Source organism: Pseudomonas sp. MWU349, assembly GCF_017947325.1.
Lineage (GTDB): Bacteria > Pseudomonadota > Gammaproteobacteria > Pseudomonadales > Pseudomonadaceae > Aquipseudomonas > Aquipseudomonas protegens.
Map to the genome: position 1 here is coordinate 56,199 of NZ_JAFEVP010000005.1, position 230,686 is coordinate 286,884.

At 63.9% G+C, this 230,686-nt stretch carries 199 protein-coding genes, 2 tRNA genes and 1 riboswitch (2 of these 202 only partly in view); of the genes, 96 read left to right on the forward strand and 105 right to left on the reverse strand.

Features of this window, described 5'->3' with window-relative positions; all coding sequences use genetic code 11:
* The 4 genes in view from KCG88_RS20360 to KCG88_RS20375 are tightly spaced (at most 38 nt apart) and all read right to left on the reverse strand, a layout consistent with a single transcriptional unit that may run on beyond the window.
* On the reverse strand, nt 1–129 hold the start of the coding sequence (locus tag KCG88_RS20360; protein ID WP_210712993.1) for a DUF4136 domain-containing protein. The gene continues 429 nt to the left of window position 1, outside the view; only the first 129 of its 558 coding nucleotides appear in the window; the start codon lies at nt 127–129; the stop codon falls past the left edge of the window.
* A gap of 38 nt (nt 130–167) precedes the next feature.
* On the reverse strand, nt 168–776 hold the full coding sequence (locus KCG88_RS20365; RefSeq protein ID WP_019095460.1) for a DUF4136 domain-containing protein: 609 nt from the start codon (nt 774–776) through the stop codon (nt 168–170).
* Between the two features lie 11 nt (nt 777–787).
* Nucleotides 788–1,537 (reverse strand): methyltransferase domain-containing protein, encoded by a 750-nt coding sequence (locus KCG88_RS20370; protein ID WP_047283757.1) that lies wholly within the window; start codon nt 1,535–1,537, stop codon nt 788–790.
* Nucleotides 1,534–1,839, reverse strand: a complete 306-nt coding sequence (locus KCG88_RS20375; RefSeq protein WP_011059051.1) for a MazG-like family protein — start codon at nt 1,837–1,839, stop codon at nt 1,534–1,536. The genes KCG88_RS20370 and KCG88_RS20375 overlap by 4 nt, the downstream gene beginning before the upstream one ends.
* Nucleotides 1,840–2,029: 190 nt before the next feature.
* Here KCG88_RS20375 and KCG88_RS20380 point away from each other — a divergent pair, with 190 nt between their 5' ends.
* Both KCG88_RS20380 and KCG88_RS20385 read left to right on the forward strand, forming a co-directional pair.
* Complete coding sequence (locus KCG88_RS20380) at nt 2,030–2,323, forward strand: hypothetical protein (RefSeq protein ID WP_047283756.1); 294 nt, start codon at nt 2,030–2,032, stop codon at nt 2,321–2,323.
* Between the two features lie 67 nt (nt 2,324–2,390).
* Entirely contained in the window at nt 2,391–3,737 is a 1,347-nt protein-coding gene (locus KCG88_RS20385; protein ID WP_210712994.1) for an MATE family efflux transporter, read from the forward strand.
* On the opposite strand, the gene KCG88_RS20390 is transcribed toward KCG88_RS20385, so the two are convergent.
* The 5 genes from KCG88_RS20390 to KCG88_RS20410 form a co-directional block, all read right to left on the reverse strand.
* Nucleotides 3,731–4,606: an alpha/beta hydrolase gene (locus tag KCG88_RS20390; protein WP_047283754.1), complete on the reverse strand. Its 876-nt coding sequence runs from the start codon at nt 4,604–4,606 to the stop codon at nt 3,731–3,733. The two genes, KCG88_RS20385 and KCG88_RS20390, sit on opposite strands and share 7 nt — an antisense overlap.
* 115 nt (nt 4,607–4,721) lie before the next feature.
* Nucleotides 4,722–6,635 (reverse strand): arginine decarboxylase, encoded by a 1,914-nt coding sequence (gene speA, locus KCG88_RS20395; protein WP_047283753.1) that lies wholly within the window; start codon nt 6,633–6,635, stop codon nt 4,722–4,724.
* Between the two features lie 220 nt (nt 6,636–6,855).
* The gene (locus KCG88_RS20400; RefSeq protein ID WP_015634001.1) at nt 6,856–7,227 is read right to left on the reverse strand and encodes a translation initiation factor Sui1; all 372 of its coding nucleotides are present in this window, start codon (nt 7,225–7,227) and stop codon (nt 6,856–6,858) included.
* Between the two features lie 184 nt (nt 7,228–7,411).
* Entirely contained in the window at nt 7,412–7,948 is a 537-nt protein-coding gene (locus KCG88_RS20405; RefSeq protein ID WP_047283752.1) for an NUDIX hydrolase, read from the reverse strand.
* A 3-nt stretch (nt 7,949–7,951) separates the two neighbouring features.
* Nucleotides 7,952–9,019, reverse strand: coding sequence for a DUF2333 family protein (locus KCG88_RS20410; protein WP_047283751.1), 1,068 nt, complete (start codon nt 9,017–9,019; stop codon nt 7,952–7,954).
* Nucleotides 9,020–9,307: 288 nt separating this feature from the next.
* Here KCG88_RS20410 and gcbA point away from each other — a divergent pair, with 288 nt between their 5' ends.
* The 16 genes from gcbA (at nt 9,308) to KCG88_RS20490 (ending at nt 27,798) form a co-directional block, all read left to right on the forward strand.
* Complete coding sequence (gene gcbA / locus KCG88_RS20415; RefSeq protein ID WP_047283750.1) at nt 9,308–10,975, forward strand: diguanylate cyclase GcbA; 1,668 nt, start codon at nt 9,308–9,310, stop codon at nt 10,973–10,975.
* A gap of 53 nt (nt 10,976–11,028) precedes the next feature.
* Complete coding sequence (locus tag KCG88_RS20420; protein WP_210712995.1) at nt 11,029–12,990, forward strand: methyl-accepting chemotaxis protein; 1,962 nt, start codon at nt 11,029–11,031, stop codon at nt 12,988–12,990.
* 230 nt (nt 12,991–13,220) lie between these two features.
* A complete protein-coding gene (gene aroQ / locus KCG88_RS20425; RefSeq protein WP_011059042.1) occupies nt 13,221–13,673 on the forward strand; it encodes a type II 3-dehydroquinate dehydratase in 453 nt (150 codons plus the stop codon).
* 48 nt (nt 13,674–13,721) lie between these two features.
* A complete protein-coding gene (gene accB / locus KCG88_RS20430; protein ID WP_015633997.1) occupies nt 13,722–14,183 on the forward strand; it encodes an acetyl-CoA carboxylase biotin carboxyl carrier protein in 462 nt (153 codons plus the stop codon).
* 17 nt (nt 14,184–14,200) lie between these two features.
* Entirely contained in the window at nt 14,201–15,562 is a 1,362-nt protein-coding gene (accC, locus tag KCG88_RS20435; protein WP_015633996.1) for an acetyl-CoA carboxylase biotin carboxylase subunit, read from the forward strand.
* Between the two features lie 236 nt (nt 15,563–15,798).
* Complete coding sequence (gene prmA / locus KCG88_RS20440) at nt 15,799–16,677, forward strand: 50S ribosomal protein L11 methyltransferase (protein ID WP_011059039.1); 879 nt, start codon at nt 15,799–15,801, stop codon at nt 16,675–16,677.
* 30 nt (nt 16,678–16,707) lie between these two features.
* A complete protein-coding gene (locus tag KCG88_RS20445; protein ID WP_210712996.1) occupies nt 16,708–18,039 on the forward strand; it encodes a DUF3426 domain-containing protein in 1,332 nt (443 codons plus the stop codon).
* Between the two features lie 195 nt (nt 18,040–18,234).
* The gene (dusB, locus tag KCG88_RS20450) at nt 18,235–19,248 is read left to right on the forward strand and encodes a tRNA dihydrouridine synthase DusB (RefSeq protein WP_047283747.1); all 1,014 of its coding nucleotides are present in this window, start codon (nt 18,235–18,237) and stop codon (nt 19,246–19,248) included.
* Complete coding sequence (gene fis, locus KCG88_RS20455) at nt 19,245–19,565, forward strand: DNA-binding transcriptional regulator Fis (protein ID WP_003186237.1); 321 nt, start codon at nt 19,245–19,247, stop codon at nt 19,563–19,565. The genes dusB and fis overlap by 4 nt, the downstream gene beginning before the upstream one ends.
* A gap of 82 nt (nt 19,566–19,647) precedes the next feature.
* Nucleotides 19,648–21,255: a bifunctional phosphoribosylaminoimidazolecarboxamide formyltransferase/IMP cyclohydrolase gene (gene purH, locus KCG88_RS20460; protein ID WP_011059036.1), complete on the forward strand. Its 1,608-nt coding sequence runs from the start codon at nt 19,648–19,650 to the stop codon at nt 21,253–21,255.
* A 189-nt stretch (nt 21,256–21,444) separates the two neighbouring features.
* Entirely contained in the window at nt 21,445–22,734 is a 1,290-nt protein-coding gene (gene purD / locus KCG88_RS20465; RefSeq protein ID WP_011059035.1) for a phosphoribosylamine--glycine ligase, read from the forward strand.
* A gap of 98 nt (nt 22,735–22,832) precedes the next feature.
* Nucleotides 22,833–25,619, forward strand: coding sequence for a hybrid sensor histidine kinase/response regulator (locus KCG88_RS20470; protein ID WP_047283744.1), 2,787 nt, complete (start codon nt 22,833–22,835; stop codon nt 25,617–25,619).
* A gap of 64 nt (nt 25,620–25,683) precedes the next feature.
* Entirely contained in the window at nt 25,684–26,280 is a 597-nt protein-coding gene (locus KCG88_RS20475; RefSeq protein WP_011059033.1) for a MarC family protein, read from the forward strand.
* 56 nt (nt 26,281–26,336) lie between these two features.
* Nucleotides 26,337–26,789: a hypothetical protein gene (locus KCG88_RS20480; RefSeq protein WP_047283743.1), complete on the forward strand. Its 453-nt coding sequence runs from the start codon at nt 26,337–26,339 to the stop codon at nt 26,787–26,789.
* Nucleotides 26,786–27,358, forward strand: coding sequence for a CPCC family cysteine-rich protein (locus KCG88_RS20485; protein WP_241774686.1), 573 nt, complete (start codon nt 26,786–26,788; stop codon nt 27,356–27,358). The genes KCG88_RS20480 and KCG88_RS20485 overlap by 4 nt, the downstream gene beginning before the upstream one ends.
* Nucleotides 27,355–27,798 carry an SMI1/KNR4 family protein gene (locus tag KCG88_RS20490; RefSeq protein ID WP_210712997.1) on the forward strand — a complete coding sequence of 148 codons (444 nt, stop codon included), beginning with the start codon at nt 27,355–27,357 and terminating at the stop codon, nt 27,796–27,798. Before KCG88_RS20485 ends, KCG88_RS20490 begins: the two co-directional genes overlap by 4 nt.
* A gap of 74 nt (nt 27,799–27,872) precedes the next feature.
* On the opposite strand, the gene cobJ is transcribed toward KCG88_RS20490, so the two are convergent.
* Genes cobJ through cobG form a run of 4 tightly spaced genes read right to left on the reverse strand, consistent with a single transcriptional unit; the run spans nt 27,873 to nt 32,257 of the window.
* Entirely contained in the window at nt 27,873–29,594 is a 1,722-nt protein-coding gene (cobJ, locus tag KCG88_RS20495; RefSeq protein ID WP_210712998.1) for a precorrin-3B C(17)-methyltransferase, read from the reverse strand.
* The gene (locus KCG88_RS20500; RefSeq protein ID WP_047283804.1) at nt 29,594–30,325 is read right to left on the reverse strand and encodes a precorrin-2 C(20)-methyltransferase; all 732 of its coding nucleotides are present in this window, start codon (nt 30,323–30,325) and stop codon (nt 29,594–29,596) included. The genes cobJ and KCG88_RS20500 overlap by 1 nt, the downstream gene beginning before the upstream one ends.
* A complete protein-coding gene (locus tag KCG88_RS20505; protein ID WP_011059025.1) occupies nt 30,325–30,951 on the reverse strand; it encodes a precorrin-8X methylmutase in 627 nt (208 codons plus the stop codon). The genes KCG88_RS20500 and KCG88_RS20505 overlap by 1 nt, the downstream gene beginning before the upstream one ends.
* Nucleotides 30,944–32,257, reverse strand: a complete 1,314-nt coding sequence (cobG, locus tag KCG88_RS20510; protein WP_047283739.1) for a precorrin-3B synthase — start codon at nt 32,255–32,257, stop codon at nt 30,944–30,946. Before cobG ends, KCG88_RS20505 begins: the two co-directional genes overlap by 8 nt.
* Before the next feature lie 138 nt (nt 32,258–32,395).
* On the opposite strand from cobG, the gene cbiE reads away from it, so the two are divergent.
* From cbiE to KCG88_RS20645, 27 genes are all read left to right on the forward strand, one after another.
* A complete protein-coding gene (cbiE, locus tag KCG88_RS20515; protein ID WP_210712999.1) occupies nt 32,396–33,610 on the forward strand; it encodes a precorrin-6y C5,15-methyltransferase (decarboxylating) subunit CbiE in 1,215 nt (404 codons plus the stop codon).
* Between the two features lie 93 nt (nt 33,611–33,703).
* Entirely contained in the window at nt 33,704–34,801 is a 1,098-nt protein-coding gene (locus KCG88_RS20520) for a cobalt-precorrin-5B (C(1))-methyltransferase (RefSeq protein ID WP_047283737.1), read from the forward strand.
* Nucleotides 34,798–35,526 carry a cobalt-precorrin-6A reductase gene (locus tag KCG88_RS20525; protein ID WP_047283736.1) on the forward strand — a complete coding sequence of 243 codons (729 nt, stop codon included), beginning with the start codon at nt 34,798–34,800 and terminating at the stop codon, nt 35,524–35,526. Before KCG88_RS20520 ends, KCG88_RS20525 begins: the two co-directional genes overlap by 4 nt.
* Nucleotides 35,527–35,709: 183 nt before the next feature.
* Nucleotides 35,710–36,012, forward strand: coding sequence for a type II toxin-antitoxin system RelE/ParE family toxin (locus tag KCG88_RS20530; protein ID WP_015633982.1), 303 nt, complete (start codon nt 35,710–35,712; stop codon nt 36,010–36,012).
* 3 nt (nt 36,013–36,015) lie between these two features.
* Entirely contained in the window at nt 36,016–36,306 is a 291-nt protein-coding gene (locus KCG88_RS20535; protein ID WP_011059020.1) for an addiction module antidote protein, read from the forward strand.
* Between the two features lie 100 nt (nt 36,307–36,406).
* Nucleotides 36,407–36,805 carry a DUF2946 domain-containing protein gene (locus tag KCG88_RS20540; protein WP_011059019.1) on the forward strand — a complete coding sequence of 133 codons (399 nt, stop codon included), beginning with the start codon at nt 36,407–36,409 and terminating at the stop codon, nt 36,803–36,805.
* A gap of 49 nt (nt 36,806–36,854) precedes the next feature.
* Nucleotides 36,855–37,349: a copper chaperone PCu(A)C gene (locus KCG88_RS20545; protein WP_047283733.1), complete on the forward strand. Its 495-nt coding sequence runs from the start codon at nt 36,855–36,857 to the stop codon at nt 37,347–37,349.
* A 55-nt stretch (nt 37,350–37,404) separates the two neighbouring features.
* Entirely contained in the window at nt 37,405–37,815 is a 411-nt protein-coding gene (locus KCG88_RS20550; protein ID WP_210713000.1) for a DUF2946 domain-containing protein, read from the forward strand.
* An 88-nt stretch (nt 37,816–37,903) separates the two neighbouring features.
* On the forward strand, nt 37,904–40,036 hold the full coding sequence (locus KCG88_RS20555; RefSeq protein ID WP_210713001.1) for a TonB-dependent copper receptor: 2,133 nt from the start codon (nt 37,904–37,906) through the stop codon (nt 40,034–40,036).
* Nucleotides 40,037–40,135: 99 nt separating this feature from the next.
* A complete protein-coding gene (locus tag KCG88_RS20560; RefSeq protein WP_210713002.1) occupies nt 40,136–41,518 on the forward strand; it encodes a PepSY domain-containing protein in 1,383 nt (460 codons plus the stop codon).
* Between the two features lie 155 nt (nt 41,519–41,673).
* Entirely contained in the window at nt 41,674–43,803 is a 2,130-nt protein-coding gene (locus KCG88_RS20565) for a TonB-dependent receptor (RefSeq protein ID WP_210713003.1), read from the forward strand.
* A gap of 41 nt (nt 43,804–43,844) precedes the next feature.
* A complete protein-coding gene (locus tag KCG88_RS20570; protein WP_011059013.1) occupies nt 43,845–44,633 on the forward strand; it encodes an ABC transporter ATP-binding protein in 789 nt (262 codons plus the stop codon).
* Nucleotides 44,630–45,589 carry an ABC transporter substrate-binding protein gene (locus KCG88_RS20575; protein ID WP_047335551.1) on the forward strand — a complete coding sequence of 320 codons (960 nt, stop codon included), beginning with the start codon at nt 44,630–44,632 and terminating at the stop codon, nt 45,587–45,589. Before KCG88_RS20570 ends, KCG88_RS20575 begins: the two co-directional genes overlap by 4 nt.
* Entirely contained in the window at nt 45,586–46,596 is a 1,011-nt protein-coding gene (locus tag KCG88_RS20580; protein WP_210713004.1) for an iron ABC transporter permease, read from the forward strand. The genes KCG88_RS20575 and KCG88_RS20580 overlap by 4 nt, the downstream gene beginning before the upstream one ends.
* A gap of 147 nt (nt 46,597–46,743) precedes the next feature.
* Nucleotides 46,744–47,043 (forward strand): hypothetical protein, encoded by a 300-nt coding sequence (locus KCG88_RS20585; protein ID WP_080966898.1) that lies wholly within the window; start codon nt 46,744–46,746, stop codon nt 47,041–47,043.
* Nucleotides 47,044–47,268: 225 nt separating this feature from the next.
* Nucleotides 47,269–48,534, forward strand: a complete 1,266-nt coding sequence (urtA, locus tag KCG88_RS20590; RefSeq protein WP_019094029.1) for an urea ABC transporter substrate-binding protein — start codon at nt 47,269–47,271, stop codon at nt 48,532–48,534.
* Between the two features lie 147 nt (nt 48,535–48,681).
* On the forward strand, nt 48,682–50,184 hold the full coding sequence (gene urtB, locus KCG88_RS20595; protein WP_210713005.1) for an urea ABC transporter permease subunit UrtB: 1,503 nt from the start codon (nt 48,682–48,684) through the stop codon (nt 50,182–50,184).
* Nucleotides 50,184–51,263, forward strand: a complete 1,080-nt coding sequence (urtC, locus tag KCG88_RS20600; RefSeq protein WP_047283725.1) for an urea ABC transporter permease subunit UrtC — start codon at nt 50,184–50,186, stop codon at nt 51,261–51,263. Before urtB ends, urtC begins: the two co-directional genes overlap by 1 nt.
* Nucleotides 51,260–52,120 carry an urea ABC transporter ATP-binding protein UrtD gene (gene urtD / locus KCG88_RS20605; RefSeq protein WP_047283724.1) on the forward strand — a complete coding sequence of 287 codons (861 nt, stop codon included), beginning with the start codon at nt 51,260–51,262 and terminating at the stop codon, nt 52,118–52,120. The genes urtC and urtD overlap by 4 nt, the downstream gene beginning before the upstream one ends.
* Nucleotides 52,121–52,223: 103 nt before the next feature.
* Nucleotides 52,224–52,922, forward strand: a complete 699-nt coding sequence (gene urtE, locus KCG88_RS20610) for an urea ABC transporter ATP-binding subunit UrtE (RefSeq protein ID WP_047335547.1) — start codon at nt 52,224–52,226, stop codon at nt 52,920–52,922.
* Between the two features lie 30 nt (nt 52,923–52,952).
* Nucleotides 52,953–53,792 (forward strand): urease accessory protein UreD, encoded by an 840-nt coding sequence (locus KCG88_RS20615; RefSeq protein ID WP_210713006.1) that lies wholly within the window; start codon nt 52,953–52,955, stop codon nt 53,790–53,792.
* 57 nt (nt 53,793–53,849) lie between these two features.
* Entirely contained in the window at nt 53,850–54,152 is a 303-nt protein-coding gene (gene ureA / locus KCG88_RS20620; protein WP_011059003.1) for an urease subunit gamma, read from the forward strand.
* Nucleotides 54,153–54,161: 9 nt separating this feature from the next.
* Complete coding sequence (locus KCG88_RS20625) at nt 54,162–54,695, forward strand: GNAT family N-acetyltransferase (RefSeq protein ID WP_047283721.1); 534 nt, start codon at nt 54,162–54,164, stop codon at nt 54,693–54,695.
* Between the two features lie 7 nt (nt 54,696–54,702).
* The gene (locus tag KCG88_RS20630) at nt 54,703–55,236 is read left to right on the forward strand and encodes a GNAT family N-acetyltransferase (protein WP_011059001.1); all 534 of its coding nucleotides are present in this window, start codon (nt 54,703–54,705) and stop codon (nt 55,234–55,236) included.
* On the forward strand, nt 55,233–55,538 hold the full coding sequence (locus KCG88_RS20635) for an urease subunit beta (protein WP_047283720.1): 306 nt from the start codon (nt 55,233–55,235) through the stop codon (nt 55,536–55,538). Before KCG88_RS20630 ends, KCG88_RS20635 begins: the two co-directional genes overlap by 4 nt.
* Before the next feature lie 108 nt (nt 55,539–55,646).
* Nucleotides 55,647–57,347: an urease subunit alpha gene (gene ureC, locus KCG88_RS20640; protein ID WP_011058999.1), complete on the forward strand. Its 1,701-nt coding sequence runs from the start codon at nt 55,647–55,649 to the stop codon at nt 57,345–57,347.
* Nucleotides 57,348–57,445: 98 nt separating this feature from the next.
* Nucleotides 57,446–58,579, forward strand: coding sequence for a HAMP domain-containing sensor histidine kinase (locus tag KCG88_RS20645; protein ID WP_047283718.1), 1,134 nt, complete (start codon nt 57,446–57,448; stop codon nt 58,577–58,579).
* Between the two features lie 87 nt (nt 58,580–58,666).
* Here KCG88_RS20645 and KCG88_RS20650 read toward each other — a convergent pair whose 3' ends face one another.
* Together KCG88_RS20650 and KCG88_RS20655 are read right to left on the reverse strand one after the other, a co-directional pair.
* Nucleotides 58,667–58,969 (reverse strand): chaperone modulator CbpM, encoded by a 303-nt coding sequence (locus KCG88_RS20650; RefSeq protein ID WP_011058997.1) that lies wholly within the window; start codon nt 58,967–58,969, stop codon nt 58,667–58,669.
* Nucleotides 58,970–58,992: 23 nt separating this feature from the next.
* A complete protein-coding gene (locus KCG88_RS20655) occupies nt 58,993–59,934 on the reverse strand; it encodes a DnaJ C-terminal domain-containing protein (RefSeq protein WP_047283803.1) in 942 nt (313 codons plus the stop codon).
* A 296-nt stretch (nt 59,935–60,230) separates the two neighbouring features.
* Between KCG88_RS20655 and KCG88_RS20660 the strand changes: the two genes are divergently transcribed.
* On the forward strand, nt 60,231–61,496 hold the full coding sequence (locus KCG88_RS20660; RefSeq protein WP_047283717.1) for an Hsp70 family protein: 1,266 nt from the start codon (nt 60,231–60,233) through the stop codon (nt 61,494–61,496).
* A gap of 66 nt (nt 61,497–61,562) precedes the next feature.
* On the opposite strand, the gene KCG88_RS20665 is transcribed toward KCG88_RS20660, so the two are convergent.
* From KCG88_RS20665 to KCG88_RS20685, 5 genes are all read right to left on the reverse strand, one after another.
* Nucleotides 61,563–62,573, reverse strand: coding sequence for a membrane protein (locus tag KCG88_RS20665; protein ID WP_016967043.1), 1,011 nt, complete (start codon nt 62,571–62,573; stop codon nt 61,563–61,565).
* A gap of 125 nt (nt 62,574–62,698) precedes the next feature.
* Nucleotides 62,699–63,499, reverse strand: coding sequence for a hypothetical protein (locus KCG88_RS20670; protein ID WP_241774685.1), 801 nt, complete (start codon nt 63,497–63,499; stop codon nt 62,699–62,701).
* Nucleotides 63,500–63,582: 83 nt separating this feature from the next.
* A complete protein-coding gene (locus tag KCG88_RS20675) occupies nt 63,583–64,047 on the reverse strand; it encodes a hypothetical protein (protein WP_047335543.1) in 465 nt (154 codons plus the stop codon).
* Between the two features lie 214 nt (nt 64,048–64,261).
* Nucleotides 64,262–64,561: a PsiF family protein gene (locus KCG88_RS20680; protein ID WP_110595457.1), complete on the reverse strand. Its 300-nt coding sequence runs from the start codon at nt 64,559–64,561 to the stop codon at nt 64,262–64,264.
* 71 nt (nt 64,562–64,632) lie between these two features.
* On the reverse strand, nt 64,633–65,421 hold the full coding sequence (locus KCG88_RS20685) for a helix-turn-helix domain-containing protein (protein ID WP_047283715.1): 789 nt from the start codon (nt 65,419–65,421) through the stop codon (nt 64,633–64,635).
* Nucleotides 65,422–65,517: 96 nt separating this feature from the next.
* On the opposite strand from KCG88_RS20685, the gene KCG88_RS20690 reads away from it, so the two are divergent.
* Nucleotides 65,518–66,423, forward strand: a complete 906-nt coding sequence (locus KCG88_RS20690) for a DMT family transporter (RefSeq protein ID WP_047283714.1) — start codon at nt 65,518–65,520, stop codon at nt 66,421–66,423.
* Between the two features lie 2 nt (nt 66,424–66,425).
* Here the strand turns inward: KCG88_RS20690 and KCG88_RS20695 are convergent, their stop codons facing one another.
* The 3 genes from KCG88_RS20695 to KCG88_RS20705 all read right to left on the reverse strand — a co-directional run bounded on the left by KCG88_RS20695 (nt 66,426) and on the right by KCG88_RS20705 (nt 68,393).
* Nucleotides 66,426–67,316: a triacylglycerol lipase gene (locus KCG88_RS20695; RefSeq protein ID WP_047283713.1), complete on the reverse strand. Its 891-nt coding sequence runs from the start codon at nt 67,314–67,316 to the stop codon at nt 66,426–66,428.
* Between the two features lie 120 nt (nt 67,317–67,436).
* On the reverse strand, nt 67,437–67,742 hold the full coding sequence (locus tag KCG88_RS20700; RefSeq protein WP_047283712.1) for a multidrug efflux SMR transporter: 306 nt from the start codon (nt 67,740–67,742) through the stop codon (nt 67,437–67,439).
* Nucleotides 67,743–67,754: 12 nt separating this feature from the next.
* On the reverse strand, nt 67,755–68,393 hold the full coding sequence (locus KCG88_RS20705; protein WP_047283711.1) for an NAD(P)H-dependent oxidoreductase: 639 nt from the start codon (nt 68,391–68,393) through the stop codon (nt 67,755–67,757).
* 125 nt (nt 68,394–68,518) lie between these two features.
* Here KCG88_RS20705 and KCG88_RS20710 point away from each other — a divergent pair, with 125 nt between their 5' ends.
* Nucleotides 68,519–69,442, forward strand: a complete 924-nt coding sequence (locus KCG88_RS20710) for a LysR substrate-binding domain-containing protein (protein WP_162470465.1) — start codon at nt 68,519–68,521, stop codon at nt 69,440–69,442.
* A gap of 110 nt (nt 69,443–69,552) precedes the next feature.
* On the forward strand, nt 69,553–70,083 hold the full coding sequence (locus tag KCG88_RS20715) for a ferritin-like domain-containing protein (RefSeq protein WP_047283710.1): 531 nt from the start codon (nt 69,553–69,555) through the stop codon (nt 70,081–70,083).
* 66 nt (nt 70,084–70,149) lie between these two features.
* Here the strand turns inward: KCG88_RS20715 and KCG88_RS20720 are convergent, their stop codons facing one another.
* Nucleotides 70,150–72,225 (reverse strand): AsmA family protein, encoded by a 2,076-nt coding sequence (locus tag KCG88_RS20720; RefSeq protein ID WP_210713007.1) that lies wholly within the window; start codon nt 72,223–72,225, stop codon nt 70,150–70,152.
* Between the two features lie 385 nt (nt 72,226–72,610).
* Between KCG88_RS20720 and KCG88_RS20725 the strand changes: the two genes are divergently transcribed.
* The 7 genes from KCG88_RS20725 to KCG88_RS20755 all read left to right on the forward strand — a co-directional run bounded on the left by KCG88_RS20725 (nt 72,611) and on the right by KCG88_RS20755 (nt 77,973).
* Complete coding sequence (locus tag KCG88_RS20725) at nt 72,611–73,078, forward strand: hypothetical protein (protein WP_011058979.1); 468 nt, start codon at nt 72,611–72,613, stop codon at nt 73,076–73,078.
* Nucleotides 73,079–73,247: 169 nt separating this feature from the next.
* A complete protein-coding gene (locus KCG88_RS20730) occupies nt 73,248–73,880 on the forward strand; it encodes a TetR family transcriptional regulator (RefSeq protein WP_047283708.1) in 633 nt (210 codons plus the stop codon).
* Between the two features lie 280 nt (nt 73,881–74,160).
* Complete coding sequence (gene ureE, locus KCG88_RS20735) at nt 74,161–74,661, forward strand: urease accessory protein UreE (RefSeq protein ID WP_015633955.1); 501 nt, start codon at nt 74,161–74,163, stop codon at nt 74,659–74,661.
* Nucleotides 74,658–75,332 carry an urease accessory protein UreF gene (locus KCG88_RS20740; protein ID WP_047283707.1) on the forward strand — a complete coding sequence of 225 codons (675 nt, stop codon included), beginning with the start codon at nt 74,658–74,660 and terminating at the stop codon, nt 75,330–75,332. The genes ureE and KCG88_RS20740 overlap by 4 nt, the downstream gene beginning before the upstream one ends.
* A gap of 9 nt (nt 75,333–75,341) precedes the next feature.
* The gene (gene ureG, locus KCG88_RS20745; protein WP_011058975.1) at nt 75,342–75,956 is read left to right on the forward strand and encodes an urease accessory protein UreG; all 615 of its coding nucleotides are present in this window, start codon (nt 75,342–75,344) and stop codon (nt 75,954–75,956) included.
* A gap of 37 nt (nt 75,957–75,993) precedes the next feature.
* Nucleotides 75,994–76,566, forward strand: a complete 573-nt coding sequence (locus KCG88_RS20750) for a HupE/UreJ family protein (RefSeq protein WP_210713008.1) — start codon at nt 75,994–75,996, stop codon at nt 76,564–76,566.
* A gap of 267 nt (nt 76,567–76,833) precedes the next feature.
* Complete coding sequence (locus KCG88_RS20755) at nt 76,834–77,973, forward strand: AGE family epimerase/isomerase (protein ID WP_047283706.1); 1,140 nt, start codon at nt 76,834–76,836, stop codon at nt 77,971–77,973.
* Between the two features lie 70 nt (nt 77,974–78,043).
* Here KCG88_RS20755 and KCG88_RS20760 read toward each other — a convergent pair whose 3' ends face one another.
* From KCG88_RS20760 to KCG88_RS20800, 9 genes are all read right to left on the reverse strand, one after another.
* Nucleotides 78,044–78,949: a cation diffusion facilitator family transporter gene (locus KCG88_RS20760; RefSeq protein WP_210713009.1), complete on the reverse strand. Its 906-nt coding sequence runs from the start codon at nt 78,947–78,949 to the stop codon at nt 78,044–78,046.
* Nucleotides 78,950–79,196: 247 nt separating this feature from the next.
* Nucleotides 79,197–79,964, reverse strand: a complete 768-nt coding sequence (locus KCG88_RS20765) for an SDR family oxidoreductase (RefSeq protein ID WP_041115482.1) — start codon at nt 79,962–79,964, stop codon at nt 79,197–79,199.
* Between the two features lie 871 nt (nt 79,965–80,835).
* Nucleotides 80,836–81,552: an ABC transporter ATP-binding protein gene (locus tag KCG88_RS20770; RefSeq protein WP_210713010.1), complete on the reverse strand. Its 717-nt coding sequence runs from the start codon at nt 81,550–81,552 to the stop codon at nt 80,836–80,838.
* Nucleotides 81,549–82,421 carry an ATP-binding cassette domain-containing protein gene (locus KCG88_RS20775; RefSeq protein WP_011058969.1) on the reverse strand — a complete coding sequence of 291 codons (873 nt, stop codon included), beginning with the start codon at nt 82,419–82,421 and terminating at the stop codon, nt 81,549–81,551. Before KCG88_RS20775 ends, KCG88_RS20770 begins: the two co-directional genes overlap by 4 nt.
* Nucleotides 82,418–83,713, reverse strand: coding sequence for a high-affinity branched-chain amino acid ABC transporter permease LivM (gene livM / locus KCG88_RS20780; protein WP_047283704.1), 1,296 nt, complete (start codon nt 83,711–83,713; stop codon nt 82,418–82,420). Before livM ends, KCG88_RS20775 begins: the two co-directional genes overlap by 4 nt.
* Nucleotides 83,714–83,715: 2 nt before the next feature.
* On the reverse strand, nt 83,716–84,630 hold the full coding sequence (locus tag KCG88_RS20785; protein WP_011058967.1) for a branched-chain amino acid ABC transporter permease: 915 nt from the start codon (nt 84,628–84,630) through the stop codon (nt 83,716–83,718).
* 161 nt (nt 84,631–84,791) lie between these two features.
* Nucleotides 84,792–85,928: a branched-chain amino acid ABC transporter substrate-binding protein gene (locus tag KCG88_RS20790; protein ID WP_047283703.1), complete on the reverse strand. Its 1,137-nt coding sequence runs from the start codon at nt 85,926–85,928 to the stop codon at nt 84,792–84,794.
* A gap of 364 nt (nt 85,929–86,292) precedes the next feature.
* Nucleotides 86,293–87,576: an FAD-binding oxidoreductase gene (locus KCG88_RS20795; RefSeq protein ID WP_210713011.1), complete on the reverse strand. Its 1,284-nt coding sequence runs from the start codon at nt 87,574–87,576 to the stop codon at nt 86,293–86,295.
* Nucleotides 87,577–87,689: 113 nt separating this feature from the next.
* A complete protein-coding gene (locus KCG88_RS20800; protein WP_047283702.1) occupies nt 87,690–89,180 on the reverse strand; it encodes an aldehyde dehydrogenase family protein in 1,491 nt (496 codons plus the stop codon).
* Between the two features lie 170 nt (nt 89,181–89,350).
* Here KCG88_RS20800 and KCG88_RS20805 point away from each other — a divergent pair, with 170 nt between their 5' ends.
* The 3 genes from KCG88_RS20805 (at nt 89,351) to nadE (ending at nt 92,501) form a co-directional block, all read left to right on the forward strand.
* Entirely contained in the window at nt 89,351–90,253 is a 903-nt protein-coding gene (locus KCG88_RS20805) for a LysR family transcriptional regulator (RefSeq protein ID WP_047283701.1), read from the forward strand.
* Nucleotides 90,254–90,455: 202 nt separating this feature from the next.
* Nucleotides 90,456–91,670 carry a nicotinate phosphoribosyltransferase gene (pncB, locus tag KCG88_RS20810; protein WP_047283700.1) on the forward strand — a complete coding sequence of 405 codons (1,215 nt, stop codon included), beginning with the start codon at nt 90,456–90,458 and terminating at the stop codon, nt 91,668–91,670.
* Nucleotides 91,671–91,673: 3 nt separating this feature from the next.
* A complete protein-coding gene (gene nadE / locus KCG88_RS20815; protein WP_041115474.1) occupies nt 91,674–92,501 on the forward strand; it encodes an ammonia-dependent NAD(+) synthetase in 828 nt (275 codons plus the stop codon).
* 153 nt (nt 92,502–92,654) lie between these two features.
* Here nadE and azu read toward each other — a convergent pair whose 3' ends face one another.
* Nucleotides 92,655–93,101: an azurin gene (gene azu, locus KCG88_RS20820; RefSeq protein WP_047283698.1), complete on the reverse strand. Its 447-nt coding sequence runs from the start codon at nt 93,099–93,101 to the stop codon at nt 92,655–92,657.
* 351 nt (nt 93,102–93,452) lie between these two features.
* On the opposite strand from azu, the gene KCG88_RS20825 reads away from it, so the two are divergent.
* Entirely contained in the window at nt 93,453–94,040 is a 588-nt protein-coding gene (locus KCG88_RS20825; protein ID WP_047335539.1) for a TIGR00730 family Rossman fold protein, read from the forward strand.
* A gap of 68 nt (nt 94,041–94,108) precedes the next feature.
* Nucleotides 94,109–94,285 (forward strand): hypothetical protein, encoded by a 177-nt coding sequence (locus tag KCG88_RS20830; protein ID WP_199522578.1) that lies wholly within the window; start codon nt 94,109–94,111, stop codon nt 94,283–94,285.
* A 109-nt stretch (nt 94,286–94,394) separates the two neighbouring features.
* Here KCG88_RS20830 and KCG88_RS20835 read toward each other — a convergent pair whose 3' ends face one another.
* The 13 genes from KCG88_RS20835 to rnr all read right to left on the reverse strand — a co-directional run bounded on the left by KCG88_RS20835 (nt 94,395) and on the right by rnr (nt 112,645).
* Complete coding sequence (locus KCG88_RS20835) at nt 94,395–95,285, reverse strand: transglutaminase family protein (RefSeq protein ID WP_047283696.1); 891 nt, start codon at nt 95,283–95,285, stop codon at nt 94,395–94,397.
* Nucleotides 95,285–97,771: a circularly permuted type 2 ATP-grasp protein gene (locus tag KCG88_RS20840; protein WP_210713012.1), complete on the reverse strand. Its 2,487-nt coding sequence runs from the start codon at nt 97,769–97,771 to the stop codon at nt 95,285–95,287. Before KCG88_RS20840 ends, KCG88_RS20835 begins: the two co-directional genes overlap by 1 nt.
* An 87-nt stretch (nt 97,772–97,858) precedes the next feature.
* Nucleotides 97,859–101,134, reverse strand: coding sequence for a transglutaminase family protein (locus tag KCG88_RS20845; RefSeq protein ID WP_210713013.1), 3,276 nt, complete (start codon nt 101,132–101,134; stop codon nt 97,859–97,861).
* Between the two features lie 171 nt (nt 101,135–101,305).
* On the reverse strand, nt 101,306–101,755 hold the full coding sequence (locus KCG88_RS20850) for a hypothetical protein (protein ID WP_152685904.1): 450 nt from the start codon (nt 101,753–101,755) through the stop codon (nt 101,306–101,308).
* On the reverse strand, nt 101,752–102,684 hold the full coding sequence (locus KCG88_RS20855; protein WP_047335536.1) for a hypothetical protein: 933 nt from the start codon (nt 102,682–102,684) through the stop codon (nt 101,752–101,754). The genes KCG88_RS20850 and KCG88_RS20855 overlap by 4 nt, the downstream gene beginning before the upstream one ends.
* Before the next feature lie 180 nt (nt 102,685–102,864).
* A complete protein-coding gene (locus KCG88_RS20860) occupies nt 102,865–105,162 on the reverse strand; it encodes a YgiQ family radical SAM protein (RefSeq protein WP_047283691.1) in 2,298 nt (765 codons plus the stop codon).
* Nucleotides 105,163–105,432: 270 nt separating this feature from the next.
* On the reverse strand, nt 105,433–106,827 hold the full coding sequence (dnaB, locus tag KCG88_RS20865) for a replicative DNA helicase (protein WP_210713152.1): 1,395 nt from the start codon (nt 106,825–106,827) through the stop codon (nt 105,433–105,435).
* A gap of 123 nt (nt 106,828–106,950) precedes the next feature.
* Nucleotides 106,951–107,397 carry a 50S ribosomal protein L9 gene (rplI, locus tag KCG88_RS20870; protein ID WP_007921484.1) on the reverse strand — a complete coding sequence of 149 codons (447 nt, stop codon included), beginning with the start codon at nt 107,395–107,397 and terminating at the stop codon, nt 106,951–106,953.
* A 21-nt stretch (nt 107,398–107,418) separates the two neighbouring features.
* Nucleotides 107,419–108,318: a hypothetical protein gene (locus tag KCG88_RS20875; RefSeq protein ID WP_210713014.1), complete on the reverse strand. Its 900-nt coding sequence runs from the start codon at nt 108,316–108,318 to the stop codon at nt 107,419–107,421.
* 36 nt (nt 108,319–108,354) lie between these two features.
* On the reverse strand, nt 108,355–108,585 hold the full coding sequence (gene rpsR, locus KCG88_RS20880; protein WP_002551829.1) for a 30S ribosomal protein S18: 231 nt from the start codon (nt 108,583–108,585) through the stop codon (nt 108,355–108,357).
* A gap of 28 nt (nt 108,586–108,613) precedes the next feature.
* A complete protein-coding gene (rpsF, locus tag KCG88_RS20885) occupies nt 108,614–109,039 on the reverse strand; it encodes a 30S ribosomal protein S6 (RefSeq protein ID WP_011058949.1) in 426 nt (141 codons plus the stop codon).
* Between the two features lie 214 nt (nt 109,040–109,253).
* On the reverse strand, nt 109,254–110,021 hold the full coding sequence (gene rlmB / locus KCG88_RS20890; RefSeq protein ID WP_015633942.1) for a 23S rRNA (guanosine(2251)-2'-O)-methyltransferase RlmB: 768 nt from the start codon (nt 110,019–110,021) through the stop codon (nt 109,254–109,256).
* Nucleotides 110,018–112,645: a ribonuclease R gene (gene rnr / locus KCG88_RS20895; protein ID WP_210713015.1), complete on the reverse strand. Its 2,628-nt coding sequence runs from the start codon at nt 112,643–112,645 to the stop codon at nt 110,018–110,020. The genes rlmB and rnr overlap by 4 nt, the downstream gene beginning before the upstream one ends.
* Nucleotides 112,646–112,871: 226 nt before the next feature.
* Here rnr and KCG88_RS20900 point away from each other — a divergent pair.
* The 4 genes from KCG88_RS20900 to KCG88_RS20915 all read left to right on the forward strand — a co-directional run bounded on the left by KCG88_RS20900 (nt 112,872) and on the right by KCG88_RS20915 (nt 115,983).
* Nucleotides 112,872–112,958 (forward strand) — tRNA-Leu (locus KCG88_RS20900).
* A gap of 165 nt (nt 112,959–113,123) precedes the next feature.
* A tRNA-Leu gene (locus KCG88_RS20905) sits at nt 113,124–113,210 on the forward strand.
* Nucleotides 113,211–113,392: 182 nt separating this feature from the next.
* The gene (locus KCG88_RS20910) at nt 113,393–114,418 is read left to right on the forward strand and encodes an extracellular solute-binding protein (RefSeq protein ID WP_047283689.1); all 1,026 of its coding nucleotides are present in this window, start codon (nt 113,393–113,395) and stop codon (nt 114,416–114,418) included.
* Complete coding sequence (locus tag KCG88_RS20915; protein WP_210713016.1) at nt 114,418–115,983, forward strand: iron ABC transporter permease; 1,566 nt, start codon at nt 114,418–114,420, stop codon at nt 115,981–115,983. Before KCG88_RS20910 ends, KCG88_RS20915 begins: the two co-directional genes overlap by 1 nt.
* 57 nt (nt 115,984–116,040) lie before the next feature.
* On the opposite strand, the gene KCG88_RS20920 is transcribed toward KCG88_RS20915, so the two are convergent.
* The 12 genes from KCG88_RS20920 to KCG88_RS20975 form a co-directional block, all read right to left on the reverse strand.
* The gene (locus KCG88_RS20920; protein ID WP_047335533.1) at nt 116,041–117,975 is read right to left on the reverse strand and encodes a methyl-accepting chemotaxis protein; all 1,935 of its coding nucleotides are present in this window, start codon (nt 117,973–117,975) and stop codon (nt 116,041–116,043) included.
* A gap of 139 nt (nt 117,976–118,114) precedes the next feature.
* Nucleotides 118,115–119,407 (reverse strand): adenylosuccinate synthase, encoded by a 1,293-nt coding sequence (locus KCG88_RS20925; protein WP_011058943.1) that lies wholly within the window; start codon nt 119,405–119,407, stop codon nt 118,115–118,117.
* A 54-nt stretch (nt 119,408–119,461) separates the two neighbouring features.
* Nucleotides 119,462–120,649 carry an ATP phosphoribosyltransferase regulatory subunit gene (locus tag KCG88_RS20930; RefSeq protein ID WP_011058942.1) on the reverse strand — a complete coding sequence of 396 codons (1,188 nt, stop codon included), beginning with the start codon at nt 120,647–120,649 and terminating at the stop codon, nt 119,462–119,464.
* Nucleotides 120,650–120,941: 292 nt separating this feature from the next.
* Nucleotides 120,942–121,811 (reverse strand): protease modulator HflC, encoded by an 870-nt coding sequence (gene hflC, locus KCG88_RS20935; RefSeq protein ID WP_016965257.1) that lies wholly within the window; start codon nt 121,809–121,811, stop codon nt 120,942–120,944.
* Nucleotides 121,811–122,989 carry an FtsH protease activity modulator HflK gene (gene hflK / locus KCG88_RS20940; RefSeq protein WP_047283685.1) on the reverse strand — a complete coding sequence of 393 codons (1,179 nt, stop codon included), beginning with the start codon at nt 122,987–122,989 and terminating at the stop codon, nt 121,811–121,813. Before hflK ends, hflC begins: the two co-directional genes overlap by 1 nt.
* A gap of 96 nt (nt 122,990–123,085) precedes the next feature.
* On the reverse strand, nt 123,086–124,387 hold the full coding sequence (hflX, locus tag KCG88_RS20945; RefSeq protein ID WP_011058939.1) for a ribosome rescue GTPase HflX: 1,302 nt from the start codon (nt 124,385–124,387) through the stop codon (nt 123,086–123,088).
* Nucleotides 124,388–124,399: 12 nt separating this feature from the next.
* Complete coding sequence (hfq, locus tag KCG88_RS20950) at nt 124,400–124,660, reverse strand: RNA chaperone Hfq (RefSeq protein ID WP_007921378.1); 261 nt, start codon at nt 124,658–124,660, stop codon at nt 124,400–124,402.
* 92 nt (nt 124,661–124,752) lie between these two features.
* On the reverse strand, nt 124,753–125,724 hold the full coding sequence (gene miaA / locus KCG88_RS20955) for a tRNA (adenosine(37)-N6)-dimethylallyltransferase MiaA (RefSeq protein WP_210713017.1): 972 nt from the start codon (nt 125,722–125,724) through the stop codon (nt 124,753–124,755).
* The gene (mutL, locus tag KCG88_RS20960; protein ID WP_210713018.1) at nt 125,724–127,634 is read right to left on the reverse strand and encodes a DNA mismatch repair endonuclease MutL; all 1,911 of its coding nucleotides are present in this window, start codon (nt 127,632–127,634) and stop codon (nt 125,724–125,726) included. The genes miaA and mutL overlap by 1 nt, the downstream gene beginning before the upstream one ends.
* On the reverse strand, nt 127,631–129,058 hold the full coding sequence (locus KCG88_RS20965; RefSeq protein WP_199521923.1) for an N-acetylmuramoyl-L-alanine amidase: 1,428 nt from the start codon (nt 129,056–129,058) through the stop codon (nt 127,631–127,633). Before KCG88_RS20965 ends, mutL begins: the two co-directional genes overlap by 4 nt.
* 3 nt (nt 129,059–129,061) lie before the next feature.
* Nucleotides 129,062–129,532, reverse strand: a complete 471-nt coding sequence (gene tsaE / locus KCG88_RS20970; RefSeq protein ID WP_015633937.1) for a tRNA (adenosine(37)-N6)-threonylcarbamoyltransferase complex ATPase subunit type 1 TsaE — start codon at nt 129,530–129,532, stop codon at nt 129,062–129,064.
* Nucleotides 129,520–130,380, reverse strand: a complete 861-nt coding sequence (locus KCG88_RS20975) for an NAD(P)H-hydrate dehydratase (protein WP_047335531.1) — start codon at nt 130,378–130,380, stop codon at nt 129,520–129,522. The genes tsaE and KCG88_RS20975 overlap by 13 nt, the downstream gene beginning before the upstream one ends.
* Before the next feature lie 63 nt (nt 130,381–130,443).
* On the opposite strand from KCG88_RS20975, the gene queG reads away from it, so the two are divergent.
* The gene (queG, locus tag KCG88_RS20980) at nt 130,444–131,523 is read left to right on the forward strand and encodes a tRNA epoxyqueuosine(34) reductase QueG (protein ID WP_047283680.1); all 1,080 of its coding nucleotides are present in this window, start codon (nt 130,444–130,446) and stop codon (nt 131,521–131,523) included.
* Here queG and KCG88_RS20985 read toward each other — a convergent pair.
* Together KCG88_RS20985 and orn are read right to left on the reverse strand one after the other, a co-directional pair.
* Nucleotides 131,505–132,119 (reverse strand): trimeric intracellular cation channel family protein, encoded by a 615-nt coding sequence (locus KCG88_RS20985; RefSeq protein WP_173655924.1) that lies wholly within the window; start codon nt 132,117–132,119, stop codon nt 131,505–131,507. The two genes, queG and KCG88_RS20985, sit on opposite strands and share 19 nt — an antisense overlap.
* Nucleotides 132,120–132,214: 95 nt before the next feature.
* On the reverse strand, nt 132,215–132,757 hold the full coding sequence (orn, locus tag KCG88_RS20990; RefSeq protein ID WP_011058931.1) for an oligoribonuclease: 543 nt from the start codon (nt 132,755–132,757) through the stop codon (nt 132,215–132,217).
* Nucleotides 132,758–132,865: 108 nt separating this feature from the next.
* Here orn and rsgA point away from each other — a divergent pair, with 108 nt between their 5' ends.
* On the forward strand, nt 132,866–133,897 hold the full coding sequence (gene rsgA, locus KCG88_RS20995; RefSeq protein WP_011058930.1) for a small ribosomal subunit biogenesis GTPase RsgA: 1,032 nt from the start codon (nt 132,866–132,868) through the stop codon (nt 133,895–133,897).
* A gap of 52 nt (nt 133,898–133,949) precedes the next feature.
* Here rsgA and motB read toward each other — a convergent pair whose 3' ends face one another.
* Complete coding sequence (gene motB / locus KCG88_RS21000; RefSeq protein WP_210713019.1) at nt 133,950–135,056, reverse strand: flagellar motor protein MotB; 1,107 nt, start codon at nt 135,054–135,056, stop codon at nt 133,950–133,952.
* Nucleotides 135,057–135,059: 3 nt separating this feature from the next.
* Nucleotides 135,060–135,911: a flagellar motor stator protein MotA gene (motA, locus tag KCG88_RS21005; RefSeq protein WP_011058928.1), complete on the reverse strand. Its 852-nt coding sequence runs from the start codon at nt 135,909–135,911 to the stop codon at nt 135,060–135,062.
* 166 nt (nt 135,912–136,077) lie between these two features.
* Here motA and KCG88_RS21010 point away from each other — a divergent pair, with 166 nt between their 5' ends.
* The 3 genes from KCG88_RS21010 to asd are packed head-to-tail and all read left to right on the forward strand — an operon-like array spanning nt 136,078 to nt 139,354.
* Nucleotides 136,078–137,616 carry an HDOD domain-containing protein gene (locus KCG88_RS21010; protein ID WP_210713020.1) on the forward strand — a complete coding sequence of 513 codons (1,539 nt, stop codon included), beginning with the start codon at nt 136,078–136,080 and terminating at the stop codon, nt 137,614–137,616.
* A gap of 43 nt (nt 137,617–137,659) precedes the next feature.
* Nucleotides 137,660–138,475 (forward strand): thiosulfate sulfurtransferase, encoded by an 816-nt coding sequence (rhdA, locus tag KCG88_RS21015; RefSeq protein WP_047335526.1) that lies wholly within the window; start codon nt 137,660–137,662, stop codon nt 138,473–138,475.
* A gap of 18 nt (nt 138,476–138,493) precedes the next feature.
* A complete protein-coding gene (gene asd, locus KCG88_RS21020) occupies nt 138,494–139,354 on the forward strand; it encodes an archaetidylserine decarboxylase (protein WP_019093044.1) in 861 nt (286 codons plus the stop codon).
* A gap of 72 nt (nt 139,355–139,426) precedes the next feature.
* Here the strand turns inward: asd and serB are convergent, their stop codons facing one another.
* Complete coding sequence (gene serB / locus KCG88_RS21025; RefSeq protein WP_015633931.1) at nt 139,427–140,641, reverse strand: phosphoserine phosphatase SerB; 1,215 nt, start codon at nt 140,639–140,641, stop codon at nt 139,427–139,429.
* 133 nt (nt 140,642–140,774) lie between these two features.
* Here serB and KCG88_RS21030 point away from each other — a divergent pair, with 133 nt between their 5' ends.
* A complete protein-coding gene (locus tag KCG88_RS21030; RefSeq protein WP_210713021.1) occupies nt 140,775–142,301 on the forward strand; it encodes an AhpA/YtjB family protein in 1,527 nt (508 codons plus the stop codon).
* A 226-nt stretch (nt 142,302–142,527) separates the two neighbouring features.
* Here the strand turns inward: KCG88_RS21030 and KCG88_RS21035 are convergent, their stop codons facing one another.
* The 9 genes from KCG88_RS21035 to KCG88_RS21075 all read right to left on the reverse strand — a co-directional run bounded on the left by KCG88_RS21035 (nt 142,528) and on the right by KCG88_RS21075 (nt 151,789).
* Nucleotides 142,528–143,244, reverse strand: coding sequence for an ABC-type transport auxiliary lipoprotein family protein (locus KCG88_RS21035; protein ID WP_210713022.1), 717 nt, complete (start codon nt 143,242–143,244; stop codon nt 142,528–142,530).
* Nucleotides 143,245–143,423: 179 nt separating this feature from the next.
* Nucleotides 143,424–145,682, reverse strand: coding sequence for a DNA topoisomerase IV subunit A (gene parC, locus KCG88_RS21040; protein ID WP_011058921.1), 2,259 nt, complete (start codon nt 145,680–145,682; stop codon nt 143,424–143,426).
* Between the two features lie 7 nt (nt 145,683–145,689).
* The gene (locus KCG88_RS21045) at nt 145,690–146,211 is read right to left on the reverse strand and encodes a TIGR02281 family clan AA aspartic protease (protein WP_011058920.1); all 522 of its coding nucleotides are present in this window, start codon (nt 146,209–146,211) and stop codon (nt 145,690–145,692) included.
* Entirely contained in the window at nt 146,208–147,191 is a 984-nt protein-coding gene (locus KCG88_RS21050; RefSeq protein ID WP_210713023.1) for an esterase-like activity of phytase family protein, read from the reverse strand. The genes KCG88_RS21045 and KCG88_RS21050 overlap by 4 nt, the downstream gene beginning before the upstream one ends.
* The gene (gene parE / locus KCG88_RS21055; RefSeq protein WP_011058918.1) at nt 147,191–149,095 is read right to left on the reverse strand and encodes a DNA topoisomerase IV subunit B; all 1,905 of its coding nucleotides are present in this window, start codon (nt 149,093–149,095) and stop codon (nt 147,191–147,193) included. Before parE ends, KCG88_RS21050 begins: the two co-directional genes overlap by 1 nt.
* 42 nt (nt 149,096–149,137) lie before the next feature.
* Complete coding sequence (locus KCG88_RS21060) at nt 149,138–149,746, reverse strand: YqiA/YcfP family alpha/beta fold hydrolase (protein ID WP_015633927.1); 609 nt, start codon at nt 149,744–149,746, stop codon at nt 149,138–149,140.
* Between the two features lie 67 nt (nt 149,747–149,813).
* A complete protein-coding gene (cpdA, locus tag KCG88_RS21065) occupies nt 149,814–150,629 on the reverse strand; it encodes a 3',5'-cyclic-AMP phosphodiesterase (protein ID WP_210713024.1) in 816 nt (271 codons plus the stop codon).
* A gap of 99 nt (nt 150,630–150,728) precedes the next feature.
* Nucleotides 150,729–151,181 carry a DUF1249 domain-containing protein gene (locus KCG88_RS21070; protein ID WP_011058915.1) on the reverse strand — a complete coding sequence of 151 codons (453 nt, stop codon included), beginning with the start codon at nt 151,179–151,181 and terminating at the stop codon, nt 150,729–150,731.
* Complete coding sequence (locus KCG88_RS21075) at nt 151,172–151,789, reverse strand: NUDIX domain-containing protein (RefSeq protein ID WP_011058914.1); 618 nt, start codon at nt 151,787–151,789, stop codon at nt 151,172–151,174. The genes KCG88_RS21070 and KCG88_RS21075 overlap by 10 nt, the downstream gene beginning before the upstream one ends.
* Nucleotides 151,790–152,013: 224 nt before the next feature.
* Between KCG88_RS21075 and KCG88_RS21080 the strand changes: the two genes are divergently transcribed.
* Nucleotides 152,014–152,760 (forward strand): RsiV family protein, encoded by a 747-nt coding sequence (locus KCG88_RS21080; RefSeq protein WP_047283671.1) that lies wholly within the window; start codon nt 152,014–152,016, stop codon nt 152,758–152,760.
* Here the strand turns inward: KCG88_RS21080 and cytX are convergent.
* Both cytX and thiC read right to left on the reverse strand, forming a co-directional pair.
* Nucleotides 152,729–154,021: a putative hydroxymethylpyrimidine transporter CytX gene (cytX, locus tag KCG88_RS21085; protein ID WP_047283670.1), complete on the reverse strand. Its 1,293-nt coding sequence runs from the start codon at nt 154,019–154,021 to the stop codon at nt 152,729–152,731. The genes KCG88_RS21080 and cytX overlap by 32 nt on opposite strands.
* A 229-nt stretch (nt 154,022–154,250) precedes the next feature.
* Nucleotides 154,251–156,140: a phosphomethylpyrimidine synthase ThiC gene (gene thiC, locus KCG88_RS21090; RefSeq protein WP_210713025.1), complete on the reverse strand. Its 1,890-nt coding sequence runs from the start codon at nt 156,138–156,140 to the stop codon at nt 154,251–154,253.
* A 164-nt stretch (nt 156,141–156,304) separates the two neighbouring features.
* A riboswitch (TPP riboswitch) is annotated at nt 156,305–156,409 on the reverse strand.
* 196 nt (nt 156,410–156,605) lie between these two features.
* Between thiC and KCG88_RS21095 the strand changes: the two genes are divergently transcribed.
* Nucleotides 156,606–158,036 carry a TolC family outer membrane protein gene (locus KCG88_RS21095; RefSeq protein WP_011058910.1) on the forward strand — a complete coding sequence of 477 codons (1,431 nt, stop codon included), beginning with the start codon at nt 156,606–156,608 and terminating at the stop codon, nt 158,034–158,036.
* Between the two features lie 100 nt (nt 158,037–158,136).
* Here KCG88_RS21095 and waaA read toward each other — a convergent pair whose 3' ends face one another.
* Nucleotides 158,137–159,417, reverse strand: coding sequence for a lipid IV(A) 3-deoxy-D-manno-octulosonic acid transferase (waaA, locus tag KCG88_RS21100; protein ID WP_210713026.1), 1,281 nt, complete (start codon nt 159,415–159,417; stop codon nt 158,137–158,139).
* 22 nt (nt 159,418–159,439) lie between these two features.
* Nucleotides 159,440–160,324, reverse strand: coding sequence for a LysR family transcriptional regulator (locus KCG88_RS21105; protein ID WP_015633922.1), 885 nt, complete (start codon nt 160,322–160,324; stop codon nt 159,440–159,442).
* A gap of 110 nt (nt 160,325–160,434) precedes the next feature.
* Between KCG88_RS21105 and KCG88_RS21110 the strand changes: the two genes are divergently transcribed.
* The 4 genes from KCG88_RS21110 to KCG88_RS21125 all read left to right on the forward strand — a co-directional run bounded on the left by KCG88_RS21110 (nt 160,435) and on the right by KCG88_RS21125 (nt 163,875).
* Nucleotides 160,435–160,767, forward strand: coding sequence for a multidrug efflux SMR transporter (locus KCG88_RS21110; RefSeq protein ID WP_011058907.1), 333 nt, complete (start codon nt 160,435–160,437; stop codon nt 160,765–160,767).
* 110 nt (nt 160,768–160,877) lie between these two features.
* Entirely contained in the window at nt 160,878–162,053 is a 1,176-nt protein-coding gene (locus KCG88_RS21115) for an FAD-dependent oxidoreductase (RefSeq protein ID WP_210713027.1), read from the forward strand.
* Entirely contained in the window at nt 162,050–162,862 is an 813-nt protein-coding gene (locus tag KCG88_RS21120; RefSeq protein WP_015633920.1) for an aldo/keto reductase, read from the forward strand. Before KCG88_RS21115 ends, KCG88_RS21120 begins: the two co-directional genes overlap by 4 nt.
* A 41-nt stretch (nt 162,863–162,903) precedes the next feature.
* Nucleotides 162,904–163,875, forward strand: a complete 972-nt coding sequence (locus KCG88_RS21125; protein ID WP_047283666.1) for a hypothetical protein — start codon at nt 162,904–162,906, stop codon at nt 163,873–163,875.
* A gap of 52 nt (nt 163,876–163,927) precedes the next feature.
* On the opposite strand, the gene hldE is transcribed toward KCG88_RS21125, so the two are convergent.
* The 4 genes from hldE to msbA all read right to left on the reverse strand — a co-directional run bounded on the left by hldE (nt 163,928) and on the right by msbA (nt 168,765).
* On the reverse strand, nt 163,928–165,361 hold the full coding sequence (gene hldE / locus KCG88_RS21130) for a bifunctional D-glycero-beta-D-manno-heptose-7-phosphate kinase/D-glycero-beta-D-manno-heptose 1-phosphate adenylyltransferase HldE (protein ID WP_047283665.1): 1,434 nt from the start codon (nt 165,359–165,361) through the stop codon (nt 163,928–163,930).
* Between the two features lie 102 nt (nt 165,362–165,463).
* Nucleotides 165,464–166,075 (reverse strand): adenylyl-sulfate kinase, encoded by a 612-nt coding sequence (gene cysC / locus KCG88_RS21135; RefSeq protein ID WP_210713028.1) that lies wholly within the window; start codon nt 166,073–166,075, stop codon nt 165,464–165,466.
* Nucleotides 166,068–166,772 carry a sulfotransferase family 2 domain-containing protein gene (locus tag KCG88_RS21140; protein WP_210713029.1) on the reverse strand — a complete coding sequence of 235 codons (705 nt, stop codon included), beginning with the start codon at nt 166,770–166,772 and terminating at the stop codon, nt 166,068–166,070. Before KCG88_RS21140 ends, cysC begins: the two co-directional genes overlap by 8 nt.
* Nucleotides 166,773–166,959: 187 nt before the next feature.
* A complete protein-coding gene (gene msbA / locus KCG88_RS21145; protein ID WP_210713030.1) occupies nt 166,960–168,765 on the reverse strand; it encodes a lipid A export permease/ATP-binding protein MsbA in 1,806 nt (601 codons plus the stop codon).
* Nucleotides 168,766–168,921: 156 nt separating this feature from the next.
* Between msbA and KCG88_RS21150 the strand changes: the two genes are divergently transcribed.
* Nucleotides 168,922–170,784, forward strand: a complete 1,863-nt coding sequence (locus tag KCG88_RS21150; protein WP_210713031.1) for an O-antigen ligase family protein — start codon at nt 168,922–168,924, stop codon at nt 170,782–170,784.
* Between the two features lie 79 nt (nt 170,785–170,863).
* Here the strand turns inward: KCG88_RS21150 and KCG88_RS21155 are convergent, their stop codons facing one another.
* The 16 genes from KCG88_RS21155 to glnE form a co-directional block, all read right to left on the reverse strand.
* On the reverse strand, nt 170,864–171,484 hold the full coding sequence (locus KCG88_RS21155) for a CatB-related O-acetyltransferase (RefSeq protein ID WP_011058898.1): 621 nt from the start codon (nt 171,482–171,484) through the stop codon (nt 170,864–170,866).
* A gap of 14 nt (nt 171,485–171,498) precedes the next feature.
* Nucleotides 171,499–172,383 (reverse strand): glycosyltransferase, encoded by an 885-nt coding sequence (locus KCG88_RS21160; RefSeq protein ID WP_015633916.1) that lies wholly within the window; start codon nt 172,381–172,383, stop codon nt 171,499–171,501.
* Nucleotides 172,383–173,534 (reverse strand): glycosyltransferase, encoded by a 1,152-nt coding sequence (locus KCG88_RS21165; RefSeq protein ID WP_210713032.1) that lies wholly within the window; start codon nt 173,532–173,534, stop codon nt 172,383–172,385. Before KCG88_RS21165 ends, KCG88_RS21160 begins: the two co-directional genes overlap by 1 nt.
* Nucleotides 173,535–173,536: 2 nt before the next feature.
* A complete protein-coding gene (locus tag KCG88_RS21170) occupies nt 173,537–174,415 on the reverse strand; it encodes a DUF6625 family protein (protein ID WP_210713033.1) in 879 nt (292 codons plus the stop codon).
* 53 nt (nt 174,416–174,468) lie between these two features.
* A complete protein-coding gene (locus tag KCG88_RS21175; protein WP_210713034.1) occupies nt 174,469–175,881 on the reverse strand; it encodes a PIG-L family deacetylase in 1,413 nt (470 codons plus the stop codon).
* An 8-nt stretch (nt 175,882–175,889) separates the two neighbouring features.
* Nucleotides 175,890–176,786, reverse strand: a complete 897-nt coding sequence (locus tag KCG88_RS21180) for an antimicrobial resistance protein Mig-14 (RefSeq protein ID WP_047283657.1) — start codon at nt 176,784–176,786, stop codon at nt 175,890–175,892.
* Nucleotides 176,786–177,916, reverse strand: a complete 1,131-nt coding sequence (locus KCG88_RS21185) for a glycosyltransferase (protein ID WP_210713035.1) — start codon at nt 177,914–177,916, stop codon at nt 176,786–176,788. The genes KCG88_RS21180 and KCG88_RS21185 overlap by 1 nt, the downstream gene beginning before the upstream one ends.
* Complete coding sequence (locus KCG88_RS21190) at nt 177,900–179,657, reverse strand: carbamoyltransferase (protein ID WP_016968301.1); 1,758 nt, start codon at nt 179,655–179,657, stop codon at nt 177,900–177,902. Before KCG88_RS21190 ends, KCG88_RS21185 begins: the two co-directional genes overlap by 17 nt.
* 199 nt (nt 179,658–179,856) lie before the next feature.
* Nucleotides 179,857–181,311, reverse strand: a complete 1,455-nt coding sequence (locus tag KCG88_RS21195) for a lipopolysaccharide kinase InaA family protein (RefSeq protein WP_047335511.1) — start codon at nt 181,309–181,311, stop codon at nt 179,857–179,859.
* A complete protein-coding gene (locus tag KCG88_RS21200) occupies nt 181,311–182,063 on the reverse strand; it encodes a lipopolysaccharide kinase InaA family protein (protein ID WP_047283655.1) in 753 nt (250 codons plus the stop codon). The genes KCG88_RS21195 and KCG88_RS21200 overlap by 1 nt, the downstream gene beginning before the upstream one ends.
* Complete coding sequence (locus KCG88_RS21205; protein ID WP_210713036.1) at nt 182,060–182,794, reverse strand: lipopolysaccharide kinase InaA family protein; 735 nt, start codon at nt 182,792–182,794, stop codon at nt 182,060–182,062. Before KCG88_RS21205 ends, KCG88_RS21200 begins: the two co-directional genes overlap by 4 nt.
* On the reverse strand, nt 182,794–183,600 hold the full coding sequence (gene rfaP / locus KCG88_RS21210) for a lipopolysaccharide core heptose(I) kinase RfaP (protein ID WP_210713037.1): 807 nt from the start codon (nt 183,598–183,600) through the stop codon (nt 182,794–182,796). Before rfaP ends, KCG88_RS21205 begins: the two co-directional genes overlap by 1 nt.
* Nucleotides 183,597–184,721, reverse strand: coding sequence for a glycosyltransferase family 4 protein (locus tag KCG88_RS21215; protein WP_011058886.1), 1,125 nt, complete (start codon nt 184,719–184,721; stop codon nt 183,597–183,599). The genes rfaP and KCG88_RS21215 overlap by 4 nt, the downstream gene beginning before the upstream one ends.
* Nucleotides 184,721–185,782 carry a lipopolysaccharide heptosyltransferase I gene (gene waaC / locus KCG88_RS21220; protein WP_047283652.1) on the reverse strand — a complete coding sequence of 354 codons (1,062 nt, stop codon included), beginning with the start codon at nt 185,780–185,782 and terminating at the stop codon, nt 184,721–184,723. Before waaC ends, KCG88_RS21215 begins: the two co-directional genes overlap by 1 nt.
* 1 nt (nt 185,783) lies before the next feature.
* The gene (gene waaF / locus KCG88_RS21225; RefSeq protein WP_210713038.1) at nt 185,784–186,818 is read right to left on the reverse strand and encodes a lipopolysaccharide heptosyltransferase II; all 1,035 of its coding nucleotides are present in this window, start codon (nt 186,816–186,818) and stop codon (nt 185,784–185,786) included.
* 134 nt (nt 186,819–186,952) lie between these two features.
* A complete protein-coding gene (gene glnE, locus KCG88_RS21230; RefSeq protein WP_210713039.1) occupies nt 186,953–189,892 on the reverse strand; it encodes a bifunctional [glutamate--ammonia ligase]-adenylyl-L-tyrosine phosphorylase/[glutamate--ammonia-ligase] adenylyltransferase in 2,940 nt (979 codons plus the stop codon).
* Between the two features lie 383 nt (nt 189,893–190,275).
* Between glnE and aceE the strand changes: the two genes are divergently transcribed.
* From aceE to msrA, 4 genes are all read left to right on the forward strand, one after another.
* Entirely contained in the window at nt 190,276–192,921 is a 2,646-nt protein-coding gene (aceE, locus tag KCG88_RS21235) for a pyruvate dehydrogenase (acetyl-transferring), homodimeric type (RefSeq protein WP_047283649.1), read from the forward strand.
* Between the two features lie 11 nt (nt 192,922–192,932).
* Nucleotides 192,933–194,882, forward strand: coding sequence for a dihydrolipoyllysine-residue acetyltransferase (gene aceF, locus KCG88_RS21240; RefSeq protein WP_047283648.1), 1,950 nt, complete (start codon nt 192,933–192,935; stop codon nt 194,880–194,882).
* A 311-nt stretch (nt 194,883–195,193) separates the two neighbouring features.
* A complete protein-coding gene (locus KCG88_RS21245; protein WP_047283647.1) occupies nt 195,194–197,887 on the forward strand; it encodes a GGDEF and EAL domain-containing protein in 2,694 nt (897 codons plus the stop codon).
* 74 nt (nt 197,888–197,961) lie between these two features.
* Nucleotides 197,962–198,609, forward strand: a complete 648-nt coding sequence (msrA, locus tag KCG88_RS21250; protein WP_011058879.1) for a peptide-methionine (S)-S-oxide reductase MsrA — start codon at nt 197,962–197,964, stop codon at nt 198,607–198,609.
* Between the two features lie 57 nt (nt 198,610–198,666).
* Here the strand turns inward: msrA and rlmJ are convergent, their stop codons facing one another.
* The 3 genes from rlmJ to eutH form a co-directional block, all read right to left on the reverse strand.
* Entirely contained in the window at nt 198,667–199,503 is an 837-nt protein-coding gene (gene rlmJ / locus KCG88_RS21255; protein ID WP_047335507.1) for a 23S rRNA (adenine(2030)-N(6))-methyltransferase RlmJ, read from the reverse strand.
* 103 nt (nt 199,504–199,606) lie between these two features.
* Nucleotides 199,607–199,963 carry a DUF1937 family protein gene (locus KCG88_RS21260; protein WP_210713040.1) on the reverse strand — a complete coding sequence of 119 codons (357 nt, stop codon included), beginning with the start codon at nt 199,961–199,963 and terminating at the stop codon, nt 199,607–199,609.
* 36 nt (nt 199,964–199,999) lie between these two features.
* Nucleotides 200,000–201,235: an ethanolamine utilization protein EutH gene (eutH, locus tag KCG88_RS21265; protein WP_047283645.1), complete on the reverse strand. Its 1,236-nt coding sequence runs from the start codon at nt 201,233–201,235 to the stop codon at nt 200,000–200,002.
* A 382-nt stretch (nt 201,236–201,617) separates the two neighbouring features.
* On the opposite strand from eutH, the gene KCG88_RS21270 reads away from it, so the two are divergent.
* The 6 genes from KCG88_RS21270 (at nt 201,618) to KCG88_RS21295 (ending at nt 208,713) form a co-directional block, all read left to right on the forward strand.
* Nucleotides 201,618–202,382 (forward strand): DeoR/GlpR family DNA-binding transcription regulator, encoded by a 765-nt coding sequence (locus KCG88_RS21270; RefSeq protein ID WP_047283644.1) that lies wholly within the window; start codon nt 201,618–201,620, stop codon nt 202,380–202,382.
* 157 nt (nt 202,383–202,539) lie between these two features.
* On the forward strand, nt 202,540–203,946 hold the full coding sequence (locus KCG88_RS21275; RefSeq protein WP_210713041.1) for an NAD(P)/FAD-dependent oxidoreductase: 1,407 nt from the start codon (nt 202,540–202,542) through the stop codon (nt 203,944–203,946).
* Entirely contained in the window at nt 203,933–205,189 is a 1,257-nt protein-coding gene (locus KCG88_RS21280) for an FAD-dependent oxidoreductase (protein WP_210713042.1), read from the forward strand. The genes KCG88_RS21275 and KCG88_RS21280 overlap by 14 nt, the downstream gene beginning before the upstream one ends.
* Nucleotides 205,190–205,191: 2 nt before the next feature.
* Nucleotides 205,192–206,616 carry a glycerol kinase gene (locus KCG88_RS21285; protein ID WP_210713043.1) on the forward strand — a complete coding sequence of 475 codons (1,425 nt, stop codon included), beginning with the start codon at nt 205,192–205,194 and terminating at the stop codon, nt 206,614–206,616.
* Between the two features lie 221 nt (nt 206,617–206,837).
* On the forward strand, nt 206,838–208,109 hold the full coding sequence (locus KCG88_RS21290) for an aminotransferase class V-fold PLP-dependent enzyme (protein WP_019093026.1): 1,272 nt from the start codon (nt 206,838–206,840) through the stop codon (nt 208,107–208,109).
* A gap of 109 nt (nt 208,110–208,218) precedes the next feature.
* Complete coding sequence (locus tag KCG88_RS21295; RefSeq protein ID WP_047283639.1) at nt 208,219–208,713, forward strand: DUF2165 domain-containing protein; 495 nt, start codon at nt 208,219–208,221, stop codon at nt 208,711–208,713.
* Between the two features lie 186 nt (nt 208,714–208,899).
* Here KCG88_RS21295 and putP read toward each other — a convergent pair whose 3' ends face one another.
* Both putP and KCG88_RS21305 read right to left on the reverse strand, forming a co-directional pair.
* Nucleotides 208,900–210,384, reverse strand: coding sequence for a sodium/proline symporter PutP (gene putP, locus KCG88_RS21300; protein ID WP_047283638.1), 1,485 nt, complete (start codon nt 210,382–210,384; stop codon nt 208,900–208,902).
* Between the two features lie 124 nt (nt 210,385–210,508).
* A complete protein-coding gene (locus KCG88_RS21305; protein ID WP_210713044.1) occupies nt 210,509–210,766 on the reverse strand; it encodes a hypothetical protein in 258 nt (85 codons plus the stop codon).
* An 81-nt stretch (nt 210,767–210,847) separates the two neighbouring features.
* Here KCG88_RS21305 and putA point away from each other — a divergent pair, with 81 nt between their 5' ends.
* Nucleotides 210,848–214,801 carry a trifunctional transcriptional regulator/proline dehydrogenase/L-glutamate gamma-semialdehyde dehydrogenase gene (putA, locus tag KCG88_RS21310; protein ID WP_047283637.1) on the forward strand — a complete coding sequence of 1,318 codons (3,954 nt, stop codon included), beginning with the start codon at nt 210,848–210,850 and terminating at the stop codon, nt 214,799–214,801.
* A 277-nt stretch (nt 214,802–215,078) separates the two neighbouring features.
* On the forward strand, nt 215,079–216,881 hold the full coding sequence (locus KCG88_RS21315; protein WP_210713045.1) for an acyl-CoA dehydrogenase: 1,803 nt from the start codon (nt 215,079–215,081) through the stop codon (nt 216,879–216,881).
* Nucleotides 216,882–217,135: 254 nt separating this feature from the next.
* Here the strand turns inward: KCG88_RS21315 and KCG88_RS21320 are convergent, their stop codons facing one another.
* From KCG88_RS21320 to KCG88_RS21330, 3 genes are all read right to left on the reverse strand, one after another.
* Complete coding sequence (locus tag KCG88_RS21320; protein WP_210713046.1) at nt 217,136–219,073, reverse strand: methyl-accepting chemotaxis protein; 1,938 nt, start codon at nt 219,071–219,073, stop codon at nt 217,136–217,138.
* Nucleotides 219,074–219,190: 117 nt separating this feature from the next.
* Nucleotides 219,191–219,493, reverse strand: a complete 303-nt coding sequence (locus tag KCG88_RS21325; RefSeq protein ID WP_011058865.1) for a cell division protein ZapA — start codon at nt 219,491–219,493, stop codon at nt 219,191–219,193.
* Nucleotides 219,490–219,720, reverse strand: coding sequence for a hypothetical protein (locus KCG88_RS21330; protein ID WP_015633896.1), 231 nt, complete (start codon nt 219,718–219,720; stop codon nt 219,490–219,492). The genes KCG88_RS21325 and KCG88_RS21330 overlap by 4 nt, the downstream gene beginning before the upstream one ends.
* A 311-nt stretch (nt 219,721–220,031) precedes the next feature.
* On the opposite strand from KCG88_RS21330, the gene KCG88_RS21335 reads away from it, so the two are divergent.
* The 6 genes from KCG88_RS21335 to KCG88_RS21360 form a co-directional block, all read left to right on the forward strand.
* Nucleotides 220,032–221,657, forward strand: a complete 1,626-nt coding sequence (locus tag KCG88_RS21335; protein WP_210713047.1) for a methyl-accepting chemotaxis protein — start codon at nt 220,032–220,034, stop codon at nt 221,655–221,657.
* Nucleotides 221,658–221,850: 193 nt separating this feature from the next.
* Nucleotides 221,851–223,476, forward strand: a complete 1,626-nt coding sequence (locus tag KCG88_RS21340) for a methyl-accepting chemotaxis protein (protein WP_183000680.1) — start codon at nt 221,851–221,853, stop codon at nt 223,474–223,476.
* A 176-nt stretch (nt 223,477–223,652) separates the two neighbouring features.
* Nucleotides 223,653–225,395, forward strand: coding sequence for a potassium/proton antiporter (locus tag KCG88_RS21345; RefSeq protein WP_047283633.1), 1,743 nt, complete (start codon nt 223,653–223,655; stop codon nt 225,393–225,395).
* Between the two features lie 63 nt (nt 225,396–225,458).
* Nucleotides 225,459–228,812, forward strand: a complete 3,354-nt coding sequence (gene mscK / locus KCG88_RS21350; RefSeq protein ID WP_047283632.1) for a mechanosensitive channel MscK — start codon at nt 225,459–225,461, stop codon at nt 228,810–228,812.
* A gap of 49 nt (nt 228,813–228,861) precedes the next feature.
* A complete protein-coding gene (gene selO / locus KCG88_RS21355; protein WP_047283631.1) occupies nt 228,862–230,325 on the forward strand; it encodes a protein adenylyltransferase SelO in 1,464 nt (487 codons plus the stop codon).
* A 174-nt stretch (nt 230,326–230,499) separates the two neighbouring features.
* Nucleotides 230,500–230,686, forward strand: the 5' end (the start) of a protein-coding gene (locus KCG88_RS21360; RefSeq protein WP_047283630.1) for an IgaA/UmoB family intracellular growth attenuator. The gene runs 254 nt beyond the window's last position; the window shows 187 of its 441 coding nt (coding positions 1–187); its start codon is at nt 230,500–230,502; its stop codon lies off the right edge, out of view.

The following is a 230,686-nucleotide window of genomic DNA, read 5'->3' on the forward strand; positions in this document are numbered from 1 at the left end:
GGGCTCTTTCCAGTTCCAACTGCGGTAGGCGCCAAAGTCCCGGCTGGCGTCGAAGTCATGATTGACCTGGTTGGCGGCGCAGGCACCGAGCAAGGCGGCACACACCAGTAGAGCGATTCGATGGAACATGCTGTTTCTCCGCTTGAAGACAAAAACCGGGGACGATCCTAACTGGGAGGATAGGCCGCCATTGCCTTTTGCACCGCCTCACGCAAGGCATCGGCCCGCTCGCCCAGGCTGCCGCGGCTGCTGGTCTCGGCACTGGCGCTCCAGACCGGCTGGCCGCTTGCGCCGTCGTACAGGTTGACCCGTACCACCACCACTTCCACCTCGTAGGTGCGCACCACCGGCACGCTGCCGTACATGCCGTAGCCCGGGCCATACCGGTTATAGCCACCGTAACCGCCATAGCCGTAGTCGTCCTGGACCTGGCGCAAGCGCTTTTCCAGGTGCAGGTCGGCGCTGACCCACAGGTCCGCCGGCCGGTTGTCATGCACAGGGCGCAAACCCTGCTGATCCAGGGCATTGCTGACCGCCTCGGCAATCTGCGCCGAGTCGGCCCAGGCCGAACCGCTGGGCAGGCGGCCATTGAGCCAGGCCCAGTTGCGGTAGCGGCCATAGTCCCGTTGCGGCGCCGGGTAGGCGCTGCGGTCAAAGGTGTTGGCCGCTTGCGGCGGGGCCGGCGGCAGCGGGTTGGAGCTGGCGACATAGGGGTTGCTGCCCTGACAGGCGGCAAGCCCCGAACACAGGAGGATAAGACCCAGGCGGTGTTTCATTGCACACTCCGTTAGATTGGCCGGCACAGCCAATGCAGATAACGCCCAAGCCCGGCGAAACTTGGGTGTCGACGGTGAGCCAGCTCCATTTCCAGCAGATCCGTCAGCTCGGCACGAGCCTGGAACTCCACCGGCATGTAATCGTGGAAAACCCGCACTCCGCTCTGGCTTTCGATTCGCCACAGGCCCTCAAGTTGCGCCGCCAATTCACGAGGATCAAGTGGCTGTTGCGGGGTCAGGCTCTGTTTCTCGCCGGCCATGTCGTTCTTGCGCATCTTGCGGAAGTGGCCCTTGAGCAGGTTGCGATAGACCAATGCGTCGCGGTTGTAGAAGGCCAGGGACAGCCAGCCACCGGTGGCGGTCAACTGATGCAGCACCGGCAGGATCGCGTGGGGCTGGGCCAGCCATTCCAGCACCGCGTGGCACAGCACCAGGTCGTAGGGTTCGGTCAGTTGCCCCAGCAGTTCCTGCCAGGGCGCCTGGATGAAGGTGGCTTGCTGCCCGGCGTCGGCAAAGCGCTGGCGGGCGCCTTCAAGCATGGGTGCGGCCGGCTCGGCCAGGGTGACCTGGTGCCCGCGCTCGGCCAGCCACAAGGACATGTGCCCCAGCCCGGCGCCGATATCCAGCACCCGCAGTGGCCGCTCGGGCAGCACGTCCTTGAGATCGGCCTGGAGCACCGCCAGGCGGATCGCGCCCTTGGCGCCGCCATAGATCTTCTCGGCGAAACGGGTCGCCAACTGGTCGAAATGCCGGTCGCTCATGAGCAGAACCGCCGTTCGCTGTCCGCCAGCTTGCTGCGTACCACCTGGTCCATGTCCAGCCCCAGCTCGCTGCACAGCAACAGCAGGTAGAGGACGATATCCCCCACTTCCTGGCCGGCATGGGCCAGCTTGTCCGCTGGCAATTGCCGCGACTGGTCCTCGCTCAGCCATTGGAAGATTTCCACCAGCTCGGCCATTTCGACGCTGGCGGCCATGGCCAGGTTCTTCGGGCTGTGAAATTGCCGCCAATCGTTGCGGTCACGAATGGCGTGCAGGCGTTGGGTCAGTTGCTCTAGGTTCATCGGGGTCTCCTGAAGGCGTATAGCTTCCGGGGGATGGGCGTGGGACGCAAGAGCGCTTTCGCCGGCAAGCCGGCTCCTCCAGAATGCGCAACCCCCGGCAGCTTCTATGCTTAACAGGGAACTCGCCGCGGGTGTTCATGGCCCAAGCTTGAGCTCGGGCACTCGGCCCATCTTTCATCAGGACGCGCACATGCAGGTAGAAAGTTTCTTCGAATGGCTCGGCCAGGCCATCGGCTCGGTGATCCGCTTTATCGTCGACCTGCTCAGCGGGTTGTTCAATACCCTGACCCACGCCGGGAGCAACTTTGTCGACGGTCTGTCCCGCGCCCTGGGCATGGACACCTCCATCGTCAGCATCATTGCCCTGGTCATCGGCCTGATGTTCCTGTACTCGGCGATCCGCGCCTTCATGCGAGCCTCGATCATCCTCGGCATCATCTGGCTGGTGCTCGGCCTCTGGCTGCTGAGCTGGATCATCCACTGATCCTCCCGCACTAGCCCCCGGCGCCCCCGGGCGCCGGGTACAATGCCCGCTCTCGCAAGGAGCCTGCATGCCCCCCCTGATTTCCGATTGGCGTCACCGCCCCACCCATCGCCGCGTCTGGGCCCTGGCCGCGCCGATGATTCTGTCGAACATTTCCGTGCCCCTGGTAGCGCTGGTGGACAGCACGGTGATCGGCCACCTGCCCCACGCCCACCAGCTGGGCGCCGTGGCGGTCGGTGCCAGCCTCTATACCTTCCTGGCCTGGGCCATGGGCTTCCTGCGCATGGGCGCCACCGGCTTCGCCGCCCAGGCCGCCGGGCGCGGCGACGGGGCGGCGCTGCGGCAGATCCTGCTCCAGGGCTTGATACTGGCGATGGGGCTGGCGCTGCTGCTGGGCGCCATAGGCGTGCCCCTGAGCGACGCGGCGCTGCACCTGATGCAGCCCTCGGCGGAGCTGGACCAGATGACCCGGAGCTTTTTCCACACCCGCCTGCTGGGCCTGCCCGCGGCCCTGGCCAGCTTCGCCCTGGTGGGCTGGTTTCTCGGTACCCAGAACGCCCGGGCACCGCTGGCCATCCTGCTCAGCACCAACGTGCTGAACATCGCCCTCAACCTGTGGTTCGTCCTCGGGCTGGACTGGGGCGTGGTGGGCTCGGCCCGGGCTTCGGTGATCGCCGAATGGAGCGGCGCGCTGGTCGGCCTGGCCATGACCCGGCCGGCCCTGCGGGCCTATCCGGGGCAAATCGCCTGGGCGGCATTGCGCCGCTGGCAGAGCTGGCGCCCGCTGCTGGCGGTCAATCGTGACATTTTCATCCGCAGCCTGGCCCTGCAATCGGTGTTCTTCCTGATCACCGTGCAGGGCGCCCGTCTGGGCGATGCCACGGTGGCGGCCAATGCCCTGCTGCTCAACGGCCTGCTACTGACCGCCCATGCCCTGGATGGCCTGGCCCATGCCGTGGAGGCCCTGTGCGGCCACGCCATCGGCGCCCATGACCGCCCGGCCCTGCGCCGCTCGCTGGTGGTAGCCGGTGGCTGGTCACTACTGGCCAGCCTGGGGTTCGCCGTACTGTTCCTGCTGGGCGGACACCTGTTCATCGAAATGCAGACCGATATTCCCGACGTGCGCCAGACCGCCTTTACCTACCTGCCCTACCTCGCCGTACTGCCGTTGATTGCGGTCTGGAGCTACCTGCTGGACGGCCTGTTCATCGGTGCTACCCGGGCCCGGGAAATGCGCAACGGCATGTTGCTGACCGTGCTCCTGCTGCTGCCTTTTGCCTGGTCACTGCAAGGCCTGGGCAACCACGGCCTGTGGCTGACGTTCCTGCTGTTCATGTTCCTGCGCAGCCTGACCCTGGGCGCCTTCGCCTGGCACTTGCGGCGCCGCGACCGCTGGTTCGCCGGGGCTCACTGAGTCGGCGGTGCTTCGACAAAGCCGCTGACCCGCTCCAGCACCGGGGCCAACCCGCGCAACGGCCGGGACAAGGCCGCCACCAGGGTCGCGTGGCCGGGGCGGGCAAAATAGAATTCCTGCACTGGCACCCCGGCGGCCCGCAGCTTGTTGGCCAGGCCGCCGGTGTTGCGCTGGGGGTTGACCAGGGAGTCTTCATTGGCGGCCATCAGCAGCGCCGGCGGCGCACCCTGGCTGACATGGTTGATCGGTTGCGAATCCACCGGCGAGTCGGGGTAGAAAAACACCGGTCGCACCTCGGTATTGCGAATCGGCAGGAAATCATAGGGCCCGGCCAGACCGATCCAGCCTCTGATGACCTGCGGGCTCAGCCCGACCTGCGCCAGCCAGCGCGAGTCCAGAGCCAGCATCGCCGCGTTGTAGGCCCCGGAGCTGTGGCCCATCAGGTACAGCCGCTGCGGGTCGGCGCCAAATTCGGCAATGTGCTCATGGGTCCAGGCCACAGCGCGGGCCCCGTCCTCGAGAAAGGCCGGATAGCGCACTTGGGGATACAGCCGGTAGTCCGCCACGACCACCACCATGCCTCGGGAAGCCAGGGCTTCGCCGACAAAGTCGTAGTCGCTGCGCGAGCCACTGTTCCAGCTACCGCCGTAGAAGAACACCACCACTGGCGCACCGGGGGCCGCCCGAAGGGGGCGATAGACATCGAGTTTCTGCCGCGGGTCGTCGCCATAGGCAATATCCCGGATCTTGGTGAAGGTGCTATCCGGGGTCAGGGCGTTGAGCACCTTGAGCGGCGAACAGGCCGCCAGCAGGCCCATCAGCACGCCGCCGAGCCACAGGCGCCAGCTTGCTCTTGCGGTATCGATCATCCTTCAGCCTCGCTGCGCCAATTACCGGCGCCTCCTGGCAGGCTAGCTGCAAACCGCAATCCCGGACAAAAAAAACCCACCGCAAGCGGTGGGTTTCCAGGGTTCGCCGGGGCTGTCAGGAAGACAGGTAGGACGAACGGGTCAGACCCAGGCGCAGCGCATCGAGGAACTGAGTGCGCTCGGCGGCACTGATCTTGGCGCTGGCCACCTTGTCGCGGTAGTGAGTCATCAACTCCTCCGGCGACAGGTGCACATAGCGCAGCATGTCTTCGATGGTGTCGTGGGTCTCGATCCCGGCGTGGTACACGCTGCCGTTGGCCCGCTGGTAGATGTTCACCGAGTCGGTGTCGCCGAACAGGTTGTGCATGTCACCGAGGATTTCCTGGTAGGCGCCCACCAGGAAGATCCCCAGCAGGTAGTCCTCGCCCTCGTTGAGGCCATGCACTGGCAGGCTGGTCTCGATGCTCTGCTCGTCGACGTACTGCTTGATCTTGCCGTCGGAGTCGCAGGTCAGGTCCTGCAGCACCGCGCGGCGCAGCGGCTCTTCGTCGAGGCGGTGCAGCGGCAGGATCGGCAGGACCTGGCCGATGGCCCAGGTGTCCGGCAGGCTCTGGAACACCGAGAAATTGCAGATGTACTTGTCCGCCAGCTTGTCGTTGAGTTCGTCCAGCACCTGGCGGTGGGAACGCTGGCGCGCCTTGAGTGAGTTGTGCAGGCGCCGGCACACGGCGAAGTAGCACTGCTCGGCCAGGGCTTTTTCGGCCAGGGTCAGTTTGCCATCGGCGTACTGGGCGGCCACGTCGCTCATGTAGTGAGTGGCGCGCCAGTAGGTTTCGGTGACCATCTCAATGTCGGTCGGGCCCAGCAGGTCCACCAGCCATTGCACGGTTTCCGGCAGCTCCTGCTTGTTGTCGATCTGCGGCACGTCGTCGTTGTGCTTTTCGACATCGGTGACCTGCACCACCAGCATGGCGTGGTGGGCGGTCAGGGAGCGGCCGCTCTCGGAGAAGATGTGCGGGTGCGGCAGGTTCTGCGCGTCGCAGAATTCCTTGAGCATGCCCACCACCACGCCGGCGTAGTCGTCCATGTCGTAGTTGATCGAACTGGCATTGCGCGAGTGGGTGCCGTCATAGTCCACGCCCAGGCCGCCGCCGACGTCGATGTGGTCCACCGGCAGGCCGAGGTTGCGCAGCTCGCCGTAGTAGCGGATGGCTTCCTTGAAGCCGTGCTGGTAGTCCGCCAGGTTGGCGATCTGCGAGCCCATGTGGAAGTGCAGCAGGCGGATACCCTGGTCCAGGCCGGCGGCGCGGAAGCGCTCCACCACCGACAGCAGTTGCGCCGCCGACAGACCGAACTTGGACTTCTCGCCACCGGTGTCGGCCCACTTGCTCGACGCCAGGGACGACAGGCGCACCCGCAGGCCCACCTGTGGCTTGACCTTGAGGGACGCCGCTTCCTCGATCACCAGGCCCACTTCGGACTCTTTCTCGATGACGATGAACACGTTGTGGCCCAGCTTCTGGCCCATCAGCGCCAGGCGGATGAACTCGCGGTCCTTGTAGCCGTTGCAGACAATGGTGCCGCCCTTGGGCGCCAGGGCCAGGACTGCCAGCAGCTCCGGCTTGGAGCCGGCTTCCAGGCCGATGGAAACGTTCTGGGTGGCGATGATGTTCTCGATCACCGCTTCTTGCTGGTTGACCTTGATCGGGTACAGCGCGGTGTACTTGCTCTGGTATTCCAGGCGCGCGATGTTGGCGTCGAAAGCGCCGGTCAGCTGACGCACGCGGTCCTGGAGAATGTCCGGAAAACGCACCAGCAACGGCAAAGACAAACCGCTCTTGCGCAGCTCCTCGACCTGCTCGAACAGATCGATGGGCAAGCTGCTCGGGCCGTTGGGGCGAACTTCGACGCGACCGGCGTCATTGATCGCGAAATACCCGGCCCCCCAATGGCGAATCCCGTAGACACTGCGGCTGTCCGCAACGGTCCATTGGCTGCCATCGTCTTTACGTGTGCGTCGTACGGACATCGAAGTCCCCTATAAAGAAGTCATAGAGCGCCGCCCCACTCCAGGGCTGGCGCAGTCTAAAGAATGAAAATGACGATTAGCCTGCAAGCGCAATAGACCGCGCCTGCCGTGCTGAGTTTAGAAACCGTTCATGAACAGGCTCTGTGAAAACCATGGAGACGACGCCGGTGTCCTGAGCGAATCAAGACGGTCCAGTCACAGGTGGTTTTCACAGAGGCTGCTAGCCGCCGGACTTCTTCGCCTTGAAACCGTGCTTGACCAGTTCGGCCAAGAGTAGCTCGACATGGTCGCCCTGGATTTCGATGACGCCGTCTTTCAGGGCGCCACCGGTGCCACAGCGTTTCTTCAGCGTCGTGGCCAGCTCCTTGAGAGCATCTTCGGCCAGGGGCACGCCGGTGATGGTAGTCACCGTCTTGCCGCCACGGCCCTTGCTTTCGCGGCGCACGCGGGCAATGCCGTCGCCGGCCGGGATCACGGTTTGTTTGCAGATACAGGCGGCTACCGGCTGGCTACAGTCCGGGCAATGTCGACCTGCGTCGGTGGAAAATACCAGGCCACCAAGGGCGGCGAAGGATGCGGCTTTTTTGGCCACCGGCAATCCTCTTGGGAGGACAAAGACTGGTCGAAGCACATGGCGGTGCCATCGACCGCGAAGCCCCACTCAGGCAGGGGCAGCGCTACTGAACCAGGGCAGCCTGGTTCAGCTTGAAAAGTCGCGCAGTGTAACGGCAAAAAGCCCGGTTGCTAAGAGCCAATCAGCGCCAATTTATGCAACTTTAGCGACGCCGTGCCAGATAGCGCTGCAAGGCAGCCAGGGAGTCCGGGCAATAGGGCTTTTCGTGGATTTCCCGCAGCACCTGATCCAATGGCAGGAAGTGCGCTTCAAGGACCTCTTCCGGCTGCAGGCGCAGCGGGCCGTCCCACACCGCACAGAACGCCGAGCACCAGAGGCGATTGCCGGTGTCCTCGAAGAAGAAATGATCGTGGGCGACCAGTTCCACCCCGCTCACCCCCAGTTCCTCCTCCAGTTCCCGGGCGGCCGACTCGGCGTAGCTTTCGCTGGCCAGGACCATGCCGCCGGCGGCGACGTCCCAGTAGCCCGGGTAGATGGCCTTGCTCAGGGTACGCCGATGCACGCACAGCTCACCGGCGGAGTTGAACAGCATGATATAGGTGCCACGCCCGATCAGGCCGCGCTCGCGCAGCTCGGAACGGACCATGGCACCCAACAGCTGGTCTTCGCCATCGACCCAGGCAATTTCTTCAGCATCGGAGGCAGCGCGGTGCGCTGCCTCTTTGTCGGTTGCGACCATGGATCAGCCTTGATTGAGCAATTGACGCAAGTCGATGACCGCCGCGTTGGCCCGGGAAATGTAGTTGGCCATCACCAGCGAGTGGTTGGCCAGCATGCCGAAGCCGCTGCCGTTGAGGATCATCGGGCTCCAGACCGGCTCCTGGGAAGCTTCCAGTTCACGGATGATCTGGCGCACGCTGACGGTGGCGTTCTTCTTCGCCAGCACATCGGCGAAGTCCACCTCGATGGCCCGCAGCAGGTGCGACAGCGCCCAGGCCTGGCCACGGGCTTCGTAGAACACGTTGTCGATCTGCATCCAAGGGGTTTCCACCACTTCCTCATCAACCTGCGGGACCTGCCCCGGGGCCGGGACTTCAGTCTTCAGCGCGGTGTTGAGCTTGACCCGGCCGACGCTGGCCGACAGGCGCTGGGACAACGAGCCCAGGCGCGTGCCAACGTCACCCAGCCAGTTGTTGAGGTTGTCGGCGCGGGCATAGAACTGTGCGGTCTTCTGGTTCGGATCGGACAGGCGCGCCTGGTAGCGGCTCAGGGAGTTGATGCCTTCCTGATACTCCGATTCGCTGGACGGCAGGATCCAGCTCTTGTTGTCGAAGTTGAAGCGCGGCTCGGCCTTGGCCAGGTCGGCATCTTCGGCGGACTGCGACTGGGAACGAGCGAAGTCCTTGCGCAGGGCGCGGGTCAGGTCGCGGACCTGGACCAGCACGCCGTATTCCCAGCTCGGCATGTTGTCCATCCACAAGCCTGGTGGAAAACGGTCGTTGGAAATGTAGCCGCCCGGCTTGTCCAGAAGGGTGCCCACCACGGTCTTCAGGGTTTCCACGGTGGTGTAGCCCACTACCATCTGTCGGCCTTCCTTCTCGGCGGCGATCTGGGCGTTCTGCTGGACCGGGAACAGCGCCGGCTCCTCGCTCCAGTACCAGCCCAGGGCACCGGTGACCAGCAGATACAGGCCCAGCAAGGTGGCCAGGGCACGACTGAACAGCAGGCCACCGAAATAGCTGCGTGTCGCCGACTTGGGTTCGGCAGCACGATCCGGCGCGCTGCCTGCGCGATTCTTCCAATCCAGCATGGCTATGTCCTTTCAATCACTTGAGTTCATCGGTTCGACCACAACCCTACTCCATCGTGCCTTGCCTTGACGGGATAAATCTTCCGGCAAATGCGCGCCGCGCAATGATTGCGAATCAGCTGGCCACTATAAATGAAGCACAGTCCGCAGCCTACGCGACCAGTCGGTCAGGAACTGAATAACGTCGCTTTGCACATTATTGACGTACGACACTCATGGGACACAAAAGTGGTGCTAGCATAGAGCCACCAGTCGATCTCAGCATGCACCCTAACTAGTAGTCAGGATATGACCGAGCCAGAAGACCCCAGCCGTGAGCGCCTCAAGCACCACTTTGCCCAGCGGGTAATTCATCAGGCACGTCAGATTCTTGAGATATGGCAGCGTCTGCAACGCAGCGAATGGTCGACCACCGACATGTCGGAGCTGTGCGAGGCCAACCTGCGCCTGCTGCGCTTCGCCGAACGTTTCGAACAGCCCGAACACACCCAACTGGCCCGCAGCATCAGCCAGTCCCTGGAAGCCGTGGACGCCAACCGTGGCCGCCTCAGCAGCAACCTGATCACCGACCTCAACCGCCTGATGCAGCGCCTGTCGCGCACCGGCCTGCGCCACGGCGACCAGTTGGAACAGACCTTCCTGCCGCCCCTGCGCAAACCAATCTATGTGATGTTGCAAGACCACGACCGGGCCGAGCGCCTGGCCAAGCAGTTGGAATTCTTCGGCCTCAGCGCCCAGGCCCTGGACAGCATAGCGGCCTTTCGTTCGTCCATGGTCGAGCGCCTGCCGGCGGCCATTGTCATTGACGTCGACTTTTGCGGCCCCGGCATGGGCCTGACCCTGGCCGCCGAGGCCCAGGTCGGCCTGGAGCAGAAACTCCCGCTGCTGTTCTTCAGCCTGCATGAAACCGATACCCCGACCCGCCTGGCCGCCGTGCGCGCCGGTGGCCAGGAGTTCCTCACCGGCACCCTGGAGGCCTCCAGCCTGTTGGAAAAGATCGAGGTGCTGACCTGCGTCGCCCAGTACGAGCCTTATAAGGTGCTGATCATCGACGACTCCCGGGCCCAGGCCCTGCACACCGAGCGCCTGCTCAACAGTGCCGGGATCGTCACCCGCACCCTGATCGAACCGATCCAGGCCATGGCCGAGCTGGCGGACTTCCAGCCGGACCTGATCATTCTCGACATGTACATGCCGGCCTGCACCGGCACCGAGCTGGCCAAGGTAATCCGCCACAACGACCGCTACGTCAGCGTGCCGATCATCTACCTGTCCGCCGAGGACGACCTGGACAAGCAGCTGGACGCCATGAGCGAAGGCGGCGACGACTTCCTCACCAAGCCGATCAAGCCCCGGCACCTGATCACCACCGTGCGCAACCGCGCGGCCCGGGCGCGCAACCTCAAGGCGCGGATGGTCCGCGACAGCCTCACCGGCCTGTACAACCACACCCATATCCTGCAATTGCTGGAAGACTGCAGCTTCCGCGCCCGTCGCGAGGGCAAGCCGCTGAGCTTCGCCATGCTGGATATCGACCACTTCAAGCGGGTCAACGACAGCCACGGCCACCCCATGGGCGACCGGGTGATCAAGAGCCTGGCGCTGTTTCTCAAACAGCGCCTGCGCAAGACCGACTTCATTGGCCGCTACGGCGGCGAAGAATTTGCCATTGTCATGCCCGACACCGACCAGGACGCCGCATGCAAGGTTCTGGACGAAATCCGCCAGCGCTTTGCCGAGATCCACTACCCGGCCCAGCCCCAGGACCTGTGGTGCACCTTCAGCGCCGGGGTGGTGGAGATGCAGGAAGATTCCGACAGCCTGATGATGGCCAGCCAGGCTGATGAAGCCCTGTACCGGGCCAAGCATGGGGGGCGCAACCGGGTCCAGGCCGCGCGATCAAGTCAAAGTGCCATCTTTTCATCCGAATCCACCGATTCGGTCATAACCTTGTAATACAAACGCAATAAATTCAGGCGCTTACCATTTAAGCCGTTGGTAGAGCCCCGATGCGCCTGAAGCTGCTGACCAATCTCAATACCCTGTTGCTCGTTGCCGTTTGCCTCGCCCTGGGGGCGACGCTGTGGTGGTCGCAACGGGCCCTGGAACGCCCCTATCTATTGATGGAGCGTTACCTGGGGCTGTCCCAGCAGTTTCAGAACCAGGTGGCGCGCAACATCGACGACTACCTGGCCAGCGGCGATGCCCTGCGCCTGAGCAGTGCGGCCCAGGCGCTGGAAACCCTGCAAGGCGAGCTGAGTGAACTGCCGCCACCGCTGGCGCAAAGCCTGCGCCCGAGCCTGGCCAGCCTCGATGCCTTCAGCAAGACCGACCTGCTGGCCGCCGGCAAGCTGGCAGGCGATCCCCAGGCCCTGCTGTTGCAGGCCGAACGCGAGTTGGGCGCGAACCTGGAGCAGCTCAGCCAGTACGCCAGCGGGGCCAGGAGCGCGGAAGCGGCGAACTACCTGCCTTTATTGCTCACCGCCTCCCAGCACCTGGGCAAGCTCTCCCTGGCCCGGGACAAGCTGGTGAGCAGTGGCCGCAGCGAGCTGGCCGCCGATGTGGAACGGGAAGTGAACAGCATCCGCGCCCAGGCCGATCAGCTCGAAGCCCTGCCTTTATTGGGCGTGGCCGCCAGCAGCGAATCGGGCACCGATGATTTCGCCGCCATGATGGGCCTGGAAAACACCGAAAAAGCCGCCGCCGAAGATGCCGGCATAGGCTTCAAGCGTGAACTCAACAGCCTGCTCAGCCGTTATCCGGCAGAACTGCAGCGCACCCGCGAGCAGATCCAGAAGCGCGCCGACCTCGCCGCCGCAACCCTGCTGAAGATCAATGCCGTGCGCCAGGCCATCGCCGAGCTGGAACCGGCGGTACGGGCCCAGCACGGGCAGATCCAGGGCGAAGTGCGGCTGATGCAGGGGCTGATGATCGGCCTGATCCTGTTGATCGCCCTGGTGATCGACACCTTGCAGCGCAAGCTGGCGCGGGTTCTGACCAACCTCGCCCCGGCGCTGTCGACCTGGGCCGAAGGCGACTTCAGCCGACCGATCCAGCTGGGCAAGACCAACCGCGAGCTGCATGACATCGAGGAATCCCTGAACCGCCTGCGGGCCTACCTGGTGGACCTGGTGGGCACCATCCGCCAGAACGCCGAACAAGTGGCCGGCAGCAGCCGCGCCCTGGCCGACCTGAGCAGCGGCCTGCACAGCGGCGCCGAGCGCCAGGCCGGCGATACCGCGCAGATCCGCGATGCCCTGGGCGAACTGGAAGCCACCATCCAGCAGGTCGCCGGGGACGCCAGCCAGGCCGCCGACGCCAGCCGCAGTGCTGGCCTCGCCGTGCAGCAGGGGCAGAAAGTCATAGGCCTGAGCCTCACCGGGCTGCATGCCCTTGTGGGGGAAGTCCAGGGCAACGCGCAGATGATCGAACACCTGGCGCAGGAATCCGCCACCATCGGCGGCGTGCTGACGGTGATCCGCTCCATCGCCGACCAGACCAACCTGCTGGCCCTCAACGCCGCCATCGAAGCTGCCCGCGCCGGGGAAATGGGCCGTGGTTTTGCCGTGGTCGCCGAAGAAGTGCGCTCCCTGGCCCAACGCACCGCCGGGGCCACCGCGGAGATCCAGACCCTGATCGCCGGCCTGCAGGCCGCCGCCCAGCAATCGGTACAAGGCATGCGCGCCCAGGTCGAACACGCCGAAGCCACCGCCGGCCAGGCCCAGGCCGCCGATGGCGCCCTGGACGAAATCGTCGGGGCAATCCAGACCATCGCCGATACCGCCGTGCGGATCGCCGATGTCACTGCCCAGCAGAGCGGCGCGGTGAGCGAAATCCGCGATCACAGCGAACGCATCCACCAGTTGGGCGGCGACAACCTGCTGCGCATCGGCGAAGGCCGGGCCCAGGGCGAAAACCTGCTGGACCTGGGCGGGCAACTGCATACGGCAGTCCAAGCGTTCCGCGTCTAGGCTCTGAAACGGGCGCGCAAACCACAACCCACCGCCATCAGCGGCGAAACGGGCGACAAGAAGCACGCCCCCCTTCCTGAGGGCAAATGACCGGATTTAACCTGTCGGTCACATATTTTGCGCAAACATCGGTCATCGTGCTGGCTATTGCAGAGAACTGGACAGTCATAAAGTCTTTCCGGCATAGTCGCCGGGTTCTGACAACAGCCCCCGATAACAAGGAACAACCGATGGCCACCCTACTGGTTCTTCACGGACCCAACCTGAACCTGCTCGGCACCCGTGAACCGGGGGTCTACGGTGCAACCACCCTGGCCCAGATCAACCAGGACCTGGAGCAGCGGGCCCGTGATGCCGGGCACCATCTGCAGTACCTGCAGAGCAATGCCGAGTACGAATTGATCGAGCGCATCCATGCCGCCCGCGATGAAGGCGTGGATTTCATTTTGATCAATCCAGCAGCTTTTACGCATACAAGCGTCGCATTACGTGACGCGCTGCTGGCGGTGAGCATCCCATTCATCGAAGTGCATTTGTCCAACGTGCACAAACGCGAACCTTTCCGTCATCACTCCTACTTCTCCGATGTTGCGGTGGGAGTGATCTGCGGCCTTGGCGCCAGCGGTTACCGACTGGCCCTGGAGGCCGCCCTAGAACAGCTTGAACGTCAGGCAAACGCTTGAACGACAAGCGATAAACGCCCCTGACCGACCCTTGGGAGTTGACGATTCATGGATATCCGTAAAGTTAAGAAACTGATCGAACTGCTGGAAGAGTCCGGCATCGACGAGCTGGAGATCAAGGAAGGCGAAGAGTCCGTACGCATCAGCCGCCACAGCAAGACTCCAGCCCAGCAGTACTACGCACCGGCTCCGGTTGCCGCTCCAGTGGCTGCACCTGCCGCTGCCGCTCCTGCTGCCGCCGCCGCTCCTGCAGCACCGGCCGCACCCGCGCTGAACGGCACCGTGGCCCGTTCGCCAATGGTTGGTACTTTCTACCGCAAGTCTTCGCCTACCTCGCCAGCCTTCGTTGAAGTCGGCCAGAGCGTGAAGAAGGGCGACACCCTGTGCATCGTCGAAGCGATGAAGATGATGAACCACATCGAAGCTGAAACCAGCGGTGTGATCGAGTCCATTCTTGTCGAAGACGGCCAGCCGGTTGAGTACGACCAACCGCTGTTCACCATCGTTTGAACCGCGGAGAGTCTTTGATGTTGAAGCCTGCGAAGTTGGAAAAAGTCCTGATCGCCAACCGCGGCGAAATCGCCCTGCGGATCCTGCGTGCCTGCAAGGAAATGGGGATCAAGACCGTAGCCGTCTACTCCAAGGCCGACAAGGAGCTGATGCACCTGGGCCTGGCAGACGAATCGGTATGCATCGGCCCTGCGCAAGCCGCGCAGTCCTACCTGCACATCCCGGCCATCATCGCGGCCGCTGAAGTCACTGGCGCCACGGCGATCCACCCTGGCTACGGCTTCCTCGCGGAAAACGCCGACTTCGCCGAACAGGTGGAAAACTCCGGCTTCGCCTTCATCGGCCCGAAAGCCGAGACCATCCGCCTGATGGGCGACAAGGTTTCCGCCAAGCACGCGATGATCGCGGCCGGTGTTCCTACGGTTCCAGGTTCCGACGGCCCGCTGCCGGAAGACGAAGAAACCGCCCTGCGCATCGGCCGTGAAGTCGGCTACCCGGTGATCATCAAGGCCGCTGGCGGCGGTGGTGGTCGCGGCATGCGCGTGGTGCACAAGGAAGAAGACCTGATCGCCTCGGCGAAGCTGACCCGCTCCGAAGCCGGCGCGGCGTTCGGCAACCCGATGGTCTACCTGGAGAAGTTCCTGACCAACCCACGCCACGTGGAAGTCCAGGTGCTGTCCGACGGCCAGGGCAATGCCATCCACCTGGGCGACCGCGACTGCTCGCTGCAGCGTCGGCACCAGAAGGTCCTCGAAGAAGCGCCGGCACCGGGCATCGACGAGACCGCCCGCCAGGAAGTCTTCGCCCGCTGCGTCAAGGCGTGCATCGACATCGGCTACCGCGGCGCCGGCACGTTCGAGTTCCTCTACGAGAACGGCCGCTTCTACTTCATCGAGATGAACACTCGCGTGCAGGTAGAGCACCCGGTATCGGAAATGGTGACCGGTATCGACATCGTCAAGGAAATGCTCAGCATTGCCGCCGGCAACAAGCTGTCGTTCACCCAGGACGACGTCGTGATCCGCGGCCACGCGCTGGAATGCCGGATCAACGCCGAAGACCCGAAAACCTTCATGCCAAGCCCAGGCACGGTCAAGCATTTCCATGCCCCGGGCGGCAACGGCGTGCGCGTCGACTCGCACCTGTACAGCGGTTACGCGGTTCCACCGAACTACGATTCGTTGATCGGCAAGCTGATCACCTACGGGGCCACCCGTGACGAAGCCATGGCGCGCATGCGCAATGCGCTGGACGAAATCGTCGTCGACGGGATCAAGACCAACATCCCGCTGCACCGCGACCTGACCCGTGACGAAGGCTTCTGCAAAGGGGGCGTGAACATTCACTACCTCGAGCACAAGCTGGCCGAGCAACACTGATCGGCACCCGCCACACCGACAAGGCCGCTTTCGAGCGGCCTTGTCGTATCTGCCATTCCCCCTGCCCCTGCAGGAGCGAGCCTGCTCGCGAGCCGCGCAGCGGCCATTCCCTGATCAACCCTCCTTGCGACCAAGCACAGGGCATCCCCCTCGCTCCCAAGGGGCGTCTCGCGTAAACTTGCGCGCTTCTCGCGGCCCACTAGGCTGCACATCACATATTTTCAAAGGTGCCCGCCATGCCTTGGCTGCAAGTCCGTCTCGCCATCAGCCCAGAACAAGCCGAAACCTACGAAGACGCTTTTCTTGAAGTCGGTGCCGTCTCGGTCACCTTCATGGACGCCGAGGATCAGCCGATCTTCGAACCTGAACTGAACACCACCCCGCTCTGGTCCCACACCCATCTGCTGGCCCTGTTCGAGGGCGGCACCGAAGCCGCCAGCGTACTCGCCCACATGGAGCTGCTGACCGGCGGCCCGCTGCCCGAGCATCACAGCGAAGTCATCGAAGACCAGGATTGGGAGCGCAGCTGGATGGACAACTTCCAGCCCATGCGTTTCGGCCAGCGCCTGTGGATCGTTCCCAGCTGGCACGCCGCGCCGGAGCCCGAGGCCGTGAACCTGCTGCTGGACCCGGGCCTGGCCTTCGGCACCGGCACCCACCCGACCACCGCCCTGTGCCTGGAATGGCTGGACGGCCAGGACCTGAAGGACTGCAACGTGCTGGACTTCGGCTGCGGCTCGGGGATCCTGGCCATTGCCGCCCTGTTGCTGGGCGCCAAACAGGCGGTGGGCACCGACATCGACGTGCAAGCCCTGGAAGCCTCCCGTGACAACGCCGGGCGCAACGGCATTGCCGACGAGCTGTTCCCGCTCTACCTGCCCGAGCAACTGCCTCAGGTGCAGGCCGATGTACTGGTGGCCAACATCCTGGCCGGGCCGCTGGTGGCCCTGGCACCGCAGCTTTCGGGGCTGGTCAAGTCCGGCGGACGCCTGGCACTTTCCGGCATCCTTGCCGAGCAGGGCGAGGAAGTCGCCGCGGCTTATGCCCAGGACTTCGATCTGGACCCGATCGCTACCCTTGATGGCTGGGTGCGCATCACCGGCCGTCGGCGCTAGAATGGCCGCCTGCATACTCCGGATGGCCGCATGACCGACAGTTTCGTCACCCAGTGCCCGCATTGCCAAACCCGCTTCCGCGTCAGCCACGCCCAGTTGAGCGTGGCCCGTGGAGTGGTTCGCTGTGGTTCCTGCCTGCAGGTGTTCAATGCCGCGCGGCAGTTGCTCGAGCAACGCGCAGCCAAGGAAGCTGCCACCTCCAAAGCCGCTGCCAAACCCGTAGCGCCGCCCGCTGCTCCCGCTGCTCCCGCTGCTCCCGCTGCTCCCGCGGCTCCCGCGGCAACCGCGGCACCGGCGGCACCGGAACCGGATCTGCCACCCCCCGCGCCCCCAGCCGCCCCTCAACGCGCCATCAGCCAGAAGCAATGGTCGGCCACCGAGATGGACCTGGATCACCTGGACCTCGATGAGGAACTGGCCAAGCTCGAACAGCGCGAAATCCAGCCAGCCAAGGCCTTTGGCCAGGAACGCGAACACAAGGAAGGCAGCCTCAGCGCCCGACGCGATGCCCAGGACGCCGACGAGGCGCACTGGCCGGACGGACTGTTCGGCAGCGCCGCCGAACGGGACGGCAGCGAGCCATCGTCCCTCAAGGTGCAACCGGCCGACGCCGAACCCAGTACCGAACCGCCCAAGCCCAGCCGCACCGAACCGTCGCTGTCGTTCAACCTCGCGGACCTGGACGACGAACCCCTGGCGCCCAGGTTGCGCCTGGACGATGACCTGGAACCTCACTCGCCTGCCAACCAGGACGACGAGCCCGAGCCCGCTGCTTCCGGCAAGAGGCGCCGCGAGCGCAACGAGCCCGGGGTCAAGGAAGAGGTGCTGCTGGACCTGGTGGACGACCCGCTCCACCTCGACTGGCAGAAGCGCCGCTCGCCCTGGGGCAAGCGCCTGCTCTGGCTGCTGCTGATCCTGCTGGCCGCCGGCGGCCTGGTGGGACAATACGTCGCCTATCACTTTGATGAGCTGGCCCGCCAGGACCAGTACCGCCCTTGGTTCCAGCAACTGTGCCCGGAATTCGGCTGCACGGTGCCTTCCCGGGTCGACATCGCCCGGATCAAGAGCAGCAACCTGGTGGTGCGAAGCCATCCGGAATTCAGCGGCGCCCTGGTGGTGGATGCCATCATCTATAACCGCGCGCCCTTCTCCCAACCCTTCCCGCTGCTTGAGCTGCGCTTCGCCGACCTCAACGGCCACCTGATCGCCAGCCGCAGCTTCAAGCCCGGGGAGTACCTGGGCGGTGACTTGCAGGAGGCGGCGGAAATGCCACCGCAGACCCCGATTCACATCGCCCTGGATATTCTTGACCCCGGCCCGAAAGCGGTGAACTACAGTCTGAGTTTCCACTCGCCTGAGTGAATCGGCTGCACGAGTTCACGGACGACTCTGGATTAACGACAGTTTTATGACTGTTTCGCCTGGATTGCTCCCAGGACGTTACAGAAGAACTGTTCAGATTTTATCCAATTCAGCCTTTATCCGGTCATCGAGAGCGGGTATCATGCCAACCCTTTTTCGAACTCTCATGATCCGGCCCCACAACAGGGAAGTCCTATGTCGGCGGTACGCATCGGCCCATATACAGTGCACAACGGTTTGATTCTCGCCCCGATGGCGGGGGTTACAGACCAGCCCTTTCGTCAGCTTTGCAAGCAATTGGGCGCGGGCCTTGTAGTCTCGGAAATGGTCACCAGCGACATGAGCTTGTGGAACAGCCGCAAATCGCGGTTGCGCATGATCCACGAAGGCGATCCCGAGCCTCGCTCGGTGCAGATTGCCGGGGGTGATGCACAGATGCTGGCAGACGCCGCCCGCGCCAACGTCGAGTTGGGCGCACAGATTATTGATATCAACATGGGTTGCCCGGCCAAGAAGGTCTGCAACAAGGCCGCCGGCTCCGCGTTGCTGAAGGACGAAGCCCTGGTCAACGAGATTCTCCAGGCAGTAGTGGCCGCTGTGGATGTACCGGTTACCCTGAAGATCCGCACCGGCTGGGACCGGGAGAACAAGAACGGCCTGACGGTGGCGAAGATCGCCGAGCAGGCCGGCATCACGGCACTGGCGGTCCATGGTCGGACCCGGGCCGACCTGTACACCGGTGAAGCCGAGTACGACACCATTGCCGCGATCAAGCAGGCGGTGTCGATCCCGGTCTTTGCCAATGGCGATATCGACTCGCCGGAAAAGGCCCGGCGGGTGTTGCACGCCACCGGCGCCGACGGGCTGTTGATCGGCCGGGCCGCCCAGGGGCGGCCATGGATTTTTCGTGAGATCGAACACTTCCTCAGTACCGGTGAAACCCTCCCGGCACCGGAGCTGTTCGAAGTGGAACGTATTCTGCTAGAGCACCTGGCCGCGCTGCATGCCTTCTATGGAGAGGTCATGGGCGTACGCATTGCGCGCAAGCATGTGGGCTGGTATCTCGCAACCCTGCCGGGCGCCAGGGAGTTTCGCGCCCACTTCAATCGTTTGGAAGATACGGAAGCACAATGCGCCAACGTTCGTGAGTTCTTTGCCGGACGTTACAAGAGCCTGGAAACAGGGGACGGAGAGGGGGTGGCCGCATGACGATGATGACCGAGACTTTAGTGAGTGGAACAACACCCGTGAGCGACAACGTGAATTTGAAACAGCACCTCAATACACCCAGCGAAGAAGGCCAGACCCTTCGCGGGAGTGTCGAGAAGGCGCTGCACAATTATTTCGCCCACCTTGAGGGCGCTGCCGTCACGGACGTGTACAACCTGGTGCTCTCCGAAGTCGAGGCTCCGTTGCTCGAAAGCGTGATGAACTACGTCAAGGGCAACCAGACCAAGGCCAGCGAACTCCTGGGTCTGAACCGCGGTACCCTGCGCAAGAAACTCAAGCAGTACGATTTGCTGTAAGCATTCAATCAAACCAGAAAGGCGCCCGCGTAAAAAACGGTCGCCTTTTTTGCTGACTCCTTTGCTTTTGATGGAAATTGAGATGACCGACCAGACTACCCGCCTGCCGATCCGCCGCGCCTTGATCAGTGTTTCCGACAAGACCGGGATCCTCGAATTCGCCAAGGAGCTGGAAGCCCTTGGTGTGGAGATCCTCTCCACCGGCGGGACCTTCAAACTGCTGCAGGACAACGGCGTGTCCGCAGTGGAAGTCGCGGATTACACCGGTTTCGCGGAAATGATGGATGGCCGGGTGAAGACCCTGCACCCGAAAATCCACGGCGGTATCCTGGGCCGTCGCGGCATTGACGACGCCATCATGAACGAACACGGGATCAAGCCGATCGACCTGGTCGCGGTCAACCTCTACCCGTTCGAAGCCACCATCAACAAGCCAGGCTGCGACCTGCCGACCGCCATCGAGAACATCGACATCGGCGGCCCGACCATGGTCCGCTCGGCGGCCAAGAACCATAAGGACGTGGCCATCGTGGTCAATGCCAGCGACTACGCCGGCGTCCTGGAAAGCCTCAAGGCCGGTGGCCTGACTTACGCCCAGCGCTTCGACCTGATGCTCAAGGCCTTCGAACACACCGCTGCCTATGACGGCATGATCGCCAACTACATGGGCACCGTGAACCAGGCCGCCGAAACCCTCTCGACATCCGGCCGCAGCGAATTCCCGCGCACCTTCAACAGCCAGTTCATCAAGGCCCAGGAAATGCGCTACGGCGAGAACCCGCACCAGAGCGCGGCGTTCTACGTTGAGGCCAAGCCTGCTGAAGTCGGCATCGCCACCGCGACCCAACTGCAAGGCAAGGAGCTGTCCTACAACAACGTGGCCGACACCGACGCCGCGCTGGAATGCGTGAAGAGCTTCGTCAAGCCGGCCTGCGTCATCGTCAAGCACGCCAACCCGTGCGGCGTGGCGGTCAGCCCGGACGCTGAAGGCGGAATCCGCCAGGCCTACGAACTGGCCTACGCCACCGACACCGAATCGGCCTTCGGCGGCATCATCGCCTTCAACCGCGAGCTGGATGCAGCCACCGCCAAAGCCATCGTCGAGCGTCAGTTCGTCGAAGTGATCATTGCCCCGAGCGTCAGCGAAGAAGCCCGCGCCATTGTCGCTGCCAAGGCCAACGTGCGCCTGCTGGCCTGCGGCCAGTGGTCGGCTGAGCGCGCTGCGGCCTGGGATTACAAGCGCGTCAACGGTGGCCTGCTGGTGCAGAGCCGCGACATCGGCATGATCAGTGCCGATGACCTGAAAGTCGTGACCAAGCGCGCCCCGACCGAGCAAGAGATCAACGACCTGATCTTCGCCTGGAAAGTCGCCAAGTACGTCAAGTCCAACGCCATCGTCTACGCCAAGAACCGCCAGACCATCGGTGTCGGCGCCGGCCAGATGAGCCGTGTGAACTCCGCGCGAATCGCTGCCATCAAGGCCGAGCACGCCGGCTTGCAAGTTGCCGGTTCGGTCATGGCCTCCGATGCGTTCTTCCCGTTCCGCGACGGCCTGGACAACGCCGCCAAGGTCGGCATCACCGCGGTGATCCAGCCCGGCGGCTCGATGCGTGACAACGAAGTGATTGCCGCTGCCGACGAAGCGGGCATTGCCATGGTATTCACCGGCATGCGCCACTTCCGTCACTGATACGACAACGGTCGCACTGACACCGGCATCTGCTGCGTTGGAGCCCACCTCGATGATGCTCATTGCCAACAGGCAACTGCGCTCATCGAGGTGGGCTCCGCCTTGCATCTACCACTGTCATTGCAACCTCCTGAGGCGTCCAGCTCTTCAGGTTCCAAAACAGAATTAGCGTCATCCGAGGTTTTTGAAATGAATGTACTGATCATTGGTAGCGGCGGTCGTGAACACGCTCTGGCCTGGAAAGTCGCTCAGGACCCACGGGTTCAGAAAGTGTTCGTCGCCCCAGGCAACGCCGGCACCGCCATCGAGGCCAAGTGCGAGAACGTCGCCATCGACGTCCTGGCCCTGGAGCAGCTTGCAGACTTTGCTCAGAAGAATGTGTCCCTGACCATCGTCGGCCCGGAAGTGCCGCTGGTGGCTGGCGTGGTCGACCTGTTCCGCTCCCGCGGCCTGGACTGCTTCGGCCCGACGGCCGGTGCTGCGCAGCTGGAAGGTTCGAAAGCCTTCACCAAGGATTTCCTCGCCCGCCACAAGATCCCTACTGCCGACTATCAGAACTTCACCGAGATCGAGCCGGCCCTGGCTTACCTGCGTGAAAAAGGCGCCCCGATCGTGATCAAGGCCGACGGCCTGGCCGCCGGCAAAGGCGTGATCGTCGCCATGACCCTGGCCGAAGCCGAGGAAGCGGTGCGCGACATGCTGGCCGGCAATGCCTTCGGCGACGCCGGTTCCCGCGTGGTGATCGAGGAGTTCCTCGACGGCGAGGAAGCCAGCTTCATCGTCATGGTCGACGGCAAGAACGTGCTGCCCATGGCCACCAGCCAGGACCACAAGCGCGTCGGCGACGGCGACACTGGCCCCAATACCGGTGGCATGGGCGCCTACTCCCCGGCACCGGTGGTCACTTCAGAAGTGCACCAGCGGGTGATGGATCTGGTGATCTGGCCCACCGTGCGCGGCATGGCCGAGGAAGGCAACGTCTACACCGGCTTCCTCTATGCCGGGCTGATGATCGACAAGGCCGGCAACCCGAAAGTCATCGAGTTCAACTGCCGCTTCGGCGACCCGGAAACCCAACCGGTGATGCTGCGCCTGCAATCGAGCCTGGTGCTGCTGGTGGAAGCCGCCCTGGCCCAGGCCCTGGACAAGGTCGAAGCGCAGTGGGACCCACGCCCGAGCCTGGGTATCGTTCTGGCGGCGGGCGGCTATCCAGGGGACTACGCCAAGGGCGCGGCCATCACCGGCCTGGACGCCGCGGCAGCACTGGAAGGCAAGGTGTTCCACGCCGGTACCGCACTCAAGGATGGCCAGGTCGTGACCTCCGGCGGCCGGGTACTGTGCGCTACCGCCATGGGTGACAGCGTCGACGCGGCTCAGCAACAGGCCTACCGCCTGGCGGCCGAGATCGACTGGCAGGGCTGCTTCTACCGCAAGGACATCGGCTACCGTGCCATTGCCCGCGAGCGCGGCCAGGAGTAAGGCTGTCATTGGCCCCGGCAAGGGCATACGCCCTTGCCGTGCGGTCATTACGCCGCGCATAGTTATAATCAGGCATCAACCAACGAAGGGATTTCGCCGTGCGCTGGCTCAGGATTGCCCTAGGCTTCACCGTCACCTTGCTGACCCTGCTCTGCTTGAACCCGGCCTTGGCCGCTCAAGGCAGTGGCTGGGCGGTTTTGCTCGACGAACAGGCCGACCTGCAGCTCAGTGACATCCGCTCCCCACGCTACACCAACCAGTTCAGCCCGATCGAGCTGGACAAGCTCACCGCCGCCGAACCCGATGGCGCCCTGTGGCTACGCTTCAAGCTGCAACCGGGACCCCATGAGCAGATCCTGCGGATCTTCGCCCCCGACCTGTCCCACCTGAACCTCTACGTGCTCGAAGGCGACAAGCTGATCGAGCAAGTGAACACCGGCTCCGGCCCCTCGCAGGCGCAAAAGCCCCTGCCCAGCAGCGACTTCATGCTGCCGCTGCCGCAAAGCGCCAAGCCACTGGACGTCTATGTACGCCTGGTGTCCGAACACGAACTGCGCCCCTTCATCACCCTGCAATCGGCGGTGATGGGCGCGGCCGACCAGAGCCAGACGCTGATCTACGGCCTGCTCTTCGGCTGCCTGGCGATGCTGATCCTGCACAACCTCACCCGGTTCGCTTACACCCGCTCGCGCAGCAGCCTGTGGCTGGCAGCCTGCGAAGGGCTGCTGACCCTCAGCCTGCTGATGCTGCTGAACCTGTTCGGGCCCTGGCTCCCGGCCTGGGAAGCCCTGCAGACGCCGGGGGCCTATATCGCCCTGCTGCTGACCGCCCCCTGCGGGATGATGTTCGCCTACCGCTTTTTCGCCCCCCTGGGCGCGCATCCCCTGAACCGCCTGCTGCTGGGCAACATCCTGCTGATCAGCCTGTTCGGCCTGTTGCTGCTGTTCGTCGATACCCTGCCGCTGAACATCATCACCTACGGCCTGGTGGCCCTGGCCGGCCTGAGCATGCTGTTCGTCGGCGGCTATCACTGGCACAAGGGCTATCGCCCGGCGCGCCTGTTCGTCGCCGCCATGGTGATCTTCAACCTCGGCACCCTGGTGATCCTGCCGGCCCTGCTGGGGCTGACCCTGGTGGCCCCGCAAGGCCTGATCGTCACCCTCTTGAGCGTGGTGTGCATCGCCGGGCTGCTGATGAGCATTGCCCTGGGCGAGCGCCAGCGCAACATCACCGAGAACCGCTTCAGCGTCAGCCGCGACCTGGCCGCCAGCACCGCCGAGGTCAATGCCAAGGCCGAGTTCCTGGCCAAGATCAGCCACGAGATCCGCACCCCGATGAACGGCGTGCTGGGCATGACCGAGCTGCTGCTGGGCACCCCGCTGTCGGTCAAGCAGCGCGATTACGTACAGACCATCCACAGTGCCGGCAACGAGCTGCTGACCCTGATCAACGAGATCCTCGACATCTCCAAGCTGGAGTCCGGGCAGATCGAACTGGACGATGTGCAGTTCGACCTCAATGCCCTGATCGAAGACTGCCTGAGCATCTTCCGGGCCAAGGCCGAACAGCAGAACGTCGAGCTGATCAGTTTCATCCAGCCCCAGGTGCCAAGGGTCATCAGCGGTGACCCGACACGCCTGCGCCAGGCCCTGCTGAGCCTGTTGGAACATGCCCTGAAGAAGACCGATGAAGGCGAAGTGCTGATCGTCGTCGCCCTCGACGAGCGCAGCAGCAAACCGCGCCTGCGCATCGCCGTGCAGGACAGCGGCCAGCCGATGGAGGCCGAAGAGCGCGAAGCTCTGCTGCACACCGAGCTGCACAGCAAGAACTTCCTCGCCACCACCCGCCTGGGGGGCAACCTGGGGCTGGTAATCGCCCGTCAACTGATCCTGCTGATGCATGGCGAGTTCGGCATCAAGAGCGGCACCAACCAGGGCAGCACCCTGTGGCTGACCCTGCCCCTGGATGCCGAGCGCCTGGAACAACCGACCGCTGACCTCGACGGCCCCCTGCAGGGCGCGCGGGTACTGGTGGTGGACGACAACGACACCTGCCGCAAGGTGCTGGTACAGCAGTGCAGTGCCTGGGGCCTGAACGTCAGCGCCGTGCCATCGGGCAAGGAAGCCCTGGCCCTGCTACGCACCAAGGCGCACCTGCGGGACTACTTCGACGTGGTACTACTGGACCAGAACATGCCCGGCATGACCGGCATGCAACTGGCGGCCAAGATCAAGGAAGACCCGAGCCTGAACCACGACATCCTGCTGATCATGCTCACCGGCATCAGCAATGCGCCGAGCAAGGTGATTGCACGCAATGCCGGGATCAAGCGCATCCTCGCCAAGCCAGTGGCCGGCTACACCCTCAAGACCACCCTGGCGGACGAACTCAATCAGCGCGACAAGGCCCCCGCCGCCCCCTACAACCAGCCGGCGCACGCTGCCCAGGCCCCGGCGCCGGTCACCGTGCCCAGCGACTTCCGCATCCTGGTGGCCGAGGACAACAGCATTTCCACCAAGGTCATCCGCGGCATGCTCGGCAAGCTCAACCTGCAGCCCGATACCGCCAGCAACGGCGAGGAAGCCTTGCAGGCAATGAAAGCCAACCGCTACGACCTGGTACTGATGGACTGCGAAATGCCGGTGCTCGACGGCTTCTCCGCCACCCAGCAACTGCGCGCCTGGGAGGTCGGCAACCAACGGGTACGTACCCCGGTAGTGGCGCTCACCGCGCACATCCTCGCCGAGCACAAGGAGCGCGCGCGCCAGGCCGGCATGGACGGGCACATGGCCAAGCCCGTGGAGCTCTCGCAACTGCGGGAACTGGTGGAACACTGGGTGACCCAGCGCGACCTGCGCGAACGCAGCACCGCACACACCAGTTGAGCCGACAGGCTCTGCGGCGCCTGTTAAACTCTCGCTCGCCCTCCTTTAGTCGTGAGCTCCCACCATGCTCCACGTGCTGTTCAGCGTTTACCTGAAGATGCTGGTGCTCTACAGCCCCTTCTTCGTGCTCTCGTGCTTCATCAGCCTGACCCGCGGCTATTCGCTCAAGGAGCGCCGGCGCCTGGCCTGGAAAGTGGCCCTGGCGACCCTGGTCTCCAGCATCCTGCTGTACCTGTTCGGCCGGGTCATCTTCGGCGTGTTCGGCATCACCGTGGACGCCTTCCGCATCGGCGCCGGCAGCGTGCTGTTCATCTCGGCCCTGGGCATGGCCCAGGGCAAGTCGGCGGTACAGACCGACAACGTGCAGCAGGACGTGACCATAGTGCCGCTGACCATTCCCCTGACCGTAGGCCCGGGCACCATCGGCGCCCTGCTGGTGATGGGCGTCAGCCAGCCGCACTGGGACGACAAGCTCACCGCCATCCTCAGCATCGCCCTGGCCAGCCTCACCGTGGGGGTGGTGCTGTACCTGTCCAACCGCATCGAACGCATCCTCGGCGACCAGGGCTTGCAGATCGTCAGCCGGCTGATGGGGCTGTTCGTCTGTGCCCTGGCGGCGCAGATCATCTTTACCGGGGTAAGGGGTTACCTGGTCCCTTAGGTCCGCCTGGTCTCGAACCTGTAGGAAACCTTCCCAGCAGTAGCAGGAACCGCACCATGCCCTACAGCGCCGACGCGGCCTTTATCCAGGAACAATGGCAGGCCGGGTGCTTCCCTCGGGAAAACACCCTGGTCCTCAACAGCGGGTTCTATTGCCTGTTCGACCTGCCCTGCGAACATCCCCGGCTAATCAACAAAGTCTGGATACCGGCCCTGGACTTCCCAGGCAGGGATGATCCTGATTTCATCACCGCACTGGGGTTTGCCGCCGAAGGCCCGCAGCCCTTTCATGCCCAGTGCGGTGAAACCGCCGGGCACGGTGGTGACGGCTTCCTGGCCTTGCTGGAAAAAGACACGGATGCATTGATCTGGCTGCTTGTCCTCAGCGAAACCAATCCCTTCTGCCGAGTCGAGATCCACGACCAGCAGATCCATGCCGAATCGACCTCCGGCGTCATCGTGCGGGTCCCTGTAGAGCGCCCCGATCAGTTGACCCTGGTCTGGCCATGAACCACCCGCCCATCCCGAGCCCGATGAAAACATTGACCGCCACCGCCGCCATCGACCTCCTCAGCCAACAGCGCTTGCCCGGCCTCGACGCCGCCGCGCGCTTCTCCCACCTCCTGAACTGGTGGGGAATAGACAGCGACGACCTTGAATTCGCGGCACTTGCACCCAGCCTGCAACAACAGATCCTGACCCAACCGGAGCCCCCGCAAGAGGTGCAAGACCCACGCTACGACGCGCTGCTGCTGATCGCCCTGCGCGCCGAATATCGCGGCGTGACCCACCTGTACCTGAGGCGCTGCCTGCGTGAAGCCGGGCTGGGTGACTACACCGTCAGCGCGAACATCGAGTGCCTGGAGGCGTGCCCCTGCTGTGGCTATCGAACCCTGTCGGAGCGGGGCGCGTACGAGATCTGCGGCCTGTGCCACTGGGAAGACGACGGCAGCCAGGCGCTGGACGTACTGAGCGGGCCCAACCACAAAACCCTGGGCCAGGCCCGGGAACAATTCACCCGCGACATGAACCATCTGCCGCTGGACAAATGGCCACGCGCCACCGAGTACCCGGCATGATTCCAGCGCCACTGATTGCCCTGATCGAAGCCCAGCCCCGCTACTGCGCGCCCCCCGACACCGCCGAGGTCACCCGAGCGCTGGCAACATTGGGGATTGCCCTGGACAGCGAGTTCGCGCAGATCTACCTGACCTGTCACCCCGCCAACTTCTTGGACCGAGTGAGCTACGGCGTGCTGATGAACATCGACGGGCCCAGTGATGAAATCCTGATGTGCACCGAGTTCATTCATGAAGTCTGGGAGTTGCCCAAGAACTTCATCGCCTTCACCTCACTGCAAGGTCAAGGCGGCTACTTGCTGGACAAGGACAGCGGTGGCGTCTGGGATTTCGACCTGGGCGACCGGGAAGCTTTCGTCGCCGGCCGCATCCCGGCCAGATGGGCCAGCTTCTTCGAATTCATCACCTGGCTGCTGACCGCCGAACCCAGCGACTCGTAGGAGCCGGCTTGCCGGCGAAGAGGCCCTTGAACCTTGCACGGCCCTGAACGACGCCTTCGCCGGCAAGCCGGCTCCTACAAGGGCTTGTTGCCGTACCAACGCGGGGTGTACACCCAGTCGCCGCCCTCGGCCCGGGGGAAGACGCAGGTGGTGGAGGAGCCCACCAGCACCATGGTGCGCATGTCCACCTGCTCCGGGGTCAGCTCGCCCAGGGTGATCACCCGCAGGGTCTGGCCCGGGCGGCCAATGTCACGCCCCAATACCACCGGGGTTTGCGGCGTGCGGTGCTGGCGCACGATCTCCAGGGCCCGGCCCAGTTGCCAGGGCCGCGAGCGGGAGATCGGGTTGTAGAAGGCCAGGGCCAGATCCGCCTGGGAGGCGAGGTCCAGGCGCTTCTCGATGATGTCCCAGGGCTTGAGGTTGTCCGACAGCGACAGCACGCAGAAATCATGGCCCAGAGGCGCACCGGCCTGGGCTGCGGTGGCCAGGGAGGCAGAGACGCCCGGGAGGATCTCCAGGTCGACGCTGTGCCAGGCCGGGTCGCTGGATTCGTGCAGGGCTTCGAGCACCGCCGCGGCCATGGCGAACACTCCCGGGTCGCCGGACGACACCACCACTACCGAACGGCCCTGGGCCGCCAGCTCGAAGGCGTGACGGGCGCGCTGCATTTCCTCGCGGTTGTCGGTGCAGTGCATCACTTGGTCGGCGCGGAACGGGCCGGCCATGCGCACGTAGGTTTCATAACCGAGAATGTCGTTGGCCCGGGCCAGTTCAGCTTTCACTGCCGGCACCATCAGCTCGGCGGCGCCAGGGCCGAGGCCGATCACGGCAAGGCGCCCACGGGGGCGGCCGATCTGCTCTAGGTCCAGGGGCTGGCTGGCCACAGCGATGGCGATGTCCTCGCCCACCTTCAGCGACGGCAGCAATTGCGGCACGGCCTGTTGCGCCAGCTCGGCGACACTGTCGGCGGCCGGCAGGAAACGCAACGGTACGCCCAGTTGCGCTGCTGCCTGGTGCAGGGCACGGTCGGCCATGTCGTGGTCAGCGGCCAGCAGGCACGCCACCGACTGCACCGCGATGCGCGCCTGATGCAGGGCCTGGCGGATGTGCGTGGCCAGGTCGCTATCAGCTTCGCCGGCAAGCCGCTGCCCACGGCAGGCAACCAGCACGCTGCGGGGGTAGATCAGCAGTTCATTGGCCACGGGCTCGCGCTCGGCAGAGCCGACGCGGATGGTCAGGCGGGCCTGATCATCCTCGGGCAGCTTGGCTGCAGCCAGCCAGGGGGCTGCGCCTTCGATGCGCACGCTTTCGCCCCCCAGCAGGTCGGAGACGAACCGCTTGCCCAGCTCCAGGTCACCCAGGGCATAGCCACTGGGCGGGTTGAGCAGGCAGGTGCCGAAGCGCAGTTCACCGCTGGTGGTGATGGCGGCAGCTACTCCGAGCCCCGCGGCAATTTCCCGGGCCATGCCATTGACCCCGCCCAGGCCGCCCAGCAGCGGCACCACGGCGCTGCCGTCCTCGGCCACCGCCAGCACCGGCGGTTCGGCGCCTTTTTCCAGCAGCAGCGGCGCCAGAGTGCGGATCACGATGCCGGCCGCACACAGGGCGATGATCGGCGTGTCCTGTTGATAGAGCTGGCGCAGGGTCGCGCCGAATTCGTGATAGACCCGGTCGGCGCCTTCGACCCGCTCCGCCAGACCGTGGATCAACGAGTCGGGATACAGCCGCTGGATCTGCCGTGCGGTGTCGAGGCTGCCTTGGCCAAGGATGACGATGGCCGGAGTTGAGCGGGCCATCAACCTTGCCACCGTTCGCCGGGCACGATGATCAGCGAGAAGTACGGCGAGGACATCGGCTCCACGTCATCCAGCGGCACGATTTTCTGGTTGGCCATGGTGGCGCGCTCCACGTACAGCGCACGCTGCGCCAGCCCCAGTTCTTCCAGGACCTGGCGCACCTTGGGGAAGTTGCGCCCCAGCTTCATCACCACCGCCGCGTCGGCGTCTGCCAGGCGGCGCTTGAGTTCCTCATGGGGCAGCACCCCGGAGAGCACCGACAGGCTCTGGTTGCGATACACCAACGGCGCGCCCAGCACCGAGGCGCCGCCCAGCATCGAGCACACCCCCGGCACCACTTCGGCCTGGTAACGCTCGGCCAACCGGTCGTGCAGGTACATGTAGGAGCCGTAGAAGAACGGGTCGCCTTCGCAGATCACCGCCACGTCGCGGCCGGCGTCCAGGTGCTGCGCCAGCTCCTGGCTGGCGCTGTCGTAGAAGTCGCTGATCACTTGTTCGTAGGACAGCGGCGCCGGCAACACCTCGGTGGTGACCGGGTACACCAGGGGCAGCAGGGTCTGGGCCTGTTGCAGATGCCCTTCGATGATGCCGAAGGCATTGCCCTTCTTGCCCTTGGCCACGAAGTACGCCACCACGGGTGATTCGCGCAGCAGGCGCAGGGCTTTGACGGTAATCAGTTCCGGGTCACCGGGGCCCACGCCAAGGCCGATCAAACGTCCGGGCTGCTGCATCATTCGACCTCCGTGGCCAGGGCATTGACCGCAGCCGCCGCCATGGCGCTGCCACCCAGGCGACCCTGCATGATCACGAAGGGCACCCCGCGGCTGTCGGCGGCGAGCATCGCCTTGGATTCGGCGGCACCGACGAAGCCCACCGGGAAGCCGAGGATCAGCGCCGGTTTCGGCGCGCCCGCATCGAGCATTTCCAGCAGGTAGAACAAGGCGGTGGGCGCGTTGCCGATCACCACCACGCTGCCTTCCAGGTGCGGGCGCCACAGTTCCAGGGCCGCAGCGGAACGGGTGTTGCCCAGCTCCCGGGCCAGCGCTGGCACGCTGTCGTCGCGCAGGGTGCAGATCACCTGGTTGTTGGCCGGCAAGCGGGCCCGGGTAATACCCTCGGAAACCATGCGCGCATCGCAGAGAATCGGCGCACCGGCCGCCAGGGCATCGCGCCCGGCCTTGCCGGCGCCCTCGGAAAACTGCAGGCCGTCGACGGCCTCGACCATGCCGCAGGCATGGATCACGCGCACGGCGAGTTTCTCCAGGTCGGCGGGAATGCGCTCCAGCCGGGCTTCTTCGCGGATGATCGCAAAGGAGTTGCGATAGATCTCCTGACCGTCGCGGATGTAATCAAGCATCAAGGTTGCTCCGTGGGCGGGCATCGAGCAATGCCTCTGCCGCTTCAATAGAAAGGTTGCGTGCGTGCAGCGTGCCGAAACCCGGCTGCGCTGCATCGCGCAAATACAAGTCATAGCGCCCTGGGGCCACCGCCAGCAGGGTGGCCGGCGCCACATGAGCGGCGGCGCAGGAACGCGGGCAGGCGGACAGGTGCACATCCAGTTGGCGGCCATGGCGCTGGAGCAGTCCTGCCAGTTGCAGGGCGTCGCTTTTGGTGTCGGCCAGGGCCTTGCCGCAACCACTGGAACCGGTGCAGGCAATCAAGTGAGCCAAGGCCTGTTGCGGGCTGCACAGCAGGCCCAGTTGTTCCAGGGCGGCAGTGGCCGCCGGCGCATCCGCCGCGGCGATCGAGGGCAGCAGCAGGCTCTGCCAGGGGGTCAGGCGCAGGCTGGCGTCGCCGTACTGTCGGGCCAATTGCGCCGCGCCCTTGAGCATGGCCGGATCGAGCCGCCCCAGGGGCGTGCCCGCGCCAACATAGACCTGCCCGGGCGCAGCCTGTGGATAAGTACCGATGTGCAGCCCGGCGGCACTGGCCTGGCGCCGCCAGCCACCGATATTCAGCAGCGGCCGGCTCAGGCGGGGCTGCAGTTGAGCGAGGAAATCTTCCCGCGACATGTCCATCAGTAGGTGACGCATGCGCGTCTGTTCCGGCCGCGCCAGGTCGAGAAACAGCTCCAGCACGGCCACCAGCAGCTCGTGGCCCTGGTCCTGCGCCACCGCCGCCAGGGGTTCATCCACCGGGCAGCCAGCCAGGCCGAACGCCAGCAGCCCCTGGCCGTCGCGCTCAAGGGCCGACAGCCACAGATCATGGTGATGTTCGAGCATGGCCAGGGCTTCGCCACCGTCGAGCTGTACGGCGAACTTGGCCGACAGTTGGTGAAAGCGCGGATGGCCCTGCAAGGTGTCGAGAATCCGTGCGGCCAGGGGCCGGGTATCCATCAAGCGCTGCCGATCGATCCCGGCGCAGGGGCTGAGCATCAGGTTGCGCACATCGTCACCGGCGGCAGTAGTCGGGCCAAGCCCGGCAGCCAGCAGTGCGGCGATCAGTGCCTGATGCTCCGGGCCGATGCCGCGAATCTGCAGGTTGGCGCGGTTGGTGGCCTCGATCACGCCACCGGCGTAGGCCTGCGCCGCCTCGGCCACGGCCACGGCCTGCTCCGCGCTGATGACGCCGCCAGCCAGCTTGATCCGGCAGATGCCACCGTCCAGCGCCGGGACGATGCGCAGCAACCCCGGGCAGGCCGAGGGGCGGATGGCAGTGGACATCGAGCGTTCGTTCAAGGGGGTGACCGGCCGTGTGGGAAAAGCGCTTCGTCAGCGAAGGCGCGGTATTATGCCTGCTTTGTCCGAAGGCATGAAAAGCCTGCCTGTCGGAACAACAGGTTTTGCGTTCGAGGAATAGAGATGTCGCCCTGGCTGACAGTAGTGGGAATCGGTGAAGACGGCTTCAAGGGCCTTGGCAGAAATGCCCGGCACGCCCTGCTGGGCGCATCAAGGATCGTCGGCGCCCAACGCCAGCTGGACCTGCTGCCACCCTGCATCCGTGGCCAGCGCCAGCTGTGGCCCAGCCCCTTTTCCCTGGAGCCGGTGCTGAGCCAGCGTGGTGCGGCAGTCTGCGTCCTGGCCAGCGGTGACCCCATGCTGTTCGGCGTCGGCGCCAGCCTGGCGCGGCAGCTGCCCGCAGAGGAAATCCAGGTACTGTCCTTCCCTTCGTCCTTTTCCCTGGCGGCTGCGCGCCTGGGCTGGCCTTTGCAGGAGGTGATCACGCTCTCTGTGGTCGCGCGGCCGATCAGCGCACTCAGCGCCCAACTGTCCGGCGGGGTACGCCTGCTGGTGCTGAGCAATGACGGCCACAGCCCGGCCGCCATCGCCGGCCTGCTGCGCGAGCGCGGTTTCGGCCCGAGCCGGATCAGCGTGCTGGAACACCTGGGTGGCCCCCTGGAGCGGCGCATCGACGGCACCGCCCATGACTGGGCCGACCCGGCAATCGCCGACCTCAACCTGCTGGCCATCGAATGCCTGGCCGAAGCCAGCACCCCGCGCCTGTCGCGGCTCGCCGGCCTGCCGGACTCGGCCTTTCGCCACGACGGCCAGTTGACCAAACGCGACGTGCGGGCCATGACCCTGGCGCGCCTGGCACCGGTGCCCGGCGAGCTGCTCTGGGACGTGGGCGCCGGCAGCGGCTCCATCGGCATCGAGTGGATGCGTACCCACCCCAGTTGCCGCGCCCTGGCCATCGAGGCCGACGACGGCCGCCAGCAATTGATCGAACACAACCGCGAGGTACTCGGCGTGCCCGGGCTGCAACTGATACGCGGCCGCGCGCCCCAGGCACTGACTGGGCTGGAACGCCCGGATGCGATCTTCATCGGTGGCGGCGTGACCCGCGAAGGCGTGCTGCAGGCCTGCTGGGAACAACTCAAGCCCGGCGGGCGCCTGGTGGCCAATGCCGTGACCCTGCAAAGCGAAATGACCCTGATGGACTGGCGAGAACGCCACGGCGGCGAGCTGACCCGCATCCACATCGCCCAGGCCCAGCCACTGGGAGAGTTCGACACCTGGCGCCAGGCCCTGCCGATCACCCTGCTGGACCTGCACAAGCCCCGGGACCTGCCATGAACCTTGCAGGTGCGGGCTTGCTCGCCAATACGTCCACCCAAGAGAGCCCCGTGCACCCTTCGCGAACAAGCTCGCCCCTGGGAGGGCTGGGGCATGCGTGAAGAAACAGCGGAACAGCCCGCGCCCCTGCGCAGCGGCCTGACCACCGGCAGCTGCGCCACCGCCACCAGCCTGGCCGCCGCGCGCCTGCTGCTCGAGGGCAGCAATGCCGACGCGGTGCAGATCATCCTGCCCAAGGGCAAGCAGGTGCAGATGCGCCTGGAATTCTGCCGCCACACCGCCGACGGCGCCGAAGCCGGCACTATCAAGGACGCCGGCGACGATCCGGACGTGACCCACGGCGCCCTGCTGTACTCCCGAGTGCGCCTGATCCCTGAACCGGGCATTCGCTTCGTCGCCGGCCAGGGCGTGGGCACCGTGACCCGCCCCGGCCTGGTGCTGGCGGTGGGCGAGCCGGCGATCAATCCCGTACCACGCCGGATGATCGGCGAGCACCTGCAACGGCTCGCTGAAGAACGGGCCTACCCCGGCGGTTTCGAGGTCACGGTGAACGTCGAGGGCGGAGCGGAACTGGCCCTGAAAACCATGAACCCGCGCCTGGGGATTCTGGGCGGGCTGTCGATCCTGGGCACCAGCGGCATCGTCCGGCCCTTCTCCTGTGCGGCCTACATCGCTTCGATCCACCAAGGCATCGACGTGGCCAAAACCAATGGCTACCTGCACATCGCCGCCTGCACCGGCAACGCCAGCGAAGACACCATGCGCCGGGTCTACCAGTTGCCGGAAATCGCCCTGATCGAAATGGGCGACTTCGTGGGTGCGGTGCTCAAGCACCTGCGCAAGGCGCCTGTGGAAAAACTCAGCCTGTGCGGCGGTTTCGGCAAGATCAGCAAACTGGCCGCCGGGCACATGGACTTGCACAGCCGCCACTCCAGCATCGACCTGCCGCAACTGGCGCAATGGGCCGCCGATGCAGGGGCCGACCCAGCCCTGCAACAGGCGATCCGCCAGGCCAATACCAGCCAGCAGGCACTGGCCATGGCCAGCGCCGCCGCAGTCGCGCTGGGCGATGCGGTATGCCAGCACGCCCTGGATTTCGCCCGCAGCGTGGTGCCGCCCCAGGTCCAGGTAGAGGTCTTTGCCATCGACCGCCAGGGCGGCATCGTCGGCCACGCCGGAGGTTTCCAATGACCCGTATCCTGCTGCTGGGCGGAGTCACCGAGGCCCTGGCCATCGCCCGCACCCTGGGCCCGGAACATATCTACAGCCTGGCCGGGGTCGGCCGGGTCCCTGGCGACCTGCGGTGCCAGGTACGGGTCGGTGGCTACGGCGGCGCCGAGGGCCTGGCGCGCTTTATCCGCGAGCAGCGGATCGGCCTGCTGCTGGATGCCACCCACCCTTACGCGGCACAGATCAGCGCCAATGCCGTGGCCGCCGCGAAGAGCGCTGGCGTGCCCTGCTGGGCCTTGCGGCGCCCGGCCTGGCAGCCGCAACCGGGTGACGACTGGCGCGAGATCGACGGCTGGGCGCAACTGGTGGAGGCCCTGCGCCCCTTCAAGCGGCCACTGTTCACCCTGGGCCGCGAGCCCTTGCAGCACCTGGATGAAATTCCCCCCGGGCAATTCTGGACTCTGCGCGCCCTGGAGGCCTGCCCGGGCAACGAACACTGCGAAGTCATAGGTGCCCGCGGGCCGTTCCTGATCGAGGACGAGCGGCAGTTGTTCGCCCGCCGACAGATCGACGTGCTGATCAGCAAAAACAGCGGCAGCAGCGCCACCGAACCCAAGCTGGAAGTGGCCCGCGAGCGCGGGCTGCCGGTGCTGGTACTCAAGCGTCCGGACCTGCCCGAAACGGATCGCAGTTTCAGCAGCACGGCCCAGTTGCTGCTGGCCCTGGGCTTGCTGGATAAAGCCTGACAGGCAAAACCATCGCGCCCCACAGCAACATGGGAAACCCCTGGCAGCGCGCGCCAATTCCTTGCTTTAGCCTTCCTTGAACAGCCTCAGTGACGCCGGCGCCAGGCAGGACCGCCTGTCGTTTCACTGGTTTTTTCGCGGGCAAATGGGTTGCCGCGACGTATCCCAAGGAATACATTCGCCATGTTCGTTTTCGAGCAGACTCCTGAGTTCAGCCGCTGGCTGCTGAACCTGAAGGACCCGCAAGGGAAAACCCGCGTACTGGCCAGGATCCGCGCCGCACAGCTGGGCCGTTTTGGCGACTGCGAACCTGTGGGTGAAGGCGTCCACGAGATGCGCATCCACCGCGGCCCAGGTTACCGGGTGTACTTCTCGCGCCGCGGCAAAGTGATCTACCTGCTGTTGATCGGCGGCGACAAGGCCACCCAGAAACGCGATATCCAACGGGCCAGGCAACTGGCCTGCGACCTCAAGAGCGAGGGCTGAAACATGCGCACCCCAGTGACCCGCTTCGACGCGGCGGAGTACCTCAAGACCCCTGAAGACATGGTCGCCTACCTCGACGCCTGCTTCGAGGAAGACACCGGCGACGGCGTGCTGATCCGCGCCGCACTCAACGACATCGCCCGTGCCCGAGGCATGACCCAGGTCGCCCGTGACACCGGCCTGGGCCGCGAAAGCCTGTACAAGGCCCTCGGCAGCCAGGGCAACCCGGAGTTCGCGACTATCATCAAGGTGATGAAGGCCCTGGGGCTGAAGATCAACGTCAGCAACGCCTGAACCGCTCCTGCGACACCACACCGCATACGGTGGTTTTTTACTTATCCACAGCGATCAGGCTAAATACCCGCCTGATCGCTCAACCGACGGATCGCCCACCATGTCCCGACAACGGCTCGCATTTGCCTGGATCGCCTGCTTCGCAGTGCTGTTCAACATGCTTGCCATGCCGCTTTCCGGGGCCATGCAGCGCAGCGATTCGGGGCTGGACGAGCAACTGCTGTGGGGCAGCTTCTGCTCCTCCACCGGCACCAAGCTGGTGGCCATTTCCCTGGGCAAGCTCGACCAGCAAGCACCGCAGAACGACGACCATTCCACCATGCAGCACTGCTGGTGCTGCTCCGGCTCGCCGCCGCTGGTGGCCTTGCCCGGGCACGTTCCCCAGCTCTCTTTCACCCGCTTCGCAGTCCAGCCGGGCGCACCGCAACCGCAGGTCGAACGGCTCACCCTGCGCCAGCAATGGCCCAGCCTGAACCCCGGTGCCCCGCCTCTGGCATGATTCCCTTTCGCAAGTGATCTGCGTCTTTGAATCGTTCTGGAGAACTCACATGTCCAAACCATCCCTGGTCAAGCAATCCCTGTTGCTGGCCGCACTGCTGCTGCCTGCCTGTTTCGCCACCGCCCACGACTACAAGGCCGGTGACCTGCAGATCGCCCATCCCTGGTCGCAGGAACTGCCGCCGAACGCGCCCACCGTGGCCGCGTACTTCGTGGTGCACAACCCGGGCAAGAACGCCGACACCCTGCTCAGCGTCGACTCGCCGATCGCCGGCAAGGCCGAGCTGCACGAGCACGTCAAGCAAGGCGACATGATGAAGATGCAGCAAGTGGCCAAGGTGGCGGTGCCCGCCGGTGGCGAGGTGACCTTCGCCCCCATGGGCTACCACGTGATGCTGCTGGAGCTCAAGGACCGCAGCCTGCTCACCGACGGCAAGCGTTTTCCGCTGACCCTGCACTTTGAAAAAGCCGGCGACGTCACGGTCGAAGTGGCGGTGCAGAAGCAGGCGCCGGACGCCATGCAAGGGCATATGCACGCCCAGTAAGCACTGACCGGCCCTCACCGTGAACGCCCCGCACGCGCCTGGCCGCAGGCGGTCCGTGCCGCGCCGCGACTCGTCTGGAGTCCGCCGCGGCAGCTGGATCAGCCTGTTCGCCATGCTGATGATCTTTATCGGCCCGCTGATTTCCCAGTCGATGCCGATGGATCACGCGATGCCGATGAACATGTCCGTTTCCATGGACATGGGCAACGCTGCGCCCGGCTGCCACGGTGAAAGCCCACACCACGCACAGAAGGGCAGATCCCAGGGCGAAGAGCATGTGCTCTGGGAAAAATGCGGCTATTGCAGCCTGCTGTTCAATTGCCCGGCACTGCCTTCGGCGCCGTCGTTTGCCGCTCTGTTCACGCCGCCCATACCGTATTTCCTGATCCCCGCCACGCGCCTGGGCCACGCCCGGCAGACCGTGTTCCCCGGCGCCCTGACCCGCGCCCCACCGTTCCTCGCCTGAGTCTTCAGCTCATCTCACACGGCCGGCTGTCAGCGCGACAGGCGCGTACCCGCGGCCGTGTCATTCAAGACCGAACGATGGAACATCTATGTTTTCTGCCGACTCTCGCCTGGGCGTTGCCCAGCCACTCAAGACCTTCGCCCTGAACCCTGCGCGCCAGCACTTCAACCGCGCCCTCGCGGTCCTCTGCGGCGCTCTGCTGACACCCCTGGCACTGGCCGACGATGCCGCAACGGACCACTCCCGGCACAGCACCGAACTGAGCCCGACGGTGATCACCGCCATCGCCCCAAGCTCGCCCCTGACCGTGGTCACCAACCCCAAGGACCCGCGCCAGCCGGTACCGGCCAGTGACGGCGGCGACTACCTCAAGACCATTCCCGGCTTTGCCCTGGTGCGCAACGGCGGCACCAACGGCGACCCGGTACTGCGGGGCATGTTCGGCTCGCGGCTGAACATCCTCACCAACGGCGGCATGATGCTCGGCGCCTGCCCGGGCCGCATGGACGCGCCGACCTCTTACATCTCTCCGGAAACCTACGACCGGCTGACCGTGATCAAGGGCCCGCAGACCGTGCTCTGGGGCCCGGGCGCCTCGGCCGGCACGGTGCTTTTCGAACGTGAACCGGAACACTTCGGCGAACTCGGCACCCGGGTCAATGCCAGCCTGCTGGCCGGCTCCAACGGGCGCTTCGACAAGACCCTGGATGCCGCCGCCGGTGGCCCCCTGGGTTATGTGCGGGTGATCGGCAACACCGCCCACGCCGACGACTACCGCGACGGCAACAATGACACCGTGGCCTCGCGCTACGACAAGTGGAACGGTGACGTGGCCCTGGGCTGGACCCCGGACGCCGACACCCTGCTGGAACTCACCGCCGGCAAGGGCGATGGCGAAGCCCGCTACGCCGGGCGCGGCATGGACGGCTCGCAATTCAAGCGCGAAAGCCTGGGCCTGCGTTTCGAGAAGTCCAACCTCGGCGAGGTGCTGGACAAGGTCGAGGCCCAGGTCTACTACAACTACGCCGACCACGTGATGGACAACTACAGCCTGCGCACCCCGTCCGGCACCGGAATGATGGCCGGCCCCATGGCCTCCAACGTCGACCGTCGCACCCTCGGGGCGCGGATCAAGGCTACCTGGCGCTGGGCCGACCTGCAGTTGATCGGCGGCCTGGACGCCCAGACCAACGAACACCGCAACCGCGCCAGCAGCGGCATCGATACCTACAAAGAGCTGCCTCGCACCAAGGACGCCGACTTCCACAACTACGGGGCCTTCGGTGAGCTGACCTGGTACGCCGCCGAGCGTGACCGCATGATCACCGGCGCGCGCCTGGACCGTGCCTCGGCCAAGGACTACCGGCAAAGCATCGGCTCGGGAATGATGAGCCGCCCCAACCCCACTGCCGGCGACACCCGGGCCGATACCCTGCCCAGCGGCTTCGTACGCTACGAGCATGATCTGGCCGACAGCCCCACCACGCTCTACGTCGGCCTTGGCCACACCCAGCGCTTCCCCGACTACTGGGAACTGTTCTCGCCGAACATGGGCCCGGCCGGCTCGGTGAACGCCTTCGATTCGATCAAGCCGGAAAAGACCACCCAGCTCGACTTCGGCCTGCAATACCAGAGTGAAGACCTGGAAGCCTGGGCCTCGGGCTACATCGGCCAGGTACGCGACTACATCCTCTTCGACTACAGCCCGGCCATGGGCGGCATGAGCATGTCCCGGGCCGATAACATCGACGCGCGGATCATGGGCGGCGAACTGGGCGCGGCCTACAAGCTGACCTCCAACTGGAAAGCCGACGCGACCCTGGCCTACGCATGGGGCAAGAACAGCAGCGACGGCAAGGCCCTGCCACAGATGCCGCCGCTGGACGCGCGCCTGGGCCTGACCTACAGCGAGGACGACTGGAGCGCCGGAGCCTTGTGGCGCGTGGTCGCAGCGCAAAACCGGGTGGACCTGAACAAGGGCAACGTGGTCGGCAAGGACTTCGGCAAGAGCGGCGGCTTCGGCGTGTTTTCCCTCAACGGCGCCTACCGGGTGACCAAGAACCTCAAGCTCAGCACCGGGGTCGACAACCTGTTCGGCAAGGCCTACGCCGAGCACCTGAACCTGGCGGGCAATGCCGGCTTCGGCTACCCGGCGACGGACCCGCAAGCCATCAAGGAACCGGGGCGCACCCTCTGGACCAAGGTCGACCTGAGTTTCTGATAGCCCTTCACCAGCAAGCCAGCCCCTCCTTGTAGGAGCCGGCTTGCCGGCGAACAGACCCCATAAAAAATAATCCAAGGCCTTGCGGAGCCCTCCCCGATGAACCGACCCAAAGTGTCTTTCTATAACCTGGCCTGGCGCTGGCATTTCTACGCCGGGCTGTTCGTCGCCCCCTTCATGGTGATGCTGGCCCTGACCGGCATCGTCTACCTGTTCAAGCCGCAACTGGACCCGCTGATGTACCCCAGCCTGCTCAAGGTGCCTGCCGCCCACCACAGCCTCAGCGCCGATGAGCTGTTGCAAAGGGTTCAGGCCGCCTACCCCCAGGGCCATATCAAGCAGTACCTGCCCCCTGTGGACGCCGAGCGCAGCGCGCAGTTCGTGGTGCAGCACAACGGCCAGGAACTCAATGTATTCATCGACCCCTACCACGGCGACGTGCTCGGCGAGCAGGATGCCAAGGGCAACCTGCAGGCCATGGCCCGGGCCATTCATGGCGAGCTGATGATCGGCACCCTGGGTGACCGGCTGGTGGAACTGGCCGCGAGCTGGGGCATTGTCCTGGTGGTTTCGGGCCTGTACCTGTGGTGGCCACGGGGCAAGACTTCGGCCGGGGTACTCTGGCCACGCTGGGGGGCCCGCGGCCGCCTGTTCTGGCGTGACCTGCACGGTGTGTTGGGTTTCTGGGGCTCGGCCTTCCTGCTGCTGATGCTGCTCAGCGGCATGACCTGGACCGGCTTCTGGGGCAAGCAGTACGCCGACCTGTGGAACCGCTTCCCCGCAGCCATGTGGAACGACGTGCCGACCTCCGACCAGAAAGCCGGCGAGCTCAACAGCGCCGCTCGCCAGACCGTGCCCTGGGCCCTGGAAAACACCCCCATGCCGATGTCCGGCGACCACGCCGAGCACATGGCCCACAACGCCGGCAATACCGCTGCGGCCGCCCCCGCCATCAGCCTGCAGGCGGTGCAGGACATCGCCCGTCAGCGCCAGGTCGAAGCGGGCTACAGCATCACCCTGCCGAGTACGGCGACAGGGGTATTCACCATCGCCGTATTCGCCGACGACCCGCGCCACGACGCCACCCTGCACGTCGACCAGTACAGCGGCCAGGTGCTCGCCGATGTGCGCTGGAAGGACTACAGCAACGTGGCCCGGGCCACCGAGCTGGGGGTGATGCTGCACGAAGGCAAGATGTTCGGGCGCTTCAACCAGATCCTGGTGCTGGTGGTGTGCCTGATGATCCTGCTGGGTGCCGTGAGTGGTCTCATCATGTGGTGGCAACGACGGCCCCAGGGCCGGCTCGGCGTACCACCACTGCGCCACGACCTGCCACGCTGGAAAACCGCAATGCTGGTCATCGGCCTGCTGGCCCTGGCCTTCCCGCTGGTGGGGGCTTCGCTGGTCTTGGTCTGGCTGCTGGACCGCCTGCTGCTATCGCGCTGGAACCGTGATCCTGAATCCGCCTCATCTTCAACATGAGTCAGCCGAGATGCGCATTCCAGAGGGCTCTGTACACTCCGCGCGCTTCAGTCGCGCACAGTTATAATGTTACCTTATAACATTTAGTGTAAGATCCTCGCCCGCAGCCTCATCCGCTGCGGGCAACCCTCTGAAAGAAGTGATTCACCGTCCCGATGAACAAGTACCTGCTGCTCAGCCTCTGCCTGATGGCCCTGCCTTCCCCGGCCCGGGCCGACGACTCCGCCCTGACCCTGCCCACCGGCACCATCTCCGCCACCGCCAGCGAAGCCGACGACAACATCAGCCTGGCCACCCCCACCAGCGCCGGTTCGCGCCTGGGCCTGAGCGCCCTGGAAACTCCGGCCAGCACCGACAGCCTGAGCGGCGAACGGATCCGCGCCCGGGGCGATCGGAGCATCCAGGACGCGGTATCGCGCAGCGCCGGCATCAGCCGCACCGGCACCCCGGGCGACGGCGGCACCTCGCTGTCGGCACGGGGCTTTACCGGGCAGAACTCGGTGATGCAGTTGTATGACGGCAACCGCATGTACACCGGCATGGGCACCGTGACCTTCCCGGTGGACACCTGGGCGGTGGAGCGGGTCGACGTGCTGCGCGGCCCGGCCTCGGTGCTGTACGGCGAAGGCGCCACCGGTGCGGTGATCAATACCATTGCGAAAAAGCCGTTCAGCGGCGAAATCGAAAACCACCTGCGTCTGGGCTACGGCTCCTTCGATCGCCAGCAGCAGGCCCTGGACAGCGGCGGCTCCCTGAGCGACACCCTGAGCTACCGGCTCAACCTCAACCGCGAGCGCAGCAACGGCTGGATCGACCGGGGCGACTCCTCCGGCGACTTCGTCAGCGCTGCCCTGCGCTGGCAGGCCCGTGACGACCTGGCCTTCACCCTGGCCCACGACTACGGCGACCAGAACCCGATGAACTACTTCGGCACGCCGCTGATCGACGGGCGTTTGCACAAAAGCCTGCGGGACAAGAACTACAACGTCGGCAACGACAAGCAGCACTACAACGACCAGTGGACCCGCCTGACCAGCCAATGGCAGATCTCCGACAACCTCAGTGCCAGCAACGAGCTGTACTACCTCAAGGCCCAGCGCCGCTGGCAGAACGCCGAGAACTACAACTTCAACCCGAGCACCGGCCAACTGACCCGCAGCGGCAACTTCGGCATCGGTCACCAGCAGGAACAGGTCGGCGACCGCCAGACCTTCACCTTCAAGCACTCGCTGCTGGGCCTCGACAGCCAGACCCTGACCGGGGTCGACTACAACCGCATCCGCTTCCACCTGAAAAGCAACTCGCCGTTCAGCGATGCCTATGCCACTGGTCAACCGGTGGACCTGTACCACCCGGCCCCGGACGACTTCGCCAGCAACAGCCCTTACCGCGACCAGTTCAAGACCACCACCAAACAACTATCGGTGTTCGCCGAAAACCGCCTGCAGCTCAGCGAGCGCTGGTCCCTGGTGACCGGTGTACGCCGCGATTACGTGCATATTGATCGCGATGATTTGAAGGACGACAGCCGAAGCGACAAGACCCTGACCGGTAACAACTGGAAGGCCGGGCTGGTGTTTGCGGTGACCCCGGACACCTCCCTCTATGGCCAGTACTCCACCAGTACCGACGGTGTCGGCGGTCTGATTTCCCTGAGCAAGAGCCAACAGCAATTCGACCTCTCCAGCGCCAGGCAAACCGAGATCGGCCTCAAGCAGATGTTCTGGGACCAGCGTGGCGAATGGACCCTGGCGGCCTACCACATCGTCAAGAAGAAGCTGCTGACCGATGTCCCGGGCGACCCGGACCTGAAACAGCAAGTGGGCCAGCAATCCTCCAACGGCCTGGAAGCCAGCCTGGACCTGCAACTGCCCCGCGCCTGGCAACTGCAGGCCAACGCCGCCATCGTTCGCGCCCGGTACGACGACTTCCAGCAGGACGTCGACGGCGTGCAGGTCTCCCGCGACGGCAAGCGCCCGGTGGACGTGCCCCGGCGCACCGCCAACCTGTGGCTGAGCAAGGCCCTCAACGATGACCTGCGGGCCGGCGCCGGAGTGCGCTACGTAGACGCGCGCTACGCCGACATGGCCAACCAGAATCAGTTGCCCAGCTACACCGTGGTGGATGCCGCGCTGTCGTGGAAAGCCCTGCCCAGCACCACCCTGGGCCTGCAATTGAACAACCTGTTTGACCGCCAGTACGCGCAAAGCCAATACAATGACGGCCAGCAATGGATACTTGGCGAGCCGCGCTCGTTCTTCGTCACCGCTGACTACACCTTTTAACCTCACCTGCGGCCACCGCGCGGGGACCACACGGATACGGCATGACCTCGCTGAACCTCACCAACCTGGCCTGGACACCCCTGGGCCAGGGCCACTGCCACCACCAGTTCCAACTGCGTGAGGCCAGCCTGCAGGTGGCGGCCGGCGAGTTCGTCGGCCTGATAGGGCCCAACGGCAGCGGCAAGACCAGCCTGCTGCGCTGCGCCTATCGCTTCAGCAAGCCGCAGCAGGGCGAGGTGCAGCTTGAGCACCAGAATGTGTGGAAGCAGTCGCCGCGCTGGTGCGCGCAACGCATCGCCGTGGTCCTCCAGGAGTTTCCCGACGCCTTCGGCCTGACCGTGCAAGAGGTGGTCGCCATGGGCCGCACCCCGCACAAGGGCCTGTTCGACGGCGACACCCAGGACGACCGGCGCATCGCCCGCGAGGCCCTGGAATCGGTGGGCCTGCTGGGCTTCGAGGACCACGCCTTCGCCACCCTGTCCGGCGGTGAGAAACAGCGGGTGATCCTGGCCCGCGCTTTGGCCCAGCAACCCCAGTTGCTGATCCTCGACGAGCCCACCAACCACCTCGACCCGCGCTACCAGCTGGAGTTGCTGCAGCGGGTCAAGCGCCTGGGCATCGGTACCCTGGCGAGCATCCACGACCTGAACCTGGCCGCGGCCTTCTGCGACCGCCTGTATGTCCTCGACCACGGGCGCATCGTCGCCAGCGGCACGCCCGGCGAGGTGCTCACTGTCGAGTTGCTGCGCAACGTCTTCGGCGTCGAGGCGCTGATCGACGCCCACCCCCTGTCCGGCTACCCACGAATCACCTGGATCACCCAACCATGACCTTGCGCTCCCTGCTTCGCTCCAGCCTGCTCCTGGCCCTGTCACTGGGGGCCGCCCAGGCCTTCGCCGAGGCCACCCACTACCCGCTGACCATCACCAGTTGCAACCGGCAAGTGACCTTCAAGCAAGCGCCGCAACACGCCCTCAGCCATGACATCAACATGACCCAGATGATGCTCGCCCTGGGGCTCAAGCCGCGCATGGTGGGCTACAGCGGGATCAGCGGCTGGAAAGCCGTGACCCCGCAGATGAGCACCCTGCTCGACGGCCTGCCGGAACTGGCGGCCAAGTACCCGTCGGTGGAAACCCTGCTCAATGCCAACGTCGACTTCTTCTTCGCCGGCTGGGACTACGGCATGCGCGTGGGCGGCGACCTCACGCCCCAGACCCTGGCGCCGCTGGGGATCAACGTCTACGAGCTGACCGAGTCCTGCGCCTTCGTGATGAAGCGCCCGGCCGCCAGCCTCGAGGACACCTACACCGACCTGCGTAACCTCGGGCGGATCTTCGACGTGCAGGATCGCGCCAACGCCCTGATCGCGCAGATGCAGGAGCAGGTGGCCCAGGTACAGAAGGACCTGCCCAGGGACAAGCCGCGGGTATTCCTCTATGACAGCGGCGAAGACCGGGCCATGACCTCGGGCCGCCTGGGCATGCCCCAGGCCCTGATCGACGCGGCCGGCGGGCGCAATATCCTCGATGACGTGGACGCCAGCTGGACCCGGGTCAACTGGGAAACCGTGGTCGAGCGCAACCCGCAGGTGATCGTCATCGTCGACTACAGCGAAGTCACCGCCGAACAGAAGCAGCAGTTCCTGCTGAACAACAAGGCCCTGCAAGGAGTCGATGCGATCAAGAACCAGCGCTTCATCGTCATCCCCTATGTGCAGGCCACGCCGGGCATCGACAACGTGCTGGCGGTGGAAACCCTGGCCAAGGGTTTCCACGGCGAATGACCAGTCCTCGCTATGCCGCACTGCTGATGGCCCTGGGCGCCCTGCTGCTGGCGTCCTGCGTGGTGTCCCTGGGCTTTGGCCCGGCACGGGTGCCGGTGGAGGTGGTGGGGCGCATTCTGTTGCACAAGGCCCTGGGCCTGGGCGTTGTGGACTGGAACCCGGGCCAGGAGCACATCGTCTGGCTGATCCGCGTGCCGCGCATGCTCCTGGGGGCCCTGGTGGGTGCCGGGCTGGCACTGATCGGCGCGGTGCTGCAGGCGGTGACTCGCAACCCCCTGGCCGACCCGCACCTGCTGGGGGTCACCTCCGGCGCCACCCTCGGCGCGGTGATCGTGGTGCTGCACCTGGGCCAGGTCATCGGGCTTTTGACCCTGCCCCTGGCGGCTTTTGGCGGCGCCCTGCTGAGCATGGCGCTGGTGCTGGGGATCGCCGCCCGCAACGGCCGCCTCGACAGCGACCGGCTGTTGCTGTGCGGGGTGGCGGTGTCGTTCGTGATGATGGCCGCGGCCAACCTGCTGCTGTTCATGGGCGACCACCGCGCCAGCTCCGCAGTGATGTTCTGGATGCTCGGCGGCCTGGGCCTGGCGCGCTGGGAACTGCTGGCGATCCCCGCCGCCAGCGTGTTGCTGGGGCTGGTGCTGCTGCTGGGCATGGCGCGGCCGCTGAACGCCCTGATGGCCGGCGAACAGACCGCCGTGACCCTGGGCCTGAACGCGCGCAATGTGCGCCTGAAGGTGTTCCTGATTGCCTCGCTGATGACCGGAGTACTGGTGTCCATCAGCGGCTCCATCGGTTTTGTCGGGCTGATGGTGCCGCACATTGCCCGGCGCCTGGTGGGCGCCGAGCACCGCCGGCTGCTGCCGGTGTGCGTGCTGCTGGGCAGCGTGTTCCTGGTCTGGGTGGACGTGGCTGCGCGCACCCTGATCGCCCCCGAGGACCTGCCCATCGGCGTGGCCACCGCGGCCATCGGCGGGGTGTTCTTCATCGGCCTGATGCGCCGCCGCTGACTGTGCCCGCCTCTGTAGGAGCCGGCTTGCCGGCGAAGGCGCTCCTGAGCCTTGTGCCAGGTTCGAAGGCCTCTTCGCTGGCCAGCCAGCTCCTACAATCGTTGCCCTTGCTTTAAGATCGCGCTTGGATCTCTCAGGATGAGTCTCATGTTCAGAACCGCGCTCCTGACCTTGCTGCTCGGCACCTCCCTTGGCGCCGTGGCCGACACCTCTGTCGACGTCTCGAAAATCTACGGCAACATCCAGATCGTCAACAGCTTCCCCGATTACAAGGTCAAGGTGGTGAACTCCTTTCCCGACCTGAAGGTGAAGCAGGTCAGCTCCTTTGCCGACGCGCCGGGCAAGTGGAAAATCGTCAACGGTTTTCCCGACTACAAGATCCAGATCGTCGACTCCTTTCCCGACTTCACCATCCAATATGTCGATTCCTTCCCGGGCGTGAACTGAAGCCACCCCCAGGCCATGGCTGCCGCCCAGCGGCAGCACCACAATGACGCACCCCGGCGCACCAGCCCCTTGCCCAAGCCTCGTCTTGGGGCATCACCTCCCCCGCCCGCGCCGTTAAAGCGACGTTTTCATGCCTTGCGCCGACTCGGCACACCCCTTGCAAAACAGCCCTTCAGCAGTCCGCATCTACCACCTGAAAAATCAAGAGTTCATGGAGATCGCACAATGAAGCGTCGTAGTTTGCTCAAGGCTTTCACTCTCACGGCAAGCATTGCCGCGATGGGCATGACCTGGACCGTCCAGGCCGCCGAAACCATCAAGGTGGGGATCCTGCACTCGCTGTCGGGCACCATGGCGATCTCCGAAACGTCCCTCAAGGACATGGCGCTGATGACCATCGACGAAATCAACGCCAAGGGCGGGGTCAACGGCAAGCTGCTGGAGCCGGTGGTGGTGGACCCGGCCTCGAACTGGCCGCTGTTCGCCGAGAAGGGCCGCCAGTTGCTGACCCAGGACAAGGTGGCGGTGGTATTCGGCTGCTGGACCTCGGTGTCGCGCAAGTCGGTGCTGCCGGTGTTCGAGGAGCTCAACGGCCTGCTGTTCTACCCGGTGCAGTACGAAGGCGAAGAGATGTCGCCCAACGTCTTCTACACCGGCGCCGCACCGAACCAGCAGGCGATCCCGGCGGTGGAATACCTGATGAGCGAGGACGGCGGCAGCGCCAAGCGCTTCTTCCTCCTGGGCACCGACTACGTCTACCCGCGCACCACCAACAAGATCCTGCGTTCGTTCCTGCACTCCAAGGGCGTGGCCGACAAGGACATCGAAGAGGTCTACACCCCGTTCGGCCACAGCGACTATCAAACCATCGTCGCCAACATCAAGAAGTTCTCCGCCGGTGGCAAGACTGCGGTGATCTCCACGGTCAACGGTGACTCCAACGTGCCCTTCTACAAGGAACTGGCCAACCAGGGCCTGAAGGCCACCGACGTGCCGGTGGTGGCCTTCTCGGTGGGCGAGGAAGAACTGCGCGGCATCGACACCAAGCCACTGGTGGGCAACCTCGCGGCCTGGAACTACTTCGAGTCGGTGGATAACCCGGTGAACCAGAAGTTCGTCGCCGCCTGGAAGGCCTACGCCAAGGCCAAGAACCTGCCGGGCGCGGACAAGGCGGTGACCAACGACCCGATGGAAGCCACCTACGTCGGCATCCACATGTGGGCCCAGGCGGTGGAGAAAGCCAAGTCCACCGATGTCGACAAGGTTCGCGAGGCCCTGGCCGGGCAGACCTTCGCCGCCCCTTCGGGCTACACCCTGACCATGGACAAGACCAACCACCACCTGCACAAGCCGGTGATGATCGGCGAGATCCAGCCCGACGGTCAGTTCAACGTGGTCTGGCAGACCGAAGGCCCGATCCGCGCCCAGCCCTGGAGCCCGTTCATCCCGGGCAACGACAAGAAGCCGGACTACGCGGTCAAGAGCAACTGATCCGAACCTGACGCCTTCCCCGTAGGAGCGAGCTTGCTCGCGATGAGGTCCACAGGACTTCCGAAGAAAACCGCCTGGCTGGCCGCCGCGCGGATCGCGAGCAAGCTCGCTCCTACAGGTTACCCAGGCGCTTTCAAGGACATCGATATGCCCACTGCTCTCTACCGTTTGCTCCTCGTCTGCCTGTTGCTGCTGCCCATGGCTGCCCAGGCCAGCGAAGCCGAAGATTTTGTCGCGGCCAACTCCAACCAACAGGCGCAGCTCCTGGAAACCTGGGCCGCGCAGCCCGACCCGGCGCGCCTGGAACTGCTCAACGCCCTGCAGCAGGGCCAGTTGAACATCGCCGGCGAAAGTAGAACCCTGCGCCTGAACAACCGCCTGCGGGGCCTGATCGACAGCGCCCTGGCCAGCCACCAGTTGCTCGCCAGCGACGCCAATAGCCGTCTGGCCGCTGCCCGCCAACTGCAAAAAAGCGCCAAGCCGGCGCAACTGAAATTCCTCGATGCCCGACTGGCCGCCGAGCAAGCCCCGGATGTGCACGATGCCCTGAGCCTGGCCCTGGCCAACCTGCAACTGGTGGACAGCGACCCGGCGGTGCGCCTGGCCGCCGTGCGCCTGCTGGGGGAAACCGGCGACCCGCTGGCCCGCACCCGTCTCGAAGGCCTGCTCGAACCCGGGGTCGAAGCCGATGCCGCGGTACGCACCGCTGCCGAAACCAGCCTGGCCCAGGTCAAGCGCAAGCTGCTGGTGGGCGAAGTGCTGGGCCAGGCCTTCAGTGGCCTGTCCCTGGGCTCGATCCTGCTGCTGGCGGCCCTGGGGCTGGCCATCACCTTCGGCCTGCTGGGGGTGATCAACATGGCCCACGGCGAGATGTTGATGCTCGGCGCCTACGCCACCTATATGGTGCAGTTGCTGTTCCAGCGCTACGCCCCCCAGGCCATCGAGTACTACCCGCTGCTGGCGCTGCCGGTGGCGTTTTTCGTCACCGCCGGGATCGGCATGGCCCTGGAGCGCACGGTGATCCGCCACCTCTACGGCCGGCCCCTGGAAACCCTACTGGCCACCTGGGGCATCAGCCTGATGCTGATCCAGCTGGTGCGCCTGCTGTTCGGCGCGCAGAACGTCGAGGTGGCGAACCCGGCCTGGCTGTCCGGCGGCATCCAGGTGCTGCCCAACCTGGTACTGCCCTACAACCGCATCGTGATCATCGCCTTCGCGCTCTTTGTCGTGGTGCTCACCTGGCTGCTGCTGAACAAGACCCGCCTGGGCCTGAACGTGCGCGCGGTGACCCAGAACCGCAACATGGCCGCCTGCTGCGGCGTGCCCACCGGGCGCGTGGACATGCTCGCCTTTGGCCTCGGCTCGGGCATTGCGGGCCTGGGCGGCGTGGCCCTGAGCCAGATCGGCAACGTCGGCCCGGACCTGGGCCAGAGCTACATCATCGACTCGTTCCTGGTGGTGGTGCTGGGCGGGGTCGGGCAACTGGCCGGCAGCGTGCTGGCGGCCTTCGGCCTGGGGGTGGCGAACAAGATCCTCGAACCGCAGATCGGCGCCGTGCTGGGCAAGATCCTGATCCTTGCGCTGATCATTCTGTTTATCCAGAAACGCCCGCAGGGACTCTTCGCACTGAAAGGACGGGTGATCGACTGATGAATCAACCACTGCTCATTACCGCCACCCAGAAAGCCGGGCCCAGGGTCACGATCACCGTCGGGGCGTTGCTGCTCCTGGTGCTGCTGGCCCTGCCGCTGCTGTCGCTGCTACCGGCGGACAACCCGCTGCAGGTCTCGGCCTACACCCTGACCCTGGTGGGCAAGATCCTCTGCTACGCCATCGTCGCCCTGGCCCTGGACCTGGTCTGGGGCTACGCCGGGCTGCTGTCCCTGGGCCACGGCCTGTTCTTCGCCCTGGGCGGCTACGCCATGGGCATGTACCTGATGCGCCAGGCCGCCGGGGATGGCCTGCCGGCCTTCATGACCTTCCTTTCCTGGAACGAACTGCCCTGGTACTGGACCGGCACCGAGCATTTCCTCTGGGCCCTGTGCCTGGTGGTGCTGGCCCCGGGGCTGCTGGCCCTGGTGTTCGGCTTCTTCGCCTTCCGCTCGCGGATCAAGGGCGTGTACTTCTCGATCATGACCCAGGCCCTGACCTTCGCCGGGATGCTGCTGTTCTTTCGCAACGAGACCGGCTTTGGCGGCAACAACGGCTTTACCAACTTCCGCAGCATCCTGGGCTTCGGCATCACCGAACCGGGCACCCGGGCGGTGCTGTTCCTGGCCACGGTACTGCTGCTGGCGGCCAGCCTGTACCTGGGCTGGCGCCTGGCCCGGAGCAAGTTCGGCCGGGTGCTGACGGCCCTGCGCGATGCCGAAAACCGCCTGATGTTCTGCGGCTACGACCCGCGCGGCTTCAAGCTTTTCGTCTGGGTGCTGAGCGCCGTGCTGTGCGGCCTGGCCGGGGCCCTGTACGTGCCCCAGGTGGGCATCATCAACCCCAGCGAAATGTCCCCCACCAACTCCATCGAGGCCGCCGTGTGGGTCGCCCTGGGCGGGCGCGGCACGCTGATCGGCCCGCTGCTGGGGGCCGGCGTAGTCAACGGCATGAAGAGCTGGTTCACCGTGGCCTTTCCCGAATACTGGCTGTTCTTCCTCGGTGCGCTGTTCATCGTCGTGACCCTGTACCTGCCCAAGGGCGTGATCGGCCTGCTGAACAAACGAGGTGAACAATGAGAGTCACAGCCACGGCGGACTTCATGCTCGAACCCATTCTCGACACCAACAAGGACGCCGGCACCAGCCGCGACGCCATCGGCCTTGGCCACGCCGCAGGCAAGGGCCTCAACACCCGCCACGGCACTATCCTGACCCTGGAGGACATCAGCGTCAGCTTCGACGGTTTCAAAGCCCTCAACGACCTCAACCTGTACATCGGTGTCGGCGAGTTGCGCTGCATCATCGGGCCCAATGGAGCCGGCAAGACCACCCTGATGGACGTGATCACCGGCAAGACCCGCCCCTCCCGGGGCAAGGCCTGGTTCGGCGAAACCCTGGACCTGACCCTGATGAGCGAAGTGCAGATCGCCCAGGCCGGGATCGGCCGCAAGTTTCAGAAGCCCACGGTGTTCGAGGCCCTGAGCGTTTTCGAGAACCTGGAGCTGGCGCAGAAGACCGACAAGTCGGTGTGGGCCTGCCTCGGCGCGCGCCTGGACGGCGAACAGCAGGCCCGTATCGAGCAGGTGCTGGAGACCATTCGCCTGACGGCTTCGGCCCGGCGCCAGGCCGGCCTGCTGTCCCACGGCCAGAAGCAGTTTCTGGAGATCGGCATGCTGCTGATGCAGGACCCACAACTGCTGTTGCTGGACGAACCGGTGGCGGGCATGACCGATGCCGAGACCGAGTTCACCGCCGAGCTGTTCAAGAGCCTGGCCGGCAGGCACTCGCTGATGGTGGTGGAGCACGACATGGGCTTTGTCGGCTCGATTGCCGACCACGTCACCGTGCTGCACCAGGGCAGTGTGCTGGCCGAAGGCTCCCTGGAGCAGGTGCAGGAAAACGAACGGGTGATCGAGGTTTACCTCGGCCGTTAACGCGATCGCCGTTCGCCGACAAGCCGGTTCCTACCCCTCCCGCAGGAGCTGGCTTGCCAGCGAAGACCGCCCCGCAATTCCCACAAAATTCGAGTATCCGACCATGCTCCAAGTCGACCAGTTGCACCAGTACTACGGCGGTAGCCACATCCTGCGCGGCCTGAGCTTCGAGGCCCGGATCGGTGAAGTCACCTGCCTGCTGGGGCGCAACGGCGTGGGCAAGACCACCCTGCTCAAGTGCCTGATGGGCCTGCTGCCGGCCAGACAGGGCGCGGTCACCTGGGAAGGCCAGGCCATCACCGCCTACAAGCCGCACCAGCGGGTTCACGCCGGGATCGCCTACGTGCCCCAGGGCCGGGAAATCTTCGGCCGCCTGACCGTGGAGGAAAACCTGCTGATGGGGTTGTCGCGTTTCGGCGCCCAGCAAGCCAGGGAGGTGCCGGCCTTTATCTACGAATTGTTTCCGGTGCTGTTGCAGATGAAGCAGCGCCGGGGTGGCGACCTCTCCGGCGGCCAGCAGCAACAACTGGCCATCGGTCGGGCCCTGGCCAGCCGCCCGCGCCTGCTGATCCTCGATGAGCCCACCGAAGGCATCCAGCCCTCGGTGATCAAGGAGATCGGCGCGGTGATCAGCAAGCTCGCGGCCCGGGGCGACATGGCGATCCTGCTGGTGGAGCAGTTCTACGACTTTGCCGCCGAACTGGCCGACCAGTACCTGGTGATGTCCCGGGGAGAAATCATTCAGCAGGGCCGCGGCGAAAATATGCAGGCCGAGGGTGTACGCGGCCTGGTTACGATCTAATCTGTAGCCTCCTAACGATAACGACCCAGCATGAACCTACCTGCCGCCACCGCCCTGTTCACTCCCAGCTGGCACGCCGAACTGGAACTGGCCTATGCCCGTTGCGGTGCCACCACCCGCCCGGTGCTGCGCCGCCACCTGGGCCCGCTGCGGGTGCAGAAGCACCTGTATGCCGAAGGCCCCGAGGTTTGCCAGCACATCATCGTCCACCCGCCCGGCGGCATTGCCGGCGGTGATCGGCTGGCCATCAGCGCCCGGGTCGACAGCGGTGCCTGGGCCCAGTTGACCAGCCCCGGGGCGGCCAAGTGGTATCGCGCCACCGGCCCGGCCAGCCAGACCCTGAACCTGCAGGTGGCGCCGGGCGCGACCCTGGAGTGGCTGCCCCAGGAAACCATCGTCTTCAGCGCTGCCCAGGCCGAGCTCACGACACGCATCGAATTGCAGGGCGATGCCCGGCTGTTCTACTGGGACATCATTGCCCTGGGTCGCCCGGCCAGTGGCGAGCGCTTCGAGCTGGGGCATTTCCAGGCCCACCTGGACCTGTACCGCGACGGCCGGCCGCTGTGGCATGAGCGCCAGCGCATCGGCGGTGGCGACGGCCTGCTGGACTCACCCATCGGCCTGGATGGCCAGCCGGTGTTCGCCACCTTGCTGGTGACCGGTGAAATCGACAGCGAACTGCTGGAACGCTGCCGCGCCCTGGCGCACCCGGTACGCGGCGACCTGAGCCAACTGCCGGGCCTGCTGGTGGCCCGCTGCCTGGCCAGCGAAGCTTTGCAGGCCCGGGCCTGGCTGATCGAGCTGTGGCGCCTGCTGCGCCCGGCGCTGCTGGGCCGCGAAGCCAAGCCACCCAGAATCTGGAACACCTGACCCGCATGCCCTTTTCCACTGCACCTTTTTCTACTGCCTGACAACGGATTGACCACGATGGATCTGACCCCACGCGAAAAAGACAAGCTGCTGATCTTCACCGCCGGCCTGGTGGCCGAGCGGCGACTGGCCCGCGGCCTCAAGCTCAACTACCCGGAAACCATGGCCTATATCTCCGCGGCGCTGCTCGAAGGCGCCCGGGACGGGCAGACCGTGGCCGAACTGATGCACTACGGCACCACCCTGCTCAGCCGCGAGCAGGTGATGGAAGGCATCCCGGAGATGATCCCGGACATCCAGGTGGAAGCCACCTTTCCCGACGGCACCAAGCTGGTCACCGTTCACCAACCCATCGCCTGAGGCCGTGCCATGACTTATCGCATCCGCGATGCCCTGCATGCCGACCTGCCGGCGATCCGCGACATCTACAACGACGCCGTGCTCAACACCACGGCGATCTGGAACGAGCAACCGGTAGACCTGGGCAACCGCCAGGCCTGGTTCAGCGCACGCCAGGCCCAGGGCTATCCGATCCTGGTGATCATCAACGCCGAGGAGCAGGTGCTCGGCTACGCTTCCTTCGGCGACTGGCGGCCTTTCGACGGCTTCCGCCACACCGTGGAACATTCGGTCTATGTGCGCGGCGACCAGCGCGGCAACGGCCTGGGCCCGCAGTTGATGGCAGTGCTGCTGGAGCGCGCCCGGGGCTGCGGCAAGCACGTGATGGTGGCCGCCATCGAGAGCGGCAACCGCGCCTCGGTCCGTCTGCATGAGCGCCTGGGGTTCATCAGCACCGGGCAGATGCCTCAGGTGGGCACCAAGTTCGGGCGCTGGCTGGACCTGACCTTCATGCAGCTGATTCTCAACCCCGGGGCGCAACCGCCCGCCCCGCACAAGGAGTGAAATCTCGATGAACGCCGCCCAACTGCGCCTTGTCCATGGAGAAAGCTTTGCCCATTACCGTCAGGGACTGATCGAGTTGCTGCTGGACTCGGTGCAGCATGGTGCGTCCATCGGCTTCATGGCCGATCTCGACGACAGCCAGGCCCGCAGCTACCTCAGCAGCGTGCAGGCCGGGGTCGAGGACGGCAGCCTGCTGTTGTGGGTAGTGGTACGCGACGAGAAAGTCCTGGCCAGCGTGCAACTGGCCCTGTGCATGAAGGCCAACGGGCGCAACCGCGCCGAGGTGCAGAAGCTTCAGGTCCTGCACAGCGCCCGCCGCCGCGGCCTGGGCCAGCAGTTGATGAATGCCCTGGAACAGGCCGCCCGCCAGCACAAGCGCGGGCTGCTGTACCTGGACACCGAGGCCGGCTCCGCGGCGGAAGAGTTCTACCGCGCCCTGGGCTATACCCGGGTCGGTGAACTGCCCAATTACTGCCAGAGCCCGGACGGCACCTATACCGCCACCGCCATCTACTTCAAGACCCTGGGACAACCCCTATGATTCCTGGCCAATACCAGATCCAGCCCGGCGAAATCGAACTCAACGCCGGGCGCCGTACCCTGCGCCTGAACGTCTCCAACAGCGGCGACCGGCCCATCCAGGTCGGCTCCCACTACCACTTCTTCGAAACCAACGATGCCCTGAGTTTCGACCGCGCCGCCAGCCGCGGCATGCGCCTGAACATCGCCGCCGGCACCGCGGTGCGCTTCGAACCGGGCCAGAGCCGGGAAGTGGAACTGGTGGAACTGGCCGGCAAGCGCCGGGTATTCGGCTTCGCCGGGCGGATCATGGGCGACCTCTGATCCCTCGACCCTACGCACGTAGGAGGCAGCTTGCCGGCGAATGCGGTCTTTCGGGCCCCTTCGCCGGCAAGCCGGCTCCTGCAAGACCTGTTTTTGTAAGGAGCTGCGATGAAGATTTCCCGTGAAGCCTACGCCGACATGTTCGGCCCCACCGTGGGCGACAAGGTGCGGCTGGCCGACACCGAGCTGTGGATCGAAGTGGAGAAGGATTTCACCACCTACGGTGAAGAAGTGAAGTTCGGCGGCGGCAAGGTGATCCGTGACGGTATGGGCCAGAGCCAGTTGCTGGCCGCCGAGGTGGTGGACACCCTGATCACCAACGCCCTGATCATCGACCACTGGGGCATCGTCAAGGCCGACGTCGGCCTCAAGGACGGGCGCATCGCCGCCATCGGCAAGGCCGGCAATCCGGATATCCAGCCCGACGTGAACATCGCCATCGGCGCCAGCACCGAGGTCATCGCCGGTGAGGGCATGATCCTCACCGCCGGCGGCATCGACACCCATATCCACTTCATCTGCCCGCAGCAGATCGAAGAGGCGCTGATGAGCGGCGTCACCACCATGATCGGTGGCGGCACGGGACCTGCCACCGGAACCAACGCCACCACCTGCACCTCCGGGCCCTGGCACATGGCGCGCATGCTCCAGGCGGCGGACGCCTTCGCCATGAACATCGGCTTTACCGGCAAGGGCAACGCCAGCCTGCCCGAGCCGCTGATCGAACAGGTCAAGGCCGGGGCCATCGGCCTCAAGCTGCACGAGGACTGGGGCAGCACCCCGGCCAGCATCGACAACTGCCTGAGCGTGGCCGATGAGTACGACGTGCAGGTGGCGATCCACACCGACACCCTCAATGAATCGGGCTTCGTCGAAACCACCCTCGGCGCCTTCAAGGGCCGCACCATCCATACCTACCACACCGAAGGCGCCGGCGGCGGCCATGCCCCGGACATCATCAAGGCCTGCGGCCTGGCCAACGTGCTGCCCAGCTCCACCAACCCGACCCGGCCCTTCACCCGCAACACCATCGACGAACACCTGGACATGCTGATGGTCTGCCATCACCTGGACCCGAGCATCGCCGAGGATGTGGCCTTCGCCGAAAGCCGAATCCGCCGGGAGACCATTGCCGCCGAAGACATCCTCCACGACCTGGGGGCCTTCTCCATGATCAGCTCCGACAGCCAGGCCATGGGCCGGGTCGGCGAAGTGGTGACCCGCACCTGGCAGACCGCCGACAAGATGCACAAGCAGCGCGGCCCGCTGCCGGGGGATGGCCCGGGCAACAGCAACTTCCGGGTCAAGCGCTACATCGCCAAGTACACCATCAACCCGGCGATCACCCACGGCATCAGCCATGAGGTGGGCTCCGTCGAAGTGGGCAAATGGGCCGACCTGGTGCTCTGGCGCCCGGCGTTCTTCGGGGTCAAGCCGACCCTGATCCTCAAGGGCGGGGCCATTGCCGCCAGCCTGATGGGCGACGCCAACGCCTCGATCCCGACCCCGCAGCCGGTGCACTACCGGCCGATGTTCGCCAGCTTCGGCGGCAGCCGTCACGCCACCAGCCTGACCTTCATCAGCCAGGCCGCACTGGAGGCCGGGGTGCCGGAGCAGTTGGGGCTGAAAAAACGCATCGCCGTGGTCAAGGGCTGTCGCAACGTGCAGAAAACCGACCTGATCCACAACGACTACCTGCCGGACATCGAAGTCGATCCGCAGACCTATCAGGTCAAGGCTGATGGCGTTCTGCTGTGGTGCGAACCGGCAGACGTGCTGCCCATGGCCCAGCGCTACTTCCTGTTCTAGGGCAGGCCCACCACTGGGCAGAGTGGCTGCTGAAATGTTCGATTAGGCGCTAAGATGCGTCTCGGTTTTCCACTCACTGCCCAGTAAGGTGCCCGGCTATGCGCCTGTCCGATTTTATCGTGCAGCACGTTGATCGAATCGTTGATGAATGGGAACAATTTGCCAGGAGCCTCGCCCCGGACTCCCTGACCCGCACGGACCTGCGGGACCACGCGCGCGCCATCCTGCTGGCCGCCGCCCGGGACATGCGCACCGCCCAGAGCCCCGGGGAACAACGGGCCAAGGCCAAGGGCGAAGGCCCGGAAAAAACCCCCAGCCTGGATGCCGCGGCCGCCAGCCATGGCGAGCTGCGCCATCACGTGGGGTTCGACCTGGTGCAGATGACCTCGGAATTCCGCCACCTGCGAGCCTGCGTGATCCGCCTGTGGGTGGCCAGCCTGCAGACACCGGACCTGGGCTACCTGCAGGACATGATCCGTTTCAACGAAGCCATTGATGAGGCCCTGGCCGAGTCCACCGCGGCCTATGCCGAACAGGTCAGCCGCTCGCGGGATATCTTCCTGGCGATTCTTGGCCACGACCTGCGGGCGCCATTGCAGGCCGTGAGCATGTCCACTGAGATGCTGGCGCGCAAAGTCGCCCTGGACGGCGACGCCCAGGCCTTCGTTTCACGTATCAAGAGCGGCACCCGGCACATGGGCGCCATGGTCAGCGACCTGCTGGAGTTCGTGCGCAGCCGACTGGGCAGCAGCCTGCCCATCGAACCTGCGCCCATGGACCTGGCCAGCGCGGCCCGGGCGGCCATGGACGAAGCCTGCGCCGGGCAGCCCGATTGCACCCCGCTGTTGAGTTTCGAGGGCGACAGCCATGGCATCTGGGACCGCGGGCGCATCGAGCAGATGCTGCAAAACCTGATCGGCAACGCCCTGCAGCACGGCAACGACCGCCGCACCGTAACGGTGACCATCACTGGTGGCGCGGAGCAGGTGCTGTTGACCGTGCACAACTACGGCACGCCGATTCCCCCGGAGGCCCTGGGCACTCTGTTCGACCCGTTGGTGCGCAGCGTCGACGAAGAACTGGGTACCCCCAGCACCAGCCTTGGCCTGGGCTTGTTCATCGTCAAGGAAGTGGTGGTGGCCCATCAGGGCAGTATCGAAGTCAGCTCCAGCGCCAGCGATGGCACCACTTTCACCGTGATCCTGCCGCGCGTCTCCCGCGCCACCCCGTAGGAGCTGGCTTGCCAGCGAAGGCGCCAGCACAAGCGACGCAAGGCTCAAGGGCCTCTTCGCCGGCAAGCCGGCTCCTACAGGGGGCGGTCAGTCCACCAGCAGGCGGCCCAGGCGCTGTTTGAGCATCTGGTTCTCGGCGCGCAGTTGCCGCACTTCGTCCAGCAGGTCCAGGGCCAGGGCCACGCCTTCCCATTCCAGGTCCAGGTCGCGGCGCAACTTCGCCGCGCGCTTGGCCAGGGACAGCTCATAGTCGTTGAAGCGCCAGTCCTTGGGCGCCCGGCCCTGAGGTTCGAGGATGCCGTGCTCGACGATTTCGATCACGTAGGCCGCCGACAGGTCGGCCACTTCACAGAACTCTTCCATGTCCAGCTGAACGATCAGGGTGCTCATGATCAGCGCCTCCTAGTGTCGAATCAGAAATTTTCCCGAGGGTCGAACGCCGCCTTCTTCGCCAGCTCCTGCCACAAGGCCTTGACGTCGTCGCCCGTCTGCTTGGGCATGACCGCCTTGAGTTGCACGAACAGGTAGCCGCGCTGGCCGGCCTTGTTCAGCAGGCCATGGCCCTTGGCGCGCATGCGCTGGCCATTCTGGCTGCCGGCCGGAACCTTGAGGTTGATCTTGCCGGTCAGGGTCGGTACCGCGACCTCGGTCCCCAGCGCCAGCTCCCAGGGGGCCAGTGGCAGGGTGATGATCAGGTTCTCGCCTTCGACATCGAACTTGGGATGCGGCGCGAAGCGAATGGTCAGGTACAGGTCGCCATTGGCACCGCCGCCCACGCCCGGTGCGCCCTGGCCCTTGAGGCGGATGCGCTCGCCGTCGGTGACACCGGCCGGAATCTTCACGTTCAGGCTCTTGCTGGTGTTGCTGACGTGTTGTCCATTGGCGTTGTACTGCGGCACCTGGAAGCTGATCTTCTTCGACTCGGTGGACAGGGTTTCTTCAAGAAAGATCGGCAGTTCCATTTCCACATCCTGTCCACGACGACCGCTGCTGCGGCGCTGCTCCGGGCCGCCGAATCCTGGCCCCCGGTTACCAAAGATCGAACTGAAGAAGTCCGAGAAATCGCCACCGCCCTCGCCGCCGCCAAAACCGCCGCGGCTCTGCCAGCCCGGCGGCCCCTGGAAGGGCTGGCCATGCTGGCCGTACTTGCGCAGGTCGTCGTACTCGGCGCGCTTGTCGGCGCTTTTCAGCGCTTCATAGGCTTCCGAGGCATCCTTGAACTTGGCCTCGGCATCCTTTTCCTTACTGACGTCGGGGTGGTATTTGCGCGCCAGCTTGCGATAGGCGGCCTTGATCGCCTTGTCGTCCGCTGTCGGCTCCACGCCGAGAATCTTGTAATAGTCTTTGAAGTCCATCGAGGGAATCACCATCCGTTATCAAAGTCGCGCGGCGTGCAGCACAGCATGCTCGGTCTGGCAGCATGAGAATTGATCAATCTCAATTCTCTGACTGAACGGCGCATCAGAAGTTTATCGGCAGCCTCGGGCGGATCTTGTGATCCCAGGTGGCTGCGCGGCCCATGCCTGCAAGTTTGGGGGTCAAGGATAGTCTTTCAAGGCACAACAGGGGTGATTTAGCACATAGTCGGCCTTTGCAAGGCGCGAGGACTGGCGTACGCTGCGCGGCCGTTTTTTTCACCGGATCCAAAGACATGAACAACGCCACCCCGGCCCGTGCCTGCGGCATTGACTTCGGTACCTCCAACTCCACCGTCGGCTGGCTGCGCCCCGGCGAGGAGACGCTGATCACCCTGGAGGACGACAAGATCACCCTGCCTTCGGTGGTGTTCTTCAATATCGAGGAGCGCCGTCCGGTGTACGGGCGCCTGGCGTTGCACGAATACCTGGAAGGCTACGAAGGCCGGCTGATGCGCTCGCTGAAAAGCCTGCTGGGCTCCAAGCTGATCAAGCACGACACCAGCGTGCTGGGCACCGCGATGCCGTTCAAGGACCTGTTGGGGCTGTTCATCGGCCAGCTGAAAAGCCGCGCCGAAGCCGCCGCTGGTCGGGAATTCGAAGAAGTGGTGCTGGGGCGCCCGGTGTTCTTCGTCGATGACGACGCCGCCGCCGACCAGGAAGCCGAAGACACCCTGGTGGAAGTGGCCCGCAAGATCGGCTTCAAGCACGTGTCCTTCCAGTACGAACCCATCGCCGCGGCCTTCGACTACGAATCCACCATCGAACGCGAAGAGCTGGTGCTGATCGTCGACATCGGCGGCGGTACTTCGGACTTCTCCCTGGTGCGCCTGTCCCCCGAGCGCCGTGGCGTCGATAACCGCCACGACGACATCCTGGCCACCGGCGGCGTGCACGTGGGCGGCACCGACTTCGACAAGCAGCTTTCGCTGGCCGGCGTGATGCCGCTGTTCGGCTACGGCAGCCGGATGAAGAGCGGCGCCTACATGCCCACCAGCCACCACATGAACCTGGCGACCTGGCACACCATCAACTCGGTGTACTCGCAGAAATCCCAGCTGGCCCTGGGCAGCATGCGCTACGACATCGAAGACACCGGCGGCATCGACCGCCTGTTCAAGCTGATCGAACAGCGCGCCGGGCACTGGCTGGCCATGGAAGTGGAAGAAACCAAGATCCAGCTGACCCAAGCCGAAAGCCGCCTGGTGGCCCTGGACCGGATCGAGCGCGACCTCAGCGTGGACCTGACCCGGGCCCTGTTCGAATCCTCCATCGACGGCCTGCTGGAGCGCATCCGCACCAGCGTCACCCAGTTGCTGAGCGACGCCAATGTCGGTGTGGGCCAGGTCGATACGGTGTTCTTCACCGGTGGTTCCAGCGGCATTCCGGCGCTGCGCCAGAGCGTGGCGGCGATGCTGCCCAACGCCCGGCATGTGGAAGGCAATATCTTCGGCAGCATCGGCAGCGGCCTGGCGATCGAAGCCAAGAAGCGTTACGGCTGAAACCGCTTCGCCGGCTAGGCGGCTCCTACAGACCGTTGTAGGAGCCGGCTGGCCGGCGAACAAGATTCACACCAATCCCGCCAGCTTCAACTCACTCTTCAGGTACGCGTAATAGATCGGCCCCGCCACCACTCCGGGCAGGCCGAAGGCGGCCTCGAACACCAGCATCGCCAGCAGCAGCTCCCAGGACTTGGCACTGATCTGCCCGCCAACGATCCGCGCGTTGAGGAAGTATTCCAGCTTGTGGATAAAGATCAGGTAGCCCAGCGCCGCCACCGCCACCCAGATCGACAGCGACAGCCCGACGATGGTGATCAGGGTGTTGGAGATCAGGTTGCCGATCACCGGCAACAGGCCCAGCAGGAAGGTCAGCACGATCAGGGTCTTGGTCAGCGGTAGCTTGACCCCGAACAGCGGCAGGATCAGCGCCAGGAAGATCCCGGTGAAGAAGGTGTTGAGCAGGGAGATCTTGATCTGGGCGAAGACGATGTTGCGAAACGCCTGGACCAGCAGGTGCAGGCGATCGAACAGCGCCGCCGCCAGGGGCTTGCGCTTGGTCAGGTCGGGGATGCGCTGCAAGGCGATGATCGCCCCCAGGACCATGCCGATCAGCAGGGTCACGAACATGTGCGCCGCGTCCTTGCCCACCAGTTGCAGCTCGCTCAGGTGCTTGCTGGCCCAGGCGCCGATGGCGGCCTGGAACTCGGCGGCACTGGCCGGCAGATAGGAATCGAGGAACGGCGGCAACTGGCCCCGGGCCTTGTCCACCACCACCATGAACTTGCCCAGCGAGGCGCCGGGATTCTCCGCTTCATGCAGCAGGAAACTGATGGCCCCGGCGAACAGCAGGGTCAGCAGACTGACCACCAGCGTGCCCAGCAGCGCCACCGCCAGCCAGCGCGCACGCCGGCCTTCGATCAGCCGCTGCAGTTGCGGGGTGAGCATGTTGACCAGCTCGAACACCAGCAACCCGGCCAGCAGGCTGGGCAACAGACGCAGGGGCAAGGCCAGCAACAGGCCACCGAAGATGATGATCCAACTGATGAACAACAGATGACGCTGTGAAAACGCTGGCATATAGCCTCAAGACAGACAGCGGGGAAAAGACCGGCAGTCTGCCAGCCTTCACCCCTGAGGAATAGTGGCAAGCGCCGTGAGGACGCGGGCTTACAGGGTACTGGAGTGTTGTGACAGGCGAAGGTTCAGTCGGCTTTGGCCCCGGCCGCCGGGGCCGAAAGGTCGGGCAGCGGCACGTCGTAGCCGCAGTAATGCAGGCGGGTCAGGGTCAGGCGCTTGTCGGGGTAGTCATCGCCCCATCTCAGGTTCTGGTCGTAGCGCGACTTGAGATGGGCACACGCCTTTTGAATGCCGGCTCGAGCCTTGGCCAGTACCGGCTCTGGCAAGGGGTTGATCTTCAGGCTCTGGAACAACGGCTGGATAAACACCTTATCCAGGTCGTAACCCTTGCTCCCCAAGGGCAGGCGCTGGCCTGCATGCACATAGAAGGGTTGTTGCAGGCCGCTCTCCTGCTCCCAGCACCAGTACTTCACCTTGTCCTCAAAAATACCGACCGCCGCCCCTTCCCAACGCTCGTATGCACGCAGGCATTGATAGCCCTGCAGGGTCACCCAGTCGAAGCTACTGGGCTTGACGCCGGTATGGGATGGCAACGCCTGCCTGGCCAGCAAATCATCAAGAAATGCCTGCTTCGGATACAGCAGCCCCACGCCCTGCCCATCGAGAAAGCTGTCGACCCGCATATAGAGCGCGGATGCCGTCACCTGGGTGTCGCCATAGGAAAAGGAACCGGAAGTTCCCACAGACAATGAATCACTGGCCTTTTCATAATAAAACCCTCCGGTAACGGTTCCGCATTCGGCATGCCGGTAAGGCCCTGGTAAATCGAAGGAGTAGCGCTGCATCAGGGTGACCCGCTTCGCGCCTTCCTGGCAGAGCAGCCGGTTGTCGAAGCGAGCGTTTTCATAGACCAGGGGTGGCGACATGCAGCCGCCGATGATCACCAACAGTCCGCCTACCAGTAGGTGCCCAATGGCGCGGCGAAGGCTTCCGGCCAACCTGAGCCTGCTCATTGCTGGTATTTGCTGATAAACGAGTACTTGCTCCCCGCCGCTTCGACGATGGCCTGCATTTCCTGCTCCTGCGCCGGCTCGCCGACAAAGAACACCCAGACCCGAGGAAACTGCTGATCACTCAGCGCACCGCCGACAATCGCCTTGTCCAATGCCGGGTTGGCGCCGAATATCACCAGCTTTCTGTTCAGCTCTGCAGACACCATGCGGAACCTGTCGCGCATGCCAAAGCGCTCCATGCCGCCCCCCGCCACGATCATCAGGCGATCGGGAAGCACGCCGTGACTGTTGATCCGGGTAACGGCGAGCGGCAAGGCATCCTGGAATTGCGGGGAGCCATCGCGGCCCTGTTGTACAGCTGACGCCACGTCAGAGAAGACCTCGTCCTGGCTTTTTTGACGGGGAGCAGAAGCACACCCGGCAAGAACACAACACAGCAGAACCCACAGAACTCTTTTCACCGTCACTTCCCTATGCAATTGCTGGCCAGCTCCAGGCGCTGACCCTCCATCAAGGCGTCGAACATCTGCCCCCTGGCTGCGGACGAAGCGCCAAGGATCATAAACACAATGACGGAATGCGGCCGAGAAAAAACCGCCATGAGCAACGAGACACGCGGGAGATGAGCCTCCCCAAGGCATGACGGGGAGGCGCAATGACAGTATCGACCGGGGTTTATTTCTTCTTCAGGCAATCACTCATGAACGCCTTGCGTGCATCGCCCTTGAGCGCCTGGGTGGTGGCCGTGGCGTTGCAGCTCTTCATTCTTTCCTGAGGCGTGGAAGGGGTCGCGGCAGCGGCCGGAGCGGCCTTGAGGCAGGTGCTCATGAAGGCTTTGCGCTCATCGCCCTTGAGGGCCTTGGCGGTGGCCTCGGCATTGCAGGTGGTCATCTTGTTCTGCTGGGCGGTGGCGGCAAAACCCTGGGAGCACAGCAGCAGGCCCACCATCAACAACGGAATACGCAACATCTTCATGGAGTTTTCTCCTTGTCACCGCACCGACGGGCACGGCCTCCAGCGCAGTGTAGACAAAGCCTGTTACACCTTCACCTGTTCTGCAGGCCGGCCCGGCGATACTGCTCCGGCGTGCTGCCAGCCTGGCGCTGGAACATCGCGATAAACGCCGAGGCGCTGCTGTAGCCCATGTCGAAGGCGATTTCCTGGATGCTGCGCGAGCTCTCCAGGGCCTCGATGGAGGCCAGGAAACGCTGGCGCTGGCGCCATTCGCCAAAACTCATGCCCAACTCGCGCACGAACTGCCGGGCCAGGGTCCGCTCGCTGACATGGGCCAGCCCCGCCCAGTGGGCCAAGGGCTGGTTGTTGCCCGGTTCGGCCTGCAGGGCCTGGAGCACCCGCAGCAGGTCGGGGCTGCTGGCGTAGGGCAGGTAACAGGTATGCACCGGCGCCTGGCGCAACTGGTCCAGCAGCACCTGGGCAAGGCGCTGGTCGGCCTCGCCCTCGGGGATCTGCACGTCGCGGGCGGCGAAGTCCTTGAGGATCGCCTTGAGGATCTCGCTGATGGCCAGGGTACTGCCCCCGGCCGGCAACTCGGCACACAGCTCAGGGGCCAGCAGTACGGCGCGGTAGTTGATCGGCTGCGCGGTGTAGAAACTGTGGGGCGTCTGTGGCGGCACCCACACCGCATATTGCGGCGGCGACATGAAGCGCTGGCCGGCAATCTCCATGTGCATCACGCCGTGGGCCGAATACTCCAGGCAGCCCCAGGGGTGGCGATGCTCCAGGGCATGGCTGTGGGCGGCGAAGTCGGCATAGCGGAAGTACACCGGCGCGGGCAGCCCGTGGAACTCCAGGAGATCGATGTGTTTTTTGCTCATGCTGTCCGGATGTCGGGGCGGGTTGTCCGGTTCGCAGTATAGGCATTGATCCGGACAGGAGGATAATCAGCCTTCATCAACTGTCTGGTTGTCTCCATGCAATACGCTTATCCACTGCTGGCCATTTTTATCTGGGCCGGCAATACCGTGATCAACAAACTCGCCGTGGGCGCGATCTTTCCCGCGGAGATCGGCTTCTATCGCTGGCTGCTGGCGGGCCTGCTGTTCACCCCCTTCATGCTCAAGCCGGTGATCAAGCACTGGCCGGAGGTCCGCCCCAACCTCTGGCGCATCGCCATTCTCGGCGTGCTGGGCATGGCGGTGTACCAGAGCCTGGCCTACTTCGCCGCCAGCCTGACCTCGGCCACCAACATGGGCATCATCCTTTCGCTGATGCCGCTGATGTCCCTGGCCATGGCCATCGCGGCCCTGGGCCAGCGCCTGACTGCCGGAGCCCTGGTGGGCGCCGTGCTGTCCTTCGCCGGGGTACTGGTGGTGGTGTCCTCCGGCAGCCTGGCCGCGCTGCTGCAACACGGGGTCAACCTGGGGGACGCGATGATGCTGGTGGCCACCCTGGCCTACGCCATCTACAGCACCCTGCTGAAGAAATGGCAGCTACGCCTGCCGCCACTGGTGCTGTTGTATCTGCAGGTGCTGGTGGCGGTGGTGGTGCTGCTACCGTTGTTCCTGGCTTCGCCGAAGGTAGGCCCGACCCTGCAGAACATTCCGCTGGTGCTCTACGCCTGCCTGCTGGCTTCGATGCTCGCGCCCCTGGCCTGGATGCAGGCGGTGGCGCGCCTGGGGCCAAGCCGGACCACGCTGTTTTTCAATCTGCTGCCGTTGATCACGGCGCTGATTGCGGCAGTGGTGCTGCATGAGCAGTTGGCCTGGTTCCATTTGGTGGGCGGCTTGCTGACCTTGGGCGGGGTGATTCTCTCGGAGCGCTGGACCACCGTGCTGGGACCGCTCGCCGGCAAGCCGGCTTCTGCCGGGCAACGCTGAGGTCAGAGGCCGGCGGCCTTGAGGCGCCGGGCATGTTCAACGAACAGGCGGATCGGCTCCGCGCCCTTGCCCACCAGCCCCAGGGACTGATTGACGATATCGAAATGGTCCAGCGGGTAGTCATCGCCAATGACCTGCCCCAGGTGCGAGCTGTAGCGCCCCACCATGCCGTCGCACTGGCCGGCTTCACGGACGAAGGTGCGGGCGAACAGCCGGCAACTGCGGTTGGTGCCGTCGAACAGGTTACGCCCGCGATTGGTCTTGCCCGGCTGCAAAATGCCGGACCAGGAGTAGTAGTGCACACCGTCGACCTGCGCCGGCCCTTGCCCGCCCCACTCCTGCGGCAACCCCTGGGGGTACTGGCGGTTGAACAGGGCCACGCCCTCGGTGGTCAGGGACTGGTGCGAAGCATGGATATCCACCGGCTGCTTCGGTCCGCGATAGCCGGTTTCCAGCAACCGCATCAGGCTTGAAATCCCCCTCAGCAGCAGGCTCAGCACTCGCCCCCGCAGGCTATGGGCGGGTGAATGCCGTTGCAGATAATCCGCCAGCTCGGAGCCATGGTTGGGCCCTGCCACCGACGTTACCGAGGCCACCCAGTCCGGGCGCTTGGCGGCGGCGTAACGCGCGGTGAGCGCGCCCTGGCTGTGGCCGATCAGGTTGACTCGGGCGGCGCCGGTATCGGCCATGATCCGCTGGATCTGCGCCAGCAACTGCTCACCGCGCACCTCACTGGAGTTGAGCGGCGAGACCTGCACCGCGATCACCTGCGCCCCGCCCCGGCGCAAGGCCGGAATGATCCCGTACCAGTAGGGGTACAGCAGCAGGCGGACAAAGCCGAGCATGCCGGGCACCAGGACCAGGGGGTAACGGGTGGCAAGCTCTTGGGACATGCGGCGACATCCTTGTGCGAAGGCTGCGGGGCTGGCTGAAAGCTAGACCATAACCGGGGCCGTCGTCAGACCCCATGACGCTTTGGCGACAAACCGGTGACAGCCCATTTCTCCCGGCAGCTACTTCAGCCCGACCACCCCCGCCACGATCAGCCCCACCGACACCAGCTTGACCGCCGTCAGGCTTTCCCCCAGCAGCAGGCAGCCCAGCAGCACCGTGCCCAGGGAACCGATGGCGGTCCAGATCGGGTAAGCCACGCTCACCGGCAACTCGCGCATGGCCAGGGTCAGGAAGTAGATCCCGCCCACCGCCGCGACCACCGTCAGCAGCGACGGCCAGGGCCGGGTAAAGCCCTCGGCGTACTTCATGCCCATGGCGAACGTGACCTCGAAGGCCGCCGCCAACAGCAGGAACATCCAGGCCATGGCGCCACCCCCTCAGAAACTCTGCGCCAGGGCCAGCAGGCGCTGCTGGGCTTCGCCACAGGACTGCGCGAAACGCTCGGGCGCCGATTCCTCGCCTTCCGCCGCAACCACGGTGACGTCTTCGATACCGATAAAACCCAGGGCCGTGCGCAACCAGCGGTCCGCGTGGTTCATCGCTTCATGCTCGCCTCCCGGGCCAAAGCCGCCTCCGCCGCGGCTGGTAACGATCAACACCTTCTTGCCCTGCACCAGGGGCTGGTACTGGGCCACGCCGTTGTCCTGCTGGGTGTTGAAGGTCAGCCCCAGGCGCACGATGTGATCGACCCAGGCCTTGACCCCGCTGGGCACGCTGAAGTTGTGCATTGGCGCCGAGATCACCAGGCGCTGATGGCCAAGCAACTCCGCCACCAGCTCGTCGCTCAGGGCCAGGTCGGCCTGCATCGACAGCGGCCGCGCCTCGGGCTGTGGATAAAACGCAGCGGCGATAAAGGCTTCGCTGACGTGGGGCAAGGCACCCCGGCCAACCTCGCGCCGGGTCAGCAGCCCCTGGGGATTGGCCGCTTGCCAGGCCTGGAGGAAGGCGTCGGCCAGGCGTCGGCTGTGGGAACGCTCGCCCCGTGGGCTACCGTGGATCGCAAGAACTGTACTCATCTCATCTGCCTCAGACGGGTTGCTGATGGCGGCCTTGAAACCAAGGCCGGTCCACGCTAAAGCTAAGAGCACAGCCGCACTGCAACAAATGAACAGAATTTCTTCCAGATGAATTTAACTCAGCCATGGAGCACTCGATGTTTGCCCACCTGCCCCTCACCGCCCTGCGCACTTTCGAGTCCGCCGCGCGCCTGCTGAGTTTCAAGGCCGCCGCCGAGGACCTGTCGGTGACGCCCACCGCGGTGTCGCACCAGATCCGCAGCCTGGAGCACTGGCTGGGGGTGGCGCTGTTCGAACGACTGCCACGCCAGGTGCGCCTGACCGAGCCCGGCCAGCGCTTGTTTCACAGTTTGCACGGTGCTCTTTTGGAGGTGACCCAGAGTGTCGATACGCTGCGGCCCACGCCCAGCAATGCCCAACTGACCGTTTCCACCACTGCGGCCTTTGCCGCCCTGTGGCTGGTGCCGCGGCTGGGGCGCTTCTATGCCCGGCACCCCGGCATCAGCCTGCGCCTGGATACCCAGTGCGAGGTGGTGGACCTGCAACAGGACGCCAGCATCGACGTGGCGATCCGCTACAGCCAGGAGGGCTACCTGGACCTGCACGGTCTGTGCCTGTTCGACGAACGTTTCGCGGTCTACGGCTCGCCCCAGCAGGTGGCCCTGGCCCGCCAGCAGGCGCCGACCCTGATCAGCGTGCACTGGCGCAACTCCCGGCTGTATGCCGACGGTTGGCAGGCCTGGTGCGCCCAGGCCGGGGAAAGCTGGTTCGACGACGCGCCGCTGATCCGCTCCTACGACGAGGAACAGTACGCCCTGCAAGCGGCCATTGCCGGCCAGGGCCTGGTCCTGGCCAGCGACATCCTGGTGTCCCAGAGCGTGGCCAGCGGCCTGCTGCAGCCCTACCGACCCGAAGTCCAGGTGGACGGCGCCGGCTACAGCGCCCTGTGCGTGCCCGGCCGCGAGCGCCATCCACCGGTGCGCGCCTTCCTTCAATGGTTGCAGCAGGAATCATTGCTGGCCGGGCACCCGCCTCTGGCACGCAGTTGACCGCCGGGCACATCCGATAAAACTTTTTGCCGCCGCCGCGACTCACAACCAAGGTAGCGATCAGGCCAACAGAGCCTGGCGTAAATCGGATTAGCCTCCAGGAGATCGAGATGAGCGACATGCATTTGTCTGATGTGAACACCCTGCGCGAACGGGCCCGCCAGCACGTGGAAAACGGAGCCGTAACCGAGGGCTACAACGCCGATCGCGAGGAGATACTGCGCCTGCTCAACGAGTCGCTGGCCACCGAGCTGGTCTGTGTGTTGCGCTACAAGCGCCACTACTTCATGGCCAACGGGATCAAGGCCAGCGTCGCCGCCAGCGAGTTCCTCGAACACGCCACCCAGGAAGCCGAGCACGCCGACAAACTGGCCGAGCGCATCGTCCAGCTCGGTGGCGAACCGGAGTTCAACCCCGACCTGCTGTCCAAGCACTCCCATGCCCAGTACGTGGCCGGCAGCACCTTGAAGGAAATGGTCTACGAAGACCTGGTGGCGGAGCGCATCGCGGTCGACAGCTACCGCGAGATCATCCAGTACATCGGTGACAAGGACCCCACCACCCGCCGCCTGTTCGAAGAGATCCTGGCCCAGGAAGAAGAACACGCCGACGACATGGCGGACATCCTCAACGACCTGTAACGCCCTCTCCCCCAAGCCCGCCCTGCCTGCAGCGGCGGGCTTTTTTCTGGCCGCGCGCCCTGGCCCTTAGTGAGTCGGTTTCACCGTCACCGGTGCCTTGCCCGAGCGCATCTGCTGCAACAGCGGCGCGCACTGGTTGGGCTCATCGCCGCTGGGCGCCACCAGCGCCAGCAGGCCCGCCGCCGGCCCGGCAATCACCCCCAGGGCTACCATGCCGGCACCGCGCAGTACCAGGGGCACGGCCTTGACCCCGGCACTGGGCTGGATGAACTTGCCCTGTACATAAAGCGGCGAGCGCAGGGAGAACAGGCGCAGGCCCTTGGATTCCGGAGTGATGGTCAGGTCCAGTTGCTCGCTGGCCATATTGGCGGTGCCATCGATGTAGATGATGGCGTTCTCGGTGTCGAAGACGAACAGCCGGGAAGTCGCCAGGCCGCTCTTGATGCCGAAGTCGGCCGCCGCGCAATTGATCTTCACTTCCTTGTCGCCAAACATCTTGCCGACCACATAGTTGCCGACGTTGAGCCCGGCGATTTCCATCAGGCTGCGGCTGATGGCGCCATCGTTGATCAGCATCTTCAGGTCACCGTTGGCGCTGCCCAGCAGGGCCGCCACCGAGTTGCCGCGGCCGGCGATGTCGGCATCGCCATTGAGCTCGCCAAAGCTGGTCTTCATCGGTTCGAAGGTGGGGAACAGTTGCTTGAGCTTGAAATTGCGCGCCGTCAGCTTGGCCCGGCCCTCCAGCGGCGTGGTGTGGCCGTTGAGGCGGATCTGGGCATCGAGTTTGCCGCCGGCCACGCCGAAGCGCAGGGGCTCCAGGCTGAGTTGGCCGTCGTTGAGCACCAGGTGGGTGTACAGATCGGTGAACGGCAGCTCGGCGCTGTGGACGATGCGCTTGCCGGTGAATTCCACATCGGCGTCCATGTCCCGCCAGCGCTCGGTGCGGAACTCTTCCACCGGCAGCACCTTGTCCGCCGGCTGCTTGCTCTCGCCACCCCGGGCCTTCTGCTTGGCGTTGGAGTCGGCGCCGATCAGCGGCGCCAGATCGCTCATCAGCAGCTGGTTGGACACCAGCGCGCCACTGAGTTTGGGCCGTGGCTGGCTGGCCACGTAGGTCAGGTTGCCGTGGATGTCGCTGTCGCCGATCTTGCCGTTGAAGTCCTGGTAACTGAAGGTCGCGCCCGCCGGGTCGTGCAGCTTGGCAGTCAGGTGGCCGTCGGTGGAATAGGGCGGCGAATCCGGCAGGGTCACCCCGGTCAGCGGGTAGAGGTTGCCCAGGCTGGTGCCCGCCAGCTTCAGGCGCAGGTCCAGGGCGCCGAGGTTCAGCGGGTCGGTCAGGCTGCCGCGCAGCTCCACCTTGGTGTCGCCGATCTGCGCCTGGGCCTGCAGCGGAAACGGCTTGCGGGAATCCTGCAAGGCCAGCAGGCCGCCGATCTTGCCGGTGCCGGCGAGCTTCTGCCCGTGATACTGGCCCTTGACCTTGAGGGCGAAGGCATAGGCCTGGGCCTCGGCGCCTTTCTCGGCCACTTTCTTCGCTTCACTTTCACCGACGATATCGCTGAACGGGATCGGCTTGCCGAGCAGTTCCACCTGCAGGTCCAGCTGGGTCTTCAGGCTCTGGTCATCGAGGGTCACGTGGCCCTTGTCGAAACCGATGGCACCAATGTCCACCGTCCAGTTGGACGGTTCGGCGTTCGGGTCCTTGGGGTCGAACTTGAACGTCCAGTTGGCGCGCCCGTCGGCCAGGCGCTGCAACGCGGCGTCGGGCTCGGTGAGGTCGATGCGCGGAATGCTCACCCGTTGCGCCAGCAGGGCCAAGGGCGAAATACGCAGTTCGACCCGTTTGAGGCTGACCATCTGCGGCGCCTTGGACCAGTCCGGGTTGCCCAGGGTCAGGTCCTGGGCCACCACGTGGGGCCAGGGCACCCAGGCCCGCCAGCCACCCTCGTCGGGCTCGCGCTGCCAGAGCACCGACAGATCGCCATTGATCGCGAAAGGCCGGTGCAACTCCTCGGAGACCTTGGCATTGAGCGTGGGTTTGATCCGGTTCCAATCGAAGAACGCGATCACCAGTACCAGCACCGCCAGTAGCAGGATCAGGCCAGTGATGGACCAGGCGAGAATTTTACGAGTGCGCGTCATTGCACGAGGCTCCTGAAGACAACTGAGCGCCCAACCACGACGCATCGATGAACTGCCGATGGAAAAATCACCGGCCATGAAAACTACGACTGACAAAGCCCGCGCAGGTTTAGTCCGGCTACCCGATCCGCTGAAAAAACCTGCTTTCCTGATCATTCGGACAGCTTTGTGTTACCTCGAACCGCTCTCCACTGGAGCGCAAGTGAGTCGAAAATACCCACTCTGGTGCAAAAGCAATCGGCGTTAACGCCCGAGCTAGAGCCTTCGCGGCAAACAATCAATTCCGTTGATTATTACCATTGTGTTTATGAACTTTTATATCGATTTAGCGGCGGTAACATTAGCTCCGTACCCAATTTATCGCCCTACCAAGGAGCAACCCATCATGAAACGCCAACTTTTACTGAGCCTCGCCTTATCTGTTCTGGCTGCCAACGCCTTCGCCCTGCCAGCCGCTGAACAAGCCACCCCACAGGTCAAGGCCAGCCACAGCGTGTTCACCCAGACCCTGGCCGAAGGCGGTTCGGATCGCCTGATCGAGCGCAACAAAGTCGCTGCTGATGGTTACGACCGTACTCCACAAGGCCAGAGCGTTGCCGAAGACGGCTATGATCGCACCCCTCAAGGCCAGAACGTTGCCGAAGATGGCTACGACCGCACACCTCAAGGCCAGAACGTCGCCGAAGATGGCTACGACCGCACCCCACAAGGTCAAAACGTAGCTGAAGGCGGCCGTGATCGCCTGGAAGAGAAAGGCCTGGTGGAAGATGGCTACAGCCGCACACCTCAAGGTCAGACCGTTGCCGAAGGCGGTGCCGATCGCCTGGCCGAACGTCATCAAGCTGCGAGCTAAGGCCATGCTGGCCCTGGAAAAAAGCCCGGTCCCTGGATCGGGCTTTGACTTTCTATAGCAGCAGCATTTTCCCCCCTGCCTCTCCCACCTGTCTCTGACAGCAGTTCGACTCCGGCAAAGTTGATTTGCTAGAGTGCGCCGCTCCCATTGAGCAAAGAACGCCCCGCCGATGCTGCCCCGCGCCGAACAGAAGCAACAGACCCGCAACGCCCTGATGGATGCCGCCCGGCACCTGATGGAGTGTGGCCGTGGGTTTGGCAGCCTGAGCCTGCGGGAAGTGGCGAAAGCCGCGGGTATCGTGCCCACCGGTTTCTATCGGCACTTCAGCGACATGGACCAACTGGGCCTGGAACTGGTCAGCGAAGTCGGCCAGACCTTTCGCGAAACCATCCGCCTGGTGCGCCACAATGAATTCGTCATGGGCGGCATCATCGATGCCTCGGTACGCATCTTCCTCGATGTGGTGGAAGCCAAGCGCGCGCAGTTCCTGTTCCTGGCCCGAGAGCAGTACGGCGGCTCGCTGCCGGTTCGCCAGGCCATCGCCACCTTGCGCGAGAACATCAGTGCAGACCTCGCCGCCGACCTGACCCTGATGCCCAAGCTCCAGCACCTGGACGCCGCCGATCTCAGCGTCATGGCCGACCTGATCGTCAAAAGCGTATTCGCCACCCTGCCCGACATCATCGATCCCCCGGTCCAGGCCCTGCCCGAACACCTCACACCCCAGGCCAAGATCACCCAGCAACTGCGCTTCATCTTCATCGGCCTCAAGCACTGGCAAGGCCTGGGCAGTACCGAGTAACTCGCCCGCACCGCTCCCCCTTCACACTACGCGCCCCGCTCTGGGCTGCGCGTTTGCGCCTGCCCGGCCGCCGGGCACCGGATTGCAGCAAAAATATTTCCCGCGCACCAACTCAGTGCTATAAATCAGCTCAGCGCATCAATTTGTAACAATATAAAACAAGGTTTTGCCCCTTTTTCAGGCGCAGTCCCGGCATCGAGAAAGGGTTTTTCCTCTCCACCGAGTGATTGGCAAGGCCCTTGCTCTGGCTTGTGCATCGCTCATAGCTGGAAGCTTTCCGATGCTGGTGATCCACCGCAGAACCGCCCCCCAAGCCACCTGGTCCGCCGAACTGCACCTGACCTACGAGGCCCGCAGCAAAAGCCGCCTGCGCTGTTTCAGTGCCGCCGGTGAAGACGTCGGCCTGTTTCTGGAGCGGGGCCAGCCACCGCTGCACGATGGTGAGTTCCTGGAGGCCGAGGACGGGCGCATCGTCAAGGTCTGCGCGCGCCCGGAAGCCCTGCTGCACGTCACCTGCCGCAACGCCTTCGAACTGACCCGCGCCGCCTATCACCTGGGCAACCGCCACGTGGCCCTGCAGGTGGGTGACGGCTGGCTGCGCCTGCTGGACGACTATGTGCTCAAGGCCATGCTCGAACAGCTGGGGGCCAGCACCGCGCCCCTTGAGGCACCATTCCAGCCCGAGCATGGCGCCTATGGCGGCGGCCACCATCATTCGCGCCACGGCGATGAAGACTTCAACTATCCGCCGCGCCTGCACCAGTTCGGCGTCCGCCCATGAACCCGGCCTGGGCCCTGCTGCGCCTGGCCAGCCCACAGTTGCCGATTGGCGGCTACAGCTATTCCCAGGGCCTGGAAATGGCCGTGGAGCAGCAGCGGGTACATGATCAGGCCAGCGCCCGCCGCTGGATCAGCGATCAACTGCTGCTGAACCTGGCACGCTTCGAAGCACCGCTGCTGCTCGCCCACTGCCAGGCCGCAGCCGACCAGGACTGGGCCCGCTTGCAGCAGTTGAGCGAGGAACATCGGGCCAGCCGCGAAACCCGCGAGCTTTACCAGGAAAGCCGGCAGATGGGTTATTCCCTCAAGCAACTGCTGGAGGGTTTGCCGGAACTGGACAGCGATGCCCGGAAACTGCTGATGCACCAGGACGAACCACACCTGGCCCTGGGCTGGGCCCTGGCGGCACGGGCCTGGGGCATCGCCCCGGCGGACGCCCTGGCCGCCTGGCTGTGGAGCTGGCTGGAGAACCAGCTGGCGGTGCTGATGAAGACCCTGCCCCTGGGCCAGCAGGCCGCCCAGCGCCTGACCAGCGAGCTGCTGCCCCTGTTGCAGCAAGCCCAGCACCACGCCGCGAACCTTGACCCCAACCATCATGGCAGCGCCGCTTTCGGCCTGTCCCTGGCGAGCATGGCCCACGAGCGCCAGTACAGCCGCCTGTTCCGTTCCTAGGAGAAACTCATGAACGCACAACCTCTGCGCGTCGGCATCGGCGGCCCGGTGGGCTCCGGTAAAACCGCCCTGACCCTGGCCCTGTGCCTGGCCCTGCGCGAACGCTACAACCTGGCGGTGGTGACCAACGATATCTACACCCGTGAAGACGCCGACTTCCTGGTACGCAATGAGGCCCTGGCGCCGGAACGGATCATCGGCGTGGAAACCGGCGGCTGCCCGCACACCGCGATCCGCGAAGACGCCTCGATCAACCTGGAAGCGGTGGACCAGTTGAACCGGCGCTTTCCCGGGCTCGACCTGATCCTGGTGGAGTCCGGCGGCGACAACCTCTCGGCCACCTTCAGCCCCGAACTCTCCGATCTGACCATCTATGTGATCGACGTTTCCGCCGGTGACAAGCTGCCGCGCAAGGGCGGTCCGGGCATCTGCAAATCCGACCTGCTGGTGATCAACAAGATCGACCTGGCGCCGCTGGTGGGTGCCTCCCTGGAGATGATGAACAGCGATACCCAGCGCATGCGCGGCGGCAAGCCGTTCGTCTTCAGCAACCAGAAAACCGGCCAGGGCCTGGCGGACATCATCGCCTTCATCGAACGCCAGGGCCTGCTCACCGCCGCCTGACCCCGAACCCAATCCGCTCAACAAGGAAAGCCACTCCATGACCCTAAAACGCATCCTCGGGGCCCTGGCCCTGCTGCTGACCCCGGCCCTGGCCTTTGCCCACCCGGGCCATGGCGACAACGGCCTGATGGCCGGTATCAGCCACCCCATCAGCGGCCTCGACCACCTGCTGGCCATGCTCGCTGTCGGCCTGTGGGCCGCCCAGCAGCAAGGCGCCGCGCGCTGGGCGCTGCCTTGCACCTTCGTCGGCACCATGCTGATCGGTGGCGTGCTGGGCTTCGAGGGCCTGGAGTTGCCGGCCCTGGAAAGCGGCATCGCCGCTTCGGTATTGGCCCTGGGCCTGGCCGTGGCCCTGGCCGTGCGCCCGCCCCTGAGCCTGGCGATTGCCGCCACTGCGCTGTTTGCCCTGTTCCATGGCGTGGCCCACGGCCTGGAATTGCCGGACATGTCCAGCCCTTGGACCTATGCCGCCGGGTTTGTGGCGGCCACTGCGGCCCTGCATGCCGCCGGCTATGCCGTGGTGCGGGTACTGCCTCAGGCGGCAGCGCCGCTGGTGCGCCTGGCCGGTGCGGCCTCGGCCGCTACGGGCGTGTGGCTGCTGGCAGGCTGATCCCTGCTTCATCTGTGGGAGCCGGCTTGCCGGCGAAGGCGGTCTTGCGGGCCTCGTTCGCTGGCAAGCCAGCTCCTACAAGGCGGAGGTGATCTTTCGGCCTCATTCGCTGGCAAGCCAGCTCCTACAAGGCTGAGGTGATCTTTGGGCCGCCTTCGCTGGAAAGCCAGTTCCTGCCAGCAGGTCGTGCTCGGCGGGTAAGCCGCTTCGTGGGGGCTTCTCTGGTAACATGTCGCGCATTCAAAACTGCCGTGACGACGCCAGCCAATGCCTGATGTATCCCGTTCCGCCGCCTCGCCTGAATCGAGCGCTCTGTTCAACGCCATGCAGCAGCATTTCCACAAGGTGATAGTGCCGCTATGGCAGGGCCCAGGCTGGAACCCGCAGTTGGCGCTGCCCTATGAGGCGCTGGACGCCGAGCATCGGCCGCTGCCACCGCAGCGCTATCGGGCCATGGCTTGTGCCCGGCAGTTGTATCTGTTTTCCCAATTGATCGGCGATGCCGCCGCGCCCTTTGCCCAGGAGCGCGCCGCCGCGCTGTTCCGCTCGCTGCAGCGGCACTTTCACGACGCCGAGCACGGCGGCTGGTTCTACAGCATCGACCCCGAAGGCGCGCCGCTGGATCGGCGCAAGGACCTCTACACCCACGCCTTCATCCTCTTCGCCTGCGCTCACTACTGGGCCAAGGTCCGCGAGCCGCTGGTGGAGTCGGTGCTCAACGCCGCCCTGGAAGTGGTCGCCCAGCGCTTCGCCCTGGGCGACGGGCTCTACGAAGCCAGCCTCGCCGAGGACTGGTCCATATTGGGTTCGGGGCCCCTGCAGAATCCACTGATGCACCTGGCCGAAGCCTTTCTCGCGATCCTGGCCGTACGCGAGGATGCCGCGGTCCAGGCCGCGTTGCTGGACCTGTGCCAGGCCATGCAGCAGCAGTTCATCGACCCGCAGCATGGGGTGATGATGGAGAAGCCCCAGGGAGCTGTGGATAACTGGTTCGAGCCGGGGCACCAGTTCGAGTGGTACTTCCTGCTGGCCTCGTCACAGTTACTGCGCGGCAGCGCCCTGCACGCATCCGTGGAGCGAGCCTTCGCCTTTACCGAGCAACTGGGTGTCGAGCCCGAGAGCGGCGCCGTGTGCGCCATGCTCGAACTGCCGCCCCGGGCCGGCGTCAAGGACGCCACCCAGCGCATCTGGGCCCAGGCCGAATACCTGCGTGCCCTGACCTTGCGCCCGGCTAGCCAGGCGCCCTTGCTGCGTCAGCTAAAGGCGCTGCAAGCGCATTTCCTGCATGCAGGTGGCTGGAACGAATGCCTGGATGCCAGCGGCGCGGTCAGCCGGCAGGACATGCCCTCCACCACGCCTTATCACCTGGCAACCTGCTACCGCGGGCTGGCGGAATATTTTGCCTGAGGCCCTTGGCCGACAAGCCGGCTCCTGCCCCCCGTAGGAGCGGACTTGCCCGCGAAGCACGCACCGCCCATCAAGCGATCCACTTGCGATCCCCGGTAAAGCTGATGGTCAGCCAGCGCGCTGCGTCGGCCTCTCCCAACTGGCTGGAAATCTCCTCGCGCAAGCGGTCCAGAGTCGCCACATCCTGCAGCGGATAGTGCGCCGGCAAGACGATATGGATCTCGATGAACCGCGCCCGACCGTGCTTCTGCACGTAGCTGATGTAGTCGTCGAAACCATGGGCGGCCTTGGCCTGCTCCATCACGTTGCGGACCTTTTCGTCCAACTGGTCCGGGGCGATCCCCAGCACGTCACGCAGGGCCGGACGCAAGATCTTCAACGCCGGCGGCAACATGCTCAAGGCCAGCAGGATCAGGATCGCCGGGTCGACGTACACCGCCCACTGGCCGTGACCGTACTGCTTGAGCAACAAGGCGATGACGAAGCTCACCAGCAGCCCCACCGAGAGCATCGCGTCCACCAGCCAGCTGATGTTGTCGAACTGGATCAGCGAGGACTTGAGCTTGCGGTTACGCTGGCGCACGTAGAAGAAGTAGGCGAACTCCGCCACGGCGAAAAACGCCGCATAGACAATCACCAGCCCCAGCTCGACCTCGCGGCCACCGTTGATGATGCCGAACACCCCATTGAGGAAGGCATAGATGGCGATGAGCATCAGGAAGCTGCCTTCGATCAGCAGCACCATGGGTTCCAGGTGCCAGAAGCCGAACTGGAAACGGTGGTTGCTTTCCTTGGCGATCAGCCTGGCGGTGATCAGCATCAGGACCTTGATGAAGGTGGCGATCAGCGAAAAAAATCCATCGAACAGGATGGATTGGGCGCCAGAAACAAAACCCGTGACGATACCGGCGATCGCCACGGCGAACATCAGTACGGTCGATTGTTTGAGCAGAACCTGCTCACCTCGGTTACTCACAATTCCTCCTATCGAACTTCAAAAACGCCGCCTCGTGTGAGGCAGCGGCGAAATTTCTGGCGGGAATTCTAACCTGTCAGGGCTGACCACAAGCTGAAACGAATCAGCTCATGTGTATCCGAGTACAACTGTAGCCGCTGCCAAGCGATGGCGAGGCTGCGACCGCCTCCGCAGGAGGCGCAAGATCTTACAGGCGCCGGAGGGCCTCACGGCCCTGTCGCAGCCTGTGGCAGCGGCTACAGGGGGCTCATGACTTGGCGTTGCGTTCGATGGCGAAACCGGCCCAGGTCTGGCTCACAGGCATCAGCTCCAGGCTGTTGATGTTGACGTGTGCCGGGGTGTTGAGCACCCAGAAAATGGTGTCGGCGATGTCCTCGGGCTGGATCGGCTCGGCCCCGGCATAGGTGGCGTCGTAGCGTGCCTGGTCACCGGCGAAGCGCACCAGGGAGAACTCGCTTTCACACAGCCCCGGCTCGATGTTGGTGACGCGCACGCCGGTGCCCTGCAGGTCGCAGCGCAGGTTCAGGGAGAACTGCTTGACGAAGGCCTTGCTCGCGCCATAGACGTGGCTGCCCGGGTACGGGTAGTTGCCGGCGATGGAGCCCAGGTTGACGATGCCTGCGCCGCGACCGTGGGCGATCAACCGTGGCAGCAGCAGGCGGGTGCTGTACATCAGGCCCTTGATGTTGGTGTCGACCATGGTGTCCCAGTCATCCAGGTCGCACTTGGGCGCCGGGTCCACGCCCAGGGCCAGGCCGGCGTTGTTGATCAGCCCGCGCAGCTTGCTGAACGAGGGCGGCAACTGGGCGATGGCCTCTTCCATGGCCTTGCGGTCGCGCACATCGAGCACCAGGCCGTGCACCTCGGTCTGTTTGGACAGCTCCGCGCACAAGGCACTGAGGCGCTCCTCGCGGCGGCCGGTCAGTACCAGGGACCAGCCGGCTGCGGCAAAGCGCCGGGCGCAGGCTTCGCCAAAACCGGAAGTCGCGCCCGTAATGAACAGTGTGGAAGTCATGGTGTTCTCCTTGCTGGGTGGCGAGCCGCCGTTTCGATAAAAAACGCTTCGCAGCATGCCCGGGCCGGCCCCTACCGGCAACCGCGCCGTTGGCCGTAAAGAGCCGCAAGCGCTGATCGTGCCCGACGCTCGCTGTACAAAAAACACTCACCAGGCGCCAAACCACGGGTTACGCGGCCTGCAGCCATGTGCACGCACCTTATCCACAGGCCGGTCCACAGTCTTTGGGGGCAAGTGCAACGGGCTGAAAGCCGCTATCCACAGGGCCTGCGCGGGTTCAGTAGAAGTTTTTTGCTTGACCCGGACCACAGGTCCATGCACCCGGCCCGGGCAAAGATGACCGCACGGTCAAGGTTGACAAGGCCAGAGGCCAGTAACTACGCCGCTCAGAGCCGTCTTTCCAGAGTTTAGTCACAGACTTATCCACAGGCTTATCCCGACCCTTTTCCGGGTACAGCTGCGACAATAAAAAGGTTGACAAGCGCACCTTCAGCGCCCACAAAAAGCACCGATCAAAAAACAACCAACCGCCTGCAAGCCACGTTTTTAAAGGCTTGCAGCCAGCTACACCCACGTTACCCACAGCCCGCTCCACAGCAAACGGGGACAAGTCAAAACAGTGGAAAAACAACTGTTTGCAGCGTCTTTATGCCGCGTTAAAGCAGCTTGCCAGGAATGTTTTCCACAATTGCCGGACACAGGTTTGGTGCAGGCGCAAAGCGCCAGTCGGTGCTTGATCAAATCAGAAAGGCGGTCAGGCGGCCCCTTCGCAGGCAAGCCAGCGCCTACAGGGGAGGATGGGATGGGGTGTGGATAACAATGCCCCGGCGGCACGGGCCGGCGGGGCATGCTTTATCCACAGAGCAAGCGGTCAGTGGCCGCCCAGGTAAGCGTTGCGCACCTCCTCGTTGACCAGCAGTTCCTTGCCGGTGCCGCTCAGGCGGATCTCGCCGTTGACCATCACGTAGGCGCGATCCGAGAGCTTCAGCGCATGGTTGGCGTTCTGCTCCACCAGGAAGATGGTCATGCCGGTGGCCGCCAATTCCCTCAGGGTGGCGAAGATCTGTTTCACCACGATCGGCGCCAGGCCCAGGCTCGGCTCATCCAGCAGCAGCAACTTGGGCCGGCTCATCAACGCCCGGGCAATGGCCAGCATCTGCTGCTCGCCGCCAGACATGGTCATGGCCCGCTGGGTACGCCGTTCCTTGAGCCGGGGAAACAGCTCGAACATGCGCTGCATGTCATCATTGGCGTACTTGTCGCCAATCGGGATGGTGCCCATCAGCAGGTTTTCTTCCACGGTCATGTCGGGGAACACCCGGCGCCCTTCCGGGGACTGGGCGATACCATTGGAGGCGATGTAGTGGGACGACTTGTGGGTGATGTCCACACCGCGATAGAGAATCTGACCGGACTCGGCCCGGGGCTGGCCGAAGATTGACATCAGCAGGGTCGACTTGCCGGCGCCGTTGGAGCCGATCAGGCTCACGGTTTCCCCCTCGTTGATGTGCAGCGAGACTTTCTTCAGGGCCTGGATCGGGCCGTAGTACACGTCCAGATCCTTGAGTTCGAGGATAGGTTGAGTCATGCCAGTTCCTCTTCGTCGGCACCCAGGTAGGCGGCAATCACTTTCGGATCATTGCGGATCGCCTCCGGCCCGCCCTCGGCGATCACGTTGCCGTGGTCGAGCACCACGATGTGGTCGGAAATACTCATCACCATGCCCATGTCGTGTTCGATCAGCACCACGGTCAGGTCGTGCTCGTCACGCAGCAGCCGGATCATCGCGCTCAGCGCTTCGGTTTCCTGGGGGTTGAGGCCGGCGGCGGGTTCGTCGAGGCAGATGATCTGCGGCCGGGTGCACATGGCCCGGGCGATCTCCAGGCGCCGCTGCTGGCCGTAGGACAGCTCGCCGGCCAGGCGGTTGGCGCAGTCCACCAGGTCCACCACCTCCAGCCAGTAGAAGGCGTGGTCCAGGGCGGCGCTTTCCGCCTTGCGGTAGCCCTTGGTGTTGAGGATGCCCGCCAGCAGGTTGCGGTTGACCCACATGTGCTGGGCCACCAGCAGGTTCTCCACCACGGACATTTCCTTGAACAGGCGAATGTTCTGGAAGGTCCGCGCCAGCCCGGCGCGGTTCACCAGGTGGGTGCCGCCGAACATCTTGTAGTAGAGGCGGCTGGCGAAGCTTTTCGGCGAGACGAAGTCGGTGGCGCGAAAGGGCTCGCCCAGGAGCTTGATGACGTTGGTCTGCCGGCCCCGGGTATTGAGCTCGATGCGCCCGCCGGAGGCCTTGTAGAAGCCGGTCAGGCAGTTGAACACCGTAGTCTTGCCGGCGCCGTTGGGGCCGATCAGGGCGAAGATCGAGTTGCGCTTGACCTTCAGGCTGACGTCGCTGAGGGCCTTGATGCCACCGAAGTGCATCATCAGGTTTTCGACCGAAAGAATGTATTCGCTCATGGCGCGTTCCCCTCAGTCAGAGCACCTTTGCGTGGAGTGACGCCGGTACGGCTGATGCGGATCAGCCCTCGCGGTCGCCAGATCATCATCAACACCATGAGAATGCCGAACAGCAGCACCCGGTACTCGGAGAAGCTGCGCAGCAACTCCGGCGCCACAGTCAGCACGAAGGCCGCGATCACCACGCCCACCGTCGAACCCATGCCCCCCAGCACCACGATGGCCAGGATCAGCGCCGATTCGAAGAAGGTGAACGACGACGGGTTGACGAAGCCCTGGTAGCTGGCGAAGAACACCCCGGCCAGGCCGGCGGTGGAAGCACCGATGGTGAAGGCCGAGAGTTTGACCAGCACATGGTTCAGGCCCATGGCGCGGCAGGCGATCTCGTCTTCACGCAGGGCTTCCCAGGCCCGCCCCACGGGCATGCGGGTCAGCCGGTGCTTGATGTAGAGCACCAGCAGCACCACCAGGAACAGCACGATATAGATGAACAGGAATTTCAGGTTGGGGTTGTATTCCAGGCCGAAGAACTCATGAAACGGCACCCCGCCGTCCTTGGCCTTGCGACCGAACTCCAGGCCGAAGATGGTCGGCGAGGGCACCGGCATGCCGTTGGGGCCACCGGTGAAGGACAGCCAGTTGTTGAGTATCAGGCGGATGATCTCACCGAAGCCCAGGGTCACGATGGCCAGATAGTCGCCGTGCATCCTCAGTACCGGGAAGCCCAATATGCACCCCGCCAGCGCCGCGGCAATCGCCGCCAGGGGCAGCACGGTCCAGAAGCCCAGGCCCAGGTACTGGTAGCCCAGGGCCAGGCCGTAGGCGCCGATGGCGTAGAACGCCACGTAGCCCAGGTCCAGCAGGCCCGCCAGCCCCACCACGATGTTCAGCCCCAGGCCCAGCAGCACGTAGATCAACCCGAGGATGACCACGGTCAGCAGGTACTTGTTGGCGAAGAACGGAAACACGATGGCGATCACGATCAGGGCCGGGATGATCCAGCGCAGCCGCGACTTGTAGTCCGGCGCCAGCACATGCACGCCGGAGCCGGTGCTTTCAAAGCCCTGGAGAATCTTCAGGCCCTTGGGGGTTTGCAGGAACAGGCTCAGGGCCAGCCGGCCGGCCATGACAATGGCTACCAGCCAGGCCACGCGAGTCGGCTGCAGGTTGAAACTGTAGCCATCGAGCACCACGCCCACGATGGGGCCAAACACGATCAGCGAGATCAGCCCGGCGAGCACGGCGTCGATGACGCTCTTTTTGATATCAATCGGTTTATTGGCAGCAGACATACTTATACCTTCGCCACGAGTGGGCGACCCAGCAGGCCTTGGGGACGGAAGATCAGAATCAGCACCAGCAGCGAGAAACTGAACACGTCTTTGTAGTCGGAGTTGATCAAGCCGGAGAACAGCGACTCGGAGATGCCGAGGATGATCCCGCCCAGCATCGCCCCAGGCAGCGAGCCGATGCCGCCGAGTACCGCCGCGGTGAACGCCTTGATGCCGATGACGAAGCCGGCATAGAAGTCGAACGTGCCGTAGTTCATGGTGATCAGCACCCCGGCCAGGGCCGCCATGGCCGCGCCGATGACGAACACGTAGGAGATCACCCGGTCGGTGTTGATGCCGAGGATCGAGGCCATCTTGCGGTCTTGCTGGGTGGCCCGGCACATACGCCCCAGCTTGGTGTACTTGATGATGTAGGTGAGCAGCGCCATGCCGGCGAACGCCGCCACCAGGATGAAGATCTTGGTGTAGGTGAGCTGCACGAAGCCTGTGCCGATATCGACTTTCCAGGCCCCGGCCAGCAGGGTCGGAACCCCTTGCTGCTTGGCGCCCTGGCTGATCTGCGCGTAGTTCTGCAGGATCAGCGAAATGCCGATGGCGCTGATCAAAGGTGCCAGGCGGGTGGAGTTGCGCAGGGGTTTGTAGGCCACGCGCTCGATCACCCAGCCATAGATCCCCGTCACCACGACGGTGAAGATCAGCGTGCCGAGAATGAGTAGCGGGAAGGATTCAATGCCGAAATAGGCCAGCAGAGCCAGACTGATTGCCGCGAGGTAAGCGGAAATCATGTAAACCTCGCCGTGGGCGAAGTTAATCATGCCGATGATGCCATAGACCATTGTGTAGCCGATGGCGATCAGACCGTAGACGGACCCGAGGGTCAGCCCATTGATCAGTTGCTGCAGGAAAATACCATCCATAACGCAATCTCACGGACTTGAGAGACTGCACAGGCCGTCGACGCCGGACAGGGATCACCCGTCTGCGCAACACGTCCGTTGTGCAGCTCTACGAGAAAAGGCAAGTACTGCACGAGTAGGGACCGGCACCAGGGGGTGGTACCGGCCCGTTCGGACTCATGTCACTTCTGTTTTTCCAGCTGGTGGTACTTGCCGTCCTTGTCCCACTGATAGACCACGTAGTCGGAAACCTTAAGGTCACCCTTGGAGTCCCAGGACTTCTCGCCCATCACGGTTTTCACCGGATTGGCCTTGAGCCATTTGGCCGCATCTTCGCCCTTGTTGGACTTGGCGCCGCCGAAGCCGGCCGCCAGGGCCTGAATCGAGGCATAAGCGTACAGGGTATAGCCCTCGGGCTCGGTGCCGGCCTTGCGGAAGGCATCCACCACGGCCTTGCTGTCTGGCAGCAGGCGCGGGTCGGCGCCGAAGGTCATGTACACGCCGTCAACGTATTGCGGACCACCGGCGGTGGTCACCAATTCGTCGGTCACGATGCCGTCGTCGGACATGAACTTGACGTCCTTCAGGCCCTGCTCGCGCAGTTGGCGTACCAGCGGGCCGGCTTCCGGATGCAGGCCGCCGAAGTACACCACGTCGGCGCCGGCGGCGCGGATCTTGGTCACCACGGCGCTGAAGTCTTTCTCGCCACGGGTCAGGCCCTCGTACAGCACCGGGGTCACGCCGCGCTTGGTCAACTGTGCCTTGGTGGCATCCGCCAGGCCCTGGCCGTAGGTGTCCTTGTCGTGCAGCACCACGACCTTCTTGCCCTTGAGCACATCGATAATGTAGTCACCGGCGACGATGCCCTGCTGGTCGTCACGCCCGCACATGCGGAACATCGCGGAGAGGCCACGCTCGGTGACCTGAGGGTTGGTGGAGCCCGGGGTGATGGCAATCACACCGGCGTCGCTGTACACCTCGGAAGCCGGAATGGTCGACGAGGAGCAGAAGTGCCCGACCACGCCGGCCACCTTGTCCTGGTCCACCAGGCGGTTGGCCACTGCCACCGCCTGCTTGGGTTCACAGGCGTCATCACCCTTGACCAGGACGATCTTCTCGCCGTTGACCCCGCCCTTGGCGTTGATCTCGTCAGCCGCTGCCTGTGCACCCTTCATGTACTGCTCGCCAAATGCCGCGTTGGCGCCTGTCATGGGACCCGCTACACCGATCTTCAGGTCGGCTTGAGCAAACGCAGAAACACCCAGCGCAGTTGCCACTGCGAGGGCCAGAAAGCCTTTCTTGTAAAACGTCTGGGACATGAGGTGGTGCTCCAAGGTTTTTTTAGTTGGCACTGCGACTTCACTAAGGTTGCTCAGAGCAAGCGCCGTGCCAGTGGTTTTTTATTCTGAAAAAAGTCGCTGTCTTATTGTTATTTCGACTGTTTCGAGCCCTTTTTTATTGGGCGTGCAACCGTCTAAACCGCGGAAGGTAAAACCCTGCTTTTTAATGGGCGCAACCCATGCGTGCCATCATTGCAACCGCGACACAATTCAACGTGCAACCCTGCTGTAACAGCTCGCGTCACCGAACTGCACACTGCTGGTGCGAGACTGCTACGAGCCGCACCATTACAGGCTAGTCGCTGCATCGAAAAGCGTCGTCGGCCGCCCATTATTTCCTTGTTCAGATCACAATTCGCAGGCACTGGCCCGCGTGGTAGAGGGAGAAGCCGGCTTCGTACAGGCAACTGCGCAAGCCCACACCGGCCAGGGGCTGCATGGCTGCGAAGGGGATCGGCAGGGCCTGGGGGTCGCCGTTGCACAGGTAGTCGGCGAAAGCCTTGCCCACCACGGTTCCGGTGGTCACGCCACGGCCGTTGTAACCGGTGACAGCCACCAGGCCCGGGGCCGGCTCGAACAGGCGCATCAGGTGGTCGGGGGTGAAGGCGATGCAGCCGGTCCAGGTGGATTCCCACTCCACCGGCTTGAGGTACGGGAAGTAATGCTGCTGTACGCGGTCGGCCCAGGCCTTGAGGAACCACAAGGGCTTCTGGCTGCCATTGCCCAGGCTGCCCAGCAACAGGCGGCCCTCGGCATCCCGGCGGATGCTGCTGAGCACCTGGCGGGTATCCCAGGAGCCCTGGCCCCCGGGCAGGATCTGCCGGGCCGCTTCTTCGGTCAGGGGCGCGGAAGCCACCTGATAGTAGTAGCCGGGAAAGAAATTGCGCCGCAGCTCGGTCCAGTCGCCTTCGGTGTAGGCGTTGGAGGCGATCACCACCTGCTCGGCCAGCACCGAGCCCTGCTCGGTCTGCACCGACCAGCGCTGGCCCTGGCGTTCCAGGCGGGTGACCGGGGAATGGTCGAACAGACGCCCGCCCAATTCCGTCGCCGCCCTGGCCAGGCCGCTGACGTAAGCCATGGGGTTGAGGGTTCCCGCCCGCCGGTCGAGCAGGGCCGCGGCGATCTTGCGAGTGCCGGTGGCCGCCTCGCACGCCGCGCCGGTCAGCAACTCCACCGGGGCCCCGCGACGTTTCCACTGTTCTTCACGGCTGCGCAGATCGGCCTCGCCCCGGGCGTTGTGGGCCATGTGCAAAGTGCCTTCGCGGCGCAGCTGGCAATCGATGTGGTACTTGTCCACCAGGCTGAACACCAAAGACGGCGCCGCACCGAGCATGCGGTTGAGCTGGCTGCCCACCTGCTCGCCGAAACCGGCCTCGATCTCGTCCGGCGGGATCCACATGCCGGCGTTCACCAGCCCGACGTTGCGCCCCGAACCGCCGTGCCCCGCGCGGTGGGCTTCGACCACACAGACCCGCTTGCCCTGCTCCAGCAAATGCACGGCGGCCGACAGCCCGGTGAAACCGGCGCCGATGATGCACACATCCGCCGTCAGCTCGCCCTTGAGCGGCGCCCTGTCAGGCCGTTGCGGGGTGAGTGTTTCCCACAGACATTGTTCTTGTAGCGCCATTGCCAGACTCCGAAATCAACGAACCACAGACGCTGAAACGCATTGACCGCTGTTCGCCAGCAAGCTGGCTCCTACAAACCTCCCCGTAGGAGCGAGCGTGCTCGCGAAAAGACTCAATCGAAGGTAATACCCTGGGCCAGCGGCAGCTCCCGGGAGTAGTTGACGGTATTGGTCTGGCGCCGCATGTAGCCGCGCCAGGCGTCGGAACCGGATTCGCGACCGCCGCCGGTTTCCTTCTCGCCGCCGAAGGCGCCGCCGATCTCTGCGCCGCTGGGGCCGATGTTGACGTTGGCGATGCCGCAGTCGCTGCCCACCGCCGACATGAACTGCTCGGCCTCACGCACGTCGGTGGTGAAGATGCAGGACGACAGGCCCTGAGGCACGGCGTTGTTCAGGCGCAGGGCCTCCTCGAAGTCGTTGTAGCCGATCACATAGAGGATCGGCGCGAAGGTTTCGCTGCACACCACCTCGCTCTGCTCGGGCATTTCGACGATGGCCGGCGACACGTAGTAGGCGTTGGGGAACTGGTCCTGCAACTGGCGCTGGCCGCCGAAGACCCGGCCGCCCTCGCTCAGGGCCTGCTCCAGGGCATCCTGCATGGCCTCGAAACTGTGCTTGTCGATCAGCGGGCCGATCAGGTTGCCTTCCAGCGGGTGGCCGATGCGTACCTTGGAATAGGCCGTCTTGAGGCGGCTGATGATTTCCTCTTTCACCGACTCATGGGCAATCAGGCGACGCAGGGTGGTGCAACGCTGGCCGGCGGTGCCCACGGCGCTGAACAGGATGGCGCGCACCGCCATGTCCAGGTCAGCGCTGGGGCCGAGGATCATGGCATTGTTGCCGCCCAGTTCGAGAATGCTGCGGGCGAAACGCGCGGCCACCTTGGGCGCCACTTCGCGGCCCATGCGGGTACTGCCGGTGGCGCTGATCAGGGCCACGCGCGGATCATCCACCAGGGCGGCGCCGGCATCACGGCCGCCGATGATCACCTGGCTCAGGTATTCGGGAGCATCCTGGAAGTTCTTCAATACGCGCTCCAGCAGTGCCTGGCAGGCCAGGGCGGTGAGCGGGGTCTTTTCCGAGGGTTTCCAGATCACCGGGTTGCCGCAGACCAGGGCCAGGGTGGTGTTCCAGGCCCAGACCGCCACCGGGAAGTTGAAGGCGCTGATGACACCGACAACCCCCAGGGGATGCCAGGTTTCACGCATGTGGTGGCCTGGGCGCTCGGAGGCGATGGTCAGGCCGTAGAGCTGGCGCGACAGGCCGACGGCGAAGTCGCAGATGTCGATCATTTCCTGCACTTCCCCCAGGCCTTCCTGGGTGATCTTGCCGGCTTCCCAGGACACCAGTTCCCCCAGGTCGGCCTTGTACTCGCGCAGCACCTCACCGAATTGCCGCACCAGCTCGCCGCGACGGGGCGCCGGCACGTTGCGCCACAGGGCGAATGCATGCTCTGCGCGACTGACCTGCTGCTCCACCTCGGCGGCGCCCTGCCAGTTCACCGCGGCGATCCGGCTGCCGTCGATGGGCGAATGCACAGGCTGGGTGCCCGACTGGTACAGGGCCGGGTTGACACCCAGACGATCAAGCAATGCGGCAACCATGGGGTTACTCCTTACAGATGAAAGCGAAAGATCCAGGCCGCTGCGACGGCCATCAAGGCTAGTAGTTGTAGCTGGCCCGAGACTTGCCAACAAACGACCTTTAAGCGAGATATCATTCCGTTTATTCATGCTGAGCCGCTCGCTGGCACCCATAAGAACAAGGACCACCCATGCTCAACAAACGCTACTTGCCGTCGATCACCGCCCTGCAGTGCTTTGAGGCCGTGACCCGGCACCTGAGCTTCACCCGTGCGGCCGAAGAGCTCAACCTAACCCAGAGCGCGGTGAGCAAACAGGTGGCGCAACTGGAAGAGCTACTGCAGCACTTGCTGTTCCGCCGGGTGCGGCGGCGCCTGCAACTGACCCCGGCCGGCGACCTGTACCTGGTGGAAGTGCGCAAGATCCTCACCCAGGTGGAGATGTCTACCCACTACCTGCGCTCCTATGGCGGCGAAACCGAAGTGCTGCGGGTGTCCACGCCCTACACCTTCGGCGCCCGCTGGCTGGTGCCGCGCCTCAAGGGCTGGCGCCTGCGCCACCCGCACATCCACCTGGACCTGTGCAATGAGCAAGAGCCTGACGAACTGCTCCAGGGCCACGCCGACCTGGCGTTCTACTTCGGCCAGGGCGCCCGCCCCGGCACCGAAAGCCTGAAGCTGTTCAGCGAGGAACTGGTGGCGGTCTGCGCCCCCGACAGCCTGCCCGCCGAGCCGTTGACCGACCCCAGGCAGCTCACTGAACTGGTGCTGTTGCAGAACGCCTCGCGGCCCCAGGGCTGGCACGAATGGTTCGACCAACAGGGCTACCAGACCGAGCACAGCTACCACGGCCCCCGCTTCGAAACCTTCTATATGTGCATCCGTGCGGCCCAGGTCGGCTGCGGGGTCGCCCTGCTGCCACGCTTTCTGGTGGAAGAGGAACTGGCCGAGGGCAAGCTGGTGATCGCCTGGGAATACGCCATGCCCAGCCATGACGCCTATTACCTGGCCTACCCCGAACACTCGGCGGAAGTGCCCAAGGTCCGGGACTTCGTGCGCTGGATGCTCGAACACAAGGACTCGCCCCTCCCGTAGGAGCCGGCTTGCTGGCGATCGGGCCCTTGAGCCCTGCACAAGCCTGAAGATCCGTTCGCTGGCAAGCCAGCTCCTACGGCCGGAGAATGCCCCGCCGCAAAAAACACTGGCAAAGCGCCGGGCGTCTATGCGCCACTAGCGCCTTCATTGAAAGAGCTGAATGCCGCGCTTGTCCGTCGCGGCCAGCATGGAGATTCCCGTTATGAGCGAGAGTGTGTTTGCCGATCGCATCGTGCAGAACCTGCTCGACACCGACTTCTACAAACTGACCATGATGCAGGCGGTGCTGCACAACTACCCCAACGTCGAGGTGGAATGGGAGTTTCGTTGCCGTAACAGCGAGGACCTGCGGCCCTATCTGGCAGAGATCCGCTACCAGTTCGAGCGCCTGGCGGAACTGAGCCTGAGCGCCGACCAGCTGGGCTTTCTCGAACGCATCAGCTTCCTCAAGCCGGATTTCCTGCGCTTTCTCGGGCTGTTTCGCTTCAACCTGCGCTACGTGCATACCGGTATCGAGGACGGCGAGCTGTTTATCCGCCTGCGCGGCCCCTGGCTGCACGTGATCCTGTTCGAGGTGCCGATGCTGGCCATCATCAGCGAGGTGCGCAACCGCTACCGCTATCGCGAGATCCAGCTGGTCCAGGCCCGCGAGCAGCTGTACCGCAAGTTCGACTGGCTGACCGCCAACGCCAGTAGCGAAGAACTTTCCGAGCTGCAAGTCGCGGATTTCGGCACCCGCCGACGCTTTTCCTACCGGGTCCAGGAAGAAGTGGTGAACGTGCTCAAGCACGATTTCCCCGGACGTTTTGTTGGCACCAGCAACGTGCACCTGTCCCGGGAACTGAACATGAAACCCCTGGGCACCATGGCCCACGAATGGATCATGGCCCACCAGCAACTGGGGCCGCGGCTGATCGACAGCCAGATCGCCGCCCTCGACTGCTGGGTCCGCGAATACCGTGGCTTGCTGGGCATCGCCCTGACGGATTGCATCACCACCGATGCCTTCCTCGGCGATTTCGACCTGTTCTTCGCCAAGCTGTTCGACGGCCTGCGCCACGACTCCGGCGACCCGATCCTCTGGGCAGAAAAGGCCATCGCCCACTACCACAAGCTGGGCATCGAGCCGATGAGCAAGACCCTGGTGTTCTCCGACAGCCTGAGCCTGCCGCGCTCACTGGAAATATTCCGCGCGCTGCGCGGGCGGATCAATGTCAGCTTCGGCATCGGCACCAACCTGACCTGTGACATTCCCGGTGTCGAACCGATGAGCATCGTGCTTAAAATGGCTGCCTGCAATGGCCAGCCCGTCGCCAAGATCTCCGATGAAGCGGGCAAGACCCATTGCAAGGATCCGAACTTCGTCGCTTACTTGCGCCACGTTTTCCAAGTACCTGCCCAACCTGGCAAGGAGTGAATCATGCAAGCCGTACAGCGTGAGATTGCGCAGCAGCTCAAGGTCCAAGCACCTTTTCCCGACCACGCCGCCCTTGAGGCGGAAATCGCCCGGCGCATCCGCTTCATCCAGGATTGCCTGGTCAACTCCGGGCTCAAGTCCCTGGTGCTGGGCATCAGCGGTGGCGTCGACTCCCTGACCGCCGGCCTGCTGGCCCAACGGGCGATGCGTGAATTGCGCGAACGCAGCGGGGACGATAGCTACCGCTTCATTGCCGTGCGCCTGCCCTATGAGACCCAGTTCGACGAACACGACGCTCAGGCCTCGGTGGACTTCATCAACCCTGACGAACGCCATACCGTGAACATCGGCCCGGCGGTCAAGGCCCTGGCCAATGAAGTGGCGGCCTTCGAAGGGCAGCACGCGGTGTCCCGGGATTTCGTCCTCGGCAACACCAAGGCGCGGATGCGCATGGTGGCCCAGTACACCATCGCCGGCGCCGCCCATGGCCTGGTGATAGGTACCGACCACGCCGCCGAAGCGGTGATGGGTTTCTTTACCAAGTTCGGTGACGGCGCCTGTGACCTGGCGCCCCTGAGCGGCCTGGTGAAAAACCAGGTGCGCTCCATTGCCCGCTATTTCGGCGCGCCGGAGTCCCTGGTGGAAAAAGTCCCTACCGCCGACCTCGAAGACCTGTCGCCGGGCAAGCCGGACGAAGCGTCCCACGGCGTCACCTACGCCGAGATCGACGCCTTCCTGCACGGCCAGCCGGTACGCGAGGAAGCCTTCAAGATCATCTGCGACACCTACCGCAAGACCCATCACAAACGCGTCATGCCCTTCGCCCCATGACCCACCTCGTTCTGTAGGAGCCGGCTTGCCGGCGAAAGGGCTGCTTGATGCGGCACAAGGCTTAAAGGCCTGTTCGCGGGCAAGCCCGCTCCTACAGATGCACCCACAAAAAAGCGCCCCGAGGGGCGCTTTTTTTGCAGCCGGGCCTGATGCTTACTTCAGGACCACAGCGCCTTTCATCATCGAGTTGTGGCCTGGGAACGAACAGAAGAACTGGTAGCTTTCGCCAGCGGTCAGCTTCGATACGTCGAAGGTCACCGAGTCTTTCTCGCCGGCACCGATGATCTTGGTGTGGGCGATGACGCGGGTGTCGCCTTCCTTCAGGTAGTTCTTGTCGATGCCGGCGGCCATGCCATCGGTGGCAATGCCAGCCATGTCTGCGGTCTTGCTCAGTACCCAGTTGTGGCCCATGACGTTCTTCGGCAGGCTGCCGGAGTGGGTCAGGTTCACGGTGAAGGTCTTGCAGCTCTTGTCGATGGTGATTTCCTTAGTGTTGAAGGACATCTGGTCGGTAGAGTCGACATCGACCTTGCATTCGGCGGCCATCAGTTGGCTGCTGGCCAGTGTCAACAGGGATACCGCAACGAGTTTGGCAAACATGGTGAATCTCCAAGGCAGGGTTAACAAAATCCATCTGAATCCATGGGACGGAAGACTGCCTGAATTTCTCGCAAGTTCCTATGATTTGCATCAAAAAATTGTATACAACTCTCTGCTATCGGCCCGATCAAGACAATCAACCGGCCAGTGGCATGGCGAGCTTCTAGAATCACGCCATCGTCCCTGATCGGAGTCACCCTCATGCCATTGAACAGCCTGTTTCGCAGCTTGCTCGCCGCCTACGCCTGTGGCGCCAGCGGTACCCATGAAACCCCGCAACGGGAGGTTTAATACTTGGAGCGAGGCTGGCGAGCCTTTACTCTGAGGCCATCAATGAGCTCGGAGTAAGGCATGTCGTTAACCTCTGTCTGTGTATTCTGCGGCGCCAGCACGGGCGCCAATCCTCTCTATCGTGAAGCCGCCCAGGCCCTGGGACGGGCCATCGCCGAACGCAAGCTGACCCTGGTATATGGCGGCGGCGCGGTAGGGCTGATGGGCATCGTCGCCGACGCGGCCCTGGCGGCCGGGGGCGAAGTCATCGGGATCATTCCTCAAAGCCTGAAGGACAAGGAAATCGGCCATCGCGGCCTGACCCGCCTGGAGGTGGTGGACGGCATGCACGCCCGCAAGGCGCGCATGGCCGAACTCAGCGACGCCTTCATCGCCCTGCCCGGCGGCCTGGGAACCCTGGAAGAGCTGTTCGAAGTCTGGACCTGGGGCCAGTTGGGCTACCACCACAAGCCGCTCGGCCTGCTGGAAGTGAATGGCTTCTACGAAAAACTCAGCGGTTTTCTCGATCATATCGTCGGCGAAGGCTTCGTCCGTGCCCCGCACCGTGACATGCTGCAAATGAACGAGTCGCCGGCCGGCCTGCTGGATGCGCTGGACGCCTGGCAACCGACGGTCCCGGACAAATGGGCCGAAGGCAAACCCAGTTAACCACCCGGCCCCGATAACAGGCAGAATACGCGCCGCTCAACCTCACCTTCGACCCCAGAGGATCGCCCATGGCCAAACCCAACTACTCCTTCGCCAAACGTCAACGTGACTTGGCCAAGGAACAGAAGAAAGAGGAAAAGCTGCAACGCAAGAAAGCCGCCGCTGAAGAAACCAGCACACTGAACCCGGATGCAGAAGGTGAAGTGAGCATCGACGACGCCGAGCCCGAGGCCCCCCAGGCCTAAGCTGCCCCGTAGGAGCTGGCTGACCAGCGAAAGCACTCTCCAGCCCTACGCGATATCCGCAGGCCCCATCGCCGGCAAGTCGGCTCCTGCAAGGTTCGAGATGGCAGTGTCATGCCAGGGGCATGACGGTGACCCGGACATCAGGGTCATGGCTGCCCCCTCCCAGAATCACCCCACGCAATGGCGACACATCGGAAAAATCCCGGCCCCAGGCCAGGGTGATGTGTTCCAGCGCCGGCTGCACGTTGTTGGTCGGGTCGAAATCCACCCAGCCCAGCACCGGGCAAAACACTGAAACCCAGGCATGGGAAGCATCGGCGCCGATCAGCCGCGGCTGCCCCGGCGGTGGCTGGGTCAGCAGGTAGCCACTGACATAGCGCGCCGCCAGCCCTCGCGAGCGCAGGCAAGCCAGCATCAGGTGGGCGAAGTCCTGGCACACCCCGCGCCGACGCTCCAGCACCTCCACCAGCGGCGTCGCCACCTGGGTGGCTTCGGCGTCGAAAGTGAACTCACTGAAAATCTTCTCCATCAACGCCTGGGCGCCCTGCAACAGCGGCCGCCCCGGTACGAAGCAACTGGCGCAGAACTCGACAAAACTCTGCTTCAGATGCACATAGGGCGATTCGAAACGGTAACGACAGGCTTCCAGCAACGCCTCGGACAAGGGCTGGCCGCTGTAGGTCAGGGCGCCGCGGGCGGCATCCCAGGGCAATGACGCGGCAAAATCCAGCGCCGGCCGCTCCAGCACCTCGACACTGAGCTGGGCGTTGACCAGCAATTCGTCATGGGGTCGCTCGAAAGCCAGGCGGGTCAGCGGGTTGCCGAATACATCCTGCTCGTCACGGCGGTTGGTAGGGTCGGGGCTGATCAACAATTGCCGCTCGCTGCACCGTTGCCAGGCACAGGCCCGGGGCCACAGGTGCGCCAGTTGCTGGGCCAGGGACACCGGGCTGTCATAGCGGTAGTGGGTGTCGTGGAACACCTGGTAGCGCGCGCTCATCAGACCGATACCGTTTGCTGGCTGACATCATCCACATGGGCGAAATGCCGCAGCGCCAGGCGGTCCGACACCTGCCCGCTGACCTCGGCGATCTCCTGCAGCAGGTCCGCCAGGCCCTCCACTGCGGCGCGCACACTGGCCTCGCCGAACAGCGAGTTCTCCAGGCAGCCCAGGTCGAAATTCGCCAGGCGCTCCACCAGATGCGGCAGCGCCAGCTCGCGGGGCACGCCGAAATCGTCGTTGAGGCGCTTGAGGGTGCGGGTCACCAGCTTGAGCTGGAACAACACGGCGTGGGGGTTCTGTTCATCCAGCAGCAACAGGTCGAGGACCGGAATCAACTGCGCCACCGCCAGGTAGCGCGACCGGTAGGTGATGCTGCTGTTACCCAACTCCAGCAGCCAGTCCAGGCCGGCCTGGTCGAAGGCCGCGGTGCCCCGCAGGAAGGCCGCGAGGCTGCTGCTGAGGAACTGCAGGCGCTCGATGCGCCGGCCGATCATCAGGAAGCGCCAGCCTTCGTCGCGGGTCATGTCGTCCAGGGCGAACCCGGAGAGCGCCGCCAGGGACATCACCAGGCGGTTGAGAAAATCCAGCAGTTCGGCGAAATCCGGCTCGGGAGTGTCCAGCTCCTGGGCCTCGCGCTGCAGCTCCACCAGGGCCTGCCAGTTTTCCCGGGACAGCTTGCCGCGTACCTGGGAAGCCGCCCACTGCAAGCGTTGCAGGTTGGAGCGCAAGCTGAAGGACCAGTCCTCACCCAGCAGGGCCGCCAGCAGGCGCTCGGGCAGCTCGCCCTCATCCGGCAGCAGCATCAGGCTTTCTCCCAGGTCCACCGCGGCCAGCAAGGCTTGCGGGTCATCGCCGTCGACATAGCGCGCCAGCATGATCCGCAGCAGCCGCGCACTGTCGTCGCAGCGCTCGCAATAACGGCCGAACCAGAACAGGTTTTCCACCACCCGCGACGGCAAGTAGGGGTCGCGGCGTACCAAGTCATACACGCCGATGGTGCGCTGGGCCTTCCACTGCTCGCCGCTGGGCGCCCGCTCCCCCAGCACCCAGGTGTCCTTGCTGGCGCCACCGCGCTGCATCGACACCACTTCGGCACCGGCCTGGGCAGCGACCCGGGTCAGGCCTCCGGGCAGCACCCGGTAGCCGTCCTCGCTGGCCACCGCATACACACGCATACCGATGGCCCGGGGCTGCAACTGCCCGTTCTCGGCCTGCCAGACCGGCGCCTGGGACAGTTGTGGCAACGCCTGGGCGACATAGGCATAGGGCCGCGCCCGCATGCGCTCAGCCAATTGCCGGCGTTGCTCGGCATTCAGGTCGCGGCCCAGCACCGGGGTGAAGCTCTGGGAAGCGAAGGCTGGCTTGACCAGCAGATCCGGTAGTTTTTCCAAAGCCTGCTGCAGCACCGGGGCCTCGCCGCACCACCAGGTAGCGATGGACGGCAGGAGCAGTTCCTCGCCCAGCAAAAACTGGCTGATCTTCGGCAGGAAGCCCAGCAGGCCGGGGGATTCCAGCACCCCGCTGCCCAGGGCGTTGGCCACCAGCACCCGGCCCTGGCGCACCGCGTCCAGCAGCCCGGGAACCCCCAGGGCCGAGTCGGTGCGCAACTCCAGCGGATCGCAGAAATCGTCGTCCAGGCGACGCATGATGGCGTGCACCCGGCGCAGGCCGCTGAGAGTCTTGAGGTACACCGTGGCATCACGCACAGTCAGGTCGCCGCCCTCCACCAGCGGGTAGCCAAGCTGTCGCGCCAGGTACAGGTGCTCGAAATAGCTCTCGTTGAACCGTCCTGGCGTCAGCAGCACCACCAGCGGCGCTTCGCTGTCCCGGGGAGCCTGGCGGGCCAGGGTTTCCTGCAGGGTGCGGAAGAACCCGGCCAGGTGCTGCACTTGCAGCTCGCGGTACAGGTCGGGGAAGGCCCGGGACACGCTCATGCGGTTCTCCAGGGCATAGCCGGCCCCGGAGGGCGCCTGGGTACGGTCGGCGGTGACCCACCAGCGCCCGTCCGGGCTGCGTGCCAGGTCCACGGCATACAGGTGCAGGAAGGTCTGTTCCGGCGGGCGGATACCCTGGCACGGCCAGAGGAAATTGTTGTGGCCGAACACCAGCTCCGCCGGCAACAGCCCTTCGCGGATCAGCCGCTGCGGGCCATACAGGTCCGCCAGCACGGCATTGAGCAGGCGAGCGCGCTGGGCGATTCCGGTGGACAGCAACTGCCATTCATCCGCCGCGATCACATGGGGCAACAGGTCCAGTTCCCAGGGCCGGTCGGCGCCCTTGGGGTCGGCATAGACGTTGTAGGTGACGCCGTTCTCGTGGATCTGCCGGGTCAGCAGCGCCTGGCGCTGGGCCAGTTGACCGGGGCTGCTGCGCTGCAACTGTTCCAGCAGCCGCTGCCAGTGCGCCCGGACCTGGCCCTGGTCATCCAGCAACTCGTGGTAGGTACCCGCCGTCAGCGGGTAACGGTCTAGCAAGTCAGGCATGGAACACTCGGCAGACGGCAGGGAAAGTCAGATTAACGCACCGCCATGACGCCCGGATATGGCTATCTCACAGGCGTCGCAGGTGGATTAGAAACGTCGCAAATCCAGGGTCAGTGGCAACTCGGCATTGATCACCACTGGCGGCACCTCCAGGCTTCCCGGGCTATGGCCCAGGCGGAAGAAGCGCGCCATGCGCCGGCTTTCCGCCTCGTTGGCATTCACCGGCAGGCTGTCGTAATTGCGCCCGCCGGGGTGGGCCACATGGTATTGGCAGCCGCCCAGGGAGCGCTGCATCCAGGTATCGAGCAGGTCGAACACCAGCGGTGCATGCACGGGGATGGTGGGTTGCAGGCAGTTGGCCGGCTGCCAGGCGCGGTAACGTACCCCGGCGACAAACTCGCCGACCCGCCCGGTGGGATGCAGGGGCAACGCCACGCCATTGCAGGTCAACACATGGCGCTCGGGTACCAGGCCGCCGACCTTGACCTGCAGGCGCTCCAGGGAAGAGTCGACATAACGCACCGTGCCGCCCGCCGCGCCCTCCTCCCCCAGCACATGCCAGGGCTCCAGGGCCTGGCGCAGTTCCAGCTCGATGCCACTGACGGCGTAATCGCCGACCTTGGGAAAGCGGAACTCCAGGTGTGCGGCAAACCATTCGGCCCGCAGCGGGTAGCCAGCGGCATTCAGCTCCACCAACACATCAGCGAAATCCTGCTCGGTAAAGTGCGGCAACAGAAAACGATCGTGCAGCTCGGTGCCCCAGCGCGCCAATCGGGCCGGTGCGTAAGGCTCGCGCCAGAAGCGCGCCACCAGCGCCCGCAGCAGCAACTGCTGGGCCAGGCTCATGCGCGCATGGGGCGGCATTTCAAAGGCCCGCAGCTCCAGTAGGCCAAGGCGCCCGGTGGCGCCATCCGGCGAATACAGCTTGTCGATGCAGAACTCGGCGCGATGGGTGTTGCCGGTGACATCGATCAGCAGGTTGCGCAGCAGGCGGTCCACCAACCAGGGCGCGCACTCCTGGCCGGGAGCCGGCATCTGTGCGAAGGCGATCTCCAGCTCGTACAGCGCGTCATTGCGTGCCTCGTCGACCCTCGGTGCCTGGGACGTGGGGCCGATGAACAACCCGGAAAACAGGTAGGACAGCGACGGGTGGTTGTGCCAGTAACTGATCAGGCTGCGCAGCAGGTCGGGGCGCCGCAGGAACGGCGAGTCGGCCGGGGTGGCTCCGCCAAGGACAAAATGGTTGCCGCCACCGGTGCCGGTGTGGCGCCCATCGATCATGAACTTCTCGCTGGTCAGGCGCGTCTGCCGGGCCTGCTCATAGAGAAACTCGGTGCGCTCCACCAACTCGTCCCAACTGACCGAGGGCTGCACGTTGACTTCAATCACCCCCGGGTCCGGGGTCACCCGGAAGTTGCACAGGCGCGGATCCGCCGGCGGCTCGTAGCCCTCCAGCAAGACCGGGCAGCGCAGCTCCTCGGCCGTGGCCTCGATCACGCTGACCAGTTGCAGGTAATCCTCCAGGCGCTCCAGGGGCGGCATGAACAGGTACAACCGCCCCTCGCGCGCCTCGGCGCAGAGCGCGGTACGGGTCAGCCAGTCCGCGGACTCGTCCACCTGGGGCACCCGCTCGTCCGCCACTGCCGGCTCATCAATCGCTGCCAGCTGAGCCGCGCTCGCCAGTTCGGGAAAATCCTGGTTCGGATCGGTAGCATGAATGAACGGATACTCCGCCGCCGTCACCCAGGGCTGGGACGCCAGGGGCAAGCGATAGCCCAGGGGCGAATCACCCGGCACCAGCCGGCAATGGCTATCGCGCAGGTACCAGCGCCCGCTCTGCCACTGATCACCCTTGGCGGTACGGGCCAAGGGCAGGACCTGGCCGATGACCTTGTCCAGCCCCTGGCTGAAAACCTTACGCAGGCGCTCCCGCTCCAGGGCGTCCTCCAGCCGCGAATCCTCGGCGCTGACATTCAGCGGCAGGCTGCCTTCGCGCCACAGGTAGTAGAAATTGTCCTCGTAGGCGGGAAACACAAAACGCGCGGGCAGCTTCAGACGCTCGGCGACACTGGCCAGAAAACGTCCGGCCAACATCGCATCGGCGGCGTAATCTTCATGCTCGTCGGCAATCAGCGCGTTGTTGCGCCACACCGGTACACCGTCGCGACGCCAGTGGCAATTCAGCGACCAGCGCGGCAGCTGCTCCCCCGGGTACCACTTGCCCTGGCCGAAGTGCACCAGGCCCTGGGGCGCATAGTGCTGGCGCAGGCGCTGGAACAGCTCGCCGGCCAGGCGGCGCTTGTTCGCCCCCAGGGCTGCCGTGTTCCACTCCGGGCCATCGGGATCGTCGATGGCGACGAAAGTCGGTTCGCCGCCCATGGTCAGGCGCACATCCGCCTCCAGCAGGTCGACATCGATCTGCCGGCCCAGGGCCTGGATCGCCAGCCATTGCTCGTCGGTGTAGGGCTTGGTCACCCGGGGCGCTTCCCAGATGCGCTCCACACTCATCTCATGGCTGAATTGGCATTCGCAGGGCTCCACCAGCCCGGTGATGGGCGCCGCTGAAGAGGGGTCGGGGCTGCAGGCCAGGGGAATATGCCCTTCCCCGGCGAACAGCCCGGAAGTGGCATCCAGGCCGATCCAGCCGGCGCCCGGCAGGTACACCTCGCACCAGGCATGCAGGTCGGTGAAGTCCACCTCGGTGCCGGAGGGGCCGTCCAGGGATTTGACGTCCGCCGTCAGCTGGATCAGGTAGCCGGAGACAAAGCGCGCCGCCAACCCCAGGTTGCGCAGCAATTGCACCAGCAGCCAGGCCGAGTCCCGGCAGGAGCCGGAGGCGTTGAGCAGGGTCTGCTCCGGAGTCTGCACCCCGGGCTCCATGCGGATCAGGTAGGCGATGTCGGCACTCAATCGCTGGTTCAGGCCCACCAGGAAATCCACCGCCGGCAGGGGTGAACGCGAAATGGCGTCCAGGTACGCCTGGAACCTCGGCGTCAGGGGCAGGGTTTCCAGGTAGGGCGCCAGCTCGCGCTGTTCATCGGCGGCATAAGCGAAGGGAATCTGCTCGGCGTAGGGCTCGAGGAAGAAATCGAACGGGTTGAACACCGCCATTTCCGCCAGCAGGTCGACCTCGATCCGCAGCTCGCTGGTCTTTTCCGGGAACACCAGACGCGCCAGGTAGTTGCCCTGCGGGTCCTGCTGCCAATTGATGAAATGCTGCTCGGGCTGGACCTTCAGCGCATAGGAAAGAATTCGCGTGCGGCTGTGGGCCGCCGGGCGCAGGCGGACGATCTGCGGGCCCAGTTCGACGGCGCGGTCGTAGCGATAGTGCGTGACATGGTGCAATGCGACATGAATCGACACGGCGTGCCTCCTGCGAGCCTGAACGGTGGGAGAACCTGCGCAAGACTTATGCCAGCGCGCAAGTCCATGGGGTTGTTCAGCGACCCTGGGCAGTACAGCACCAAAACCGAGCAATCGATGCATCCCGGTGCAGGCAATTGCACATAAATGCGCCAGAAGGCAGGCGACGAATCAGCCGCGCTTGCGCTGCTGCTTGAGGCGCTGGCGCTGCTGGCGGATCTGCAGCAATCGTTCGCGCATTTCCCGGTGCCGCTTGCTGTTGAGCAGCAACAGCCCGAGCAGCGGCAGCAACACGCCGAACAGGTACACCCCCTGGTGCGGGTGATACTGAAACATCGGCACCACCCCAAGCAGGCAGGCGACAAAGTAGCCGGCCACCAACCATACCGCGCGGGAAATGCCACGCACTATCAGCAGGTTGCCCAGCACCAGCAGCGGGATCAGCACCAACAGGCCAAACAGCAGGTATTCGTCGCGCTGGGGCGGCGCCATGGCGCGCCAATAAGTGGTGCCGGCCAGGGACAGCAGGAGCGAGGCACTGAAGCAGCCCAGCAGCACGGTGAGCATGAAGGTCGGGAAATAGCGTACCAAGAAGTCTCTCATGCGGCCGCCATCTATCACTCTTCGAACTCCTCGTAGAGCCCCACCGCAAGGGTTTTCACCTGGCCAAGATTGCCGGAGCTGATACTCCCGCTGGTACTCAGGACAGCGCCCAGAGCATCCTGCATCTGGGTCAGGGTAGCGTGGCGGATCTGCGTCGACGAATAGCGCCTGGGCAACGCACCGGCACGCTGTTGCAGCTTCAGCAGCTTGGAGGTCAGGCTCGGGTCCCGCAGGGTCAACAGTTCCTTGGTCAGCTTGGCCCGTTCCTGGCGGTTGAGGCCCTTGAGCAACTGCATCCAGCTTTTGCCGGTGTTCGCCGCCTTGCTGGCCTTGAGCAGCCTGAGAGTGGTCAGCGCCGAACCGCCGACACCCACCAGGGAAATGCCATCGAGAATCGGCGTGACTATGTTGTACCACTCGGCATCGTCCATGCGGTCGTTGGCCGCCGGGTCCTGGATCTCGTTGATCACTCGCGCGCCGCCAATCACGCACTGAGCGGTGCCGGCCATCGCCGCCGAGGCCCCAAGCGCTACCATCCAGACACTGGCACCGGCGGTGAAGGGCACGGCGATGCTGCCGCTGAACACCACCAGCCAGCCGATCACTGCGGCCGTGCAGGCTAGGGTGGTGTTGAAGGATTCAGTGGCCAGCCGCGACTCGCGCGGGTTGTTCTTCACCTGGTCGACGAACTGCTGGGGCGCGATGTAGCGCTTGGCCTCGCGCAAGATCACCCGCTTGGGCACGATGCTGCAGATCGGCCTGAATTCGCGCAGGGTCACGACATTGAAGTCGGCATCGATGTACACCACCCCGGCACCGGCAATCGAGGGATCGGTGTCGATGGCGGCAAACAGACGCGGCAGGTTGATCTGGCTTTCGATCCGTTGGCGGGCAAGAACCTGGGTCAGGCTGAGGTCCCTGATCACTCCGTCTAGTGGGCTGGTCACGCGGTTCATCCTTGGTCTGACGATGTAAATCTGCCTGATAGCCATGAGCCAGCTAGGCATCGCGGCAATGCAAGCCCGGCAACCTTAACAAAGCTCTGCGCGTTTGTTGCTCGCCGGCCGGTAAAAAAATCGATCTCCATAAAAGCAAAACGCCAGCTCGGCGGCTGGCGTTTTGTGGGTTTAGCGCGGCACCACCGGCTTGCGGGTCGGCTTCTTGCCTTTGCCCTTGGCCGCGTCGGCACGCTCCTTGGCCGCCTGCTTGTTGCGGGCGAACGCTGCGGCCTTGGCCTGTTCGCGCTTGTCCCAGGCATTGCCGCCGTCGCTGCCACGCGGTGGCAGCCCGGTGTGCTGGGTGAGGATCCGGGTTTCCTTGGCCACCTTGTGGCTGCCAGCCGGGGTCGAGTTCTTGCGCCGGGCGCTCTGGTAGCTGTCGGTGGCCGGTTGATGGGCCGGAATCAGCTGGTGCTTGCCCGGGCCGATCAGGTCACCACGACCCATGCGCAGCAAGGCCTCGCGCAGCATCGGCCAGCCCTTCGGATCGTGGTAGCGCAGGAACGCCTTGTGCAGGCGGCGCTGCTCCTCGCTCTTGACGATGGTCACGCCGTCGCTCTTGTAGGTGACCTTGCGCAGCGGGTTCTTGCCCGAGTGGTACATAGCCGTGGCGGTGGCCATCGGCGACGGGTAGAACGCCTGCACCTGGTCGGCGCGGAAGCCGTTGCCCTTGAGCCACAGGGCCAGGTTCATCATGTCTTCATCGGTGGTGCCCGGGTGGGCGGCGATGAAGTACGGAATCAGGTACTGCTCCTTGCCCGCTTCCTTGGAGTACTTCTCGAACATCCGCTTGAAGCGGTCGTAGGTGCCGATGCCCGGCTTCATCATCTGGTTGAGCGGGCCTTCCTCGGTGTGTTCCGGGGCAATCTTCAGGTAGCCGCCGACGTGGTGGGTCACCAGCTCCTTGACGTACTCCGGCGATTCCACCGCCAGGTCGTAGCGCAGGCCGGAAGCGATGAGGATCTTCTTCACCCCAGGCAGGGCACGGGCGCTGCGGTACAGCTGGATCAAGGATGAATGGTCGGTGTTCAGGTTCGGGCAGATGCCCGGGAACACGCAGGACGGCTTGCGGCACGCGGATTCGATTTCCGGGCTCTTGCAGGCGATGCGGTACATGTTCGCGGTCGGGCCGCCGAGGTCGGAGATCACCCCGGTAAAGCCGGGAACCTTGTCACGAATTTCTTCGATCTCGCGAATGATCGACTCTTCGGAACGGTTCTGGATGATCCGCCCTTCGTGCTCGGTGATGGAGCAGAAGGTACAGCCGCCGAAGCAGCCACGCATGATGTTCACCGAGAAGCGGATCATCTCGTAGGCCGGGATCTTTTCCTTGCCATAGGCCGGGTGCGGAATGCGCTGATAAGGCATGCCGAACACGTAGTCCATTTCCTCGGTGGTCATGGGAATGGGCGGCGGGTTGAACCACACGTCCACTTCGCCATGCTTTTGCACCAGGGCGCGGGCGTTGCCCGGGTTGGTTTCCAGGTGCAGTACGCGGTTGGCGTGGGCGTACAGGACCGGGTCGTTGCGCACCTTCTCCATGGACGGCAGGCGGATCACGGTCTTGTCCCGGGTCATGCGCGGGCTGGCAAGGATCTGCACCACCTTGGCTTCGTTCGGGTCTTCAACCGGCCCCTTCTCCTGCTCGATGGCGCAGGCGGCGGTGTCCTGGGTGTTGACGTAGGGGTTGATGATCTTGTCGATCTTGCCCGGGCGGTCGATACGGGTGGAGTCCACTTCGTACCAGTCCTTTGGCGTGTCGCGGCGGATGAAGGCGGTGCCGCGCACGTCGGTGATGTCTTCGATCTTGTGGCCGTAGGACAGGCGCTGGGCCACCTCGACAATGGCTCGCTCGGCGTTGCCGTACAGCAGGATGTCGGCGCTGGCGTCGATCAGGATCGAGTTGCGCACCCGGTCCTGCCAGTAGTCGTAGTGGGCGATGCGACGCAGGGACGCTTCAATGCCGCCGAGAACGATCGGCACGTGCTTGTAGGCTTCCTTGCAGCGCTGGCTGTACACCAGGCTGGCGCGGTCCGGGCGCTTGCCCGCCAGGCCACCGGGGGTGTAGGCGTCGTCGGAGCGGATTTTCTTGTCGGCGGTGTAGCGGTTGATCATCGAGTCCATGTTGCCGGCGGCGACCCCGAAGAACAGGTTCGGCTCGCCGAGCTTCATGAAGTCGTCTTTGGACTGCCAGTTGGGCTGGGCGATGATCCCGACGCGAAAGCCCTGGGACTCCAGCAGCCGGCCGATGATCGCCATGCCGAACGACGGGTGATCGACGTAGGCATCACCGGTGACGATGATGATGTCGCAGGAATCCCAGCCGAGCTGATCCATCTCCTCCCTGCTCATGGGCAGGAATGGTGCTGGCCCGAAACATTCGGCCCAGTACTTGGGATAGTCAAATAACGGCTTGGCTGCTTGCATGTCGATGACCGGTGTTGGCTTGGATAGGGACGCGTTGATTCACAGGGAAATTCGCGGGCGCGGAATATAGCACAAAAAATAACCAATTCCGACCAAAAGGGTCGGAATTCATTGTCACATCACGCGACCAGTGGCGAGGGCACTTGCTCCCGCTCGTCTGCGCAGCAGGCGCAGAGTCGGTGGAGGCGCCGACCGGCTTTGGGCCCGCTGCGTGCTCCAGCGGGAGCACGCTGCCCCACCACAGCCGGCCAACCACCATGGCTGGCGCCGTTATTCGTCGTCGAAGTTGTAACTGCCCGGGGCGAGGTTCTCGAAGCGGGTGTACTTGCCGATGAATGCCAGGCGGATAAAGCCGATGGGACCGTTCCGCTGCTTGCCGATGATGATCTCGGCAATGCCCTTGTGCTCGGTTTCCGGGTGATACACCTCGTCCCGGTAGACGAACATGATCACGTCGGCGTCCTGCTCGATCGCTCCGGATTCCCGCAAGTCGGAGTTCACCGGGCGCTTGTTGGGACGTTGTTCCAGGGAGCGGTTGAGCTGGGACAGGGCCACCACCGGGCAGTTGAATTCCTTGGCCAGGGCTTTCAGGGACCGGGAAATCTCGGAAATCTCGTTGGTCCGGTTGTCGCCGCTGGAGCCGGGAATCTGCATGAGCTGCAGGTAGTCGATCATGATCAGGGCGATATCGCCGTGCTCACGCACCAGGCGCCGGGTCCGCGCACGCATCTCCGAGGGGCTGATGCCCGCGGTATCGTCGATAAACAGCTTGCGGTCGTTGAGCAGGTTGACCGCCGAGGTCAGGCGTGGCCAGTCGTCGTCTTCCAGCTGGCCGGAACGAACCTTGGTCTGGTCGATACGGCCCAGGGAAGACAGCATACGCATGATCAGCGATTCACCTGGCATCTCCAGGGAGTACACCAGCACCGCCTTGTCGCTGCGCAGTACCGCGTTCTCCACCAGGTTCATGGCGAAGGTGGTCTTACCCATGGACGGACGGCCGGCGACGATGATCAAGTCGGCCGGCTGCAGGCCGCTGGTCTTCTCGTCGAGATCGGTATAGCCGGTGGACAGGCCGGTGATGGCGTTGTCCGTGTTGAACAGCGTATCGATGCGGTCGATGGCCTTGGTCAACAGCTCGTTGACCCCCACCGGGCCGCCGGTCTTGGGCCGCGCTTCGGCGATCTGGAAGATCTGCCGCTCGGCCTCGTCGAGAATCTCTTCGGCGGTGCGCCCTTCCGGGTTGAAGGCACTGTCCGCGATCTCGGTGCTGATGCCGATCAGCTGGCGCAGGGTGGCCCGCTGGCGAACGATCTGCGCATAGGCCTTGATGTTGGCGACCGACGGAGTGTTCTTTGCCAGCTCGCCCAGGTAGCCCAGGCCGCCGACCTGCGAAGTCTGGCCTTCCTTGTCCAACTGCTCGGACAGGGTGACCACGTCGATGGGCATGTTCTGGTCGGCCAGCTTGGCGATGGCGCGGAAGATCAAACGGTGGTCATGCCGGTAGAAATCGCCGTCGGACACTTGATCCAACACGCGTTCCCAGGCGTTGTTGTCCAGCATCAGACCACCGAGCACGGCCTGTTCGGCCTCGATGGAGTGCGGCGGCACCTTCAGGGCAGCGGTTTGCAGATCGTATTGCTCGGGAGCGGAGATATCGTTCATGGCCACTTGGAATTCGGGGGTGAAAATCAGGATCAGCAGAAAGACAAAGGGCACGACCTGTAAACAGGATCGTGCCCGATGTTAACCGTCAGCCACACAAGGTGCCAGACGATTTGGTACTGCTTAAGCAGCCACCACGACAACGCGTACGGTTGCTTCAACTTCAGCGTGCAGGTGCACGGCTACGTCGAATTCACCTACGTTGCGGATGGTGCCGTTCGGCAGACGAACTTCGCTTTTTGCCACTTCAACGCCCGAGGCGGTCAGTGCATCAGCGATGTCGTGGGTGCCGATCGAACCGAACAGCTTGCCTTCGTCACCGGCGGTGGCAGTGATGGTCACTTCCAGCTCAGCCAGTTGCGCAGCGCGAGTTTCGGCAGAAGCCTTCTTCTCTGCAGCCAGTTTTTCCAGCTCGGCACGACGCGCTTCGAACGCAGCCAGGTTGGCAGCGGTAGCAGCGGTGGCTTTGCCGAAAGGCAGCAGGTAGTTACGGCCGTAACCAGCCTTAACGTTTACCTTATCGCCCAGGTTGCCCAGGTTGGCGATTTTTTCCAGCAGGATCAGTTCCATTTGGTAATAACCTCTTAACTTTTAACCTTCACCGTTCGCAGAGCCGTTATCAGCGTCTTTCGGCGCCAAACGACCGCGAAAATCAACCAGACTGTCGACAATGGCCAGGACCACGAGCAACGGATAGATCAGTTGCATGAACGGCAACAGCGTGACGTACAACCCCACCAGCCAGAACCTGGCCAGTCGCCCTTGTGCCACCAGCCCGTGAATCAGGGCCAGCCCGGCAAAAGCCAGCGGGACACTGCACATCGGCGTCAGCATGGCCAGTTGAGGTCCGAAGTTCGGCCCCACCAGCATGCACGCCAGCAGCAACATCGCTGGCCCAAGAGGGATTCTGATGGCGCGAAACTCGCCACCAAAACCACCCGGGTTATACAACACAGCCTGCCAGTAACGCCCAAGAATCAGGCTCAGCACGCTGATGGCTTGCAACAAGGCCGCTATCAGGCCGGTCAGGATCGGTGCAATCAGCGTGGCAAGACGAGCTCGCTCTTCAACCGATAGCTGCTGGTAGACCTCACCCAAGGCCATCGGCAGGATTTTTATCAATTCCTGTGACAGCGCTTCGATCTGAGGGCGGAAAGCCGCACCCAGGACTCCAGCAAACACCAACCCCATCGCTATGCTGACCAGCAGCACGCGGCTCCAGGACTCGCTTGCGCGCAAAACCAACGCAAGACTCGAAGAACCCAGCAGCACCAGAAGTGCCCGCGGGTCATCGAACGTCAGCCACCAGAGCAAAGCTGGCAGCACTCCCAGAGCGAGGACGCCAAGGGCATCCTTCAATCCGCGCCGCAGAAGCACCAGGCTCCCGGCGGCAGCACCCAACCAATACAACAACGGCAATGCCGAACAGCCAGCCACTACCAGAGTGGCCTGCATACGACCGCGCATGATGAACTCAGCTAAGGCGCGCATGCATTCAATCCCTTACTACTTGTCGACTGCCCGATCTCAGCGGCCGTGGCTGTCGGTGTAGGCCAGCAGGGCCAGGAAGCGGGCGCGCTTGATAGCGGTGGCCAGCTGACGCTGATAACGAGCTTTGGTACCGGTGATGCGGCTTGGAACGATTTTGCCGGTCTCGGATACGTAGGCTTTCAGAGTGTTGAGATCTTTGTAATCGATCTCTTTCACGTCTTCAGCGGTGAAGCGGCAGAATTTACGACGACGGAAGAAACGTGCCATGTAATTGGCTCCTCAAAAGGTCCGTGGATTACTCGTCAGCGTTATCGCTGGCGTCGCTGTTGTCGCTGTCATCGCCATCGGCGCTGTCAGCATGCTCAGGACGGTCACGACGCTCACGGCGCTCACTGCGGTTTTCTTCAGCCTTGAGCATCTCGGATTGGCCAGTGATGGCTTCTTCGCGACGGATGACCAGGTTACGGATCACAGCATCGTTGTAACGGAAGTTGTCTTCCAGCTCAGCCAGGGCTTTACCGGTGCACTCAACGTTCAGCATCACGTAGTGAGCCTTGTGAACATTGTTGATTGCGTAGGCCAGTTGACGACGGCCCCAGTCTTCCAGACGGTGGATTTTGCCGCCGTCTTCTTCGATCAGCTTGGTGTAACGCTCAACCATGCCGCCGACTTGCTCGCTTTGATCCGGGTGGACCAAAAAGATGATTTCGTAATGACGCATGAATGCTCCTTACGGGTTGTAGCCTGCCGCCTATAAGCGGTCAGACAAGGAGTGAATGACACTGGTGTGTCTTGCCTGGTAGTAGGCACATATGCGCCTGCCGTCACGGCAAGGGGCGCAATTGTAGAGAAGGGGGAACAGCGGCGCAAGGCAATTGGTGATTATTTGAACAACCACCTGCGGGAGCCGGCGTGCCGGCTCCTACAACTGCGGGTCAGGCTTTCTTGGCGCCGGCCTTGGCCTTGGCGCCGCGCTGGCGCATGGCTTCGAACAGGCACACGCCCGTGGCGACGGAGACGTTGAGGCTGCTGACGCTGCCGGCCATCGGCAGGCGTACCAGATAATCACAGTGCTCGCGGGTCAAGCGACGCATGCCCTTGCCTTCGGCCCCCATGATGATGATGGTCGGGCCGGTCAGGTCCTGGTCATACAGTTCCTGCTCGGCCTCGCCGGCAGTGCCGACGATCCACAGCCCACGCTGCTGGAGCTTCTCCAGGGTGCGGGCCAGGTTGGTCACGGCTACCAGCGGAATCACTTCGGCGGCGCCGCAGGCCACTTTGCGCACGGTCGGCGTCAGAGTCGCCGACTTGTCCTTGGGCACCAGCACTGCCAGGGCACCGGCCGCATCGGCAGTACGCAGGCAGGCCCCGAGGTTGTGCGGGTCGGTCACACCGTCCAGCACCAGCAGCAACGGCGCGCCTTCGGTACGGTCCAGCAGCTCGTCGAGCATGGCCTCGCCCCACACCTGGCTCGGGCTGACTTCCGCCACTACGCCCTGGTGCACGCCTTCAACCCATGCGTCCATCTCACGACGCTCGGCCTGGCCAACCGAAACACGGTTCTGCGCAGCCAGGTCCACCAGCACCTGAACCCGTGGATCACTGCGCCCTTCAGCCAACCAGATCTGCTTGACCCGCTTGGGATGGTGACGCAGCAACGCTTCTACGGCATGCACGCCGTAGATCTTTTCCAACTGACTCATGACTTGGCCTTAGGTTTGCGCGCCCCGCCGCTTTTAGCGCCGGAAGCGGAGCCCGCCTTGGGCGGACCTTTACGATGTTTGCTCGGCTTGGCGGGCTTTTCGCCAGCGCGCGAGGGCGCCGGCTTACCGGACTTTCCCGCAGACGCCGCTTTACCACCACCCTTGGCTTCGGCCAGCAGCGCCCGCTTCATTTCACGGCTTTTGCGCACTTCGGCATTTTTTGCTGCAGCGTCGCTTGGACGATAAGCCTCGACTGCCTTTTCCTTGGTGGAGCTGCGACGCCCTGCCTTGGCCGGAGCCGGCTCTTCCACGATCTTGCTGGCAGGTGCGTCCGCGGCGCCACGCTTCTTGCGGCCGATCGGTGCGTTGATGGTCTTCTCGGCCATTTCGAAATCGATCTTGCGCTCGTCCAGGTCGACGCGCATGACCCGCACTTCCACGGTATCGCCCAGGCGGAAGCTGCGACCGGTGCGCTCGCCCGCCAGGCGGTGATGCACAGGGTCGAAGTGGTAGTAGTCCCCCGGCAAGGCGGTGACGTGCACCAGGCCCTCGACGTAGATGTCGGTCAACTCGACGAACAGGCCGAAACCGGTCACCGCGGTGATCACACCCGGGAAGGACTCGCCCACACGATCCTTCATGAACTCGCACTTGAGCCAGTTCACTACGTCCCGCGTAGCCTCATCGGCACGGCGCTCGCTCATCGAGCACTGCTCGCCGAGCTGCTCCAGGGTCGCTTCGTCGTACGGATAGATACGCGCCTTCGGAATGGTCATCGCCCCGGCTCGACGCACGTGCGGCGTGTCCTGCTTGGAGTGAATCACACTGCGAATGGCCCGATGGGTCAGCAGGTCCGGGTAGCGACGGATCGGCGAAGTGAAGTGGGTATAGGCTTCATAATTCAGGCCGAAGTGGCCCTGGTTGTCGGCGCTGTACACCGCCTGACTCAGGGAACGCAGCATCACGGTCTGGATCAGGTGGTAATCCGGACGATCCTTGATGGTTTCCAGCAGTGCCTGGTAGTCCTTCGGCGTCGGGCCATCCTTGCCTTTATGCAGGGACAGGCCCAGCTCGCCGAGGAAGGCGCGCAGTTTTTCCAGACGCTCCGGCGGCGGACCATCGTGCACCCGGTACAGGGCCGGAATCTCGTGCTTCTTGAGGAACTCGGCGGTGGCCACGTTGGCCGCCAGCATGCATTCCTCGATCAGCTTGTGCGCATCATTGCGGGTAGTCGGACGAATTTCGGCGATCTTGCGCTCGGAACCGAAGATGATCCGGGTTTCCTGGGTTTCGAAGTCGATGGCGCCACGGGTATGGCGGGCACCGAGCAGCACCTTGTACAGCGCATACAACTGCTTGAGGTGTGGCAATACATCGCCATATTCACCGCGCAGCTGCTTGGCTTCGCTGGTCTTCGGCTGTTCGAGCATGGTGCTGACCTTGTTGTAGGTCAGACGCGCCTTGGAGTGGATCACCGCTTCGTAGAACTGGTAATCGGTCATCTCGCCGGACTTGGAAATGGTCATCTCGCAAACCATGGCCAGGCGATCGACTTTCGGGTTCAGCGAGCACAGCCCGTTGGACAGTTGCTCGGGCAGCATCGGGATCACCCGCTCGGGGAAGTACACCGAGTTGCCGCGCACCTGGGCTTCGGCATCCAGAGCCGAACCGATCTTCACGTAACTGGAGACGTCGGCAATCGCCACATACAGCTTCCAGCCACCACCGAACAGGCGCAGCTTGCCGGGCTTGGCTTCGCAGAAAACAGCGTCGTCGAAGTCGCGGGCGTCTTCGCCGTCGATGGTGACGAAAGGCAGGTCACGCAGGTCGATGCGCTTCTCTTTGTCCTTCTCTTCCACTTCGGGCTTGAGCTTGCCGGCTTCCTTGAGCACCGCCTCTGGCCAGACATGAGGAATATCGTAGGTGCGCAGGGCAACGTCGATTTCCATGCCCGGTGCCATGTAGTTGCCCACCACTTCCACCACATCGCCTTGCGGCTGGAAGCGTGGCGTCGGCCAGTGGGTGATCTTCACTTCGACGAACTGACCGATCTTGGCATTGGCATTGCGCCCCGGCGTTACCAGCACTTCCTGCTGGATCTTCGGGTTGTCTGCCACCACGAAACCGATGCCACCTTCTTCGAAGTAGCGACCGACGATGCTTTCGTGGGCACGGGACACCACTTCGACGATCACGCCTTCGCGACGGCCGCGGCGATCCAGGCCGGAAACCCGGGCCAGGGCGCGGTCGCCATCGAATACCAGACGCATTTGCGCCGGGCTCATGAACAGGTCGTCGCTGCCGTCATCCGGCACCAGGAAGCCGAAGCCGTCGCGGTGACCGCTGATACGGCCGAGAATCAGGTCGAGCTTGTCCACCGGCGCATAGGTGCCGCGGCGGGTATAGATCAGTTGAGCGTCGCGCTCCATGGCGCGCAGGCGGCGGCGCAGGGCTTCCAGCTGGTCTTCCGTGGTCAGACCGAACTCTTCTACCAACTGCTCGCGACTAGCAGGCGAACCCCGGTCAGCAAGGTGCTGAAGGATGAGTTCGCGGCTAGGAATAGGGTTTTCGTATTTTTCCGCTTCACGAGCGGCCTCGGGATCGAGGGACTGCCAATCGGCCATTAGATAAATTTCACCTTGTCTATATGCGGGTTAGTTTGGCATACGCGTATTGAAACGGGAAATTTCAGGCTCAGACAACCTGGGAATAATCCTCGCCATCGCCTCAGAAACATCGTCACGCATACCGCCGGAGACTTTTTTCAAACTTTTTTGAAATCTGGGGTTTACAGCTTAAAAGAGCCTCCGTATAGTGCGCGCCATCGACGACGGAGACGTCAGCGATACTGCCCAGATGGTGAAATTGGTAGACACGCCAGCTTCAGGTGCTGGTGGCCGCAAGGCCGTGGAAGTTCGAGTCTTCTTCTGGGCACCAATTCAAGAGCTTGAGATTAGATCAGTTTCAAGGCTCGAACAAAAACCCGCGAAAGCGGGTTTTTGCATTCTAAGTGTTTGATTTAATAAAACCAAAACAGGGGTTTACAGATCAAAACGCTGTCCGTATAGTGCGCTCCATCGACACGGCGAAGACGTCGATACTGCCCAGATGGTGAAATTGGTAGACACGCCAGCTTCAGGTGCTGGTGACCGCAAGGTCGTGGAAGTTCGAGTCTTCTTCTGGGCACCAATTCAAAACTTGAGAGCATCGCTTTCAAGTCTCACAAAAACCCGCGAAAGCGGGTTTTTGCGTTTCTGCCTTCTGATATTTCGCACCATTGCCTTCCTCCGCACCCGCAAAGCGCACATGAGAAACGATATCGTTTATGATTGTTACAAGTTTTTGCGGCACTACAGTGAGGAAACCTGCGAATGATGTTCAGAAATACCCTCCTTCCAACATCCCTTCTGCGTGGCTTGACCATCACTTTGCTGGGGCTAACCCTGGCATCCCCCCTCACCCAGGCAGCCGATCCGGTTTCCCTGACCCTGTACAACGGTCAGCACAAGGAAGTCGGCGATGCGCTAGCCAAGGCTTTCGAAGCCAAAACCGGCATCCATGTGAATGTCCGCAAGGGCAGCAGCAATCAACTGGCCAGCCAGGTTGTCGAAGAAGGCGATCGCTCCCCCGCTGATGTGATCTACACCGAAGAATCCCCTCCCCTGAACAAACTCGGCGAGCAGGGCCTGCTGGCCCAGACCGACGCCACGACCCTGGCCGTGCTGCCCAAGGAATATGTTGCGGGCAACGGCACCTGGATCGGTGTCACCGCGCGCGTACGGGTCGTCGCCTTCAACCCGAAACTGATCGACGAAAAAGACCTGCCCAAGTCGGTGATGGAATTCTCCCAGCCGCAGTGGCAAGGCAAGGTTGGCTTCGTGCCCACCAGCGGCGCCTTCCAGGAACAGGCCGTGGCCATCATCAAGATGCACGGCAGGGATGCAGCCGAAGAATGGCTGACCGGCCTGCGGGCTTTCGGCAAGGTCTACAGCAACAACATGGTGGCCCTCAAAGCCGTGGAAAACGGCGAAGTGGCCACGGTCCTGGTGAACAACTACTACTGGTTTGCCCTGCAACGGGAAAAAGGCCAGCTCGACTCGAAACTGCACTACTTCACCGGCGGCGACGTCGGCGGCCTGATCACCGTGTCCAGCGCCGCCGTACTCAAGTCCAGCAAACATCCGAAAGAAGCCCAGCAGCTTCTGGCCTACATGGCCAGCGAAGAAGGCCAGCGGGTGATCACCCAGACCACGGCCGAGTACCCACTGCATAAAGGCATGCAGTCCGATCGCGGACTCAAGCCCTTCAATGAACTGGAAGCCCCGAAGGTGACCCCAGCCGATCTCGGCAATGCCGAGGAAGCCCTGGACCTGGAACGTGACGTCGGCCTGAACTGATGAACCCATCGCCATCCGCTTCCGCCTTGCGCGCCACCTTTGTGCCGAGGCGCAAGCGGCCTTCGATCTGGCTACTGCTGCCGGTCCTGCTACTGGTCTGCCTGAGCCTGTTGCCGCTGCTGTATGTCGGCCTCAAGGCCTGGCAGGCCGGCTGGGCCGAAGCCCTGCACCTGCTGTGGCGCCCCTATGTGTTGCGCCTGCTGAGCAATACCCTACTGCTGATGCTCGGGGTGACCCTTGCCTGCGCCGCGCTTGGCCTGTCCCTGGCCTGGCTGCTGGAACGCAGTGATTTGCCGGGAAGGCGGATCTGGGGTGTGGTGCTGTGCCTGCCCTTCGCCGTACCGGCCTTTGTCAGCAGCTTCACTTGGGTGTCCCTGAGCGCCGGGTTCGAAGGGCTGGGCGGCGCGATCCTGGTGATGACCCTGTCCAAATACCCGCTGGTGTTCCTGCCGGTGGCGGCCACCCTGCGCAATCTCGACCCCTCCCTGGAGGAATCGGCGCGGACCCTGGGGCAAAATCGCTGGGGCGTGTTCTTCAAGATCACCTTGCCCTTGCTCTGGCCTTCATTGCTGGCCGGCTCGCTGCTGATTGCCCTGCATATGCTGGTGGAATTCGGTGCCCTGTCGATCATCGGCCTGCAGACCTTCACCACCGCCATCTACCAGCAATTCGAGCTGGAGTTCAGCAATGCCAACGCCGCCATGCTGTCGGCCGTGTTGTTGGCGCTGTGCCTGCTGCTGCTGGGGCTGGAACTGCGCGTGCGCGGCAAGGGCCGCCATGTACGCACCGGCCAGGGCGCCGCCAGGCACGCCGAACAGCTACGCCTGGGGCGCTGGAGCATCGGCGGACAGCTTTACTGCCTGATCCTGGCGCTGATCGGCAGCGGTGTACCCCTGGGCATGCTTGCCTACTGGCTGGCCGTCGGTTCATCGGCAGCCTTCCCCGTCGCGGCAATCAGCGAAGCACTGCTGTCTTCGCTGGCCCTGTCCCTGGGCGGCGCCGGCCTGTGCCTGGTGCTGGCAGTCCCGGTAGGCCTGCTGGTGGTGCGCTACAAGGGGCGCCTGGCCATCTGGGCAGAGCGCCTGCCCTATCTGCTGCATGCCCTGCCAGGGCTGGTGATCGCCCTGACCCTGGTGTATTTCGCGCTGCACTATGTGCCAGTGCTGTACCAGACCTCGGCGCTGCTGCTGATTGCCTATGCCCTGCTGTTCCTGCCCCTGGCCCAGGCGCCGATCCGCACCGCACTGAACAAGGCCGCGCCACAATTGGAAGAAGCAGCAAGAACCCTCGGCGCATCGTCGTTCAGCGCCTTTTGCCGTGTGACCCTGCCAATCATCTTCCCGGCGCTGGGCGCGGCTTTCGCCCTGGTCTTTCTGGATGCGATGAAGGAACTGACAGCGACCCTGCTGCTCAGCCCAACCGGGCTCAACACCCTGGCCACAGAAGTGTGGGCGCATACGGCGAATGTGGAGTTTGCAGCGGCGGCACCTTATGCGGCGCTATTGATACTGGTGTCAGGGCTACCGGTCTATCTGCTGACAACACGGATGTATTTGAGTCGCTGAGAGGTAGCAAGCCGGCTCCTGCAGTAAGGCGGCAGGAGCCAGCTTGCCGGCCAGGCATCAGGCGCGGAACTGACCGAGGCTGGCCTTGAGCTGCGCCGCCAGGCTGTCCAGTACCTTGCCGCTGGCGGTGGTTTCTACCACGGCCTGAGCCGCCCGCTCGGCCTGGGCATGGATGGTCTCCACCCGCCCACGCACCGCCTGCGCCCCCCGCGCCTGATGGGCCGCGGCCTGGGTCGCCAGGCCAATCGCGGCGTGCACCTGCTCTACCGAAGACTGCACCGATTGTTGCAGGCGAGCACTGTCGCGCAGCACCAGCAAGCCCTCGCTGGCCTGACGCCCGGCCTGACCGATAGCCGCTACGGCCTCCCGCGCCCCCTGCTGCAGGGCACCGATATGGGCCTGGATATCGCCAGTGGAGCTTTGCGTCTTACTGGCCAGGGCCCGCACCTCATCCGCCACCACGGCAAATCCGCGCCCGGTCTCGCCAGCGCGCGCCGCTTCGATCGCCGCATTCAGCGCCAGCAGATTGGTCTGTTCGGCAATGCCATGGATCACCGTCAACACCACCTCGATCTGCTCGCTCTGCTGGGCCAGGCGCTCGATCACCTTGGCCCCGGTATCCACTTGCCCCGCCAGCGCCTCGATCAGGCTGCCGACCTGCTCGGAAGTACGGGTAGTCTCGTCCGTCGCCTGACGAATCTCCACCACCTGCTGCAGTGCAGCCTGCATCGCCTGGCTTTCCGCCTGAGCTTCATCGGCCATCTGCGACAACGCCCGCAGGCTCTCTGCCACCTCATCACGCTGCGCTTCGGCTGCGGCATCAGCCCCGGCATTACGCTGGCTCATGGCGCCGATCTCGACACCTGTGCGCTGGGCCACATCCCCCGCTTCCCGAACGATGGGCTGCAACTTATCCACAAAGCGATTCACCGCCGAGGCCATGTCGCCAATCTCATCATTGCTGTTGAGCGGCACACGCTTGGTCAGATCACCTTCGCCCGCTGCCAGGTCATTGAGCGCAGCGATCAGCAGATGCAGCTTGCTCACCACGCGACGCCCCAGCACCACTGCCAGCAACAGCAGCAGGGCCAAGCCAACCAGTGCCAGGCCGACGCCGATCTGCCAGCGCAACGTGGCCGCCGCCTCCTGCACCGTGCTGGCGGTATTGGCCTGCATCTGTGCCGCCGTCCCCTGGGCCGATTGCAAGCGCGAGCGCATGGCCGCCGAGCTGTCGGCAGAAGCCCCCTTGAGGCTGTCACCAACCAATTGATCGCTGCTGGCAATCAAGGCACTGAAGCGCTGATCCAGGGCAGCGATATCGGCCTCCACCGACGCGGTGGAGACCCCCATCAGCACCTTGCCGATTTCCACGCCATTGGGATTGATCGAGGCTTCAAGGTAGTACACCGAAGGATCGTTCTTCGCTGCATCCAGGACCTTGTCCAGCGCCCGGTCGCCCTTGCCCTTTTCCAGCAGCGCCTTGTTGATCGGGTTTTCACGATTCAGGTAGCGAGTCAGGTGCTCTCCCGCCGCATCGTCATAAACCACGAACAACACATTGGGGTTGCGCTGAGCCCGTCGGGCGAACTCGGACAAGGTCGGCACATCACTGTCCCACATGGCGCGAGGCGCCACGGAGGCCAGCAACTGGGCCATGTCATTGGCAGAGTCCTTCAGGTCCTTCTCCAGCGCCGCACGCAGTTGCACCTGTTCTTCCTTGAGACGCGAAGACAGGCCGGCGGTAAGACGCTGACGGGTGCTGCTGGACAGGCTCTCCAGGCTGGAAGTGACTTCCTTGCCTGCCTGCTCGAGTTCGCCAGACAACTTCTGGCTATCGACCCCCAAACGCGAAGCCAGATCAGCCTCCAGGGCAGTCACCGTGCTCCGAGTCAGGGCGACAGCGAGCACCACCTGCACCAAAAGGGCGATACCGAGAGTAACGAACACAGGCCGCAATAAACGGCTTTGTAACAGTGAGAGAACGGCCGACACAGGAAATCCCTCTACTTTTGACGCCATTATTCTGATGGCACTCTAGAAGTGGATTTCACAGCAAGGGTCGTGCCGCGTGGCAGGCAGAAACGACAAAGGGCCCGATTAAGGGCCCTTTGTTTTTTACATCAACGACTTATCAAGCGAACGGATGACGCAGAACGATGGTTTCGTTGCGGTCCGGGCCTGTCGAAATAATGTCGATCGGCGCGCCGACCAACTCTTCGATGCGCTTGATGTAGGCCTGGGCGGCGGCAGGCAGCTCTTCCAGGGTCTTGGCACCCAGGGTCGACTCGCTCCAGCCCGGCATCTGCTCGTACACCGGCTCCAGGCCGATGTAGCTGTCGGCGTCGGTTGGCGCGTCGATGACTGCACCATCCTGGTTCTTGTAGCCGACACAGATATTGATGGTTTCCAGGCCGTCCAGAACGTCCAGCTTGGTCAGGCACAGGCCCGAGATGCTGTTGACGTCGATGGCGCGACGCAGGATCACGGCATCGAACCAGCCGCAGCGACGAGCGCGGCCGGTGGTGGCACCGAACTCATGACCACGCTTGGCCAGGAAAGCGCCGATATCATCAAACAGCTCGGTCGGGAACGGACCCGAGCCCACGCGAGTGGTATAGGCCTTGGTGATGCCCAGGATGTAGTCCAGGTACATCGGACCCACGCCCGAACCGGTGGCAATACCGCCGGCTGTAGTGTTGGAGCTGGTGACGTAGGGGTAGGTGCCGTGATCGATGTCCAGCAGCGAACCCTGGGCGCCTTCGAACATGATGTCCTTGCCGGCGCGGCGCAGCTGGTGCAGCTCGGCAGTCACGTCGAGCATCATCGGCTTGAGCAGTTCGGCGTATTCCATGCACTCGTCCAGGGTCTTCTGGAAGTCGATGGCCGGCTCTTTGTAGTAATTCACCAGGACGAAGTTGTGGTAGTCCAGCAGCTCGCCCAGCTTGGCGGCGAAACGCTCACGGTGGAACAGGTCGCCGATGCGCAGGCCACGACGTGCAACCTTGTCTTCGTAAGCCGGGCCGATGCCACGGCCGGTGGTACCGATCTTCTGCTCACCACGGGCCTTCTCGCGGGCCTGGTCCAGGGCCACGTGATAGGACAGGATCAGCGGGCAGGACGGGCTGATACGCAGGCGCTCGCGCACCGGCACACCCTTCTCTTCCAGCTTGACGATTTCACGCATCAAGGCATCTGGAGCCACCACTACGCCGTTACCGATCAGGCACTGCACGCCTTCGCGCAGCACACCGGACGGAATCAGGTGCAGGACGGTCTTCTCACCGTCGATCACCAGGGTGTGGCCAGCGTTGTGGCCACCTTGGTAGCGCACTACGGCGGCGGCATGTTCGGTCAGCAGATCAACGATCTTGCCTTTGCCCTCATCACCCCATTGGGTGCCCAGGACTACGACATTCTTACCCATAACACTTGTCCTCATTCGCGCAAACTTGGTGCCGGCAGCCGCCGGCAGGAAAACTCAAGAAGCCAGCGGCAATACTTGCCAAAGCCCATTCTGCTGAATCAATTGCCGGTCGCAGTCCGCTTCACGGGCGGCGGCCAAAGGCTGCCCAGGCAAGGCCTGAACCACACGCTGACCCTCACTGCGCAAGCGGCAGACGGTCTGCCAGAGTGCCGCGTCAGTGTTGTCTGGCATCCAGATACCGCCAGACGGTAGCTCGACTTCAGCACGCCCCAGGGTCACCAGGGTTTTCAAATCGGTGGAGAAACCAGTCGCGGGACGGGCACGCCCGAAGTCCGCGCCGATGTCATCGTAGCGCCCGCCCTGGGCAATGGATTGGCCCACGCCTGGGACAAATACCGCGAACACCACACCGGTGTGGTAGTGATAGCCGCGCAACTCGCCAAGGTCGAAATACAGCGGCAAGTCCGGGAACCGCACGGACAGGCGCTCGGCAATGGTCAGCAATTCATCCAGCGCCAGCAGCACAGACGTCGGCGCACCGGCCAGGCGACGGCGGGCATCGCCCAGCACTTCGCGGCTGCCGCACAGGTCCACCAGGGAGCGCAGCATGTCCGCCAGGTCAGCCGGCAGGCCTTCGGTCAGGCTGATGACCTCGTCGATCGCCTTGCGTTGCAGGGCATCGAACAGTTGCTGCTCAACAGCACCGGACAAGCCGGCGGCCTGGGCCAAGCCACGGTAGATGCCAACGTGCCCCAGATCCATGTGCACATCGGGCACATCGGCCAGTTGCAGCATGGCCAGCATCAGGCTGATGACTTCAACGTCGCTGCTCGGGCTGGCATCGCCATACAACTCGGCCCCCAGCTGGATCGGGCTGCGCGAGGACGACAAGGCCCGCGGCTGCGCATGCAGCACACTGCCGGCGTAGCACAGGCGGCTCGGCCCTTCGCGGCGCAGGGTGTGGGCATCAATACGCGCCACCTGCGGCGTGATGTCGGCCCGAAACCCCATCTGCCGGCCCGACTGCGGGTCGATGACCTTGAAGGTACGCAGATCCAGATCCTGGCCTGCACCTGTCAACAGGGATTCCAGGTATTCGATATGGGGAGTGACGACGAACTCGTAACCCCAACTCTGAAACAGATCCAACACCTGACGACGCGCCACTTCGATGCGCGCCGCTTCCGGCGGCAATACTTCTTCGATGCCATCTGGCAGCAGCCAGCGGTCTACCGTTGCCATTACGCCATTCCCCTATGGTCCGGGCGGCAAGCCTGGGGCCAGCCTTAGAGTGAAGCAGAAAACAGTCGCATCCGACGCGAGCTCAGCCGGACAGGCAGCCAGGAATCAGCTGTACAGACCATTTTCCTCGAAAAATCTTGCCGGGCTCTTGAACGAGCCACGGCCAATCAAAGATGCAGACGCAAAAAAGCCGGGAATTTCCCGGCTGCCGCATCATACACCCGTTTTCCCAAAGGATCACCCCGCGAGGCGTTTTAGCCGCCCGGCGGGGTGCTCCAGGGTCAGGGCCTGATCAAGGCTTGGACTTTTCCAGGTAGTGGAAGAAGTCGCTGCTTGGGTCCAGAACCATGACGTCGGATTTGTTCGCGAAGCTTTCACGGTAGGCACGCAGGCTACGATAGAACGCGTAGAACTCCTGGTCCTGGCCGTAGGCCTTGGCGTAGATCGCCGCCGCCTGGGCATCACCGTCACCGCGCACTTCTTCAGACTCGCGATAGGCTTCAGCCAGCAACACACGACGCTGACGATCAGCGTCGGCACGGATGCCTTCCGCCAACTCGTTACCCTTGGCCCGGTGCTCGCGAGCCTCACGCTCACGCTCGGTGCTCATGCGCTCGAACACGCTGCGGTTCACTTCCTTGGGCAGGTCGATGGCCTTGACCCGGACATCGACCACTTCGATGCCCAGCTCCTTTTCCGCCATCTTGTTCAGCGAAGCCGTGATATCCGCCATCAGCGCGTCACGCTCACCGGAAACCACTTCATGCAGGGTGCGCTTACCGAACTGGTCACGCAGGCCCGACTCCAGACGACGGGAAAGACGCTCGTCGGCAATCTGCTTGAGGCCGGAAGTCGCGGTGTAGAAACGCTCGGCGTCCTTCACTCGCCACTTGGCGTAGGCATCCACCATCACGGCTTTCTTTTCCAGGGTCAGGAAGCGCTGCGTCGGTGCATCCAGGGTCATCAGGCGTGCGTCGAACTTACGCACCTGGTTCACATAGGGCACTTTCACATGCAGGCCAGGCTGGACATCCGCCTGAACCACACGACCGAACTGCAGCAACACCGCGCGCTCGGTCTGAGCGACGATGTAGAAGCTGTTCCAGGCAACCACCGCCACGACAACGCCCACGATCAGGGCGATCAGCGATTTATTGCTCATCAGCGACTCTCCCTAGAACGCGTCTGCTGCTGTTGCTGCATATGGTCAGCCGCAGCGCGCGCATTCGCTTCATTGCTGGCCGCAGAAGCCGAGCCCGTTACAGGAGCTGCGCCGCTACGACCACTGTCGATCATTTTGTCCAGCGGCAGGTAGAGCAGGTTGTTCTGCCCACCCTTGCTGCCAGTCACCAACACCTTGCTGGTGTTGCTGAAGACTTCCTGCATGGTGTCCAGGTACAGGCGCTGACGGGTGACCTCAGGAGCCTTGCGGTACTCGGCGACCAGCTTGGTGAAGCGATCGGCCTCACCCTTGGCCCGGGATACCACTTCGTCGCGATAACCGTTGGCATCCTCGAGGATACGCTGGGCCTGACCACGGGCTTCCGGCACGACGCCGTTGGCATAGGTTTCAGCCTGGTTGCGCGAACGCTGTTCATCTTCACGGGCACGGATCACGTCGTCGAAGGCTTCCTGCACTTCACGCGGTGCCGCTGCGCTCTGTACGTTCACCTGGGTCACGGTGATACCGGTGCGGTAGTTGTCGAGGAAACGCTGCAGACGCTCCTTGATCTCACTGGCCATCAATTCACGACCTTCGGTCAGCACCTGGTCCATGGCGGTGGAACCCACCACGTGGCGCAGGGCGCTGTCGGTCGCATGCTGCAGGCTGATTTCCGGCTGATCGACGTTCAGCACGAAATCCTGCAGGTTGCTGATCTTGTACTGCACGGTCAGCGGCACTTCGACGATGTTCTCGTCCTCGGTGAGCATCTGCCCCTGCTTGGTATAGGCACGCTCACGCGTGACGTTTTCCATGTACTTGCGATCGATCGGCGGGAAGTAGATGTTCAGACCCGGGCCAACGGTTTCGTAGTATTTGCCGAAGCGCAGCACTACGGCCTGCTCCTGTTCGTCAACTACATACACCGCGCTGTACAGCCACACGGCCGCCAGCACGACAAGACCGATACCCAGCAGGCCGAAACCACCGCCCTTGCCGGAGCTACCGCCGTCATCACCACGTTTCTTACCACCACCGAACAACCCATTCAGGCTTTCCTGCAGCTTACGGAAGGCCTCGTCGAGATCTGGTGGCCCCTTGCGATCGCCATTATTGCGGCGCTTACCACCCCAAGGGTCCTGATTATTCGAGTTGCCACCCGGCTCATTCCAAGCCATAGCGCTCTCCATCTGATAAAGCAAAGACGCACCCACGGCGCGCCGACCAATGCTACAGAATGCCTGCTACAGCGGCACAACCGCTTGCCCAGGCTTTTATTGCAAAGTGTGTTGCTCGATGAATTCCGACGGCTGCATGCCTTCGCGACTGACCAGCCGGTTCAACTCGGCCCGCGGCAGGCGAACGGCCAGCAAACTGACACCTTCGTCGTCGTGATCTTCTTTCTGCACAGCGTTCAACTGGAAAAACTGTGCTCGCAGTCGAGCAAAACGCTGAGGCAAGCGCAAGGTGCCCACAAACAAATCTTCACCCAGCAGCTCGGCGATGGCCTGCTTAAGCAGATCCAGCCCCTGGCCATCACGGGCCGACAACCAGACCCGCTGCGGCTTGCCGTCGGGGTCGCGCTGGATCTGTGGCTCCACACCCTCGAGCAAATCGAGTTTGTTATAGACCTCCAGGATCGGCAAGTCTTGAGCCCCGATCTCCCCCAGCACCACCATCACCTGCTCGATCTGCGCCATGCGCTCGGGCTCATGGGCATCGATCACATGCAGCAGCAAATCGGAGTTGCTCGATTCTTCGAGGGTAGCCCGAAACGCCTCCACCAACTTGTGCGGTAGGTGGCGGATGAACCCCACGGTATCGGCCAGCACAATCGGCCCCAGGTCATCCAGCTCAAGCCGGCGCAGGGTAGGGTCGAGGGTGGCGAACAATTGGTCGGCCGCGAAAACATCGGACGCAGTCACCGCATTGAACAGCGTGGACTTGCCGGCGTTGGTGTAGCCCACCAGGGACACTGAAGGGATATCCGCACGCTTGCGGCCACGACGGGCCTGCTCACGCTGGCTGCGAACCTTCTCCAGGCGCGCCTTGATCTGCCGCAGGCGCACTCGTAGCAGGCGCCGGTCGGTTTCCAGCTGGGTTTCACCAGGCCCGCGCAGACCGATACCGCCTTTCTGCCGTTCAAGGTGAGTCCAGCCACGAACCAGACGGGTGCTCATGTGCTCAAGCTGGGCCAGTTCAACCTGGAGCTTGCCTTCATGGGTGCGCGCGCGCTGAGCGAAGATATCGAGAATCAGACCCGTGCGGTCGATCACGCGACACTCGAATACACGTTCGAGGTTACGTTCCTGACTGGGTGTGAGGATGTGATTGAAAATCACCAGGTCTACCTGTTCGGCTTTGACCAGGTCGCGCAATTCCTCGACCTTGCCGCTGCCAACCAGGTATTTGGCGGTTGGCCGATGACGCGGCACGCTAACAAACGCGACGGTCTCGGCGCCGGCCGATAATGCCAGCTCCTGAAACTCCTGCGGATCTTCGCGCGCCTCAGGGTCCTGACCATCCAAGTGAACGAGAATGGCCCGTTCACCACCACCGTGGCGCTCAAAGAACAAAGGAGACTCCTATCAGGCGTTACCTGGCTCAGCGTCACCCTGTTCGGATTCGGAAGCGCTAGGCAGGCGAATCGGGCGAACTGGAACCACTGTCGAGATAGCGTGCTTGTAAACCATTTGGCTGACGGTGTTCTTCAGCAGGATGACGAACTGGTCGAAAGACTCGATCGTACCTTGCAGCTTGATCCCGTTGACCAGATAGATGGAAACCCCAACCTTCTCTTTACGCAATGTATTCAAGTAAGGGTCTTGTAGCGAATGCCCTTTTGACATGTGCCGCACTCCTTTAAGGATCAATAATAAAAATCAGAAAACAGATGGCCAAAGCCGTCACACCCCCAAGGATAGACGGCAATTGCAAGGACTCAGCTCAATATGGAGATCGTCCCCAAGTATTTCAAGGCGCGTGGCAGATTGTCGCAATCCAGGCTGTCCAACCATTGCAGGTCAGCCCAACTACGTAACCAGGTGAACTGGCGTTTCGCCAATTGGCGCGTGGCAATGATGCCCCGCTCCTGCATTTCGGCTGACGTCAGCTTGCCATCCAGATGATCCCAGACTTGGCGGTAGCCCACTGCACGTATAGACGGCAACCCGGCATGCAGGTCACTTCTGGAACGCAGAGCTACGACCTCGTCAATGAATCCCTGTTCCAACATTTGTGTGAATCTTTGTGCAATACGCTGGTGCAGTACCTGGCGACTCGCCGGAGCGATGGCCAGATTGGCGACAGTATAGGGCAATTGAATGCGTCCCGATGCGCCTGCTTCAGTACTTTGCGCCAATTGACGCTGGCGAAGGGCGGTCATTGTCAGGCCACTGACCCGATAGACCTCAAGCGCCCGGCTCAGACGCTGGGGATCATTGGGGTGGATCCGCGCCGCCGACTCGGGATCCACCGCCGCCAGCTGATCGTGCAGGGCCTGCCAGCCAAGGCGTGCAGCCTCGTCCTCCAGCTCGGCACGCACCTGCGGATCCGCCGCGGGCATGTCCGCCAGGCCTTCAAGCAGTGCCTTGTAATACAGCATGGTGCCGCCCACCAACAGCGGGATCTTGCCCCGGGCGGTGATATCGGCCATGGCCGCCAGCGCATCGGTACGGAAATCCGCCGCCGAGTAGCTCTCGGCAGGGTCGAGAATATCGATCAGGCGATGGGGAAACTGCGCCAGCAGCTCCCTGGAAGGCTTCGCGGTACCGATGTCCATGCCGCGGTAGACCAACGCCGAGTCGACACTGATCAGCTCGCAAGGCAGCACCTTGGTCAGCTCGATGGCCAGATCGGTCTTGCCCGCAGCGGTCGGGCCCATCAGGAAAATCGCTGGAGGAAGCTGAGTCATCAACGGCCGCGCAGAAAGAGTTTGTCCAGATCGTCCAGGCCCATTTGGGTCCAGGTCGGTCGACCGTGGTTGCATTGGCCGCTGCGCTCGGTGTTTTCCATGTCCCGCAGCAAGGCGTTCATTTCCGGCAAGGCCAGGCGTCGATTGGCGCGGATAGCGCCGTGGCAGGCCATGGTGCCGAGCAGCTCATTGAGGTGGGCCTGGATCCGGTCACTGGTGCCGTACTCCATCAGGTCCGCCAGTACGTCGTGCACCAGGCGATTGGCTTCCGCCTGCTTCAACAATGCCGGGATCTGGCGGATCGCCAGGGATTCCGGGCCCAGGCGCTGCAGCTCGAAGCCCAGGCGCTGGAACCAGCTCATGTGCTCTTCAGCACAATCGGCCTCACGCTGGCTGACGGCAATCGACTCCGGCACCAGCAGCGGCTGGCCGCTCAGGCCTTCGCTGGCCATGGCCACCTTCAAGCGCTCGTACATGATCCGCTCGTGAGCCGCATGCATGTCCACCAGCACCAGCCCCAGGGCGTTTTCCGCCAGGATGTAGATCCCCTTGAGCTGGGCCAGGGCATAGCCTAAGGGCGGAATGTCCTCCTGGCCTTCCGGCAAGGCCGCCGCCGGCGCGCCCGGCAACGGGGCAAAGAACTCGCGGTACACGCCCTGGCTCTCGGCAGCCGGTAACCCTGGCTGCGGCCGTGGCGTGTACTGATATTGATAGCCACTGCCGGCTCCCGCGCCAGGCGCATTGAAGCTCGGCTGGGATTGGGGCTGCTCCAGAGCCAGGTTCGCGGCCAGGCGCATCTCACCCTGAGGCCCGAACTCACCGGCCTCGATACCTGTCGGGCGCACGATGCCGGTGACCGCCGCCGGCGCCGCCAACTGATCCTCGGGCCGCACATCACCCAGGGCCCGGTGCAAGGTGCCATAAAGGAAGTCGTGCACCATGCGCCCGTCCCGGAAACGCACTTCGTGCTTGGTCGGGTGCACGTTGACGTCGACCACCGACGGGTCGACTTCGAAAAACAGAACAAAGGTCGGGTGTCGACCGTTGAACAGCACATCGCGATAAGCCTGGCGTACCGCGTGAGCCACCAGCTTGTCCCGTACTGCGCGACCGTTGACGTAGAAGTACTGCAGGTCCGCCTGGCTGCGGGAAAAGGTCGGCAAGCCCACCCAGCCCCACAGATGCAAGCCGTTGCGCTCGACTTCAATGGGCAACGCCTGCTCCAGGAAGCCCGAACCGCACACCGCCGCCACACGACGGGCACGAGCGGCGTCGTCCTTGGCCTCGTGCAGGCTGAGGATGCTCTTGCCGTTGTGCCGCAAGTGGAAGGCCACGTCGAAACGCGCCAGGGCCAGGCGCTTGATCACTTCCTGCAGGTGATCGAACTCGGTCTTTTCCGCCTTGAGGAACTTGCGTCGTGCCGGCGTATTGAAGAACAGGTCGCGGACTTCCACCGAAGTGCCTACCGGGTGCGCCGCCGGCTGTACCCTTGGTGCCATGTCCCGGCCTTCGGTTTCCACCTGCCAGGCCTGCTCGGCATCCCGGGTACGGGACGTGAGGGTCAGGCGCGCCACGGAGCTGATGGAAGCCAGGGCCTCGCCGCGGAACCCCAGGCTCATCACCCGCTCCAGGTCTTCCAGATCGCGGATCTTGCTGGTGGCGTGCCGGGCCAGGGCCAGCGGCAAGTCGTCGGAAGAAATGCCGCTACCGTCGTCACGCACCCGCAGCAGCTTGACCCCGGCCTGCTCCACATCCACATCGATGCGCTTGGCGCCGGAGTCCAGGCTGTTTTCCAACAGCTCCTTGATCACCGAAGCCGGGCGCTCGACCACCTCGCCCGCGGCAATCTGGTTGGCCAGGCGCGGGCTGAGCAGCTCGATGCGCGCGCTGCTGTTTACCGATTCACTCATTCCTTGGCCGCCAGTTCTGTACCGGGGATGGTCAACACCTGCCCCACTTTCAATTCATCGCTTTTCAGGTTGTTGGCACTGCGCAGAGTGGCCGCGGAGACCTGATAGCGCACGGCGATCATGGCCAGGGTTTCCCCCGGATTGACCCGGTGATCACGGGGCCCCTGGGCGATCTTCCCGGAATCGCGCAGCCAGGCAATATAGGTGCCCGGTGGCGGGTTCTGCTGGAAGAACTGCCGCACGCCGCTGCTGATAGAGCGCGCCAAGGCCTGCTGATGGCTGGCGGTGGCCAGCTTCGAGGCCTCGTTGGAGTTGGAGATAAAGCCGGTTTCCACCAGGATCGACGGAATATCCGGGGACTTGAGCACCATGAACCCGGCCTGTTCCACCCGCTGCTTGTGCAACGGAGTAACCCGGCCGATGTTGTTCAGGACTTTCTGCCCGACATTCAGACTGGAGGTCAGGGACGCCGTCATCGACAGGTCCAGCAGCACCCCGGCCAGCATCCGGTCCTTGTCATCCAGGCTGACGTTACCAGCCCCGCCGATCAGGTCGGAACGGTTCTCGCTGTCCGCCAGCCAGCGCGCGGTTTCCGACGTGGCGCCACGTTCAGACAAGGCAAACACCGACGCGCCAAAGGCCGCAGCCGAAGGCGCAGCGTCGGCGTGGATCGAGACGAACAGGTCGGCGCCTTTCTTGCGGGCGATCTCGGTACGACCGCGCAAGGGAATGAAGTAGTCGCCGGTACGGGTCAGTTCGGCGCGGAAGCCCTTGAGGCCATTGACCTGACGCTGTAATTCGCGAGCAATGGCCAGCACCACGTCTTTTTCATGCTGCCCGCGGGAGCCGGAGGCACCCGGGTCTTCGCCGCCGTGGCCGGCATCGATCACCACAATGATGTCGCGTTTGCCCGCCGGGGCTGGCGGCAGCTTGATCGCCGGCTCCGCCGGAGTGACAGGCACCGCAGGGACAGTGGCCACGGTCGGTGGCGGCGCAGCAGGCGGCGCGGCGTCAGACGGGTTGTCGAACAGATCGACCACCAGACGATTGCCGTACTGGGCGTTGGGCGCCAGGGTGAAACTCTTCGGCGTGACGGCCTTTTTCAGGTCGATGACCACCCGCAGATCACTCGGCGTGCGCTGTGCCGAGCGCATGGCGGTAATCGGTGTATTGGCCGTGGCGACGTTCAGCGGACCGCCAAGGGTCGCACCATTGATATCGATCACCAGACGATCCGGGGCCGTCAGGGTAAAGACGCTGTGCTGAACCGGGCCGGACAGGTCGAATACCAGTCGCGTGTTATCCGGTGCCCGCCACAGGCGGACGCTGCGAACCTGTGTAGCGGCCACAGCATCGACGGCCAATGCCGTAAGCAACAGTCCTACGACAGCAACCAACGCGCGAATGCGCATACCTAACCCCATCAATTATTTGAATTCCAACGCCAAAGCGGCACACCAGGACTCGCCACGCGAGCCTTGAGACAACAGATGCACAGAACGCCCATTGTTATGCGGGGTAATGGTAATGGTCAGGTCAGGCTTTGGCAAAAAGCCTGCACCACGCTGGGGCCACTCCAACAGGCACAGAGCATCGCCCTCGAAGTAGTCGCGAATCCCCAGGAACTCCAGCTCTTCCGGATCCACCAGACGGTACAAATCGAAGTGGAAAGCCCGCACCGAACCGATCTCGTACGGTTCGACCAGGGTAAAGGTCGGGCTCTTCACTGCCCCCGCATGCCCCAGGCCACGGATGATCCCTCGCGACAAGGTGGTTTTGCCCGCCCCCAGGTCGCCTTCGAGGAAAATCACTCCCACGCCTTGGGTCACCTGGGCTATACGTGCACCAAATTCCACCATGGCCTGTTCGTCGGCCAGAAAAAGGGTTAACTCAGACACGGTGATTGTTCCTCCAACAACTGACGAATGGCTGGAATCAGATCACTGGCCGCCAGCCCTCGGCCCAATTTGCCTTGCTGCTCGCCCGCACTGGCATGCAGCCAGACCGCCAGGCAAGCGGCATCGAATGCCGACAAGCCTTGCGCCAACAAGGCGCCAATCAGGCCAGCCAGCACATCACCCAAGCCTGCCGTGGCCATCGCCGGATGCCCCGCGTCACAGCGGGCCAGCCGCCCGTCGGCAGTGGCGATCAGGCTACCGGCCCCCTTGAGCACCGCAACCGCTGCGTATTTTTTGCTCAGCGCCAGGGCCGCTGCTGGGCGATCCGCCTGCACCTCGGCGCTGGAGATGCCCAGCAGCCGCGCCGCCTCTCCCGGATGGGGAGTGATGACACTCGCGGCAGGCAGTTGCAGCCCGCCCTCGGCCAGCAGGTTCAAGGCATCGGCATCCCACACCTGGGGCAGCGGCGCATTGGCCGCCGCCGACAGCAGACTGCGCCCCCAGGCGCCCTGCCCCAACCCCGGCCCGACCACCAGCACCGTGGCCCGAGCCAGCAACCCCATCAACTGGTTGGCCGAATGAGTGCCCTGGGTCATGACCTCCGGCAAGCGCGCCACAGCGGCAGCCACATGCTCACTGCGGGTCGCCAGGGACACCAGCCCCGCGCCACTGCGCAAGGCACTTTCCGCACTCAGTAAGGCGGCGCCGGCAAAACCTCGATCGCCTCCAATCAGCAACAGGTGGCCGAACTGGCCCTTGTGGGCATCGCGAAGTCGTCCCTTCAGGCGTGGCAAATGGCCAGAAGTCAGCAACTGAACGTCAGGTAGGGGGTGTTTTGTCTGCGGCATGCGTCTTCGGGCTCCGATGTCTGGCAGAATTATACGCACCTCAGCCCCGGTTTCTCTCGCCTCATGCCCGCTATTACCCAGGATCTTCCCGCTCTCGCCCAATCGATCAAGGACTGGGGCCGCGAACTGGGCTTTCAACAAGTCGGCATCAGCGGCCTGGACCTGGCCGAGCATGAGCAGCACCTGGAACGCTGGCTCGCCGCCGGCTACCACGGCGAGATGGAATACATGGGCGCCCACGGCAGCAAACGCTCCCATCCCGACCAGTTGGTGCCTGGCACCCTACGGGTGGTTTCGCTGCGCATGGACTACCTGCCCGGCGACACCCAGATGGCCCAGCGCCTGGCCCAGCCTTCCAAGGCCTATGTTTCGCGCTATGCCCTGGGGCGCGATTATCACAAACTGATCCGCAAGCGCGTACAGCAACTGGCCGAGCGCATTCAGCAGGCCATCGGCCCCTTCGGCTACCGCGCCTTCGTCGATAGCGCTCCGGTGCTGGAAAAAGCCATTGCCGAACAGGCCGGGCTCGGCTGGATCGGCAAGAACACCCTGGTGCTGAATCGCAAAGCCGGCAGCTACTTCTTCCTCAGCGAACTGTTCGTCGACCTGCCACTGCCGGTGGACGCGCCCCACGCCACGGAACACTGCGGCCGCTGCACCGCCTGCCTGGACATCTGCCCAACCAACGCCTTCGTCGGCCCCTATGTGCTGGATGCCCGACGGTGCATTTCCTACCTGACCATCGAGCTCAAAAGCGCCATCCCCGAAGACCTGCGCCCGCTGATCGGCAACCGGGTATTCGGCTGCGACGACTGCCAGATCGTCTGCCCCTGGAATCGCTTCGCCCGTTCAACGGCCGAGGGCGACTTCAAGCCCCGGCACAACCTGGACAATGCCGAACTGGCAGAGCTGTTCATGTGGGACGAGGATAAATTCCTCAGCAATACCGAAGGCTCACCCTTGCGCCGCGCCGGCTACGAGCGCTGGCTACGCAACCTGGCGGTGGGCCTGGGCAATGCGCCCTCTAGCATTCCGGTGCTGGAAGCCCTCAAGGCCCGCCAGGACTACCCCTCGGAACTGGTTCGCGAACATGTGCAATGGGCCCTGGAGCAGCACGCCAACCGTCAGTGTTCGTCGTTGTAGACGAACTTGGGCATTTCCCAGTGAAAACGGATCGCCAGCAGGCGCAATAGAAAGCCGCCGAACAGGGTAATCAGGATCGACTGCTCGCTGGGCAGTTGCAGGTAGATGCACAGCATGTAGCACCAGGCCGCGGCAAAGGACACGCTGGCGTACAACTCGCGGCGAAAGATCAGCGGGATGTCGTTGCAGAAGATGTCCCTGAGGATGCCGCCAAAGACCCCGGTGATCACCCCGCTGACTGAAGCCACCAGCATACCGTGGCCCATTTCCAGGGCGGTCATGCAGCCGATCAGGGTAAAGGCCACCAGGCCCACGGCGTCGAGCACCAGAAACAGCGAGCGCAGGTGACGCATCAAGGGCGCGATAAAGATCGTCACCAATGCCGCCACCGACGTCAGCACCAGGTATTCCGGGTGCTTGACCCAGGTCAGCGGGTAGTGGCCCAGCAGCACATCACGCACCGAACCGCCGCCGAGTGCGGTGACGCAGGCGATCAGCACCACGCCGAACCAGTCCATGCCGCGCCGGCCGGCAGACAGGGCGCCGGTCATGGCTTCGGCGGTAATGGCGATCAGATAAAGCATCAACAGCATGATGGCGGTCCTTGCAGGAAGGCGCGCAGTCTACTCAGTTGAAGCGGGCACCAAAAGAGGGCGGGTACGGGCGCCGAACCGCAGCCGGCGCCTGCGGGTCAGAACTTGATGAAATGCTTGCGGTAGTGCTGGAGCTCGGCGATGGATTCGCGAATATCGTCCAGGGCCAGGTGGGTGCTGCCTTTCTTGAAGCTGTCGCGCACGTCCGGCGCCCAGCGGGCGGCCAGTTCCTTGAGGGTCGAGACGTCCAGGTTGCGGTAGTGGAAGTAGCTTTCCAGAGCCTTCATGTGGCGGTACAGGAAGCGCCGGTCCTGGCAGATGCTGTTGCCGCAGATCGGCGATTTGCCCTTGGGCACCCACTGCTCCAGGAAGGCAATGGTCTGGGCTTCGGCTTCGGCCATGCTGATGCGGCTTTCGCGAACCCGCTGGGTCAGACCGGAACCACCGTGCTGGCGGGTGTTCCATTCATCCATGCCGGCGAGGATCTCGTCGCTCTGGTGGATGGCGATGACCGGTCCTTCAGCCAAGGTGTTGAGGTTGCTGTCAGTGACAATGGTGGCCATCTCGATGATGACGTCGGTGTCAGGGTTCAGACCGGTCATTTCCAGGTCGATCCAAATCAGGTTCTGCGGGTTTTGCATGGGTGGGCTCCTCGGCGTAGTTGCGCAGTTTAGCCTAGAGGGCCTGCCCGGCGTGCTAAACTCGCCGCCGTTTTACCTATCCGCCGTAATTATCGACACGGAACACCAATGGCCAAACGCCAGCTCAATCGCCGCCAAAACTGGCGCATCGAAAAGATCCAGGGTGAGCGCGCCGCCCGCGCCGCCAAACGCGAGTCCTCTGCCGTCGAGGCGCTGGAAGGTGGCGACCTGGGCCCGGAACAGACCGGCCTGGTCATCGCCCACTTCGGCGTCCAGGTCGAAGTCGAGGCTCGCGAAGGCGAAACGGCCGGCCAGGTGTTCCGCTGCTACCTGCGGGCCAACCTGCCGGCCCTGGTGACCGGCGACCAGGTGGTCTGGCGCGCCGGCAACCAGGGCATCGGGGTGATCGTCGCGCAACTGCCGCGCAGCACCGAGCTGTGCCGCCCGGACAGCCGCGGCCAGCTCAAGCCGGTGGCCGCCAACGTCGACATGATCGTGATCGTGTTTGCGCCCATGCCCGAGCCCCACGCCAACCTGATCGACCGCTACCTGGTCGCCGCCGAGCATGCTGGAATCCGGCCGTTGCTGCTGCTGAACAAGGCCGACCTGATCGATGAGCAGAACGCCCCTGCGCTCAACGCCCTGCTCGCGGTCTACCGCCAGCTGGGCTACCCGCTGCTGGAGGTCTCGGCTCATCACGGCGACGGCATGGAGCAGTTGCAAGCCCTGCTGGACGGGCGCATCAGTGTATTCGTCGGCCAGTCGGGGGTGGGCAAGTCGTCCCTGGTCAACAGCCTGCTGCCGGAAGTCGAAACCCGCGTCGGCCCGCTGTCGGAGTTCTCCGGCCAGGGCACTCACACCACCACGACCGCGCGCCTGTTCCACTTCCCCGGTGGCGGTGAGCTGATCGACTCCCCCGGTATCCGTGAGTTCGGCCTCGGCCATGTCAGCCGCGCCGATGTCGAGGCCGGGTTCATCGAGTTCAATGACCTGCTGGGCACCTGCCGCTTCCGCGACTGCAAGCACGATCGCGAGCCGGGTTGTGCCTTGCTCAAGGCCCTGGAAGACGGGCGCATCCAGCAGCAACGGATGAACAGCTACCGCTCGATCCTCGCCAGCCTGCCAGACAACAGTTACTGATTGAGCTGCCCCAGATACGACAAGGCCGCGATCTTCGCGGCCTTGTCGTTTGTCACTTCGCCGTGCCCGGCGTAGCGGGCGGCGCCACCGGCGCGGCTGGAGCTGGAGCTGGAGCTGGAGCGGAAGACTGGCCCGCCGCCCCCTGCTCGTCCATCTTCAACACACCGTCCTCGAAGATGTTCATGCGTTGACGCACCTCGTGCGCCGGCAGCGGCTCGCTACCGGGCGGCAAGGCATTCGGGTCGGCCGCCGCCCCCGGCACCTCACCGGGAGCGCCGCTACCCTGGGTCGGTGCAGGCGCATTGGGATCGGTCTGCTCACCCTCGATGGCACGCTGGGCCTTCTTGGTCAGCACGACGATATCGATGCGCCGGTTGACCGGGTTGAACGGATCCTTGCGATCGAACAGCGCCGACGAAGCAAAGCCCACCACACGCGCCACTTGCGGATCAGGGTAACCACCCGCCACCAGCGCCCGACGCGCAGCGTTGGCCCGGTTGGCCGACAGTTCCCAGTTGCCGAAGTCGCCAGTGCCCGAATAGGGCTTGGCGTCGGTGTGACCGCTGATGCTGATCTTGTTCGGCACGGTCTTGATGGTGTCGGCCATGGCCAGCAGGATGTCTTCGAAATACGGCTTCAGACGTGCACTGCCAGAGTCGAACATCGGCCGGTTCTCGGCGTCCATGATCTGGATCCGCAAGCCGTCCGGGGTGATCTCGAAGAGGATCTGGTCCTTGAACTTCTGCAGTTGCGGGTTCTCTTCAACCTTGTTCTGCAACTCTTGCAACAGCAACTCGAGACGCTCGCGCTCGACCTGCTCGGCCATGCCCTCCACCTGATCGGCATCCACCGTGACCTTGTCCGGTTGTGGCTGGGACTTGATCTCGGGGTTGAGGGTGTTGTCCGGCGCCAGCTCCGGGGAGCCGCCCAGGTCGATGATGTAGGGCGTACCGCTTTCCGAGAAGCCGATCGGGTCCTTGAAGTAACCGGCGATGGCGATCTTCTGTTCCGGGGTGGCCGTGGACAGCAGCCACAACACCAGGAAGAACGCCATCATCGCCGTGGCGAAGTCGGCGAAGGCGATTTTCCAGGCGCCCCCGTGATGTCCGCCAGCGAAGCGCTTGACGCGCTTGATGATAATCGGCTGATTATTTTCCATGACTTAGCGACCGCGAACCGCTTGTTCCAGCTCGGCGAAGCTAGGACGGTGCGCCGGATACAGAACCTTGCGCCCGAACTCCACGGCCAGGGACGGCGGCATGCCGGAAGCCGAGGCCACCAGCGACGCCTTGATGGCTTCGTAGACGTTCAGTTCTTCCTTGGCGTCGTGGGCCAGGGAGTGGGCCAGCGGGCCGAAGAAACCATAGGCCGCGAGAATACCGAAGAAGGTCCCCACCAGCGCCGCACCTACGTGCAGGCCGATGGACTTCTGGTCGCCATCGCCCAGGGAGGCCATGGTCACCACGATCCCCAAGACCGCCGCGACGATACCGAAACCGGGCATGCCGTCGGCAATCCCGTTGACCGCATGGGATGGATGCTCAAGGTCTTCCTTGAGGCTGAACAGCTCCATGTCAAACAGGCCTTCCAGCTCGTGGGGAGCCATGTTGCCGGAGGACATGATGCGCAGATAATCACAGACGAAGGCGGTCATGCGTTCATCTTTGAGCACCGCCGGGTACTTGGCGAAAATCGGGCTGGCCGCGGCGTCCTCGATATCGCCTTCGATGGCCATCATGCCTTCGCGACGACTCTTGTTGAGGATCTCGTAGATCAGGCCCAGCACTTCCAGGTAGAAGGTGTGGGTGAAGCGCGAGCTGAACATGCCCAGGGATTTCTTGACGACGTGCATCGTCATATAGCCCGGGTTGGCCTGGAGGAATGCGCCAAAGGCTGCGCCGCCGATGATCAGCACTTCGAAAGGCTGGATCAGCGCCGCGATTTTGCCGTGGGAAAGCACGTATCCGCCGAGCACGCTCGCGAATACGACGATGATGCCGATAATTTTAGCCATAGGTAGGGGAGTACTTATTGAGTCGGGTTCAAGGTCATATTCGGAAGTTCTTAAAACTCTTCTTCTACTTATCGGCAAAACTGCGCCAGACTATAGCCAGTTAAGGCGAAAAGCCAGTTTGGCCCGCTCTGGGCGTGTTCACAGCAGACGATGATTGCGCCCGACCATGTCTAACGAAACCAGCGTCCCACATTCTCCGCCCGCCTCTCTCGACGCCTGGGTAAAGCTCCTCAATGGCGTGCGCCTGCCAGTGCCCCAGGCCAGCCATGACCGGGTCTGCCGTGCCATCGCCAACAACCGCAGCTCGCTGCGGGAGATTGTCGATCTGATGCAAAACAGCCCGGCACTGGCCTTGAGCGTAATCCGCGAAGCCAACCGGCATTCCCACGGCAGCATGAGCGAACCGGCGGAAAACCTGGAGATCGCGGTCAACCGCCTGGGCCTCAAGCGTACCGAGGAGTTGCTCGAGCAACTGCCGACGCTGCCTGAAGCGCAGATCCCCCAGGCATTGCGCCAGTTCCAGCTGATCAGCCAGCACGCCAGCCAGCAAGCCAACGGCTTCTTTGCCGGACGCCTGGCCCGACTCTGGCAGGACATCCACTGGGGCAGCCTGCTGTTTCTCTCGCCGCTGTGGGCCATGGCCCTGGTCTATCCCAAACTGCTGGAAGAGTGGGAACTGCGGGTCATCTACAAGCACGAATCCGCACACGACGTTGAACTGCAACTGTTCGGGGTGCGGCTGATGGAAATGTGCCAGGCCCTGGTCCTGGCCTGGCACCTGCCGATCTGGGTCCAGCAGGGCTATCGCCTGCTGACCCAGGAGCAGCACCTGCTGGCCAAGGTCATGCTGATTGCCCGCGACAGCGACAACCCGCTGCGCCAGCAACAACGCCTGGACGCTGAACCGGACCTGCGGCGCTGGCTGAACCAGCCGGCCAACACCGTGTTGCTGGCCAATGGTCTGGCGCTGGCGGCACAACAGTCCTGGAGCAGCCCCCATGGCCGGCGCTGGCAGAATCTTACCGCCCTTTATCTGCAGATCCCCCTGGACCAGGTCCAGCAACAGTTGCACCAGCAGGCCGTACAAAGCGCCCGCCACGACACCCAGCCCGACCTCTGGCACCCGGCCCAGGCCCTGCTCTGGCCCTGGGATGCCCGACGCCTGCATCACGGCGAGCAACCAGCCCCGGCGCCCACCGCACTGGAACTGGCCAAGTGGCGAAAGCTCTGCAGCGAACTGTTGCTGGACCCCAGCCCCTTTACCAACGCCGTGCACCTTACCGGCTTTGCCCGGGATGCCCTGGCGGCGTGCGGCATGCATCGGGTCATGCTGCTGATGGTCGATCGCAGCCTGAGCCACCTGCGAGTGCAACAGCTTTACGGCCTGCCCAGGGAAGCGGCCAGCCTGACCTTGCAGGCCAAGCAGAGCCCGCTGTTGCAACGCCTGCTGGAAAAATCCGCGCAGATCCGCCTGACCCCGGCCAACCGGGCCCAGTTCGCCCCTCACCTGCCAAGCTCGCTGCGCCAGCTGTTTCGCGGCGAACACCTGCTGATCCGCTCACTGTCGTGCAATGGCCGGGTACTGATGCTGGCGATCGCCGACCAGGGCGGCGTACCGTTCTCGGAAATCAGCGTCCAGGCCTTCGGCAAGACCGCCCAGTGCATCGAAAAAGCCTTGCACAGCTTTACCAACCGCAGCCAATGACGCTTGCGCTACAATCCTTCCCTTTGCGCCCTGGGGACCTGACATGTCTGACTTCTCTGGCTTGCCGCTGGTCATTGAACCGAGCGACCTGCTCGCCCGCCTGAACGCCCGCGAACTGATCCTGGTCGACCTGACCAGCGCTGCCCGCTACGCCACCGGGCATATTCCCGGGGCACGCTTCGTCGATCCCAAGCGCACTCAACTGGGCCAGGCACCGGCTCCCGGGCTGCTGCCGCCGCAAGCGGCGCTTGAAACGCTGTTCGGCGAGCTCGGGCACAACCCGGACGCGGTCTATGTGGTCTACGACGATGAAGGCGGTGGCTGGGCCGGACGCTTCATCTGGCTGCTGGACGTGATCGGCCACCATCGCTACCACTACCTCGACGGCGGCCTGCCGGCCTGGCTGGCAGAAGGCCTGCCCGTGTCTACCGAAGTCCCGGCCACGGTCGGCGCCCCCGTGGCGCTGACCCTGCATGACGAGCCCACCGCCACCCGCGAATACCTGCAAAGCCGCCTCGGCGCGGCGGACCTGGTGATCTGGGACGCCCGCGGACCGCTGGAGTACTCCGGCGAAAAAGTCCTGGCAGCCAAGGGCGGGCACATCCCCGGCGCGGTGAATTTCGAATGGACCGCCGGCATGGATCAGGCACGCCACCTGCGCATCCGCCGCGACATGCCACAGATCCTTGCGGACCTGGGCATCAGCAAAGACAAAGAAGTGATCACCCACTGCCAGACCCACCATCGCTCCGGCTTCACCTATCTGGTGGCCAAGGCGCTAGGCTACCCGCGGGTCAAGGGCTACGCCGGCTCCTGGGGCGAATGGGGCAATCATCCCGATACGCCCGTAGAGATTTAAGGTTTTTAAGGACACCCAATGAAAAAGCGTTTGTTCATCATCAGCCAGTACCTGCTGCCTCATCACCTGCTGTCACGCCTGGCCGGCTGCATTGCCGAGTGCCGCGTGCGCTGGTTCAAGAATGCCTTCACCCGCTGGTTCGCCAAGCAGTATCAGGTGGATATGTCCGAAGCCCAGGTCGAGGACGTGACCGCCTACGAGCACTTCAACGCCTTCTTCACCCGCGCCCTCAAAGACGGCGCGCGGCCGCTGGACCCGACCCCGGGCGCGGTGCTCAGCCCTGCCGACGGCGCGGTCAGCCAACTGGGCCCGATCGAGCACGGCCGGGTGTTCCAGGCCAAGGGCCACAGCTACAGCGTGCTGGAACTGCTGGGCGGCGACCCGGCCCTGGCGCAGCCGTTCATGGGCGGCGACTTCGCCACCATCTACCTCTCCCCCAAGGACTACCACCGGGTGCACATGCCCCTGGCCGGCACCCTGCGGGAAATGGTCTATGTGCCGGGCCGGATCTTCTCGGTCAATCAGACTACCGCTGAAAACGTACCCGAGCTGTTCGCCCGCAACGAGCGCGTGGTGTGCATCTTCGATACCGAGCGCGGCCCGATGGCGCTGGTGCTGGTGGGCGCGATGATCGTCGCTTCGATCGAAACCGTCTGGGCCGGCCTGGTAACGCCGCCCAAGCGCGAACTCAAGACCGTGCGCTACGACGAAGCCGCCCGCGCTCCGATCCACCTGGAGAAAGGCGCCGAAATGGGCCGCTTCAAGCTGGGCTCCACGGCCATCGTGCTGTTTGGCCCGAATCAGGTGCAGTGGGCCCAAGAGCTGGCTGCCGGCTCGCCGGTGCGGATGGGCCAGGGCCTGGGCCTGCCCAAGGCTTGAGGCCTGAATGCCGGACATAAAAAACGCCGCTGATCAGCGGCGTTTTTTTATGGGCGAGGATTTTCCAGCGGCTCAGAGCTGCCCGTCGCGGTCACGGAACCCCAGCAGGTACAGCACGCCATCCAGGCCCAGGGTCGAGATCGCCTGCTTGGCCGACTGCTTGACCAGCGGCTTGGCGCGGAATGCCACGCCCAGGCCGGCAATGCCGAGCATCGGCAGATCGTTGGCGCCGTCGCCGACAGCGATGGTCTGCTCCAGGCGCAGGCCTTCCTTGTGCGCCAGCTCACGCAGCAGATCGGCCTTGCGCTGGGCGTCGACAATCGGCTCCACCGCCACGCCAGTGACCTTGCCGTCCACCACTTCCAGCTCGTTGGCGAACACATAGTCGATACCCAGCTTGGCCTGCAGCTGTTTGGCGAAGTAGGTAAAGCCGCCGGAGAGGATCGCGGTCTTGTAGCCCAGGCGCTTGAGCTCGGCGAACAGGGTTTCGGCGCCCTCGGTCAGGCGCAGGGAGGCGCCGATTGCGTCCAGCACATTGACGTCCAGGCCCTTGAGCAACGCCAGGCGCTCCTTGAAACTGGCGCGGAAGTCCAGCTCGCCGGCCATCGCCCGCTCAGTGATTTCCGCGACCCGATCGCCGACACCGGCCGCCTTGGCCAGCTCGTCGATAACTTCGGCCTCGATCAGCGTCGAATCCATGTCGAACACCGCCAGGCGCCGGTTACGGCGGAACAGCGAGTCTTCCTGGAAGGCGATATCGACGTTCAGCTCCTGGGCCACGCTCAGGAACTCGGCCCGCAGGGCTTGCGGATCGGCAGCTTCACCACGTACCGAGAACTCGATGCAGCCCTTGCCCTGGTCGGCGGGCATGTCCAGGGGCATGCGCCCGGACAGGCGATCGATATGGTCGATGTTCAGACCGTACTTGGCGGTGATGGAACTCACGCGCTGCAACTGTTCGGCGGTGACCTTGCGCGTCAGCAGGGTCACGATATGGCGCTTCTTGCCCTGCCCGGCGACCCACTGCTGGTAGTCCTGCTCGGATACCGGCGTGAAACGCACCTGCTGGTCGAGCTTGTAGGCGGTGAACAGGATGTCCTTGAGCACCGACGAGCTCTGCTCGTTGCTGGGAATTTCAACCAGGATGCCGAACGACAAGGTGTCGTGGATCACCGCCTGACCGATGTCGAGAATGTTCACACCACCCTGGGCCAGAACGCCGGTAATGGCCGCAGTCAGACCGGGACGATCTTCGCCGGTGATGTTTATCAGGACAATTTCGCGCAAGGCGCACCCCCGAGGTGGAAAAAAAGCGCATTCTACCCACTTTCGGTGACCATCGGGCACAGCCAGCGCTTTGCCGGTCTAGGGCCTGTCGCTATACTGCGCGTCAACTTCACGGACAAAAGAGCCGAGCTCAGTGAACCGGCCCACGCCAGTTAAAACCGATAACTTCTTCCTGCTGATCTTCCGTGCACTGCGCCACCGCCGTGTGCCGATTGCATTGCGCATTGCCAGCCATAACGTGATCCTGGTCGCCCTGGCCCTGGTGATCTATGCCGGCGTGATGGGCCTGCAGTTCAAGCAAGCCATGCACGAACAAGCCGACGCCCTGGGTCAGAGCCTGACCACCCAGACCGCCACCTCGGCCACCGAGCTGCTGGTGTCCAACGACATCCTCAGCCTCAACGTCCTGCTCAACAATCTGACCAAGAACCCGCTGGTGGCCCACGCGGCCATCTACAGCGTGGACAACCGCATCCTCGCCGAGGCCGGCCAGCGCCCCAAGAGCAGCCTGCTGGGTGAAACCGAGGGCGTGTACCAGACCAAGATCACCTTCCAGGACGTGACCGCGGGCAACCTGCGAATCAGCCTGGACATGGCGCAATTCCAGCAGCCGATGACCATCAGCCTGCAAAGCATGGGCATCCTCAGCGCCATCCTGCTGGCCCTGGCCCTGGCCTTGAGCCTGCGCCTGGGGCGGCACATCTCGACTCCGCTGCTGCAACTGCGAGTCTGGCTGCGTGACCTGGACGAACACACTCCCGCCACCCAGCGCCAGGACGAAATCGGCGATCTGGCGCGTCAGCTGCATGCCCGCCTGGTGCCGGAAAAGCCCGAGCCGGCACCGCAGCCCGAAGCTGAAGTGCAGGACGACGAGGACGATGAGCCGGCGTTCGAAGTGCGCAACCTGCGGGACCCGAGCTTCGACGAAAGCGCTCCGGTAGCAGGCCTGAAGCCTGCACCCCGGCATCTGGTTCACGCCGAAGAAGATGAACTGGACGAGGAAGACCCCTTCGCCGACCTGCGGGACAGCTCATCGACGCCTGCTACCAAGCCACAACCGCAACCACAGGTTCCGGCCCAGCCCCAGCACAGTGCGGTACTGGCGGTGCAACTCGGTGCCCAGGAGCAACTGCGGCGCCTGCCCCGCGCCCGCCTGATGGAACTGCTGGAGCGTTACCGCGATTGCCTCGACCAGGCCGCCTCGCTGTACCAGAGCGAACTGCATACCCTGAACGACGGCAGCACGCTGATGCTGTTCCACAGCGAAGACAGCGGTGACGACTACCTGACCAACGCCATCTGCTGCGGCGAGTTGCTGCGCGCCCTGGGCCATGCCCTGCAGATCGAAGTGGCGGACAGCGGCATCACCCTGCAACTGCAACTGGGCCTGACCCTGGGCGACGAACTGTTCGGCCTGAGCCAGATCGACCTGCTGCTCACCGAAACCGCTCAGGATGCCCTGGCCCTGTCCCAGCACAGCCGCAACCTGCTGCTGGTGGAGCGCAAGGTCAATGACGACCCGCTGCTGCGCCAGCGGGCACGTATTCGCCCGATCGCCAGCCCGGAAGGTGCCTGCTGCGTGGAACGCCTGATGGAGCCCTACCCGTCGATGCTGGAGCGGCAACTGGCACGCATGCATGAAACACGGGCCAAGCTGTAAGGCTGACCCGCAAAAAGAAGCCCGCCCAGTGCGGGCTTTTTCATGAGCTTCGTGTAGCCGCTGGCGCAGCCTGCGACAAGCCCCGCAGGGCTTCAACGTGGGTGTTATCGTTGCATGCCTGCGGTCCGCTCGCAGCCTTCGGCAACGGCTACAGGAGATTGCGTTGGCCAGAGCCAGAAACGACAAGGCCCGCTGTTGGGCGGGCCTTGTCTCGCAGCATGTCAACTCAGAACCTGAACACTTCCATATCCGTGCGGATCGGCGTGGCCATCGGAATCTTCGGCTGCTTTTCCTGCTCGGCAGGCTTGTGCGCAGGGGCCGGGGCCGGGGCCGCCTTGCGTGGCACCTCTGCCACCGCGGGCTGATTGGCCAGAGGCTTGAGGGCAACCGACAACTGTTCAGCCAGACGCTGCAACAGCACGCCCTGGGCCTGGACCTGGGACGCCGTGGTTCCCGCGTGCTGCTCCTGCAGATGAACGATGCGGTTGTCCCGCACCTGGCCACGACGGTCGATCAGGCGCCATTGCGCATCCAGCACCGCTGGCTGCGACTTGCCTGAATCCAGGCGAGTGATCGACAGCAGCACCTGGACATCCGGAGTGAAGCCGCTGGTGGCCGGAGCCAATACAACCCGCTGGCTGTCGAGATGACCGGCCACCTGGCGCAACAGCAACTGGTCGATGTCTGAAGACAGGCTGCCAGCCCAGCGACCATCAGTGGAGGCCTGCAGGCTGCCATCATCCTGACGCTGCAGGAGGGTTTCACGTTGCAGGTAATCGGCGATCAGCACCGGCCCCAGCAAGACCGACATGCCGGCACTGGCCGGCTGAGCTGGACTTCCGCTGTCCAGCTGATACAGCGACACCGGCTGGTGTACGCTGCAACCCGCCAGGCCAAGAACGCCGGCGAGCAAGAAAACAAGAGGAAGGCGCAGAGCAGTCATCATCCCATCCAGGTGGCGGCCACAAGGCTAGCCACAGTGTAAATACTCAAAAAAACCTGAATAACGCCCGGCCACGCCAGCGTTTGAAAGCGCATATCATCCGTGAATATGCGCCCTGACTCCAGTGTTGTAGCGTCGATCCTGCGCTTAAATCGCAGATCGAACGCTCTAGCTCGCCCTTAACTGAGAGGCTCTACCAACAACGCATCCACCCGCTGGAAGCCGCGAGGCAGTTTGTTGCCACGGCGCCCGCGCTCGCCTTTGTAGTGCTCCAGATCGTCAGCCTTCAGCGACAAGGTGCGCTTGCCAGCCTGCAGCACCAGGGTCGCGCCGTCCGGCAGCACCGCGATATCGGTGACGTACTCTTCGCGGCTGGCCACACGCTCACCGGGAATGCCGATGATCTTGTTGCCCTTGCCCTTGCCCAGCTGCGGCAGGTCGCTGATCTTGAACACCAGCAGGCGCCCTTCGGTGGTCACCGAGGCCAGCCAGTTCTGTTCGCGATCGGCCACTGGTCGCGGCGCCAGCACCTTGGCGTTGTTCGGCAGGCTCAACAGCGCCTTGCCCGCCTTGTTCTTGGCCTGCAGGTCCTCGCCCTTGACCACGAAGCCGTAGCCGGCGTCAGAAGCGATCACATACAAGGCATCGTCATCCGGCAGCAGCACGCATTCGAACGTCGCACCTGGCGGTGGCGTCAGACGGCCGGTCAGCGGCTCGCCCTGACCCCGGGCCGATGGCAGCGTATGGGCCGCAACCGAGTAACTGCGCCCGGTGGAGTCGATGAACACCGCAAACTGGTTGGAACGCCCCGGCGCGGCGGTCTTGTAGCCATCGCCGGCCTTGTAGGACAGACCAGTGGCGTCAATATCATGCCCCTTGGCGCAACGCACCCAGCCTTTTTCCGACAGAACGATAGTCACCGGCTCGGTAGGCATCAGCTCGTTTTCCGACAGCGCCTTGGCCTCGGCCCGGGCGACGATCGGCGAACGGCGGTCATCGCCGTAGGTTTCTGCGTCTTGCAGCAACTCGGTGCGCACCAGCTTCTTCAGTTTCGCTTCGCTGTTGAGCAAGGCTTGCAGCTTGGCCTGCTCCTTGAGCAACTCATCCTGTTCGGCCCGCAGCTTCATCTCTTCCAGACGCGCCAATTGGCGTAGGCGCGTGTCGAGGATGTAGTCGGCCTGGATTTCGCTCAGGGCGAAACGCTCGATCAGCTTGGCCCGTGGGTGCTCCTCGGTACGGATGATGTGGATCACTTCATCCAGGTTGAGGTAGGCAATCAGCAAACCGTCCAACAGGTGCAGGCGACGCTCGACCTTGTCCAGGCGGAACTGCAGCCGGCGACGCACGGTGGTGACCCGGAACTCCAGCCACTCCACCAGCAGGGCCCGCAGGTTCTTCAACTGCGGCTTGCCGTCCAGGCCAATGATGTTGATGTTGACCCGGTAGGTGGATTCCAGCTCGGTGGTGGCGAACAGGTGCTGCATCAACTCATCGGCGTCGACCCGGTTGGAGCGCGGGATGATCACGATGCGGCAAGGGTTCTCATGGTCCGACTCGTCACGCAGGTCGGCCACCATGGGCAGCTTCTTGGCCTGCATCTGGCCGGCGATCTGTTCCAGCACCTTGGCCCCGGAGACCTGGTGCGGCAGCGCGGTAACGATGATGTCGCCGTCCTCGACCCGGTACACGGCGCGCATGCGCACCGAGCCACGGCCGGTTTCGTAGATCTTCAGCAGGTCGGCACGCGGGGTGATGATCTCGGCTTCGGTGGGGTAGTCCGGGCCCTGGATATGCTCGCAGAGCTGCTCGACCGTGGCCTTGGGCTCATCCAGCAGGCGCACGCAGGCCGAGGCCACTTCCCGCAGGTTGTGTGGCGGTACGTCGGTGGCCATGCCCACGGCGATGCCGGTGGTGCCGTTGAGCAGGATGTTCGGCAGGCGTGCCGGCAGTACCAGCGGCTCCTGCAGCGTGCCGTCGAAGTTCGGCCCCCAGTCCGCAGTGCCCTGGCCCAGTTCGCTGAGCAGCACTTCGGAATAGCGCGACAGGCGCGCCTCGGTGTAACGCATGGCAGCGAAGGACTTGGGATCGTCCGGCGCACCCCAGTTGCCCTGGCCGTCCACCAGCGTGTAGCGGTAGCTGAACGGCTGGGCCATCAGCACCATGGCCTCATAGCAGGCCGAATCGCCGTGCGGGTGGAACTTGCCGAGCACGTCACCCACGGTACGCGCGGATTTCTTGTGCTTGGAATCGGCATCCAGCCCCAGCTCACTCATGGCGTAGACGATACGCCGCTGTACCGGTTTCAGGCCGTCGCCGATATGCGGCAGAGCACGGTCCATGATCACGTACATGGAGTAGTTGAGGTAGGCATTTTCGGTGAAGTCAGCCAGTGACCGGCGTTCTACGCCATCCAGGCTGAGATCAAGGGAGTCGCTCATGCGGGCCTCATTGGTTCGTAGTCTGGCGCAGCAGCATGCTGCCGCCGCGCTGAGTAAATTCAAGTTTTTTCAAAGCGCTCATGCCCAGCAGAACCTGGTCGCCGTCGAGCCCCGGCGCCACCAGGGCGGCCACGTCCCGCAGCACGATATCCCCCAGTTGCAGGAGTTCGATACGGGTCCGATAACCTTCGCTGCGCCCATTGGCCGTGCTCAGGGTGACCGGCGCACCGCGCTCCAGGCCCAGACGTTCAGCGAGATCCGCAGGTACCGAGACATCGGTGGCACCGGTGTCGAGCATGAATTGCACCGGCCGCCCGTTGATATGGCCGCTGGCGACGAAATGCCCCTGGCGATTGCCCGCCAGTTGCACTTCGATGTAACCCTCATGTTGTTGCGAACTGACGACAGTGTTGGGGTTCTCCTGGTGCGCTTCCCAGTCGGCAAAGAACCGCGTGGCCAGGAACAGCGCCGCCGCCCAGGCCATGATCAGCATCACCCGCCCGGCGCTCTTGCCCGGTTGCTGGCTCACGGCTTGGCACTCCAGCCACCTTCGGGAGCTGCAAAACGCCAGACGATCGGTCGGGCCTCGCCGTCGGCGCGAGCACCGTTGTTGTTGTCCAGGCCAATCCAGGCGCCCTTGGCGTCCACCACCAGGGCTTCCGCCAACCCGTAGGGCTGTGGATAACGCCGATGCTCCACCAATGCTTCGCCAGCAAACGACCAGCACTGCTCGACCTTGGTGCTCTGCGCGTCCCGGCGACAGATCTGATAGGCATTGCGCTCCAGGGTGAACAACTTGCCGTCGAACAGCGACAGGTCGGCAAAGTCACGGGATACGGCCTTGGCGTTGGGCACCTGCTCAGGTTGCATTAGCGCCCCGGCTTCACTGAGCAGCACGCAACCGCCATCGCAGTCCCAGGTGGTCTGGCCACGCTTGATCAACAGCAGCCCGCGCCGCTCACGTTCCGCCGCCAGCCAGATCCGATCCCCGGCCGGGTTGACCGCCAGCCCTTCGAACAGGGCATTGAAGTGCAGCAGCATGCCGCTGGCACGGGCTTCGCGCACCATGATCGGGGAAATCTTCAACCAGGCCGGCGCGCCTTGCGCCGGAACCTGCAGCACCGCGGCATGGGCTTCGCTGACCACATATTTGTTGCCGGCGGCATCACAGGTGATGCCCTCGAAGTCCAGGTCGCCGCCACGCACGAAGGACGCCGCCCAGGTCCGCACCTTCAAGCCCCAGGGCAAGCCGGAATCCGGCACCGCAGGCACCTCGATCCCGACAGTCTCGGCCTGCCAGACAGTGTTCCGGGTATCGAGCCTGTAGATCTGCTCGTCGTCGCGATCGGAGACGGTCCAGAGCTCCTGACCACATAGCGCCAGCCCGGACAGATTGCCGCCGCGCATGCCTTCCACAGGATGCTCGGACAGCAGTTTCAGTTCGGGCGCCGGCGCGGCCACCACCGAGGTTGCCAATAGCGCCAGGGCCAGGGCAAGACCTCGGTGCATCAGGCCAGCACCTCGGCCAGGTTGCCCTTGGACTCCAGCCAGGACTTGCGATCACCGGCGCGCTTCTTGGCCAGCAGCATGTCCATGATTTCCGCGGTGGCCTCGACGTCGTCCAGGGTCAACTGCACCAGGCGCCGAGTGTTAGGGTCCATGGTGGTCTCGCGCAGTTGCGGCGGGTTCATCTCACCCAGCCCCTTGAATCGGGTGACCTGTGGCTTGCCGCGCTTTTTCTCGGCCACCAGGCGGTCGAGAATGCCGTCGCGCTCGGCTTCGTCCAGGGCGTAGTAGATCTCCTTGCCCAGGTCGATGCGGTACAGCGGCGGCATGGCCACGTAGACGTGACCGGCATCCACCAACGGACGGAAATGCTGGACGAACAAGGCACACAGCAAGGTGGCGATGTGCAAACCGTCGGAGTCGGCGTCGGCGAGGATGCAGATCTTGCCGTAGCGCAGCTGGCTCATGTCCTCGGCGCCCGGATCGACCCCGATGGCCACGGCGATGTTGTGCACTTCCTGGCTGGCCAGGACCTCGCTGCCGTCCACTTCCCAGGTGTTGAGGATCTTGCCGCGCAACGGCAGGATCGCCTGGAATTCCTTGTCCCGCGCCTGCTTGGCCGAACCGCCGGCGGAGTCACCCTCCACCAGGAACAGCTCGGAGCGCATCGGGTCCTGGCCGGCGCAGTCCGCCAGCTTGCCTGGCAGCGCCGGGCCCTGGGTAATGCGCTTGCGCTCGACCTTCTTGCTGGCCTTCAAGCGGCGCCCGGCGTTGCTGATGGCCAGCTCCGCCAGTTGCATGCCCAGCTCGGGGTTGGCGTTGAGCCACAGGCTGAAGGCGTCCTTGACCACACCGGAAACGAACGCCGCCGCCTCGCGGGATGACAGGCGCTCCTTGGTCTGGCCGGAGAACTGCGCATCCTGCATTTTCATCGACAGGACAAAGGCAATGCGTTCCCAGACGTCTTCCGGGGCCAGCTTCAGGCCGCGGGGCAGCAGGTTGCGGAACTCGCAGAACTCGCGCATGGCATCCAGCAGGCCCTGGCGCAGGCCGTTGACATGGGTGCCGCCCTGGGCCGTGGGGATCAGGTTGACGTAGCTTTCCTGGACGCTGTCGCCGCCTTCGGGCAACCACAACAGGGCCCAGTCCACCGCCTCCTTGTTCCCTGCCAGGCTGCCGCAGAACGGCTCGGCCGGCAGGCGTTCGAATTCACTGACCGCATCCACCAGGTAGGAGCGCAGGCCATCTTCGTAGTGCCACTCGACCTTCTCGCCGCTGGACTTGTCCTCGAAGCTCACCAGCAGCCCCGGGCAGAGTACGGCCTTGGCCTTGAGCACATGCTTGAGACGGCTGACGGAGAATTTCGGCGAATCGAAGTATTTTGGGTCCGGAGCGAAGTACACGCTGGTGCCGGTATTGCGCTTGCCCACGGTGCCGACCACTTCCAGCTCGGTGGCCTTGTAGCCGTCGGCGAAAGTCATCTGGTATTCGTTGCCGTCGCGCTTGACCCGCACCCGCACCTGGTTCGACAAGGCGTTGACCACCGAGATGCCCACCCCGTGCAGGCCGCCGGAGAACTGGTAGTTCTTGTTGGAGAACTTGCCGCCGGCGTGGAGCTTGGTGAGGATCAGTTCGATCCCGGACACGCCTTCTTCCGGGTGGATGTCCACGGGCATGCCGCGGCCGTCGTCGGACACTTCCAGGGAGTGGTCGGCGTGCAGGATGACCTGTATCGACTTCGCATGGCCGGCCAGGGCTTCGTCGACGCTGTTGTCGATGACTTCCTGGGCCAAATGGTTGGGCCGCGTGGTGTCGGTGTACATGCCCGGGCGTTTGCGCACCGGGTCGAGTCCCGAGAGGACTTCGATGGCGTCTGCGTTATAAGAGCTAGCGCTGGGAGTGGCCATGGGTTCTCGTCGTTAGTCGTTCAATGAATATGGGGCGGGGCTTCACAGTGCGGTGAAGTCGATCGCCTGGTACTGATCGGCAGTGATGCCGGCAAAATTCAACATCGCCGGCAATTGTCCGGCAAAACCTTGGAAACTATGATCGCCGCCGGCCTGTATGCGCAAGGCGCAGGCGCGGTAGTAGCGCTCGGCGCTGCGATAGTCCAGCGTCTCGTCCCCGGTCTGCAACCACACCTGATAACGCTCCGGGTCCTGGGGTGGCGCCACTTCCAGCGCCGCCAGGGCCGCGACATGGTCGTGGGTCAGCTCCCAGGTCTCGTCGGTGTACAGGTTCTTCTGCGTGCCCAGATAACCGTCGAACATCCGGTGCGGGCTGACAGCAGGGTTGATCAGCAGGGCCTTCAGACCATAACGCTCGGCAAGGTGAGTCGCATAGTAGCCGCCGAGCGAGCTGCCGACCAGCAATGGACGACCGAGTTCGGCAATCGCCTGTTCCAGCTGGCCAATGGCCTGGCGCGGATGGTGATGCAGGGCCGGCACCCGCAGTTGCCCGGCCAGGCCGAGCTGCTCCATGACCTGGCGCAACTGGGAGGCCTTGGTCGATGCCGGAGCACTGTTGAAGCCGTGGATATAGAGGATCGAACCGGACATGCGAACTCCCTGTGCACCTGGGCAAAAGCCGCAGTTTACAGGGATGGGACCAGGTTACGCAGCCGCTTCAGTAGCCTTCGCTACCGTAGTCGATGGTGAATTCGTAGCCTTCGACCCGTTGCACGCCGGTTTCCAGCCGTCCATCGGGTAGCAGCCGCAACCAACGGTAGCCCGGCATCTGCTCCTCGACCTTGAAGTCGTCGCTCAAGGGCTCGAACTGGATGCAGGTGGAAGGTGAGGCCAATAGCCGCACGTCGCCCCGCAGCCGATCGATCTCCTGGTGGACATGCCCCCAGAGCACGGCGCGCACCTGGGGGAAGGCGTCGATCACGGCAAACAGCGCCTGGGCATTGCGCAGGCCGATGGGCTCCATCCACGCGCAGTCGATGGACACCGGATGGTGATGCAGACAGATCAGGTGGTGCCGCTCTGGTGCTTCGCTCAGGGAGCGGGTCAGCAGTTGCAACTGCTCATCCTGCAGATAACCCGGTACCGAACCCGGCACCGCCGAGTCCAGCAAGGTGATGCGCCAGTTGCCGATGTCCACCACCGGCTCCAGCAAGTCACTGCCGCTGGCAACCTGCTCCATGAGCTGCGGCTCGTCATGGTTGCCTGGCAACCAGCGGCCGGGCGCCGGAATCTGTCGGGTCAGCTGACGAAAGCGCTGATAGGACTCCAGCGTGCCGTCCTGGGACAGGTCGCCGGTAGCCAGCATCAGGTCGATCCGTGGCTGCTGCGCCAGCACCAGGTCGATGACCCGTTGCAGGCTGTCGGCGGTGTTCATGCCCAGAAGCGTGCCGTCCGTCTCGGCAAACAGATGGCTATCGGACAGCTGCACCAGCAACACGGGGTCGGCGGCAGTCAGTGCGGATACGCTTGGCACGGCGTTCTCCCGGAGCAAGATCACAAAGCGTGAAGAAGGGGGCAATTATGCTGGGGGAAGTGAAAAAGAGGAAACCTGGGAAGCGGACCCAGTTCACATCTAGCGCACGGCTTCGAACTCGTGACCACAGGCCAGGCAGTGGCTCAGCCACTCGCCGAGGAACACGTTCAACTGGGCCTTCTCATCAGGCTGGTGCATGAAGGCATTGGGATAGGGATAGATGCTGCGAAAACGCCGGGCATGTTCGGCACTGATGACTTCCGCCATGCGCGCGTCGTGATAGACCTGCACTTCCAACTGCGGCACAGGCAGCCAGGGCAGGCTGTGCTCCTGGCGTACCTGCAAGGTGGTGGTGTACGGGCAGGCCAGTACCACTTCCAGGGCCAGTACGCCGAGCATCTGGTCGCCCTGGGTCACGGCGATGCGCCGCGCCACAGGCTGGTTGCGCATGTCGGGCAGCAGGCGCATCAGCCGGGCGTAGTTGGCCTCGCAGGAAGCTTGCAGCCCCGCGAGATCCACCCGATAGCGGTCGCGAACCTTGTTTACGACCATAACCCCCTCACTTCCGCGCGATTGAGCGCCAGCCACTGCAAGGCAATGATGCTGGCGGCATTGCAAATCCGCCCGTCGCGCATGGCCTGCAAGGCATCCTCATAGGCCATCACGCACACACGAATGTCTTCCGCCTCTTCCTCCAGCCCATGCAGCCCACCGGCGGCGCTGCTGTCGCAACGCCCCAGGTACAGATGGACGAATTCGGTGCTGCCACCGGGCGACGGGAAGTACTGGGTCATCGGCCATAGCGCCGAGATGTCCAGGCCAGCTTCCTCCTGCGCCTCGCGGCGGGCAACCTGTTCCGGCTGCTCGTCCTTGTCGATCAGCCCGGCCACCAGCTCCACCAGCCAGGGCGAAGCCGTCTTGCCCATGGCACCGACACGGAACTGTTCGATCAGCACCACTTCATCGCGCTGCGGGTCGTACGGCAGTACGCAGACCGCATCGTGACGGACAAAGACTTCACGATTGATTTCACGCCCCATGCCACCGGCGAACAACTCATGACGCAGTTGCAGGCGATCGAGCCGGTAGAAACCCTGGAAACAGTTTTCGCGCCGGATGATCTCGACGGCACTCGGCGTGGAGTTGGCAAAGTCAGTCATAACAATCCTCGTGTACAGCGTCTTCGACCCGAGGATCCCCCTCGACTTCGCGCCATCCTAACGCGCTCGCGGCTGATCATGCAGCCCCTTTACCCTCAGCGGGATAGACGGCGAGGGGCTAAACCTACTCTAATTGCCTCTATTGAGCTTAGTGGCGAACCGACTGCCTCGCAGGCAGTCGAAGCCGGTAACTTTTGCCTCCCCCTGGTTTATGAAGGACGCCCATGTCGCTTGTCAAAATCGCCTCCGTGGCCTGTATCGCCCTGACTCTGGGTGCCTGCCAAAGCCTGTTTCAACCCAGCTACATGACCCCGCTGGAAACCACCCGGGACAAGTCCGAGCAACTCAAGCCCGGCTGCAGCGGCGCCGACTGCCCGCTGGTCAACCTCGACACCGTGCACTTCCCCGCCGAACCGCAGCTGGATGCCATCGTCGAAAAGCGCCTGCTGCAAATGACCCGCACCAGCCCCGATGCTGCGCTGCCGGCCAGCCTTGCGGCCTATCGCGAGCAGTTCCTGCGCAGCGCGCCGGACCGCCACGGCATGTACCTGCAATCCAAGGTACGCGAGCAGCATGACGGCCTGGTGATCATCGAACTGGCCAGTTACCTGGACACCGGCGCCGCCAACGGCACCCCGGGCCGTGGCTTCGTCAACTATTCACGCCAGCAGCACAAGGCCCTGAACCTGGCGGACATGCTCCTGCCCGGCCAGGAAGAGATGTTCTGGAAAGCCGCGCGGGTCGCCCACAACAACTGGATGATCAGCACTCACCTGGATCGCGAGGCCGAGTTCGTGAAGACCTGGCCCTTCCAGAAGACCCAGAACGTAGCGCTGACCCGCAACGCCGTGACCCTCAAGTACGACGTCACCACCATCGCGCCCTCGGTCCTGGGCCACATCGAACTGCAGATCCCCTACGACCGGCTCAAGGGCGTGCTCAAGCCCGAACTGTTTCCTGGCGGTAACTGAAAGCCCGGCCCAACAGCCATTGCAGCAGCCCTGCCAGCACCAGTGACGGCAGGGTTGCGCCGATATCCGGGTACAGATTGGCCAGCAGATGATAGGTGCTCACCCCACCCAGCCAGGCCAGCAGCGCCGGCCAGCGCAAGGCTGACACCGGGTTCTGCCCCGAGCGCCGACGCAGGATGAAGTGATCCACCAGCACCACGCCAAACAGTGGCGCGAATACCGAGCCGATCAACAGCAGGAAGTTCTGGTACTGGGCCAACGGTGCCAGGCAGGCGATCAGGGTGCAGAGCACGCCAATGGCCAGCGCCAGGTGCTCGACCTTGAGGCGCAGCAGGATGCCGCTGGAAACCGCCGCCGAATGGATATCGGCAAAGGCGTTCTCCGACTCGTCCAGCAGGATCAGCAGCAACGGAATCCCCAGCCCGGCCCCGGCCAGCGCCAGCAGCAAGGCATTCACTTCACCACTGGGAGCGAAGGCCAGGGTGTAGGCGACGCCCAGGCTCATCAACCAGAAATTACCGATGAAAAAGCCCAGGGCCGTGCCGCCGAACACACTCTTGGCACGCTTGCCGAACCGCGAGTAGTCGGCGATCAGCGGCAACCAGGACAAGGGCATGGCGATGGCGATATCGAAGCCCACGGCGAACGGCATCGAGCCGTCCCCAGCCTGGGCCCAGAGCGCCGCCAGGTCGGCTCGGGCGAAGAGGTTCCAGGTCAGCCACAGGCACGCGGCCAACAATAACCAGATCCCCCATTTGCGCAGGATCTGCCGGACGAAGGTCAAGGGCCCGCTGACCGCCAGCAAGGTGGCCAGGGCACCGAAAAACAGGGTCCAGAGCAACGGGTTGGCCAGCAGGCTGCCTTCGCTGAAGGCCCGGCTGCCCAGAAGGCTCGCGGCATCGCGCATGACGATGATTTCAAACGAGCCCCAGCCCACCAGTTGCAACAGGTTCAACAGTGCCGGCAGGCTGGCGCCGCGCCGGCCCAGGCTGAGCTTGAGCGCCGCCATGGACGATAGGCCGGTGTCGCTGCCGATCACCCCCACCGCCGCCAGCAGCAGAACGCCGACCGCGGTGCCGAGCAGGATCGCCAGCAGCGAATGGGCCAGCCCCAGGCCTGGCGCCAGCAAGGCGCCGGTCTGCAGCACCATCAGGCCGATACCGAGGGAAAACCACAGGGAAAACAGATCGCGGGCGCCAAACACGCGCTTGTCGGCCGGTACCGCGAGATCGGGAGAGTAGGTACTGATTGGACTGCTCAAGGTTGGTATCTCGAAGGAATAGGGTCTGCAGGAGCCGGTTTGCCGGCCAAAGCGCCACCTTGTCGAGAGCGCGGCGCCCGGTTCGCGGGCAAGCCCGCTTCTACAGGAATGTTCAAGGGGGCTATCTCGAACGCCCAGCCTCTGCAGGAGCCGGCTTGCCGGCCAAAGCGCCATCTTGTCGAGAGCGCGGCGCCTGGTTCGCGGGCAAGCCCGCTCCTGCAGAGAGGGGTCAGACTTTCTTGTACAGCTGGCTGCCTTCCTGCTTGAAGCGCTCGGCCTGTTCCGCCAGGCCCTTGGCGACCTCCACATCCACCGCTTCGATGCGCTGGTTGGCTGCGTACTCACGCACTTCCTGGGTGATCTTCATCGAGCAGAACTTCGGCCCGCACATGGAGCAGAAATGCGCGACCTTGGCCGAATCCTTGGGCAGGGTCTCGTCGTGGTACGAGCGGGCGGTGTCCGGGTCCAGGCCGAGGTTGAACTGGTCTTCCCAGCGGAACTCGAAACGCGCCTTGGACAAGGCGTTGTCGCGGATCTGCGCGCCCGGGTGACCTTTTGCCAGATCCGCAGCATGCGCGGCGATCTTGTAGGTGATGATCCCGGTCTTCACGTCATCCTTGTTCGGTAGGCCCAGGTGTTCCTTGGGCGTGACGTAGCAGAGCATGGCGCAGCCGAACCAACCGATCATCGCCGCACCGATACCGGAGGTGATGTGGTCGTAGCCGGGAGCAATGTCGGTAGTCAGCGGGCCGAGGGTGTAGAACGGCGCCTCGTCGCAGCACTCCAGCTGCTTGTCCATGTTCTCCTTGATCAACTGCATCGGCACATGGCCCGGGCCTTCGATCATGCATTGCACGTCATGCTTCCAGGCGATCTTGGTCAGCTCGCCGAGGGTTTCCAGTTCGCCGAACTGGGCTTCGTCGTTGGCGTCGGCAATCGAGCCCGGACGCAGGCCATCTCCCAGGGAGAAGCTGACGTCGTAGGCCTTCATGATTTCGCAGATTTCGTCGAAGTGGGTGTAGAGGAAGTTCTCTTTGTGGTGTGCCAGGCACCACTTGGCCATGATCGAACCGCCGCGGGAGACGATACCGGTGACCCGCTTGGCGGTCAGCGGCACGTAACGCAGCAAGACGCCTGCGTGGATGGTGAAGTAGTCCACGCCCTGCTCGGCCTGCTCGATCAGGGTGTCGCGGAACAGCTCCCAGGTCAGGTCCTCGGCCACGCCATTGACCTTTTCCAGGGCCTGGTAGATCGGTACGGTACCGATCGGCACTGGCGAGTTGCGGATGATCCACTCGCGGGTTTCATGGATGTGCTTGCCGGTGGACAGGTCCATCACCGTGTCCGAACCCCAGCGGATGCCCCAGGTCAGTTTCGCCACTTCTTCCTCGATCGAGGAGCCCAGGGCGCTGTTGCCGATGTTGCCGTTGATCTTCACCAGGAAGTTGCGGCCGATGATCATCGGTTCCAGTTCGACGTGGTTGATGTTGGCCGGGATGATCGCGCGGCCACGGGCGATTTCCTCACGGACGAACTCAGGGGTGATTTCCTTGGGGATGCTGGCGCCGAAGCTGAGGCCGGCGTGTTGCTGGGCCAACAGGCCGGCGGCGCGGGCCTCTTGCAGCTTCATGTTTTCGCGGATGGCGACGTATTCCATCTCGGCGGTGATGATGCCTTTGCGGGCGTAGTGCATCTGGCTGACGTTGGCCCCGGCCTTGGCCCGGCGCGGGTTGTTGACGTGGGCGAAGCGCAGCTTGGTCAGCTCCGGGTCGGCCAGGCGCTGCTGGCCGAAGTTGGAGCTCAGGCCGGCCAGGCGCTCGGTGTCGCCACGGTCTTCGATCCAGGCCGAGCGCACATCGCCCAGGCCCTTGCGCACATCGATCACCACATTCGGATCGGTGTAGGGGCCGGAGGTGTCGTACACGGTCACCGGGGCGTTGATCTCGCCGCCGAAGTCGGTGGGGGTCACGTCCAGGGTGATTTCGCGCATGGGCACGCGGATGTCCGGGCGCGAACCCTGGACATAGACTTTTTGCGAGCGGGTAAAGGGCTGAACCGATTGTTGGTCGACTTGGGCCGACTCACTGAGATTGCTAGCGTTTTTTAATTTTGTCGTCATCACGGGCTCTCCAGACAGCATCCAGGCAGTGGATTTTTGTCGGAGCGAACCTGTAACGGACGGACGCACCCTGTCTAAGCAACTAGTGAGTGCAGTGCTTGGTACTCGAGGGGGTGTTCGATTGTCGAACAACATCCCGGACGAAGCACAAGAGGACTCGCCGGGGGACGAGAAATCTTGTTCCCTACGCAGGCGCTAACCTGATCAGGTTCAACGGGATCCGGATTATCCGATCTCAGCCTCATAGCAAGGCACCCCGACAAGAACCGGGCCAGTCTAGACAAAGCCACAGCAGAACGCCAACCCCCGTACGATCAGCATGATGAATGGCGTAATTGCAGGATTGTTGCCACCCCCCAGCGCATCTACACTCGTTGCCCTGAGTCGAGCCTTGACGCTCTGAGGGTCGCGCCTTAGCCTTGGCGCCTGAATTATTGCCGTAATATCAACTCTAGGGATCGCCGAATGCTGCGCAAACTCTCACTGGCTGTTGCCGTGTCTTGTGCGTCCAATGGAATGGCCTGGGCAGCAGAAGCGCCTTTGACCACCAAGACCGACCTGGTCAGCGTCTACCAGGAAGCGGTGGACAACAACGCCGATCTGGCCGCTGCGCGCGCCCAGTACGGTGCCCAGAAGGAAGTGGTGCCCCAGGCTCGTGCCGGGTTGCTGCCTAACCTTTCGGCCGGCGCGGACATGAACAACACCCGCACCAAGTTCGACGAACCGTCGATGACCTCTACCCGCAGCGGCAACGTCTACCAGGCGACCCTGGCCCAGCCACTGTTCCGGGCTGACCGCTGGTTCCAGCTGCAGGCGGCCAAGGACATCAACGAACAGGCTTCCCTGCAACTCTCGGCCACCGAGCAGAACCTGATCCTGCAGAGCGCGGAGAACTACTTCGCGGTGTTGCGCGCCCAGGACAACCTGGCCTCGACCAAAGCCGAGGAAGCGGCCTTCAAGCGTCAGCTGGACCAATCCAACGAGCGCTTCGACGTGGGCCTGTCGGACAAGACCGACGTCCTGCAATCCCAGGCCAGCTACGACACTGCCCGAGCCAACCGGATCCTTGCCCAGCGCCAGGTGGATGATGCCTTCGAGGCCCTGATCACCCTGACCAACCGCGAGTACAACTCGATCCAGGGCATCGTCCATACCCTGCCAGTGCTGGCGCCGACCCCCAACGACGCCAAGGCCTGGGTGGACACCGCCGCCAAGCAGAACCTCAACCTGCTGGCCAGCAACTACGCAGTCAGCGCCGCCGAGGAAACCCTCAAGCAGCGCAAGGCCGGGCATGCCCCGACCCTGGACGCGGTGGCGCAGTACAAGAAAGGCGACAACGATGCTTTGGGCTTCAGCAACCCCAACCCGCTGACGCGCTATGGCAGCGACGTCGAACAGCGCTCCATCGGCCTGCAACTGAACATTCCGATCTACAGCGGCGGCCTGACCAGCTCCCAGGTGCGCGAATCCTACTCGCGCCTGAGCCAGACCGAGCAACAGCGTGAATCCCTGCGCCGCCAGGTGGTGGAAAACACCCGCAACCTGCACCGCGCGGTGAACACCGATGTCGAGCAGGTCCAGGCCCGGCGCCAGTCGATCATTTCCAACCAGAGCGCAGTGGAGGCCACGGAGATCGGCTACCAGGTAGGCACGCGCAATATCGTCGATGTGCTCGACGCCCAACGCCAGCTGTACACCTCGGTGCGCAACTACAACAACAGCCGCTACGACTACATCCTCGACAACCTTCGCCTGAAACAGGCGGCCGGCACCCTCAACCCGGGGGACCTGCAGGACCTGTCGCGCTATCTCAAGGCCGACTACAACCCGGATCGCGACTTCCTGCCGCCAGACCTGGCCAAGGCCGCCCAGGAGCAGCTCAGGGCCCGCCCCTGAAGGTCGCAAGCATGAAAAAGGCCACCATTGCGGTGGCCTTTTTCATGGCGGTGTAACGGCCTTTTACAGCCACTGCGACAGCGGCTACAGAAGGCGACGATCAGTGCCTGCCCAGGAGGCGGCCAAGGCCGTCGAGCAGCCGTTGCAAGGCGCCCTGGTTGGCCTTGAGCACCTTGAGCCCGGCATCGGCCATCTTGCGCGCATCCTGGGGTAGCTCGAACAGACGCTGCACCGCCACCGCGAGCCCCTCGGCATCGTCCACTTCCTGCAAGGCTCCGGCCTCACGCAGCATCGCGGCGATTTCCAGGAAATTGAACAGATGCGGCCCGCTGATCACCGGCTTGGCCAGGGCTGCCGGCTCCAGCAGGTTGTGCCCACCGTTGGGCACCAGGCTGCCGCCGACAAAGGCGCTGTCGGCCAGGGCATAGAGGAACAGCAATTCGCCCATGGTGTCCCCCAGCAATACCGAGGTGGTGGCAAGCACCGGCTCGGCTGTAGAACGGCGCACCGTGGCAAAACCCTGCTGCCGGCACAGCTCATGCACCGAGTCGAAGCGTTCCGGGTGCCGCGGCACCAGGATCAGCAAGGCATTGGGGTAACTGCCCAGCAGTTGCCGATGGGCATCGAGCACCACCGCGTCTTCGCCCTCGTGGGTACTGGCGGCGATCCACACCGGGCGATCCATGGCCTGCCATTGCTGGCGCAACTCAGTGGCCCGCTGCAGCAACTGCGGGTCGATGCTCAAGTCGAACTTGATCGATCCGGTCACTTGCACAGTCTCGGGGCGGGCCCCAAGCCGGAGGAAACGCTGGGCCTCGGCTTCGGTCTGCACCGCGAACAGGCTCATCTGCGCCAGCATCGGTGCGGTCAGCCGAGCAAAACGCCCATAGCCCTTGGCCGAACGCTCGGACAACCGGGCATTGGCCAGGGCCACCGGAATCCCGCGCCGGGCACACTGGTCGATATGGTTGGGCCACAGTTCGGTTTCCATGATCACCGCCAGCTTGGGCTGCACCCGATCGAGAAACCGCGCTGCGGCGCAAGGCAAGTCGTAGGGCAGGTAGCAGTGCTGGACCCGCGGCTCGTTGGCAAACAGCGCGTGGATGCGCTCGGAGCCGGTGGGAGTCATGCAGGTCACGGTAATCGGCAGCTGTGGATAACGCGCCAGCAGCGCCCGGATCATCGGCGCGGCAGCGATGCTCTCGCCCACCGACACCGCATGCACCCAGATGCCACCGGGTTGCATGGTGGGCAAGCCGAGAGAGAAGCGCTCGCCAATGCGCTTGGCATAAGCCGGCGCCTTGCGCGAGCGCAGCCACAGGCGAATCGCTACCAACGGCAGCCCCAGGTAAAACAATGCGGTATAGAGAGTTCTATTCATGGCGGCGGAGTTTATCGGTTTTTTAGCCGATCGCCTTCAGGTGCACGGCAAAACGTTCTGCCAGCCAGTGCGCCGCGGGGCCCAGAGGTTCGTCGCGGCGCCAGGCCAGTTCCACCACCAGTGCCGGGGGCGTCCATTGGCTGGCCAGCTCCACCATCTGGTTCTGATAGGCCGGGTACTGCACCACATGCCGTGGCAACCAGGCCCAGCCCAGCCCGCGCATCAGCCATTCGGCCAGGACGTAGAAGCTGTCAGCCCGCCAGACCTGGGGGCTGACCTGCTCACCACCGGGGTAGCCACTGGCTTGCGGAGCGATGAGCAACTGCCGGTGTAGCGCCAGCAACTGGCGGTTGACCCTTTTCTCATGGGCCAGCGGATGCCCCACGGCGCAGACAGTGACCATCTCCACACTGCCCAGGGCCCGGCGCTCCAAAGTTTCCGGCATCTGCTCATGGTGAAACAGCAACCCCAGGTCGGCCCGGCGCTCCACCAGTTTGCGCGCCACGTCGCCCTGGGCCCCGCTGGCCAGTTGCACCTCCAGGCTGGGAAAGTGTTCCGCCAAAGCCTCCAGGCTGTCGAGCACCGGCTGATAGGGCATCGCCTCGTCCTGGGCCAGGCGCAACCGCGCTTCCTGGCCGCGCATCAAGGCCAGCGCCCGACCATTGAGGCGGTCGCACTGACGCAGGATCTCCCGCGCTTCCTGCAGCAGTGCACTGCCCGCCTCCGTCAGCCTTGGCTGGCGGCCACTGCTGCGTTCGAACAGGCTGACCCCCAGGTCATCCTCCAGCTGGGCGATGGCACTGCTGATGGCCGATTGCGCCTTGCGCTGCTGGCGGGCCACGGCAGAAAACGAACGCAGTTCGGCGACCCCGACAAACAGGCGCAACTGCTCCAGGTTCCATTGCATGTTCATGGCGCAACCTATCTAGCATCCAGATAGGTAATGACTTTACCCCATCTGAACTTTCTCTAGAATGCCGACCTCATAAAGCAGCCCCAGCCCCGAGGAACCCTCCCATGAACGCTTACTACTACCTGGCTATCGCCATCTGCGCGGAAGTGATCGCCACTGTTTCAATGAAAGCGGTCAAGGGCCTGAGTACTCCGCTGCCCCTGGCATTGATCATCGTCGGCTACGGCGTGGCCTTCTGGATGCTGACCCTGGTGGTGCGTACGGTGCCGGTGGGTGTGGCCTACGCGGTATGGGCCGGCATGGGCATCGTCATGGTCAGCATCGCCGCGCTGTTTCTGTACGGCCAGAAGCTGGACATCCCGGCGATGCTGGGCATGGCGCTGATCGTCCTCGGCGTGGTGGTGATCCAATTGTTCTCGAAAACCGCCGGGCACTAGAAAGCAGCCTCACGCCACACGCCTCGAGCGGCCAGAGTGAGCGCCAAGCTTGCAGCTTGAGGCCTGAGGCTTGAAACTTGCGGCTTCGTTTTATTTACCGAGGTCGCTGCATGCCATCCGCTATTTCCACCGATGTGCTGATTGTCGGCGCAGGCGTCGCCGGTCTCTGGCTCAACGCTCGCCTGCAACGCCTGGGCTTTTCCACCGTGCTGGTGGAAAGCGCCAGCCTCGGCGGCGGACAGAGCGTGAAATCCCAGGGGATCATCCACGGCGGCGCCAAATACGCCCTGCACGGCGCCCTCACTGGCGCCTCCGAGGCCATTGCCGACATGCCACGGCGCTGGCGCGAGGCCCTGGCGGGCAATGGCGAGCTGGACCTGGCCGGCGTGCGCCTGCTGTCCGAGGCCCACTACCTCTGGTCCCCCGGCACCCTGGCCGGCAACCTCACCAGCTTCTTCGCCAGCAAGGCGGTACGCGGGCGGGTCGATCAGGTCAAGGGAGAGCAACTGCCCCCGGCCCTGCAGGACAAGCGTTTCAAGGGCAAGGTCTACCGCCTCGCCGAACTGGTAGTGGATGTGCCGAGCCTGATCGAGCGCCTCGCGCACCTGGCGGGAGACAGCCTGCTGGCCGGGCAGAAGATCGAGCCCCTGCTGGAAAACGGCCAACTGCTGGGCCTGCGGGTCGACAGCCGGGAAATCCGCGCGCAACGCATTGTCCTCAGCGCCGGAGCCGGCAATGCCGAGCTGCTGCAAGCGGCCGGCCTGAGCCAGCCCGCCATGCAACGGCGACCATTGCACATGGTGCTGGTCAAGGGCCCGAGCCTGAAACCGCTGTACGCCCACTGCCTGGGCGGCGGGCCAAAACCACGGATCACCGTCACCACTCACCCGGCCGCCGACGGCCAGTGGGTCTGGTACCTGGGGGGCGATATCGCCGAAGCCGAGGGCGTGGCCCGGGAACCGGCAGCGCAGATTGCCGCGGCCCAGAAGGAACTGGGGCAACTGCTGCCCTGGATCGACCTGAGCCAGGCGCAATGGGCCACCCTGCGGGTCGACCGCGCCGAGCCGGCACAGTCGGGCCTGACCCGCCCGGACAACGCCTTCCTCGCCGAGCAGGATCGCCTGCTGGTGGGCTGGCCGACCAAGCTGGCCCTGGCACCGGACTTCGCCGACCGGGTCCTGGCGGCCCTGGAGCGCGACGGCATTCGCCCCACCGCCGCCCAGGTCCTGCCCGAACTGCCCAAGCCGCCCCTGGCGCAACCGGCCTGGGAGCAACTGCTGCCATGAGCCAGCCAACCCTGCACGATCTGCATCGCCCCTTGGGCAGCACCGGCCTGCTGGTGTCGCCCCTGGGTCTGGGCACGGTGAAACTGGGCCGCGACCAGGGCGTGAAATACCCCAACGGCTTCCAGATCCCCGACGACCAGGAGGCCCGCATGCTGCTCAAGCTGACCCGCGACCTGGGCATCAACCTGATCGACACCGCTCCGGCCTACGGCCGCAGCGAAGAGCGCCTGGGCCCGCTACTGCGCGGCCAGCGCCAGGAATGGGTGATTGTCAGCAAGGTCGGCGAAGAGTTCGCCGATGGCCTGTCGCGACACGATTTCAGCGCGGCCCATACCCGGATGTCCGTGGAGCGCAGCCTGCAACGCCTGGAAACAGACTTCATCGACCTGGTGCTGGTGCATTCCGACGGCAACGACCTGGCGATCCTCGAACAGTGCGAGGTCTACCAGGCCCTGGCGCAGCTCAAGCAGGAGGGCAAGATCCGTGGCTTCGGCTTCTCCGGCAAGACCGTAGACGGCGGCCTGAAGGCCCTGGAGCAGGGCGATTGCGCCATGGTTACCTACAATCTGAACGAACAGGCCGAGCGAGCAGTCATTGACTACGCTACCGCTCACCACAAGGGCATCCTGGTGAAAAAAGCGCTTGCCAGCGGCCACGTCTGCCTGAGCCCGGGCATCGATCCGGTGCGGGCCAGCTTCGAGCTGCTGTTTGACCGGCCCGGTGTCGCCAGTGCTATTGTCGGGACCATCAATCCCTTGCACCTGGCCCACAACGTGTCGACTGTGGCGCAGGTCCTTGGCAAGAACTGATGCCGCCGACGCGGCCGACCCCGACGCAAGAAGGAGCCGAGATGTCGCGACCGCTCATTAGAAAGAACCCCAGCAACTTCAAGACCCTGCCCCTGTTCGTCGAAGCGACTCCCGAAGGCTTGAGCTACCAGAGCGTCGGAATGCCGCTGAATTTCGCCCAGACCCTGCAGCGCCGACGCGCGGTGACGGTGGCCGACAATCAGCGCTTCGCCCTGGAGCTGGCCAACCTCGGGGTCTCGGTGCGCCTGACCCTGCACTGGCAGAACCGTGACTACTGGGTGCTGGTGCGCCAGCGCCGCCAGGATCGCGGCGATGTGGTACTCAAGCTGATTTCCGGCTATGTCCCGGCTCACGAGCTCAACCTGCCGCTGCATACCGCGATCCAGGAAATTGCCGAGGAATGCCTGCTGGAAACCCCTGAAGGCTGGCTCGGTGGGCGCTTCAACGACACCTGGCTGCCTGCACCCTACGCCGGCGCCCTGCACTATCGCGAGGCCCTGCCCTTTCGCCTGACCCCGCTGTCCGGGGCGGCGCTGCCGGTGCGCTGTGGCAACCTGCAGTTGCTGGAGCGTCCCCGGGCCTATGTGCACCTGCCCACCGCCTCACTGCAGTTGATCTACGACCTGCGCCTGGACGTGCCGAGGGAAGCCAAGTCCCTGAGCCTGTTCCACGTCGACGAGCGCCTGGAGGGCGACCAACTGGTGGCACGGCTGGACCGCAAGCGCCCGGACCTGTACCTGATGCCCCTGGACAACGGCGAGCCCTGCGCCGAGCTCTACACCCTGAAGAAAGACCAGTTGCATCCGGCAAGCACCCGCGGCCTGTACCTGGCGGAAAGCTTCGCCCAGCAGGAAGGCTGGGTGGTGAGTGACGAGCGGATTCGCTGGAAGGACTGGCTCAGGCAGCGAGGCCTGGAGCCACCGCAAAAGGCATCGAAGCTATCGCGGCTAACCGGCAGGGCCCGGCAGATACTGCGCAAGATCGTCCCCGGCAAGGCCCCGGGCCAGCGCTGAGGCAAAAAAAAGGCGCCTGCAACAGGCGCCTTTTTTGCGGACCGGGGGGCCGTTACTCGGCCTTGTCGGTCTTGCGGATCTTCTCGACGATGGCCGTGGTCGAGCTGTTTTCCACCAGCCCCAGCACCTTCACGGTGCCGCCATAGGCACCGACTATGTCGGCACCTACAACCTGGTCGATGGAATAGTCACCGCCTTTCACCAGCACGTCCGGCCGAACCTGGGACAAGAGGTTTTCCGGAGTGCCCTCGGGGAAACTGATCACCCAGTCCACCGCCCCCAGCCCCGCCAGCACCGCCATGCGCCGGTCGACACTGTTGATCGGACGGCCAGGGCCCTTGAGGCGACTGACCGAAGCGTCATCGTTGATCGCCACGATCAACCGGTCGCCCTGGGCTCGCGCCTGTTCCAGGTAGGTCACATGCCCGGCATGCAGGATGTCAAAGCAGCCGTTGGTAAAGACGATCTTCTCGTTGTGGGCTCGGGCATCATCGATGGCCAGCAGCAACTGGTCGAGGCTCAGCACCCCGCGCTCGGAGCCTTCCTCGCGCTGGATCGCCCGGCGCAGTTCGGGAGCACTGATGGCGGCGGTACCCAGCTTGCCAACCACGATGCCGGCCGCCAGATTGGCCAGGCCCACTGCGTGGGGCAGCTCTTCGCCGGCGGCAATGGCGGCCGCCAGGGTGGAGATCACCGTATCCCCGGCACCGGTGACGTCGAACACCTCCCGGGCCCGGGCTGGCAAGTGCATGGCCGGATGGTCGGGGCGCAACAGGGTCATGCCATGTTCGCCACGGGTCACCAGCAGCGCCCCCAGTTCCAAGTCATGCATCAACTGCGCGCCCTTGCTCACCAGCTCGTGTTCGTCGGCGCAGCCGCCGACGATGGTTTCGAACTCGCTGAGATTCGGCGTGATCAGGCTGGCACCGCGGTAGATGGAGAAATCCTTGCCCTTGGGGTCGGCCAGCACCGGAATGCCCCGGGCCCGCGCAGCGGCGATCAGCACTTGGTGATTGCGCAACGCGCCCTTGCCATAGTCGGACAGCACCAGCACCTTGATCCCGTCGAGCAGGGCATCGACCTCGGCCGCCAGGGCCTGGGCGTCGGTGGCGAAGGGCTCTTCGAAATCGATACGCAACAACTGCTGGTGACGGCTCATGACCCGCAGCTTGACGATGGTCGGCTGGTGCTTGATGCGCTGGAACAGCGCACGCACGCCCGCGCCCTGCAGGCTGTTGGCCAGGCTGTCGGCGGCTTCATCGTCGCCGGTCACGCCCACCAGGGAGGCCGGCGCGCCGAGGGCAGCGATGTTCAAGGCAACGTTGGCGGCACCGCCGGGGCGATCCTCGATTTGCTCGACCTTGACCACCGGCACTGGCGCCTCAGGGGAAATCCGTGAGGTACCACCATGCCAGTAACGGTCGAGCATGACATCGCCGACCACCAAGACGGGGGCTTGATCGAATCGCGGCATGGACAACTTCATGGAGCATCCCACATACAAAATGAACAGGGGCGCGATATTAACACAGGGTTGGCGCCGCCTAGTTCTATGCCTTGAATGGGGCCGACGAAGAATGCTTGCCGCTTATTTACCGGGCAGGAGTTGCAGCAGGCGGCGGATCGCCTCCGGCAGTGCCACGGTCGCCGTATCGATCTCGCAATCGGGCTGCAACGGTGCTTCATAGGGGCTGTCGAGCCCGGTGAAATCCTTGATCCGCCCCTCCAGCGCTGCCTGATACAACCCTTTGGGGTCCCGCTGGGCACAAGTATCAAAAGGTGTACTGACGTACACCTCGATGAATTCTCCCGGGCCGAATAGCGCCCGGGCGGCATCGCGCTCGGCGCGAAACGGCGAGATCGCCGACACTATGACCAGCAGGCCGGCGTCCACCATCAGCCGTGCCACCTCGGCCATGCGGCGGATATTTTCCTTGCGCGCCTCGGCCCCCATTCCCAGGTCACTGCACAGGCCACTGCGAACGTTGTCGCCGTCAAGGACGAAGGTGTGCATACCCAACTCGTTGAGCCGCAGCTCCAACAGATTGGCCAGGGTCGACTTGCCGGCCCCCGACAATCCGGTCAGCCAAAGACAGCAGGGTCGCTGCTGCTTGAGGGCGGCCCGGGCCTCGGTGGACAACGACAGGCTGTAAGGACGGATTTGCGGGCGCTCCAGCGGTACACGGGCAAGCTTATTCATAACCGAGCATCTCGTAGTCGCGTTGATAGACCCGGCGCACCAGGCGCCGGGTGCGTACCGAACAGATATCCCTGACGGGGGTGCTATGGCGTTGCTGGGTGCTGTTGACATGGGACAGTCGGGTCTGGACCTGCAACTGCTCGCACAGCAGTTGGAAATCGCGCTGCAGGTGCTCCTGATAGCCGACGAAATCCAGGGCCAGGCGGCCCAGGGAGTCGGTGAGGAAATCGCTCTGGGGAGCAAAGTGCATCTGCTTGTGGATGGTTTCCGGGTGCAGCCAGCGGCCGATAAAGTCATCGAAGTCGCGGTAATGCCCTACCAGCGCCTGGGCGGCCTGGTCCCGGCGGCCCAGGCGATTGCCCCGCAGGAAAGCGTAGGCCGAGTAAGCGCGCTCCAGGGGATCGCGCACGAAGGCAAACTTGAAGTTGCTGGAAAAGGCCTGCGGAAACTGCTGCTCGTACCAGTACAACGGCAGGTGCCCGGGCATCCAACCGTCGAACAATGCCGAACAGATGCTGCTGCCCGCGCACTTGGGAACATGAATGAACAGGCAGGAGTGTCGGGAGAAGGCATCAGGAAAGCGCACATTGGCCGACATGGACTTGTTCACCACTTGGCGATCCACCACCGACAGGCGCCCAAGCAGGAAATTGCGCTGGGTCTTGGGTAATAACTTCCACACAAAGCGTTGCAACATTCTGCTACCCACGCGAGAGGGATGGCCCCCTCGATCTGTTCAAAGATTCAGGCGGGAACCATAACAAGCGGGAAACACAGAATTATTTAGGCTTGGTCAAGACTGTAAGGAAGCGGCTACAAATGATGCCAAGGTGCCTTGCACACCAAGGCCCCGGGGAGCGAGCCGGCTCGCTCCCCGGAACAGGTCAGGCGATTCCGCTGGGCGCGGGCTCTTCCAGGCCCATGGCATGCAGCCGCGAGTAGTAGCCGTTCTGTGCCAGCAACTGGGCATGGCTGCCACGCTCGACAATCCGCCCCTGGTCCATGACCAGAATCAGGTCGGCTTTCTCGATGGTCGACAGGCGGTGGGCAATCACCAGGGTGGTACGGCCCTTCATGACCTTGTCCAGGGCGGCCTGGATGTGCCGCTCGGATTCGGTGTCCAGGGCCGAAGTGGCCTCGTCGAGAATCAGTAGCGGTGCGTTCTTCAGCAAGGCCCGGGCAATCGCCAGGCGCTGGCGCTGGCCACCTGAAAGCAGTACGCCGTTCTCCCCTACCTGGGTATCCAGGCCTTCGGGCAACTGGGCAATGAAGTCCATGGCATAGGCATCGGCGGCGGCCTTCTCGATGTCCTCACGCGGCGCACCGGCCAGGTCACCGTAGGCGATGTTGTTGGCCACAGTGTCACTGAACAGGGTCACGTGCTGGGTTACCTGAGCGATATGCCGACGCAGGTTCAGCAGGCGGAAGTCTTCGACCTCGGTGCCATCCAGAAGAATCTGGCCCTTGTCGTGGTGGTAGAACCGCGGAATCAGGTTGGCCAGGGTCGACTTGCCACTGCCGGAACGCCCCACCAGCGCCACCATTTTCCCGGGCTCGATACTGAAGCTGATGTCATCGAGCACCTGCCGTTCGGTTCCCGGGTAGGTGAAACTCAGGTTGCGCACCTCCAGGTGCCCGCTGATGCTGGCGCGCTCGACGGTGCCGCGATCGATCTCAGGCTCGACGTCCAACTGCTCGAAGATGCTCTCCGCACCCGCCACGCCTTTCTGGATCGTTGAGCTGACTTCGGACAGCTGGCGGATCGGCTTGGGCAGCAGACCGGCCATGGTGATATAGGCCACCATTTCACCGGCGGAAGCATCACCGCGCAGATACAGCACCAGGAACATCAGCACCGCCATGGCGCTGTAGATCACCAGTTGCAACAGTGGGGTGTAGATCGCGCCGGTGCGGGTCATGCGCAGTTGCTTGTCGGTGTTGCCCTGGCTGGCCGCAAGAAAACGCTGCTGCTCATAGGTCTCACCGCCAAAGCTGCGAACCACGCGATAGCCCTGGATGGTTTCCGAGGCAACGTGTGTCACATCACCCATGGCCACCTGGATCTTCTTGCTCTGCTTGCGGAATTTCTTGCTGGCGGTGCGAACCATGACCGCGATCAGCGGCAGGATGGCGATCATCACCAGGGTCAGGCGCCAGTTCATCCACAACAGCGAGCCGAACAGGAAGATCACGGTCATGCCTTCGCGGATCACCACCTTGATCGCGTCCGTCGCCGCCCCCGTGACCATGGTCACGTTGAAGGTGATACGCGAGATCAGGTGCCCGGAGTTGTGCTTGTCGAAATAACGGTTGGGCAGGGTCAACAGGTTGTTGAACAGTTGCACCCGCAAATCGTGCACCAGCCCCAGGGATACCTTGGCCAGGAAGTAGTTGCCCAGGTAGGAGCCCAGGCCTTGCCAGGCAGCGATCAGCACGATCAGCAGCGGCACCGCTTGGAGCAACTGCATGTCGCGCAGATAAGGCACACCGGGAAACAGAACCGCCTGAGGGTTGGACAGGCCATCGACGAAATACTTGAGGATGTAGCCGAGCATGGGCTGAGTCGAAGCGAAGATCAGGAACCCGACGATGCTGATGAGAAACAGACCAATATAGGGCCGCACATAGCCGAGCAGACGGAAGTAGATTTTCAAGCTCGAGGGGCTTGCGTCAGGACTGGAGTCGGTCATATCACGCGAATGTCGTCAAAAAGGAGGCTGACTTTAGCACAGCTTGTTCGCGGTACTGGCACTCCCATAGGCCCGAGATTGTTCAGCTGACCAACGACACCGCCAGCCATAAGTCGTTATGATTGCCAGCTTAACTTCCGGGATGAACGTTCAAGCATGCAACCCAATGCCCTTCACAACACGGCCAATCGAGTATTCGATTTCATTTGCCTGTGGATTCTGCCGATCGGTTATCTACTGCTTCTCTGTGCGATGTTCTTCCTTCCAGGACGCAGCGGATTGCACAAGCTGTACTACGGACTGTTCAGCATCCCGACGCTGATTGCCCTGTGTACTCGCCCCAGTGAACTGAAAAGCCTTCTACGCGAACCTATCTTCATCGCCATGCTGCTGTTCTGCACCTGGGCCATCGTCAGCCTGGCCTGGAGCCCTCCGGTGGACAGCGTGCTGGGGGAAATCAAGACACCTCTGCACACCCTGATGCTGTTCGCCGGCTGCATGCTACTGGTTCGCTACCGCGGCGAGGTGCTACAGCCGCTGGTCTTCTGCGCTGCGATCGTTGCTCTCATCGCCTCGATCTTCAACCTGTACGTCTTCGTTCGATACCACACTCCCGAACTGCGCATGATCGGTGCGGGCGCCTTCGACAACCCATTGCTGAGCTCCCATGTCTTTGGGTTCTTCTGTGTCTACTGGCTGTGCCTGAGCATGAACTGCCGGCGTTACCAGATACTCTGGCTGAGCGTTCCAGCGCTGGTCGTCATGATCGCCGCGCTGATCGCCACGGGCTCTAGAACGCCGCTGGTGGCATTGACCCTGGCGGCACTGTGGCTGAGCTTCATTAGTTGGAACCGTCGTTCGCTGATGCTGCTGGGCGGCATGCTGGCAGGGGGTATCGCCGTCGTTGCGCTGTTCTCGCAGATGCTTCTGGAACGGGGCAGCTCTTCGCGTTTCGATCTCTGGCGCCTGGCCCTGGAACAGATTGCCAACCACCCATGGATCGGCCACGGCTATAACGCCAGTCTGTCCCTGGACCCCGGCATCGGTTTCCTCCTGCAAGAGCCCCATAACTTCGCCTTGGGCGTGCTCTACTATGTGGGCATCATCGGCCTGCTGCCGTGGCTGTTCATGCAGGCCTGGGCCCTGTTCAAAAGCTGGCAACTACGGGCCGACCCCCTATTGATCCTGGCCTCGACCTGGCTGATGTTCGGCATTGGCGCAGGCCTGACCGAAGGCGGCGGGATTCTCTCTCGCCCCAAAGAGCACTGGTTCCTGCTGTGGATTCCCCTGGCTCTGATCGCTGCCCTGTGTATCAGCCAACGTGCGCGACGCTCATCCAGCCACCCGGTCGAGTCGCTCGCCCAGGCTGACGCCGATAAGCTGATGGCCAATGCCCGGGTTATTGAAGCCGACGGCCTGGGCCCCAAGGTCCTGCGTCTTGACGACGGCAGCTTCCTCAAGCTGTTTCGCCCTCGCCGCTGGTACACCTCAGGAGGGTTCAACCCCTACTCCGCGCGGTTTGCCACCAATAGCGAGCAACTGCGCGAGCTGGGCATCACCACGCCGAAAATCCTCGGACTGTATCGTCTTGCCGACGGCAGCAACGCCGTCCGCTACCAACCGCTGCCCGGCCAGACTCTGCGCCAGAGTCTGCAATTGGCAAGCTCTGGCGACGAGCGTGCCAAGTTGATCAAGCGCTTTGGCGCCTTCATGGCCAACCTGCATGAGCAAGGGGTGTATTTCCGCTCGCTGCACCTGGCCAATGTGCTGGTACTGGAAAATGGCGAGTTCGGGCTGATCGATCTTGCAGACCTGCGGGTCTATCCCTCCTCACTGAGAAAATCGCTGCGCCAGCGCAATGTGCGCCATATGCAGCGCTATGCCGAGGATTGTGGCTGGCTGTTCCTGGAGCACCTGGACGCACTGCAGGCCGGTTACGCCCAGTGCACCTCGATGCCCCTGGCCACCGGACTGTTGAAGCAGCTACCGGCGAATGACCTGCACCAAGTGGCTCGCTGATCCCTGCGCACGTACCTGTTCCATGGCCGCTACACAAGGCTGCCTGGAACAGGTTCGGAAGGGATTAAACAGCGAGCGGTCAGGCTGAACGCTGCCGGGCGTAGGCCAGGAAGCCGTCAATATCATCGCTGCAGAGCTTGTCGGCCAACCCGTGCAACTCAGCCTCCGGCCAGTCCCACCAGGCACTCTGCAAGAGTTGCTGGCGCTGCTCCTCGGGAAAGCGCCAGCGCAGGAAACGCGCCGGGTTGCCACCGACCACCGCATAAGGCTCGACGTCCTTGGTGACCAGCGCTCCCGCCGCGACAATCGCACCATGGCCAATGGTCACACCGGATAACAGCGTGCTGTTGGAACACAGCCACACATCACTACCCACCCGGACATCGCCATTGGTTCCGGCGTAGCCACTGATGTGCGCGGCCTGAGGCAGCATGGCTGGGAAGGGATAAGTGGTGACCCAGTCCGCTCGGTGGTGGCCACCGAGGAATATCTGCACCCCTTCGGCAATCGAGCAGTACGCCCCGATGCTCAGGGTCGAGCCTTCCTGCCAGTCATGCACCTCGGGCAAGCCATAGCTGCCACGCCCGATGCTGTAACCTGGATATCTCTGCTGAAAACGCACCACGCCGCGCTCGATTTTCGGCAGCTTGCGGATCGCACGCTTGGCGCGCTTCTCCAGAAAACGTTGAATCCAGCCCATGCTCCGGCGTCTCTTCAGTCTTTTTCCAGTGGAGAAAAATAAAGGCGGCCCAAACCACGCCAGGTTTTCTTGTTCCAGGCCTTGAACGGGATCTGTGCCAGCAACTCGCGCGCCAGCTTGCGATCCCGATTGGAAACCTTGAGGAACATCGAACTGAGGAACTTGTAGCGCACCTCGTCATACAGCGGGTGATCGCTGAACAGGGCGTAGGAACGCAGGATGTTGTCGATCATGAACCGGTGGTTCTTGTAGGAGTTGGTGGCGTGCTTGCGATACCGCGCCATCAACACGTTCAAGCCATCGATGAAATAGCCGGCCCGGGTGATCTTCAACTCGATCAGCAGGTCTTCAAGGCGGATATTCGGATCGAAACCGCCGACCTTTTCTAGGGCCTCACGACGAATCATCAAGGTCGGAGCCGGTGGATAGGGCTTGCGCTCAAGGAACATGTCGTCGAAGTCCAGGCGTCGGAACGGCACGTCACGGCGCTGGCGCTTCTCGGGAAACAGGTTGCCGTCGCTGTCGATCAGCTCGATATTGCCCGCGCAGATCCCCACCTCAGGCTTGCCATCCATGTAGGCCACCTGAGTCGCAATGCGCTCGGGCAGCATGATGTCGTCGGAGCCGAAAGGCACGATCAGGCTGCCCCTGGACCGTGCAATGGCACCATTGAGGGTGTTGGTCAGGCCCTGATTCTGCTGGACTCGGAAGTCGAAGCCATGCTGCTCCTGCAGGCGCCGGATACGCTCGACACTGTCATCGCTGGAACCGTCATCCACCACCAGCAGCTCGATGTTCGGATAGGTCTGGTTGAGCACACTGAGAATGCTTTGCTCAATGTAGGGCGCGTGGTTGTAGGAGGCGATAATCACCGTCACCACAGGTTGCTGGTCTGCCATTACTGCCTCTTGCCCGCTTGACTCAAGCCGGAGTCGATCAATTGCCGGTACTCCTCGCGGAACACCTCGATATCGTGTTCTTTCTGCAGATAGGCATAGGACTGCTGGCCCTTGGCGGCCAGTTCCTCGTCGGACAGCCCGAGATAGGCATCCAGCGCGGCGACCAGCGCCGGCACATTGGCCGGCTCCACGGCCAGGCCGCCAGCCCCCTCGATCAGGGGCAGCATGGCCGGCACGTTCGAGGCGATCACCGGCAACTGCCCGCTCATGCCTTCGAGCAAGGCCAGGCCCAGCCCCTCGGCCAACGACGGCATGGTCCAGATATCGAAGGCCCGCACGTATTGCAGGGCGTTCTCCTTGAAACCCAGCAGGTGAGCCCGACCCTGCAGCCCCAGGCGCTCGATTTCAGCGCGCAGATTGGCTTCCTCACGACCGGCACCAATGATTGCCAACTGAGTTTGCGGGTACTTGCCCTTGAGTTGAGCAAAGGCCTGCAGCAGATAGGTATGCCCCTTGACCGGCACCAGCCGGCCCAAGGCACCAATCAGCCGCACATCGGGGGCCAGCCCCAGCAACTCCCGGGAGCGCTCGCGGGAATGCTGCAAGGCCTCTGCCTGCTCGATATCGATGGCGTTGGTGATCGCCCAGGTGTTCTGGTCGGTGAAACCGCATTGGCAATCGAGCAGGTACTGCTTGACGGCCGGGGACACCCCCACAAAGCGCCAATGCCGATCGATCAGACGCTGGGTCTGGCGTCGCCGGTAAAGCCGGTCGTACTCACCGAAACCGTGGGAAATTCCGATGCACAACGGCACCTTCAACCAGCGGTTGAGGGTCAGCATCATGTTCACCGGCTTGAAGCGGTTGCAGATCACCACATCGAACTGTTCCTTGCGGCAGAACTGATACAGCCGCCACATGGCCCGCAGGCGCATGCCCTTGAGGGACTTGTCGGAAAACTCGAAATACACCGAATGCGCGGCGCGGCTTACCGGATCGTTCGGCCCGGGGCGCCCCCGCAGGAACGCTGCGGTGACTTCGTAACGCTCAGCCGGCAAGGCCTTGACGATCTGCTCGGCGAGGTCGGCGAAGTCGTGGGACTTGACGTTGTAGTCCGGCTGCAACTGCAGGACCTTGAAGCGCTGACTCATAACTATCCCCGGTGAAAACCTGTGGCATCGATGATCCAGGACGGCTCGCTGGCCAGCGCTTGGAGCGACTGCTCATTCTGCTCCGGCAACTGCGACCACTCATTGCGCTTCCAGCACACAAAGTGGAAATACGGAAAACTGCGGTCGCCGTCGCGGTCATTGGTCAGATGCCCATCCTTCCAGTACCAGCGCGCCGGAAAATCACGGCTGCCGTCATGCCACTTGATGACTCCACCCGGCGTGCTGAAGGCCTCGGTGAACTCACTGCGGCGGCGCCATGGATTGAACTTGCCCACCAGCTTGAACAGCGGCTCCGGAAAATTCTTGCGCCAGAGGAAAATCCGACTGAAGGCTCCTTCATCCAGTGCATGGTGCTCCAGGTCGGTAAAGCGTGTCTGCCAATCCTTGATCTGCCTGAACAACTCACGCTTACGCGCAGTATTGCGTATCAGGCACAAGTGCCCGGCGACGCGCCGTTCATGGGTGGAGAACAGGTCATACCCCGCCAGGCGATCCGCAGTGAAATAAGCCCGCAGATCACCGTAGACCAGGTCGATATCGCCGAAGGCCCAGAAGTCGTAGCCCTCCAGACGATCAATATGGATGTACCCCATTGCCGGCCTGATATCACAGAGCTTGTAGGCCGCATTGGGCGCAAAGTCGATCTCCAGGCGCCGGGATACCAACGCGCAGTACTCAGCAAAGCTCATGCTTTCCAGCTTGACGTTCGGCGGCAGATTGTCCGGGGTCCCGCAGTCGCTGAAAAAGAGCCAGTCGATATCCGGATTCCGGCGGCAGCTTTCGAGAAAAAACGGCATCCAGAATGGCCAACGCCCGAAGTAGGGCATGAGAAACAAGATTCGCGGGCGAGGATTGATCACAAAGGACTCACTGTCGGATTGGGGCAACAAAACGCACCCATGGTTATGTCGGTTTATCGCTGTCGCAACAGCCAGAACAGCTCATGGCGTCTGACCGCCTTGCGAAAGAACTCATTCTCCCCCAGCGCCGAAGGCACCCTACTGGCCATAAGCCACTGTATCGACCTGCGCAGGCGTCGCTTGAACGGCATTTTCGGTTGCAGGTCATGCATCATGCCCAAGGCCATGGCCTTGTCATACTGCTCGCCCTGGGACAGTGACAAGCACCAGGGGCGCAACACCGCCGTCGGCTCGAACACCGGCGGCAATGCAACGCCTGCGCCCGAGTCACCCATGGGCCAGCGGTCGTTGTCATGCAGGTGATTGGCATAGCCGAGGATAGTGGTCGGCTGCCAGGCCAGCCCTTCCAGGGCTTGCATGACCGCCTCGCGAGCACAGATGTGGTCGGGATGAGGGTCCAGCGTCGGGTGCGGCAACACTATCACTTCAGGGCGCGCCTTGAGCAGCAGCTCGCGCAGGTCGGCCAGGAGATTGTTCCAGGTCGGCAACCCGTCCCGGTCGGCGGGCAACGGGAATGGATTGAACTGGCGGAACAAGCGGATATCGCTCAGTTGGGCCTCGCGAGAGGCCACCGGCTGTTCAGGGGAGGCCTGCATGACAGGCAGCTGCAGGCAGAAATAGCCCAGCTGCACGCAATGGGATTCAGGCACCCCGGCCCAACGCGGCACAGTAATACTGTCCCAGGCCCGCAAGCGCCCTTTGATCCGCGCCGCCTCTGCCGGGTTCATGCCCATGGCCTGGTAATGCTCGGCCTCGATTTCGCCCGCGGTCAGGGTCACGATCCAGGCCTCGTCGGCCTGGCTGTACAGACCGAAGGCGGCCAACTCGGCATCGTCGGCATGGGGAGCGATCACCATCACCCGCTGGCGCCGGTAGTCGGGATCCCGCCAGAACATCAGTTGCGGCTGGATGCGGAGCCGACAGAAGCGCCCGCGCAACCTCAGCTCGCCACTGACCAGGGAACTGGCCAGGCCGCTGAGGTTGAGGTAGCGCAGGCCGTTGACCCCGCGCTCGAACACCTGACGATCGGCAAGCGGACCGCCCGACACCTCAACAGCCGGGTCGAGAAAACGTCCCAGCCACGAACTCTTGACCTGCACGCCCAGAACCAGGGTTTCATCCCCGGCCAGCGCCAGTGGCGCCTCCAGCAACAGGCGCCCCGCTTCAAGGCGCACAGCGGCCTGCTGGGCGTCGCTGCCGAAGTCGTAGCAGTAATCATCCTTGGGCGAATAGAACAGATGATCGGCAAACCAGGCTTCATGGGCCAGCCAGGCCAAGACCGCCAGCAAGACCGGCGCCCACCAGGCCACCAGGATGCCGATCACCCATAGCAGCACCAGCCCGATCAACAGAGCGATTCGTTTATTGCGCCGGTGACGCTTGAGCAGTTGTTGTTTGCGACTCATGGGCTGACTCACACCTGGAAAACCGGCACAGGATTGCACCAACGGTCCTTGTATTCACGGTCGGCACGACCGAAGGAGAAACGCAGCGGCTTGTTCAGGGCACGGGCCTGTTCCCAGGCACTCTGGGTGTTGAGAAAACTCAGCACGCTGCCGGGGCTGAACTCACGAGTCTGGGGGTCTACCCCACCGTTCACGTACTCGACGCTGATCCACTGCGGCGCTTCGACCCGGTAGATCAGTTGCACGGCAATCGGCGCGTCGTTGAGGAAGATCACCGAACCGATCAGCAGCTCGCGCAGGCGCTCCAGCACCTCGGCCATACGCTCGGCACCCGTGGCGGCAAAGCCCCAGCGGCGCTGGAACAGGTCGCAGTAGATCGCCGCCAGCTCGGGGCTGCTGAAATCACTGACCGGGCGTACAACTCCGCCCGCCTCTTCCAGCAGGCGCAGCTCACGACGCTGGTTGTAACGAAACTTCTTCGACAGCTCTTCCGGCGTCCTGGCCATGGCCAGCTGTTCAGCCTGGGGCTTGAGACCGGTCAGGCGCCCCTCGTTCAATACGGACAGGTAACGCCCACGATGGCGCAACACCGCCTGAGCATCGGCAGCGGCGGGCAGGATCAGCTCGGCATTGCCGATATCGAACAGGCCCTTCTTGCCGGACCGCTTGAGCACGTCCTTGGACAGCGCCAGGTCGCGCCCCCAGGTGGCAATGGCCGCCTGCAATTGGCCATTGCGCTCCCAGGCCAGGTAACGCACCGGGATCTGCGCCAGGTCCGCCAACTGCTCCACCACCAGGGGATGGGTTGCCACACTGCCACCGAACCGCTGCCAGGCATTGGCGTAGGTCGATGCGTCAATGACTGACCAGCCACGTTCGCGCCAGCCTTGAAATCGATTGAGCATCAGCCCCTCGCGGTCAGATCGGTGACTTGCGGCAAACGCCAGAATACGTCGCGTACAGCGCGGTCGGAGAAGCGCTCGCGCAGGCGATCGAGCATCAGCTCGGCACAGACCCGGCGCTGGTGATCGTCCATCGCGGCCAGATGCTGAAGCCCCTGGGCCATATGTTCAACGTCGCCCAAGGGGAACAGGATGCCCACCCCTTCGACCACTTCCCGGGCACCGCCACAGGCGGTGGCCAGCAGCGGCACGCCGGCGGCCATGGCCTCCAGCAGGACCATGCCAAAAGGCTCGTGGTCGGAGCTCAAGGCAAACACATCGAAGGCGCGGAAATAGCGTCGAGCCTGAGGCACCTGCCCCAGGAACAGCACGCGATCGGCAATCCCCAGCTCGCGGGCCAGGGACTTCAGGTCTTTTTCCAGACGCCCGGTTCCGAGAATCGCCAGTTGGCTGTGCGGCGGCAATTGCGGCAAGGCCGCGGCAAAGCCGCGCAGCAAGGTGGCCTGGTCCTTGTCCGGATGCAGACGCCCGACGTTGCCGACAATCCAGGCATCGGCGGACAGGCCCAGCTCGCTGCGCGCCTGGGCAGCGCTCAGTTGCTCGGCCTGCAGGGCCTCAAGGTCGATGCGGTTGTACAGGGTCTGAATGCGCTGCGCCGGCCATTTCGACAGGCAGGCACGCATGTCGTCACGCACCGCATCGGACACCCCGAGCAGGCTCAGGCGCTTACGGAACAGTTGGGCGAAGAGCTTGCGGCTGCCGCGCTTGTAATCGGAAAACGCATGATGGACACCGATCACCGGCAAGCCGGTACCCAGCAAGGCGATATAGATCGGCTTGAAGCGGTGAGCGATGCAGAAGCTGAAATTGCGTGACGCGGCGATCTTGCGCAGGTCACGGATGGCGCCCAGCTTCAGGCCGCGGATGGCCTTGGAGCTGTATTCCATGAACAGCACTTCATCAGACGCGCAGCCCGCGGCGACATCGGCATCGGCGGCCCCGGTGAGAAACACCGTGGTCACTCGATAGCCGCTGCCCGCGAACAGGTTGGCGTATTGCCGGGCACAGTCCAGGAACGGCCCGTCATAGCCGTGGCAGAACTGCAGCACATGGCGTTCAGCCGAGCGTGTCATAAGGGTCCACGCCGTCTTTGACCACCAGAATGTCTTCCATGATCAGGTACTGCAGGTCGGACCCGTAGAACATGTTCAGGGCATCGGTGGGCGAACAGATCATCGGTTCGCCACGGCGGTTCAACGAGGTGTTCAGCGACACGCCGTTGCCGGTCAGTACTTCCAGGGCCTTCATCATGTCGTAGTAGCGCGGGTTGTATTCGCGCTTGAGCACCTGGGCCCGGGACGTGCCGTCCTCGTGGACCACTTCCGGCACCCGGGTCTTCCACTCTTCAGCCACTTCGAAGGTGAAGGTCATGAACGGCGCCGGGTGATCGACCTTGATCATCTGCGGGCCGACGGTGTCGAGCATCGACGGGCAGAACGGCCTCCAGCGCTCGCGGAACTTGATCTGTTCGTTGATCCGGTCGGCCACGCCAGTGGCGCTCGGGCAACCGATGATCGAGCGACCGCCCAGGGCACGCGGACCGAACTCCATGCGGCCCTGGAACCAGGCCACCGGGTTGCCATCCACCATGATCTTGGCGATACGCTCCGGGGTGTTGTCGATCTGCCGCCAGGCTGGCTTGTTCGGGTGGCGGGCACAGGCCGCGATCACGTCTTCGTTGCTGTAGGACGGGCCGAGATAGACGTGTTCCATCTTCTCTACCGGCACCCCACGGGCATGGGAAACATAGGCCGCAGCACCGACGGCGGTACCGGCGTCGCCGGAAGCCGGCTGCACGAACAGCTCCTTGACCTCGGGACGGGCAATGATCTTCTGGTTCAGCTTGACGTTCAGCGCGCAGCCGCCGGCGAAGGCCAGCTTGCCGGTTTCCTTGAGGATGTCGCCCAGGTAGTGGTCGATCATCTGCAGGGCCAGCTTCTCGAACAACGCCTGCATGCTCGCCGCGTAGTGGATGTACGGCTCGTCGGCGATGTCACCTTCGCGCTTGGGCCCCAGCCACTCAATGAGTTTTGGCGAGAAGTAGAAACCCTTGCCCTTCTCTTTGTAGCGACGCAGGCCGATGACGTTGGCGTAGTCGGTGTTGATCACCAACTCGCCGTTTTCGAAACTGGCCAGGCGCGAGAAATCGTATTTGCTGGCATCGCCGTATGGCGCCATGCCCATGACCTTGAACTCGCCGTCGAGCATCTCGAAGCCGAGGAACTCGGTGATCGCGCCATAGAGGCCGCCCAGGGAGTCCGGATCGAAGAATTCCTTGATCTTGTGGATCTTGCCGTTTTCGCCGTAGCCGAAGAAGGTGGTGGCGTACTCACCCTTGCCGTCGATCCCGAGGATCGCGGTCTTCTCCTTGAAGCCCGAGCAGTGGTAGGCACTGGAGGCGTGGGCCAGGTGGTGTTCCACCGGCTCGATCTTGACCTTTTTCGGGTCGAAGCCCAGTTGCTCCAGGCACCAGACGATCTTCTTGCGGTAGCGCTTGTAGCGACGGTTGCCCATCAGGATCGCGTCCAGGGCGCGGTCCGGGGCGTACCAGTAGCGCTTGGCGTAGTGCCAGCGAGCCTTGCCGAACAGGCTGATCGGGGCAAACGGAATCGCGACTACGTCAACGTCGGAAGGCTTGATCCCGGCCTGCTCCAGGCAGAATTTCGCCGACTCGTAGGGCATGCGGTTCTTTGCATGTTTGTCGCGCACGAAACGCTCTTCTTCAGCGGCGGCAATCAGCTTGCCGTCGATATACAGGGCCGCTGAAGGATCATGGCTAAGGGCGCCGGACAGGCCAAGAATCGTCAATGCCACAGGGGTCTAGCCTCGTTTAGTCTGCATGCGGGCGCGATGCGCCTTGAAAATGAAGTGTGCTCGCAAGGGGCGAGAAACAACGAAAGGGCGGGATTATAACGTAAAAGCAGGTGCAAGCCTCTAGCGGCGAGCGCCAAGCCTGGGTTGGCACCCGCCGTACGCCATGGCCGCGGCGCAGGCAGCGGCCATGGGTCGCAGGTCAGGCCTCGGTGCCCTGGGCCGTCCTGGGCAGGCGCTGATCAATCACTTGATACAAATTGCTGTCTTGCGGCCAATTGCGCATGAATCGCGCGCGATCACGGGCATAAGCCGGGGCAAAGCTGCTCAGGCTGGAGTGCTGGCACATGGAGTCGAGGTCTATCAGCGCCCAGCGCCCCTCTTGCCAGAACAGGTTGTGGCCCTTGAAGTCGCCATGGCTGATGCGCTCCTTGATCAGCTCGGCAAACAGCTGGTCCAGCGCCAGCAATTCCGGCTCCGGGGCTTGCCCGCTGTCCACGAAGGGTGCAAAGCGCTCGATGATATCCGGCCCTGGCAGATGTTCGGTCACCAGGTAGGCGCTGCGCCGCAGCCACAGGAAACGCCGCTCCAGCAAGGCCAGAGGCTTGGGCGTGGCAATGCCCAGGAACGCCAGGCGATTGCCTTCGCGCCAGGAATGCCAGGCCCGGCTCGGGCGCCAGAAGCGCTTGAGCCAGTGAGCAAAGCCCTTGATGTTGTAGCGCTTGATCACCAGAGGCCGGCCCGCAACCTCGACCCGCCCGACACTGGCCGCGCCACCGGTCTTGTACAGATGGCCCTGATCCAGCAGCGCGTCGGCCTGCTCCAGCACCGGCAGCATCGCCGCCTCTTCCTCACGGCGGATCGCGCGCAAGGCGAACGGGCCGCGCTGCACGCTGAACAGCGTGCACTCGCGGCCGACCTTGTTGAGAAAGTCCCGCAGGCGCCAGCCCCGGATCTTGTTCACCTGCTTCTGCAGGGCTTCCAGGGGCAAGGCATGCTCGGCGTTGCTCAACAGGTAGTGCACCAGCAGCTCTTCGGTGAACGGCTCCAGGCTCTTGGGCAACTGGGCGAAGAAGACCCCGAGGTTCTCCAGGACCTTCTGCCGGGACAGGGGCTTGCCCGCCTCTTCGACACAGATCCCTGCCCCATCGATCAAATACAGCCGGCCATCATGGCGCAGCAGATTGTCCAGGTGCAGGTCCGATTGCCACAGGCCCTTGGCGTGCAACTGGCCGATAGCCCCGAGGGCCTCGGCCAGTACCTCGGTCTGCTCGTCGGCCAGCACCGGCAGAGCTTCCACCTGCTTCCAGGCGTCGCCCAGGCTTTGTGCGCCCTGCAGTAACTCGAACAGCAGCCAGCCGCCCTCGCCTTCCTGCAAACCGTCCGCCAGCAGCAAGGGCGTCGTCAGCCCTTGCTCTGCCAGCAGGCGCACACCCTGCAATTCTCGCTGGAAATGCCGAGCGGCCTTGGAGCCCACCAGCAGCTTGGCCAGCACCGGACGCCCGCGCCAGACCCCGGCCCCCACGTAACGCTGCCCCGGCAGCACCCGCAGCAGGCTCAGCAACTGCAACTGTGCCGGGCCGGCGGCGTCCGCCAACTCCAGGCTCAAGGGCAGCGTCGGGCTGCGCCCGCTGTTCTTCAGTTCGGACAGGCGCATCAGCGTGCCCCCTTGTGGCTGCGCCGAGCACTGAGCCGCGCCACCCAGGCATCCACCAGGGAGCTGTCCCGAGGCTGGCCCACATAGGCCGCCAGCAGGCTGCGCACCTCATCACTGCTCCACACCGAAGCCCGGCGCAGCAAGGGCTCCAGATCCTTGACCCGATCACGCTGGCCAAACAGCAGGGGCCGGGTCTTTTCCAGGTCGATCAACTGCGCCTGATACCCATCGCCCTCGGCCCGCAGGAAAATATGCTTGGGATAGAAGCAGCCATGCACCTGGCGCAAACCGTGCAGTTGCCGGGCCAGTTGCCCGCAAGCCTGGAGCACCGCCTGCCGCTGATGCTCGCTGAGCCGGTCCCACTGCAACAGCAGCGCATCCAGATCATCCCAGCCATCCAGGGCCCGGGTCACCAGGATCGCCCGGGACTCGCCATCGACCTTGCGCATACCGAAGAACACCGCTTGCAAGGCCGGAATGCCCAACTGCTGGTAGCGGCGGATATTGCGAAACTCACGGGCGAAACTCGGCTCGCCAAAAGGCCGGTGCAGGGTCCGGGTCAAGTAGTTGGTCTGGCGCTTGAGGTAGAACCCCCGCCCTTCCACATCCAGGCGAAACACACTGCTGCTGCCGCCACGACCGGTATTGGGTTCATCCACCGCTTCCAATTGGGTGGCCCACAGCTGGTCGAAAGTGCCAAGGCCATTGCGCTCCAGCAGCGCACGCTCCTCGGACGCCAGAAAATCAGTCATTCACGCCCCTCGAAAAATCTTACCACGTGGCGAATACGCTCCTTGTCGGCGGCACTCAAGTGATCACGCTGACGGTATTGCAGGTAGAAACGCAGGCGCTGGGTGGCCGACAGATGGTATTTGGCCACCTTATCCAGACAGGCCAGGTCCTTGGTGATCCGGTACTTGAGCCAGAAGCCACGCCAGAAATCACCGTTCGGACAATCGATCAGGTACAACCGGTCCTGGTCGTCGACCAGCAGGTTGCGCCACTTCAGATCGTTGTGGGTAAAGCGGTGGCCATGCATGACCCGGGTACAGGCCGCCAACTGGCGGCTGATGCCATCCACCCAACGACGGTCCTTCAGGCGCGGGTCGTTGCTCTCGGCCAGCACCGAGAGATCCTCGGTACGTGGTAGCTCCCGGGTAATCATCGCACCCCGGGAATAGGCCAGGCAGCGACGCTCCAGGCCCCAGGCCACCACATCGGCGGTGGGAATGCCCCATTTGGCGAAGCGCTTGAGGTTCTGCCACTCGAACTTGACCCGGGGCTTGCCCAGGTAGCGCCGCAGATTCTTGCCGGCGCCGGTATAGCGCTTGACGTAATAGTTGACGCCACCACGCTCGACGCGGATGACTTCGGACAACGGATCCCGGGTCAGGTGCTCGCCCTTCAGGGCAAACACCGCTTCCAGACTGCCGAAATCCTCCGCCAACGCCTGATAGGCCGGGTCCAGGTTCCAGCTCGCCATCAGAGTGCATCTCCGTACCGTTGCTTGCGGGCGTAGAGCTTTTCCGCCTTGCCTTCGAGCCAGGCCAGCAGTGCGGCCTCCTCGGCCAGAATCTGCCGCAACGGCTGCTGGAAGTAGCCCTTGAGAAAGCGCAGCTTGTCGCGGCGCGTCAGGCCGATATCCAGGGCCGAGAAATACAGCGCTGCCAGATCCTTGTTGCGCCAGCGCTGAGTGATCTTCGGCCGGGTCTGGGCACGGTGCAGGTCGATCACCGAGAGCTTGAGCCCTTCGGGAGTGACAGGCCGATCGGTGTGCAGCAGGAAGTGGCAGATATAGCAGTCGCGGTGGTTGACCCCGGCGCGGTGCATCATGCCAGTCATGCGCGCTACCTCGGCGATCAGCGCGCGCTTGAGCGCAGGCGACGGCGGCTGCTTGACCCAGTCGATGCTGAAATCTTCGAGGCTGACGGTCGGCGCCAGTTCCTCGGTGACGATGAACGAATGCTGGTCTGCCGGATTGGCCCCACGCTCGCCGTAAGCCACGGCGGTCATGGTGGGTACGCCCACCTGATGCAGGCGCTCCAGGGCCCGCCATTCCTGGCCGGCGCCGAGCACCGGCAGCTTGGCGGTGACCAGGTTCTTGACGATCTCGCCCCAGCCGATCCCACGATGGATCTTCACGAAATAACCGCGGCCGTCGACTTCCGTACGCAAGGTACGGCGCGCTTCCAGCTCACGGTAGACCTGGCCCTTCAAGCCCTCGACAGCGTCGAACGCATCGCGTCCGGCCCAGAGGCTCTTGAAGGGTTCGGCAAGCATCAACTTCATCGGTGTTGCTCCGCCAGAATCACATCCGCAGCGTGCTGCGGCATGCTGTAAAGGTCGGCCGTCTCGGCGAACGCCAGGCCATTTCGGCTCCAGGTCGCGCGTGCAGCGTCGTCGGTCAACATGGTGGTGAGGTATTGATTGAGCTGCGCCTGTTCCAGCGGCTCATCCAGCACCAGGCCGCTCTGGGCCTCGGCAATGTAATGGGCATAACCGCAGACCGCGCTGACCAGCACCGGCAGGCCGGCCACCAGGGCCTCCAGCAATACGGTGCCGGTGTTTTCGTTGTAGGCCGGGTGAATCAGCAGGTCGGCGCCCAGCAGGAACCGCGGGATATCGCTGCGGCCCTTCATGAACTGCACCTGGTCGCTCAACCCCAGCGCAGCGCTTTGCACCTGGAATACCTTGGGGTCGTCCTGGCCGATTACAAACAGCCGGGTGCGTTTTTTCAGCGCCGAGGGCAATGCCGCCAGGGCCTTGAGGCTGCGGTCCACGCCCTTGGTCTTGAACCCGGAACCGATCTGCACCAGCAGCAGGTCGTCATCCTTGAGCTTGAATTCACGACGAAAATCCGCCCGGATCTCGGCCGCGTTGGCCGGTGCCCGACGGTCCTGGGCAATGCCCGGCGGCAGCAGGTGGAAGCGCTCCAGCGGGGTGTCGTAGTGCTTGATGAACAGCGGCTGCTGGACCTCGGAGATCATCAGGATCTCGGTCTTGGCGTCCTTGGCGAACACCGCGCGCTCGTACTCGGCAAAGTGCCGGTAACGGCCCCAGCGCCGGTACAGGGAATGGCGCAGGTTCTGCGCCTTGTCCTCGAAACAGCCGTCGGCGGCGTAGTACACGTCCAGCCCCGGCATCTTGTTGAAACCCACCAGCCGGTCCACTGGTCGCTTGGCCAGGTCGGCCTCCATCCAGGCACTGAGCTTTTCATTGCGGCGATGGTTGAACAGCGCCTTGACCGGCGCCACCAGCACTTCGAAACCGGGAGGCACGTCGCCCTCCCAGATCAGGGTGTAGACACGGATCTGATGCCCGCGCCGCTGGCACTCCAGGGCGATGCGCATGAAATCGCGCTGCAGGCCGCCGAAGGGGAAATACTTATAAAGGACAAAAGCCAATTGCATCAGCGCGGCTCCTCAGCCAGTAACAGGGTGCTCAGTCGGCTGGCGACACGCTCGGGATTCAGGCGAGTGAAGCACAGCGGCCACTCGCGCTTGAGGTCATAACGCTGCTGGTCCACAGCGGTGGGCTGATAGGTGCATTTCTTCTGCAGGCAAGGCGCGCACGGGAAGTTGCTGCCCAGGTGGATCTGCACCCGGCCATAGGCGCCGGTCAGCCCCGGGTTGGTCGGCCCGAACAGTGAGATGGTCGGTACATCCAGTGCCGCGGCAAGGTGGCCCAGCCCGGTGTCCACGGCCACGCAGGCCTGGGCATCGGCCAGTACCCGGGCGACCCCGGCCAGGTTCAGCTTGGGCAGCACCGTGGCGTTTTTCAGGCCGCTGGCGATGCGCTCGGCTCGAGCCTTTTCCGCGGGGTTGCCCCAGGGCAGCTTGACCTCGACGCCAAGCATGCCCATGCGTTCGGTCAGCTCGCGCCAGTAGGCTTCGGGCCAGTGCTTGGTGTCCCAGGTGGTGCCATGCAGGAACAGCACGAAGGGCTTCTTGCGCGGCAACTCCACGAGTTTTTCGACGTTCAGGCCATAGTCGCCCAGGCCCTGGGGCAGGTCGTAGCCCAGGGCCACGGCGAACAGTTGGCGCACGCGCTCCACCGCGTGCTGCCCACGGGCCACCGCCAGGCGCCGGGAATAGAAGCGTGAAGCCAGAGGCTCGCGGGCCGAGTTCTTGTCCAGCCCCGCCACCGGGGCGCGCACGTAGCGGGTCAGCCAGGCACTCTTGAGCAGGCCCTGGGCATCGATCACCAGGTCGTACTTGGTCGAGCGCACGCTCTGCTTGAAGCGGCGCCACTCGCCACTCTTGATGGTCTGCCAGATGTTCTTGCGCCAGCGGCGGATCGCCACCGGAATCACCTTGCCAACCGCCGGGTGCCAGGTGGGAATTTCGGCAAAGCCCTCTTCCACCACCCAGTCGAACTTGATCCCGGGGATCGCCCGCGCAGCATCGGTAAGGGCCGGCAATGCATGGATCACATCACCCAGGGAGGACGTCTTGATCAACAGTACCCGCAACTTACTGGACCTCGACCACGGTGCCCTGCAAGCGCTGCAGGGCTTCGTTCACCGGCTGCGGCAACAACTGGCGCAGACAGTTGTAATGGCCGAAGCGGCAGGTGCGGTCAAAGCACGGGCTGCATTCGATGCCCAGGCGCACCACCTCGACCTGATCCGCCAGGGGCGGGGTGAAGCCCGGCGAAGTAGAGCCGTACACCGCCACCAGCGGGCGATTGAGCGCCGCAGCCACGTGCATCAAGCCGGAATCGTTGGACACCACCGAATCGGCGCAGGACAGCAGGTCGATGGCCTCGGCCAGGGAGGTTTCGCCGCTGAGGTTGGTCGATTCCTCGCGCAAGCCGGGAATCAGTCGCCCGCGAATCTCTTCACCCACGGCATGATCGTTCTTCGAACCGAACAGCCACACCTGCCAGCCCTCGCGGATCTTGGCCTCGGCCACCTGGGCGTAATGCTCGGACGGCCAGCGCTTGGCTTCGCCGAACTCCGCCCCCGGGCACAGTGCCAGCACCGGGCGGTCCAGGCTCAGGCCGAACTTGGCCAGGGCCGCGTCCCGGCTTTGCGGATCGATCTGCAGGCTCGGGCGCGGATAAGGCTTGGGCAGCTCGGCCCCCGGCTCATAGGCCAGGGCCATGAAACGCTCGATCATCAGCGGGTAGCGCTCCTTGTCGAGCTTGCGCACGTCATTGAGCAGGCCGTAGCGGAACTCGCCGCGCCAGCCGGTGCGCTTGGGAATGCCGGCAAAAAACGGCACCAGCGCCGACTTCAGCGAGTTGGGCAGCAGGATCGCCTGATCGTACTGGCCAGCCAGGGACTTGCCGATCCGCCGGCGGGTCGCCAGTTCCAGGGCGCCATGGCCCAGGGGAAAGCTCAGGGCCCGACGCACCTGGGGCATGCGTTCGAGGATCGGCCGGCTCCACTCGGGGGCCAGCACGTCGATCTCGCATTGTGGATGACGCTGTTTCAGGCACTCCAAGAGTGTCTGCGCCATCACCATGTCACCGACCCAACTGGGCCCAACGATCAGAATATTCATGTGGTTTCCATAAACGAACCGGGGAGGCATACGCCTCCCCGCCTCGAGAATCCAGCACCGCGGCCTTCACCGCCGGTTCAGTTTGGGCGAGCCGGCAAGGCCCGCCGAATACATGGTTGGCCTTCTCAGGCCGCTTAGCTTAGCCCCAGCTCGCGCCAAATTCGTAACACTTCCCGTCGCTCGGTCACAAATTGATCACCGGTAATGATTCCGGCCTCATTCTGCAATGCCTGCCGGTGAGCCGCGGAACGGTAGGCCTTGTAGACCTCGCGCAGCAGGCTGGCATCGCTTGCGGGCATCAGCCCGACTTGCTCCAGACCTTCCAGGATGCGGATGTTATCGGTGTAGCGCAGCAGCGACGGGTGCTCTTCGGACCACGCCAGGGCCGCGTATTGCACCATAAATTCGATATCGACGATACCTCCGGCGTCCTGCTTGAGGTCGAACGGCGCCGAGGCTTCGAAGGCGTTGGCTGCGGTTCCGGCGGCGGTCAGGCGGCTGCCCAGGTTGTCGCGCATCTTGGCCCGCATCTCGCTGACTTCCTGGCGCAGCGTGGGCAGGTCGCGTTTTTTTCCCAGCACCGCGGCCCTGACCTTTTCAAAGGCCTGGCCCACATCCTGGCTACCCACCAGCACCCGCGCCCGCACCAGCGCCTGGTGCTCCCAGGTCCAGGCCTCGTTTTCCTGATAGCGGGCAAAGGCCCCCAGGGAACTCACCAGCAACCCCGAAGCGCCGGAAGGCCGCAAGCGCATATCCACTTCATAGAGCTGGCCGGAGTTGGTCTGGGTGGTCAGCAGGTGAATGATGCGCTGCCCCAGCCGGGTGAAGAACTGCGCACCGTCTATGGGTTTGGGCCCGTCGGTTTCCGCCTGGGGGTCGCCATCATGGATGAACACCAGGTCCAGGTCGGAACCGTGGCCCAGCTCGATGCCGCCGACCTTGCCGTAACCGACAATGATGAAGCCCGGGTCGCACAAGGTGCCGTCAGTACGCAGCGGTGCACCGTGCTTGGACACCGTCTGGCGCCAGGCCAGGGCCAGCACCTGCTCCAGGATCGCCTCGGCGAGCCAGGTCAGGTAATCGCTGACTTTCATCAAAGGCAGGCTGCCGGCGATCTCCGAGGCGGCCACTCGCAGGCGGTGGGCCAGCTTGAAGTGGCGCAGGGCCTCCATCTGCTGCTCCAGGTCGTCCTCGGGAATGCGCGTCAGGCGCTCGCGCAACTCGGCCGCCAGTTCCGGGGCCAGAGGCGGCTTGAACAGGCGCCCTTCGTTGAGCAGTTCATCCAGCAGCAGGGGGAAGCGGGTGATCTGCTCGGCGATCCACGGGCTGGCGGCGCACAAGGTCAGCAGACGACGTAGAGCCCCCGGGTTCTCGGTGAGCAGCACCAGATAGGCCGAACGCCGCGCCACGGCTTCCACCAGCGGCAGCACTCGCTCCAGCACCAGGTCCGGATTGGCGTGCTCCACCGCCTGGGCCAGCAACCGCGGAATAAAGGCATCCAGGCGTTCGCGTCCCAGGCGCTGCATGGCACGTAGCTGCGGGCTGCCCCGCAGACCGGCCAGGGCACGCAGGGCCTTGGGCGCATCGACGAAGCCGCCCTCCTGCAACTGGCGGCAGGCGGCCTCCTCGTCCTGGGCTTCCTCCCACAGCGGCAGCCATTCGCCACCCACCACCACTTCGCTTTCGGCGCCTTCATCCTCATCCGGGTCGGCGATGACCTGACGGAAGTGCCAATCTACGCGGCCACGCCAGTGCATCAACTGTTCGTGGAAGGCGTTCCAGTCGGCAAAGCCCAGCATGAAGGCAATCCGCGCCTGATCCTGGGGATTGTCCGGCAGCATCTGCGTCTGGCGATCGGCGATGGCCTGGATCGCGTGCTCGGTATAGCGCAGGAACTCATAGCCTTCGCGCAGCTCGCTGATCACGGCGGGCGGCAGGTAACCCTGCGCTTCCAGAGTGCCCAGCACCTTTAATAGAGGACGCTGCTGCAGGCTCAGGTCGCGTCCACCGTGGATCAGCTGGAAAGCCTGGGCGATGAACTCGACCTCGCGGATCCCCCCCGAGCCCAGCTTGATGTTGTCGGCCATGCCCTTGCGCCGGACTTCCTGCTGGATCAGCTGCTTCATGGTGCGCAGCGCCTCGATGGCGGAAAAGTCCAGGTAACGGCGATAGACGAAAGGCCGCAGCATATCCAGCAACTGCGCACCGGCGGTCTGGTCCCCTGCCACCACCCGGGCCTTGATCATGGCGTAGCGTTCCCAGTCGCGCCCCTGATCCTGGTAGTACTGCTCCAGCGCATTGAAGCTCAGCACCAGGGCACCGGCAGAACCATAGGGCCGCAGGCGCATGTCGACGCGGAACACGAACCCGTCGACGGTCATCGGGTCCAGGGCCTTGATCAGGCGCTGCCCGAGGCGGATGAAGAACTCCTGATTATCCAGGGGCCGCTTGACCCCGACGGTCTCGCCGCCTTCGGGGTAGGCGAAGATCAGGTCGATGTCCGACGACAGGTTGAGCTCCACCGCCCCCAGCTTGCCCATGCCGAGGATCACCATCTGCTGCGGCTCGCCACTGCGCGCGCCGGTGGGTACGCCGAACTGCTGGCTGTGGCGCAGGTACAGCCATTGATAGGCCTGGTCGATGCAGGCGTCGGCCAGATCGGAAAGGTCGCGACAGGTCTGCACCAGATCCGCCTGGCGGGTCAGGTCGCGCCAGATGATCCGCACCTGTTGACGGGTGCGCTGGCGCCGCAGCACGCGCCCCAATTGATCCTCGCTCTCGGCCGCCTGCACCGCGGCGGCGATTTGCGCGCACAACTCCCCAGGCGCGAATGGGCGGTCCAGCTCGCCGCTGCGCACCAGCTCCAGCAACATCAAAGGGTCACGCAGGCTCTGTTCAATGACAAAGTCGCTGGCGGCGCCAACCCGGGCGAACTCCGCCCAGCGTTCGGCGCTCCAGTCGGCCAGCCCGGGATCGCCCTCCAGGGCCGCGACGGCGCCACGCAACGACTGCTCCGCGCGGCTGACCAATGGCAAGAGAATCGCGGGGACGGGGGCAAGCGCGGGCAGGCTCATGGGCTATCCTTGATCGGCGTGGAAAATGCGGGCGGGGACGGATGTCGCGGGCAGGTCGCCTGATGGACTGTCGAACAAAAGTTAGAAATAGCTGAAAATAGGTTTTTTTTAGCAGCCGGCATTAATTTATTACCTATTTCCGTTAGTCATCGACCAACAGTAACGATTATTCTCACAACGCAGCAGGAGGCCACAAGCCGCTCTTCTGTAGTTTTACTACTCGTATATACATTCGAAAGGCTGAAATGGCCGACGATTTGTAGTAAAACTACACGCCGCCGGATCAACCTCCGGCAATCCAAGAATTTATAATCGTCTGCCCAAAAGGCCAGTCGCAAACTCAGGCAACCGATTCTGGAAGCCTTTCCGCCCTGGAGCAAGCCATGCAAGACCTCGATCCCGTCGAAACCCAGGAATGGCTGGACGCCCTGGAATCGGTTCTCGACAAAGAAGGCGAAGACCGTGCTCACTATCTGATGACCCGTATGGGCGAACTCGCGACCCGCAGCGGCTCGCAACTGCCCTACGCCATCACCACGCCATACCGCAACACGATTCCCGTCACCCACGAAGCACGCATGCCTGGCGACCTGTTCATGGAACGCCGCATTCGCTCGCTGGTACGTTGGAACGCGTTGGCCATGGTCATGCGTACGAACCTGAAAGATTCTGACCTGGGCGGCCACATCTCCAGCTTCGCCTCCAGCGCCACCTTGTATGACATCGGCTTCAACTACTTCTTCCAGGCCCCGACCGACGAACACGGCGGCGACCTGATCTACTTCCAGGGTCACGCATCGCCTGGCGTCTACGCCCGTGCGTTCATGGAAGGCCGCATCACCGAAGAGCAAATGAACAACTTCCGCCAGGAAGTCGATGGCAACGGCCTATCGTCCTACCCGCACCCTTGGCTGATGCCTGACTTCTGGCAGTTCCCGACCGTTTCCATGGGTCTAGGCCCGATCCAGGCGATCTACCAGGCGCGCTTCATGAAGTACCTGGAAGCCCGTGGCTTCATCCCTGCCGGCAAACAGAAAGTCTGGTGCTTCATGGGCGACGGCGAGTGCGACGAGCCGGAATCCCTGGGCGCGATCTCCCTGGCCGGCCGCGAGAAGCTGGACAACCTGATCTTCGTCATCAACTGCAACCTGCAGCGCCTCGACGGCCCGGTACGCGGCAACGGCAAGATCATCCAGGAACTCGAAGGCGTGTTCCGTGGCGCCCAGTGGAACGTGAACAAGGTGGTCTGGGGTCGCTTCTGGGACCCACTGCTGGCCAAGGACGTCGACGGCATCCTGCAGCGCCGCATGGACGAAGTCATCGACGGCGAGTACCAGAACTACAAGGCCAAGGACGGCGCGTTCGTCCGCGAGCACTTCTTCAACACCCCTGAACTCAAGGCGATGGTTGCCGATCTGTCCGACGACGAGATCTGGAAACTCAACCGTGGCGGCCATGACCCGTACAAGGTCTATGCGGCCTACCACGAGGCGGTCAACCACAAAGAGCAGCCGACCGTCATCCTGGCCAAGACCATCAAGGGTTATGGCACCGGCGCCGGCGAAGCGAAGAACACCGCGCACAACACCAAGAAAGTCGACGTCGACAGCCTGAAGCTGTTCCGCGACCGTTTCGACATTCCGGTGAAAGACGACGACATCGAGAACCTGCCGTTCTTCAAACCAGAAGAAGGCAGCGCCGAAGCCCGCTACCTGAGCGAGCGTCGTGCCGCACTGGGCGGTTTCGTGCCGCAGCGTCGCGCCAAGAGCTTCAGCGTCCCGACTCCGCCACTGGATACCCTCAAGGCCATCCTCGACGGCTCGGGCGACCGTGAAATCTCCACCACCATGGCCTTCGTGCGGATCCTCGCGCAACTGGTCAAGGACAAGGAAATCGGCCAGCGCATCGTGCCGATCATCCCGGACGAAGCCCGTACCTTCGGTATGGAAGGCATGTTCCGCCAGTTGGGCATCTACTCCTCCGTCGGCCAGCTCTACGAGCCAGTCGATAAAGACCAGGTGATGTTCTACCGCGAAGACAAGAAGGGCCAGATCCTCGAAGAAGGCATCAACGAAGCGGGCGCCATGAGCTCCTTCATCGCTGCCGGTACTTCGTACTCCAGCCACAACCAGCCAATGCTGCCGTTCTACATCTTCTATTCGATGTTCGGCTTCCAGCGGATCGGCGACCTGGCCTGGGCTGCCGGCGACAGCCGTACCCGCGGCTTCCTGATCGGCGGTACTGCCGGGCGCACCACCCTCAACGGGGAAGGCCTGCAGCACGAAGACGGTCACAGCCACATGCTGGCCGGGACCATCCCGAACTGCCGCACCTTTGATCCGACCTACGGCTACGAGCTGGCGGTGATCATCCAGGACGGCATGAAGAAGATGACCGAAGAGCAACAGGACGTCTTCTACTACATCACCGTGATGAACGAGTCCTACCAGCAGCCAGCCATGCCGGCCGGTGTCGAGGAAGGCATCATCAAGGGCATGTACCTGCTGGAAGAAGACACCCGCGAAGCCGCGCACCACGTGCAGCTGATGGGCTCCGGCACCATCCTGCGCGAAGTTCGCGAAGCCGCGAAAATCCTGCGTGACGAGTTCAACGTCGCTGCCGACGTCTGGAGCGTGACCAGCTTCAACGAACTGCGCCGCGACGGCCTGGCCGTGGAACGCAGCAACCGCCTGCACCCTGGCCAGAAGCCGAAGCTGAGCTACGTCGAAGAGTGCCTGAACGGTCGCAAGGGGCCGGTCATCGCCTCCACCGACTACATGAAGCTGTTCGCCGAACAGATCCGCCAGTGGGTCCCATCCAAGGAGTTCAAAGTCCTGGGCACCGACGGTTTCGGCCGCAGCGACAGCCGCAAGAAACTGCGTCACTTCTTCGAAGTAGACCGTCATTTCGTGGTGTTGGCAGCCCTGGAAGCCTTGGCTGACCGTGGTGACATCGAACCTAAGGTCGTGGCTGAAGCCATCACCAAGTTCGGTATCAACCCGGAAAAACGCAACCCACTGGACTGCTGAGGAGACTTTCTGTGAGCGAACTCATTCGCGTACCTGACATCGGCAGCGGTGAAGGTGAAGTAATCGAACTGTTTGTGAAGGTCGGCGACCGTATCGAAGCCGACCAGAGCATCCTGACCCTGGAATCGGACAAGGCCAGCATGGAAGTGCCGGCCCCGAAAACCGGCGTCATCAAGAGCCTCAAGGTGAAGCTGGGCGACCGTCTGAAAGAAGGCGACGAACTGCTTGAGCTGGAAGTCGAGGGCGCCACTGCCCCGGCCCCGGCCGCTGCTCCGGCGGCAAAAGCTGAAGCCAAACCGGCTGCTGCTCCTGCCGCAGCGCCAGCCCCGGCCGCAGCCCCTGCTGCCGCTTCGGTTCAGCAAGTGCACGTGCCGGACATCGGTTCGTCGGGCAAGGCCCAGATCATCGAGATCCAGGTCAAGGTCGGCGACAAGGTCGAGGCTGATCAGTCGCTGATCACCCTGGAATCCGACAAGGCAAGCATGGAAATCCCGTCGCCTGCCGCAGGCGTGGTCAAGGCCATCAGCGTCAAGCTCAACGACGAAGTCGGCACCGGCGACCTGATCCTGGACCTGGAAGTGGCGGGTGCTGCGGCTCCTGCTGCCGCTCCGGCCCAGGCTGCTGCTCCGGCCGCTGCCGCTGCGCCTGCTCCTGCAGCAGCCCCGGCTGCTCCAGTGGCTGACAGTGTTCAGGACATCCACGTTCCGGACATCGGTTCGGCCGGCAAGGCCAAGATCATTGAAGTGCTGGTCAAGGCTGGCGACAGCGTTGAAGCCGACCAGTCGCTGATTACCCTGGAATCCGACAAGGCGAGCATGGAAATTCCATCGCCTGCCGCTGGCGTGGTGGAAAGCGTTTCCATCAAGCTGGACGACGAAGTCGGCACCGGCGATCTGATCCTCAAGCTGAAAGTCAAAGGCGCAGCGCCTGCTGCTGCCCCGGCTCCGGCTGCGGCGCCAAGCGCTCCGGCTCCAGCCGCCGCTGCTGCCCCGGCTGCCGCTGCACCTGCTGCCGCCCCGGCCGCCGCACCTGCCAAGCCAGGCGCGAAAGTTCACGCCGGCCCGGCCGTGCGTCAACTGGCCCGTGAATTCGGCGTCGAGCTGAGCGCCGTCGGCGCCAGCGGGCCGCACGGTCGCATCCTGAAAGAAGACGTGCAGGCTTACGTCAAGGCCATGATGCAGAAGGCCAAGGAAGCGCCAGCTGCTGGCGGCGCAACCGGTGGCGCGGGCATCCCGCCGATTCCGGTCGTGGACTTCAGCCGCTTCGGCGAAATCGAAGAAGTGCCGATGACCCGCCTGATGCAGGCCGGTGCCGCCAACCTGCACCGCAGCTGGCTGAACGTGCCACACGTGACTCAGTTCGACTCGGCCGACATCACCGAACTGGAAGCTTTCCGCGTTGCACAGAAGGCCGTGGCCGAGAAGGCCGGCGTCAAGCTGACCATCCTGCCGCTGCTGCTCAAGTCCTGTGCCCACCTGCTCAAGGAACTGCCGGACTTCAACAGCTCCCTGGCGCCAAGCGGCAAGGCGATCATCCGCAAGAAGTACGTGAACATCGGCTTCGCCGTGGACACTCCGGATGGCCTGCTGGTACCGGTGATCAAGAACGTCGACCAGAAGAGCCTGCTGCAACTGGCGGCCGAGGCGGCTTCCCTGGCGGAAAAAGCCCGCACCAAGAAGCTGTCCGCGGACGAGATGCAAGGCGCCTGCTTCACCATCTCCAGCCTCGGGCACATTGGCGGCACCGGTTTCACACCGATCGTCAACGCGCCGGAAGTGGCGATCCTCGGTGTTTCCAAGGCCACCATCCAGCCAGTCTGGGACGGCAAGGCCTTCCAGCCGAAACTGATGCTGCCCCTGTCCCTGTCCTACGATCACCGTGTGATCAACGGCGCGGCCGCCGCACGCTTCACCAAGCGCCTGAGCGACCTGCTGGCGGACATCCGCACCATTCTGCTGTAACCCGCGTACCGGCCCGCCTGTCATGGGCGGGCCGGTAGCGCACGCTTTCCGAGCGCCACGCTCGTACCTCAACCCCGTCAATTTGGCGGGGCTTTTTTTGCCAGAAAAACGTCGCCAATTGCCCGTCAATGCACGTCGTTAAACAGCAAAAAAGTTACTTTGCAGAAATCCTCCCGCCTGCCGATACAGGTTTATAGCACTTAGCCTTCATCTTACTTGTCAGTCGATGCGCCATGATGCAACCTTGCCGCAGGCAACAGTAAAGAGGGCGTGAGCCCGGCGCGATCAGCAATTTCGAAGCGAGTTTCCCCATGAAAAGCCAACCCGATGCCGCCAGCCGTATGGCGGCCGAGGTAGTGACGCAGTTGCCTGTGCCCTCGCGGCTCGGCATGTTGCGTTTCGAACGGCTGAATGAAGCGAGCTGGGCGCTGCTGTTTCTCGACCCCAATTGCGAACGCCAGTTCGGCCTGCCCGCCGTCGAACTCTGCGCCCTGGTCGGCTCGCCCTATGCCAGCCTGATGGAGCCCGAAGCCCGCTATCAGTTGCACGACACCATCCAGCAACAACTGAGCAACAGCTCCCATTACCTGATCCGCTATACCCTGCACACCGCCCAGGGTGCCTTGAGCATCCTCGAGCTGGGCGAAGCCTACAAACAGCACAACCGGCACCTGCTGCGCGGCTACCTGCTGGTGGTCGAAGGGCTGTTCAGCGATGCTTCGGCGCTGCCGGCACTGGATCTGGAAACCCAGAACACCCGCCTGCAGATCGCCCTGGAACTCAACCAGCGGGCCCAGCAGGAGCAATTGCAGCACCTGGAACGGGTGCGTGCGCAGCAAGACCTGATCCTGCTCCTGACCCGCCAGCGCTACAGTACCGGCAATTCGTTGAAGGAAGCGGCCGAACTGATTACCCGCAGCGCCTGCGACATCTACCAGATCGACTGCGCCAGCATCTGGAACCTGGAAGACCAGCAACTGGTGCCGATTGCCGCCTATCACCGCGGCCCCCAGGAATACCGCATGCCGGAGCCCATCGACGCCAGCAGCTTTCCCGACTACCTGGAAGCCCTGCACAGCTGCCGCGCCATCGACGCGCAGAACGCCATGCGCGACCCGCGAACCCGGGAGATGGCCGAGAGCCTGCGCCCGCGGGACGTCAACGCCATGCTCGACGCCAGCATCCGCATCGACGGCCAGGTCGTCGGCGTGCTGTGCCTGGAACAGACCGGCATGACCCGGGCCTGGCAGTCCGACGAGATCGCCTTCGCCGGTGAACTGGCAGACCAGTTCGCCCAGGTCATCAACAATCACAACCGGCGGGCCGCCACCAGCGCCCTGCACCTGTTCCAGCGCGCCGTGGAACAGAGCGCCAACGCCTTCCTGCTGGTCAATTGCGACGGCGTGGTCGAGTACGTCAACCCCAGCTTCACGGCGATCACCCAATACAGCACCGAAGAGGTCCATGGCCACCGCCTGTCCGAACTACCAGCCCTGGAAAACCTCAGCGAGCTGCTGTTCGACGCTCCGTCCAGCCTGGCCAAGAGCAACAGCTGGCAGGGCGAGTTCAAGAGCCGGCGCAAGAACCTGGAGCCTTACTGGGGCCAGCTGTCGATTTCCAAGGTGTATGGCGACAACCGCGAGCTGACCCACTACATCGGCATCTACGAAGACATCACCCAGACCAAGCTCGCCCAGCAACGCATCGAGCGCCTGGCCTACACCGACAACCTGACCAACCTGGGCAACCGCCCCGCCTTCATCCGCAACCTCGATGAACGCTTTGCCCGAGACAGCGATACCCCGATCAGCCTGCTGTTGGTGGACATCGACAATTTCAAGCGGATCAACGACAGCCTCGGCCACCAGACCGGCGACAAACTGCTGATCAGCCTGGCCCGGCGCCTGCGCAACAGCCTGAGCCCCAGCGGCAGCCTGGCACGCTTCGCCAGCAACGAATTCGCCGTGCTGCTGGACAACACCGACCTGGAAACCGGGCAACAGATCGCCAGCCAGTTGCTGATGACCCTGGACAAGCCGATGTTCGTCGACAACCAGTTGATCAGCGTCACCGGCTCCGTGGGCCTGGCCAGCGCGCCGCTGCACGGCCGTGACCCGCAGACCCTGATGCGCAACGCCGGCCTGGCCCTGCACAAGGCCAAGGCCAACGGCAAGCACCAGGTGCAGGTGTTCACCGAGGCGCTGAACGCCGAGGCCAGCTACAAACTGTTCGTCGAGAACAACCTGCGCCGCGCCCTGACCCAGAACGAGCTGGACGTGTTCTACCAGCCCAAGCTGTGCCTGCGCAGCGGTCGCCTGCTGGGCATGGAGGCGCTGCTGCGCTGGAACCACCCGGAAAAGGGCATGATCCGCCCCGACCAGTTCATCAGCGTGGCGGAAGAAACCGGCCTGATCATCCCCATCGGCAAGTGGATCGCCCGCCAGGCCTGCCGCATGAGCAAGCAACTGACCGCCGCCGGCATGGGCAACCTGCACGTGGCCATCAACCTGTCGCCCAAGCAGTTTTCCGACCCGGACCTGGTGGCCTCCATCGCCAGCATCCTCAAGGAAGAACAGCTGCCCTCCTCGCTGCTGGAGCTTGAGCTAACAGAGGGCCTGTTGCTGGAAGCCACCGACGACACCCACCAGCAGCTCGAACAACTGAAAAAACTCGGCCTGACCCTGGCCATGGACGACTTCGGCACCGGCTATTCGTCCCTGAGTTACCTGAAGAAATTCCCCATCGATATCATCAAGATCGATCGCAGCTTCATCCACGAGATCCCCGACAACCAGGACGACATGGAAATCACCTCCGCGGTGATCGCCATGGCCCACAACCTGAAGATCAAGGTGGTCGCCGAAGGCATAGAGACCGCCGAGCAACTGGCCTTCCTGCGCCGCCACCGCTGCGACGTGGGCCAGGGCTACCTGTTCGACCGGCCGATTCCCGGCTCCGAGCTGATTGCCAAGCTCAAGCGCTATCCTCGTGGCCCAATTGCCTGACAGCGCTGTAACACTCGGGCAAACTGCGTGTCTATCGACTGACTGACTCCCCAACCTGACTGGAGGACTGCAACATGGTCTTGCGCTCGGAAATTCTGGTGAACAAAAACGTGCTTCCAACCAAAGAACAAGCTCTGCCTGGCCGTGAAACCCCCATGGCCCTACCTGCCGAACACTACGTCAACGGCAACCCGCTGCTGGGCCCGTTTCCGGGCAATGTGGATTTCGCCATCTTCGGCCTGGGCTGTTTCTGGGGTGCCGAACGGCGCTTCTGGCAGCGCGAAGGCGTGTTCAGCACGTGCGTGGGGTATGCCGGCGGCTTCACCCCGAACCCGACCTACGAAGAAGTCTGCTCGGGCCTGACCGGGCATACCGAAGTGGTGCTGGTGGTGTACGAGCCGGAAAAGGTCAGCTACAAGGAATTGCTGGCGATGTTCTGGGAACTGCACAACCCGACCCAGGGCATGCGCCAGGGCAATGACATCGGCACCCAGTACCGCTCGGTGATCTATGCCACCAATCCGACCCAGCTGGAGCAGGCGCTGCACAGCAGGGACGTGTTCCAGGCGGAGCTGACCAAGGCCGGCCTGGGCACCATCACCACGGAAATCGAAGAAGCGCCGACCGTGTACTTCGCCGAGGCTTACCACCAGCAGTACCTGGCGAAGAACCCCGAAGGTTATTGCGGGATCGGCGGCACCGGCGTGACCTGCCCGATCTGAGTCCTTGCGCCAGCCAGCTCCTGCGACCTTCCGCAGGAGCCAGCTGGCCAGCGACCCTTACTCCGCGATCAACCAGTCCATCTGCCAGCCACCCTGGGTCTGGCCTAGCTTCTTCGACAGCCAGGGCAGCAACTCGCGCAATTCCTCTTCCAGGCCCCAAGGCGGGTTGGCGATCGCCAGGCCCGAGCCGTTGAGGCTGTTGGGCGTGTCCAGCGGATGCACCAGCAACTCCACCCGCAGCAGCTTCGGCGCACCGGTACCGGCCAGGTCCTGGTAGAAGCGTCGCAGGGCACGCTGGTCCTTGACCGGGTACCAGATGGCCGCCACGGTCTGGCGCATGCGGCCAATGGCTTCCTTCAGCGAGGCCGCACAGCGCTGCATCTCGTCCAGTTGCTCGAACGGCGGATCGATCAGCATCACCGCGCGCTTTTCCGCCACCGGCAGCAGGGCCCGGGCCACGTGCCAGCCCTCGCCCAGATGCACCGCCACCCGCCGATCACCCTTCATGTTGTCCTTGAGCAGCAGGCCGTCTTCCGGGTGTTTCTCGTTGAGCAGCACCCGATCCTGGGAACGGGTCAGGCGCCGCGCCAGCTCCGGCGAGCCCGGGTAGTAACGCAACTCGCCATCGGGGTTCATCTTGTGCAGCACCCGCATGTAATCGGCGGTCAGCGCCGGCAGGTCCTCGTCGCCCCACAGGCGGGCGATGCCTTCCAGGTACTCGCCGGTGCGCGTGGCCTGGTCGCCCTTGAGGTCATACAGGCCGATACCGGCATGGCTGTCGAGGTAGGCGAACGGCTGCTCCTTGCGCGACATCAGGGCGATGAGGCGGGTCAGGGTCAGGTGTTTGAAGACGTCGGCGTGATTGCCGGCGTGGAAGGCGTGACGATAGTTCATGGTTGCTCCTGCGCAGGGGGGCAAGTTTACCCTGTGCGCAGGCTGTCGTCAGTTCAGGGCGGGGCCGTACCCGACGCAGGCGACGACGGGCACGGGGAGGCGCTCAGACGAACTCGTGGCTAACCTCGGACCACAGGCTGACCCGCCGCCCGGACGTTTCGAACACCTCGATCTCGCGCTTGATCCCACCACTGTCCTTCCAGCCCGGCAGGTCGAGCACGATCAGTTCCTCCATCATCGCCATGTACAGCGCATCCACCGGCGCCCAGAGCTTGCCGATGGCGGCATTGTCCTTGCCCGCCAGGCACAGGTTGATCGGGTGGGACATGCTCACCTGGCTGAACACCGCATGGCCGGCTTCCAGTATCTGCGCCGCGACCTGGTTGCATTGGAGAAAACGCTCGTGGATGACGGCCGCCTCGGAATGGCTGTAGGGGCAGGCCAGGAAAATCTTGCGCATCGTTACCTCGATTTCAGGGATAGGTGATGCGGGCCGTCAGGCCCGCGCAGGTTGCAGGGCAAAGGCTGCCGCCTGTTCCTGCTCTTGCAGCTCATAGCGCTGGGCAGCCGGCACCGAGATACGGATGGCGATCGCCACCGCCAGCAAGCCGCCGAACAGTTTGCCGAGCAGAATCGGCAGGATCAGGCTCGGCTGGAAGTTCGCGGTGAACGCCAGGTGGTCGCCGATCAGTGCCTGGGCGCAAACCCCCAGTGCCACGCACAGCACCTTGTCGCGGGCGGTCATGTGCTTGAACAGGTGGAAGGTGGCGATGATGTTGGCAAACACCATGATGAACCCCGCGGCACCGGTGCTGGACAGGTTCAGATGGCGTCCCAGCAGTTCCATGGGCTTCTTGCAGTAGCGCTGGAACAGGTAGCAGATGGGGAAGGTACCGGCGAGCATGATGCCGATGTAGCCGGCGATCTCGATCGCCCGGAACAGCTCCTTCTCATCGGCGAACATCGGGTCGAAGCCCCAGCCGCCAAAGGTGATGCTGAAGAACTTGGTGAAGTGCTCGACGATGCTCAGGGCCAGGATCAGCTTGATCGCCGCGTCCATGATCTTGCCGAACACCAGAAAGCCCCTGACCATCATCTGCGGCCGGTAGCGCAGCCCCGCCGCCAGCAGGAAGCAGAACACGAACAACGGCGCCAGCAGCTTGAGCATGTCGACGAAGCCCAGGGACAGGTAGTACAGCGCCTCGGAGTTGGTGGAAACGATGTCCCGCACCGGCAAGTGGGTAGCGGTGATGATCAGCAGCGACATCAGCACCGCGAACGGAATGCTGATCAGCCCGGCCATGGCACCCAGGGCCAGGTACTTGTGGTCCTTGCGCTCGAGCATGGTCAGGCCCACCGGGATCAGGTAGACGATGGTCGCCCCGGAGGTGTAGCCCACCAGCATTGCGGTGATCCACAGGTCACGGTTGGCGGTCAGGGCGTTGGCCAGCTGGTAGCCGCCCATGTCCACGGCAATGATCGACAGCGCCGCGATGGAGACATCCGAACCCAAGGCGTTGAAGAACGGCCCCAGGGCGTGGGAAATGCCCTGGGACAGGTAGGGAATCGCCACCATGATCCCGGCCTGGGCCAGGAACACCGGGCCGATGGAATGGATACCGTTGACGAACTCCTTACCCAGCCCACTCTCGGGCTTGATGATGGATGACAGGGCGCCGATCACGGCGCCGAGCATGATCAGGTAAATGACGTAGTTTCCAAATTCAGCCATGTGGGTTCATCTCTCTGAGCGTCATTTATAGGTTTCCCCCGCCGGGGAAGTTCTTGTCGAGGCCAGCTCTGGTCACTCATCACGAAGGAGAACGATGGGCCAGGTGATGAAACACAGGGCACATCCCGTGCCACAATGTGTATTAGTTGTGGTTTTTACTTCAAAACAACCATATTTCGGTCAAAAATACATTGCAGCATCAGCCCGACTTGCCGTGGGTCCTGAGCAAACTCCATGACTGCGGGCCATTGTGAAACGTGCAAGTAAATGCTTAACTTTTCCATCGAATTTGACCGAATCAGCAGATTCCTGAACCAGGAGTGTGCATAAGTAACAAAAAATGCCCATTTGTGTGGCGAAGTACCACTAAACGGAAAACACCATGCGCCCCAACGAACGACGGCAACACATTCTCGAACTCCTGCGGCAACGGGAGCGGATTTCTGTGGAAGAGCTGGCGCGCATCACTGCCACGTCCCAGGAAACCATCCGCCGCGACCTCAGCGACCTGGCGGAAAGCGGCCTGGTCACCAAGTTCCACGGTGGCGCGGCCCTGCCCCCTACTGGCGAGCACGAAAACACCTTCCAGACCCGCATGAACGAACACGCCCAGGAGAAGCGCGCCATCGGCCGCTACGCCGCCGGCCTGTTCTGCGCCGGCGACAGCATCTTCATCGACACCGGCACCACCACCCTGTTCTTCGCCCGGGAACTGGCGCAGCACACCCGCCTGACGGTGATCACCAACTCCCTGCCGATTGCCGGCTGCATTGGCGAGTCGGGCAATCGGGTATTCATGATCGGGGGTGAATATCGCCCCGACTCGACACAGAACGTCGGCACCCTGGCCCTGGAACAGATCACCCGTTTCAACGCCGAGCACGCGGTGATCACCATTGGCGCGCTGAATGAAGACGGCGCCATGGACTTCTCCATCGAAGAAGCCGAAGTGGCCCGCGCCATGATTGCCCAGGCCCGCCAACTGACGGTGATCGCCGATTCTTCGAAGCTGGAACGCCGCGGCCTGTTCAAGGTGTTCCCGCTGGAGCGCATAGACCGCCTGGTCATCGATCGCCAGCCCGGCCCGCAGCTGCTGGCGGCCCTGGAGAAAGCCGGCGTGGAGGTGCACCTGGTGCCACAGCCCTGAACCAGGGCCGTTGCCGCAGACGATAGCCACACCCAAAAACCACAACCAAATGACCGATATATGACCGAATAGAAAATAAAAACAACAATCATGGCCCGCATTATGCTTTGATTCCTGCACAGATACTTGGGTGTTACCGCAGGAAACAGGCATTTATATGACCGAACTTTATCCGAACAATGTGACTTTCGATGTGGCCATCGTCGGTGGCGGGGTCGTCGGTTGCGCCATGGCCCGGCGCTTCGCCCTCGAAGGCGCACGGGTGGTGCTGCTGGAAAAGGGCAGCGACATTCTCTCCGGCGCCAGCAAGGCCAACAGCGCCATCCTGCACACCGGCTTCGACGCCCCCAGTGGCAGCCTGGAACTGCAGTGCATGCAGGCCGGCTACCAGGAATACCTGGAAATCCACTCGGCCATGAACCTGCCACTGCTCAAGAGTGGCGCGCTGGTGGTGGCCTGGAACGCCGAGGACCAGGCCAGGCTGCCGGGGATCCTCGCCCAGGCCCAGGCCAATGGGGTAGGCAACGTACGCCTGCTGGAACGCAGCGAGATCCTCGCCCTGGAGCCGCACCTGGCCAATCACGCCGTGGGCGCGGTACTGGTCCCCGACGAGCACCTGATCGACCCCTGGTCCGCACCCCTGGGTTACCTGCAGCAGGCCATGGCCCATGGCGCCCGCGTGCAGTTGCAATGCGAGGTGCAGCAAGGCCAGTTCGATGGCGATGCCTGGACCCTGCACACCAACCGGGGCACCCTGCGCAGTGCCCAGGTGATCAACTGCGCCGGGCTGTTCGGCGACACCCTGGAACACAACCTGCTGGGCCACAGCGAATTTCGCATCATGCCGCGCAAGGGCCAGTTCGTGGTCTTCGACAAGGCCGCGGCCACACTGCTGGAGCGTATCGTCCTGCCCGTGCCCAACGAGCGCACCAAGGGCATAGTCCTGACCCGCACGGTGTACGGCAACCTGCTGGTGGGCCCCACCGCCGAAGAGCAGGAGGACCGCGTGCATGCAGGGCTCGACGGCCCGACCCTGCAAAGCCTGATCGATGCCGCCGTGGAGCGGATTCCCGCCCTCGCCGGGATGCCGGTCACCGCCACCTACGCCGGGCTGCGCCCCGCCAGCGAAAAGAAGGAGTACCGGATCCAGGCCGACCACGCCCGGCACTGGATCACCGTCGGCGGCATCCGCTCCACCGGGCTCACCGCCGCCCTGGGTATTGCCCGGCATGTCTACGGCCTGTACAGCCAGCGCCGCCAGCACCAGCCGGTGCGCGAACCGGTCTGGCCACAGATGCCCAATCTGGCGGAGCACTTGCCCCGCGACTGGCAGCGCCCCGGCTATGGCGAAATCGTCTGCCATTGCGAACTGGTGACCCGGCGCGAAATAGAAAGCGCCCTGCACAGCCCCCTGCCCCCCGGCGACCTGGGCGGGCTCAAGCGCCGCACCCGCGCCTGCATGGGGCGCTGCCAGGGTTTCTATTGCTCGGCCCAGGTCGCCGAACTCAGCGCCAGCCAACTGGCCGTCCCTCTTGCCACAGGTCGTTGCCATGAACAGCACTGAACTTCTTCAGGCCGAAGCGGCCATTATCGGCAGCGGCCCGGCGGGCCTGGCCGCGGCTATCGAACTGCGGCGCCAGGGTATCGGCCCGGTGATTGTCATCGAACGTGAAAGCGAAGCCGGCGGCATTCCCCGGCATTGTGCCCACCCGCCCTTCGGCATGCGCGAGTACCAGCGCCTTCTCAGCGGCCCGGCCTATGCCCGGCGCAACGTCGAAGCCGCGCTCAAAGCCGGCGTGATCCTGCTGCTGCGACACACGGTGGTCAGCCTGGAACCCGGCGGCCTGTTGCGCCTGGCCACTCCAGACGGGCCACGGCAGATCCAGGCACAGAAGGTGCTGATCGCCACCGGTGCCCGGGAAACCCCGCGCTCGGCGCGCCTGCTGTCCGGCGACCGCCCGGTAGGGGTGATCAACACCGGGGCCTTGCAGAACTTCCTCTATGTGCAGCACCTCAAGCCTTTCGAGCGGCCGCTGATCATCGGCACCGAACTGGTCAGCCTGTCTGCCGTGCTCAGTTGCCGACGCGCCGGTATCCGTCCGGTGGCGGTGCTGGAAGCCCATAAACGAGCCACCGCCCGCTGGCCGCTGTCGGTGTTCCCAAGGTTGCTGGGCATTCCCATGCACTTTGGCGCCGAGCTGCTGGCGATCAATGGGTGTGGCCGGGTGGAGTCGGCCCGGGTGCGCCTGGCCGACGGCCTGGTTCGCGACATTTCCTGCGACGGCGTGCTGCTCACCGGCCAGTTCACCCCGGAGTCGAGCCTGGTGCGCCTGAGCCACCTGCAACTGGACAATGGCAGCGGCGGCCCGAAGATCGACCAGTACGGCCGCTGTTCGGACCCGGCCTACTTTGCCGCCGGCAACCTGCTGCGGCCGATCGAGACGGCCGGCTGGTCCTACCGCGAAGGGCGGCGCATCGGCAGCCTGATGGCCCTGGCCCTGGGCGGCCAGCTACCCGATGCCAATGACGCAGTGACCCTGAAGTACGCCGCCCCGATCAAGCTCGGCGTGCCGGGCCGCCTGGTGCGCGGCGAGCTGGCGGGCCTGGCGCACATCCAGTTGCGGGTCAGCCAGGCGGTCAGGGGCACCCTGCGGGTCCGCGCCCAGGGCCTGGAGCTCTGGAGCCGACCGGTCTCGGCACTGCCGGAACGGCGCCTGCTGATCCCCATCAAGGACCTGCACCTGCCGGAACATTTCGACCAACTGGACATCTGCATCGACCAGGCCGTCCCACAACAAGAGAAATGACCATGCGAATAGCCGCACTTGACCAGGGCACCACCAGCACCCGCGTACTGGTCGTGGACATGCAAGGCCGTGCCGATATCCAACTGGCGCTGCGCCACCAGCAGCATCACCCGCGCCCGGGCTGGGTCGAACACGACCCGCTGGAGCTGCTGGCCAACCTGCAACGCTGCCTGGAAGCCACCGGCCGGGTCGACGCCATCGGCCTGGCCAACCAGGGTGAAAGCTGCCTGGCCTGGGACGCCGTCAGTGGCGCGCCGCTGTCGCCGGTGATTGTCTGGCAGGACAACCGCAGCGCCGCGCGCATCGAAGAACTGCGCGCCAGCGGCGCCGAAGCCCTGACCCTGGAGCGGGCCGGGCTGCCCCTGGATGCCTACTTCTCCGCCAGCAAGCTGGCCTGGATCGTCGACAACCTGCCGGCTGCACAGGCCGCCCTGAGTGCCGGCCGCCTGCGCCTGGGCACCACCGATGCCTACTTTCTCGATCGCCTGGCCGGGGTCTACGCCACTGACATCACCACCGCCTCGCGCACCTCGCTGATGAATCTCGCCACCGGCCAGTGGGACCCGCAGTTGTGCCAGCTGTTCGGCGTGCCCATGCAGGCCCTGCCGGAAATCCGCGACACGGTCGGCGACTTCGGACGCCTCGGCCAGACCCCCATCAGTGCCTCGGTGGTCGACCAGCAAGCCTCGCTGTACGGTCACGGCTGCCGGGAGCCGGGGGATGCCAAGATCACCTTTGGCACCGGCGCCTTCGCCCTGACAGTCACAGGCCAACAGATCATTCGCGCCCCGGAGAAAGGCCTGCTGGCCACCGTCGCCTGGCAGGCCGACGGCAAACCGGTGTATGCCATGGACGGTGGCGTGTACGACGCCAGCGCCGCGGTGGAATGGGCCGGGCGCCTGGGCCTGTTCAGCGATTTCTCGGAGCTGGCAGCCTTCGATCAGCCACCGGCGATTTCCCGCGAGCTGGCGTTTGTCCCCGCCTTGTCCGGGCTTGCCTGCCCGCACTGGGACCGCAGTGCGGGGGCGGTGTGGATCGGCATGAACGCCGCCACCACTCGCCAGGACCTGTGCCAGGCGGTACTGGAAGGCGTGGCCCTGCGCAGCGCGGAAGTGATCACGGCGATGGACGATCACCTCAACGTCACCGACCAGTTGTCGATTGACGGCGGCCTGGCCCGCAGCCCGTATTTCGCCCAGTTCCTGGCCGATATCCTGCAACGCACCATCGTCACCCAGCGCTTCGACGAACTCACCGCCCTGGGCTGCGCCGCCCTTGCCGCCCGCGGTCTGGGGCTGGAGTTGCCCGAGCTGGACAACACCCGCACCGACTACCGGCCGCGTATCGACCGGGCCACGGCGGACGCCTGGCGCTGCACCTTCAGCGCCGCGGTCAAGCGCTCCCAGGGCTGGTCCCAGCCGCACTGAAACAGCCCGCCGGTCATGGATGTCCGGCCCTTTCCTGCCGCACCTCGGGGCCCTTGCCCATCCACCGCGCCTATTGGACACTGACGCGCCTGCCCGCAGCCAAGCGGCGGGCACATCAAGCGGTTGCTGGCGACTCAGACACACGGGACCACTGACTGCTGCGCGGGCACACCACCTGCCTGGCTGTGCTCATTAATGGATTGCTACTGAGTCGAGGTTTTATGAAAGACGCAACGATTGCGCTGCACCATGGATTCAAGTCGGACCCGACCACCAAGGCCGTGGCCGTGCCCATCTACCAGAACGTCGCCTTCGAGTTCGACAACGCCCAGCACGGCGCTGACCTGTTCAACCTCGATGTGCCCGGCAACATCTACACCCGCATCATGAACCCCACCAACGATGTGCTGGAACAGCGCATGGCCGCCCTGGAAGGCGGGATTGCCGGGCTGGCGGTGGCGGCCGGCAGTGCGGCGATCCACTACGCGATCCAGACCCTGACCCAGGCCGGCGACAACATAGTGTCCACCCCGCAGCTCTATGGTGGCACCTACACCCTGTTCGCCCACCTGCTGCCCAGCTTCGGGGTCGAAGTGCGTTTCGCCCGGGACGATTCCCCCGAGGCCATTGCCGAACTGATCGACGACAAGACCAAGCTGGTGTACTGCGAGAGCATCGGCAACCCCGCGGGCAACATCGTCGATATCGAGGGCCTGGCCCAGGCCGCCCACGCCCGCAACGTGCCACTGATGGTGGACAACACCGTGGCCACGCCGATCCTGTGCAAGCCGATCCAGTTCGGCGCCGACATCGTGGTGCACTCGGTGACCAAGTACGTCGGTGGCCATGGCAACTCCCTGGGCGGGGTGATCGTCGACAGCGGCAACTTCCCCTGGGCCGACCACCCGCAGAAGTTCGCCAGCCTCAACACCCCGGAGCCGGCCTACCACGGCGTGGTCTACACCGAGAAGTTCGGCCCGGCAGCCTTTATCGCCCGGGCCCGCACCGTGCCGCTGCGCAACACCGGCGCAGCATTGGCGCCGATGAACGCCTTCCTGTTGCTGCAAGGCCTGGAAACCCTGGCCCTGCGCATGGAACGCCATACCGACAACGCCCTCAAGGTGGCGCAGTTCCTCAAGGCCCACCCGCTGGTGGCCTGGGTCAGCTACGCCGGCCTGCCCGACCACCCGCACCATGAACTGGCGCGCAAATACATGCAGGGCAAGCCATCGGCGATCCTCTCCTTCGGCCTCAAGGGCGGCTATGCCGCGGGCGTGCGCTTCTACGATGCGCTGCAGATCTTCAAGCGCCTGGTGAACATCGGCGACGCCAAGTCCCTGGCTTGCCACCCGGCATCCACCACCCACCGGCAGATGAACGAAGAAGAGCAGGCCAAGGCCGGGGTCAAACCGGAGATGATCCGTCTCTCGGTGGGCATCGAGGCCATCGAAGACCTGCTCGAAGACCTGGACCAGGCACTGCAACAAGCCTGATCCCCGGCCCTGGCGTTCTGCGCCAGGGCCATTGCCTAGCGCGTTGGCACCCACGCCTCCTCCCCCCTCCAGCCCCCAGGACCCTTACTCACCCGCAAAGGAACCCGACATGATTGTGCGTTACGTCAAGATCACCATGACCCTGGCAGTGGCGGCCTTCGCCCTGCTGGTGGCCTACAACAACATCAGCGACTACGGTTCCAACTTCGCCTTTGTCCAGCACGTGCTGAGCATGGACAGCGTCTTCCCCGGCAACAGCGCCACCGACCGCGCCCTGACCTTGCCGCTGCTGTGGAATGCCGGTTACTGGCTGATCATCGCCGGCGAAGCCCTGACCGGCGCGCTGCTGGTGTTTGGCGCCCTGCACCTGTGGCGGGCCCGGCACGGGGTCGCCAGCGACTTCAACCGCGCCAAGCGCTGGGCCATTGCCGGCTTCTGCCTGGGCTTTTGCGTCTGGTTCTTCGGCTTCATGGTGGTCGGCGGCGAGTGGTTCATGATGTGGCAGTCCAAGGCCTGGAACGGCCAGGACGCGGCGTTCAAGTTCTACATGGCGATCCTGGGCGTACTGATATTCCTCAACCAGCCCGACACCGAGCTGCATTGACCCTGTAGCCGCTGCCGAGCCAGGGCGAGGCTGCGCAAAGGCCCGCAGGGCCTTGCGGGCCCTCCGAGCGCACCTCGTTGGCAGCCTGCGGCAGCGGCTGCGGGACGCGAAAAAAAAACGGCCCGCTGCGGTGACGCAGCGGGCCGTTCTTCAGCGCCCAGGGGAATCAGGGCAGGATTTGCGCACTCAGTGGTTGAGCTTGAAATCCTTCTCGGCCGCTTCGAAACGCTGGACCATGCCAGCCGTCGGCGTGCCCATCTTGCTCACCAGCAGGATTGCCAGGCTGGCGAAGATGAAGCCCGGGATGATTTCGTACAGGCCCAGCAGAGCGAAGTGCTTCCACAGGATCACGGTGACGGCACCGACGATGATCCCGGCCAGCGCGCCGTCACGGGTCATGCCTTTCCAGATCACCGAAATCAGTACCACGGGGCCGAAGGCCGCGCCGAACCCGGCCCAGGCATAGCTCACCAGGCCTAGCACGCGGTTTTCCGGGTTGGCGGCCATGGCGATGGCGATCAGCGCCACCACCAGCACCATGGCGCGGCCGACCCACACCAGCTCCAACTGAGAGGCGTGCTTGCGCAGGAAGGCCTTGTAGAAGTCTTCGGTCAGGGCACTGGAGCACACCAGCAACTGGCAGCTCAGGGTACTCATCACCGCCGCCAGGATGGCCGACAGCAGCACACCGGCGATCCATGGATTGAACAGCAGCTTGGCCAGTTCGATGAACACCCGCTCAGGGTTTTCACTCACAGGGCCGGCCACCTCAGGGTGCGCCGAGAAATAGGCGATACCGAAGAAGCCCACCGCCACGGTGCCGCCCAGGCACAGGATCATCCAGGTCATGGAAATGCGACGGGCCTTGGCGATCGACTTCACCGAATCGGCGGCCATGAAGCGCGCCAGGATATGCGGCTGGCCGAAGTAGCCCAGGCCCCAGCCCATCAGCGAGATCACGCCGATGAAGGTGGTGTTCTTGAGCATGTCGAAGTTGGTCGGGTCCTTGGCTTCGATGGCCAGGAAGGTGGTGTCCACGCCACCGGTCGCCAGCAGCACGATGATCGGCGTCAGGATCAGAGCGAAGATCATCAGCGTGGCCTGGACGGTATCGGTCCAGCTCACCGCCAGGAAACCACCCACGAAGGTGTAGGCAATGGTCGCGGCCGCGCCGGCCCACAGCGCTGTCTCGTAAGGCATGCCGAAGGTGCTTTCGAACAGGCGGGCACCGGCGACGATGCCGGAGGCGCAATAGATGGTGAAGAACACCAGGATCACCACCGCGGAGATGATCCGCAGCAGGCCGCTCTTGTCTTCAAAGCGGCTGGAGAAGTAGTCCGGCAGGGTCAGTGCGTCACCGTTGTGTTCGGTCTGCACCCGCAGGCGGCCGGCCACGAATAGCCAGTTCAGGTAGGCACCGAGGATCAGGCCGATGGCGATCCAGCTTTCCGAGAGACCGGACATGTAGATGGCACCCGGCAGGCCCATCAGCAACCAGCCGCTCATGTCGGAAGCACCGGCGGAAAGCGCGGTGACCACGCTGCCGAGGCTGCGGCCGCCCAGAATGTAGTCGGAAAGGTTGTTGGTGGAGCGATAGGCCATGAAGCCGATCAGCACCATTGCCGCGATGTAGATCACGAAGGTGATCAAGGTTGGATTGCTTGCACTCATTGAGTTACGCCCTGGCTTTGTTTTTATGGTGCGGCGGCCACTGCCACCCGCCGCCAAACGATGACGCTTGGGAGACGATCAGGCGGGCCGCGCATTTATGACTGATGTTTCCCCAGGAAAGCCATCAGCCGATGAACCAGTCCTGCAGGACGGTTGCACCTTGGCCGCGAATCCTATGCAACAAGGTGAACAAGGTGCAACCAATTTGCGCCGAATCAGTTGCACCTTGTCCAAAAACTGGTCGTTGACGACGCTTTTGCTCCTTTTTGGAGCAAAAAATGGCGTTTTCAGAAGTGAAGGCACCAGTAGGAGGCAAGCCGCTCCATACAGGAATTTTATTCCTGACAAGCTGCTTCTTTTTCCAGTTAAAAATGGGTTGCACCCGGTTGCACCTATTGCAGTGCGCGGATAATCTTGCCGCCAGCTGATGCCACACGTGCGTGGCAAACATGAGGATAAAAATATGGCTACCACCACCCTCGGGGTCAAACTCGACGACCCTACCCGCGAGCGCCTCAAGGCCGCCGCGGCCTCGATCGATCGTACGCCGCACTGGCTGATCAAGCAGGCGATTTTCAATTACCTGGAAAAACTCGAGGGTGGTGCAACCCTGTCCGAGCTGAGCAGTATCACCGCCAAAGACGGCGATGACGCCGGCGAGGTGCAAACCGATCACGCTCACCAATGCTTCCTGGAGTTCGCCGAAAGCATTCTCCCGCAGTCGGTGCTGCGCGCCTCGATCACCGCCGCCTACCGCCGCCCGGAACCGGAAGTGGTGCCGATGCTGCTGGAGCAGGCGCGCCTGCCGGCCGCCACCGCCGAAGCCGCAAACAAGCTGGCCGCCTCGATCGCCGAGAAGCTGCGCAACCAGAAGAGCGCCGGCGGCCGTGCCGGTATCGTCCAGGGCCTGCTGCAGGAATTCTCCCTGTCGTCCCAGGAAGGCGTGGCGCTGATGTGCCTGGCCGAAGCCCTGTTGCGCATCCCCGACAAGGGCACCCGTGACGCGCTGATCCGCGACAAGATCAGCACCGGCAACTGGCAGCCGCACCTGGGCAACAGCCCGTCGCTGTTCGTCAACGCCGCCACCTGGGGCCTGCTGCTCACCGGCAAGCTGGTGTCGACCCACAACGAGGCAGGCCTGACCTCCTCCCTGAGCCGCATCATCGGCAAGAGCGGCGAGCCGATGATCCGCAAGGGCGTGGACATGGCCATGCGCTTGATGGGCGAACAGTTCGTCACCGGCGAAACCATCGCCGAAGCCCTGGCCAACGCCAGCAAGTTCGAAGCCAAGGGCTTCCGCTATTCCTACGACATGCTCGGTGAAGCCGCACTGACCGAGCACGACGCACAGAAGTACCTCGCGTCCTACGAGCAGGCCATCCACTCCATCGGCAAGGCCTCCCACGGTCGCGGCATCTATGAAGGCCCGGGCATCTCCATCAAGCTCTCGGCCCTGCACCCGCGCTACAGCCGCGCCCAGTACGAGCGCGTGATGGAAGAGCTGTACCCGCGCCTGCTGTCCCTGACCCTGCTGGCCAAGCAGTACGACATCGGCCTGAACATCGACGCCGAGGAAGCCGACCGCCTGGAGCTGTCCCTGGACCTGCTGGAGCGCCTGTGCTTCGAGCCGCAACTGACCGGCTGGAACGGCATCGGCTTCGTGATCCAGGCCTACCAGAAGCGCTGCCCGTACGTGATCGACTACGTCATCGATCTGGCCCGTCGCAGCCGTCACCGCCTGATGATCCGCCTGGTGAAAGGCGCCTACTGGGACAGCGAGATCAAGCGCGCCCAGGTCGAAGGCCTGGAAGGCTATCCGGTCTACACCCGCAAGGTGTACACCGACGTTTCCTACATCGCCTGCGCCCGCAAGCTGCTGTCGGTGCCGGAAGTCATCTACCCGCAGTTCGCCACCCACAACGCCCACACTCTGTCGGCGATCTACCACATTGCCGGCCAGAACTATTACCCCGGCCAGTACGAATTCCAGTGCCTGCACGGCATGGGCGAACCGCTGTACGAGCAAGTGGTGGGCAAGGTTGCCGAGGGCAAGCTGAACCGTCCATGCCGCGTCTATGCGCCGGTGGGCACCCACGAAACCCTGCTGGCCTACCTGGTACGCCGGCTGCTGGAAAACGGCGCCAACACCTCGTTCGTCAACCGTATCGCCGACCAGTCGATCTCGATCCAGGAACTGGTGGCCGACCCGGTGACCCAGATCGAACAGATGGCCACCCTGGAAGGCGGCTTCGGCCTGCCGCACCCGCGCATTCCATTGCCGCGTGACCTGTATGGCGCCGAGCGGGCCAACTCCGCCGGCATCGACATGGCAAACGAACACCGCCTGGCTTCGCTGTCCTGCGCACTGCTGGCCACTGCCCACAACAACTGGAAAGCCGCACCGATGCTCGGTTGCGCCGCCAGCAGCGAAACCCCGGCGCCGGTACTCAACCCGTCGGACCATCGCGATGTGGTGGGCCACGTCCAGGAAGCCACGGTCGAAGACGTCGACAACGCCATCCAGTGCGCCCTCAACGCCGCACCGATCTGGCAGGCCACACCGCCGGCCGAACGCGCTGCAATCCTGGAACGCGCCGCCGACCTGATGGAAGGCGAGATCCAGCCGCTGATGGGCCTGCTGGCCCGGGAAGCCGGCAAGACCTTCGCCAACGCCATCGCCGAAGTGCGTGAAGCCGTGGACTTCCTGCGCTACTACGCGGTGCAGGCCCGCAACGACTTCAGCAACGACGCCCACCGCCCACTGGGCCCGGTGGTGTGCATCAGCCCATGGAACTTCCCGCTGGCCATCTTCAGTGGCCAGGTCGCCGCGGCCCTCGCTGCCGGTAACCCGGTCCTGGCCAAGCCGGCCGAACAGACCCCGCTGGTGGCGGCCCAGGCCGTGCGCCTGCTGCTCGAAGCCGGGATTCCCGAAGGCGTGCTGCAACTGCTGCCGGGCCAGGGCGAAAGCGTCGGTGCCCGCCTGGTGGGTGACGAGCGCGTCAAGGGCGTGATGTTCACCGGCTCCACCGAAGTTGCGCGTCTGCTGCAACGCAACATCGCCGGCCGCCTGGACAACCAGGGCCGGCCGATCCCGCTGATCGCCGAAACCGGCGGCCAGAACGCGATGATCGTCGACTCCTCGGCCCTGACCGAGCAGGTGGTCATCGACGTGGTGTCCTCGGCCTTCGACAGCGCCGGCCAGCGTTGCTCGGCCCTGCGCGTGCTGTGCCTGCAGGAAGATTCCGCCGACCGCGTGATCGAAATGCTCAAGGGCGCCATGGCCGAAAGCCGCCTGGGCAACCCGGAGCGCCTGTCGGTGGACATCGGCCCGGTGATCGACGCCGAAGCCAAGGCCGGCATCGAGAAGCACATCCAGGCCATGCGCGACAAAGGTCGCAGCGTGTACCAGATGGCCATCGCCGACGGCGAAGAATGCAAGCGCGGCACCTTTGTCATGCCGACCCTGATCGAGCTGGAAAGCTTCGACGAGCTGCAACGCGAGATCTTCGGTCCGGTGCTGCACGTGGTGCGCTACAAGCGCAAGGACATCGACCAGCTGATCGCCCAGATCAACGCTTCCGGCTACGGCCTGACCCTGGGCGTGCACACCCGGATCGACGAGACCATCGCCAAGGTGGTGGACAACGTCCACGCCGGTAACGTCTACGTCAACCGCAACATCGTCGGTGCCGTGGTCGGCGTGCAGCCGTTCGGCGGCGAAGGCCTGTCGGGCACCGGCCCGAAAGCCGGCGGCCCGCTGTACCTGTACCGCCTGCTGTCGACCCGCCCGGTGGATGCCATCGAGCAGTCCTTTGCCCGTGGCGACGCCGAGAACGCCCCGGACCTGCGCCTGCGCGAAGCCCTCAGCAAGCCGTTGAACGCCCTGCAAGCCTGGGCCGAAAGCAGCAAACTGGCGGAACTGGCGATCCTGTGCAAACAGTTCGCCGGCCAGTCCCAGAGCGGCATCACCCGACAGTTGACCGGCCCTACCGGCGAGCGCAACAGCTACGCCATCCTGCCCCGCGAGCACGTTCTGTGCCTGGCGGAGGTCGAGGGTGACCTGCTGACCCAACTGGCAGCCGTGCTGGCCGTCGGTGGCTCGGCGGTGTGGCCGGAAAGCGAGATCAGCAAGGCGCTGTTCGCCCGCTTGCCGAAGGAAGTCCAGGCACGCATCCAGCGCGTGGCCGACTGGAGCAAGGACGACGTGGTATTCGACGCCGTGCTGCACCACGGGGATTCCGACCAGCTGCGCAGCGTCTGCCAGCAGGTGGCCCAGCGTGCCGGTGCCATCGTCGGCGTCCAGGGCCTGTCCCAGGGCGAGACCGCGATTGCCCTGGAGCGCCTGGTGATCGAGCGCGCCTTGAGCGTCAACACCGCAGCGGCCGGCGGCAACGCCAGCCTGATGACCATCGGCTGAAGCCGATAGTCATCACCATGGAAAAGAGCGCCCTCAGCGGCGCTCTTTTTTTTGCCCGACGCCATTTCCTGTCGCCGCTGCTGCAGGCTGCGATCGGCCGGAACGGCCGTAGCGATTTCATTGCCGCCGAAGTTCCTGCGGGACTTATCGCAGCCTTCGGCAGCGGTGACAGGGGCTGTGCCTGTTTGGCATCTTTATCACCCACATCAATCTTGCTATCCAGCCTTCATTCACGCGCCTAGACTCGGCCCATTCCCTATCCCACAGGTATGCCGCCATGTCCGAGACGCTGCTCAGTTCCCGCAATCTGGCCTTCGAACTGTATGAGGTACTCGACGCCGAGGGCCTGACCCAGCGCGAGCGGTTTGCCGAACACAACCGGGAAACCTTCGACGCCGCCCTGGGCACCGCCCGCAGCATCGCCGAGAAGTTCTTCGCCCCGCACAACCGCAAGGGCGATGAGCACGAGCCACGCTACGAAGACGGCCAGGCGGTGCTGATCCCCGAGGTGAAACCGGCGGTGGATGCGTTCCTCGAAGCCGGCTTCCTGAATGCCGCACGCAGTTTCGAAGCCAGCGGCATGCAACTGCCAACCCTGCTGTCCCAGGCCTGCTTCGCCCACTTCCAGGCGGCCAACGCGGCCTCGACCTCCTACCCGTTCCTGACCATGGGCGCCGCCAACCTGATCGAGAGCTTCGGCACCGAAGAACAGAAACAACGCTTCCTGCAGCCGATGATCGACGGTCGCTTCTTCGGCACCATGGCCCTGACCGAGCCCCATGCCGGCTCGTCGCTATCGGATATCCGCACCCGCGCCGAACCGGCCGCCGACGGCAGCTACCGGCTCAAGGGCAACAAGATCTTCATTTCCGGCGGCGACCACCCGCTGTCGGAAAACATCGTGCACATGGTCCTGGCCAAGCTGCCGGACGCGCCGCCCGGGGTGAAGGGCATTTCGCTGTTTATCGTGCCCAAGTTCCTGGTCAACGACGACGGCAGCCTGGGGCCGCGCAACGATGTGCTGCTGGCTGGGCTGTTCCACAAGATGGGCTGGCGCGGCACCACCTCCACCGCGCTGAACTTCGGCGATAACGGCCAGTGCGTGGGCTATCTGGTGGGCAAGCCCCATCACGGCCTGAGCTACATGTTCCAGATGATGAACGAGGCGCGGATCGGCGTCGGCATGGGTGCGGTGATGCTCGGCTACGCCGGCTACCTGTACTCCCTGGAATACGCCCGCGAACGCCCGCAAGGTCGCCTGCCGGACAGCAAGGACCCGAGCACCGCGCCGGTGGCGATCATCCAGCACGCCGATGTGCGGCGCATGCTGCTGACCCAGAAGGCCTACGTCGAGGGCGCCTTCGACCTGGGGCTGTACGCGGCGCGGCTGTTCGACGACACCACCACCCTGGCCGACGAGGCCGGGCGCCAGCAGGCCCACGAACTGCTGGACCTGCTGACCCCGATCGTCAAGTCCTGGCCTTCAGAGTTCTGCCTGAAGGCCAACGAACTGGCGATCCAGATTCTCGGCGGCCACGGCTATACCCGGGAGTACCCGGTGGAGCAGTACTACCGCGACAACCGCCTGAACCCGATTCACGAAGGCACCCACGGCATCCAGTCCCTGGACCTGCTGGGGCGCAAGCTGGCGCAGAACGGCGGCGCCGGGCTCAAGCGCCTGATACGCCTGATTGCCGAGACCGGCGAGCGAGCCCGCGCCCATCAATCACTGGACACCCTGCGCCTGCCCCTGGAACAACTGGTCACGCGCCTGCAGAGCGTGACGCTGGGGCTGCTGGGGGATCTGGCCAGCGGCAAGGTCACCGCCACCCTGGCCAACTCGGCGCTGTACCTGAAGGCCTTCGGCCATGCGGTGATCGGCTGGCGCTGGCTGGAACAGGCCATCCGGGCCGAGGAAGGGCTGGCGCGAGCAGTGGCGGCGGATCGGGATTTCTACCTGGGCAAGTTGCAGGCCGCGCGCTACTTCCTGACCTGGGAAGTGCCAGGCTGCCAGCACGAGCTGGCACTGCTGGAAGCGCGGGACGATACCTGCCTGAGCATGCAGGACGCCTGGTTCTGAGGCCGCCCGGGAGCCGGCTTGCCGGCGAAGGCGCCCGGCCTGATACACCGCGGCAGGCGGTTCGCTGGCAAGTCAGCGCCTACACCAGGCGCCGCTGCTCCCCGTAGGAGCCGGCTTGCCAGCAAAGGCGCACGGCCTGACATACCGCGGCAGGCGGTTCGTTGGCAAGCCAGCGCCTACACCAGGCGCCGCTGCTCCCCGTAGGAGCCGGCTTGCCGGCGAAGGCGTCCGGCTTGATACACCGCGACGGGTAGTCAGTGCAGCTTGAAGCCGCCCACCTGTCGGGCCAGGTCCTCGGAGAGGCGCTGCAGGGTCCGGCAGTCTTCACGGCAGGCCTGGACTTCGGCCGCGGTGGCCCGGGCCAGATCGGAGATGCCCTGGACATTGCGGTTGATCTCTTCGGTCACCGCCGATTGCTCCTCGGTGGCGGTGGCCACTTGCTGGTTCATGTCGCTGATGTGCTCCACCTGCCCGGTGATCGCGGTCAGCGAAGCCCCGGTCTGCTGGCTGGACTGAACCCCGGTACCCGTGGCCGACTGCCCGGCATGCATGGAGGCCACGGCATTCTCCGCGCCCTGCTTGAGGCTCTGGATCATCTGCTGGATCTCGTCGGTGGAAGCCTGGGTGCGCTGGGCCAGGGTCCGCACTTCGTCCGCCACCACGGCAAAGCCACGGCCCATTTCCCCGGCACGGGCTGCCTCGATAGCCGCATTGAGGGCCAGCAGGTTGGTCTGCTCGGAGACCCCGCGGATCACCGCCAGCACCTGATCGATGGAGGCCACCTGATGCGCCAGCTCACTGACAGCGCCGGCGGCCAGGGCAATTTCCCCGGACATGCTTTCGATGTGCCGGATCGAGCCGTCCACCACCCCCTGGGCCAGCTGGGCCTCATCCCGGGCGGCCTGGGACGCATCGGCCGCCTGCCCGGCATTGCGCGCGATGTCCTGGACGGTCAGGCCCATCTGGTGCACGGCCGTGGCCACCATGTCGGTCATTTCCTGCTGCCGCCCCGAGCGCTCGGCAGTGTTCTCCACCACCGCCGCCACCTGCCCCACGGATGAGCGCAGACGCTCGGTGGTGGCCAGCACTTCGCCGATCATGCCGTGCTGGCTGTCGAGAAAACGATTGAAGCCCCGGGCCAGGTCCCCCAGCTCGTCGGCCCGGCTGGCATCCAGGCGCAGGGTCAGGTCGCCACCACCGCTGCCGATGGCTACCAGCCCGGCGGTTACCTGGCGCACCGGCCGCACCAGGCCGCGAGCCAGCCAGATCACCAGCAGCAGGCAGACCAGGGCGATAGCCAGGCCAATGCCGGTGGTCAGCCACAAGGTTTGCCGGGCATCGGCGTAGATCTGCGCTTCGGGCACCTCGGCCACCAGCGACCAACCCATGCCCCGCAGTGGCAGGCTCAGGGCCACAAAGTCTTCGCCGTCGCGCACGAACCGGCTGCTGGACAGCCCCTCGTGCCCCATGACCGCCAGGGCGGCCGGCTCGCCGATCTGCTCGGACAGTTGCCGCTTGCCGCTGAACTGCGCCTCGGGGTGAACCTGGATCAAGCCGTCGGCGCGCACCAGATAGACCTTGCCGCGCTCGCCGAAGCTGAAGTCATGGATCAGTTGCGACAGCGCCTGCATTTTCAGGCCGAGCCCGGCCACCCCCACCAGCTTGCCGTCCTTCTTGACCCGCATGTCGATGAACATCGCCAGCTCGCCGGTGGCCACATCGGTGTCGATGTTGAGCAGCCGCGGCTGATCGCTGTCGATGAAGCGGTAGAACCAGGCGTCCTTGGGATTGGAACGGCTGAGGGTGCGATCCAGCCCCTTCTCGTTGTAGTAGTGGTTGGTCGCGGTGCCCACCATCAAGGTGGTGAAGGCGTGATTTTCGGCGCGGATGCCTTCCAGGTAATCGACGAACACCTGGGCCTGGGCCGGATCCTCGCCGCCTGCCAGCCAATCGCGCAGCATGCCGTTGCTGGCAATGTCCCGGGCGACCGTCAGCGGCTGGGCAAGGATGCGTTCGATATCGTTGCGCATGGCTTCGATGCTCGAAGGCAGCGCCTTGTCCACCAGGTAGTTCTGGGTCAGGTGGTTGATCACCACCGTGTAGACCGCCACCACCACCAGCAGGCTGACCAACAGGGCCGAGCCCATGCTCAGGACCAGTTGCCATTGAATACTGCGTCGCCAGAATTGCATGGAACACCTCTTTCTTATTGGTATAAGAGGCTGAAATGTCGCGCCAGCCGCGGAAGGTTGTATACAAACATTAGCTATGTTTGTCCAACCCATACCCTGCGGCTGTGTGCAGTTCCGTCAGTTCTGTTGAATGGTCTTGGCGATGACCTCGACGGTGGCGCTCACTTGCTCCTGATAGCGCTCCAATTCCTGGGCATGGCGCTTCTGCATCTCGATCTGCTGCGAGCACAGGTTCATCGCCGCCAGCACCAGCAGGCGCTCGCCGATCAGCGTCGGGTACTTCTTCTTGGTGTCGGCCAGGGCCGCCTTGAGCATCAGCGCAGCGTCCATCAGGGTCTGTTCTTCCCCGGCCGGCGCCTTGATCGAGTAATCCTCCCCCAGGATCGAAACGACCTTCACTCCATCGATGTGATGTCTCATGGATTGGCCGGGCTCGCGCTGACACGCTCAACCAGCGCCTGGATGCGGGCAGCGGTGGCGCCTTGCTTTTCTTCCTGCTCCATCAGGCTCAGTTGCAGGCTTTCGTTTTCATCCTTGGCCTGGTCCAGTTGTTCCTTGAGGGCTGCGTTCGTGCCGAGCAGTTCCTGGTTCTGTACCACCAGGTCGCTGACCAGCTGTTCCAATTGGCTGAGGGATGCTTCCAACATTTTGATCTTCCGGGCTTTTTGCAAAGGGCGCGTACGATAAAGAAAAGTCACCCTGGATGCCAGGGTTATCCAGGCGCAAAGCCTTGATTTTACTGGCGATGACCCTTCCGCGAGAGCTGTTAGAGACTGTCATTCTGCGTTCCGGTTCCTGACGCCTCGTCGGAGTCTCGGACTTTTATGAACTTTCCCAGTTACGCATAAGAAATTTCTGAAACTGCATCCGCCGGTTCAAGAAGCCATTGTTCAACGCGATAGACAGGTACGTCCCTGATCCTGCCAGCGCAATAAAGCGCTCACCCGAGGTAATGTCCATGTCCCTGCGCTCCCTGAATATTGCCCCGAGGGCCTTCCTCGGATTTGCCCTGATCGGCTGCCTGATGCTGTTTCTCGGGGTGTTCGCCCTCAATCAGATGGGCAAGATCCGCTCAGCCACCGAGCGCATGAGCCAGGACACCATCCCGAGCATCAAGAGCGTCGATGAATTCACCCAGCTCAGCCTGCGCCAACGGGTCCAGGCCTACCGGCTGCTGCTCAACCGCGAACCCCAGGCCCAGCAGCAGACCCTGGATGCCATCGACCAGCGCAACCAGAAGATCGAACAAGCACGGGCCCAGTACCTGAAGCTCATCAGCAGCCCCGAGGAGCGCCAGGCCTACGAGCAATACAGCACGCTGCTGAGCCACCACCGGCAGTTGGAGAGCCAACTGATCGAGCTGTCGCACAACAACCAGCTTGAGGCCATGCAACAACTGCTCAATACCGACCTGATGGACAGCGCCGAAAAGATCAACGCGGTCCTCAACCAACTGGTGGAGATCAACAGTCATTACGCTACCGTCGCCGACGATGACGCTGCCGCTCAGTACCGCAACGCCTTCAATCTGGTGGTGGGGCTGCTGGTGCTGGCCAGCGCCCTCACCCTGCTGTTCGCCTGGCGCCTGATCCGCAGCATCACCCTGCCCATCGCCAATGCCCTGAGGGCCGCCGAAGAGATCGCCGAAGGCAACCTGACCCGCCCCATCACGGTCGATGGCAGCGACGAGGCCGGGCGCCTGCTGCAAGCCATGGTCACGATGCAGGAGAAGCTGCGCGACACCCTGCAGAGTATTTCCGGCTCCGCCCATCAGTTGGCGTCGGCGGCCGAAGAGCTCAACAGCGTCACCGAGGAAGGCGCCCGCGGCCTGACCCAGCAGAACAACGAGATCGAACAGGCCGCCACCGCAGTCAATGAAATGACCAGCGCCGTGGAGGAAGTGGCACGCAATGCGGTGAGCACCTCCGAAGCCTCGAAGAGTGCCACCACTTCCGCCGGCGACGGCCGCGACCTGGTGCGCGAAACCGTGTCGGCCATCGAGCGCATGAGCTCCGACGTGCAGGGCACCGCCAGCCTGATCGGCGACCTGGCCAACGAGTCCCGGGACATCGGCAAGGTGCTGGACGTGATTCGCGGCCTGGCCGACCAGACCAACCTGCTGGCCCTCAATGCCGCCATCGAGGCCGCCCGTGCCGGTGAGGCCGGTCGTGGTTTTGCCGTGGTCGCCGACGAAGTCCGCGCACTGGCCCACCGCACCCAGCAGTCCACCAGCGAAATCGAACGCATGATCGGCAGCATCCAGACTGGCACCGAGCACGCCGTGGATTCTATGCGCAACAGCACCGAGCGCGCCGAGTCGACCCTGAGCATTGCCCGGGGTGCCGGCCAGTCCCTGGACACCATCAACAGCGCCATCAGCGAAATCAACGAACGCAACCTGGTGATCGCCAGCGCCGCTGAAGAACAGGCCCAGGTGGCCCGGGAAGTGGACCGCAACCTGGTGAACATCCGCGACCTGTCGGTACAGTCCACCACCGGCGCCAACCAGACCCAGGCCGCCAGCAACGAACTGTCACGCCTGGCGGTCGACCTGAGCAACCTGGTCACCCGATTCAAGCTCTGAAGCCCTTGCGCCCTGCTCCAGCTCCCGCCGTTGAGCGGTGGGGCTGGTAAAGGTGGCGCTCAAGGGACTCCAGCAGGCAGGTACCGGACAGGCTTAATCCACGGCAAGACTCAAGACTTTAGTCGTACGACCGATAAGTCACGGTAGAGTCAGTCTCAAGCCCCGCACGGATGCGCCCTTTTTGGTACCTACCATGTCCCTTCGTAATATGAATATCGCTCCGCGGGCCTTCCTCGGCTTCGCCATGATCGGCGGCTTGATGCTGATCCTCGGGGTGTTCGCCCTGAACCAGATGAGCAAGATCCGCGGTGCCGCCGAAGACATCACCCTGAGCAGCGTGCCGAGCATCAAGAGCCTCGACGAATTCACCCAACTGACCCTGCGCCTGCGGGTGCTGTCCTACCGTTTGCTGGTCAACCGCGAACCGGACGTACAACAAAAGACCGTGGAACTGCTGGAGATGCGCAACCAGCAGATCCGCACAGCCCAGGCGACCTATGAAAAGCTGATCAGCAGCCCGGCGGAAAAAGCCGCCTACGATCAGTACGTGCAGTTGCTGGGCCAGTATCGGCAGATCGAAGAGCGGATGAAGAGCCTGTCGCGCAACAATCAGGTGGATGAGCTGCGCAACTTGCTCAACACCGAACTGCTGAACAACTCCGAAGCCATGAACACCGTGCTCAACCGGCTGCTGGAGATCAACACCCAGCAGACCGTGGACACCAACCAGAAAGCCGCCGAGCAGTACTCCTCGGCCTTCAACCTGGTGGTGGCGCTGCTGGTACTGGCTACTGGCCTGACCTTCCTCTTCGCCTGGCTGCTGACCCGCAGCATCACCCTGCCCATCGCCAACGCCCTGGGCGCCGCCGAAGAAATCGCCGAGGGCAACCTGACCCGGCCGATCAAGGTCGATGGCAGTGACGAGGCCGGGCGCCTGTTGCAGGCCATGGCCAAAATGCAGGAAAAACTGCGCGACACCCTGCAGCGCATCTCCGGTTCCGCCACCCAGTTGGCCTCGGCGGCCGAAGAGCTCAACAGCGTCACCGAGGAAAGCGCCCGCGGCCTGACCCAGCAGAACAACGAGATCGAACAGGCCGCCACCGCGGTCAACGAAATGACCAGCGCCGTGGAAGAAGTGGCACGCAATGCGGTGAGCACCTCCGAAGCGTCGAAGAATGCCACCGCCTCCGCCGGCGACGGCCGCGACCTGGTGCAGGAAACCGTGTCGGCCATCGAGCGCATGAGTTCCGACGTGCAGGGCACCGCCAGCCTGATCGGCGACCTGGCCAACGAGTCCCGGGACATCGGCAAGGTGCTGGACGTGATTCGCGGCCTGGCCGACCAGACCAACCTGCTGGCCCTCAATGCCGCCATCGAAGCCGCCCGTGCCGGTGAGGCCGGTCGTGGTTTTGCCGTGGTCGCCGACGAAGTCCGCGCCCTGGCCCACCGCACCCAGCAGTCCACCAGCGAGATCGAACGCATGATCGGCAGCATCCAGAGCGGCACCGAGCACGCCGTGGATTCCATGCGCAACAGCACCGAGCGCGCCGAGTCGACCCTGAACATCGCCCGGGGTGCCGGCCTGTCCCTGGACACCATCAACAGCGCCATCATCGAGATCAACGAACGAAACCTGGTGATCGCCAGCGCCGCTGAAGAACAGGCCCAGGTGGCCCGGGAAGTGGACCGCAACCTGGTGAACATCCGCGACTTGTCGGTGCAGTCCTCCACCGGTGCCAACCAGACCAGTGCAGCCAGCAACGAGCTGTCGCGCCTGGCCGTGGACCTCAACGGCATGGTTGCCCGCTTCCGCCTCTGAAACACCCCGCCAGCCCCGGATGGCGCCGGTAAATCGGCGCCGGAATTCGCACCTGGGGAATCCGCCACTGTCGCCAAAAGCTTTTTGACAGTGGCGTATTTCAACAGGTTAGAATCGCTGGCACGCAGACTGCATGGTCAGCCTGCGCCCGCCTTTTTCGCCCTGGAGTACTGCCTTTGAATGCGACGACCATCAACAGCCTGTTCTTGATCGGCGCGTTGCTGGTAGGTGCGAGCATTCTGGTGAGTTCACTTTCATCGCGCCTGGGCATCCCGATCCTGGTGATCATCCTGGCCGTGGGCATGACCGCCGGGGTGGATGGCGGCGGCATCATCTTCGACAACTACCCGACCGCCTACCTGGTAGGCAACCTGGCCCTGGCCGTGATCCTGCTGGACGGCGGCTTGCGTACCCGGGTCGCGAGCTTCCGCGTGGCCCTGTGGCCGGCGCTGTCCCTGGCCACGGTGGGGGTGCTGATCACCACTGGCCTGACCGGCATGGCGGCCGCCTGGCTGTTCGACCTCAACCTGATCCAGGGCCTGCTGATCGGCGCCATCGTCGGCTCCACCGACGCCGCCGCGGTGTTCTCGCTGCTGGGGGGCAAGGGCCTCAACGAGCGGGTCACCGCCAGCCTGGAGATCGAATCCGGCAGCAACGACCCGATGGCGGTGTTCCTCACCGTGACCCTGATCGACATGCTCGCCAGCGGCCACACCGGCCTGCACTGGAGCCTGCTGACGGACCTGATCCGCGAGTTCGGCATCGGCGCGGTGATCGGCCTGGGCGGTGGCTGGCTGATGCTGCAACTGGTCAACCGCATCCACCTGGCCACCGGCCTGTACCCGATCCTGGTGGTGGCCGGCGGCCTGGTGGTGTTCGCCCTGACCAACGCCCTGCACGGCAGCGGCTTCCTCGCCGTGTACCTGTGCGGCCTGGTGATCGGCAACCGCCCGGTACGCAGCCGCCACGGCATCCTGCACATGCTCGACGGCATGGCCTGGCTGGCGCAGATCGGCATGTTCCTGGTGCTGGGGCTGCTGGTCACCCCCCACGACCTGCTGCCTATCGCGCTGCCGGCCCTGGGCCTGGCGCTGTGGATGATCCTGTTCGCCCGACCGCTGTCGGTGCTGGTGGGCCTGGCCCCGTTCAAGGCTTTCCATGGCCGGGAAAAGGCCTTCATTTCCTGGGTCGGGCTACGCGGTGCGGTCCCGATCATTCTCGCGGTGTTCCCGCTGATGGCCGGGCTGCCCAATGCCCAGCTGTACTTCAACCTGGCGTTCTTCATCGTGCTGATCTCGCTGCTGCTGCAGGGCACCAGCCTGCCGTGGGTGGCCAAGTGGCTGAAGGTCACGGTGCCACCGGAGCCGGCACCCATCTCCCGGGCGGCCCTGGAAGTCCACGTCACCAGCGAGTGGGAGCTGTTCGTCTACCGCCTGGGGGCGGAGAAGTGGTGCATCGGCGCGGCCCTGCGGGAGCTGAAAATGCCCGAGGGCACGCGCATCGCCGCACTGTTTCGTGGCCAGCAACTGCTCCATCCGTCGGGTAGTACGGTGCTCGAAGCCGACGATCTGCTGTGCGTGATCGGCCATGAACACAACCTCCCGGCCCTGGGCAAACTCTTCAGCCAGGCTCCGGAACGCGGCCTGGACCTGCGCTTCTTCGGCGACTTCGTGCTCGAGGGCGATGCCCAGCTGGGTGCGGTCTCGGCGCTCTACGGGCTCAAGCTCGACGGCCAGGACGCGGACATGCCGCTGGGCGCCTTCATCGCCCAGAAGGTCGGTGGTGCACCGGTGGTCGGCGACCAGGTGGAATGGAACAACACCATCTGGACCGTGGCCGTGATGGACGGGAACAAGATCGGCAAGGTCGGCGTCAGATTCCCCGAAGGAAGTCGCCCCGGCCCCGGACTCTTCCTCTAAACTGCGGAACGCGTCAGCCTCCCGGCATGACGCCCCCTATTCCTACTTGCTCGACCGACCTCTATGCCTATCCTGCGTAAATTTTTCGCTGTTGCCCTGCTGGGCCTGAGTCTCTCTGTCGGCGCGGTACAGGGCGGTGACCCGCCCAGCGCCGAGGCGGTCCAGCAAAGCCTGGACAAGATCGCCGAGCGCAAACTGCCGGAGGCCGACCAGAAGGCCCTGCAGACGCTGCTGCAGAACACCCTGAACCAGCTGGCCAACAAGCAGAACTACGAGCAGCGCCTGAGCGACCTCAAGCAGCAATTGAGCAGTGCCCCGCGCCAGACGGCGGAAAACCAGCGCGAACTGGCCCGCCTGAAAGCCAGCAAAGTGGTCCCGGTGCTCCAGCGCTACGGCTCGTTGCCGGTATCGCAGCTCGAACAGCTGCTGACCGAGCGCACCAACTTGCAAGGCGACCTGCAAAAGGCCCTGGCCGACGCCAATACCCTGAACATCACCGCCCAGACCCGCCCCGAGCGTGCCCAGGCGGAGATCAGCAGCAGCCAGACACGCATCCTGCAGATCAACGCCGCACTCAAGTCCGGCAAGGACGGCGGCAAGCTGCTCAGCGCCGACCAGCGCAACCTGCTCAACGCCGAGCTGGCAGCGATCAACGCGCTGATCCCCCTGCGCCGCCAGGAACTGGCCGGCAACAGCCAATTGCAGGATCTGGGCAGCAGCCAACATGACCTGCTGATGGAAAAGACCGCGCGCCTGGAGCAGGAAATCCAGGACCTGCAGACCCTGATCAACCAGAAGCGCCTGGCCCAATCCCAGGAAACCGTGACCCAGCAGTCCATCGAGGCGCAGAAGGCCGGGAGCAGCAGCCTGCTGGCCACCGAGAGCGCCAGCAACCTCAGGCTCTCCGACTACCTGCTCAAAAGCACCGACCGCCTCAACGAACTGACCCAGCAGAACCTGCTGACCAAGCAGCAACTGGACAGCGTGACCCAGAGCGATGCGGCCCTGGACGAGCAGATCAACGTGCTCAAGGGCAGCCTGCTGCTGTCGAAGATCCTCTATAAACAGAAGCAGGCCCTGCCGCGCCTGAAGCTGGACCGCGACCTGGCGGACGAAATCGCCGACATCCGCCTCTATCAGTTCGAAGTCAATCAACAGCGCGAGCTGCTGGGCAGCCCCAGCACCTACGTCGACAACCTGCTCAAGAACCAACCCCCGGAGCAGGTCACGCCACAACTGCGCCGGACCCTGATCGATCTCGCCATCACCCGTGCCGACCTGCTGGAGCGCCTGAACCGCGAACTGAGCGCGCTGCTCAATGAATCCATCACCCTGCAGTTGAACCAGAAGCAGTTGCTCAGCACCTCCCAGAGCCTGCGGGCGACCCTCGACGAGCAGATGTTCTGGATCCCCAGCAACAAGCCACTGGACGCCGAGTGGCTGCAAAGCGTCCCCGTGCGCCTGGAGCGCCAGGTCACCACCCTGCCCTGGGCCTCCAGCTTCAGCGAACTGACCGACGGCCTGGCCCAGCGGCCGCTACTGTTCCTGCCCCTGGCGCTGCTGATCGGCGCCCTGCTGTGGCGGCGCAAGGCCCTGTATGCGCGCCTGAACAAAGTGCACAAGGACATCGGCCATTTCAAACGCGACAGCCAGTGGCACACACCGCTGGCGATCCTGGTGAACATCCTCCTGGCAATGCCGGTGACCCTGGTCCTGGCTCTGTGTGGCTACGCCCTGCAGATCGACGCCCGTGGGCAGAACGCCAACCTCGGCGCCGCGCTGCTGCAGATCGCCCAGGCCTGGCTGGTGTTCTATACCGCCTATCGGATCCTCGCCCCAGGCGGCGTGGCAGAACTGCATTTCCGCTGGGAAAAACCCCAGGTGGAATTCCTCCAGGGCTGGGTCCGGCGCCTGGGGCTGGTGGTCCTGGCGCTGGTGGCCGTGGTGGCAGTGGCCGAGCACCAGCCTGCGGCCCTGGCTGATGACGTGCTGGGCATCGCCGTGGTGCTGACCTGCTATGCACTGATGGCCTGGCTGCTGAGCCGCCTGCTGCTGAGCAGCCCGACCCACCAGAACACCTCGCTGTTCCGCAAGGCGGTGGGCGTGCTCTTCACCCTGCTGCCGATCGCCCTGTTCATCGCCGTGTGCTTCGGCTACTACTACACCGCCCTGAAACTCAGCGACCGGCTGATCAACACCCTGTACCTGCTGATGTTCTGGCTGGTGATCGAAGCCACCTTCGTCCGCGGCCTGAGCGTGGCGGCCCGGCGCCTGGCCTACCAGCGCGCGCTGAGCAAGCGCCAGGCCGCCAAGGAAGCCGGGGAAAGCGGCGAGGCGGTGGTGGAAGAGCCAACCCTGGATATCGAGAAGGTCAATGAGCAATCCCTGCGCCTGATCCGCCTGGCCCTGCTGGGCGGCTTCATGGCGGCGCTGTACTGGGTATGGTCGGACCTGATCACGGTGTTCTCCTACCTGGACAACGTCACCCTCTACGAATACACCAGCGGCACCGGCGCCAACATGAGCATGGTGCCCATCAGCATCGGCGACGTCATCGGCGCGCTGATCATCGTCGGCATCACCTTCGCCCTGGCGCGCAACCTGCCGGGCCTGCTGGAGGTACTGGTGCTGTCCAAGCTGGACCTGGCCCAGGGCAGCGCCTACGCCACCACCACCCTGCTGTCCTACGCCATCGCCGGGATAGGTTTCGTTGCGACGCTTTCGACCCTCGGGGTCAGCTGGGACAAGCTGCAATGGCTGGTGGCCGCCTTGTCGGTGGGCCTGGGTTTCGGCATGCAGGCGATCTTCGCCAACTTCATCTCCGGCATCATCATCCTGTTCGAGCGCCCGGTACGGATCGGCGACACCATCACCATCGGCAACCTGTCGGGCACCGTGAGCAAGATCCGCATCCGTGCCACCACCATCACCGACTTCGACCGCAAGGACATCATCGTCCCCAACCAGACCTTCATCACCGGCCAGTTGATCAACTGGTCGCTGACCGACACCATCACCCGGGTGACCCTCAAGCTCGGCGTGGACTACGGTTCGGACCTGGACCTGGTCAAGGAACTGCTGCTCAAGGCCGCCCGGGAGAACCCGCGGGTACTCAAGGAGCCGGAACCCCATGTGTACTTCCTGAACTTCGGTGAAAGCACCCTGGACCATGAGCTGCGCATGCACGTGCGCGAGCTGGGGGACCGCAACCCGGTGGTCGACGAGGTCAACCGCTTCATCAACCGCGAGTTCAAGAAACAGCACATCAACATCTCGTTCCGGCAGATGGAGGTCTACCTGAAGAACCTCCACGGCCAGGAATACAAGATGGTGCCCATCGAACCCGAGGCCAAGACCATAGTCCCGGTGGCCGAGGACAAGCCGCTGCAGGAGCCGCCGGCCAGCAAACTCGACTAAGGCCTCTTTCCCCAGCAGAATACTCGGACATTCTGCTGGGAGATGGCCGTTGAAAGCCCTCGACGAACTGACCTTCGACAACCGCTTCGCCCGCCTGGGCGACGCCTTCTCGACCCACGTACTGCCCGAACCCCTGGACAACCCGCGGCTGGTGGCCGCCAGCCCTGGCGCCATGGCGCTGCTGGACCTGGACCCGGCCGTGGCCGAAACCCCGGTGTTCGCCGAACTGTTCGGCGGGCACAAGCTGTGGGCCGAGGCCGAGCCCCGGGCCATGGTCTATTCCGGGCATCAGTTCGGTTCCTACAACCCGCAACTGGGGGACGGTCGCGGCCTGTTGCTGGGGGAGGTCTACAACCAGGCGGGAGAACACTGGGACCTGCACCTGAAGGGCGCCGGCCAGACGCCCTACTCGCGCATGGGCGATGGTCGCGCGGTGCTGCGCTCATCGATCCGCGAATTCCTTGCCTCCGAGGCCCTGCATGCTCTGGGTATTCCCAGCAGCCGCGCCCTGTGCGTGATCGGCTCGGACACCCCGGTATGGCGCGAGAAGCAGGAGCGCGGGGCCATGGTCCTGCGCCTGGCACCGAGCCATATCCGCTTCGGCCATTTCGAGTATTTCTACTACACCAAGAAACCCGAGCAGCAGAAGCAGTTGGGGGAGCATGTGCTGGCCCTGCATTTCCCCGAGTGCTTGGAGCAGCCTGACCCCTACCTGGCGATGTTCCGCGAGATCGTCGAGCGCAATGCCGAGCTGATTGCCAAATGGCAGGCCTACGGTTTCTGCCACGGGGTGATGAACACCGACAACATGTCGATCCTGGGCATCACCTTCGACTTCGGCCCCTTCGCCTTCCTCGACGATTTCGACGCCCACTTCATCTGCAACCACTCGGACGATCAGGGGCGCTACTCCTTCAGCAACCAGGTACCCATCGGCCAGTGGAACCTCAGCGCCCTGGCCCAGGCCCTGACCCCGTTCATCAGTGTCGAGGCGCTGCGCGAAAGCCTGGGCCTGTTCCTGCCGCTGTACCAGGCCCACTACCTGGACCTGATGCGCCGGCGCCTGGGCTTCACCCAGGCCGAGGCCGACGACCAGAAGCTGGTGGAACGCCTGCTGCAACTGATGCAGAACAGCGGCGTCGACTACAGCCTGTTCTTCCGCCGGCTGGGGGAGCACGCCCCGGAGCAGGCGCTGGCACGGCTGCGGGACGACTTCGTCGACCGCAACGGCTTCGACGCCTGGGCCGAGCTGTACCGGGAACGGGTCGCCCGCGATCCGATCCAGGGCCAGGACCTGCGCCGCGCGCGCATGCACGCGGTCAACCCGCTGTACATCCTGCGCAACTATTTGGCGCAGAAAGCCATCGACGCCGCAGAAGCCGGGGACTACAGCGAAGTGCGCCGCCTGCATCAGGTGCTGAGCCGGCCTTTCGAGGAACAGCCCGGCATGGACAGCTACGCCGAACGCCCGCCGGAGTGGGGCAAGCACCTGGAAATCAGCTGTTCGTCCTGACTCGGGCGAAGCCTTCCATCGATACCTTCATGCCCTAGGCCAACCTGCGGACCTGCGGCAGGTTGAGCCGGCGCTTGCCGTCCGGCACTGGCTCAACCTGGGATTGCACATGGACCCGCCACTGACGGGCAGGGATAATGCGCGCCCTGATTTCCAGTACCCGCAAGGATGCACATGAACCTGTTCTTCACCCTGGCCACCCTCGCCCTGGCCGTCTTCGGCCTGGTGTCGGTCGTCATCTACCTGAGCCGCCGCGCCAAGTACCGCATGAACCTGCAGGACCTGCACCTGCACGGCAAGGCGCACCGCAGCATTACCCAGGCCGAACTGGACGAGCTGGCCAAACAGACCGCCAGCCTGC

Excerpts from the sequence above, each read along its gene's own strand:
- KCG88_RS20520 (WP_047283737.1), top strand. The coding sequence starts at position 33,704 with ATGCGTGAAGAAACAGCGGAACAGCCCGCGCCCCTGCGCAGCGGCCTG.
- putA (WP_047283637.1), top strand. The coding sequence starts at position 210,848 with ATGGCTACCACCACCCTCGGGGTCAAACTCGACGACCCTACCCGCGAG.
- KCG88_RS21110 (WP_011058907.1), top strand. The coding sequence starts at position 160,435 with ATGAACGCTTACTACTACCTGGCTATCGCCATCTGCGCGGAAGTGATC.
- mscK (WP_047283632.1), top strand. The coding sequence starts at position 225,459 with ATGCCTATCCTGCGTAAATTTTTCGCTGTTGCCCTGCTGGGCCTGAGT.
- KCG88_RS20805 (WP_047283701.1), top strand. The coding sequence starts at position 89,351 with ATGCTCAACAAACGCTACTTGCCGTCGATCACCGCCCTGCAGTGCTTT.
- hflK (WP_047283685.1), bottom strand. The coding sequence starts at position 122,989 with ATGGCTTGGAATGAGCCGGGTGGCAACTCGAATAATCAGGACCCTTGG.
- KCG88_RS20710 (WP_162470465.1), top strand. The coding sequence starts at position 68,519 with ATGGAGCACTCGATGTTTGCCCACCTGCCCCTCACCGCCCTGCGCACT.
- accC (WP_015633996.1), top strand. The coding sequence starts at position 14,201 with ATGTTGAAGCCTGCGAAGTTGGAAAAAGTCCTGATCGCCAACCGCGGC.
- KCG88_RS21270 (WP_047283644.1), top strand. The coding sequence starts at position 201,618 with ATGCGCCCCAACGAACGACGGCAACACATTCTCGAACTCCTGCGGCAA.
- KCG88_RS21315 (WP_210713045.1), top strand. The coding sequence starts at position 215,079 with ATGTCCGAGACGCTGCTCAGTTCCCGCAATCTGGCCTTCGAACTGTAT.
- purD (WP_011059035.1), top strand. The coding sequence starts at position 21,445 with ATGAATGTACTGATCATTGGTAGCGGCGGTCGTGAACACGCTCTGGCC.
- KCG88_RS21215 (WP_011058886.1), bottom strand. The coding sequence starts at position 184,721 with ATGCAATTGGCTTTTGTCCTTTATAAGTATTTCCCCTTCGGCGGCCTG.
- speA (WP_047283753.1), bottom strand. The coding sequence starts at position 6,635 with ATGTCCGTACGACGCACACGTAAAGACGATGGCAGCCAATGGACCGTT.
- KCG88_RS20755 (WP_047283706.1), top strand. The coding sequence starts at position 76,834 with ATGCCTGATGTATCCCGTTCCGCCGCCTCGCCTGAATCGAGCGCTCTG.
- KCG88_RS20750 (WP_210713008.1), top strand. The coding sequence starts at position 75,994 with ATGACCCTAAAACGCATCCTCGGGGCCCTGGCCCTGCTGCTGACCCCG.
- KCG88_RS21080 (WP_047283671.1), top strand. The coding sequence starts at position 152,014 with ATGTCGCTTGTCAAAATCGCCTCCGTGGCCTGTATCGCCCTGACTCTG.
- KCG88_RS21285 (WP_210713043.1), top strand. The coding sequence starts at position 205,192 with ATGCGAATAGCCGCACTTGACCAGGGCACCACCAGCACCCGCGTACTG.
- miaA (WP_210713017.1), bottom strand. The coding sequence starts at position 125,724 with ATGACTCAGCTTCCTCCAGCGATTTTCCTGATGGGCCCGACCGCTGCG.
- KCG88_RS21035 (WP_210713022.1), bottom strand. The coding sequence starts at position 143,244 with ATGACTGCTCTGCGCCTTCCTCTTGTTTTCTTGCTCGCCGGCGTTCTT.
- KCG88_RS21205 (WP_210713036.1), bottom strand. The coding sequence starts at position 182,794 with ATGGCGAGCTGGAACCTGGACCCGGCCTATCAGGCGTTGGCGGAGGAT.
- KCG88_RS21325 (WP_011058865.1), bottom strand. The coding sequence starts at position 219,493 with ATGAGACATCACATCGATGGAGTGAAGGTCGTTTCGATCCTGGGGGAG.
- eutH (WP_047283645.1), bottom strand. The coding sequence starts at position 201,235 with ATGGCTGAATTTGGAAACTACGTCATTTACCTGATCATGCTCGGCGCC.
- KCG88_RS20740 (WP_047283707.1), top strand. The coding sequence starts at position 74,658 with ATGAACCCGGCCTGGGCCCTGCTGCGCCTGGCCAGCCCACAGTTGCCG.
- KCG88_RS20585 (WP_080966898.1), top strand. The coding sequence starts at position 46,744 with ATGTTCAGAACCGCGCTCCTGACCTTGCTGCTCGGCACCTCCCTTGGC.
- KCG88_RS20365 (WP_019095460.1), bottom strand. The coding sequence starts at position 776 with ATGAAACACCGCCTGGGTCTTATCCTCCTGTGTTCGGGGCTTGCCGCC.
- dnaB (WP_210713152.1), bottom strand. The coding sequence starts at position 106,827 with ATGAACGATATCTCCGCTCCCGAGCAATACGATCTGCAAACCGCTGCC.
- KCG88_RS20715 (WP_047283710.1), top strand. The coding sequence starts at position 69,553 with ATGAGCGACATGCATTTGTCTGATGTGAACACCCTGCGCGAACGGGCC.
- cysC (WP_210713028.1), bottom strand. The coding sequence starts at position 166,075 with ATGAATAAGCTTGCCCGTGTACCGCTGGAGCGCCCGCAAATCCGTCCT.
- KCG88_RS20660 (WP_047283717.1), top strand. The coding sequence starts at position 60,231 with ATGAACAACGCCACCCCGGCCCGTGCCTGCGGCATTGACTTCGGTACC.
- KCG88_RS20575 (WP_047335551.1), top strand. The coding sequence starts at position 44,630 with ATGACCTTGCGCTCCCTGCTTCGCTCCAGCCTGCTCCTGGCCCTGTCA.
- putP (WP_047283638.1), bottom strand. The coding sequence starts at position 210,384 with ATGAGTGCAAGCAATCCAACCTTGATCACCTTCGTGATCTACATCGCG.
- pncB (WP_047283700.1), top strand. The coding sequence starts at position 90,456 with ATGAGCGAGAGTGTGTTTGCCGATCGCATCGTGCAGAACCTGCTCGAC.
- KCG88_RS20860 (WP_047283691.1), bottom strand. The coding sequence starts at position 105,162 with ATGCAAGCAGCCAAGCCGTTATTTGACTATCCCAAGTACTGGGCCGAA.
- motA (WP_011058928.1), bottom strand. The coding sequence starts at position 135,911 with ATGGCTAAAATTATCGGCATCATCGTCGTATTCGCGAGCGTGCTCGGC.
- KCG88_RS20560 (WP_210713002.1), top strand. The coding sequence starts at position 40,136 with ATGAACCGACCCAAAGTGTCTTTCTATAACCTGGCCTGGCGCTGGCAT.
- KCG88_RS20555 (WP_210713001.1), top strand. The coding sequence starts at position 37,904 with ATGTTTTCTGCCGACTCTCGCCTGGGCGTTGCCCAGCCACTCAAGACC.
- KCG88_RS20530 (WP_015633982.1), top strand. The coding sequence starts at position 35,710 with ATGTTCGTTTTCGAGCAGACTCCTGAGTTCAGCCGCTGGCTGCTGAAC.
- KCG88_RS21060 (WP_015633927.1), bottom strand. The coding sequence starts at position 149,746 with ATGTCCGGTTCGATCCTCTATATCCACGGCTTCAACAGTGCTCCGGCA.
- KCG88_RS21105 (WP_015633922.1), bottom strand. The coding sequence starts at position 160,324 with ATGCAATGGAACCTGGAGCAGTTGCGCCTGTTTGTCGGGGTCGCCGAA.
- azu (WP_047283698.1), bottom strand. The coding sequence starts at position 93,101 with ATGTTTGCCAAACTCGTTGCGGTATCCCTGTTGACACTGGCCAGCAGC.
- orn (WP_011058931.1), bottom strand. The coding sequence starts at position 132,757 with ATGCAAAACCCGCAGAACCTGATTTGGATCGACCTGGAAATGACCGGT.
- ureA (WP_011059003.1), top strand. The coding sequence starts at position 53,850 with ATGGATCTGACCCCACGCGAAAAAGACAAGCTGCTGATCTTCACCGCC.
- urtD (WP_047283724.1), top strand. The coding sequence starts at position 51,260 with ATGAGAGTCACAGCCACGGCGGACTTCATGCTCGAACCCATTCTCGAC.
- cbiE (WP_210712999.1), top strand. The coding sequence starts at position 32,396 with ATGTCGCCCTGGCTGACAGTAGTGGGAATCGGTGAAGACGGCTTCAAG.
- KCG88_RS20420 (WP_210712995.1), top strand. The coding sequence starts at position 11,029 with ATGCGCCTGAAGCTGCTGACCAATCTCAATACCCTGTTGCTCGTTGCC.
- KCG88_RS20785 (WP_011058967.1), bottom strand. The coding sequence starts at position 84,630 with ATGGATGGTATTTTCCTGCAGCAACTGATCAATGGGCTGACCCTCGGG.
- waaA (WP_210713026.1), bottom strand. The coding sequence starts at position 159,417 with ATGAATAGAACTCTCTATACCGCATTGTTTTACCTGGGGCTGCCGTTG.
- KCG88_RS20505 (WP_011059025.1), bottom strand. The coding sequence starts at position 30,951 with ATGCTTGATTACATCCGCGACGGTCAGGAGATCTATCGCAACTCCTTT.
- KCG88_RS21155 (WP_011058898.1), bottom strand. The coding sequence starts at position 171,484 with ATGGGCTGGATTCAACGTTTTCTGGAGAAGCGCGCCAAGCGTGCGATC.
- ureG (WP_011058975.1), top strand. The coding sequence starts at position 75,342 with ATGAACGCACAACCTCTGCGCGTCGGCATCGGCGGCCCGGTGGGCTCC.
- KCG88_RS21120 (WP_015633920.1), top strand. The coding sequence starts at position 162,050 with ATGAGCCAGCCAACCCTGCACGATCTGCATCGCCCCTTGGGCAGCACC.
- KCG88_RS20390 (WP_047283754.1), bottom strand. The coding sequence starts at position 4,606 with ATGATCGATACCGCAAGAGCAAGCTGGCGCCTGTGGCTCGGCGGCGTG.
- KCG88_RS21160 (WP_015633916.1), bottom strand. The coding sequence starts at position 172,383 with ATGGCAGACCAGCAACCTGTGGTGACGGTGATTATCGCCTCCTACAAC.
- KCG88_RS21195 (WP_047335511.1), bottom strand. The coding sequence starts at position 181,311 with ATGCGCCTGTCCGAACTGAAGAACAGCGGGCGCAGCCCGACGCTGCCC.
- gcbA (WP_047283750.1), top strand. The coding sequence starts at position 9,308 with ATGACCGAGCCAGAAGACCCCAGCCGTGAGCGCCTCAAGCACCACTTT.
- rlmJ (WP_047335507.1), bottom strand. The coding sequence starts at position 199,503 with ATGAACTATCGTCACGCCTTCCACGCCGGCAATCACGCCGACGTCTTC.
- KCG88_RS21140 (WP_210713029.1), bottom strand. The coding sequence starts at position 166,772 with ATGTTGCAACGCTTTGTGTGGAAGTTATTACCCAAGACCCAGCGCAAT.
- KCG88_RS20775 (WP_011058969.1), bottom strand. The coding sequence starts at position 82,421 with ATGAGCGAATACATTCTTTCGGTCGAAAACCTGATGATGCACTTCGGT.
- KCG88_RS20730 (WP_047283708.1), top strand. The coding sequence starts at position 73,248 with ATGCTGCCCCGCGCCGAACAGAAGCAACAGACCCGCAACGCCCTGATG.
- KCG88_RS20630 (WP_011059001.1), top strand. The coding sequence starts at position 54,703 with ATGAACGCCGCCCAACTGCGCCTTGTCCATGGAGAAAGCTTTGCCCAT.
- urtA (WP_019094029.1), top strand. The coding sequence starts at position 47,269 with ATGAAGCGTCGTAGTTTGCTCAAGGCTTTCACTCTCACGGCAAGCATT.
- KCG88_RS20565 (WP_210713003.1), top strand. The coding sequence starts at position 41,674 with ATGAACAAGTACCTGCTGCTCAGCCTCTGCCTGATGGCCCTGCCTTCC.
- dusB (WP_047283747.1), top strand. The coding sequence starts at position 18,235 with ATGTCGGCGGTACGCATCGGCCCATATACAGTGCACAACGGTTTGATT.
- KCG88_RS20840 (WP_210713012.1), bottom strand. The coding sequence starts at position 97,771 with ATGCCTGACTTGCTAGACCGTTACCCGCTGACGGCGGGTACCTACCAC.
- KCG88_RS20490 (WP_210712997.1), top strand. The coding sequence starts at position 27,355 with ATGATTCCAGCGCCACTGATTGCCCTGATCGAAGCCCAGCCCCGCTAC.
- accB (WP_015633997.1), top strand. The coding sequence starts at position 13,722 with ATGGATATCCGTAAAGTTAAGAAACTGATCGAACTGCTGGAAGAGTCC.
- ureE (WP_015633955.1), top strand. The coding sequence starts at position 74,161 with ATGCTGGTGATCCACCGCAGAACCGCCCCCCAAGCCACCTGGTCCGCC.
- KCG88_RS21175 (WP_210713034.1), bottom strand. The coding sequence starts at position 175,881 with ATGAGTCGCAAACAACAACTGCTCAAGCGTCACCGGCGCAATAAACGA.
- KCG88_RS20410 (WP_047283751.1), bottom strand. The coding sequence starts at position 9,019 with ATGCTGGATTGGAAGAATCGCGCAGGCAGCGCGCCGGATCGTGCTGCC.
- KCG88_RS20485 (WP_241774686.1), top strand. The coding sequence starts at position 26,786 with ATGAACCACCCGCCCATCCCGAGCCCGATGAAAACATTGACCGCCACC.
- KCG88_RS20380 (WP_047283756.1), top strand. The coding sequence starts at position 2,030 with ATGCAGGTAGAAAGTTTCTTCGAATGGCTCGGCCAGGCCATCGGCTCG.
- KCG88_RS21245 (WP_047283647.1), top strand. The coding sequence starts at position 195,194 with ATGAAAAGCCAACCCGATGCCGCCAGCCGTATGGCGGCCGAGGTAGTG.
- rhdA (WP_047335526.1), top strand. The coding sequence starts at position 137,660 with ATGTCTGACTTCTCTGGCTTGCCGCTGGTCATTGAACCGAGCGACCTG.
- thiC (WP_210713025.1), bottom strand. The coding sequence starts at position 156,140 with ATGACGACAAAATTAAAAAACGCTAGCAATCTCAGTGAGTCGGCCCAA.
- KCG88_RS20700 (WP_047283712.1), bottom strand. The coding sequence starts at position 67,742 with ATGGCCTGGATGTTCCTGCTGTTGGCGGCGGCCTTCGAGGTCACGTTC.
- KCG88_RS21125 (WP_047283666.1), top strand. The coding sequence starts at position 162,904 with ATGTCGCGACCGCTCATTAGAAAGAACCCCAGCAACTTCAAGACCCTG.
- waaF (WP_210713038.1), bottom strand. The coding sequence starts at position 186,818 with ATGAATATTCTGATCGTTGGGCCCAGTTGGGTCGGTGACATGGTGATG.
- rpsF (WP_011058949.1), bottom strand. The coding sequence starts at position 109,039 with ATGCGTCATTACGAAATCATCTTTTTGGTCCACCCGGATCAAAGCGAG.
- KCG88_RS20545 (WP_047283733.1), top strand. The coding sequence starts at position 36,855 with ATGTCCAAACCATCCCTGGTCAAGCAATCCCTGTTGCTGGCCGCACTG.
- aceE (WP_047283649.1), top strand. The coding sequence starts at position 190,276 with ATGCAAGACCTCGATCCCGTCGAAACCCAGGAATGGCTGGACGCCCTG.
- KCG88_RS21290 (WP_019093026.1), top strand. The coding sequence starts at position 206,838 with ATGAAAGACGCAACGATTGCGCTGCACCATGGATTCAAGTCGGACCCG.
- urtC (WP_047283725.1), top strand. The coding sequence starts at position 50,184 with ATGAATCAACCACTGCTCATTACCGCCACCCAGAAAGCCGGGCCCAGG.
- KCG88_RS21280 (WP_210713042.1), top strand. The coding sequence starts at position 203,933 with ATGAACAGCACTGAACTTCTTCAGGCCGAAGCGGCCATTATCGGCAGC.
- hfq (WP_007921378.1), bottom strand. The coding sequence starts at position 124,660 with ATGTCAAAAGGGCATTCGCTACAAGACCCTTACTTGAATACATTGCGT.
- KCG88_RS20480 (WP_047283743.1), top strand. The coding sequence starts at position 26,337 with ATGCCCTACAGCGCCGACGCGGCCTTTATCCAGGAACAATGGCAGGCC.
- KCG88_RS21180 (WP_047283657.1), bottom strand. The coding sequence starts at position 176,786 with ATGCTCAATCGATTTCAAGGCTGGCGCGAACGTGGCTGGTCAGTCATT.
- KCG88_RS21330 (WP_015633896.1), bottom strand. The coding sequence starts at position 219,720 with ATGTTGGAAGCATCCCTCAGCCAATTGGAACAGCTGGTCAGCGACCTG.
- msrA (WP_011058879.1), top strand. The coding sequence starts at position 197,962 with ATGGTCTTGCGCTCGGAAATTCTGGTGAACAAAAACGTGCTTCCAACC.
- hldE (WP_047283665.1), bottom strand. The coding sequence starts at position 165,361 with ATGAAGTTGTCCATGCCGCGATTCGATCAAGCCCCCGTCTTGGTGGTC.
- KCG88_RS20580 (WP_210713004.1), top strand. The coding sequence starts at position 45,586 with ATGACCAGTCCTCGCTATGCCGCACTGCTGATGGCCCTGGGCGCCCTG.
- KCG88_RS20375 (WP_011059051.1), bottom strand. The coding sequence starts at position 1,839 with ATGAACCTAGAGCAACTGACCCAACGCCTGCACGCCATTCGTGACCGC.
- KCG88_RS20915 (WP_210713016.1), top strand. The coding sequence starts at position 114,418 with ATGAACCCATCGCCATCCGCTTCCGCCTTGCGCGCCACCTTTGTGCCG.
- KCG88_RS21075 (WP_011058914.1), bottom strand. The coding sequence starts at position 151,789 with ATGACTGACTTTGCCAACTCCACGCCGAGTGCCGTCGAGATCATCCGG.
- KCG88_RS21150 (WP_210713031.1), top strand. The coding sequence starts at position 168,922 with ATGCAACCCAATGCCCTTCACAACACGGCCAATCGAGTATTCGATTTC.
- KCG88_RS20500 (WP_047283804.1), bottom strand. The coding sequence starts at position 30,325 with ATGCAGCAGCCCGGACGTTTGATCGGCCTTGGCGTGGGCCCCGGTGAC.
- parE (WP_011058918.1), bottom strand. The coding sequence starts at position 149,095 with ATGGCCACTCCCAGCGCTAGCTCTTATAACGCAGACGCCATCGAAGTC.
- ureC (WP_011058999.1), top strand. The coding sequence starts at position 55,647 with ATGAAGATTTCCCGTGAAGCCTACGCCGACATGTTCGGCCCCACCGTG.
- KCG88_RS20650 (WP_011058997.1), bottom strand. The coding sequence starts at position 58,969 with ATGAGCACCCTGATCGTTCAGCTGGACATGGAAGAGTTCTGTGAAGTG.
- KCG88_RS20975 (WP_047335531.1), bottom strand. The coding sequence starts at position 130,380 with ATGCCGCAGACAAAACACCCCCTACCTGACGTTCAGTTGCTGACTTCT.
- KCG88_RS20965 (WP_199521923.1), bottom strand. The coding sequence starts at position 129,058 with ATGGGGTTAGGTATGCGCATTCGCGCGTTGGTTGCTGTCGTAGGACTG.
- rnr (WP_210713015.1), bottom strand. The coding sequence starts at position 112,645 with ATGGCCGATTGGCAGTCCCTCGATCCCGAGGCCGCTCGTGAAGCGGAA.
- purH (WP_011059036.1), top strand. The coding sequence starts at position 19,648 with ATGACCGACCAGACTACCCGCCTGCCGATCCGCCGCGCCTTGATCAGT.
- KCG88_RS20690 (WP_047283714.1), top strand. The coding sequence starts at position 65,518 with ATGCAATACGCTTATCCACTGCTGGCCATTTTTATCTGGGCCGGCAAT.
- rlmB (WP_015633942.1), bottom strand. The coding sequence starts at position 110,021 with ATGAGTCAGTTGGAAAAGATCTACGGCGTGCATGCCGTAGAAGCGTTG.
- KCG88_RS20825 (WP_047335539.1), top strand. The coding sequence starts at position 93,453 with ATGTCGTTAACCTCTGTCTGTGTATTCTGCGGCGCCAGCACGGGCGCC.
- KCG88_RS21185 (WP_210713035.1), bottom strand. The coding sequence starts at position 177,916 with ATGACACGCTCGGCTGAACGCCATGTGCTGCAGTTCTGCCACGGCTAT.
- rfaP (WP_210713037.1), bottom strand. The coding sequence starts at position 183,600 with ATGAAGTTGATGCTTGCCGAACCCTTCAAGAGCCTCTGGGCCGGACGC.
- KCG88_RS20910 (WP_047283689.1), top strand. The coding sequence starts at position 113,393 with ATGATGTTCAGAAATACCCTCCTTCCAACATCCCTTCTGCGTGGCTTG.
- KCG88_RS20655 (WP_047283803.1), bottom strand. The coding sequence starts at position 59,934 with ATGGACTTCAAAGACTATTACAAGATTCTCGGCGTGGAGCCGACAGCG.
- KCG88_RS21115 (WP_210713027.1), top strand. The coding sequence starts at position 160,878 with ATGCCATCCGCTATTTCCACCGATGTGCTGATTGTCGGCGCAGGCGTC.
- KCG88_RS20445 (WP_210712996.1), top strand. The coding sequence starts at position 16,708 with ATGACCGACAGTTTCGTCACCCAGTGCCCGCATTGCCAAACCCGCTTC.
- livM (WP_047283704.1), bottom strand. The coding sequence starts at position 83,713 with ATGTCTGCTGCCAATAAACCGATTGATATCAAAAAGAGCGTCATCGAC.
- KCG88_RS21095 (WP_011058910.1), top strand. The coding sequence starts at position 156,606 with ATGCTGCGCAAACTCTCACTGGCTGTTGCCGTGTCTTGTGCGTCCAAT.
- KCG88_RS20615 (WP_210713006.1), top strand. The coding sequence starts at position 52,953 with ATGAACCTACCTGCCGCCACCGCCCTGTTCACTCCCAGCTGGCACGCC.
- KCG88_RS20695 (WP_047283713.1), bottom strand. The coding sequence starts at position 67,316 with ATGTCCCAAGAGCTTGCCACCCGTTACCCCCTGGTCCTGGTGCCCGGC.
- rplI (WP_007921484.1), bottom strand. The coding sequence starts at position 107,397 with ATGGAACTGATCCTGCTGGAAAAAATCGCCAACCTGGGCAACCTGGGC.
- KCG88_RS20665 (WP_016967043.1), bottom strand. The coding sequence starts at position 62,573 with ATGCCAGCGTTTTCACAGCGTCATCTGTTGTTCATCAGTTGGATCATC.
- KCG88_RS21335 (WP_210713047.1), top strand. The coding sequence starts at position 220,032 with ATGTCCCTGCGCTCCCTGAATATTGCCCCGAGGGCCTTCCTCGGATTT.
- KCG88_RS20770 (WP_210713010.1), bottom strand. The coding sequence starts at position 81,552 with ATGACTCAACCTATCCTCGAACTCAAGGATCTGGACGTGTACTACGGC.
- KCG88_RS20670 (WP_241774685.1), bottom strand. The coding sequence starts at position 63,499 with ATGTCGCCACCCCTGGTCTATGAAAACGCTCGCTTCGACAACCGGCTG.
- KCG88_RS20685 (WP_047283715.1), bottom strand. The coding sequence starts at position 65,421 with ATGAGCAAAAAACACATCGATCTCCTGGAGTTCCACGGGCTGCCCGCG.
- KCG88_RS20370 (WP_047283757.1), bottom strand. The coding sequence starts at position 1,537 with ATGAGCGACCGGCATTTCGACCAGTTGGCGACCCGTTTCGCCGAGAAG.
- KCG88_RS20625 (WP_047283721.1), top strand. The coding sequence starts at position 54,162 with ATGACTTATCGCATCCGCGATGCCCTGCATGCCGACCTGCCGGCGATC.
- KCG88_RS20525 (WP_047283736.1), top strand. The coding sequence starts at position 34,798 with ATGACCCGTATCCTGCTGCTGGGCGGAGTCACCGAGGCCCTGGCCATC.
- KCG88_RS20790 (WP_047283703.1), bottom strand. The coding sequence starts at position 85,928 with ATGTCCCAGACGTTTTACAAGAAAGGCTTTCTGGCCCTCGCAGTGGCA.
- KCG88_RS20875 (WP_210713014.1), bottom strand. The coding sequence starts at position 108,318 with ATGCGCGCCTTAGCTGAGTTCATCATGCGCGGTCGTATGCAGGCCACT.
- KCG88_RS21200 (WP_047283655.1), bottom strand. The coding sequence starts at position 182,063 with ATGACTGATTTTCTGGCGTCCGAGGAGCGTGCGCTGCTGGAGCGCAAT.
- KCG88_RS20930 (WP_011058942.1), bottom strand. The coding sequence starts at position 120,649 with ATGGCAACGGTAGACCGCTGGCTGCTGCCAGATGGCATCGAAGAAGTA.
- KCG88_RS20405 (WP_047283752.1), bottom strand. The coding sequence starts at position 7,948 with ATGGTCGCAACCGACAAAGAGGCAGCGCACCGCGCTGCCTCCGATGCT.
- KCG88_RS20925 (WP_011058943.1), bottom strand. The coding sequence starts at position 119,407 with ATGGGTAAGAATGTCGTAGTCCTGGGCACCCAATGGGGTGATGAGGGC.
- KCG88_RS20765 (WP_041115482.1), bottom strand. The coding sequence starts at position 79,964 with ATGACTTCCACACTGTTCATTACGGGCGCGACTTCCGGTTTTGGCGAA.
- KCG88_RS20720 (WP_210713007.1), bottom strand. The coding sequence starts at position 72,225 with ATGACGCGCACTCGTAAAATTCTCGCCTGGTCCATCACTGGCCTGATC.
- KCG88_RS20570 (WP_011059013.1), top strand. The coding sequence starts at position 43,845 with ATGACCTCGCTGAACCTCACCAACCTGGCCTGGACACCCCTGGGCCAG.
- KCG88_RS21295 (WP_047283639.1), top strand. The coding sequence starts at position 208,219 with ATGATTGTGCGTTACGTCAAGATCACCATGACCCTGGCAGTGGCGGCC.
- urtB (WP_210713005.1), top strand. The coding sequence starts at position 48,682 with ATGCCCACTGCTCTCTACCGTTTGCTCCTCGTCTGCCTGTTGCTGCTG.
- KCG88_RS21260 (WP_210713040.1), bottom strand. The coding sequence starts at position 199,963 with ATGCGCAAGATTTTCCTGGCCTGCCCCTACAGCCATTCCGAGGCGGCC.
- KCG88_RS20680 (WP_110595457.1), bottom strand. The coding sequence starts at position 64,561 with ATGAAGATGTTGCGTATTCCGTTGTTGATGGTGGGCCTGCTGCTGTGC.
- KCG88_RS21050 (WP_210713023.1), bottom strand. The coding sequence starts at position 147,191 with ATGCACCGAGGTCTTGCCCTGGCCCTGGCGCTATTGGCAACCTCGGTG.
- KCG88_RS21010 (WP_210713020.1), top strand. The coding sequence starts at position 136,078 with ATGTCTAACGAAACCAGCGTCCCACATTCTCCGCCCGCCTCTCTCGAC.
- KCG88_RS20725 (WP_011058979.1), top strand. The coding sequence starts at position 72,611 with ATGAAACGCCAACTTTTACTGAGCCTCGCCTTATCTGTTCTGGCTGCC.
- glnE (WP_210713039.1), bottom strand. The coding sequence starts at position 189,892 with ATGAGCCTGCCCGCGCTTGCCCCCGTCCCCGCGATTCTCTTGCCATTG.
- KCG88_RS20475 (WP_011059033.1), top strand. The coding sequence starts at position 25,684 with ATGCTCCACGTGCTGTTCAGCGTTTACCTGAAGATGCTGGTGCTCTAC.
- asd (WP_019093044.1), top strand. The coding sequence starts at position 138,494 with ATGAAAAAGCGTTTGTTCATCATCAGCCAGTACCTGCTGCCTCATCAC.
- KCG88_RS20635 (WP_047283720.1), top strand. The coding sequence starts at position 55,233 with ATGATTCCTGGCCAATACCAGATCCAGCCCGGCGAAATCGAACTCAAC.
- KCG88_RS20800 (WP_047283702.1), bottom strand. The coding sequence starts at position 89,180 with ATGGTTGCCGCATTGCTTGATCGTCTGGGTGTCAACCCGGCCCTGTAC.
- rsgA (WP_011058930.1), top strand. The coding sequence starts at position 132,866 with ATGGCCAAACGCCAGCTCAATCGCCGCCAAAACTGGCGCATCGAAAAG.
- cobG (WP_047283739.1), bottom strand. The coding sequence starts at position 32,257 with ATGTCCACTGCCATCCGCCCCTCGGCCTGCCCGGGGTTGCTGCGCATC.
- aroQ (WP_011059042.1), top strand. The coding sequence starts at position 13,221 with ATGGCCACCCTACTGGTTCTTCACGGACCCAACCTGAACCTGCTCGGC.
- KCG88_RS21320 (WP_210713046.1), bottom strand. The coding sequence starts at position 219,073 with ATGCAATTCTGGCGACGCAGTATTCAATGGCAACTGGTCCTGAGCATG.
- urtE (WP_047335547.1), top strand. The coding sequence starts at position 52,224 with ATGCTCCAAGTCGACCAGTTGCACCAGTACTACGGCGGTAGCCACATC.
- cobJ (WP_210712998.1), bottom strand. The coding sequence starts at position 29,594 with ATGGCCCGCTCAACTCCGGCCATCGTCATCCTTGGCCAAGGCAGCCTC.
- prmA (WP_011059039.1), top strand. The coding sequence starts at position 15,799 with ATGCCTTGGCTGCAAGTCCGTCTCGCCATCAGCCCAGAACAAGCCGAA.
- KCG88_RS21340 (WP_183000680.1), top strand. The coding sequence starts at position 221,851 with ATGTCCCTTCGTAATATGAATATCGCTCCGCGGGCCTTCCTCGGCTTC.
- KCG88_RS21070 (WP_011058915.1), bottom strand. The coding sequence starts at position 151,181 with ATGGTCGTAAACAAGGTTCGCGACCGCTATCGGGTGGATCTCGCGGGG.
- queG (WP_047283680.1), top strand. The coding sequence starts at position 130,444 with ATGCCCGCTATTACCCAGGATCTTCCCGCTCTCGCCCAATCGATCAAG.
- KCG88_RS20535 (WP_011059020.1), top strand. The coding sequence starts at position 36,016 with ATGCGCACCCCAGTGACCCGCTTCGACGCGGCGGAGTACCTCAAGACC.
- motB (WP_210713019.1), bottom strand. The coding sequence starts at position 135,056 with ATGGAAAATAATCAGCCGATTATCATCAAGCGCGTCAAGCGCTTCGCT.
- parC (WP_011058921.1), bottom strand. The coding sequence starts at position 145,682 with ATGAGCGACTCCCTTGATCTCAGCCTGGATGGCGTAGAACGCCGGTCA.
- KCG88_RS21165 (WP_210713032.1), bottom strand. The coding sequence starts at position 173,534 with ATGAGTCAGCGCTTCAAGGTCCTGCAGTTGCAGCCGGACTACAACGTC.
- rpsR (WP_002551829.1), bottom strand. The coding sequence starts at position 108,585 with ATGGCACGTTTCTTCCGTCGTCGTAAATTCTGCCGCTTCACCGCTGAA.
- fis (WP_003186237.1), top strand. The coding sequence starts at position 19,245 with ATGACGATGATGACCGAGACTTTAGTGAGTGGAACAACACCCGTGAGC.
- KCG88_RS20540 (WP_011059019.1), top strand. The coding sequence starts at position 36,407 with ATGTCCCGACAACGGCTCGCATTTGCCTGGATCGCCTGCTTCGCAGTG.
- hflC (WP_016965257.1), bottom strand. The coding sequence starts at position 121,811 with ATGAGCAATAAATCGCTGATCGCCCTGATCGTGGGCGTTGTCGTGGCG.
- msbA (WP_210713030.1), bottom strand. The coding sequence starts at position 168,765 with ATGACCGACTCCAGTCCTGACGCAAGCCCCTCGAGCTTGAAAATCTAC.
- KCG88_RS20645 (WP_047283718.1), top strand. The coding sequence starts at position 57,446 with ATGCGCCTGTCCGATTTTATCGTGCAGCACGTTGATCGAATCGTTGAT.
- KCG88_RS20835 (WP_047283696.1), bottom strand. The coding sequence starts at position 95,285 with ATGAGCGCGCGCTACCAGGTGTTCCACGACACCCACTACCGCTATGAC.
- KCG88_RS20705 (WP_047283711.1), bottom strand. The coding sequence starts at position 68,393 with ATGAGTACAGTTCTTGCGATCCACGGTAGCCCACGGGGCGAGCGTTCC.
- KCG88_RS21275 (WP_210713041.1), top strand. The coding sequence starts at position 202,540 with ATGACCGAACTTTATCCGAACAATGTGACTTTCGATGTGGCCATCGTC.
- KCG88_RS20795 (WP_210713011.1), bottom strand. The coding sequence starts at position 87,576 with ATGGCGCTACAAGAACAATGTCTGTGGGAAACACTCACCCCGCAACGG.
- mutL (WP_210713018.1), bottom strand. The coding sequence starts at position 127,634 with ATGAGTGAATCGGTAAACAGCAGCGCGCGCATCGAGCTGCTCAGCCCG.
- KCG88_RS20830 (WP_199522578.1), top strand. The coding sequence starts at position 94,109 with ATGGCCAAACCCAACTACTCCTTCGCCAAACGTCAACGTGACTTGGCC.
- KCG88_RS20385 (WP_210712994.1), top strand. The coding sequence starts at position 2,391 with ATGCCCCCCCTGATTTCCGATTGGCGTCACCGCCCCACCCATCGCCGC.
- nadE (WP_041115474.1), top strand. The coding sequence starts at position 91,674 with ATGCAAGCCGTACAGCGTGAGATTGCGCAGCAGCTCAAGGTCCAAGCA.